Origin of the sequence: Kribbella sp. NPDC050470 (genome assembly GCF_044458365.1) — a bacterium.
Classification (GTDB): Bacteria; Actinomycetota; Actinomycetes; order Propionibacteriales; family Kribbellaceae; genus Kribbella.
In genome coordinates, this window is sequence record NZ_JBITHV010000003.1 from 1 (window position 1) to 221,648 (window position 221,648).

Below are 221,648 nucleotides of genomic sequence, written 5' to 3' on the forward strand. Positions count from 1 at the left end.
GCTCCCTCCCCGGCTCGGTTCAAGCCAGGATCTCTCCGGGAAGCTGGTCAATTTTCAGTTGCCGCCCACTGGTCAGTTTTCAGCTGCCGTCGACACTCGAAGGCGTGAACCAGAGCCGGCGCGTCCCGGTCCGCTGCGGAGAGAGCTCCGGCGTACACCGTGCTGACCGTCGCGCCGTTCCGCCCGAAGGGATCTGGTGCACGATGCGTCGCGAGTGCACGCCATATCGAGCGCGTCGAGCGCCTCCTGCGTCGACGAGAGGTCGCGTCATGGCGGAGATGCTGGGTTGCCCCGGCGCTCGCCGTCCGCAAACGGTGAGCTGGCGCGCACCCCACATCGCCACCATCGCCGACGCATAGCGCGGCGGACGACATGCCGAACGACGCGGTGCCGGCCGCGAGTGGCCTGGACCGAGCGCGCGCGGCGTGCGGCCTCGCGCACCTCCACACAGAGCGCGAAGAACAGTTGGGGAGTTCGGCGGTGTTGCTCGGGGCGCGGCCCGTGGTGTCGGTCTGCGTGCGCGGACCGCGGTGCTCGTTGTGGTGACGATCGCGCTGCTGGTGAGGATCGCGCTGCTGGTGGGTCGTGAGGACCGCGGCGCCTGTCGGTGGTGACGCCCGGGGCGTGGAGCGGCGCGGATCCCAGCGGCGACGCGGCGCGGTCCCCAGCGGCGACGCGGCGCGGACAGCTCCGTCGGGGTCGCCGTGGAAGCGTCAGGCTCTTGCCTACAGGTGCGACCGAGGAGGATGCGCTGGGCTTGCTCCGACTCCGCCTCCGACTCCGCCTCCGACTCCGCCTCCGACCCCGACTCCGGCCTACGGTCCGCCCTTCCGGCTCCGGTTCCAGCACCGGTCCTGGGGCCCGGGCTTCCGCTCCAGGGATTCGAGCTCCCGTCTTCGAGTTCCCGTTTCGAGCCCATCGCCTTCGAGCCCTCGCCCTTGAGCCCTCGCCCTCGAGGCCCCGCCTTGGAGACGCCCGCCTTCGAGGCGCCGTCTTCGGGTCGTCTGCGCCACCGCGGGAGTCGGCCGTACGACGATCTTCGTCGCAGCGTTCCTGTCTTCGGGTTCCAGCTCCGAGTCCGCCCCGGCTTCCGGGTTCCGGATTTCGGTGTCCGGCCGCACTGGTCACCGTTCCGGGGTGCGGGCCGCCCGCGGTGGGAGGTGATCGAGTCCGACCGTTCAATTGACCGGCTCGGGGTGATCGCGGCTGCTCCGCAGGGTGGCCGCGGTCCCGTCGGCTCGGTCAGGTGGTTCCAGTCAGGTGGTCGAGCTCAGGTGGTGGGTGACTGATTCCGCAGCACCACCCGCGGCGCCTCGCTCAGAGGCCTGCTCAGGGACGCCGGTCAAGGGCACTCGAGGGGTGCGCGTCGGCCGGGGCCGGGAGGTGGCGGCGGGGTGAATCTGTCGTCTCGGGTGGCACGTGGTGCCGGCTGGGTGGGACTGGTGTCGGGACTTGTGGTGTGGTCCGGCGACGAGGTGGCAGGGGTGAGCCAGGCGGTCGGGTGCTGGGCCTGCTGGGTGTCCCACCGTGCACGACGTGTTCGGCCATGCTGCTCTGGTTGGAGCTTCGGTGTGGCGGGGTGGGGACTGGGGGCTAGGGGTCTCGGTGCGTGATGGGGTGGCACCGGGGTCAGCTCGGGCACCTTCAGCCCTGGACCTTCGCGCCCGAGTGGATTGGGGGTTGAGGGGCGGAATTCCTCCGTCAGCGGGATTCTGGGCGAGGTGGTGTGGCGGTCGTGGGGTGGATTTGGGTGGGTTGGTGAGGAGAGGTGGTTCAGGAGGCGGGTTGCTGGTGGGTGGCGGGGAAAGCGGCGCGGGGTGCGGAGGGCGATCCTTGCTCAGGATCGTGCTCACAGAGGAATTTCGGGGGGGGGGGTCGCGTCGCCCGGGGGCTGGGGCGCGCGGCAGGTGATCCGTTGGCGGGCGCAGCCCGGGGAGCGGGATTTGTCGACAAATTTACTTGGGGATTTGCGGTGGATGTTTCATGTGAAACATCGGGGTCAGGCGGCTAGTTCGTGGGTGGTCTTGCGCTCGGCGTAGAAGGAAAGGAAGGGGATGGTGCCGGCCAGGGCGACTAGGACCAGGCGGAGGAAGGACCAGCGGACGCGGCGGAAGAGGTCGAAGGTGGCCAGGAGGTAGACCACGTAGAGGAAGCCGTGCATCGGGCCGATGACGTTCATGGCGCTGGGGTTGTCGGCCAGGTACTTCAGGGGCATCGCCACGAAGAGCAGGAGGAGGAGCATCACGCCGACGATGTACGCGATCACGCGGTAGCGGGTGAGTGCTCCGCGGACGGCCGGGGTGAGCGGCTGCGGGGTGGCGGAGGTGGCGGGGTCGGCTGGTGAAGTCACGCTGAAACGGTACCGCTTGACTCCACAGGCTTCTCAGGCTGGTTGGCGGTGCCAGCATCTACAGAGCCAGACTTCCGGACCCAGTACTTCCCGGCCCAGTGCCCACAGTCCCCGCACTTGCAGGCCCGGTGCTCGCAGGCCCGGTGCTCGCGGGCCCGGTGCTGACGGAGCGGGTTCTGACGGTCCCGGTGCTGACGGAGCCAGTGCTCACGGACCCGGTGCTGACGGAGCGAGTGCTTACAGACGCGGCACTTGCAGGCCCGGTGCTGATGGAGCTGGTGCTCACAGAGTTGGTGCTTACAGGCCGAGCAGCTGCAGGGGTGTGCTTACAGGCCTGCGCTGACGGAGCCGGGGGTTTCGGTTGGGGTTTCGGTGGGTGGGGTGGGGTCTTGGTCGGGGTCGGCTTCGGCGGGGTCTTCGGAGCGGCGGGCGTCTTGGACCATGCGGGTCCACATCCAGAGGGTGAAGGCGGCGAAGATCCACCACTGGAAGGCGTAGGCGACGTTGCGGAGGCCGGCGTGGTCGGTGGGGGGAGCGGGGGGCGGTACGACGGCCGGCGCCGGCTGCGGCGTCGTACCGGAGTCGAGGGAGGTTTGTACGACGAAGGCGTCGTAGATCCGGTAGTCGACCATGTGGACGATGGTCGGGATCCGGAGGGAGGGGAGGACTCGACTGGCGGCGTCAGCGGAGGCGTCCTGGGCTTCGGAGGCGGCTACCGCGCCGGTCAGGGAGACCGGGCCGGTCGGCGCCTTGGCGGCTGGATCTGAGGGGGAGGAGACCCACCCACGGACCACCATCACCGCCCCTTGCCCAGCGGGAGAGTTGTCCAGCATTACGGGGGTGACAACCCAGAGGCCGTCTTGGGTGCCGTTGCGGCGGTCGGTGATGAAGAGTTGGTCGGCGGCCGGGCCCCAGGTGCCGCTCACGGTGACGCGGCGGCCGACGGCTTTGGAGGGGAGGCCCTCGTCGATGGAGAAGAGCGACTGGAGCGCGACCGGCGCCCCCTCGGCGCGCTTGGCGGTCGCGGCTGCGGTCTTCGACTGGTAGACCTGCAGCTGCCACACGCCCATCACCGACATCACCGTGGCGAGCGTCAGTGCCAGCAGGAGCAGCCCGAACCACCGCGGCGTGAACGCTGTCCGCCAGAAGGACTGCTCAGGCATCAGGACCTCAACGAGCCGCGGCAGCAGCCAGCAGGTCGCGGCACAGCACACCGAGCTCGATCCCGGCGGCCTCCGCGGCGAGCGGGACCAAGGACGTCTCCGTCATCCCCGGCGCCACGTTGACCTCCAGGAACCACGGAATCCCGGACGAGTCGACGACCAGGTCCGACCGCGACAGGTCCCGCAGGCCCAGCGCCTCATGTGCCGTTACAGCCGCGGCGGCACACGCCGCAGCCACGCCCGCATCCAACCGAGCCGGTACGACGAACTGCGTGGCGCCGGCCGTATACCGGGCCTCGTAGTCGTAGAACCCCGAGTCCGGCCGGATCTCCACCGCCGGCAGCGCCCGCGGTCCGTCGCCGGTGTCGACGACGGTCACCGCAACCTCGGTCCCGTCGATGTACTGCTCGATCAACGCGACCGGCCCGTAGGCGTAGCAGTTCACCATCGCCGACGGCAGCTCGTCCGTCGACCGCACGATCGAGGCGCCGAGCGCGGATCCACCACGCGCAGGCTTCACGACCAGCGGCAGCCCGATCTGCTTGATCACGGCCTCCATCAGCAGACCGGCGCCGAGCTCGCGGAAGGTGTCGTGTCCGAGCACCACGGAAGCGGGCGTGCAGAGTCCGGCTGCGGACACCATCGTCGACGCGACGGGCTTGTCGAAGGCGGTCCGGCACGCTGCCGCGGCGGCGCCGACGTACGGAACGCCGTACAGGTCGAGGACCTGGCGGAGGGCGCCGTCCTCGCCGGTGACGCCGTGCAGGACGGGGAAGACCGCGTCCGGCGGATCGTCGCGGAGCCGTTCGACCAGGTTGGCGTCGACGTCGCGCTGCTCGACTTCCACGCCGACGCTGCGCAGGGCGTCGGCGACCCGCCGGCCGGACCGGAGCGAGACGTCCCGCTCGTGTGACAGTCCGCCTGCCAGTACCAGCACTCGACCCAGATCACTCATCACAAATATCCCGATCACTCGTGGACGACTCCGGCTCGGTCGCCGGTCCCGAGGCCCACTGGAACGGTACCCCTACCGTGTCAGGGACCCCCGGCCGCCCGCGGATCCATTGCGCAACCTTTGCGCAATGTCGCTAGCTCAGCTCCGGCCCGGGAGCGTCGTAGTCGCGCCTCGGCCCGGGCGTCATCGGCCCGAAGGTCTGCCGGAGCTCGAGCTCCTCGTTGACCACCGCAGCCAGCCGTCCGACCCCTTCGACGATCCGTGCCGGGGTCGGATGGCAGTACGACAGCCGCATGCACTGCGACCCGAAACCGTCGGCGAAAAAGGCGGTTCCGGGGACGTAGGCCACCCGGGCGGTGACCGCCCGCGGCAGCATCGCCTTCGCGTCCAGTCCGTCCGGCAGGGTGAGCCAGACGTAGAACCCGCCGCCCGGCCTGGTCCAGGTCGTTGCCGCAGGCATCTTCTCGGTCAGCGCCCCCAGCATCGCGTCGCGGCGCTCCCGGTACATCTCCCGGAACTGCTTCACCTGCCCGAGCCAGTCATGCCGGCTCAGGTACGACGAGATGGCGAGCTGACTGAACACCGGGGGACACAGGGTCGCCGACTCCTGTGCCAGCACGAGCTTCTCGCGGACCGCGTGCGGCGCGACCGCCCAGCCGACCCGGAACCCCGGTGCGAACGTCTTCGAGAACGAGCCGAGGTAGATCACGCCTTCGCGATCGTCGGCCCGCAAGGCGCGGTACGGGTCACCGTCGAAGCCGAGCAGGCCGTACGGATTGTCCTCGAGCACCAGCAGGTTGGCCCGCTGGCAGATCTCCAGCACCCGGGCGCGCCGCTCGACCGAGAGCGAGACGCCGGCCGGGTTGTGGAAGTTCGGGATCGTGTAGAAGAACTTGATCCGCTTGCCTGCGGCCCGCACCGACGCGATCGCCTGCTCCAGCGCCTCCGGCACGACGCCGTCATCGTCCATCGTGACGTGCACGACCTCGCACTGGTACGCGCGGAAAACGCCGAGGGCCCCGACGTACGACGGAGCCTCGCAGATCACCACGTCGCCCGGATCGCAGAACACCCGGGTCACCAGGTCCACCGCCTGCTGGCTGCCGACCGTGACCACGACGTCGTCCGGGTGGGCGTCGATCCCCTCCAGCCGCATCACGTCGCAGATCTGGTCCCGCAGCGTCGGGTCGCCCTGGCCGGAGCCGTACTGCATCGCGGTCGCGCCGCTGTCGATCACCAGGTCGCGGACCGCGCCGCCGACCACGTCCAGCGGCAGGCCGCCGATGTTCGGCATCCCGCCGGCCAGCGACACCACCTCAGGGCGGCTGGCGACGGCGAACAGGGCGCGGATCTCCGATGCCGTCATGCCCTTGGTGCGTGCTGCGTACCGATCGACGTAGTTGTCGAGACGCGTCTGCCGGACATCGGGCAGGTCAGCACTCACGAAGCCACTCCAACAGGTGATCGAGGGGAAGTCACCAGGTTACGCCGACCCACCCAAGCGCGCCTGGGCTGTGGATCTGCGTGACCTCTCACTACCATGCCTTATAGGGGCAGGTTCGACCACGCCGTGATCTGGCTGCTGAGACGGCCGGACGGCGGGTGCGGCCTGAGAGGTGGATGCGGAAGGCGGATCGGATGAGCGTGGGCAAGGCAGCCGGATGGACGCTCGGCGGACTGTTGCTGGGCGTGCTGGCCGGGTTCGCGGGCGAGCTGTTCCGGCGGCAACCGGCCGCGAAGGTGCAGCAGCGGTACGTCGCTCCGGAGGCGGCGGAGACCCCGGACGCGCGGAAGCCGGCACCGGCTCCCGCCCCGGCGGCACGATGAGCGACTCGACGATACGCGAGGCGATACTCACCGTGACCAAAAGCACAAGCTGTAGGACCAGAGCCCGCTGATGGCCCGACGGCTCGAACCGCTGACGCTCGCCAATCTCGGCGAGCTCCCGGTGCCGTGCCGTGACTGCGTGTTCTGGGAGCTGGACCCGGTAGCCGCCAAGCAGGCGGCCCGGACCGGTGACACCGGCCTCGAGAAGGAGGCCTGGTTGTCCCAGTTGCTGCTCGACTGGGGTAGCGCCGGCGTCGTGCTGTACGTCGACGACGAGCCCGCCGGTTTCGCGATATACGCCCCCGCGGCGTACCTGCCCCGGATCCAGGCGTTCCCGACCGCGCCGGTCAGCCCGGACGCCGTCGTACTGGCGACCGGGCGGGTCCTGCCGCGGTACCTGGGGCTCGGGCTGGGGAAGATCCTGGTGCAGGCGGTCGCGAAGGACGTGCTGAAACGGGGGTTCCGGGCGGTCGAGGCGTTCGGAGACTCGCGGTGGGACGGTCCGGGATGTGTCTGGCCGACCGAGTTCCTGCGGGCCGTCGGCTTCGGCGTCGTGCGCGAGCACCCGCGGAACCCACGGCTGCGACTGGACCTGCGGTCCGCGGTCACGTGGCGCAGCGAGATGGAGGCGGCGGTGGAGCGACTGATGGGAGCGATCCGGCCCGAACACACGCCCCCGGCACCGGTCACGGTCCGGGACGCCTTGAGCCGCACACCCTCATGATCTGGCGTCTGCTGGCGGACGTGATGTTCGTCCTGCACGCTGCCTTCCTGCTGTTCTTCGTGCTCGGCGCCTTCTTCGCCTGGAAGTGGCCCAAGCTGATCTGGGTGCATCTCGGCATCGTGGTCTGGAGCCTGGCGATCGTGGTCATCGACTACGACTGCCCGTTCACCGGAGTCGAGAAGTACTTCCTGCGCAGGGGTGGCGAGAGCGTCTACGAGGCCGGGTACATCAACCACTACCTGGACGGCACGATCTGGCCCGAGGGCGCGACCCCGACCGCGGAGAAGATCGGCTTCGCTCTCGTCGTGATCGGGTACGTCGGCTTCTTCGTACTGCGGCACCGCCGTCGCAAGGCCGCCGCGCAGCCCGATGTCAGGGGAGACTCAGTGGGACCCCGGACGTGATCCGGACGGTCCGTCTCCATACTGGAGGCGTGTCCAGCACTGTCGACGAGTACCTGACCGGACTGAGCCGCGCACTGCCCGGCCCGCGCCGGCGCAAGGACGACCTGCTGGCCGAGGCGCGGGACCACCTGACCGACGCGACCGAGGCCTTCGAGGCCGACGGTCTCGACCGGCGCAGCGCTGAGCGCGAGGCCGTCGCCGACTTCGGTGCGCTCGACGAGGTCGTGCCCGGCTATCGCGCCGAGCTGGCGGTCAGCCAGAGCCGGCGGACCGCCATGCTGCTGTTCCTCGTGCTGATCCTGCAGCCGATCGTCTGGCAGGAGAACGCCTGGAGCTGGAACCAGGACCCGGTCCAGGAGACTGCGCTCAACGACTTCCTCCAGACGCTGGTCCGGAGCATCGGGACGGTGTCGATCGCCGGCGCCGTCCTCGCGGTGATCGGGGCCGGCGTCGGGATGCGCTACCCGATCGTCCGCGACCGGATCAGCCGGGTGACGGCGCAGTTCGCGATCGCCAGCTCGGTGGTGATCAGCGGGATCGGGGTGGGGATGGCGTCGACGAGTACGCGTCCGGGCACCTTGCTCGACTACGCGGTCGTGTCGAGTTTCGTCGTACTGCCGCTGCTGTTCGTCGGGCTGCAGGCCGGGCGGACCTTACGCCTGGCCCGGGCGTAGCACGCCTTCCACGACAGTGCGGAAGGTCAGCCACTCCTGCTTGCCTGAGGCAAGCATCTTCTGGCCGGCCGAGGTGAGCTGGTAGGTCCGGCGCTTCCGCCCGCCGACCGTACTCCACTCACTGGCCAGGTAGCCGGCCCGCTCGAGCCGCCGCAGTGCCGGGTACAGCGTGCCGGTCGGCAGGTCGAGCTCGCCGCCGCTGCGCTCCAGCAGCGCCTCCATGATGGCGTAGCCGTGCAGCGGCTCGTCCTCGACGACGGCCAGGATCATCGGGTCGAGGTGTCCACGCAGCGCATCCGCCTTCATGTAGCCAGTCTACTCATATGTCTGTTACTGTCGAGAGGCAACATGTAGCGAATCTACTTATTAAGGGAGGCGCAAGCCATGACCGTGGACACTCCAGTACGGCGACAGCCCGGGAAGGAGGGTGGACGCCCTGGGCTGCTGCACCGGGTGTCCGGCTGGTCGATGCGGCACGCCGGCATCGCCGTACTGCTCTGGGTGGTGGCCCTGGTCGCCGTGACGGCCGCCTCGAGCCTGATCGGCGACAACTACCGCAACGACAACTCGCTGCCGGGGACCGACTCCCAGCGGGTGACCGACATCTTCCGTGAGCACCAACCGCAGGGCGACACCGCGTCAGTGCAGATCGTCCTCCACGCCGACAACGGCCTGGCGGCAGAGAAGCAGCGGATCGCGTCGATGCTCGCGGTCGTCGGCGACCTGCCACACGTGGCCTCGGTAGCCGACCCGTTCACCGCTCCGGGATCACTGTCCCAGGACGGACGTACGGCGTACTCCACCGTCGGACTGGAAACGACGGTCGAGGAGATGCCGATCGAGGACGTGCGGACGATCATCGAGCGGTCCCAGGACTTCGCACAGCCCGGCCTGCAGGTTGAGGTCGGTGGGGACCTGGCCCGCTCGGCGGCTGAGAGTGAGGGTGGTGCGGCCGAGGGAGCCGGCATCCTGGCCGCGCTGGTGATCCTGGTGTTCCTGTTCGGGTCGTTGCTTGCGGCAACGCTTCCGCTGCTGACCGCGGTGTTCGCCGTCGGCGGCACGCTCGGCCTGCTGGTGCTGGCGTCGCACCTGTTCACGGTGCCCGACTACACCGCGCCGGTGATGATGCTGGTGGGTCTCGGGGTCGGTATCGACTACGCGTTGCTGATCTTCTCGCGCTACCGCCACGAGCTTTTGAAGGACGGGACCGATCGGGCGAGCGCCGCGATGGTTGCCCTGGACACTGCCGGCCGCTCGGTGATGTTCGCGGGATGCACGGTGGTGATAGCGCTGCTCGGTCTACTGGCGCTTGGCCTCGGTGCGCTGCAAGGAGTCGCGCTCGGTGTCACCCTGACCGTGCTGATGACGATGCTGGCGGCGGTGAGCCTGCTGCCCGCGCTGCTCACGCTGTTCGGCAAGCGAATCGAGAAGAGTGTCCGCAAGCATGCTGCAAAGAAGCGCCGTACGCCCGGTGATGGCTGGCGGAAGCTGGCGGCAGTCGTCCAGCGGGGGCCGTGGGTGCCGCTGGTGCTCGGGACGGCCGCGCTGATCGCGCTGTCGCTGCCGGCGTTGGACATGCGGCTCGGGTTCGCGGACGCGGGCACGGACGACCCGGCCAAGACGAGCCGCAAGGCGTACGACCTGCTGGCCCAGGGCTTCGGGCCAGGGTTCAACGGGCCGCTCGTGGTGGTGACCGAAGGCGATGCGGCTGCAGCGCAGGCGCTCGGCCAGACGCTGCAGAAGGATCCGAACATCGCAGCCGTGACTCCGCCGCAGCTGACACCCGACGGCAAGGTCGCGACCGTACTGGCGTTCCCGAAGTCAGCTCCTCAGGACGCGGCGACCAGCGAGCTCGTCGAACGGCTGCGCGACGACACACTGCCGGCCCTCGAGTCGCAGACGAACGCGACGTACCTGGTCGGTGGTGCGACTGCAGCGGCCGACGACTTCGCGTCCGCGGTCAGCAACCGGCTGCCGATCTTCGTGCTGGTCGTGGTTGGGTTGTCGGCCCTGCTGCTGATGGCGGTGTTCCGGTCGATCCTGATCCCGCTGAAGGCAGCGGTGCTCAACCTGCTCAGCATCGGCGCCTCGCTCGGCGTCATCACGCTGGTCTTCCAGCAGGGCTGGTTCGGTGCGCAGCCCGGTCCGATCGAGGCGTTCGTCCCGGTGATGATCTTCGCGATCGTCTTCGGGTTGTCGATGGACTACGAGGTCTTCCTGGTCTCCCGGATCCATGAGGAGTGGCGGCGTACCAAGGACGCTCGGGAAGCGGTCCGCGAAGGGCTGGCGAACACCGGCAGCGTGATCACCGCGGCGGCCGCGATCATGATCGTGGTGTTCGGCGCGTTCCTGCTCAGCCCGGACCGGATGCTGAAGCAGTTCGGGCTCGGCCTGGCGACCGCCGTACTGCTGGACGCCGTGCTGATCCGGTGCGTGATCGTGCCGGCCGTGATGCGCCTGTTCGGCAACCGCGCCTGGTGGCTGCCGCGCGGCCTGGACCGCGCGCTGCCGAAGATCGCGTTGGAGAAGGAGTAGCGGTCAGACCGTGAGTTGGCCGAAGCGAAGCATTCCGGTGGCCGCGTCCTGCTCCGGCGGCAGGTAGACCCGCTGGATCGCGACCACGATCGCTTCGGCCACCACGTCGCGGAAGGCGGGGTCGGCCAGCCGGGCCGAGTCGTGCGGGTTGGTGACGTACCCGATCTCGAGCCGGACCGCGGGCATCTTGGTCCGGCGCAGCAGGTCCCACGTCTTGGCGTGCGTCCGGCAGTTCAGCAGGTCGGTGCGCGCCACGATCTCGCGCTGCACCAGTCCGGCGAACTGCTCGCCGACGCTGGACGAGGCACCGTGCAGGTCGTTGCCGTAGTAGTACGTCGCGACGCCCTGCGCCTCCGGGTTCATCGACCCGTCGGTGTGCAGCGACACACAGAGGTTCGCGTCCGTCTCGTTCGCGAACGCGGCCCGGGCCAGCTCGTCCGGCCCCTGGTCCCGCCCCCGCGACAGATACGCGCGTACGCCGGTCGCGCCGAGTCGACCCTCGATCCGGGAGGCCAGGTCGTACGCGACGTCGGACTCGCGCAGGCCGAAGCCCTCCCAGCCGTAGTCGAAACCGCCGTGGCCGGGGTCGATCACGACGGTCTTGCCGGACAGCCGCGGACCCGCGGCCCGGACCGCCTCGGAGGCGCGCAGCGCGTCCGGCCGGCCGCCGGTCGCCATCGGCCTGATCCGCTGCAGCGCCTTGAACGTCGACGGACCGCACGTGCCGTCGGCCGGCAGGCCCATGTTGCGCTGGAACTCGGTCACCGCGCGCTGGGTGTCCGCACCGAAGATGCCGTCGATCCGGGCCACCGCGAAGCCGAGCTCCTGCAGCTTCGCCTGTAGCGCCAGCACGTCGTCACCGGTCAGCGGGTGCGAGACGACGTACGTCAGCAGCCGGTCACCCAGCCGCCAGCGCGCGTCGTCGATCGCCCGGTAGGTCTGCGGACCGACGATCCCGTCGATCATCAGCCCGCGTTGCTGCTGGAAGCCCCGCACAGCGTCCGCGGTCGCCTCGTCGTAGACGGCGTGACCGCCTTCCAGCAGGCCGAGCCGCTGGAGCTTGCCGATGATCTCGGCGACGGCCTCACCGCTGTCGCCGATCCGGTACACGCCGTGGGGGCCTTCCATCAACTGCTCCTTGCCGTGTGGCGGACGGGGGTTGTCCGGACCTCAGGAGGTGAAGTCGGCCAGCTCCTTGAGCAGCGCCGCCTTCGGCTTGGCGCCGACGATGGACTTGGCCAGCTCACCGTTCACGTAGACGTTGATGGTAGGGATACCGGTGACGCGGTAGTTGCTCGGGGTGACCGGGTTCTCGTCCACGTTCATCTTCAGGAAGGTGATCTTGTCGCCGTGGTCCTGGTTCAGCTCCTCCAGGATCGGGGAGACCTGGCGGCACGGCCCGCACCACTCGGCCCAGAAGTCCACCAGCACCGGCTTGTCGCTCTTCAGCACGGTCTGGTCGAACTCGGCGTCGGTGACGGCCTTCATCTTCTCGCCCACGGGCGTATCTCCTTCAGTGATTGTCAGGGTCAGACGGTGACAGGCTCGGTGGCCGCGGCGGCGGCCGCGGTGGCCTCGTGCTCGAGGGTGGCCAGGAAGCGCTCGGCGTCCAGGGCGGCCGCACAGCCGGTGCCGGCGGCGGTGATCGCCTGCCGGTAGGTGTGGTCCACCAGGTCGCCGGCGGCGAAGACGCCGGGCAGGTTGGTCTCGGTGCTGCCCTCGCGGACCAGGACGTAGCCCTCCTCGTCCAGGCGCACCTGGCCCTTGACCAGCTCCGAGCGCGGGTCGTGCCCGATGGCGATGAACAGGCCGGTCACCGGCAGCTCCCGGGTCTCACCGGTCACGGTGTCCCGCAGGGTGAGGCCGGTCAGCTTGTCGTCGCCGTGGATCTCGGCGACCTCGGAGTTCCAGGCGAAGTCGATCTTGTCGTTCGCGAACGCCCGGTCGGCCATGATCTTGGACGCGCGCAGCTCGTCGCGGCGGTGGATCAGGGTGACCTTCTTCCCGAACCGGGTCAGGAAGGTGGCCTCCTCGACGGCCGAGTCGCCGCCGCCGACCACCGCGATCTCCTGCTCGCGGAAGAAGAAGCCGTCACAGGTCGCACACCAGGACACGCCGTGCCCGGACATCCGCTCCTCGTCCGGCAGACCGAGCTTGCGGTAGCCCGAGCCCATCGCCAGGATCACGGTCTTGGCCCGGTGCTCGGTGCCGGCCGAGTCGGTGACGGACTTGATCTCGCCCGTCAGGTCCATCGAGACGATGTCGTCCGGCACCAGCTCGGCGCCGAAGCGCTCGGCCTGGGTCCGCATCTCGTCCATCAGCGCCGGGCCCATGATGCCCTCGCTGAAGCCGGGGAAGTTCTCCACCTCGGTGGTGGTCATCAGCGCACCGCCCGCGGTGACCGAGCCCTCGAAGACGAGCGGCTCGAGCCGGGCGCGCGCGGCGTACACGGCGGCCGTGTAGCCGGCCGGTCCGGAGCCGACGATGATGACGTTGCGGACTGAGTCGCTCATGCAGGCGTTCCTCGTGTCGTCGAGACTGGTACGTCGTACTCAACGGATCCTAGAGGCCGACCATTCCCACGGTACCCATGGCGGGGCCGGGTGAGTCCAGCGGCGTCTCAGCGATTGCGAAGGGTCACCGTGGTGTCGTAGAACGGGCTGGCTGCCCCGCCCGGATCGCTACAGCCGGTGACCACGAACAGCTGGATGTCACGGGGCGAGCCGCCCTGCAGGCCGATCAGGATCGACCGGCGGCCGTCGACCTTGACGGGCTGGACCAGCTGGACGTTCGGGTTCGGCCGGCCGGAGGCGAAGGTGCGGGCGCAGGCGATCTCGGTGGCGGTGCCGTTCAGCAGCGCTCCGTTGGTCTTCTCCAGCCACTGCTGGGCTTCCGGACCGACGTCCTTGGTGGTCATCGTCGGCACACCGGTCGGCAGCGCGGCCGTCGGGTTGGTGGCGTCGCTGCCCTGGTCCTTCGTGGCGAAGACCACACCGACGCCGATCGCCGCCACGACCACGACACCGGCGGCCACGGTCAGCAGCTTGGGGATGTGCCGGCGCGGCTCCTCGCGGATCTGGACCAGCGAGTGCACGCCGACGGTGGACGATCGCAGTACAGACTCCGAGACGATCACCTGGTCGAGGTGCTCGGCGACGTCGGCCGGCATCGGGATGTCCGCGCGGCCCTCCTCGGCGAGATCCTCGGACAACTGCGTCAGCGCGTCGAATGTCTGCTGACACTCCGGACATGCCTTCACATGCTCACGAGCTCGATGCGCCTCGGGCGCGGGCAGCAGGTTCTCGATCAGGTCGGCGACGGTATCCGTGTCCAGGTGCTCGAGGTGCTCACTGGTCGGCAGACCGGGATCGGTCATCGGGAACTCGCCCCCTCGCGGGAGATGCCCAGGATCGGGCGCAGAGTGATCATCGGAATACTCCGGGTCGAGGCATGAAGGCTAGGTCGCAGCCCAGGACTCCCCTCATGCTCCGGTGCGTGCTGCGCGGCACTCGGTGGGCACCTCGCTGCACTGAAGCAAAGGTCACGATGCTCCGCATCGAAACCTTCACTTCAGTACACCGAGGCACTCCACCGAGCACCTGCTCGCGACTGCACCGGAGCATGAGGCGAGTCCTCGGCGACTCCGCTTCGACGGAGTACCCAGTCATTCGGTTCCCACCGCTTCGGTGGCAGTTTTCTGCGGTACGTCGGACTCGTCGGCGCCGGCCCTGGTGGTCTGCCAGTGCCGGAGTAACGGCAGCAGCCGAGCGCGGCCGCGGGCGCAGCGGCTCTTCACCGTACCGGGTGCGCAGCCCAGGATGGCGGCGGCTTCCTCGATCGAGTAGCCCTCCATGTCGACAAGGACGAGGGCACTGCGCTGGTCCTCGTTGATCTGCTTGAGGGCGTTGAGCACGTCCAGCCGGCGCTCACGAACCTCGGCCGGGTCCTCCTCGGCCGGGCCGGCCAGCTCGGCGGCACGGTCCTCGTCCTCCGGCAGCGGGTCGGCGGCGCGGACCTGACGGCGGCGGATCCGGTCCAGGCAGGCGTTCACCACGATCCGGTGCAGCCAGGTGGTCACCTTGGCGTCCCCGCGGAACGAGTCGGCCCGGCGGAACGCCGAGATGAACGCCTCCTGCAGCGCGTCCGCGGCCTCCTCGGGCTCGCCCAGGGTCCGGATTGCGACCGCCCACATCCGGTCCCGGTGCCGCCGGACCAGGTGCCCGAACGTGTCCGGGTTGCCGGCCACGTGCAGCCGGAGCAGCTCGTGGTCGTCCATCTGGTCGTAGCTCACCGGCCCAGCATGCCCTTCCTGCTGGGCGACCGGCTCTGCCGCGCCGATCCGGGTGACATCAGGCGAGGTCATTTCTGGATTGTGACCTCCGAGATCTCACCGCGATAGCCGTTTCCGGCCTTCGGCAGCTTGGTCAGCCAGACCAGCACGTACTGCGTCTCGGTCGCCTTCGACAGCGTCAGCACCGAGCTGCCCGCGGGCTGGTCCTCCTCGCTCGCGACGGACGTCCAACCGCTCAGGGCAGTCGGCGACTTGGTCGGGTCCTTCGGCACCATGATCTCCAGGTCGGTCCCGTCACCCTTGAGTGCGACCGCCACCTTGGACACGCTCGTCGGCGCGCCCAGGTCGTAGATGATGCCGACGCCGTCCTTGAGGCCACCGAGGTTCGGCTTGTTCCGGTACGTCATGGTGTCCCAGGTCGTGTCCGCCTTGCCGTCGAACGTGTTGCGCACGTCCTCCGGGTGCTCCTCTTTGTCGCCCTGCGGGTCGAAGTCCTTGCCGCCGACGATCTTGACCGGTCCGGCGGCGGCCGGCGGAGGCGCGCTGCTCTGCGGAGCGGTGGTCTTCCCGGCGTCGTCCGACCCGCCGGACCCGTCGTTCAGGCCGCCCTTGAGCAGGAACTGGGCCATCGCGATCACCGACAGCAGCGCCAGCACGGCGAGCAGGATCAGGATCCGGCCGCCCCAGGAGCCCTTCGGCTTCGGCTCGTCGCGGCGCCGGTGGCCGTTGCCGTTCGACGGCGGTGGCGGCTGCCGGCGGACCGGTCGGGTCTCGGTCGCAGGCTGGTACGCCGAGTGCGACTGTTGACCGTTGGACTGGTACGCCGAGGGCGTCGGGTTCAGCGCGGGCGGCGTCGGCGGGACGACCTGGGTTGCGTCGTCGATGCTGCCGTTCTGCCGGGCGATCGCGACGGTCTCGTCCATCTGGCTCGGCGGCTCGTGCGAGCTGCCGACGACACCGGACAGGGCCGCGGACAGGCCGGCCGCGCTGGTGATCGGCGGCGCGTGATGCCGCGGCGGGTCACTGAGCAGCCGGTCGCTGATGTCGTCGAGCGACCGCGGCACGCCGGCGCGCACCTGGCGCGGGCTCAGGAGCCGGCCGTGCTCCACCGGAGCGGGCTGCAGGCCCCAGGCGGGCGCAGGACCTGGCCAGCGGCCAGTAAGAGAGGCATAGAGCAGCTCACCGAGGGCGCGGACGTCCTGCTCGGGCGAACCCGGACCGGTCGAGCGCAGCGCCGCCTCGGTGGCGAGACCGACGACCTTGATCGCTCCGGCGTCGGTGACGACGACGGTCGCGGGACTGATCGATCCATGGGCGAGACCGGTGCGGTGCAGGTTCTCCAGCGCTTCGGACACCTCGCGGGCCAGCCAGCCGGCCTGCTGGCCGGTCAGCGGTCCACTGCTGAGCATCCGCTCGAGCGGGCGGCCACCGGCCCACTCGCGGACGCAGTACGTGACGCCATCGTGCATGTCGCAGTCGAGCACCCGCAGGAAGCGCGGGTCGGCTGCCGCGGCGGCGCGCCGGGCGGCGTCGAAGAGCAGGTTGGTCCGGGGGTCGCCGACCGGCAGGACATCGACTACGACGGCCCGGCTGAGCACCTCGTCCACCGCTCGCCACACCCGCGCACCGTCGATCTCCGCGAGCAACTCGGCGATCCGGTAGCGGCCGGCCAGCAGGGCACCAGGACTGACTGTCTGGTTCGACACGTGTCTCTCGCCCTCTCCTAAGTGCCCGGCAGCCTGATCGCAGCCCCCATGCTAGTGCCCCCGTCAGCTACTGACGTGTGCACGAGTGCACAAGCGGATCGGTTCAGCGTCGACCGGGGAGTTTCGATGTGACCAGTGACACCACGTCGTTGACCTCGTGGATGCGCAGTACCCGGGCGATCCCGGCGTACACCGGGAGCATCACGAGCGCCGCAACCGCGAGCTGGAGGAGTGCGCCCACCGGTCCGGACCAGTCGACCGCCGTGTTCAGCAGCCAGAGCGCGCCCCGGCCGACGCCTACCGCGAGTACCGCAGCGATCACCATTGCGAGCAGCGGCAGCCCGATCCCGGCGCCGTGCACGCGGGGGACCTTGCGGCGCAGCACCGGACGGGAGATCAGTACGGCGACCAGGTAAGCCAGCGCGTACGCCCCGCCGAGCACCACACCGCTGAACCGCAGGTGCGTCGGGTCCAGCAGCACCCGCACCCCGATCACGGCGGCCGCGATGTTCGTCGCCGCGATCACGCACTGCAGAAAGAACGGTGTCCGGGTGTCCTCGTACGCGTAGAACGTGCGCAGCTGGAAGTACTGGATGGTGAACGGCACGAGGCCCAGCGCCAGCGTCATCAGCGTGTACGACATCAGCGTCAGGTTGTTCTTACCGGAGCCGTACCCCGCGATCACCGTCACGATCGGGTAGGCGAACGCGATCATCGCGGCGGCCGCCGGGACCACGATCGCCAGCGTCTGCCGGGTCGACCGCGCCGCGAGCCGGCTCACCTCCGTGACGTCGCCGTCGGCCGCGTACGCCGACATCTGCGGCAGCGCGGCCGTCGCCAGCGACACCGTGACGATGCCGTGCGGCACCAGGATGATCAGCATCGCCGTGCTGTACGCGAACAGGCCGGCCTTCGCTCCCGGGTCGTCCGAGGCACTACCCGCGATGGCGAGCTGCGTGACGATCACCAGCGTCACCTGGTTGACCGCGACGAACAGGACGGTCCAGATCCCGAGCCGGGCGGTGTGCCCCAGCCCGGTCCCGCGCAGCCCGAACTTCGGCCGGTACAGGTGCCCGCTCGCCGAGAGGTAAGGCAGCAGCACCAGCAGTTGTACGGCGATCCCGACCGTGTGCCCGATCCCGAGCAGCAACTCCTCGCCGTGGCTGTAGGTGGGCGGGTTGTCGCCGGTGCGGTAGACCAGCAGGAACACCACGATCGACGCGCACGCGACGATGTTGTTCGCGATCGGCGCCCACATCATCGGGCCGAACCGGCGCCGCGCGTTCAGCACCTGGCCGACCAGCACGAACGCGCCGTAGAAGAAGATCTGTGGCAGGCAGAGCCGGACGAACATGATCATCGACGCCCGCTCGGGCGCCCGCGACGGGTCGTTCAGCTCCTTCGGCATGTACAGCTCGGCGATGAACGGCGCCAGCAGCACGCACCCCACCGTCACCACGGCGAGTACGACGAAGCCGAAGGTCAGGATCCGGTTGGTGAAGTCCTGGCCGCCGTCGTCGTGGTTCTTGATCGCCCGCACCAGCTGCGGCACCAGCACGGTGTTGAACACCCCGCCGGCCAGCAGGATGTAGAGGCTGTTCGGGATGGTGTTCGCGGCGGTGAAGATGTCGTTGCGGAGCGCGGAGCCGATGGCGGCCGCGAGCAGGGCGATCCGGACGAATCCGAGCAGGCGGGACAGCACCGTTCCGGCTGCCATCACCGCCGCGGATCGCAGGGTGCGGTCAGCCATCCTTCGAACCGACTCCTTCTTTCAGGGAGGCGTCCGCCGCGGTCTCGGGGACGGTGTCCGGCACCCCAGGCTCGGGCTCGGGGTCGATCGGCGCCGGGTGCAGCGGGTCGGCAGCGGCCTCCGCGGCCGGCGCCGGGTTGCGGCGCTCGGTCCGGATCCGCCGGTAGATGCGGACGAACGACGTACCGAACAGCAGCGCGCAGGCGGCGCCGACCAGGATCCAGCCGACACTGCCGTACTGCGCGGCCTCGATCACCAGCTCCTGCGACGGGCCGACCGGGCGACCGGAGGCGGTGACCACCTGGGCGTTCGCCCGGATCACGCCGTTCTGCTCCGCACTCGCCTCGATCAGGTACGTCGCCTTGCCGCGCGGCGGCAGCACCTTCGTCTGCAGCGGCTTGATCCGCAGGTCGGTCCGGTTCGCCGGCGTCACCTGGATGCCGACCCGGATCGACTCGTCCAGCTGGTTCGAGACGGTCAGCGGGAAGGTGCCCTTGCTGCCGGCCAGGTTGACCTTGATCACCTTGTGCTGGTCCTGCTCGCTGGAGTTGACCAGCTCCACCTTGGCCAGCTGCTGGTTGACCGAGCCGGTCTCGATCGCGGTGAACTGCCGCGCCTCCTCGGCGTACCCGCGCCAGCCGTTGGACGCCGAGCGCAGCCGCGCGCGCTGGATGTTCTCGTCCAGGTTGTCCTGATCGGTCAGGAGGTTCCGCAGGGTGAGGGTGTCGTCGTTGAGCCGCTTCACGGCGTCGACCTGGCCGCTGGTGAGCGACGGGTTCGACCGGGGTGCGTTCGGCGCCCTGGTGGTCTGCGGCCTCGTGGTCGCGGCGACGATCTGGTTGACGTCGGTGGTGGTAATCCACGGCAGCGAGAGGTTGCCGGCGATCGCCGCGGTCGCGTTGCCGTCGGCATCCCAGCCGCGTGGCGGCAGCGCGACCACCGACACCGGCGTCGTGCCGCCGGCGGCCAGCAGCGCGGTCTCGGCGGCGAACCGCTGCCGGACCTGCAGCGGGTTCTCGGCGGTGTTCAGGTCGGGGCCGCCGGAGGTGAGGGCCGAGTTCGCGATGACGGTGCGAACCTCTTTCTTCGGACCCTCCGGGGTGAGCACGTTGTAGACGGGGGACGGGTTCAGGGCCGGCCGTTCGGCGGTCACCCAGGCCGAACTGCCGACCAGGTTCAGGTCGGTGTCCCGGGATCCGCGGAAGCCGGACGAGGCCGCGGCCAGGTAGCGGCTGCGGGCCGCGCCGTTCTCCAGCCACAACCCGTTGGTGAAGGCCGCCGGGACGGTCGACCCGGGGGGCGCGAGGTTGTACTCCTCGCTCTCCGCCCGGGCCTCGCCGACGATCTTGCTGACCGCGTCCGGGTCCGCCGGGTCGCTGGCGTCGATCAGGCTGGCCACGTCCGGGTCGCCGTACGGGAGCAGGACGACCTGGTTGCCCCGGACCCGGCTGGCGTCGAGCTCCTTCAGCCAGGCGGCGACGACGGCCTGGCCGGCGCCGGGCGTGGTGTGGTTGTCGTCGCCGACGACGACGTACCCGTCCTCGATCCGGCGGGCCTCGTCGAGCATCGAGGGGTCGACGAGCCAGGTGACCTTGTGCGTCTTGCCGAGGGCAAGCAGTCGGCCGAGCGGGCCGTTCGGCGCCATCGACTGGGCCAGCGTGTCGTTCGCGAACCTGGTCCCGCCCAGTTGGGTCGGGCGATGGCGCAACGGGATCACCAGGGCGGTGTTCACCTTGCGGGTCAGCGGCTCGGCGCCGATCACCGGCATCAGCGTCCGGGCCCGGCCCGCGGTCACCCGCTGGCTGTTGTCCTCGTCCGGCTGCCCGCGGAACACGACGCCGACGACGTAGGCACCGGTCTGCTTGCTGATCTGCCACTCGCTCCACGGCACGGTCAGGGTGAACTGCACCGATGCCTTGGGCGCCAGCGGAGCGCCGAACTGCTGGAACGTGCCGGACTCGAACGTAGTCATCCGCTCACAGCTGTCCAGCTCGCTGGTCGGCACGTCCTGCTCGGTCGGGACGGCGGCGATGTCGGCGTTTGTGGCCAGCCGCTTGCGGTCGATGCAGGCCAGCGCTTGCGGGTCCCGGAACGTCATCTCGCTGGTGTTCGTGACCCGGCCCTTGATCACGACCTCCTGGCCGGGAGCCGGCGCGACCGGGGCGAACGAGTCGACGGTGACGTCGACCACGGGGTCCTCGACCGGCGCCGCCGACGAGGGCGCTGTCCCGAGAACCGCTGCCGACGCAGCGATCAGCAGGCCCGCAACCGCCGCAGCGGAGAGCCTCAGTCGCCGTCTCAACACGCCGTCACCGTAACCTAGTTTCCCGTGTCACCATTCGCCGACCAGTCAGCCTCCGCCGGATCGTTGTCCGCCGTCCAGCAACGGGCCGTCCGGACCCTGCTGGAGATCGCGCCGGTCGTCGACGAGCTCGGCGCCCGCTTCGCCGGCGCCGGCCACGAGATCGCCCTGGTCGGCGGCCCGGTCCGGGACATTCTCCTCGGCCGGGGGAGCAAGGACCTCGACTTCGCCACCTCAGCGCACCCCGACGTGATCGAGCGGTTGCTGTCCGGCTGGGCGGACCACATCTGGGACATCGGTAAGGCCTTCGGAACGATCGGTTGCCGCAAGGGCGACTGGGTGCTGGAGATCACGACGTACAGGTCGGAGTCCTACGATCCCACCTCGCGCAAGCCGGAGGTCGCGTACGGCGACAGCCTCGAGGGCGACCTGTCCCGGCGCGACTTCGCGATGAACGCGATGGCTGTGCGGCTGCCGGCCCGCACGTTCGTCGACCCGTACGGCGGGATCGCGGACGTCGCCGCCCGCCGGATCCGCACCCCGGGCACCCCGGAGGACTCGTTCTCCGACGACCCGCTGCGGATGATGCGGGCGGCCCGGTTCGCCGCGCAGCTCGGGTTCACCCCGGACCCCGCGGTGGTGGCCGCAATGACCGCGATGGCCGAGCGGATCACGATCGTGTCGGCAGAGCGGGTCCGCGACGAGCTGATCAAGCTCGTGATCTCCGACCACCCCCGGATCGGCCTTGACCTGCTGGTGGCGACCGGCCTGGCCAAACACGTGCTGCCCGAGCTGCCCGCGCTCAAGCTGGAGCGGGACGAGCACCACCGGCACAAGGACGTGTACCAGCACTCACTCACCGTCCTCGATCAGGCCATCGACCTCGAATCACGTCTCGATGGTCCGACGCCCGATTTCATCGTTCGGTTCGCCGCGCTGATCCACGACATCGGAAAACCGAAGACCCGCCGGTTCGAGGACGGCGGCAAGGTGACGTTCCACCACCATGACGTGGTCGGCGCGAAGCTGGCCCGGAAGCGGATGAAGGCGCTCCGGTTCAGCAACGACCAGATCGACCAGGTCGGCAAGCTGGTCGAGCTGCACCTGCGGTTCCACGGCTACGGCACCGGTGAGTGGACCGACTCCGCCGTCCGGCGCTACGTCCGCGACGCCGGCGACGTGCTCGACCGCCTGCACATCCTGACCCGCGCCGACTGCACCACCCGCAACCGGCGCAAGGCCGAGGCGCTCCGGGCCGCGTACGACGACCTCGAGGCCCGGATCGAGCGGCTGCGGGAGCAGGAGGAGCTCGATGCCCTGCGCCCCGATCTCGACGGCAACCAGATCATGGAGATCCTCGGCATCCCGGCGGGGCGCGAGGTCGGGCAGGCGTACAAGTTCCTGATGGACCTTCGCCTCGACCAGGGGCCGGTGGGTGAGGAGCGCGCGCGGGCGGAGCTCCTCAAGTGGTGGTCGGAGCGGGATTAGATCTCCTGCGCCGGGACGGACTCGTAGGCCTTGGCGATCACCGCTGCCGAGGCGGCGTGCTCGCCGTACGTGGTGGTGCCGTGGTCGGTCGTGATCGAGGCGACCGGTAGGGCCGGGTCGATCGAGTTCGTCAGGTAGGCGGCGTCGTACGTTGAGAGCTCGTCCAGCGGGACGCGGGTCGTCGTGTGCGTGGCGAGGCCGCGTTGCAGGACCTGCTGGCGGATGCCGGGGAGGGCCGGGGCCGACGGGAAGACGATGTCGGTGCCGCGGGCGAAGCAGATGTTCCAGATGGACGCTTCGGAGATCTCGCCGGCGGCGGTGTGGAAGACGGCGTCGTCGTACCCGTCTCGGCTGGCGAGGTTCGCGTAGTACGTCAGGTCGAAGGTGCCGGTGTGCTTGAGGTGCGGGACGGCGCGCTCGTGCCGGAACGCGCGCAGTCGTACGGGTCGTACGCCGGGTTCAATCGGTGGACTCACCCGGATCAGTAGGTGAATCACGGTGGTCGCGAAGACGTTGACGCGGAGGGAGAGGTCGCCGGCGCCGCCGTGATCAAGGGCGGCGCGCAGGTCCGCGCGGACGCGATCGGCGGCGAGTCGTTGGCCGAAGACCTCTCGGGTACTGCGATCCAGGCGGTCGAAATGCCGGTCGAGACCGTCCACCCGGCCGTCGCGGACCTGCATCGACGTGAAATGCCCGAAGCTCGTTGCGCGGAGCACCATCGGATCGACCGTACGCAGGGGTGTGCCGTCGAGCAGCAGCGAATCGCTCACAGGACACTAGTGTGCGGGTGTGGACGTCTTGAGCATCATCGGGTGGGGTGGCTCCGCACTCGTCGTCTGGTCCCTGCTGCAGACCCGGATCCTGCGGTTACGGCTGCTGAACCTGGTCGGCTGCGTGATCCTGGTCGGTTTCAACGCGGCGATCGGCGTCTGGCCGATGGTCGGCATGAACGCGGTCCTGGCCGTGATCAACCTGGTCCACCTCTGGCGGCTGCTCCGGCACCGGCACGACGAGGCGGAGTACCAGGTCCTCGAGGTCGGCTCCGGTGACGCGTACCTCGGCCACGTCCTTGCCCAGCACCAGAAGGACATCAGCCAGTTCAACCCCGGGTTCACCCAGAGCGACAGCCCGTACGCCTTCCTGGTCCAGCACGGCGACCGCACCGTCGGCGTCGTCCTCGCCCACGACGCCGGCGACGGCCGCGCCCAGATCGACCTCGACTACGTGGTCCCGAAGTACCGCGACTTCACCCCCGGCGAGTTCGTCTACCGGCGCAGCGACGTCTTCACCGACCACGGCTTCCACCAGGTCCTGGCCCCACCCGACATGCGCGACTCCACGCCGTACCTCACCAAACTCGGCTTCCACCGAGACGGCCCACACCTGGTCCTGGATCTGCCCCGGGCCTAAAGGTCCTTGGCGTAGCAGAGGGAGGCGACCTCGTTCTCGAAGGGTGGGTACGGCGGGATCGAGGCGTAGCCGTGGTTGGTGTAGAGGGCGATGGCCGCGGTTTGGTGGGTGCCGGTCTCAAGGCGGAGGCGGGTCAGTCCGGTGGAGCGGGCGTGGGACTCCACGGCGTCCAGGAGGACGCGGGACAGACCCCAGCCGCGGGCGGTCGGGTCGACGTACATGCGCTTGATCTCGCCGATGCCCGGGGCGACGGGTTGCAGGCCGACGCAGCCGACCGGGGTGCCGTCGAGCAGGAGCAGGGTGAAGGCGATGTCCGGGTGGAGTGCGACCAGCGGCTGGTCCTCGCCGTACATCGCGGCCAGTTCGGCCTGCTGGGCGGTCGTCAGCGCCACCAGGGCGGGGTCGGTCCCGGGAACCGCGCGCAGTTCCATTCCCTCGATCAGCTCCACCGTCATGCGTCCAGACGGTAGCAATCGGGCGTGACGCTCCTGTTTCGCCAATCTCTCCACGGACGCCGACGACCGTGAGGCAACCCACCGCAACCAGTTGGTCGCGCTCAGCTCTTTCGCAATTCATCATTACCGCTCAGTATTTTCGTCATGACCCTGAGCGTGAAACAAGGCGATGTAACAAATGCCTAGGGGTCGAGTGACCGTCCGGGAGGTGGCGGCGGCGACCGGGGTGTCGATCGCGACCGTCTCCCGGGTGCTCAACCAGCAGGGCAGCGTGGCGCCGGAGACTCGGGAGCTGGTCGAGCGGGCCGTCTCGGAGCTGGGGCTGCGAGCGCCGAGTCCGCGCGGAGGTACGGCGAAACCCGTCGACGGGGCCGTCTACGTGCGGTGCCCGTACGTGCTGACCGACTACTTCGGGCTGATCGTTTCGTCGATCGCGGAGACGCTCGACCGGCATGGGCGGCAGGTGATCCTGAACGCGGGTGAGGCCGCTGCGCAGGAGCCGGTCTTGTCGCGGTTGCCCGCTCAGCGCGGGGTCGGTGGGGCGATCCTGATCCTGCCGCCGGAGCCGGCCGAGGAGGTCGTGCGGTTGCGGGCGCGGCGGCTCCCGTTCGTGGTGGTCGATCCGCGGACGACGTTGCCGCGGGACGTCGCGTCGGTCTCGGCGGCGCATCACTCCGGGGCGCGGCAGGTCACCGCGCACCTCACGTCACTCGGTCACACCCGCATCGGAGTGATCGCGGGACCACGCGAGTGGCTCGCGGCGGACGCCCGGCTGAGCGGCCATTCAGCAGCCCTCGCCGAGGCCGGCATCCTGCCCGACTCCGCTCTGACCCGTCACGTGGAGCCGACAGTCGAGCAAGGTCGCCGCGCTGCCGCCGAGCTCCTGTCCCTCACTCCACGCCCCACCGCTCTGGTCGCCTTCAACGACAAGACAGCCCTAGGCGCCCTCCACGCCGCCGCCGACCGCGACCTCTCCGTCCCCCACGACCTGTCGATCACCGGCTTCGACGACATAGACCTGAGCCGAGCCACCACCCCCCAACTCACCACCGTCCGCCAACCCCTCCAGGAAATGGGCCGCATGGCCGTCAGCTTGTTGACCCGCCTCCTGGACCGCCACCAACTGGAAGCCCTCCACATAGAACTAGCCACCGACCTGGTCATCCGAGGCACCACCGGCCGCGCTCCCTGAGCGGACCCCGGCGAACGGGATGCGGATGCGGACCGCCAGGCCATCACAACCACCACCTGCATCCCGGCGCCAGCGCGCCACCGGCCGACGTGAGTCGATTGTGATGGCCTGGCGGTCCGGCCCTCCACGACGGGCAGGTTGTCCGAGGAGCCCTGCGTCTTCAGCTACGACGAAGGCAACAGTTCACGGGCCATCCCCTCGGGACAGCGGGCGTTCAAGGGACATCCCTCGGGAAAGCGGATGTTCAGGGGATACCCCTTGGGAAAGCGGGAGTTCACGGCATCTCCCTCGCAGGAGGTGGGCCGGGGGCGCTCGCTCGGCCGGCGACGCCTGGCTGGCGTTTACCTAACACCTCCCACCCGCGCGCAGCGCGGGTGGGAGGTGCTTGGGGAGGGGTGAGATGTGGTTTGGGGGAAGCCTCAGAGCTTTCGGAGGGCTTCTAGCGCCGCGAGGGCGTGGTCGACCAGTTCTTCGTCGGTGGTGGGGCGGTCCTTTTCGGGGAGGCCGGACCACTCGATGGCCAGGTCCTCGACGTACGCGAACCAGGCGTGGACCGTCATGCGTTCGGGGGACGCCGGCTGGGTTGCGACGTCGGGGGAGCCGATCAGGTTGAGGACGCGGGTGGCGAGTCCGGCGCGGGTGTCGGCGTACACCTTGACCACGTAGTCGTCACCGCCGGCCGCGCCGCGGACGAAGGAGATGTAGGCCGCGCGCCGCCGGGTGATGAACGCGACGAAGGACAGCAGCATCTGCCGGAGCTGCTCCGGCGGCGGCAACGACTCGTCCGGCTTGGTGACGCGGAGGAGCCGGCGACCGGCGGCCTCGATGACCGCGACGTAGTAGTCCCGCTTGCTCGGGAAGTAGTGGAACAGCAGTCCGCGCGAGATCCCGGCCTGGCCCGCGACCGCGTCGATCGACAGTTCGTGGATCGGCTGGGTCCGCAGCATCATCAGGCCGATCCGGACCAGTTGCTTGCGGCGATCTTCCGCAGTCCAGCGCTGACTCACGCTATTGAGCATTGCTTAGACGCTGCGCTACGGTCAAGGCAACTGAGGGGAGTCTGATGGAGTTCGAACATTCCGCCCGTGCGAACGACCTCATCGCCCGGGTCGGCGAGTTCATCAGGACCGAGATCGAGCCGGTCGAGGCCGAGCTCCACGCCGCCTCCCGAGCTGCCGACTCCCGAGCCGCCGGCGATCCGTGGCAGCCGCAGCCCGTCGTCAAGGAACTGCAGGCAAAGGCCCGCAAACAAGGCCTCTGGAACCTCTTCCTCCCACTCCCCGAACCAGGCAACGAGCAGTACGGCGACGGCCTGTCCAACGTGGACTACGCCCCGATCGCCGAGCTCACCGGCCGGTCGTTCCTGGCGCCGTACGTCTTCAACTGCAACGCACCCGACACCGGCAACATGGAGGTCCTGCTCCGCTACGGCACCCCCGAGCAGAAGAAGCAGTGGCTCGAGCCGTTGCTCGACGGCGTGATCCGGTCCGCGTTCTGCATGACCGAGCCGGGCGTCGCCTCCTCCGACGCGACCAACATGGCCGCGACCGCGATTCTCGACGGCGACGACGTAGTGATCAACGGCCGCAAGTGGTGGAGCACCGGCGTCGGCCACCCGGACTGCGAGCTCCTCATCTTCATGGGCCGCACCGACCCCGAAGCGGAGCGGTACGCGCGCCACACCATGGTGCTCGTCCCGCGTGACACCCCCGGCGTGAAGGTCGAGCGCCTGCTCCCCGCAATGCATCAGTACGACGAACCACACGGCCACGGCGAGGTGTCGTTCACCGACGTCCGGGTGCCGGCGAGCAACATCCTGGTCGGGCTCGGTCGTGCCTTCGAGATCGCGCAGGGCCGACTCGGTCCGGGACGCGTGCACCACTGCATGCGGCTGATCGGGCTGGCCGAGAAGTCACTCGAGCTCGCCCTGCAGCGTGGCACCAGCCGGACCGCGTTCGGCAAGCCGCTGGTGAACCTCGGCGGCAACCGGGAGCGGATCGCGGACGCCCGGATCGCGATCAACCAAGCCCGGTTGCTCGTGCTGCAGACGGCGTACCTGCTGGACACCAAGGGACTCGCGGGGGCGCTGAGCGAGGTGAGCCAGATCAAGGTCGCGGTGCCGCGGATGGCACAGGACGTGATCGACATGGCGATCCAGTTGCACGGCGGCGGTGGACTGTCCGACGACTTCCCGCTCGCGGCGGCGTGGACGAGTGCGCGGGCGCTGCGGCTGGCGGACGGGCCGGACGAGGTGCATCGCAACGTGGTGGCCAAGCTCGAGCTGGCTCCGTACCTGACGCAGTACCAGGAGGCCAAGTGAGCCGTGTCCTCGTCACCGGTGGCGCCAGCGGCCTGGGGGCCGCGCTGGTCGCCCGGTTCATTGCCGAAGGCCACCAGGTGCTCAGCACCGATATGTCGGTGGACGGTCCGGACGACGGGGCGTCGTACCTGAAGCTCGACGTGCGTGTCCCGGAGGACTGGGCCAAGGCGGTCGAGTGGTGCGAGCAGAACTGGGGCGGGCTCGACATCCTGGTCAACAACGCCGGGATCGCGACCGGCGGCCGGATCGACGTCGAGTCGCTGGACGAGTGGGACCGGGTCGTCGACATCAACCTGATGGGTGTGGTCCGCGGCTGCCGCGCGTTCACGCCGATGTTCAAGCGGCAGCGGTCCGGCCACATCGTCAACACCGCGTCCGCGGCCGGCCTCGTGCACCCGCCGATGATGAGCTCGTACAACACGGTCAAGGCCGGGGTCGTCGCGCTCTCCGAGACGCTGTCGCACGAGCTTCATCCGTACGACGTCAGCGTGTCGGTGGTCTGCCCGTCGTTCTTCCGCACCAACCTGGGCGACTCGATCCAGGGCCAGGACACCGCGATGGGCGCGACCGCGCGGCAGCTGATCGAGAAGTCACCGCGCTCGGCCGACGACATCGCGGCCGGGGTGGTCGCCGGGATCAAGAAGAAGCAGTTCCTGATCATCCCGGACCGGCCGGCGCTGATGGCGTGGCGGACCAAGCGGTTCGCCCGGCCGCTGTACGACCGGCAGATGCGCAAGCTCGCCGCCCGGGCCCGTGAGCGTGCCGAGTCCGGTAATGGGTGATGGCGCCCGCGCGGTTCGCGCCGAGGACGCCTTCGACGTACCCGTGGTGGACGGTTGGCTCCGGCAACGGACCGAGCTGCCGCCCGGGTTGCCGGAGGTCAGGCAGTTCTCCGGCGGCGCCTCCAACCTGACCTATCTCCTGCAGTACGACGGCCACGATCTGATCCTGCGCCGGCCGCCGGCCGGGACTAAGGCGAAGAGCGCCCACGACATGGGCCGCGAGTTCCGGATCCAGGCCGGCCTGAAGCCGGTGTTCCCGTACGTGCCCGAGATGGTTGCCCACTGCACCGACACCGGCCTGATCGGCTCTGAGTTCTACGTGATGGAGCGGATCGCCGGCACCATCCCGCGCCGGCAGGAGCTCGGCGTCGACCTCACCCCGGAGCAGACCCGGCAGCTCTGCTTCACGGTCTTCGACACCCTCGTCGACCTGCACCAGGTCGACCCCGACCAGGCCGGGCTCACCGACCTCGGCCGCGGCGAGGGGTACGTCGAACGCCAGGTCACCGGCTGGACCGAGCGCTATCGCAAGGCGAAGACGTGGAACGTGCCGAGCTACGAGCGGGTGATGGCGTGGCTGGCGGCGAACCAGCCGAACGACGTCGGGACCTGCGTCATCCACAACGACTTCCGGCTCGACAACGTCGTACTTGCGCCGGACGATCCGCTGCAGGTGGTCGGCGTACTCGACTGGGAGCTGGCGACGCTCGGGGATCCGCTGATGGATCTCGGCAGCGCGCTCGCGTACTGGGTGCAGGCCGACGACGACTGGGCCTTCCGGTGGTTCCGGTTGCAGCCGTCCGACGTGCCTGGGATGCCGACGCGGGACGAGATCGTGCAGTACTACACGGACAAGTCTGGGCTGAAGCCGGAGAACTGGGCGTTCTACGAGGTGTTCGGCCTGTTCCGGCTGGCGGTGATCGCGCAGCAGATCTACTACCGCTACCACCACAAGCAGACCCGGAACCCGCGGTTCAAGGGCCTGTGGGTCCCGGTCAACCTGCTCGAGCGGCGCTGTCGCCGGATCATGAGGGGCTGAATGCCGACCATCTACCTGATCCGGCACGCGCAGGCGTCGTTCGGCAAGAGTGACTACGACCGGCTCTCTCCGAGCGGCGAGCAGCAGGCGGCCGTGCTGGGCAAGGCGCTGGTCGCTCGGGGCGTGCAGCCGGAGCTCGTGGTGTCGGGTTCGATGCGCCGGCACGCGCAGACGGCGACGCTGGCCGGGTTCACACCGGAGGTCGACAAGGGTTACGACGAGTTCGACCACGAGGAGATCATCGTGGCGCACAAACCGGCCTACCGGCGGCGTGCGGTGATGTTGGCCGACCTCGCCCGGACCGGTCATCCCGGTCGTGCCTTCCAGGAGATGTTCACGGCGGCGACCGAGCGCTGGACGCTGGGCGGCGACGGTTACACCGAGAGCTTCACCGCTTTCTGCGACCGGTCCGAGGCAGCGGTACGGCGTACCGCGGAGCGACTCGGGAAGGGTGAGACGGCGGTGGTGTTCACGTCCGGCGGTCCGATCGCGGCCGTGGTGAGCCGGCTGCTGTCCGGCGGCGACGGCGTGTGGTCCAAGCTGAACGCGATCACAATCAACACGGCGATCACCAAGATCGTGTCCGGCCGCAGCGGGCTCACCGTGGTCAGCTACAACGAGCACGGACACCTCGACGGCAGCGAGTTGCTCTCCTACAGATAGGACAGTGATGCGACGCAACATCCTGATCACCGGCGCGAGCTCCGGCCTGGGGGAGGAGATGGCCCGGCAGTTCGCGGCGAAGGGGCACAATCTGGTGCTGACCGCGCGGCGGGCGGAACGGCTGGAGGCATTGCGCGCCGAGCTGACTGAGCGGTACCCGGGGCTGACGGTGGTTGTCCACAGGCTCGACGTGAACGACCACAACCAGGTGTTCGAGGTGTTCCGCAAGGCCGACGCCGAGCTGACCCTCGACCGGGTCGTGGTGAACGCAGGCCTCGGCAAGGGCGCGCCGCTCGGGACCGGCCGGTTCGACGCGAACTTGCAGACCGCGATGACGAACTTCGTCGGCGCGCTGGCCCAGGCCGAGGCCGCGCTGGAGCTGTTTCGGGCCCGGAACGCCGGACACCTCGTCTTCATCTCGTCCATCTCCGCGCTGCGCGGGCTGCCGAAGACGGTGACGACGTACGCCGCGACCAAGGCCGGGCTGGCGTCGATGGCCGAAGGGCTGCGGCTGGAGTTGCTGAACAAGCCGATCAAGGTCAGCACGATCTTCCCCGGGTACATCCGGTCCGAGATGAACGACCGGGTCGCGAACACGCCGTTGATCGTCGACACCGTGCCCGGCGTCCGGGCTATCGTCGCCGCGATCGAGGCCGAGAAGGAGAAGGCGTACGTACCGCCGTGGCCGTGGATACCGCTGGCGCGGGTGATGAAGCACGCGCCGCTGCCGTTGCTGAAGAGGATGATCTGATGCGCTGGGGCCTGACCCTTCCGCTGACCGGGGTGCCGCTGCGCGACCACCGGGCGTTGATCGCCGAGCTGGCGTCGCTGGGTTACACGGATCTGTGGTCGGCCGAGGTGGCCGGCGCGGACGCGTTCACTCCGTTGGTGCTCGCGTCCGAGTGGGACGATCGCCTGCGGTTGGGGACGGCCGTCGTACCGGTGCACACGCGGGGGCCGGCTGCGCTGGCGATGAGTGCGGCGGCGCTGGCGGATCTCGCGCCGGGGCGGTTCGTGCTCGGGATCGGTGCGTCGTCGGAGACGATCGTGACCGGGTGGAACGGGATCGCGTACGACCCGCCGCTGGCCCGGACCCGGGACGTGCTGCGGTTCCTGCGGCAGGCGTTCGCCGGGGAGAAGGTCGACGGGGAGTTCGATAGCTTCACCATCAACCGGTTCCGGCTGGAGAAGGCGCCGGACGTGCCGCCGTCGATCATGCTCGCCGCGCTGCGGCCGCAGATGCTTCGGCTCGCCGCCCGCGAGGCCGACGGCGCGATCACGAACTGGCTCTCGGCGGACGACGTACGGCGGGTGCGCGCCGAGCTCGGTCCGGACAAGGAACTCGCGGCCCGGATCTTCGTCTGCGTCACCGAGGACGCGGAGATGGCGCGCAACATCGGCCGCTTCCTGATCGCGACCTACCTGACCGTCCCCGGGTACGCCGCCTTCCACGACTGGCTCGGCCGCGGCGCCGCGATGAAGGAGATGCGCGAAGCCTGGACCGCCGGCGACCGCAACGCCGCGATGGCCGCCGTACCCGTGGAAGTCCTCGACGACCTCATCGTCCACGGCTCAGCCGCAGAATGCCGCGCCCACATCAACCGCTACCTCGCCAACGGCCTCGACACCCCCATCATCGCCACCCTCCCCACCGGCACCAACCTCCTAAAAACCGCCCAAGCCCTTGCTCCCACCTGAGCCGGTGCGGGAGGAACACAAAGGACACCGCTCCGCGGCGGACCAACGGGTCAGACACCCGATCGGGGTTCCCTCCTCACCCGGCACCGGGGGCACTCGAGCGCGCGGGGCGATTGCACCCGTTGCGCTGGCTGAAGGTTGGTGGCAGCGTGTCCGCGGTGTACGCTGTGTACACGCGGCTGGTGGAGGGAGAAGGGCTTGAACTCGCAGGTTGAGTACCGCAGTGCGCGGGAGGCGCGGGAGCACTTCAAGGACATCCTCGATGCCGCCGACGACGGTCGCCCGGCGACGGTCACTCGGGACGCGCGGCGCGTTGCAGCTGTGGATGCGGATCGGCTGGTTCACTTCCTCATCCGAGTTCGTCCCGCCGGCGCGCAGCTGGTTGCGGAGAATGACGGCTGGTCGATCTTCATCCCAGGGCTTCCGGTCGCCGCGGACGGGCCGACCCTCGACGAGGCTGCGGACGAGATGGTCGAGGCCCTCCGCGACTACGCCGAAGAGTGGGCCGACCACCTGCGCCTGGCGCCCAACCACGCCGACAACTGGGGTCTCGTGCAGATCGTCGCGCTCTCGTCGGACGACCAGCTCCGCGACTGGCTGCTTGCCTGACAAACGGCATGAGCGAACAACGGCGTCCAGCCACCCGGACGGATCACCAGGACTTCTGCGTTACCGAAGGCTGGGTCGAACGCAAACGGGCGACCGGCAAGCGCGGAACCCACCATGTCAACTACGAGTTCGCGTTGCCTGACGGCCGAGTCCTGTACACGAGGATCAGCCACCCGGTCGATCGCACCGACTACGGCCCGTCCATCTGGTCGCATATCCTCCGTGACCAGCTCGCAGTGACAGCCGACGAGTTCTGGGACTGCGTGGAGCACAAGGTGCTCCCGGACCGGCAAGGACCCCAAGCTCCCGCCGAGACAATCCCGGCTGGCGTCGTCAGAGCCCTCATCGCCGAGGCACACATACCGGAAGCCGAGGTCCGGGCCATGACAAAGGCAGCGGCCGTCCAACGCCTCGCCGAGTTCTACACCACCGGCCGCTGACAATTTTGAGGGCGCCGCTTCGCGGCGGCTGACCTCGGGCCGTCTTCGGCGGCGGGCGAACCTTGCTGCCGTAGATCGTGGTCTGTGCGAGTGGATCGGGCGCATGGCTCGACCGGTGCCTCGGCACCGCGGGAGTCGATAAATGGCGAAAGACCCACGGCGTCAGTCGCAAGCATGGGCCCTTCGTAGCCGCTGCGCCGCCCGAAGGGCGGGCTTGGTGTCTCCACGGAGAGACATTGATCAGGGGGATGGATGAACTGGGGAGTTGGCCGCTCCCCGAAGCGTGGGTTGGTCCCAGTCGGGTTGGTTCAGGCGACCAGGAGGATCTCCCGAACCCGTTCCTGACCGTTGGCGTCAGTCTCGACGATCGCAAGTTTGTTGCCCTTGTCAACCTCGTCCTCGACGAACTTGAGAACGGTGATCGCACGCCGGATGGTCTCAGTCAGCGAGAGACCTCTGCGATTCGCGAGCCATCGCAGGGTCTCCATGGCATCCGCGGCCAGATTGACGGACAGCCGCACGATCGACGAATTGCCAGTGTCAGTTTTCTCCTCGGTCTTGGTCATGAAGGTCGACCTCTCAGCGAGTGGTGCCGGCGCATGGCCGGAGGTCACGCTTCCTTGACGCGGAAGGGACCCGGTGGCGGACGATCCCCACCCCACCGCCCGCATGACTGCGGGTCACGCTTCCTGGAAGCACGCTGATCTCTCCTTTCTGGCTCGTTACTTAACGGGTCAAGCTGGTGACACGTGGTCACACTCCGTTGCCGTCTGACCACGATTCACCACACTACAACATCCTTAGTGCAAGATGTGTGCATGTAACACACCTGTTATCGGACAACGTACACACAATTTACGCCAGCCGTGCGGAGAATGTGTGTCGAACGTATGGCATGCTGTCCCTCACCGAATCGGTCTACCCCGGAAATGGGGTGTCCCTTGCACCGATAGGAAGGAGTAAGTGGTCCGATGGACACAGAAGAGTCCGACTCGTCGCGGCCTCGTGACGGGTGTGGCTCGACTCAGGACAGTGAGAGCGGGGAGATCACCCTCACCGACGCGCAGCGAGCCGCGTTGCTGAGAGACCTCGTCAGACTGACGCGCGGCGAACTGGTGCCGCCGGCCCAACTCGACCCGTCGCGCCTCACCGGCGTGGAGGAGGAGCGTGAGAACGAGGAGCCCCGGCCGATCGCCGGGAACCCCGTGCTCGTCAAGGGCCCCTGGCTGAAGTTGCAACTCAAGCGCGAGGAGATCCGCGGCAGGCTGTCCATCGTGATGGTCAGCTTGGTCGGCATGGTCCTGTTGGGGACGATCATCGCGTCGTTTCGGCTGCCAGCGTCGGAGAATGTCGAGGAGCTGAAAAATCTCAGCGCTGTCCTCATCCCGGTCACGGTGGGTGCCTTGGCTGGTTACTACTTCAACAGGAAGTAGAGGCGGTCCTGTGCGGGGCCGTTCCCTCGCGCCAGGGCCCAACACACACAGGGGAAGGGCCCGCCAGTGATAGTGGCGGGCCCTCTTGTGCTGCATCGTCCCCGCGGGGGAGACGTTACGGTCGGTCCAGGATGCTGATGCGGACGTCTCAGTTGCTGGAACGCGAACGCCACGCCCGTGGCGATGGCAGCGATGCGGGAGCGGCGCGCATGGTCAGCTCAGGCGGTGGTCTTCGAGCCAGGTTTTGGCGCGGCGGTTGGAGGCTCGGCAGAGCCAGGCGTCCTGGATGACTTCGGTGAGCTCTTGTTTAGTGAGCTTGCCCAGTTGGCTGGCGCGGACCAGGACCGACGGGTGGCCGTTGAAGTGCGGCGTGGTGAAGAACGGGTTGGAGTCGTCGGAGACCAGGGCGAGCTTCTCCTCCTCGGACTCGACCCAGATCACGATCACGTCGTCGTACCGCTCACCGGTGTCCGGGTCGACCGCGTCCGGACGGGGATTGCGGAAGAACACGAACGATTTCCCACCGACCTGGTACACCGGCCGCTCGGTCTTCTCCTTCTGCCAAACCGTGACGTGCGGCATCCCGAGCGCCACCTCGTGCACATCCGCCACCCGCGCTCGTCTCGGAGCCATACCGCCGAGTCTAGAGTCGCGAGGCGACCCCTCCGTGACACCCCGTCAGCCGAGGGACCTCCGCGCGACGGACATGATCACCGTGGCCCAGAAGGCGCACCCATCACCGTGGCCGGTGCCCGCCGCCGCCCAGGGATGCACGCCGTCTTGCAAGTAGTACGGAAGGCGACCCGGGCTCGAAGCGAACCACCAGGACCACGGGATGATCTGGCCTCTCGGAAGGTTCTCCCGTAGTTGGTTGTTCACCCACATCGAGTTGCGCTGGTCCGCGAGTTGAACGGCTGCGCTGTACCGGGTGCGGGAGACCTGGACATCCGACCACAACAAGGTGATGCCGGAAGGCAGCCCAGCCTTCAGACGCGCGACCTGGGCACCTACTGGGCGTGGATCGAAGATGTCGTTCGAACCTGACTGGACCACCAGAACCCGTGGAAGCCGCGGCTGGGACAGGAGCCAGTCGACGGTTGGTCTGGTCGGTCGGCCAGACCAGTAGTTCGTCGCGAGGGATTTACCCTGTTGCGCCACCTGCGTCGCCAACGAATTGCGACAGCGCGTGAGGATTGAATCGCCGATGATTCCGACGTCGGCGGTTGCCCAGTTGCCGGTGATGCCGTGGCTCATTGCCGGCCAGTTACCCAGTGTTCCGGAGCCGAAGTCGGCCTGTGCTGGTACTGCTGTTCCGATGAGTAGCGCGACTGCCGCGGCTGCAGCTCCGATGATGCGTGAGTGCTTCATTGCTCCCCCTAGGCGGGCTGCCCCCGGCCCGCGACCTCTCCCCCACCCGACGCGCGACTCCCCCGACGGAGACGCTGATCCGCACTAATGCGAGCGTCCCACCGTCATGCGGATTACGACAATCCCCTCAAAGGCCGCGGGAATTAATCATTTGTTCCAGGACCTGTAGGGAATTGGGCGGCCAGTGACGCCGCGCCCAGCCTAGGTCAAGCGATTGCTGTGCTACCGCAAAACTCGCACAACCATCAGCGGCATTTATGTATCAAGCTAGGTGTAGGGGAGAGAACCAAACCTCGGCGAGCTGACCGCCTCCGCGGATTCCGCGCGGTGTCGCCGATGGTACGGCGCACCTTGCATTCCCGGGGGATTGCGCAGACCGGTCAGGAGACCGCCGCCGGTGCCCGGCGACGGTGGGGGAGAGGTACAACTTCATGCGATTCACGAGCGCGGCCGGGGTGGCCGTTGGAATCGCCGTGCTGGTGCTGGGGGCGGGAACGGCAGCAGGTCAAGATCGAACGCCGGCGGACAATCCCGGCATTCTGATCGTGCCCGGTCCGGAGGATCCGGGGGAGGCTCAGTTCGTGCCCGGTGCGAGCAACGTCGTGCCGGCGACCGCGGCGCCGGCGACAGACATCGGAACGAACCAGGTCCAGTCGTTGGCGGCGCCGTTCTACGCATGTCCCGGCTTCAGTGGGATCCAGACGACGAACCCGTTGGCGAACCTGTACGCGGACAAGTTCCAATGGGGACCGTACGCGGCCTACAAGGTTGGCAATGGCGGCGGCAACATCAACTGGGCGTTGAACCCGTACAAGAACGCGAGCTGGTACATGTGGTTCCACTCGTTGCGGTGGCTGGGTCAGGGGATCGTTGCCGCGGGCAAGGGTGATCTGACTGCGCTGACACGGGTGAACACCATCGCCTACGACTGGCATCGCGACAACCCGTATTCGTGGAAGGCGAACGTCGGTGCCTGGGAGTCCACGATGCACCGCACGAACGTGTTGATCTGTCTGCGACAGGCGATCCTGTCCGGCCTGCAGGTAACCACGTTGCCGACCCGGTACACCTGGGTGGACGCAGCCCTGCTCAGTCACGCGCGGTTCCTGACGAACTACTGGAGTGGTGCCTGGAACCATGGCACCGACGAGAGCATCGCGCTGTTCGGGGTAGGGGTCACGCTGAGCAGGGCCGATTACAAGAACCTTGCCGTCAAGCGTTTGGCAGCTGGGATCACCACATCGATCGACGCGCAGGGGTCGACCAACGAGCAGTCGACGGGCTATGCCGCGTTCAACTATTCGTTGTGGGGCCGGGCGATCGCGGTGCTGCAGAACGGTGGGGTCAGCCCGGGTACGACGATGTCGACTCGGCGGGCGTTGCTGGCGAAGTGGTTGGCGTTGGCAACGAACTCGCTCGGCAGGCTACCGCAGATCGGCGACACCGAGCTACGGTCGACGTACCCGTGGGCAGGGACGCCGATGGAGTACGCCGGGTCGCTGGGCACCAAGGGCACAATGCCGCTGTGGCGGGTCGGGATCTACTCGGCCGGCTACGTCTTCGGCCGGACCGGCTGGGGTACCGAGCCCGGCCGGGGGTTCAAGGGTGAATCGGCATACAGCATCCGGTTCGGGCCGGCGCGGGCGTTCCATGGACACTTCGACCACACGAGCATCACGTACACGGCGCGCGGCCGGGACATCGTGATCGAGGGCGGGTACGCGGCGTACAACGCCGGTGTGTATCGCACGTGGACCGTGAGTCAGAGTGCGCACAGTGTGATGACGACGCCGATGTCGACGTACCTGAACCCGGCGACTCGCCTGACAGCCGCGGCGGTGAAGGCGAACGCGGAGTCGTACACGTTCGCCGACGTCCCGGGCAGCGGAATCAGTCGGGTCCGGTCGGTGCTGGTGTTGAAGAACCCCGACCTGCTGGTCGTGTGGGACCGGGCGTCGGCCACGACAGCGCAGGCGTTCCAGACGCTTTGGCACCTGCCGTCGGACCAGCGGGCCACCGTGTACTCCCGAACGACCGCGGTGGCAATGGCGACGGGTGACTCCACCAAGACGATCCTGTTCCAGGTCCCGTTCAAGCAGGCGCTCCCGGCAGGTGCGACTCTGGTCAAGCAGGCCCAGACCAACCCGATCCAGGGCTGGACGTACCCCAGCAGCTTCGTCCGCAAGTCCGCACCGACCGTGATGATGGCGCGCGGCGGCAAGACCGCATCGATCCTGTCGTTCGTCGTGCCCATCCGCTCGACCGGCGCGGTCACCTACACCACCCGGCAATCGGGTACGACGTTCATCGTCAACCTCAACGTCGGAGGCGTACGTGCCTCCATCGCCATCTCCGGCGGCGGATCTCTCTACCGCGCCGGATAGGCGGGATCGCACCGCGGCGGCTAGGCCGGGATGCGGATCGTGAAGGTTGAGCCGGAGCCGACGCGGCTGGTTACGGTGATGCGGCCGTCGTGTGCTTCGGCCAGGTGCTTGGTGATGGCCAGGCCGAGTCCGCTGCCACCCGTCGTACGGCTGCGGGACTGTTCTGCGCGGTAGAAGCGATCGAAGAGGTGTGGGAGGTGTTCGTCGGCGATGCCGGTCCCGCTGTCGGTGACGGTGAGGTGATAGCCGTCGTCCACCCGCCGTACGCCGACGACGACATGACCGCCGGACGGGGTGAAGCGGATCGCGTTCGAGACCAGGTTGCCCAGTGCCTGGCGGATCCGGGCGCTGTCGACGGACGCCGGCGCCGATCCCGGTACATCGGCCGTCAGCGAGATGCCGGCCGACTCCGCAGCAGGCCGGTGCGCCGACACCACTTGCTGCGCCAACTCGGTCAGGTCGCGCGGGGCCTTGTGCAACCGCAGCATCCCGGCGTCGGCGAGCGCCAGGTCCTGCAGGTCGGCCACCAGGTGCTCGAGCAGCCCGGTCTCCTCGAGCAGCGACGTGACCAACTCACTGTCCAGCGGTACGACGCCATCCTCCGACGCGACCAGATACCCCTTGATGTTGGCCAGCGGAGTCCGCAGCTCATGCGCGACGTCGCTCACCATCGCCTTGCGCTGGAAGTCGTGCCGCTGGATCGACTCAGCCATCGCGTTGAACGCGTGCCCGAGCCGGGCCACCTCGTCCTTGCCGGTCACCGGTACGCGGGCTGCGTGGTCGCCGTTCCGCATCCGCTGCGCTGCCCCGGTCAGCGCCACGATCGGCCGAACCAGCCGGCGCCCGGCGAAGAGCATCACCAGCGCCGCGATCAGCAGCACCCCGAGCGCGGTCGCGGCTGTCCGCAGCAGCCCCTCGCCGGAGAACACGTTGAACGTGCTCTTCGCACCCAGGTAGAGCTTGGCCGACGGAGCGACGTACGGCGCCAGCGCCTGAGAGCGCGCCTCGGTCGTGCACGTGGCGAACTGATCCGAGAAGGCAGTCTTGTCCTTCGGCTCGACCGCCCGGAGGCCGTCGAACTCGGTGACCGAGTAGTCCAGCCCGGCCGCGTCGAGGCAATCGGTGGCGCGCCGCACCTCGTCGTCGTTGACCAGCTTGGCCTTCGCGCTCGGAGCGTTCACGCCCGGTGGGAGGCACTTGTCGTCGGGCGCGCCCGGCTTGGTGACCTGCATCAGGTTCGTGCCGTTGACCGTCTGGCCGGACTCGACCATCACGACCGGCATGTTGGCGCCGCCGGCGCTGGACACGGTGGCGTACCGACCCTGCGCCGCGTAGCACTCGGTGGCCTGCTGGGCCAGGCGAGTGCGCTCGGCAAGCTCCTCGTCGGTCAGTCCCCAGCCGGGATAGGCCGGGTACAGCCCGGGCAGCGCGGCGGCGCTCACCATCGTGTCGGCCTTGCCCGCCGCGGTCTTGCGCGCGCTGTAGACGCTCACGGCTCCGGCGAGCTTGGCGTTGCCCTGGGTGCGTACGTCGACGGTTGCTGCCGGCACCGACGGGAGCTCCGGACCCGCACCGAGCATCCGGGCCGAGTCCGCGATCATAGTGCCGTCCGGCTTCGTCAGCGCGATCCGGCGGCCGAGCTCGTCGGACAGCTCGTGCACCAGCTTGTCCACGCCGGACCAGGTCGGGTGGTCGGAGGCGTACCGCGACAGCCGTTCGTAGATCTGGCCGTCCACCTGCAGTTGGCCGTTGTTCGCGTCGATCTCACCCTGCAACTGCTCCGACGTGCTGTACGTCGCGATCACGGCGGTCGCGATCACCGCGCCGAGCGCCACCGCGAGGGACAGCCCGAGAAACCGGACGAGCACGCTACGACGCATCGGGGACCACCCCTGTGGTTGCGTCGGCCAGCTTGTAGCCCACGCCGTACACCGTCTTCAGGTACGCCGGCGGGCCCGGAGACGGCTCGATCTTCTTCCGGAGGTTCATCACGTGGACGTCGATGGTCCGGTCGAAGACGTAGTGGTCGAAGCCGAACGCGTGCTCGAGCAGCTGCTGCCGGGAGAAGGCCCGCCCCGGTGAGGCCGCGAGGCAGGCCAGGATCTTGAACTCGGCCGGGGTCAGCTCGACCAGGCGGTCGGCCAGCCGGACCTCGTGCCGGATCGGGTCGATCTCCAGCTCGCCGACCCGGTACACCTCACCCTCGGCCCGGCTCCGGGTCCGCCGCAGTACGGTCCGGACCCGGGCGACCAGCTCGCGCGGGTTGTACGGCTTGGTCAGGTAGTCGTCCGCGCCCAGGTCGAGGCCGAGCAGCAGGTCGTCCTCGGTGGAACGGGCGGTCAGCATGATGATCGGCACCCCGTCAGCGCCGTCGGCCCGGAGCACCCGGCAGACGTCCAGGCCGTCCACCTTCGGCATCATCACGTCGAGCACGAGCAGGTCGGGGCTGCGCCGGCGGGCCTCGTCGATCGCGGCCCGCCCGTCGTGCACGACGACGGTGAGATGCCCCTCCCGCTCGAGGTACCGCCGGATCAGCTCCGCCTGCTTCAGGTCGTCTTCGGCGACGAGAATCCGCGCTGGCATGTTCCTCAATGTGACCGACGTTCATAAGAAACCTATGAAGATCGGCTGAGAGCATCGGGTGCAAACGGCTCCTTCACAGGTTCTTCATGCCCCCGCAGGCACGCTCCACAGCCATGAGAACCTCACGAAAAGCACTCGCGGTCGTCGCCGTGCTGGCGCTGGCCGGCTGTGGAAACTCCACTGACCCGGGCGCGGCGACCGGTGATCAGAAAACTGACAAGAGCCCGCTCGCGGAGTACATGGGTGAGGGTTTCGTCAGCTCGGGCAGCGGCGGGATGCGGATGGCGGTCCGGGCCGGCGGCGGCGCCGGGTCGAGCGAGGAGGAGCTCGCCAAGCAGCGCAAGGTCGAGGACGCGACCGCGGCCTGCATGAAGGCGGCCGGGTTCGAGTACGTCCCGGTGCCGCCGGAGTCGCAGCCGAAGGGCAAGTTCAACGACGCGTTCAACCTGCCGCCGGACAAGTTCGCCGAGCAGTACGGCTACGGCATCAGCACCATCGACTGGTCCAAGGCCGGGGCCGACGACGACAGCAACCCGAACACGAAGATCCGCAACGCGCTCTCGGAGAAGGCCAAAAAGGCGTACGACACCGCGCTGAACGGCCCGAACTCGACCGGCAACGGCAGCGTCGTGATCGCGCCGAAGGAGGGCGAGGGACCGAAGAACAGCAGCCAGCTGAACCTGGGCTGCCGCGGCAAGGCCGCCGAGGAGGTCTACGGCAAGGGCCAGGACCGGGAGGCCGAGTTCAAGAAGTACGAGAGCCTGTTCAAAGACCTCCAGGCGCTCGCGAAGCGGATCGAGGACGACCAGCGGGTGGTCGACGCCACCACCGCCTGGGCCGACTGCCTCGCCGAGTCCGGCCAGGCCGGCTACAAGAAGATCGACGAGCCGCGGACGAAGGTCAGCCAGAAGCTCGACGAGCTGTCCGGCAACAACCCGGCCGGCAACAACAACCCCGGCAAGACCGTGATCGGCGCGCCGTCGCTGGACAAGGTGGACGCGGCCAAGCTGGCCGAGCTGCGCAAGTTCGAGATCGACCTCGCGGTGGCCGACCAGAAGTGCCGGGCCAAGGTGTACGACGAGCCGTACAAGACGGTGCAGTACGAGAAGGAGAAGGAGTTCGTCGAGCAGCACAAGGCCGAGCTCGAGGCGTACCGCGACGGAATGGCGAACCGGTGACCGCTTCGCCCAGGTCCCGCCGGCGGGTGCTGGTCGGGGTGTCCGCGGTGGCGGCGGTCTCGCTCGGAGTGGGCGTGGCCGCCGGCAGCCGGATCACCTCGCCGGAGGACGCGGCCGCCAAGACCGCCGCGCCGAAGGCGTCCCAGATCACCGTGCCGGTGGAGAAGAAGGCGCTCTCCAGCAAGGTCGTCGGCCGCGGCGACGCCTCGTTCGACGGCGCCGTGAACATCCGGGTCGAGACGAGCGGTCTGACCACGCCGGCGATCGTGACCGGCAAGGTGCCGGCGGTCGGCTCGACCCTCACCGAGGGCAAGGCGCTGCTGGAGATCACCGGCCGCCCGGTGATCGGCCTGGCCGGCGTGCTCCCGATGTACCGGACCCTGTCGCCGGGCAGCAAGGGACCGGACGTGCTCCAGCTCGAGCAGACGCTGGACCGGCTCGGCCTCGACCCTGGCGACGTCGACGACGAGTACGACACCGACACCTCGGCAGCCGTCGAGCGGCTCTACGAGGACGCCGGGTACGACGCCCCCGAGCCGGAGCAGCAGTTGAGCCAGGCCGTCGACGCGGCGGAGAAGAACGTCGACGCGATGAAGAACGCGCTCCGGCAGGCGAAGGCCGCACTGAAGCAGGCTCAGCAGGCCAAGGCCAAGGACACCTCGGTGCAGCAGGGCGCGGTCGACGACGCCGAGGAGAACCTGGCCGACGCGCAGGAGGCGCTGAACGAGGCCGAGTTCAAGGCCGGCACACCGCTGCCGGTGTCCGAGATCGTCTACGTGAAGACGCTGCCGCGCCGGGTCGACGACGTGAAGGTCGAGCGCGGCGGCACGGTCAACGGCGTGGTCATGTCGGCCAGCGGCGCCGCCCTGGTGGTCACGGTCAAGGTCGACGCGCAGACCGCGGAACGCCTGAAGGCCGGGATGGCCGCGACCCTCGACCTCGGCGAGGGTACGGCGGTCGCCGGCAAGGTCCGCCGGGTCACGAAGAACGGCGACCAGTACGACGTCGTGGTCGCCCCGAACACGCTGACCGCGAAGCAACTCGCGCTGTTCCGCGACGCGAACGTCCGGGTCACGGTCCCGGTCAAGAGCACGGCCGGCAAGGTCCTCGCCGTACCGGTGGCTGCGCTGTCGTCCGGTCCGGACGGTGGGTCGCGGGTCGAGGTGCTGCGGGACGGCAAGGTCGAGCTGATCCCGGTCACGGTCGGGCTGTCCGCCGACGGGTATGCACAGGTCACGCCGGGCGGCGACTCCAAGCTGGCCGAGGGCGACCAGGTGGTGGTCGGACGATGAGCGCGACTGCGGTTGCCTTGCCGGCGCCGGTCGTCGAGATGATCGGCGTACGGCGGTTCTTCCCCGGACCGCCCGAGGTCCGGGCGATCCGTGAGGTCGACCTGACGATCGGGCAAGGGGAGTACCTGTCGATCGTCGGTCCGTCCGGGTCGGGGAAGTCGACGCTGCTGCACCTGCTCGGACTGCTCGACAACCCGACCGGTGGGGTCTACCGCCTGGACGGGGTGGACACGATGAGCCTGCGAGAGCGGCGTCGCGCCGTACTGCGGGGTGAGCGGATCGGGTTCGTATTCCAGTCGTTCCACCTGCTCGACCACCGGACCGTGCTGGAGAACGTAGCGCTGTCGATGGTGTACGTCGGGGTGCCCCGGCGCGAGCGGATGGCGCGGGCGCGGGTGGCGCTCGAGCGGGTCGGGCTCGCGCACCGGATGGACTTCGCCCCCACCACGCTGTCCGGCGGCGAGCGGCAGCGGGTCGCGATCGCGCGGGCGCTGGTCGCGGAGCCGAGCCTGCTGCTTGCGGACGAGCCGACCGGCAACCTGGACAGCGCCAATGCGGAGGCGATCCTCGAAGTGTTCGACGAGTTGCACCACGAGGGGATGACGCTGGCCGTCATCACCCACGACACCCACGTCAGCAGCCGGGCCCAGCGCCAGGTCCGCATCGTCGACGGAACCCTCCAGTGGTAACCCAAGCAGGCCCCCCGGATCCCGCCGGCGGGCCGTCCACTTCACCAGGTGTCCCCCCTGGCGCTCCACCCCGCCGCCGGCTGCGTCCGCGGCTCGCGCTCGCCTTGCTCGTTCGCCGTGCCGCGAGCCCGCGCAGCAGGCGGCGCGCCGGGCCGGGCCGGATGCCTGGCCTCCGCCGCCCCGCCCCCGCAGTGCGGGATCTCCTGGACGAGGCGCTGGCTGGTGTGGCTGCCCGGCCGACCCGGCTGATCCTCACGACGCTCGGCACGGTGCTTGGCATCGCAGCCCTCGTCGGCACGGTCGGCTTGGGGCAAACGGCTTCGGGGCAGATCACCCAGCGGTTCGATCTGGCGGCGGCTACGCGGGTTGTCGTGCAGCCTGAGGAGAAGGGCGGGCAGGAAGGCGAGGCGGCGACCCAGCTTCCGTGGGACGCCCCCGACCGGGTCCAGCGGCTGAACGGCGTCGACGCCGCCGGCACCGTGAGCACGCTGGACGTCGGCGACGACCTGGTCCGCAGCGTCGCGGGTCTCGACGGCCAGAAGGACGGGCACGCGCTGAAGGTGATGGCGGGCTCGGCCGGGCTGTTCGACGCGGTGCGCGCGGTGCTGCGGACCGGCCGGTTCTTCGACGCCGGGCACGACCAGCGCGGTGACAAGGTGGTTGTCCTCGGCAAGAACGCGGCCGAGCGGCTCGGCATCAACCGGGTCGACTCCCAGCCGGCGGTGTTCATCGGCGACGAGCCCTACACGGTGGTCGGCATCCTCGACTCGGTCAGCGGCCGGGCCGAGCTCAACGACGCCGTGATCATGCCGAACGGCGCCGCCCGGACGGCGTACGACCTCGAGTCACCGGACGCGCTCGAGATCCGGACCCAGGTCGGCGCCGCTCAACTGATCGCCGGCCAGGCCCCGGTCGCGATCCAGCCGAACGACCCGAGCACCCTGAACGTCGACGCTCCGCCGAAGCAGGGCGCCGTACGCAAGGGAGTCGAGTCCGACCTGAACGCGCTGTTCCTGCTGCTCGGCGCAGTCGCGCTCCTGGTCGGCGGCCTCGGCATCGCGAACGTCACGCTGCTGTCCGTCCTCGAACGCATCTCCGAGATCGGCCTGCGCCGGGCGTTGGGCGCGGCCCGAAGACACGTCGCGATCCAGTTCCTCGTGGAGAGCGTGATCGTCGGCTTCCTCGGCGGGTTGCTCGGTACGGCGGTCGGCGTACTGCTCACTGTGGGAGTGTCGTGGGCGCGGGACTGGACCCCGATCCTGGACAACCGGCTGGCGTTCGGGTCACCCCTGCTGGGTGCGTTCATCGGCCTGGTCGCCGGCACCTACCCCGCGTGGAAGGCCTCCGCCATCCAGCCCATCACCGCGCTCCGCGGCACCTGAGTCGTCCCGGCTGAGCCGCGCGTACAGGAAGGCGGTCACGAGGAACCCGACCACGATGAAGGCGAGCACGGCGTACGACTTCCCGTCGTCGGGCAGGATCAGCGCGCCGAGCGCGGCCGCGGAGACCTGCCCGACGTTGAAGATCATGTCGTAGAGCGAGAACACCCGGCCGCGGTAGACGTCGTCGACACCCGTCTGGACGAGGGTGTCGACGCTGATCTTCACGCCCTGCGCGCAGAACCCCGTGAGGAAGCCGGCCGAGATCAGCGCGGGCTGCGTGTAGAGCCCGCCCGGTATCGCGGTCACCACCGCAGCGGCGACGAACAGCAGCGTGATCCACTGCCGCAGCGTCATCACCCGGGTCGCCCAGGGCGTGACCAGCGCGGCGAGGAACAGCCCGGCGCCGACCGCGGCGGTCGCGACGGCGAGGGCGCCGAACGCCTCGTCAAGCCGGTCGGCGCCGTAGAAGTAGTTCCGGTACAGCAGGATCATCGCGACCGTGGTGAGGCCGAAGAAGAACCGCAGCGAGCCGATCGCGGCCAGGCCGAGGGCGGCCTGCTTGCGTTCCTTCAGGTGCCGGGCGCCGTCGACGAGACCCTTGGCGATCGTCCGGATCGCCTCGGCCACGCCGGGCTCGTCACCGTTCAGGTCAGGGCCGAGCTGGTTGCGCTGCAGCCGGAGCGCGAGCAGGGCAGCCGCGGTGTAGATCAGCACGGTGAGCCCGAGTACGGCGAGATCGGAGTCGACCACGAGCTTCACGCCGGCCCCGACACCGCCGCCGATCAGGAAGGACGCCGTACCCGAGGTCGGGGTGACCGCGTTCGCCATCACCAGCTCGTCCCGGGCGACCACGTGCGGCAGGCCGGCGGACAGCCCGGACAGCAGGAACCGGTTGACCCCGAGGGTCAGCAGTACGGCGACGTAGAACGGCACCCCCGCGTTGCCGATCGCGACGAGCGCGCCGACGCCGATCACGAGCGCGGCCCGGGTCAGGTTCGCCCCGAACAGGATCTGCCGCCGCGACCACCGGTCCAGCAGCACGCCGGTGAACGGGCCGAGGATCGAGTACGGCAGCAGCGCCACCGCGAACAGCCCGGCGATCGCCGCCGCGTCCGGCGCCCGCTCCGGCGAGAACAGCACGTACGACGCGAGCGCGACCTGGAACACGCCGTCGCCGAACTGCGACGTCAACCGGACCGCGAACAACCGCCGGAAATCCCCGCGCTTCAGCAGCGTCGCCAGATCCCGGATGAACCGCACGCCCGCAGCCTAGGTCAGGCGTCCGACGGGCGGTGCAACCGGTCGGCGGCGGTGTCGCCGCGTTCGGTCACCGTCGTACGCCGCCGTCTGCCGCCCCGCGACCACGCTCATGCGCCACCCCTTGTCAGATACTCGGCAGGACGAATCTCATGGCCATCACCTTATGGTGGGGCGATGGACCGGAGCTCCTTTCCGCACTTCCTGGGGATCACGTTGCGGTGGAAGGACAACGACGTCTACGGGCACGTGAACAACGTGGAGTACTACAGCTTCTTCGACACCGTGATCAACGACTTCCTGATCCGGGCCGGCGGGCTCGACATCCACCGCGGCGCGGTGATCGGGCTGTGCGTGGACTCGCAGTGCACGTTCAAGGAGTCGCTGGAGTTCCCGGGCACGGTCGACGCCGGCCTGCGGGTCGGCCGGCTGGGGACCTCGAGCGTCCGCTACGACATCGGCCTGTTCCGTGCGGGCTCGGACCAGCCCGCCGCGACCGGCCGGTTCGTGCACGTGTTCGTCGGCCGGGAGGACCGCCGCCCGGTTCCGGTCCCGGACCCCATCCGCCAGGCACTCGAAGGGATCACCGGATGATCGTGCGCGGCGCCGTACTGCGGGAGATGGGTCAGCCCAGCCCGTACGCCGATTCACGTCCGCTGCAGGTGGAAGAGGTCGAGTTGGCGCCGCCGGGACCGGGGGAGCTGCTGGTCCGGATCCGCGCGGCCGGGCTGTGTCACTCGGACCTGTCGGTGATCGACGGCTCGCGGCCTCGGGTGATGCCGATGCTGCTCGGCCATGAGGCCACCGGCGAGGTCGTGGTCTCGGAGGCGTCCGGGTTCGCGGCCGGTGACACGGTGGCGTTCGCCTTCGTGCCGGCGTGCGGCGAGTGCGCGCCCTGCGCCGAGGGCCGGGCCGCGCTGTGCGAGCCGGGCGCCGCCGCCAACACGGCCGGCACTCTGCTGAACGGCGTACGACGGCTGGACGGGGTGCATCACCACCTTGGGGTGTCCGGGTTCGCGGACCACGCGGTGGTGTCGGCGAGATCGGCGGTGCGGATCGACCCGTCGCTGCCGCCGGAGATCGCGGCACTCTTCGGCTGTGCGGTGATGACCGGCGTCGGCGCGGTGGTGAACACCGCCCAGGTTCGGGCCGGCCGGAGCGCAGCCGTCTTCGGTCTCGGCGGGGTCGGGTTGTCGGCGCTGCTCGGCGCGGTCTTGGTCGGTGCGCATCCGGTTGTCGCGGTGGACGTCGTACCCGAGAAGCTGGAGCTGGCCAGGTCGCTCGGCGCCACTCACACGGTCGATGCCCGCGACAACGACGCGGTGGACCAGGTGCGGGAGGCAACGTTCGGGGGAGCCGACTACGCCTTCGAGACGGTCGGGAGCGCGAAGGTGCTCGAGCAGGCGTACGGCGCCACCCGCCGCGGCGGCACCACCGTGACAGTCGGATTGCCGCACCCGTCGCAGTCCTTCAGCGTGCCGGCGGTCAGCCTGGTCGCCGAGGAGCGCACGGTGAAGGGCTCGTACCTGGGCTCGTCCGTCCCCAGCCGCGACATCCCGCGCTACATCGCGCTCTACCAGGCCGGCCGGCTCCCGGTCGACCGGCTGCTTACCTCCACCGTCGAGCTCGACGGCCTCAACGAGGCGTTCGACCGGCTCGCGGCCGGTACGTCGATCCGTCAGGTGCTGCTGCTCCGGTAGTTCTCCGCGACCGTGACCCCGGTCGCCGCCTCGCGGGCCCGCGCTTCAGGCGTGAACTCGGCGCCGAAGTCGTCCTCGGTGGCGACCTGCCGGATCTCCAGCCCGTCGGAGTTGCCGTCGTCGGCGGCCAGGCAGCGCCAGCCCCACTCGAGCGCTTCCTCGCGGGAGGCGACCTCGATCAGGCAGAAGCCTGCGATCAGCTCCTTGGTCTCCGCGAACGGCCCGTCGACGACCCGCTGCTTGCCGCCGCTGAGCTGCATCCGGACGCCCCGCGAGCTGGGCAGCAGGCCCTCGCCGGCGAGCAGGACCCCCTTCTCGGCCATCTCGGCCATCACCAGACCCATCTCGGTCAGGCTCTTCTCGCTGGGGTTCTCCCAAGCCTCGGACCCCTCACTGGCCCGGAACATCATCATGAACCGCATCGGAATCTCCCCTCGTCCCTTCGGGCTCATCATGGCGCAGCGACGGGTCGGCGGTCTGCGCGGCAGACGAAGGTTAATTCCGCGGAGAGCTATAGCCACCCGGACATCCGTCGGGCAGGCTACGCACAGTGCGGAACCGCCCACCGCACGTGAGGCATGTCACAAGTGAGGCGTAGGAGTCCCTGAGGAGGACCCCCTAATGCACACCCGTTTCCGCCGCACCGGCGCCCTGGTCGGCGCCGGAGCCGTCGTCTTCGGCGCGCTGGCCGTAGTCGCCGGCAACCAGGCCGACGCCCAGCAGCCGGTCCCCACCCCGATCGACCAGCTTCTCGGTCAGGAGCTGCAGGGCAAGGTCGCGCTCGGCAAGGTCCAGTCCCGGCTCGCCGAGCTGTCCGAACGCAACGGCATCCCGGCCCCGAAGCTCCAGCAGATCCTGGCCACCGACAAGACCGCCTGGCTGGACCAGGAGGGCACGCTGTTCTACCGCGAGCCCGTCGCCGGCACCCAGAAGGCGTCGGCAGCGTCCCCGCGCTGGGCCACCAAGGCGGTCGCCGCCGCGACCGGTCCGGCGTTCGAGTTGCACAGCAAGCCGGGCTCGAACCGCGTCATCTACCTGGACTTCACCGGCCACACCATCACCGGTACGGCGTGGAACACCAACGGCAAGCCTTCCACCGTCAACGTCACGCCGTACGACACGAACGGCAGCACGAGCACGTGGAGCACGGCCGAGCAGGACGTGGTACGCGATGTCTGGGCCCGCGTCGCCGAGGACTACGCGCCGTTCGACGTGGACGTCACCACGCAGGAGCCGGCCGCGTCGGCGATCACCCGGTCCGGCGGCTCCGACCAGCAGTACGGCACCCGGGTCCTGATCGACCCGACCACCTGGTACCAGTCCGGCTGTGGTTGCGGCGGTGTCGCTTATGTCGGTGTGTACGACAACAGCAGCAACCACTCGTACTACCAGCCCGCTCTGGTCTTCACCAGGGGCGTCGGCACCGGCGCGAAGAACATCGCCGAGGCGGCGTCGCACGAGGCCGGCCACAACATCGGCCTGAGCCACGACGGCACTTCGTCCGTCGGGTACTACCAGGGTCACGGCGCGTGGGCTCCCATCATGGGCGTCGGCTACTCCAAGGCGATCAGCCAGTGGAGCAAGGGCGAGTACTCCGGCGCCAACAACAAGGAAGACGACTTCGCGGTGGCCGCCCAGAACGGCCTGGCGCTGCGGGCCGACGACCACGGCAACGGCACGAGTGACGCCACCGCGCTGACCCTCGGCACCAGCGTGAGCGGTGTGTACGCCAACGACTCGGACGTCGACACGTTCCGGATCGACCTGTCCGCCGGCACCTTCACCTTCGCGGCGAACGCGGCCGCCTCCGGCGCCGACCTGGACATCAAGCTGCAACTGCTGAACTCCGCCGGGACCGTCCTGGCCACCGCAGACCCGGCTGCGGGCCAGACCAACGCGTCGACCCCGACCGGCTTGAGCGCGAGCCTCAGCCGGCAGGTCACCGCCGGGCGGTACTACCTCCGGATCGAGAACACCGGCTACGGCAACCCGCTGAACACCGGCTACTCGACGTACGGCAGCCGCGGCGGCTACACGGTCCGCGTCAACTGACACACCTGAATTGCCCGGGGCCGTCGTTCCCACCGAGATCGACGACCCCGGGTCCTGGTGGGGGAATCCTGTGAGGAGATTCCGTTGCACAGCACCTCCCGCCGTAAGGGTGCGCCCGCCGTCGCCGGCGCCGAGGTTGCCGCCAGCAACGGACCGCCACGGCCGGTGCACCGGCTACTCCACCTACGGCAGCCGTGGGGCCTACAGCCTCACCGTCGCGCCGTCCTGATCCCTGCGGCTGGCCGGCCTCTGGCGGGTCGGCCAGCCGTCAGGTTCTTCTAGGCCGGGATGAGATGCGTGGTCGCCAAGTGGGCGAGTGCGGCCGCTTGGTCAGCCAGAACTGCGTCGTCGAAGCGCACCACGCTGGAGTGGTTCGACGGACCGTCTTCGCCGACGTCGTCCGGGCGAGCGCCCAGCATCACGAACGTCCCGGGCACCTCATTGAGCACCATGGAGAAGTCCTCGGACCCCATCAGCGGGTTGTCGAACGCCGGCACCCGGTCAACGCCGAACAGCTGAGTCAGTTGCTCGACGGTGTGCGCCGTACTCGCGGCGTCGTTGATCGTCACCGGGTACTGCAGGGCGAAGTCGGCCTCCACCGTGCAGCCGTGCGCCGCGGCGATGCCCTGAGCCAACGCCGGCAGGTCGCGTGACAACTGGTCGAACGTCTCGTGCGACAGCGTTCGCACGGTGGCGCCGAGCCGGGCCGTGTTCGGGATGACGTTGACCGCGACCCCGGCCGCGAGCTGGGTCACTGTGATCACCACCGGGTCGAACACGTTCACCTTGCGCGTCGCATACGTCTGCAACGCCAGCACGAGCTCCGCCACCACCGGCACCGGATCCACTGTCGTGTACGGCGACGAGCCGTGCCCACCCTTGCCGTGCACGGTGATGTGCAACTGGTTCGAGCCGGCCATCATCGTCTCCGGCCGCGTCTGGAACAGGCCCTTCGCAGCCTGCGACCAGACGTGGATCGCGTACGCCGCGATCGGCTTGTCCCCGGTCGCCTGCAGCAGGCCCTCCCTGAGCATGTAGCCCGCACCGCCCAGGCCCTCCTCGCCCGGCTGGAACATGAAGAGCACGTTGCCCTCCAGCTCCTCGCGACGCGCACTGAGCAGACGCGCCGCACCGACCAGGCCAGCCGTGTGCAGGTCGTGGCCGCACGCATGCATGCTTCCGTTGGTGGACGCGTACTCGAGGTCCGTCTCCTCGACCACAGGCAGCGCGTCCATGTCGCCGCGCAGCAACACCGTGGGCCCTGGACGACCACCGCGCAGTACGCCGACCACCGACGTCAGCTCGCTGCCGGTGCTGATCTCCAGCGGCAGCCCGGCCAGCGCGTCGAGCACCATCGCCTGTGTCTTCGGCAGATCGAGTCCGACCTCCGGGATCCGGTGCAACTCCCGTCGCAGCTCGGCCAGTCCCGGTCCGATGGCGGCGGCTTCCTCGACCAGGTTCATCGATCAACTCCTTCGAACGGCGACGTCCCGTCACCGTACCCGCCGCTGTCGGGCGGCTTTCGTCGGTGGGCGTGGTTACTGTGGCGGAATGCTGTCGCCTTTGGGCTACCACCGGGCCGTGCTGGCGTACGTACGCCGCGTGGACGAGTGTGCCTGGACAGCCCTCCGAGGTGGGCCGGTCGGCCGGCTGGACGACGTACTGCTGCGGAACGCCTATCGGCTTGAAGAGTCGGTGCACCCGGAGGTCCACCAGGCAGGCCGTAGGGCGGCGGAAGCGCTGGGCGTGGACGCGGAGCTCTCGTTCTTCCAGGTGGATGGGGCCGCGCCCAACGCCCACTACGTCCACCAAGCGGGTGCGGCCGTTGTCGTCTTCGAGGGGTCGTTGCTGGAGAAGCTGGATCACGACGACCTGACCGCTGTGATGGGCCACGAGCTGGCGCACCGGGTGCTGTGGCACGCCGACGACGGCGACTACCTCGCGGTGGATCGGCTGCTGGACGCGGCCGCCGGTGACGCGCGCACACCACAGCAGTACCTGGAGACCCATCGGCGGTGGAGCCTCGCGACCGAGCTGTTCGCCGACCGCGGCGCGCTCACGGCCTGCGGCGACCTCAGCGTGACGATCCGTGCGCTCCTCAAACTCCAGACCGGTCTCAGCACCGCCGACCCGGAGGCGTATCTGCGGCAGGCGGACGAGCTCGATCTCAGCACCGGGAGCCGTGGCACCTCGCATCCCGAGGGCGTCGCGCGGGCGTGGGCGCTGAAGAACTGGCTCGCCGGCGACGACATGGAGTCGCTGATCACCGGTCCGCTCGACATCGACGCGCCGGACCTCCTCGACGCGGTCCTGCTGCGCGACCTGAGCAGGGAGTTCGCGGCCTCGATCGCACACACCTCGGGTCTACGGACGGACGCGGTCGCCACCTTCGCCGCCGGGTTCTCGGATCCGCCCGGGCCGCTCGGCGTCCCGGCGTCGACGACGCCTCGGTTCGACGAGCCGCTGGCGGTCCGGCCGATCGACGGAGCGCCGCTGCCCCGACCACGACCGCTGGTCGATGCCACCAAGCGGTACCTCTGCTACCTGCTGCTGGACCTCGCGACCGCCGACCCGGACACCGGCGACGACGGGTTGGTCGCCTCGATGGTGATCGCCCGGCGCGCGGGACTGACGGCGTACGACGATTTGGCCGACGACGAGCTCGGCTGGACCGACAAGCGCCGGGCGAAGCTGGCCAAGGCCGCGGACGAGGTGGTCGGATGAGCGCTGAGGACCTGGTCGCTCTCGCGGTCTCGCGAGGCGGGCTCGGCAACGACGCGCTGCTGGCCGCGGTGCTGCCGCTGTTCCATGCGACGGCGGCTGTGCACGAGCGCGGGCTGGTCGCGCCACTGCGCGGACTCGACCGGATCACAGTCGACGAGCAGACCCGGCTCGGCTTCGACCCGTCCCTGGCCGGCCGGCCAGTGCTCGACGAGTCGGCTTTGGAGTCCCGGGAAAGTCCGCGGGCGACTGCGGTCGAGGTGGTCGCGCACCGGCAGTCCGATGTCGACCTCGGTGAGAGCGGCGGCCGGCCGCAGACCACGGTGGTCGAGCCGGTCCCGGCCGCGATCATCGCGCCGGTGCACGTCGCCGGGTGGCAGAGCTGGGAGCACGTGGTCGGCCACCACGACCAGCTCACCGACATCTTCAGCCTCGGCCAGCTGCTGATCGGGCTCGGTTGCGGTCTCGACCTGTCCCGAACTCACGACGTGGCCCGGCTGATCGATGCGCGGGGCAACCTCCACGCACTCGACCCGGCGTTGCACCCGGTGATCGTCTCGGTCGCCGCCCGGATGGCGGAGCCGGATCGCCATCGCCGCGCGCAGGACCTTCACTCCCTGATCGAGCAGCTGGAGAACTACCGGGATCAGCCGCTCGACTTCGACGTTGCAGCGATCACGCAGGGCGTGGCAGACCGCCGTACCGCGGTGCTTCGGGCTTTGCGGGACCGGCTGTTCGACCTGTCCCGGCGCAACCGGCTGATCAACTTCCGCCCGACCGCGCAGACGCTGAACCTAACCGAGGTGTCGGTCCCGCTGATGCTCGACGTGCGCACGATCCGCGCGGACCAGCTGTTCACCTGGCGCGACGACCTCGGCGCGTCCCTGCTCGGCAAGCCCCAGCCGCTTGGGCGCTGGATCCGGTACGACGAAGCGCCGTACGCGGTCTTGTCGCTCGACAAGTTGATCGCGACCGCGCGGCGGGATCGCGCGGAGTACGGCCAGGACCAGCTGCGGCTGGTGCCGGCGTTCCTGCGCTGGCACGACCTGAAGAACGATCCGCAGACCCGGCTCGCCTCACCGCTAGTGCTGGCGAAGGTCGAACTGGTGAAGAAGCGCGGCGTCCGGGACTCGTACACGCTGCGCATCACCGATCCGGTCGCCGAGGTCAACCCGACATTGCGGCACCACCTGCACCAGCTGTACGGGATCAACCTGCCGGAGTACGTCGACCTCGCCGAGCCGGGCGCCCTGGCGACACTGCACGCGCAACTCGCGCAGGAGATCCGGTCGACCGAGCCGGGGCTGCAGCTGCACCTGCGGGAGAAGCCGCGGATCGATCTGGTCCGGCAGCGCGCCATGCTCAAGCTGCGGAACTACCGCCGCCGGCAGCATGGCAACGCGGCGCATGAGTTCGGCGGGCGGCAGTACGCGTACTCGTACCGGCGGACCGACTACCAGCCGCTCGGCGTGCAGATCTTCCGCGCCCAGCTCGCCGCCCCGGAGCTCCCGCTCGGCGTCACCCTCGGCGGCGAGCCACGTCGACCTGCTGCGATCGAGACCGACACGTACACGCTGGACACTGACGGCGGCCCGTACTCGTGGGATGTGGACCTGTGCGCGGTGGCCCTGGCGAACTTCAACTACCGGACGCTCGGCCTCGTCCGGGACTACGACGAACTGCTCGCCACCGGGACGTCGTGCCCTTCCTTCGACCAGCTGTTCTCCGACCGCCCGCGCCCGATCAGCAGCCCACCCCCTGAGCTCCCGGTTGCTGAGCGCCAGCTCGTCGTCCCCGCCGACGGCTCCCAGGTCGCCGCGATCGCGCGAGCCCAGCGCGGCGAGAGCTTCGTCATCCAGGGCCCGCCCGGCACCGGCAAGTCCCAAACGATCACCAACATGATCGCCGACTTCGTCGCCCGCGGTCAGCGAGTCCTGTTCGTCTGCCAGAAGCGTGCCGCCCTGGACGTAGTCCACGCCCGCCTCGCCAGCCGCGGTCTGGACGACCTCTGCACCCTCATCCACGACTCCCAGTCCGACAAGAAGGCCTTCATCCACAGCCTCCGCGACACCTACGAGTCCTGGCTGACGTCCACCGACGACCTAACTCCCCTCACCACCCGCCGCACCGAACTAACCACCCGCATCAACCACCTCCTAACCACAGTCACCACCCACGAACAAACCCTCACAACAGGCCACCCCCCACTCCGAACCCTCCTAACCACCCTCCTCCACCACCGCCCCCACCCCGACCCCCACCTCTCACCCGCCCCGTCAAGCGCGCCGGCCGTGTTCCTCCAGGTCGATGGTGAACGGCACCTGATCCCATCGCCGGCTGACTGGTGGCCCGCACGGGCGATCGTCCGCAAGCTCGCCCGAGACCTGGCCTCCGCCGACCCCGCCTCAGCCGGTGTACTCGCCCGCACCCCCCTCGCCTTCATCACCCCCACCCGCTGGTCCGACCCCGCCATCCCCGACCAAGCCCGCGCCCTACAACCCACCTGGACAGCCACAGCCACCGCCCTAACCTCCCCCGCCCTCCCCGAAACCCCCACCACCCGCACCACGCACAAACCCACCCGACCCTCCCCGCCCACGCCCGAGCCGTCCGCCACCTCCTCCGGCAGTCCCGACCCCGGCCCGGCCCAGTCCGGCAGCAACGAGCAGGACCGTGGCCGGGCGGGCGGTCAGCGGGGCGAGTGGACGGTGAAGCAAGTCAGGGCCCTCGCCGAACTCGGCCGCGTGATCAGCCCGCTCGCCGACCGCAACCTCGTCGACGCCATCGACCCCCGCTCAGCCACCGCACAGCGCCTGAACGCGTCAGCCGCCGACCGCGAACACCTCATCGCGACGGAACGCTCAGCCTGGGCAGAAGCATCCGGCTGGAACGAACCACTGACCCCCACCGACGCCCGCTCCGCCCTGAAGCTTGCCCAAAGCAAAGAAGGAACCCTCTTCGCCTTCCTCAGCGGCGACTGGCGACGACTGAAGTCCCTGATCAACACCCGCTTCGACACCACGACCCGAGCCGTCCGCCCAACCATCGTCGAACTACTCACCGACCTCATTGCCGCCCACGACGCAACCGCCGCCGTCCAGCAACACGCCGAGCAAACCCAACGCGAGTGGGGCACCGACGACCCTCGCCAACTGCTCACCCGCCTCACCGCAACCCGCAACAATCCCCACCTCGACGACTGGCGATTCGCCCTGCAACCCGGCGCTCCCGCCGCCCTCCTACGCGTCGCCGACACCCTCGACCTGGCCGAGGCATCCACGTCCGGCCTGCTGGCACCGCAGTACGAGGACCTCACCATCCCCGCCGTACGCGACCTGATCGAGAAACTCGCCTCCGCCGAGCCAATCCTGCGCTTCGTAGGCCCAGCCCTGCAGGACCTCGCGACTACCCCGGAGTCCGTGCAGACCGCCGTGCGACAGGTCGATGCCTCTCCAGACCAACTCGAGTACGCCGTCTGCGCCGCCGAGTGGGACCGCATCCGGTCCGCCGCCCCACTGCAACTCTCCTCAGCACAAGTCAACGCGATCGTCGGCGAACTGAGCCTCCTCTACGACGAGCTCACCACCCTCAACGCTGACATCGTCGTCGCCCAGGTACGGCGTCGCTTCCTGACCGAACTCGCCCACTCCGAACTCAGCGTCAGCGGTATGTCGCCCGAAGACCGCGCACGCAAGAAGACGTTCGCCACCGGCCGCCGCGAACTGGAGCACGAGTTCGGGAAGGTCATGCGCTACCGCTCCATCCGGGACCTCGCCTCCGGCGCCCCCGGGACCGTCGTCTCGCTCCTCCGCCCTGTCTGGCTGATGAGCCCTTCCTCGGTGTCCGACACCCTGCCCCTCACCACGTCCTTCGACGTGGTCATCTACGACGAAGCGAGCCAAATCCCCGTAGAAGAAGCCATCCCCGCCCTGCACCGAGCCCCCCAGCTGATCGTCGTAGGCGACCAGATGCAACTCCCCCCAACCCAATACTTCCAACCCCGCACCACCACGCAGCCCCTTCCCACCGCAGCCCACACCCGCCCAAGCCCCACCCCTCTGACGCCCACCCCCGGCACCACGCTCAACCGACAGGATCCAGCCGTTGACGGTGGGGATGAGTTTGAGGATGACGGGGTTGCTGAGCAGGTGGGGATTGCGTTGACTGAGGACAGTTTCTTGTCGATCAGTGCGTTGCGGCTGGCGTCGACGATGTTGACCTGGCACTACCGGAGTCGCTCGGAGGCACTGATCTCCTTCAGCAATTCGGCGTTCTACCAGGGGCGCCTGGCGACTGTTCCGGACCGGCTTCCCGCGCATACGGCACCACCGTGGACGCTCCGGTCGGATGCACCCGCGGTGACTGAGGTCTGCGAAAGCCTGCTGGCCGGCAGCATCACCGCTGTGCGGCTCGTCGACGGTGTCTACGTACGCCGTACCAACCCTGCCGAGGCGCAATGGATCGCCGGGCTGGTGCGCGAGTTGCTCAGCCGCCGGACCGGGAAGAGCATCGGCATCGTCGCGTTCTCCGAGGCTCAGCAGGGTGAGATCGAGCGGGCGCTGGACGAGCTGGCGGAAGCGGACCCGGCATTCGCCGCGCTGTACGAGGCCGAGCAGGTCCGTACGCACGGCGAACAAGACATCAGCCTCTTCGTGAAGAACTTGGAGAACGTTCAGGGCGACGAACGCGACATCGTGCTGATGAGCGTGTGCTACGCCGCCGGACCGGACGGCCGGATGCTGATGAACTTCGGCCCGATCAACACCTCCGGCGGCGAGAAGCGGCTCAACGTCATCTTCAGTCGTGCTCGCGAACACATGGTCGTCGTGAGCAGCATCGAGCCCGACGCGATCACGAACACCTATAACGACGGCGCCAACACCTTGCGCCGCTTCCTCACGTACGCCACCGCCATCTCCCAAGGCAACTCCACCGCCGCCAAGGCCATCCTCGGCACCTACCCGCATGCCCGCGCCGGCTCCCCGGGCAAAACCAGCACCGTTGCCACAAGCACCAACGTCGGCAGCGGCCAGGCCCGCGAGCAATCTACGGCTGTTACCGCGCCCGATGCCGCCGCGCCGGGTGCCGCGGGGAGCGGTGCGGTCACCGGTGTTGGCGGTGTGGCGGGTGCGGCCGACGAGCGGGGTGCTGCGTCGGGCGCTGGTTCCGGTGCGGGAATCCGCGCCGGTGCAGGAACCCGTGCAGGTGGGTCTGCGGTGTCGGGCGACGGCTGGCGTCGTGTGGGTGCAGGTGCGTCGTATGCCGGTTCGGGTGCCGGTGCGTCAGGTGCCGATGCGAGGGCGGGTGCGTCGGGTGTCGGTGTGGGGGCGGGTGCGTCGGATGCCGATGCTGGGGCCGGTGCGTCGGGTGCTGGTGCGGGGGTGGGCGTCGGAAGTCGGGGTGGCGGGGGCGTGGTTGGGCAGTTGCGGGGGGCGTTGGAGGGGCGGGGGGTTGTGGTGGAGACGGGGGTGGGGGAGTCGGTGTTCCGGTGTGATTTGGCGTTGAAGCTGCCTGGTGATGTTGGGTATCGGGTTGCTGTTCTCGTTGATACGCCAGAACGCGTTGAAGCCGACTCGTTGCTCGAGCGGTTGACCACGCATCCGAGAGCTCTGACTGCTACTGGTTGGCGAGTTCACCACGTGCTCACCACCGATTGGACTCGATCGCCGGATCTCGTCGTGGACCAGTTGGTTGACGCGCTCCACCGCCCGACCGATAGCTAGTACGCGCGGGTGGAGGGTGGGCTCTCGCCGTGCAGGTGGGGCTGGTGGTCAGCGGGACAGGGCTTGGGAGGTTGGGGTTGGTCGGGGTGGTGGAGAGGCTGAGGTGGGCGTGGTGGTTGGGGTGAGTGTTGGGGGAGGCAGGCCGGCGAGGGCTGTGTAGAAGGCGTGCTGGGTCGATTGGCTCGGGATCAGGCGCGAGGGGACGGCCGAAGGCTGCCCGGCTGCGGATGCCTGTGCGGGGGTGGGAGTCGGGGCGGGGGCTGTGGAGGGCGTGGGGATGGGGGTTGGGGCGGGGAGATCGCAGGCGGTGGGGTGGGGGTGGTGGGCGGACTCGGCGGAGGTGAGTTCGGACTGGAGGTGGGTCAGGAGGAGGGCGGTGGTGGAGCGGGAGCGGGCGGCAGCGTGGCCGGGTGGGTGGAGTTGGTAGGTGTCCAGGTGGGAGAGGCCTTCGCGTAGGAGGAGTTCTAGGCGGTTGCGGGTGGATGTGGCCTGGGTGGGGGTGTCCAGGTCGGGTAGGCAGGTTGAGTTGTAGAGGAGGCCGACGAGGAGGGGGAACTGGCCTTCGGCGGTTTGGCGGTTGAGGGTGTTGAGGACCTCGCCTTGGTCGAGGCCGGCCCGGGTCTCCAGGTCGGTGGTGAGGATGCGGATGGCTGGGACGAAGGCCGGGTAGTAGCCGGTGGACTCGACGTCGTGGATGCCGGGGGCAACTTCATCGACTCCTAGGCGGATCAGGAACTCGTCCAGGTGGTCTTGTGCCCAGGCTTCGGCGATGCCTTCCTCGAGTTGGCGGCTGCCGGGCTGGATGAAGGCGCCCCGTGCCGCCTCCTGGCTTGCGCCGGCCGGCCCGAGGAAATGGGCGTGTTCGTGGAGGAGGGTGGCCAGGGCCTCGCGGTAGCTGATGAGGTCGGTCACCGGTTGGGTTTGGCCGGCACGCTCGTACATCTGGCGAAGTGGGTCGAGGATGCCGTCGCCGAGGTACAGGGTGCCGTCCCAGTGGGCGAGGCCGAGGACGCCGTCGGTGGTCTGGACGATCTCACCGTTCCAGGCGGACTGGTCGGCGCCGGAGATCGCGACCGCCGCCGGTGCGCTGCGGGCGAGCAGGTCGTCGGGCGAGGTGGCCGCGTGCGAGGCGACCAGGGTGGCGGTCACGGCTGGTGGGCCGTGGCGAGGCGGATCAGGGAGTCCGCGGATCTCTGGAGGTTCGCTCGCTCATGCGGGTTGTCGGTGGCCGCCGCGAGCCGCCGCAGTTCTGTGACCAGCCAGTCTGCTCTGGCCCGTCGCTCCGCCGGTGTCGAGCGGGGCGAGGTGGTTGGTGGGGTGGGGTATGAATGCTCCATGGTTCCTCCCGAGGGGTGATCTCGGCGGGGAACATATGGAGATTCGGCCCAGTTTCAGCCGCGAAGTTTTCGGTTGTGGATAAGTGTCAGAACAGGGTCGGAGGCTCGAGTTCCACCGGGTCGGGGAGGGCGGGTAGGTCCGGGAGGCGAGTGCGCACGGCCGCGTGGAAGTGGCGGGCCAGGTTGAGGGACTCGGCGTTGTCGGGGGTGTGGAGGAAGATCGTGGGGGAGCGGCCTTCGGTGAGCCAGGTGGTGACCTGGTCGACGAGGTACTGCCAGCCGGCGATGGTTTCCTCGACCGAGTCCCGGCCGATGTAGCGGACCGTCGGGAAGGCGGTGAGGGCTCGGGTGCGGCGGGCGACTCGGGGCTTCTTCATCCAGGCGTCGCGTTCGGCGTAGCTGGTGGGGCGTTTGCCGAACAGGGTGCCGGTGTCGAAGGGGATCCATTCGGCATCAGCACGCGCCAGCACCCGTTCAAGGTTGCCGGCCGTGCGGGAGTCGTCGAAGAAGGCGCGGTGGCGGACCTCGACGGCGTACCGGTGGTCGCGGGATGCCTGGTGCAGGAAGGCGGCGAGGGCTCCGAGGTCGGTGGGCGAGAAGGACGCCGGGAGCTGGATCCACACGCAGTGGTTGCGGGGGCCGAGCGGCTCGATCGCGTTGAGGAAGGCGCGCAGCTCGACCTCGACCCCGGTCAGGCGGCGTTCGTGGGTGATGAGTTGGGGCAGCTTCACCACGAAGCGGAAGTCGTCCGGCGTCTGCTCGGCCCAGGACGCGACAGACGAGCGGGACGGTGTCGCGTAGAAGGTCGTGTTGCTCTCGACCGCGTTGCACCACGACGCGTACGCGCGGAGCTTGTCCCGCGGGGGTTGCGGCCACGCGGGATGTGTCCATTGGGCACATCCCACGTGCAGCCGCATACCCACAACCTAGCGAGACCTCAGCGCTCGACCTCGCCACGGATGAACTTCTCGACCAGGTCGCGGCAGACGTCGTCGGCGTACTGCTCCGGCGGCGACTTCATGAAGTACGACGACGCCGACAGGATCGGCCCGCCGATGCCACGGTCCTTTGCGATCTTCGCGGCCCGGATGGCGTCGATGATGATGCCGGCCGAGTTCGGCGAGTCCCAGACCTCGAGCTTGTACTCCAGCGACAGCGGGACGTCGCCGAAGTTGCGGCCCTCGAGCCGGATGAACGCCCACTTGCGGTCGTCCAGCCAGGCCACGTAGTCCGACGGGCCGATGTGCACGTTCCGGTCGTCGATCTCGTCGCGAAGCTGCGAGGTGACGGACTGGGTCTTGCTGATCTTCTTGGACTCCAGCCGCTCCCGCTCGAGCATGTTCTTGAAGTCCATGTTGCCGCCGACGTTCAGTTGGTAGGTGCGGTCGACGGTGACGCCGCGGTCCTCGAACAGCTTGGTCAGCACCCGGTGCGTGATGGTCGCGCCGATCTGCGACTTGATGTCGTCGCCGACGATCGGCACGCCGGCCGCGGTGAACTTGTCCGCCCACTCCTTGGTGCCGGCGATGAACACCGGCAGCGCGTTCACGAACGCGACACCCGCGTCGATCGCGCACTGGGCATAGAACTTCGCCGCCTGCTCCGAGCCGACCGGGAGGTAGCAGACCAGTACGTCGACCTGCGCCTCCCGCAACGCCGCGACGACGTCGACAGGCGAGGCGTCGGACTCGGTGATGGTCTCGCGGTAGTACTTGCCGAGGCCGTCGAGGGTGTGACCGCGCTGGACGGTGACGCCGGTCGGCGGCACGTCGCAGATCTTGATCGTGTTGTTCTCGCTGGCGCCGATGGCGTCGGCGAGGTCCAGGCCGACCTTCTTGCCGTCGACGTCGAAAGCGGCGACGAACTGCACGTCCTTGACGTGGTAGTCGCCGAACACGACGTGCATCAGACCGGGGACGCGCTCTGCGGGCTTCGCGTCCCGGTAGTAGTGCACGCCCTGGACGAGCGAGCTGGCGCAGTTGCCGACGCCGACGATCGCTACGCGGATCGAGGTCATCTGGGATCTCCTTGGGTAGGCGGGTGATGCTGGTCAGGGGGCCGCTGTTGCCGCCGCTCGCCGTCGATCAGTTCGTTCAGCCAGCGGACCTCGCGCTCGGCCGACTCCAGGCCGTGCCGTTGCAGCTCGAGGGTGTAGGCGTCCATCCGCTCCGCGGTCCGGCTCATCGCTGCCCGGAAGTTGGCCAACCGCTCCTCCATCCGGGCCCTGCGGCCCTCGAGGATGCGCAACCGGGTGGCCGGATCGGTCCGGCCGAAGAACGAGAACCTGACGCCGAACGTGTCGTCCTCCCACGCCGACGGACCTGCGTCGTGCATCGCGTGCGCGAAGAAGTCCTTGCCGTCGGCGGTGATCGTGTAGACGATCTTGGGCCTGCGACCGGACTCCGGCGTACCGGAGTCGGCCGTGATCAGGCCGTTGCGGAGCATTGCCTTCAGGCACGGGTAGAGCGAACCGAACGACAGCACGCGTCCCCAGCCGAACTGGGCGTTGACGCGCTTGCGGAGCTCGTAACCGTGCATCGGCGCTTCATGCAGCAGACCGAGTACGGCGAGTTCCAGGACCCCACTGCGGTTTCCCATGACCCCACCTCCCTCGGTCTAGTTTGTCATGACCTGATGTATCGACTCGATACATCGTGCCGCCACTGTAAGCAGAACCGAGACCTGTGGACAAGACCTGACAAAGTCGCCGTATGTCACCTTGCTCACGGCCACACGCCGAGGATGAGTCGTGGTCCAGGAGCGGAGGGTCATGGCCGACAGCCATGTGCACCTTCGTGGTGCTCTGTTCAGCCTGCTGATCGTGCTGCTCGGTGTGGTGTACCTGGTCCGCTACTTCAGCGGGAAGAGCTTCTTCAACGCCCTCGACCTGAACACGGTCAACCTGATCCTGTTCCTGCTCACGCTGCTGCTGCACTGGCGGCCGTGGCGGATGGCCCGGGCGGTCCGCGACGGCGCTCCGGCGGCGGCCGGCGTACTCGTGCAGTTCCCTTGTACGGCGGCATCCTCGGGATGATCGCGTACACCGGCATCTCCGCCCGGCTAGCCGGTTTGGTTGGTGCAGGCAAGCAACCAGTTCCTGTTCCCGCCGCTGGTCGCGATCTACTCCTGCATCCTCGGCCTCAAGGCCCGCGACATCATGGGTTACACCTTCACCATGTTCCTGGCCTGCTTCCCCGCCGCCCTGGTCGGCGTGACTTTGCTCGCACCGCACGTCACGGGGTAACCGCTTGCTATCGGCTCCGGCAGAACTTGGTAAGGCTCTGCCCGCCCGACTCGCGGGTGACCGGGTGGGTTGTTAGCATCCGGAGCGGATTCGGGGCCGTTACCACACCCACCGTAGTCTGTGGGGCAATGACTTCCGCGAGATCGTCGAGGATTGCACTGTGAGTGAAGCTCGTAGAAAGGCCGTACCCGTCAAGCGCAAGAAACACTGGGCGCTCCGGGTCGGCGGCTGGCTCCTCGCTCTGTTCTTCGTGGGGGTGATCGGATCGGTCGCCGCCTTTTTCATTGTCTATCAGACCACGAAGATCCCGGACATCAACAAGGAGTTCACCACCAACACCACCACGGTGACGTTCGCGGACCAGAAGAACCCGCTGGGCTCCTTCTACGAGCAGAACCGGACCACCGTGCCGCTGTCACAGATCCCGAAGCACGTCCAGGACTCGGTGATCGCGGCCGAGGACCGCACGTTCTGGACCAACCCCGGCATCTCGCCGTCGGGTATGGCGCGGGCCGCGTTCAACATCGCGCGGGGCGAGCAGTTGCAGGGTGGTTCGACGATCACGCAGCAGTACGTGAAGATCATGTACCTGACCCAGGAGCGGACGGTCTCCCGGAAGTTCCAGGAACTGTTCATCGCGACCAAGCTGAGCCGGCAGCAGGACAAGAGCAAGACGCTCGAGGGTTACCTCAACACCATCTACTTCGGTGAGGGCGCCTACGGCATCTCCGCGGCCGGCGCCGCCTACTTCGGACAGCCGGATCCGCGGAAGCTGTCCGTGCAGCAGGCCGCCTTCCTGGCGACGGTGCTGAACAACCCGACGATGTTCGACATCGACGACAAGGACCCGCGCACCCAGAAGCGGATCGTCGAACGGTACCGGTACGTCATCGACGGTATGCGGCAGATGGGCACGATCAACGACACCCAGGCGGTGAAATACGCCAACAAGCTGCCCGATCTCAGCAAGAAGCAGAAGAAGAGCAACCGGTACAAGGGTCCGAACGGCTTCCTGCTCGACATGGCGCGCAAGGAGTTGCTGCGGCTGGGCTTCACCGAGGACGAGATCAGCGGCGGCGGCCTGAAGGTGGTCACCACCTTCAACTACGGCCTGCAGAAGAAGATGATCGCGGCGGCGACGAAGGAGCTGCCGGAGAAGCGCGACAACCTCCATGTCGGGATGGCCACCGTCCAGCCGGGCACCGGTGGCCTGCTGGCCATGTACGGCGGACCGGACTACCTGAAGAGTCAGTTGAACTGGGCAACTCTCAAAGCCCGGCCGGGTTCGTCCTTCAAGCCGTTCGCGGTCGCCGCGGCGCTGAAGGACGGGAAGACCATCTACGACACCTTCCAGGGCGACAGCCCGATCGAGATCCAGGGCAAGGAGCTCAACAACGAGTTCGACCGGGACTACGGCGAGGTCGATCTTCTCTATGCGACCCAGGAGTCGGTCAACACCGCGTTCTACGACCTGGTCGACAAGCAGATGGAGAACGGGCCGGCCAAGGTAGTGGACGCGGCCGAGGCGGCCGGCATCCCGAAGACCAAGGCGCTGGAGGTCGGCCGGGACAACCCGTCCACCGTCCTCGGCCCGGACCCGTACGCGTCGCCCGTCGACATGGCGAACGCCTACGCGACCTTCGCTGCCGACGGCAAGTTCGCCCCGGTGCACACGATCAAGAGCGTGACCGGCCCGGACGGCGAGGTGCTGTGGTCCGAGAAGAAGGATCTGCTGGACAAGCAGAGCAAGCAGACCATCGACCCCGAGGTCGCCAAGATGGTCAACTACGTGCTGCAGGACGTGGTCAAGAAGGGCACCGGCACCGACGCCCGTGAGTTGGGCCGCGCGGTAGCCGGCAAGACCGGTACGGCAGGTGGCGTCGGTGTCGAGCACCGAAAGGAGAACGCCGAGTGCGGCGGCTGCAAGGACGGCGCCGACACCCTGACCTCCTGGTGGACCGGCTACACGCCTGAGCTTTCGACCGCGGTCCTCTACCGCGCCGGAAAGACCGGTGAGTCGGACCTCGACCCCTACTCGAACGAGGCCGCGTTCTTCGGTGGTGGCTGGCCGCTGAAGACCTGGCTGGCGTTCATGAAGCCGGCCCTCGACGGTGTGTCGGACTCGGAGTTCGCCGAGCCGGACGAGGACGCCATCAAGGACAGCCCGACCCCGACGCCGACGCCGACGCCGTCGAAGCCGCCGGAGAGCACGCCAACTCCGACGAACACGCCCCCGCCGTCGAAGACGCCTCGCAAGCCCACGAACACAACGACTGAGACTCCGACGAGAACCAAGCCGACCAAGACGCCGGCTTGGCCACCGTTACCGACCGGGACGACCGAGCCGACCGCGACGCCGGAGACACCCGGCGCAGGACAATAGCTTCGACCGGCGGCACCCCACCCGGGTGCCGCCGGTTGTTTTCGGTATGGGGCACCATGGGGGCGTGAGTCGGGCTCGGGTGGGTATCTGGGGGTGGGTCGTCGGTGTTTGAGCGGGCGGCCGATGAGCAACGGCCTGAGAAGCCGGGCGGGCCCGAGAAGCCGGGCGGAGCGCGGCGGGCTCGGGTCGAAGGGGTGCGCCGGCAACGGTGGATGCCGACCGCGATGACGCGGGAGGTGCTCGGCTGGTGGCTGGTCACCCGGGCCGGGCTGTTCCTGCTCGCGATCTCGGCGCCGCTGCTGTTCAACCGGGGCAAGGACTTTCCGAACGTCTGGCGGGCCTGGCTGCAGTGGGACGTCTGGCACCTGAACGCGGTCGCCGAGTTCGGCTACGCGAACGGCGAGCCGTCCGGGGCGCCGCTGGCCGCGTTCTTCCCCGGCTTCCCGGTGCTCGTGCGACTCGTCAGCTACACCGGCATCGGTTACGTTGCTGCGGGCATCGTCGTGTCGGCGGTCGCCAGCGCCGTCGCCGCGGTCTACCTGGCGCGACTGGCGCAGTACGAGTTCCCTCAGGTGAAGGACCTCGGCCCGATCACGGCGCTGGTCTGGTTCGCGGCGCCGGTCGCTGTCTTCCTTGCCGCCGGCTACACCGAGGCGCTGTTCTGCGCGTTCGCGTTCCCGGCCTGGCTGGCCGCCCGGCAGGGCCGGTGGGCCCGGGCCGCGATCCTGGTCGCGATGGCATCGACGGTCCGGGTATCCGGGATCTTCCTCGCCTTCGCACTGATCGTCGAGTTCGTCACCTCGAAGAAGCGGGACTGGCTGTCGCTGCCCTGGCTGGCGTTGCCGGCCGTCCCGGTGCTCGGCTTCATGGCGTACCTGAAGCAGATCCACGGCTCGTGGTTCGCCTGGCAGGATGCGCAGGAGAAGGGCTGGGCGCGCGAGTTCACCTTGCCGTGGACCTCGATCTGGCACACCATCGAGGCCGCGAGCAGGGGCCACTTCGCTGCCGAGCGCAGCGACTGGACCTGGATGTTCCGGGCCGAGCTGGTCACTCTGGTGATCGGCCTGCTGCTGCTCGCGTGGCTGGTCTGGCGCCGCTCCTGGGGCGAGGCCGCCTGGGTCGCCGCCACGGTCGGCGCGTTCTGCACGTCGTTCTGGATCTACTCGCTCACCCGGGCGACCCTCCTGTGGTGGCCGCTCTGGATCGGCCTGGCCGTCCTCGTCCAGCGCAAACGCTGGCTCGGGCGCCTCTACTTGGCCCTGGCGATACCCCTGGCCGCGATCTGGGCAGCCGGCTTCTTCACCGGCCGCTGGACCGGCTGAGTAGTTTCACTCAGGTACGGCGGGTGCCCGCTCGCCTAGCGTGATCGCATGGACACCCGGTTGCTCGGCAGGAGTTTGCTGCAGGCAGTGTTGGCCGGCCTGCTCGCCGCGTTCGCGTACGAGCTGATGGTGCGCACCGGCGCTCCGCTGTGCGCCCCGTCGGCGGATCACTGCGTGGTCGACCTGCTCGGCGACCTGTTCACCGTGCAGATCGGCGGTCTGGCGATGGCGCTCGCGCTGCCGGTGTTCGCCCGGCGAGCGGGTCTCAGCTGGCCCGCCACCGTCGCCGCCGGCGCGGTGGTGGTCGCGCTCAACCTCGTCTGGTTCGCCGCCGTCACCTGACTCGGTGTCCGGCATGTGGACGATTTCGGCCTGAGGCAACCCTACGGACGGTTCGCACGTCGTTAGGGATGAAGGGGTGGCAGTCCGGGCGGGGACCGCCACCCCTCCTCACTCCGTCCGGCGGAACCTTTCAGGGGCAGGCTCCGCCGGAAGATCGTCCAGCAGGGGCGGCGGCACCAGCCGCCGCCCCGCTGACGTTTACCCGTAGTTCCGGTCGATCGACGCCGACGGGGTCGGGCTGGGCTTGGTCTCGGCGGCCCGCTTGTCGCTCGGGTGGGTGCCAGGCTCGACACCCCGCAGCGTCCCGAGCAGCTCGAGCTCGGACAACGTGACGCCGTCCGCGCCCGCGGCCGTCAGCACCAGCCGGTACTGCGTGTAGGCCTTCGGCGAGGCGATCGAGAACGACCGGGTGTACGACGCCCAGGCCCACTTCTCCCCGATACGGCGATCCACCGGCGACCACGTCGTACCGTCGTTCGACCCCTCCAGGACCCAGCCCGACGGCGGCGCGCCGGTGGCGCCGCTGGTCAGCGTGTACATCCCGACCGGGCGGCCCTGCGGCAGCGCCACCGTGATCGTCGGGTTCGCGCCGGTCAGCGTGACCTGGGTCTTGGCGTCGTCATCGGTCAGCGCGGTCACGTCCAGACCGCCGGCGCCGACCACCGCGCCCCCGTCCGACGTGGAGTCCTGCCACGTCTTCGGGTCCTCGCCCGGCGTGGTGATCGACGGCGGAGCGTCGTTCCGGCCGGTGCCCCACCTCGACGGCTTGTCGGTCATCTCGAACTCGATCTTGCCGCCGTTCGCGATCAGCTCGTGCGGCAGCGCGGTCGAGGTCCACTTCTTGCCGTTCACCCGGACGCCCTTGACGTAGATGTTCCGCGCGTCGTTGCCGGGCGCGCTGACCACCAGCTTCTTGCCGTTCGCCAGCCGCACCGTCGCCTTGGTGAACAGCGGCGACCCGATCGCGTACGACGGAGCACCCACCTGCAGCGGGTAGAACCCGAGCATGCTGAACAGGTACCACGCGGACATCTCGCCGTTGTCCTCGTCACCCGGGTACCCCTGCCCGATCTCGGACCCCAGGTACAGCCGGGACAGCACCTCGCGCACCTTCTCCTGCGTCTTCCACGGCTGACCCGCGAAGTCGTACATGTATGCGATGTGGTGCGACGGCTGGTTGCTGTGCCCGTACTGACCCATCCGTACGTCGCGGGCCTCGAGCATCTCGTGGATGGTGCCGCCGTACCCGCCGGTGTGCAGGGCGTCCTCCGGCGTGCTGAAGAACTCGTCGAGCTTCTTCGCCAGCCCGTCGCGGCCGCCGTAGATCGCGGCCAGGCCGGCCCCGTCCTGCGGGGTCGAGAACGCCATGTTCCAGGCGTTCGTCTCGGTGTAGTCGTGACCCCAGTCGCGCGGGTCGAAGGTGCCCGGCGAGCTGCCCCAGACGCCGTCCGGCCCCTTGCCCTGGAAGAAGCCGAGCGCCGGGTCGAACAGGGTCACGTAGTTGCGGGCCCGGTTCAGGAAGTACTTGTAGTTGTCCAGGTACTCCTGCTTGCGCGGATCGTTCTTCTTCGCGGTGTCGTGCAGCCGCTTCGACATGTTCGCGATGCCGAAGTCGTTGATGTAGCCGTCCATCGACCAGCTGAAGCCCTCACCGGTGGTGTTGGCCGTGTAGCCGTTGAACGTGGACAGGTCCAGGCCCTTGCGGCCGACGTTCTGCGACGGCGGCACGACGGCCGCGTTCTTGAGGGCGGCGTCGTACGCGGCCTGGACGTCGATGCCCTTGATGCCCTTCAGGTAGGCGTCGGCGAAGGCGACGTCGGAGCTGGTGCCGACCATCAGGTTGGCGTAGCCCGGCGACGACCAGCGGGAGATCCAGCCGCCGTCCTTGTACTGCTGGACGAACCCGTTGACCAGGTCGGCCGCGGAGTCCTGGGCGAACAGCGAGTACGCCGGCCACACCGTCCGATAGGTGTCCCAGAAGCCGTTGTTCACGTACGTCTGGCCGGCCACGATCTTCGAGCCGGTCGTGGTCGGGGTGTCGGTGCCCACCTTCGGCGAGGTCGGGGACGCGTACTTGATCACCGGGTCCTTGCGGGTGCCGGTGTTCTCCGAGCCGTTGTTCGGGTAGAGGAACAGCCGGTAGAGGTTCGAGTAGAGCGTGGTCAGCTGGTCCGCGGTCGCGCCCTCGACCTCGATGGTGCGCAGCTTCGCGTCCCACCGGGCCTGGGCATCGTCCTTGACCTTGCCGAACTTCGACCCGGCCGGCAGCTCGAGCTCCAGATTCCGGCGGGCCTGCTCGGTGCCGATCAGCGAGGTCGCGATCCGGAGCTGGACCTGGGTGACCTTCGGGTCGAAGCCGAAGTACCCGCCGACATTCGCGCCGCCGCCGTTCGACAGCTTGCCGGAGGCAATCACCTTCTGGTCGACGACGCCGTACACGAACAACCGGCCGGCGCCGGTGGACAGGCCGCTCTTGACGTCGCTGAAGCCGGTGACGGTGCCGGCCTCCGGGTCCAGCGTCAGGCCGCCGTTGTTGTTCACGTTGTCGAACACCAGCGACGCCTTGCCGGCCGGGAACGAGAACCGCAGCAATGCCGCGTGGTCGGTCGGCGCAATCTCGGCGGCGTTGCCGTTGTCGAAGGTGACGCCGTAGTAGTACGGCCGGGCGATCTCGTTGTCGTGGCTGAACGACCAGGCCCGCGCCTTGCGGTCCGCGGTCGGGGTCGCGGCCGTCGACGGCATCACCTGGAACGTCTGCCGGTCACCCATCCACGGGCTCGGCTCGTGGCTGATCGACAGCGCCTGGATGGTCGGCTTGTTGGCCTCGTTGTTGCCCTTGGCGTAGTCGTACAGCCAGGACGTCGAGCCCGCGTTCGTGACCGGCGTCCAGAAGTTGAAGCCGTGCGGTACGGCGGTCGCCGGGAAGTTGTTGCCGCGCGAGAACCCACCGGTCGAGTTCGTCCCGCGGGTGGTGATCGCCAGGTCCGACGGGTGCTTGGCCGCGGTCTTCCGGGCGGCCCGGTCGGGGTTGATCGCGGCGGCGATCCGGATGTCGTCGATCCAGCCGCGGAACTCGGCCGGGCCGGACGGCTTGTCGTAGCCGACCAGGATCCGGGTCACCGTCTTGCCGGCAGCGACCGTGCCGAGGTCCGCCTCGACGTTGTTCCACTGGTTCGTGGACAGGCCCTTCGCGTCACCCTGACCGCGCGGGCTGAGCTCGAAGCCGTGATGATCCTGCGCGCGAAGATCGCTCAGGTAGGTGCCGTCGGAGAACGCGAGGTCGAGCGCGGCGAACGTGCTCGGGTAGCTGAGGTCGCCCTCGGTGTGCTCGGGGAAGATCTTGTACGACAGCCGGGTGTCCTTGCCGATCTTCAGGTCGACGTCGGCGATCCGGTTCCAGCTGTAGCCGCGGCCCTCGGCGGTCTGGTGGCCGGCGTACCGGAACGACTTGACGCCGGTGTAGCCGACCCGGGCGCGGGCGTTGTAGGCGCTGGTCGGGCCGGAGTCCAGCCGGGACTCGACGACCGGGCCCGGCGGCGGCAGCGGGGCGCCGTTCGAGAGGTACCAGTCGGCGAGCTGGACGATGTTCTCACCGTGGTTCAGGGTGATGTCCAGCTTGAAATAGGTGTACGGCGTCTCGTTCGAGAAGCTGTACTCCTTGGTCTGGAACCGGTTCTCGAAGCTCTCGCCGGTCCGGGTGTCCAGCGTGGTCCAGGTGGTCCCGTCGTTCGAGCCGGAGACGGTCCAGTTCTGCGGGTCGCGGCCGTCGGCGTCGTTGGCCGAGGTGAGCGCGTACTTGCGGATCACCACCGGGGCCGAGGTCTGGTAGACCAGCCAGCCGGTCGGCTCGAACACCAGCCACTTGGTGAACTTGTCCCCGTCGGCGGCGTTGGTGGCGATCTCACCGCCTCCGGTGTTCTCGCCGTTCGCGGTCACCTCGGTGACCTTGTCCATCTCGCTGCCGCCGATCCCGGTCGGCGTCGGGCCGCGGACACCGTCGGTGCGCGGCTTCCCGTCCGGCCCGGTCTCGACCGTGTCGGTGTAGCCGGGCTGTGGCTGTCCCGGCTCGAACGAGGTGAAGAAGGAGGACCCGGTGGCCACCGGCTGGTCCTCCGACGTGGTTGAGACGGCATTCGCTGGCGTCATGGCAGTCGACATTGTCACAACGAGTCCCAGAGACGCGACGAGCCCCAGTGGGCGGCGGAGATTCATCAACGCTCCTTGCACGGCCGGACCGGCGCAACGGGTCTCACCCCGTCCCCCGGTGTGGGGTGCGCGGCCCCGATGACAAGGTTGTCAGCCCGCGCCCGGGGTGATCCTGCCCAGCTTCGTCACCCCTGGTCAATAGTTCGTAGCGCACTGTCGACGACTGGTGGGGGATTGACACTCCAGCGGTAGGTTGAAGCCATGGACGAACGTGTGCTGGTGACCGGGGCGGCCGGATTCATCGGGCGGGCCGTGGTGGCCGGCCTGCGGCATCGCGGAGTCCCGGTGACAGCCGTGGATCGGGAGCCGCCGGACCCGTCGTGGGACGAAGGCGTGCAGGTGGTCACCGGCGACCTGGCCGACCAGGAGGTCTGCATCGCCGCGTTCGAGACCCGGCCGAGCGCCGTGGTCCACCTGGCCGCGCTGACCTCGGTCCTGCGCTCGGTCGACGCGCCCATGCAGACCTTCGCCCAGAACGTCACCATCACCCAGGTGCTCCTGGAGCTGTCCCGCGGCAGCGGCGTTGACCGCTTCATCCTCGCGTCGACCAACGCCGTCGTCGGTGACGTCGGTACGGCGACCATCAACGCAAACCTTCCGCTCCGGCCACTCACGCCGTACGGCGCGACCAAGGCGGCCTGCGAGATGCTGCTCTCGGCGTACTCGGGCAGCTACGGCCTCGCGACCGCCGCGCTGCGGTTCACCAACGTGTACGGACCGGGCATGTCGCACAAGGACAGCTTCGTGCCGCGGATGATGAAGGCCGCGCTCAAGGACGAGGGCGTCCGGATCTACGGCGACGGCGAGCAGCGCCGCGACCTGGTCTACATCGACGACGTCGTCGCCGGCATCATGCTCGCCCTCGACAAGGCGTACGACCGTCGCGCGATCATCGGATCCGGTCGGTCCGTGTCGGTGCTGGAGATGGTCGAGGCGGTCCGCGCGGTCACCGGCCGCCCGGTGCCGGCCGAGCACGTCGAGGCGCCGGCCGGCGAGATGCCGGCGGTGGTCGTCGACATCACGAACGACCTCGGCTACGAGCCGGCGGTGTCGCTGGAAGACGGGCTCGCCCGCACGTGGCAGTACTTCCAATCCCGGTGAAACCCCAAGTACCCCGCCCCCTCGCTGCGCTCGGGGGCGGGGTGTTAAGGGAGCACTGGCTGCTCGCTGTCTTCCTGCTGGCGGGCACCGTCCTGCGTGTGCTCGCCACCATCGCCTACCGGCCGGCGATCATCTACACGGACTCGGTCCAGTACCTCAACAACATGGCGGCGCTGAGCCCCAACCAGCTCAACCCCATCGGCTACGAGTTCCCACTGCGGCCTCTGGTCAGCCTGGGCGGTCTCACCCTCGTCGTCATCGTGCAGCACATCGTCGGGCTCCTGCTGGGCGTCGCCATCTACGCACTAGCCCGGCGGCTCAACGTCTACCGCTGGCTGGCCGCTCTGGCCGCCGCACCCCTCCTGCTCGACGCCTACCAGGTGCAGATCGAGCAGAACATCATGGCCGAGACCACCTTCGACGTACTGCTGGTCGCGATCCTCTGGCTGCTCCTGGGTTGGGGAGTCCCCGGCTGGAAGCGTGCGCTCGCGGTCGGTCTGCTCCTCGGCGCCGCCTTCGCGGTCCGCACCATCGGCCTGACCCTGCTCATCGCGGTCGTCCTCTACCTGGTCGTCGTCGGCAATGCCTGGCGTCGCCGTCGCCTCGAGCTGGTACGGCGTACCGCGGCAGCGATAGCCGGATTCGCGGTGGTGTTCGGCGCGTATGCGGTCTACTTCCACACGGAGACCGGGCGGTGGGGATTCACCGGTGCCGAGAACCAGGTGCTGTACGGCCGGACCGCAGTAGTCGCCGACTGCTCGAAGCTGCCGCTCAACGAGGGCACCAGGCTGTTCTGCCCCAAGGAGCCGCTCGGTGAGCGTCTCGGCGTCGACAAGTACGCGCACAACCACTACGGCGACCCCAACTGGCCTGGACCGCTTCCACCCGGCACCACCAAGCAGGAGCTGGCCACGGAGTTCGCCCGATTGGTCATTCGGCACCAGCCGCTGGACGTCACCTGGGCCGCGCTGAAGGACTTCGCCAAGGGCTTCGCGCCGACCCGGACCACGTCGCCGGACGACGTGCCGCTGGAGCGCTGGCAGTTCCAGACCACCTATCCGAACCTGCAGGACCCGAACACCACCAAGGCCGCGGTCAAGTGGGACGGGTCGCAGCCACAGGTGGCTCATGTCCCGGCCGTCATCCTGCGCGCGTACCAGCTGAACGGCGGCTACACGTCCGGAACGCTGCTGGGGATCTGCGTGCTGATCGCCCTCGCCGCAGTGGCCGGTCTTGGCCGTGCCAAGACGTCAGGGCTCCGGTCTGCCGCCCTGCTGCCCGCAGCCGCTGGTGTGATCCTGCTGCTGGGCTCTGCGGCTTTCGAGTTCTCCTGGCGCTACCAGCTGCCCGGTCTGGTCCTCTTCCCGCTCGCAGGAGCGATCGGACTGCGCGCACTGCTCGGCAAGGACCAAGCGCGTCCCGCGATGGCCGACTACCCGGACGAGGTGGACTCCCTTGCGGTGAAGGACTTCGGTACGCCGTCCTTCGCGCCGATCGTCGTGGTGATTGCCGCCTACAACGAGGCCGGCGGCATTGGCCCGGTGCTGACCGACATGCCGCGTACCTGCGCCGGCCTGCCGGTCGACGTCCTCGTCGTGGTCGACGGCTCGACCGACGACACCGCCGATGTTGCCCGTCAACACGGTGCTTACGTGTGCGTTGCCCCCAGCAACCGTGGGCAGGGCGCCGCACTCCGGCTCGGCTACCACCTGGCCGCCGAGGGCGGAGCGCAGTACGTCGTGACGACCGACGCCGACGGGCAGTACGACAACGACGAGCTCGACGTGCTGCTGCAGCCGATCCTGGATGACCGGGCCGACTTCGTCACCGGGTCGCGCCGGCTCGGAGCCGAGGACGCGGACAGCCGGCTGCGCTGGGTCGGGGTGCGGGTTTTCGCCGTACTAGCGTCGATTCTGACCCGACGGAAGCTGACCGACACGTCGTTCGGCTTCCGCGCGATGCGGGCCGAGCTGGCGACCGCGGTGACGTTGCGCGAGCCGCAGTACCAGTCGTCGGAACTGTTGCTCGGGGCACTCGCTCTCGGCGCGCGCGTGGTCGAGCTGCCGATGACGATGCGGCGCCGCGGCGACGGGACCAGCAAGAAGGGCCCAGGCCTGGTGTACGGCGCGAACTATGCGCGGGTGATGACGACTACGTGGCTACGGGAGTACGTGCTTCGGCGGGGTCGGCGGACTCCGGCGCAGGCTTCTTGGCGAACACGTAGCGATCGAACAGCACGAACTTCAGGATGAACAGCACGCCGTAGGTGCCCAGGTAGGAGGCGCTGACCAGGGCGGTCTGCCAGGCGTGTGAGGCGATCCGGTCCTGGACCAGGTTGTCGGTGACCGTGGTGACGATCGCCGCGATCACGGCGGACACCACCGAGATGATTGCGTACGGCAACAGCTCGCGACCGCTCGGGTTGCGGTGCCCCCAGGTCCAGTGGCGGTTGATCAGGTAGCTCGGGACCGTGCCGGTCACCCAGGCGACCAGGGTGGCGATCAGCGGCGTCGTGCCGAACCCGTAACAGAGCGCGAACGCCGCCTGGCTGAGCACGGTGGCGACCACCGAGGCCGCCAAGTACTTCGCCCACAGCAACAAACGGGTCCGGCTCAGGCCGAATCCGCTGATTACCTTGGTCAACGTACGCATTGGCCCTATTGTGCACCCCCGCACCCAGCACAGTCCCCTGGTTGCCAATTCATAGCCAATTCCCAGCTTGCTAGTGGGCCCGATCACGTTAGGGGAGCGGGTACTCGGGATAGGAAGGACAGTGAAAGCCAACATCCCTTCAAGGAAGGCGGCCGAGCCGTGCGAGTACTCGTCCTGGGCGGTGACGGCTACCTAGGGTGGCCGACCGCGCTGCATCTGTCAGACCGCGGCCACGAGACGGCCGTCCTCGACAACTTCGCCCGCCGGGGCTACGACCAGGAGCTGGGGGTCCAGAGCCTGGTGCCGATCCAGGACCTCGACACCCGGGTGGCGGCCTGGGAGGAGGTGTCCGGCCGGCGGATCGCGGCGTACACCGGCGACCTGGTCGACGCCGACTTCGTCTACCGGGTGGTGCGTGAGTTCGAGCCGGAGGCGATCGTGCACTTCGCCGAGCAGCGGGCGGCGCCGTACTCGATGATCGATCGTGCGCACGCGGTCTACACCCAACACAACAACGTGGTCGGCACGCTGAACCTGATGTACGCCGTGGCCGAGACCAACCCGGACATCCACCTGGTCAAGCTCGGCACTATGGGTGAGTACGGCACGCCGAACATCGACATCGAGGAAGGCTGGCTGGAGGTCGAGCACAACGGGCGCAGGGACCGGATGCTCTACCCGAAGAAGCCGGGGTCGTTCTACCACCTGAGCAAGGTGCACGACTCGCACAACCTGGAGTTCGGCTGCCGGATCTGGGGGATGCGGGTCACCGACCTCAACCAGGGCGTCGTCTACGGCCAGCAGACCGAGCAGACCGTGCAGGACCCGCGGCTGGCGACCCGGTTCGACTACGACGCGGTGTTCGGCACCGTGCTCAACCGGTTCGTCATCCAGGCCGTGCTCGGCGAGCCGCTGACCGTCTACGGCAGCGGCGGCCAGACCCGGGGCTTCCTGGACATCCGGGACACCGTCGAGTGCATCCGGCTCGCGGTCGAGAACCCCGCCGACGCCGGCGAGTTCCGGGTGTTCAACCAGATGACCGAGAGCTACTCGGTCGCCCAGCTCGCCGACAAGGTCGCGGAATGCTTCCCCGGCCCGGTGCAGGTCGAGCACCTGGAGAACCCGCGGGTGGAGCAGGCCGAGCACTACTACAACGTGAAGCACACCGGACTCGTCGGCCTCGGCCTGCAGCCGCACCTGCTGTCCGACACGCTGATCGACTCGATGTTCGACATCGTCGCCGCCAACAAGGACCGCGTCGACCCGGCCGCCCTGCTACCAACTGTCCGCTGGCGCGGCCACCTGAAGACCTAAGGTCGTGTCTGGCAATTCCCCGCCTACTGCGCGGCACTCGGCACGGCACCTCGCCGCACTGGCCCGAAGGCCACGATGCTCCGCATCGAGACCTCCGCTCCAGCACGCCGATGCACCGCACCGAGCACCTGCTCGCTACGGCGCGGAACTGCCAGACACGACCTAGGCGAAGAAGCAGAAGATGTGGCCGACCGGGTCGGCGTACACCCGGACGTCGGGCTGCGGCTGGAACTCCTGCAGCCGGGCGCCCAAGGAGGTCGCGCGCTCGTGCGCGGCCTCCAGGTCGTCCACCTGGAGATCGAGGTGCAGTTGCATCTGCTGCTTTTCGGTCTCGCTCGGCCAGGTCGGCGGCCGGTAGTTCGGCTCCAGCTGGAACGACAGCTTGGTGTCGTTCGGGCCGATCGCCGTCGCCCACGTCTCGTCGTCCTCACCCAGCTGCCAGCCGAGCAGCTCGCAGTAGAACCGCGCGAGCTGCCGCGGATCCGGTGAGTCCAGTACCACGCCTTTGAGTGGAATCATTCTTCGCACGCTAGCGGCGACCCCCGACAAGCAACGTCGGCAGTACGGCGAGGAAGCGGTCACGCCGGCCTCGGTCCGCCTGCTCGGCCAGCCACCCGTCCGCGTCCTCCTGCGTGATCAACGCCTTCTCGACCGCAGCCGCCGCAGCCGCCACGAGCTGACCGGCCAGCAACCCGTGATCGGTGACCACCTCGGTGTGTACGACGACCTCGACGTCGCGGAACCCGGCGTCGAGCAACAGGTCCCGCAGGCTGCGAGCCGCCCGCGGTGCCACCGACCGCGACTCCAGGCCGAGCAGGACTACGTCAGTCAGATCCTGATCGGCGCTGTCGATCAGCAGGAAGCCGTAATCCTGTCCACCGAGTACGACGTGCCCGCCCGGGCGGGTCACCCGCCGGGCCTCGGCCACCGTCGGCACTGGGTCCTCGAGCAGGTGGAAGAGCCGGACCGCGCGGTAGCCGTCCACCGACGCGTCCTCCAGCGGCAGGTCGTCGGAATGTGCCACGTGAAACATTGCCTCGGGCACCCGGACCCGGGCGGCCTCGACCGCCTCCGGGTCCGCGTCCACCCCGATCACCTTCAGCCCGGCCGCGGACAACTCGGCAACCGCATGACCGGTGCCGCAGCCGACGTCGACGCAGGTTCCGCCGCTGGTCAGGTTCAGCAACCGGTACGACTCCGCCCGGAGCTCCGCTGCTCCGGGACGCTCCTCGATCCGTTCCAGAAGGCTCATGCTCCCAGGCTGAAACTTCAGGTCCACCTGAAGTCAACCTGTCACACTTCCGCACCGGGATGCGTCAGGCTGGGTGGCGGGACGGTCCCGCCGCAGAGTCGCACCGGGAGACGAGTGATGAAGTTCGCCAAGACCATCGTGTACGTCGAGGACGCCAAGGCCTCGATCGAGTTCTTCGAGCGCGCGTTCGGGTTCAAGGGGACGTACTGGGACAACGGCGCCGGCATGGTCGATGCCGGTGGTGTCCAAGTGCACTTCGCGACGTACGAGCTCGGGCAGAGCCACCTGCCCGAGATCGGCAAGCCCGGCGCGGTCGCGTTCGAGCTCTCACTGACCACCGAGGACGTCGACGCCGCCTTCCAGCGGGCCGTCGAGGCCGGCGCCCAGCCACTGCAGGAGCCGGAGAAGTCGCCGTGGGGCCAGGTCACCTCGTACCTCCGCTGCCCCGACGGCACCGTCGTCGACCTCGCGTCGCCTGCCTGAGGGCGTGGCTCCTGACCGTGCCGTCGGCGAGCGTTTGCCGGCGGCAAGGTCCATGCGCTCGGTCAGCAGGCCATCATGACGTGGTGACTATGGGGGCACCTTCGCTGGCCTGCACCAGCACAAAACCCTGCCCCGTGAAGGCCAGCTGCATGGCCTCCCCACTGCCACGCCCGATCAATGCGCCCGCTTTCATGGTCCGATTGACCCCGACCTGAAGCCCGGTGCTCCAGCAAACCGCCGACTGCGCATCGGCCGCCGTCGGCATGCGTGCGACGTCGAGCAGCACCGGCGTGCCGTGCGTGGTCACCGCCACCCACCCGGTCCCCGTCACCGTCGTGTTGAACAACCCACCGGCTGCCATCCCGGCCCCCTGAACCCGGTGGATGTCCCAGCTGAGCTGTGGCTGGAAAGCCAGCAGATTCCGCCCGTTGACGGTCAGCCCTTCGTTCTCCAGGAAGAACAGCTGAATGTCGTCAGCGTTGTCGGCAAGGTAGAGCAACCCGTCACCACGAACTCGCATCAGCGACACGCCCTCACCTGTCGCGACCTTCTTGAACAGCTTGCCGAGACCTCCGGCGCCCTCGTAGTCGAAGTCCATCCGCCCTTGGAAGGCGACCATCGAGCCTTGCTTCGCGAGCACCTGGTCAGGCAGCTGGACGCGCAACATCTTCTTGTTCTCCAGCCCGAAGCCGCCGGGCAACGGCTGGCCGTCGAGATTGCCGAGAACCGAACTTCGCACGACGTCCCCCTTCGACCGGGAATGATGCCGACAGCCTAAGCCTCGGTCCGTGGCCGGTCGGCTGCTCAGTCCATCGACACCTTGTCGAACGAAGTGGTGGTGTAGCGGACGTCGACGCCCACTTCGTCGCCGACCGCGGGCGGGGCCACCGTCGACGGCAGGAAGAGCATGCTGGCCTGCATGTGCGGGGGCTCGGCGAACCAGCGCTGCTTGCCTTCGATGGTGAACGGCGACAGCGCCATGCCGGCGGCGTCCAGGCTGCCCTTGGCCATCGCGATCGCGCGCTGGCGAACGGTGGCCGCCGCGGTCGGCGCCTCCAGGCCGACGCCGTGCGCCGTACCGCCCGACACCACCAGGATGTGCCCGTCACCGCTGACCCGGCGCTGCCGGTAGCCGACCCGCTCGCCGCGCCGGACCGAGTGCACGTCGAGCACCGTCGACCGCACGGACAGCGCGCCGCGGTCGCCGAGCCAGAGCCCGGTGCCCATCCGGAGTTTCACGTCCTCGCCGATGTCGGAGAGCTTCTGGGCCGGCACGTGCGACACCCAGAGCGGTCCGCGCCGGACGGCCAGGGCCGCCTTGCCGAGCTCCGAGGCTTCTCTGAGGTTGGCCGACGTACCGCCGGCGCCCATCGGGAAGTGCAGCGACCAGCCCTCGAACCGGATCCGGTCGAGCGCGTTCAGCAGCATCGTGTGCCGGAGCTCGCGGGCGCCGATCCCGTGCCGCCGCATCGAGGTCTGCACCTCGATCAGCACCCGGCTGCCGGCCGGGATCGAGACCAGGTCGGCCAGCCGGCTGACCGTGTGGATCACGTTCTTGCTCTGCGGGATCTCGTGGAACGGCCGCCACGGCGACAGCACGACGATGTCCTCGCGCGGGTCCGGCGGCACCTCGAAGTAGGTGCCGACCGCGACCGTGCGGGCGCCGAGGGCGCGCGCCTCGGCCAGCAGCCGGTGGTTGCCGAAGCCGTACCCGTTGCCCTTGGCGACCGGGACGATGTCGGGGTTCCACGTGGAACGCAGATGTTCGCGCCATCGATCGGAATCGACGTGCAGGACTAGGGGCATGGTGTCAACGCCGTCTCATGTAGAGGTCGAATGCGGTGTAGAGCGCCTTGTTCAACGGCAGATCCCACTCACCGACGTACTCGACGGCCTCGCCGCCGGTGCCGACCTTGAACTGGATCAGCCCGACGTGCGGGTCGTTCGGGTCCAAGGTGTCGGTGATGCCCCGTAGGTCGTACACGGACGCGCCCGCCGCGAGCGCGTCCGTCATCATGCGCCACTGGATCGCGTTCGATCCGCGCACGTCTCGCTTGGCGGTCGAGCTGGCACCGTAGGAGTACCAGGAGTGACCGCCGACCCGGACCCAGATGGTCGATGCGACCAGGTCGCCTTCGTGGTAGGCGTTGTAGATCCGGAAGTCACAACAGTCGGCCGGCTGGTCGGCCATCGCGGCGTACATCTTCTCGAAGTACGGCAGCGGCCGCGGCGTGAAGTGGTCCCGCTCCGCGGTCTCGACGTACAGCTGGTGGAACGCCTTCAGGTCCTCGGCGCCGCCCTGCGTCACCTCGACGCCGGCCTTGTCGGCCTTCTTGATGTTGCGCCGCCACAGCTGGTTCATGCCCTTGAGGAGGTCGTCCTGGCCGCGGCCGGCCAGCGGGACCTGAAAGACGTACTGCGGTTGTCCGGCCGCGAATCCTTCTCCGGTCCGCGGCGCCTTCCAACCCAGCGCGCGCAGCTGCTTGGCGACCAGCTCGCCGGACGGCTCGATCACGTCGGCCCGGACGTCGCCGAGCTTGGGCTGCTGCCCGCCGGCGATCGCGTCCTTGATGGTCTTGGCGCCCCACCGCCGGGTCGCCACCGGCGGACCCATCCGGATGCCGAACGCGCCGCGCTCCTGCAGGTGCCCCGCCAGCGGGCGCAGGTACCGGCCGAGATCGACGGCCTCCCAGTCGATCACCGGGCCCTCGGGCAGGTAGGCCAGGTACCGCTTCACCTTCGGCATCTGCCGGTACAGCACCAGGCCGGCGCCGACCAGCTCCGCCGGGTTGGCCGGGTCGTACCAGCCGAGTGACTGCGCCTTCCACTCGCTCTTCACCGCCGCCCACCCGGGGGTCTGCAGGAAGCTCGCCGCCGGTTGCGCTGCGATATAGGCAGCGTGCTCGTCGGCCGAGATGGTCCGGATGCTCAAGTCACTCACGGTCGGTCAGGTTACCGGCCCGAAGCTTTGAACCGTAGCCGAGCCGGTGACCTGATCAAACCCTGTGGATAACTGGGCTTGCTTACTGGGCGAGGAGTTTCTCCGAGAGGTCCCACAACCGAGTGGCCGACTCCGGATCGAGGGCGTACGCCGAGACGCCGCTGTAGTCGTTGTCTCCGTGCGGCAGCGCCTCGTTGTTGTCCTCGAAGTACCGGCCGGTGACGCCGTCGACGAGTGGTGACGCGGCCAGCAGGACCGAGGTCGACGCACCCTGCTCGGGGGTCTTCCAGGCGAAGCCCTCCCAGTTCTTGAAGAACTCCTCCGGCAGGTGCCGCTGCAGCGCGGTCCGGATGCCGCCCGGCATCAGCGCGTTGGCGACGATCCCGTCGCTCGCCCAGCGCTTCGCCGCCTCGACGGCGAACAGGACGTTGGCCGTCTTCGATTGTCCGTACGCCGCCCACTCGTCGTACGGCCGGTGCTCGAAGTGGATGTCGTCGAAGACGACGTCCGAGCGGTTGTGCGCGCTGGAGCTGACGGACACGATTCGGGCGTTGCCCGCCTGCGCGAGCGCCGAGTGCAGGCCGGTCGCCAGCCCGAAGTGGCCGAGGTGGTTGGTGGCGAACTGGTGCTCCCAGCCCTCCGGCGTGCGGTTGAGCGGCTCGGCCATCACGCCGGCGTTGTTGACCAGTATGTGCAGCGGTCCGTCCCAGTTCTCGGCGAACGCGCGCACCGAGGCGCGGTCGGCGAGCTCGAGCGGCGCCACGAAGACGTGACTGTTGCCGGTCGCCTCGATGATGTCGGCCGCGGTGCGCTCACCGGCGGCGGTGTTGCGTACGGCGAGAGTCACCTCGGCCCCCGCCGACGCGAGGGCACGGGCGGTCTCCACGCCGATGCCGGACGCGCCGCCGGTGACGACCGCGCGACGCCCGGACAGATCCACGCCGGCGATCACGTCGGCCGCGGTGGAGTCATAGCTGAAGGGGGTGGTGATTCGGCTCATCAGGTTCGGTCCTGTTCTGCGAGCTAGGCTTTAACCGGAGGAACCTCCGGTAATCCCAGTTAACTGGAGGCACCTCCGGTTATCAAGTCCGATAGGTTCTGGGGTCAGAAGGGAGGGGAGATGGGCACTGGCGAACGTCCGCTGCGGGCGGATGCGCTGCGCAACCGCGAGCAGATCCTGGCCGCGGCGTCGCGCGCGTTCTCGACGTGCGGCCTGGAGGCGACGCTGGAGGGGATCGCGAAGGACGCCGGTGTCGGCATCGGCACCCTCTACCGGCACTTCCCGACCCGTGAGCTGCTGATCGAGGCGGCGTACCGCAGTGAGCTGGCCGCGATCTGCGACGCCGCGCCGGTGCTGCTCGACACGATGCCGCCGGCCGAGGCGCTGCGGGCCTGGATGGACCGCTACATCGACTACATGACCCGCAAGCTCGGCATGGCCGACGCGCTGCGCGCGGTGATCGCGTCCGGCGCGAACCCGTACGCCCAGAGCTTCGAGCTCCTGGTCGGCGCGATCAAGCCGTTCCTGGACGCCGGCGCCGCGTCCGGCGATCTCCGCTCCGATGTCTCGGCGGACGACGTACTGGTCAGCATCAGCGGGGTCGCGCTGGCCACTGGGAAGAACCGCGACCAGGCGGACCGAGCCCTCAACCTGTTGATGGACGGCCTCCGCTATCGGAGCTCTTAGTGCAGAAGGTCGCACTGGTGACGGGCTCGGCTTCGGGGATCGGGGCGGCGACAGCCCGGCGGTTGGCCGCGGACGAGATGACGGTCGCGGTGCACTCACGGTCGAGCCGGGACGTGGGTACGGCGCTGGCGCGCGAGCTGAACGGGTCGTACTTCCAGGCCGATCTCGCGGACGACGCCGAGGCGACTGGATTGGTGCCGCGGGTGCTGGCCGAGTTCGGGCGGCTCGACGTACTGGTGAACAACGCGGGGATCAGCTGGCCGGTGCCGCACGCGGATCTCGAGGCGTTGACGGCGGACGACTGGCGGCGGCTGCTCGACGTCAACCTGATCGCGCCGTGGTTGCTGTGTACGGCGGCCGTGCCCGCGCTCCGGGAGTCGGGTGGCTGCATCGTCAACGTGACCAGCCATGCCGGTGTCCGGCCGAAGGGAAGCTCGATCGGGTACGCCGCCTCGAAGGCCGCGCTGAACCACATGACCAAGCTGCTGGCCGCGGCACTCGGACCATCGGTGCGCGTCAATGCGGTCGCGCCCGGCCTCGTCGACACCCCGCTCACCGCCTCGTGGACCGAGGCCCAGGAGCTGTGGAAAACCACGAGCCCGATGCGCCGCGCGGCCCAGCCGTCGGACGTCGCGGACCTGATCTCCGCACTTGTCCACAACACCTATGTGACCGGCGAAGTGGTCCTGCTCGACGGCGGCCTGAACCTGCGCTGATTCTGTCGGTGCCAGCTCCTACAATCGCCGGATGTCTTTGGGTCGAGACTTCCGGCGGCTGTGGGTCGCGTTCACCGTCAGCGCGGCCGGATCGGCGGTCGGCCTCGGCGCGTTGCCGCTGATCGCCGTACTCGCTCTCGACGCCAGCACCTTCCAGGTCTCGATGCTTGCCGCGCTGTCGGCGATCGCGGCCGCTGCGATCGCGTTGCCGCTGGGCGACTTCATCGAGCAGCGGCGGAAGCGGCCGGTGATGATCGCGGCCGACCTGGTCCGGTTCGTCGTACTGATCTCGGTGCCGGTCGCGGCGGTGTTCGACGTACTGACCTACACGCAGCTGTGCGTGGTCGGCGTGGTGCAGGCGGCAGCGTTGATCGTGTTCCAGGCGGCGAGTGGCGCGCACCTCAAGGCGCTGGTCCCGGCCGAGGGGCGAGCCGAGGCGAACAGCCGGTTCGAGCAGACCAACTGGATCACGCTGAGCGTAGGACCGGCGGTCGGCGGCGCACTGGTCAGCTTGGTCGGTGCGACCGTCACGTTGGCTGTGGACGCGGTGTCGTTCCTCGGATCGGCGCTCGGCATCCGGCGGATCCAGCAGCCCGAGCCCGAGCCGGTACGGCGGGATGGGAAGGCTGACATCACCGCCGGGTGGCGGTACATCCTGCGGCATCGCGGACTGCGGGTGCTGTTCTGGAACTCGCAGCTGTTCGGCGGACCGGTGATGATGACGTCGCCGCTGCTCACCGTGCTCATGCTGCGCGACCTCGGCCTGCCGGCGTGGAACTACGGGCTCTCGCTCGGCCTGTCCTGCCTGGGTGGCGTCCTCGGCGCGCGTCTCGCGCCCCGGCTCACCCGACGCTACGGACTGCAGTGGATGCTGTTCGTGTTCGGCGTACTCCGGGCGCCGTGGCTGCTGCTGATGCCGCTGGCGCCGGCCGGGTGGGGTGGCTTCGCGCTGATCACCGCGGCCGAGGTCGGGCTGCTGGTGGCTGCCGGAGCGTTCAACCCGTCCTTCGCGACGTACCGGATGGAGGCGACCGAGGACGGCTACATGGCGCGGGTGGTGGGCGCGTGGTCGATCAGTTCGCGCTGCGTGCAGCCGGCGTTCATGGCGCTCGGCGGGGTGCTCGCTGCGGCGATCGGACTCCGTGGTGCGTTGTGGATCGCGGGCGGGTGCTGCCTGCTGAGTGCCGCCGTACTGCCGTGGCGGTCGGCTACAGCAGCTCCATTGCCTGAGCCAGTCTGACCTGGCTGCCCATCATCCCGCCGTCGGCCTGGGCGTCGAGATACGTGACCGCCCGCTCGGCCGGGAGCACGAGGACCTCGACCACCTGCTCGCCGTCGTCGGGGTTGGTCGGCTCCTGGTCGACCACGACGTCCGCGACGACAGTGGCCCAGTACGAGATCGGGTGCGGGAGGTGCGGACGGTAGGGGCCCGGGCGGCGGTGCTCGGCGCGGTGCGCACCGAGCCAGGTCAGCGGTCCGGTCAGGCGGGCGCCGGCCTCCTCGAGCAGCTCGCGCTGCACCAGCTGCTCGATCGTCTCGTCCGGCTCGCGGGTGCCGCCGGGGAGGAAGCGCCAGCCGAGGTCGTTGCCGCAGACAACGACTCCGCCGTTGGTGCGGCCGATCACGTGCACGTTGCTGATCAGCTCGTCCGGCGGCACCTCGGTCGAGAACCGGACATCGAGCTCACCCCAGGCCCAGTGGTCCGGTGCGAAGAGCTCGGGAAACCGCTCGGCCCAGGTCTGCATGGGGGCCATTCTCGCGGCTGCGCTACCGTCCCCCCATGGCGGCCCAACCACCGGACCCATCGCCCGACCCGGATCCCTCGCCTGACCCGGCGCCTGCACCCGAGCCTGAGCGCGCCCGGCGGACGACTGCGCGACTGCTCGGGACCTCGGCCGCGCTGGCTGCCATGGTCGGTCTCTTCCAACTCGCCGACATCCTCCGCGGCGCCTCGACGTACGGCGCCGCCGCCTGGATCGCCGTGGTCGTCGCGCTCCTGGCCGTCCTCGCGCTCATCGCCTGCTACGCCGCCTGCGCGCTCGAGCGCGCGACCCTGCGCACCCGCGTGATCGGGAGGCTCGACCTCTTCCAGACGTCGACCGTCGTACTGCTCATCGCGCTCACCGCAGGCGTTCTCCTCCCCACCCGCAACACCACCGCGCTCGCGCTGCTGCTTCCATGGGGGATCGCCTACTGGGTGCACGGCCTGCCCGCGGCTACTTCAGATGAGACCTGAGGTAGTCGATGTCGGCCTTCTGACCGTGGTTCGCGTTCGGGGTCTCGACCACCACCGGGGCACCGGCTGCCTGCACCACCGCGACGATGTCGGCCGGGTCGATGTGACCCTCCTCGAAGTTGCTGTGCCGGTCCGCGCCGGAGCCGAACTCGTCGCGTGACCCGTTGGCGTGCACCAGGTCGATCCGGCCGGTGATCGCCTTCACCTTCTCCACGATCGTCGGCAGTTCCTCGCCGGCCGCGTGGAAGTGGCAGGTGTCCAGGCAGAAGCCGACGTTCTCCAGCCGGTCGTTGCCCGAGGACTGCACCGCGTCCCACAGCCGGGCGATCCGGTCCAGCTGGCGGGCCATCGCGTTCTCACCGCCGGCCGTGTTCTCGATCAGCAGTGGCACCGGCAGTTCGGCCCGCTCGATGCACTTGCGCCAGTTGTCGAAGCCGGCCTCCGGGTCGTCCTCGTCGCCGACGTGCCCGCCGTGCACGATGACGCCCTTGACGTCGATCTCTGCCGCCTTGTCGAGGGTCTGCTGGAGCAGCTTGCGGCTCGGGATCCGGATCCGGTTGTTCGTGTTCGCCACGTTCAGCCGGTACGGCGCGTGCACGTACAGATCGACGCCCGCCGCGGCGGCTCGCTCCTTCAGCGCCGCTTCGCCGTCGGCGTAGGCGAGCTTCGGCGCCTTGTAGTCCTGGGGGTTGCCCAGGAAGAACTGCACCAGGTCGGCGCCCCGGTCGGCCGCCTCGGCCAGCGGGTCTTCCTGGTCCACGTGCGCACCCAGCTTCAAGCTCATGACCCCACCCTAGAACCGCCCACCGACAGTACTGAATTCCTCCCCCGCCCCACCGCCCCGATCTCAGGAACCCCATCCCTCGGAACGTGTCACGGGCCGCGAGTCGTGAGCGGGCGGCTGGACCGGCCGCCCCTCGAACTCCGTGGAGAGAACGACGTGCGTGTTCATCTCGCCGTGCTCGCCGAGGCGCTCGAAGAGACCTTCGAGGTGCTTCATGGAGGTCACGCGGACGCGGAGCATCGAGCAGGAGTTGCCGCTGAGCTTGTGGATCTCCAGCACCTCGGGGAAGTCCTCCGCGCGGGTGGTCTTCAGCAGGCAGCGTCCAGTGCTGCAGCGCATTTGAATGAAGGCGGACAGCGGCTGGCCTGCGCGGGCCGGGTCGACCTGCGCGCGGTAGCCGACGATCACGCCCGACTCCTCCAGCCGCCGTACCCGGTCCGCCACCGCAGGCGGTGACAGGTTGACCCGCTTGCCGAGCTGGTTGAACGACAGTCGCCCGTCAGCCTGCAGCTCGGAGAGGATCTGCCAGTCCGTCGCGTCCAGGTCGCGCTCCTGAAAGGTCATCTCCCCAGAACACCTTCGACATCGCCACTGCACAAGGGTGAATGCCTTACTTCGTACATTCAGCGACGGCGGCTGCCTTTCTAGCGTTGCAGACATGCTGATTCCCGTCGTTCTGGCCGCCGCCCTGATGAACGCCGCCATGGTCGCCGCGAGCGCGGTGAGCACCATCCTGATCTCCGACAAGCTGAGCCCCGGCTTGGCCGGTCTGCCCAACACAGCCGGCGTACTGGGCACGGCCGCCGGCGCACTGGCCGTCGGCAAGTGGACTGCCCGCCGCGGACGCGCTCAGGCACTCCGCACCGGGTACGGCGTTGGCGTCGCCGGCGGAGCGTTGACCGTGCTGACCGCAGTGGGCGCTCACGTTTCGCTGCTGTTCGTCGGCATGTTCCTGCTCGGTGCGGGCAACGCTGCGAGCCTGCTGTCGCGGTACGCCGCGGCTGACGCCGTACCTGTTGCCCGACGCGCGTCTGCCATGAGCACAGTCGTCTGGGCCAGTACGGCGGGTGCTGCCGGCGGACCGTTCTTGTTGGCGCCGTCGCAGTCGTTCGCTCGGGCACTTGGGCTGCCGGCGGTCGCGGGACCGTTCCTGCTGGCGTTGGCCGCGGTGTTCTGCGCTCTGATTGCGTCCACCTACATCCCGCGGGCGCGGGCGGTGGAGGTGTCGACGGATGGCGAGCGCTTGGCGGCGCCTCGTCGTACCCAGGTCGTTCTGGCTGCCGCTGTGATGGTCGTGGGGCATCTGGTGATGGTGGCGCTGATGACTGCGGTGCCGGTGCATGCACACCACCACGGAGCGGGGCTGGGGGCGCTGGGGCTGATGCTGTCCGCTCACACGCTCGGCATGTTCGCCCTGTCTCCGCTGACCGGTTGGAGCATCGATCGGTTCGGCACTCGGCCTGTTGTGGTGGCCGGGCTCGGGTTGTTGCTCGTCTCCGGCGTACTGATCACCCAGTCCGGCCCGGTCTTCACGCCGGCGTTGTTCCTGCTCGGCTACGCCTGGAACCTCTGCTATCTGGGCGGCAGTGCGCTGCTGGTCACCGCGGAGCTGGAGAGCAAGGTCGAGTCGTCCATCTGGACCGTCTCCGCCCTGGCCACAGCCGCGTCTCCCTGGCTCTTCACGCTTGGCGGCTTCAGCCTCCTGGCCACCTTCTCCTGGCTACTGGCAGTCCCGCTGCTACTCCTGACCTTGCGACGTACCTCTCCGGCCGACCGTCGCCAGACCTCTAGCATTGGTTCGTGATCAGCCCCGACTACTTCCGTGCACTCCGCCCTGGTCCCGTCGAGGTCGACGGGAGGACGTGGTCCTTGACCGTCCATGACCTCGGCTTGCTGCGCGTCCCGAGTGGCCGCCTCGAGGCCTGCGACCCGTTCGTCACGCTGGGGGAGGCGCCGGTGGTCGACGTACCGCCTGGTGACTACCCGGTGCAGGTCACCGTGGCGGACGTGTCGGAGGAGCAGGACGGGAGCCACCTCCGGGAGGCGTTCCTGTCGCTGCGCGTCGCGGACGGCGAGGTCGCGCGGGTCGAGGCGGCGACCAGCTCCGGCGACGCTCTGGGCGAGGACGAGTTCTGGGCGGTCGGTGTGGACGCCGGCACGGTCGCGTTCGTGGATGCGGAGGCCGCCCGGTCCAAGATGCCGGAGGGCAACTGGTACGACGACCTGTTCGACAACGGCCGTGACGACAGCTGGTTCGCGCTGATGGACTCGGCCGACCACCTCCGCGAGGGCTGCGCGAACATCGTGCTGCCACTCGCCACGGACGGTGAGAATGTGGTGCTGGCCCACTCGGGCTGGGGTGACGGCGCGTACCCGGTGGTGCGGACCGTGGACGCGGACGGCCGGGTTCTCGCCGTACACATCGATCTGCTGGTGGTCGGGCCGGAGAGTGACGACTGATCGCCGCCGAGTGACGGAGAGTTACCGGAAGTGCCCTGTGGATATGGTCAAGAGGGCGTCCGGACGCTGGTATTCTTTTGGGTGTGGCCCGGTCCATCGACCGGGCTCATTGCTTGGCGCCGGTGGCAAGTGCCGACGCCGGGCATCATCGCATCGCCCTCCTGCCACGGAGAGACCGTGGCCGCCAAGTCCGAAGGAGGTGGAGTTCGCGCATGCGTCGTTACGAAGTCATGGTGATCCTCGACCCTGAGCTCGATGAGCGCACCGTGGAGCCGTCCATCGACCAGTACCTGAACATCGTCCGCAAGGAAGGTGGCACGGTCGAGAAGCTCGACATCTGGGGTCGTCGCAAGCTTGCTTATGACGTGAAGAAGAAGGCCGAAGGCATCTACGCCGTCATCGACCTGACCGCGGAGCCCGCGGTGGTGAAGGAGCTCGACCGTCAGCTCACGCTGAACGAGTCGATCCTCCGCACCAAGGTCATCCGGCCGGACCAGCACTGACCCTGGGGTCGTCAGCAACCATCGGTACTGTCGGCGCCAGCCGCTACTGATAGTTGTGGACACAGCCACACCCGACAGCAGGAGGAACGGCAATGGCAGGCGAAACCGTCGTCACTTTGGTCGGCAACCTTGTCGACGATCCGGAGCTCCGGTTCACCCCGTCCGGCGCCGCCGTCGCGAACTTCAGGATCGCGTCGACGCCGCGCACGTACGATCGGCAGACCGGTGAATGGAAGGACGGCGAGTCGCTGTTCCTGAGTTGTTCCGTCTGGCGGCAGGCCGCGGAGAACGTGGCCGAGTCGCTGCAGCGCGGCATGCGCGTGATCGTGCAGGGCCGGCTCAAGTCCCGCTCGTACGACGACCGTGAGGGCAACAAGCGCACGGTCTTCGAGATCGACGTGGACGAGGTCGGGCCCAGCCTGCGCAGCGCCACCGCGAAGGTGACCCGGGCGATGCGCTCCGGTCCCGGCGGTGACGGCGGCGGCTTCGGTGGTGGCGGTGGCGGGAACCAGGGTGGCGGCGGCTACGGCGGCGGCCAGGGCGGTGGCGCCCAGCAGCAGAACGACCCCTGGGCGACCCCGCAGGGCGGTGGCGGCCAGTCCGCCCCGCAGAACGACCCCTGGGCCGGCCAGGGTGGCGGCGGCTCGATGGAGGAGCCTCCGTTCTGATCCGGTCCCGGGTCGTGACCAACTGACAAGAGTGACCATTCCGGCACGTGTGCCGGGCTCTGGAAGGAAGAGAGCACCACAATGGCCAAGATCATTCGGAAGCCGAAGAAGAAGATCTGCGGCTTCTGCAAGGACAAGGCGTCGTACGTCGACTACAAGGACACCGCGCTGCTGCGCAAGTTCATCTCGGACCGCGGCAAGATCCGCGCCCGCCGGGTGACCGGGAACTGCGTGCAGCACCAGCGTGACGTGGCCACCGCTATCAAGAACGCTCGTGAGGTGGCACTGCTGCCGTACACGAGCACGGCTCGCTGAGGGAGGTCCGGCACATGAAGCTGATTTTGGCGCAGGAGGTCGAGGGCCTCGGAGCCCCCGGCGACATCGTCGAGGTGAAGGACGGCTACGGCCGTAACTTCCTGGTCCCGCGCGGCCTGGCCATCGGCTGGTCCCGCGGCGCCGAGAAGCAGATCCAGTCGATCAAGCGGGCGCGTGACGCCCGGGCGATCCAGGGCAAGGAGCACGCGAGCGAGGTCAAGAACCAGCTCGAGCAGCTCACCGTCACGCTGGACGTGAAGGCGGGCGAGACCGGCCGGCTGTTCGGCTCGGTCACCCCGGCCGACATCGCCGGCGCGATCAAGTCCGCCGGCGGCCCGCTGGTCGAGAAGCGCGCGATCGCGATCGCGTCGCCGATCAAGACCACCGGCAAGCACCAGGTCTCGGTCCAGCTCCACCCCGAGGTAGCGGCCACCGTCCGCCTCGAGGTAGCAGCTAGCTGACGTACCCCGTTCAAGGCCCGCACTCCCCACCCGGGGAGCTGCGGGCCTTGTTCGTTCCACAAGCCCGCGGCGTGGCTCGACTGCACCGGTGGTGCGGCCTCTCGTTCCGGGGGCTGGGGATGTGGGTGGTCAGCTGGTTTTTGTGGGGGCGGGCCACTGGACTGGGGCGGGGTTTGAGGAGGAGCCCGTGTCTTCCGGCTTGGTGACGCTCGGCCAGCTGACCGGCGCCGGACCACCCTGACCGCTACCACCGGACTCCGGCTTCCCGACCGACGGCCACGGAACCGGCGCAGGATCGTCGTCCGCCACCGCCGACCCCGGAGGCGCGACCATCACCACTACCGCCACCCAACACGCCACCGCGCGCACCACCCGCCGGCCGACCCCAGGAGTCAGCTCGACCGCCGTACCTGTCCGGTAAACCATCGGCGTCACTTCTTCTTGTCCAGGGCGTACAGGACGGAGTTGTGGACGACGATGGCGTGGGCGCCGGCGATGCCCCAGGGGCGTGCGGTGCCGGTGGTCAGCGGGTGGGTGGGCTTGCCGGGCGAGGTGGCGACCAGCTTGCCGGTCAGGTTGCCGTAGACGACGTTGGCGGTGATCGACAGCGGCTGGAAGTCGGGGGCCGGGAAGGTCGCCTTCCGGGTGAAGTCGATCAGGCACTCACCCCAGGCGGCGACCTTGCGCCCGGTGTCCGGGACCCAGTCCCAGTTCTCCACGGTGCCCTCGGAGTCGCCCTGACAGATCGCCACGACCGCTCCGTTGGCGCTCGAGTGCACCACCGGGATCACCACGTTGGCATCCGCGGTCTTCCACAGCACCAGCACGTACCCCGGGCTGGCGGCGAGCACGCGGAGGATGCCCTTGGACCCGGTCGGCGGCTTGGGGTCCACCTCCTGCAGGTCCTTGCCCGGCTGGCTCCAGTAGAGCGGGCCGCCGTACCGAGCCATCAACGCGCGGTCGCCCTCGGCGAGCAGGATGGTCGCCTCGCGGCGCTGGTGCTCGACAGTCTTGAGCTCGCCGCCGGAGACCACGCTGGCCCCGGCGCTGCCCATCTCGATCAGCGGTGACGTGCCGAAGAACTGCACCTTCGCCGAGTCCGGAAGCTCCACCTCCGTGGCCTCAGCGCCGTCGCCGGCCCAGTAGTACAGGGTGTCCGATGTCGCGACCGCGAGGACCACCTTGGAGTCGACGGTGGTGTAGACGGGGTTCTGCGCGTCGTTCGGGACCTTGTCCTGCCACAGCACCTTGCCGTTGCTGTCGAACACCGCGATCTTGTCGTCGGGCGTCAGTACGGCGACCTCCGTGCCGTCCGGCGACACCGCGGGGATCGTGTCCTGGGCGATGTCGACCGTCCAGGACGCGTTGGTCGTGAAGCCGGGCGGCGCCGGCCGGGAGGCGAGCTGGTCCGGCCCGACGCTCGGCTCGGGCAGCGCGGGCAGCTTCGGCGACGTGGTCGGCTTGGCGACGCCGTCGCCCTTGGGCAGCACGGTCAGGTAGAGGACCGTGCCGACGACCAGGCAGCCGGCCACCACGGCGGCGACGATGATCGGCCAGATCGGCTTCTCGGCGCCGCTGCCCTTGCCCTTGCGGGTCTGCTCCTCGACCGCCTCGACCCGGCCGTCCGGGTGGATGATCAGCGGCCAGGAGGCGCCGTCGGACTCGACAGCGGTCGCCTTCACCGGCCGCCCGAGCTGTCCGGCCCGCTCGCTGACGAGCGCGATCGCCGCCTGTCGCGGATCGTGATGGTTGACCGGGTGGCTGCGGCCGGCGATCTTGACCTCGGCGTTGTGGTCGTCGTACAGCCGGATCGTCACCTTGGGCCAGGACGGGACCTTCTCAGCCACGACGACCTCTCATTCCCGCCACCTGACTCCTCACTCGTCCGACTCCGCCACCGTCATCAGTGGTCCAGACCGCTGTACCAGTGAGCCACCACCCGAGTCCCCGGCAAAGTAGACCACTAGCATGTCCACCGCATCAAAGGCAGGCCGGGGAGCCCGGGTCCGCCGATGACGCGAGATCTCGGCTCGACTGACCCCGACAAGGGGGTAGAAACATCCTCGCCTGTGGATGGGTCACGAAAGTACACCCGGAAAGCGAGAGAATACTGTGGGCGACAGCCTGTGACGCACTGCGAGAGGAGGGGGCATGACGCAGAACCCGTGGACTCGGCAGCAATCGCCGACCCCGGGTCCGGAACAGTCGGCTCCAGGTCCCTCGCAGCCTGCGGATCTCTCCCGGCGCGGGCCGTCGGCCCCGCAGCACGGCGTCCCGGCCCCGGCCGAGGACCAGCGGCTGCCGAAGTTCGCCATCCCGGCCGCCGACACGCTGTGGTGGGTCGGTGTGCACGGTGGTGCGGGCGAGACGACCATGTCGCTGCTGCTTCCGGGGACCAGGGCGGCCAACCACCGCTGGCCGATCCCGCCGCCGCCGGTGCCGACACCCGTGATCCTGGTCGCGCGGACCAACGGTTCGGGCCTGCGGGCCGCTCAGCGGGCCGCGATCGAGTGGGCCTCCGGAGTCGTCCAGGGCGTCGCCGTACTCGGCCTGGTGCTGATCGCGGACGCCCCCGGCCGGCTGCCCCGCGTGCTCGACGACTTCGCCGACATCGTCGGCGGTGGCGTGCCGCGGGTGTGGGACATCCCGTGGATCGAGGAGTGGCGCCGAGGGGAGGCACCCACCCCTGACAACACCCCCGACGAGGTTTTCGAAGTCCTTGAATCCATCTACGCTCTTCGCGCGTCAAACCCAGCGGACTATCCCGCCCCGTACTGAAAGGCAACCACCGCAATGATGCTCGTACATCTGGTCTCGGAGGCCGCCAACCTGGTCCCGATGATCGACGACAACCCGCCCGGCATGGACAAGCTCCGGGGCGTCATCAACTGGGTCAAGATCATCGCGTACCTGATCTGCGGTCTGGGGATCATCATCGCCGGCGCCATGATGGCCATCGGCCAGCGCCGTGGTGAGGGTGGCGAGCACGCGGCCCGGCTGGGCTGGGTCCTGGCGGCCTGCATCATCATCGGCTCGGCGACGGCCATCGTCGACCAGCTGAAGTGACCGCGCTCTCCGTCGCCGGAGCCTGATCGGCTGTGGGACTGTTCAGCAGGGACTCCGGCTCCGGTTCCGCGGGAGGCGATGGCGACGGCGACGCGTCCGGCAGCAGCTTCTGGCAGGACAACGGCTTCATCGCCTCGGCGATCATCGTCGGCGCGGTGGTCGTCTGCCTGATCGTGTGGCTGTTCGCCCGCGACCCGGGTACGCCGGCCTCGCAGCCGTCGACGTCGCCGAGTGTGGTCGAGCCGACCGAACAGCCCACCGAGGAACCGTCCGTGCCGCCCGCCACGCCCACGGGCCGACCCACCTCCACCGTGACACCGTCCGGGCCGCCCACGCCCGGTGTCGGTGGCTGCAAGCTCAAGAAACCTGACCAGAGGATCCCGCGGATGGCGCCGTCGGCGGTCACCTGGCAGTTCGAGGCCGACATGCTGATTCCGCTCCAGCAAGAGGGAGGTCCGGCCGTCATGGACCGGACCGGTGTGCGCTCCTGCTTCGCCCACTCGCCGACCGGCGCTGTGCTCGCGGCGATGAACGTGCTCGGCCAGATCCGGAACCCGGACCTGACCGACGAGGTGCTGGCCACCCGGGTGGTGCCCGGTCCGGGCCGGAACCGGGCGATCACCGAGGCCCGGGTGAGTACGACGCCGCGCAACGAGGGCAAGGTCGCGCAGTTCATCGGGTTCAAGGTGTTCGACTACCTGCCGGACCGGGCGGTGCTCCAGATCGCCGTACAGATCGACGAGACGAAGATCGCCTCGCTGCCGGTGACGATGCAGTGGTACCGCAGCGACTGGCGGGCGGTGCTGCAGGAGGACGGCAGCTTCAACGGCGAGACCGCGCCCGACGTGCTGCAGTCCCTGGACGGCTACGTCCGGTTCCGGGGGGCGTGATGATCGTCCTCGGCTGTTCCTGGGCGCCCTGGGACTGGGACGACTGCGTCGAGGAGAAGCTCGGCGACGTCATGGAGGCGGTCATGGGACCGTTCTTCAGGATCATCCTCGAGGTCATCAAGGACGTCGTGGTGGCGGCCGTCGAGGTGGTGCTCGAGGCGGTCGGCTTCCTCTGGGTCTGGATCGACACCCCGGACGTCGGCAACACCGGCGCGGCCGGCTTCATCCAGGTCCACACCAACTACATCCTGGCCGTCGCGGCCAGCATCGCGGTGATCGTCGCGGCGATCCAGATGGCGATTTCGCAGCGCGGTGAGCCGTTGCGCGACATCCTGCGGTCGCTGATCACGATGGTGGTCGTCTCGGCCGCCGGCGCGGCCTTCGCGGCCACCCTGATTCAGGCCGCCGACCAGTTCTCGCAGTGGATCATTCACGAGGCGGTCGGCGCGGACGACTCCGGCTTCGCGAACAAGATCGCCTCGGTGATGCTGGATCCGCTCAAGGATCCCGGCGAGTCGTTCGCGATGGCGCTGATCATCTTCGTCGGCATCCTGATGGTGATCACCGCGATCATCCAGCTCGCCCTGATGGTGGTCCGGTACGGGATGCTCGTCCTGCTGGTCGGCGTGCTCCCGCTGACCGCCGCGGCCACGAACACCGAGATGGGCATGATGTGGTTCAAGCGGGCGCTGGCCTGGCTCGCGGGCTTCATCATCTACAAACCGGTGGCGGCGCTGATCTACGCCACCGCGATCAAGCTGATGGGGAGTCCGGCGGCGCCCGACGGCGCCCCCGACGGCACCTCGCAGACACTCAAGCTCGTGATGGGCGTGACGCTGATGATCCTCGCCTGCGTCGCGCTCCCCGCCATCCTGCGGTTCGTCTCACCGAGGACGTCCTGACATGATCCCGCTCGGGTGTGGTGACGGCTGGTACGAGTGCCTGAAGGCTGCTGTCGAGGTTGTGCTCAAACCAGTTGCGGAAGCGGTGATCAACTTCGTGTTCCAGCCCATTCTCGACATCGTCGCCGAAGCCGTCACGGTGCTGATGGGCACCATCGGCACCTTCTGGGTGTACGTCGACACCCCTGCCGTCGGCGGGGCCAACGGCGCGCCGGCCAACGACACGGTCGGCTGGATCTGGGAGCACACGCAGTACATCGCGCTGTTCGTCGCCGCGATCGGCCTGATCGTCGGCGCCATCCAGATGGCGTGGAGCCACCGTGGTGAGGCGGCCCGGGAGATCCTCCGGTCGCTGATCACCCTGGCCCTCGCGTCCGCGCTGACGATCGGCATCGCGCAGGCGCTGATCGAGGTGGTCGACAAGTTCGCCGACTGCATCGTCACCACGTCGCTCAGCGACTCCGGCGAAGGCTGGCGCTGCGGCATGGGCAACACCGGCGGCGGCGAGAGCTTCGGCGAGGTGATGGGCGCCATGATCGGCCTGTCGCCGGCGGCCGGGCCGCTCGGCATCGGGCTGGCGATCACGATCGGCATCCTGGCGATCATCGCCGGGGTGATCCAGATCGTGCTGATGATCGTCCGCAGCGCGATGCTGATCCTGCTGCTCGGCGTGCTGCCGATCGCGGCCGCGGCGACCAACACCGAGATGGGCCGGACCTGGTTCAAGAAGATCCTGGGCTGGATCCTCGCGTTCATCCTCTACAAATTCGTTGCCGCGATCATCTATGCGACCGCGATCAGACTCACCTCGAACAACGGCCAGGGCCTGAACTTCGAGGACTCCGCCGAACCCGGTGGCACCCAGGTGATGAACATGGTCACCGGCCTCACGCTGCTGATCCTTGCCCTGTTCGCGCTGCCCGCGCTGATGCGCTTCCTGGTGCCGATGGTCGCGGCGACCGCGGGCTCGGCGGGCGCCGGCATGATCGGCGCGAAGATGCTCGGCATGGACAAGCTCGCCGACAAGGCGTCGCAGGGCGCCGACCAAGGCGGCGCCGACGGCAGTGGCGGCAGTGGCCAAGGCCCGAGCGGTGCCCGCAACGTCGGCCGGCCCAGCCAGGCCCAGAGCGGTTCCGGCGGGGGCGGCGGCGGAGGTGGAGCCACTGGTGGTGCCGGCGGCGGTGGCGGTGGAGGCGCCGCCGCAGGTGGCGGCGGTGGTGGCGGTGCTGCTGCAGCCGGTGGTGGCGGAGGCGCTGCTGCCGCGGGTGGTGGCGGTGCTGCTGCGGGCGGTGGTGCTGCGGCTGCAGGTGGTGGCGCTGCGGCGGCCGGTGGTGCCGTGGCCGCTCCGGTAGCTGCTGCGGTGGTCGCGTTCCAGAAGGCCAAGGAAGCGTCCGAGACGGTCGCATCCGAGGTCCTGGACGACGACTCCACAGGCGGTGGCGGTGGCGGCGGAGGAGGCGGCGGTGGTGGCGGTGGCCCGTCGGGCAGCGGCGGCTCACAACGTGACCTGAGCCGCGAGCGCGATCGCGACCGCGCACAGCAGCAGCAAGACACCCGTTGGCGGGACGACCAGGCCCGCCGCGACGCTCAACGAGACTCGGACGGACCACGTGGCAGCGGCTGACAACGTACGAAGCGCCCCGCGCACCTACGGCAACTGGAGGCAGCCCGTCTCGGCGGGTATCGCCGGCCTGGGCACGCTCGGCACCGCCCTGATGATGGGCGGCCTGCTGATGACGGTGTTCGCCATGATGTCCGGCGGACCCGAGGCCGCGATCGTGACGATGGTGATCGTCGGCATCTGCCTGCTGATGCTGATGACCAAGGACAAGCACGGGCTGTCCACCCTGCAACGGCTCTCGACGCGTATTGGATGGCAACGAGCGACCATGGCGAAGCACAACATCTACCGTTCGGGTCCACTCGGCCGGACCGCGTGGGGCAAGTTCCAGCTCCCCGGCCTGGTCGCCGCGTCCCAGCTGAGCGAGTACCAGGACTCGTACGGCCGGCCCTTCGCGCTCCTGTACTACCCGAGCACCCGGCACTTCACCGTCGTCATCAACGCGGAGCCCGACGGCGCCTCGCTGGTCGACGAGGAGCAGGTGGACGTGTGGGTCGCCCACTGGGGCCAGTGGCTGGCCTCGCTCGGCCACGAGCCGGGCATCGTCGCTGCCTCGGTGACCGTCGAGAGCGCGCCCGACACCGGCATCCGGCTGCGTCGCGAGGTCAGCAACAACATGCTGGACGGCACGCCGGCCATCGCCCGGGCGATGCTGACCGAGGTCGTGCAGTCCTACCCGGAAGGCTCCGCGCTCATCTCGGCCCGTGTCGCGCTGACCTTCAAGGGCACCGACCGGAGCGGCAAGCGCCGCAAGGAAGACGACATGGGTCGCGAGCTCGCGTCCCGGCTGCCCGCGCTCACCCAGAGCCTCAACGCGACCGGGGCGGGTGCTGCCCGGCCGGTCACCGCGCAGGAGCTGTGCGAGACCGTGCGGATCGCCTACGACCCGGCCGCCGCCGTACTGATCGACGAGGCCCGCGGTCAGGGGATGGCGCCGGAGCTGCAGTGGACCGATGTCGGTCCGGCCGGTGCACAGGCGTTCTGGGACAAGTACCGGCACGACTCCGCGTGGTCGGTGACCTGGCAGATGACCCAGGCGCCGCGTGGTGAGGTGTTCTCCTCGGTGCTGTCCCAGCTGGTCGCACCGCACTCCGACATCGACCGCAAGCGCGTCACCCTGCTCTACCGTCCGCTGGACGCGGCCACCGCGGCCCGGATGGTGGAGGCCGACAAGCGCAACGCGTCCTTCCGTGCGACCACGTCGAACCGTCCGACGGCCCGGACGATGGCCGAGGCGCGGGCGGCGGACCGCACCGCGCAGGAGGAGGCCCGGGGTGCCGGTCTGGTGAACTTCGGCATGGTCGTCACCGGCACGGTGATGACGGCCGAGCAGATCCCGGACATGATCGCGGCCATCGACAACCTGGGCGCGACTGCGCGCATCCTGCTCCGGCCGGCGTACGGCTCGCAGGACTCCGCGTTCGTGGCCGCGCTGCCGCTCGGCGTCGTACTGCACAGCCACCTGTCCATCCCGGCCGGCATCCGGGAATCGCTCTGACCGCTGGGGAGTCATCGTGAGCAAGACCGAGAAGCAGCCGGCCGACCCCAAACGGCGCGGCAAGCGGCCGATGCCGCGGGGCTGGCCCGGGATGGGCGGCGGCTACTCGACGTACGTCCAGGCCCCGGCCGAGTGGCGCGGTACGACGGTCCAGGTCTGCGGACTGTGGCCGTTCTCGGCCGGCACCGGCAGCCCGATGGTCGGCGTGCCGATCGGCCGGAACATCCTGTCCGGCGCGACCATGTGCTGCGACCCGATCAGCTGGTTCATGCGGGCGAAGCTGATCTCGAACCCGTCCATGTTCGTGCTCGGCAAACCCGGTCTGGGCAAGTCGACGATCACCCGGCGGATGGCGCTCGGCCTGGCCGGGTACGGCATCCAGCCGCTGGTGCTCGGTGACCTGAAGCCCGACTACAAGGACCTGATCGAGGCCCTCGGCGGCCAGGTCATCCAGCTCGGCCGCGGCCGCGGGCACCTGAACGTGCTCGACCCGGGCGAGTCCCGGCAGGCCGCGCTCCGGCTCACCGGCAAGGCCCGGGAGGCGATCCAGGCGGACGCGCACGGCCGCCGCCAGACGATGGTGTCGGCGCTGATCTCGATCATGCGCTCGGCCCCGCCGACGGACCGCGAGGAGACCATCATCGACGAGGCCCTCAAGGTCCTCGACGAGCGACACCAAGGTACGCCGCTGCTGCGCGACCTCCTGAAGGTCATCCAGGACGCTCCGGACCAGGTCCGCAACGTGGCGCTGGACCGCGGCAGCCTGGACCGGTACCGGCAGATCACCGAAGGACTCGAGGCCTCGCTGATCGGTCTGGTCGGTGGTGGCCGGCTCGGCGAGATCTTCTCCGAGCAGACCGACAACCCGATGCAGATGGACCGCCCGGTCGTCTTCGACGTGTCGAACATCGACGACTCCGAGACCAGCCTGCAGGCCGCCGTACTGCTGGCCTGCTGGTCGTACGGGTTCGGTGCGGTCGCGGTGTCGCAGGCGCTCGCGGACGCCGGCCTGGAGCCGCGGCGGCACTACTTCGTCATCCTCGACGAGCTGTGGCGGGTGCTGCGGGCCGGGCGCGGCCTGGTCGACCGGGTCGACGCGCTGACCCGGCTGAACCGGCAGCGCGGTGTCGGGATGGCGATGATCTCGCACACCATGTCCGACCTGCTCGCGCTCGAGCACCCCGAGGACCGGATGAAGGCGAAGGGCTTCGTCGAGCGGTCCGGCATGGTCATCTGCGGCGGTCTGCCGCGGGCCGAGATGGAGAACCTGACCGAGGTCGTGCCGATGTCCGAGGAGGAGCAGAACATGCTCATCGGCTGGCAGGACCCGCCGGCGTGGGACCCGGCCACCGGCCAGGAGGCGGCGCCGCCCGGCCGGGGCAACTTCCTGGTCAAGGTCGGTGGCCGCCCGGGCATCCCGGTGCACGTCGGCCTCACCTCGGTCGAGCGCGAGATCAACGACACCAACAAGCTGTGGAAGACAGGTGCCGACGGCAACCCGATGAAGGTCGAGGTGGCCGACGACGGCTCGGAGGAGGTCGTCGAGCAGTACAACCTCGACGACCCGACGATGTTGCCGCCACCCGACCCGACCACCCGGCTGGTCGCGCCGCCACCCGACCCGGCCACCCGGCTGGTCGCCCGAACGGGAGTTGACGAGTAATGGCGCAAGGCAGGAAGAGCACCGGTCCCGGCGGGCTGTCGGTCGAGTCGGTCCTGGTCTTCATCGGCATCGGACTGTTCGTCCTGGTCGTCGGCGGCATCTGGGGCGCGCTCAAGGCCGCGGCCGCGATCAACGACACCCGCGCGGTGCCGGGCCCGATCGGCGCGCTGGCCGACCTGATCAACGGCCGGATCCGCTGGTCCGGCGCGGCCACCGGGGTGCTCATCCTCGAGCTCGTCGCGCTCGGCCTGATCGCCGGCACCGTCTGGTTCCTGCTCCGGCGCCGGCAGGTCAGCGTCGGCCGGGTCGACAAGCAGGCGTTCCTGATGTCGAAGCGGTCGGAGATCTTCAAGATCACCCGGGAGGGTGCGCAGGGGATCGCCAACCGGCTCGGCGCCGGGCATGCCGGCCCGGGCGTCCTGATCGGCCGCACCGTCCGGGACAACCTTGAGGTGTTCGGGTCCTGGGAGGACATGCACGTCGACATCTGGGGGCCCCGAACCGGTAAGACGACGTCCCGCGCCGTACCGGCGATCCTGGACGCGCCCGGCGCGGTGATCGCCACCTCGAACAAGCGCGACATCGTCGACGCCACCCGGGGACCGCGGCTGGAGAAGGGCCCGGTCTGGGTGTTCGACCCCCAGGAGGTCTGCGAGGAGCCGCCGAACTGGTGGTGGAACCCGCTCACCTACATCACCGACGAGACCAAGGCCCGCGAGCTCGCCGAGCACTTCGTCGCCTCGCAGCGCAAGGACCGGAACGCCCAGACCGACGCGTTCTTCGACGCCGCCGGCACCGACCTGCTGGCCGGCCTGCTGCTCGCGGCCGCGGTCGCGAAGCGCCCGATCACGCAGGTCTACAGCTGGCTCGCGGACCAGCGCAACGACGAGCCGGAGCGGATCCTGCGCAACACCCCCGGGCTGCACCTGTCCGCCGACGCACTCGCCGGCGTCATCAACGCGCCGGACAAGCAGCGTGCCGGTGTCTATGGCACGGCGCAGCAGAGCGCCCAGTTCCTGATCAACCGCAAGGTGACCCGATGGGTCATCCCGCAAGGCTCGAACGACACCCGCCCGCAGTTCAACCCGCACGAGTTCGTCCGCCAGGGCGGCACGCTGTACAGCCTGTCCAAGGAAGGCGCCGGTACGGCGGGACCGCTGGTCACCGCGTTGACCGTTGCGGTCGTCGAGGCGGCCGAGGAGTACGCCAAGGGCAACCCGATGGGCCGGATGCCGAACCCGCTGGTCGGCGTCCTGGACGAGGCGGCGAACGTGTGCCGGTGGAAGAACCTGCCCGACCTCTACAGCCACTTCGGCTCCCGCGGCATCGTGCTGATGACGATCCTGCAGTCCTGGCCGCAGGGCGTGGAGTGCTGGGGTCCGGAGGGGATGGAGAAACTCTGGTCCGCGGCGAACGTCCGGGTGTACGGCGGTGGCGCGTCGGACGCGAACTTCCTCGAGAAGCTGAGCAAGCTGATCGGCGACTACGACATCATTTCCAGCTCGGTCTCGTACAACAAGGGTGAGCGCGGCACCAGCCGGCAGACCCAGCGGCACAACATCCTCGAGGTGTCCGACCTGGCCTCGATGCCGCCCGGCCGGGCCATCGTCTTCCCGTCCGGCATCCCGGCGACCATGGTGAAGACCGTGCCGTGGTTCACCCGGCCGGACGCCGGCGCGGTGAAGGCGTCGCTGGCGAAGTACGATCCGGGTGCCGCGACCGGCGGATCGTCGCAGGGCGGGGCGAACCCGTGGGTGACGGCCGGCCCGCAGCAGTCCGGACCGCCCCCGCTGCCGACGGGCGTCCCGGTCTGGGAGCAGCAGAGTGAGGAGCAGCGTCGTGGATGGTGAAGCGCAGGAACTCTTCTACCCGCATGTCGCGGCCTTCGTCGAGGACCGGCTGATCTACCTCTACGCGCGGCGGATCGGGCAGCAGTACGTCTGGTGCCCGGAGTGGTACCGGCACGCCGAGGCGCTGAGCCGGCTGGACTCGATCTGGCGGGCCTGGGAACACCTGCGCCTCGACCCGGCCACCGGGATGTCGGTCTGGTGGCGCGACCACGCGGACCCGCACATGATGGCGCTGCTGGACCCGGACGGTCCGTTCGCGGCCTGCCGGGGCGCGCACACCGACTACCCGATCCCGCCGCTCCCGGTGGAGGAGCCGCCGGCCGGCCTGTTCTTCGACCAACGCCAACCCAACCTGCGCGGCATCTAGTGTGGCGCTGGGGCAACCTGCTGCTTGCCTTCCTGGTCGAGCTGGTTGCCCTTGGCATCTTCGCCTGGTGGGGCTGGACAGCTTCCGGTACGACGGTCGTCCGGCTGCTGCTCGCGATCGGTCTACCCGCGGTGACCGCAGTCGTGTGGGGACTCTTCGCCGCACCCACGGCGACGCGCACGACACCCGTCGTACGGGCCATTGTGAAGGTCGTCGTCTTCGGTCTGGCCGGTGCTGCGCTGTGGAGCCTCGGCCATCCGGTGTGGGCGGTGGCCTTCGTCGTGGTGGTCGCGGCGAACCTGGTGGTCATCCACGTCCAGGGGCTCACACCGGACTAGTCGTCGCCCAGGCCGATGTTGCGGAGCTCTCCTGGGCGGCGGTCCTTGCGCTTGTCGTGCTTCGGCTTGCGGCGTTCGAACTTGCTAGCGACCGGCGGCTCGGACGGTCTGCGGGCGGCTTCCTCGGCCGGTGGTTGCCCGGGTTGCTGGGCGGCGTCGTTCCGGCGATCGCGCGCGTCAGCGTCGTACTCGTCCGCGCGAGCCCGGTCGTACCTCGCCTCCCGCTCCTCGCGGCCGGCGGCTCGCTCGTACCGGCGACCGGCGGCTGCGGTGGCGTCCGCTCCGGGCTCGTCGGGCCGGGCCGCGGCCTCGTCGAGCAGGTGGCGGCCGTGGGCCCGGTCGCTGAGGCCCTGCTGGTACTTGCCGACGGCGTCGGTGCGGAGCCGGTCGGCCTTGGCCTCGTCGGCGTACGCGAGCCTTAGCGCCTGGTGGGTCTCCAGCCGGGCGTCCTCCTCGGCTTCCCGGCGGACCCGGTGCAGCTCCTGCTGGTCCTTCGCGGCGAGCTCGAACGTTTCCTCGTCGTCGCGGAGATCCTCCTCGAGCTCCTCCTCCTCGCGAAGTTCCTCGAGCTCCTCGTCGCGGGCGTCGTCCGTGTCGGCCATGCCGCTCCTTTCCTCCCGCCACACCATGCCGCACCGGAAGGGTCAGCGGATAGCCCCAGTCACCAGCCAGGCGTCGCTACGCTCCCGGGTGACCAGAGTGAGCAGACGAAGCAGCATGAAGCCGCCGAACGCCCACCACAAGGCGACGACACCACCGTCGAACCACAGCACACTCAGCGCCAGCGGCACGTACAGCACGAGCGCGATCACACCTGCCACCGCCAGGTACGGCCCGTCGCCTGCACCGATCAGTACGCCGTCCAGCACGAACACCACACCGTTCACCGGTTGCCAGAGCGCCGCGACGACCAGTACGGCGGCCAACGTACTCCGCACCTCTGGATCGGCGGTGAACCACGGAACGTAGACGTCCCGTAGCCCCCACAGGGCCAGTCCGCCGAGCACTCCGGAGAACAGGCCCCACCACATCATCCGGCGCGTGATCGCGCGCGTCCCGGCGACGTCACCGGCGCCCAGCGCGCGGCCGGTCAACGCCTGTGCGGCGATGGCGATCGCGTCGAGCGCGAGAGCCAGGAACGACCACAGTGTGAAGGCGACTTGGTGTGCGGCGACGGACGTCGTACCTAGCGCGGTGGCGACGAACGTGAGCAGGATGATGGCCACCCGCAACGTCAAGGTGCGGACGATCAGCGGCACGCCCATCTGGGCCGACGCGAGGATGCCGGGGCGGTCCGGTCGCAGCTTGGCGCCGTCCCGTCTGGCGCCCTTGACGACGACCACGACCAGCGCGACTCCGGCGGCTGTCTGGGCGAGCGCCGTACCGAGTGCGGAGCCGGCAATGTCCAGGTCGAGGCCGTAGACGAGCAGGAAGTTCAGGCCGATGTTGAGCAGGTTCGCGCTGATCGCGACGATCATGGGGGTCTTGGTGTCCTGCAGGCCCCGCAGTACGCCGGTGGCCGCGAGCAACAGCAGCATCGACGGGATGCCGAAGCAGGAGATGCGCAGGTAGACGACTGCATGGTCCGCGACGTCCGGCGACGGGTCGAAGGCAGCAATGGCGGCTGGCGCGAAGACCAGCCCAGCCACGGCCAGTACGACGCCCAGCAGCAACGCCAGCCACAGTCCGTCGATGCCCTGGGCCAGCGCACCGCGGTGGTCGCCGGCGCCGATCCGCCGGGCGACGGCCGACGTCGTGCCGTAGGCAAGGAAGACGCAGACGCCGACCAGCGTCTGCAGGATTGTCCCGGCGATCCCGAGTGCTGCGAGTTGCGGCGTACCGAGGTGGCCGACGATGGCCGAGTCGGCCAGGAGCATCAGCGGCTCCGAGACCAGCGCGAAGAACGCCGGGACGGCAAGCCGCAGGATCTCCCGGTCCTGCTCACCGAGCAGGCGTCGCAGCCCGGACCTCACCGTTCCGGGTGGCCTGTCATGAGCATGACGCTCATTGTGCCTGACTCGGGCTGTGCACAGGCCACCGGACCCGGGAGTCCGGAAGAAGGTGCGGAAGTTTTTCTTCTCCACAGTTGTGCATTGGTGAAACCGCAGGTCAGGGCCCGGTTGCGGAGCGTTGTCCCCAGATATCCACAGGATTGTGCCCAACCTGTGCACACCTGCTCCCGGGGTTTCCCACAACTCGTCCACAGGGGGTGTGGACGACGAACTACCACCCTGTGACCTGACCGGCGTACGGTCGCGTGACTGACGCCGTCCGGGTGACGGGAATTGTCGGCGGCCCGGCTTATGATTCGATCAGGTGTTCGATTCGAGCCGGTTGTTCGTGGTGCGGGTCAGCCGGTCGGGTGGCGGACGAGGAGGTCGGGCGAAGTGAGCGTGGCGGAGTTCCGCGGGGGACCGGGCGGCGGCCAGGAAGAGCGCAACCCGGAGATGGGCTTCGACCGCACGCCGCCGCAGGACCTGGCGGCCGAGCAGTGCGTGCTCGGCGCGATGATGCTGAGCAAGGACGCGATCGCCGACGTCATCGAGACGTTGCGCAGCACGGACTTCTACCGCCCGGCGCACGAGGTCGTCTTCGACGCCGTCACCGACCTGTATGCGCGGGGTGAGCCCGCCGACGCGATCACGGTCGCGGCCGAGCTGAACCGCCGGGGCGAGATGGCCCGGATCGGCGGCGCGCCGTACGTGCACACCCTGGTCGCCTCGGTCCCGCTGGCGGCGAACGCCGGCTACTACGCGCACATCGTCCGGGAGAAGGCGATCCTGCGCCGGCTGGTCGAGGCCGGCACCAAGATCGTCCAGCTCGGGTATGCCGGTGAGGGTGAGGTCGACGACGTCGTCGACGAGGCCCAGGCCGAGATCTACTCGGTCACCGAGAAGCGCACCGCCGAGGACTACGCGCCGCTGAAGGACATCATGGAGGGCGCCCTCGACGAGATCGAGGCGATCGACTCCCGCGGTGACGCGATGGTCGGGGTGCCGACCGGGTTCACCGATCTCGACGAGCTGACCAACGGCCTGCACCCCGGGCAGATGATCATCGTCGCGGCCCGGCCCGCGATGGGGAAGGCGCTCGCCCTCGACACCCCGCTGCCGACGCCGACCGGCTGGACCACGATGGCCGAGATCGCCGTCGGGGACCAGCTGCTCGACGCCGACGGGTCGCCGACCACCGTGGTCGCGGCGACCGAGGTGATGCTGGACCGGCCGTGCTTCCGGCTGTCCTTCTCCGACGGCTCCACGATCGTCGCCGACGCCGAGCACCAGTGGCGCGTCGAGGACGGCGGCCGCCCGGTGGTCTGCACGACCGCCGACCTGCACACGGCGATGTCCGCGAGTCCCGGGCTGACACCGCCGATTCCCGGGTCGGCGCCGCGTCAGATCACCGGGCACGGCTTCCCGGCCGCGCTGGCCGGCGAAGGTGAGCGCCGGATCGAGTGGATCGACCCGGTCGACAGCGTCCCGGTGCGCTGCGTCGAGGTGGACAACGCCGACCACCTGTACCTGGCCGGCAAGACGATGATCCCGACCCACAACTCCACCCTCGGGCTGGACTTCGCCCGTTCGGCCTCGATCAAGCACGGCCTGACCTCGTGCATCTTCTCGCTGGAGATGAGCCGCAACGAGATCACCATGCGACTGCTCTCGGCCGAGGCGAAGGTGCCGCTGCACCACATGCGCAACGGCAAGATGACCGACGAGGACTGGGCCCGGCTGGCCCGCAAGATGGGCGAGGTCTCCGAGGCCCCGCTGTTCATCGACGACTCGCCGAACCTCACCATGATGGAGATCCGCGCCAAGGCCCGCCGCCTCAAGCAGCGCCACGACCTCCGCCTGATCGTCATCGACTACCTCCAGCTGATGACGTCCGGCAAGAAGGTCGAGTCCCGCCAGCTCGAAGTCTCCGAGTTCTCCCGCTCCATCAAACTCCTCGCCAAAGAGCTGGAGCTCCCCGTAGTAGCCATCTGCCAGCTCAACCGAGGCTCCGAACAACGCTCCGACAAACGCCCCATGGCCTCCGACCTCCGCGAATCGGGCTGCCTGACTGCGGACACCCGGCTGCTGCGCGCGGACACCGGCGCCGAGATCTCCCTCGGCGAGCTACTGGCCACGGACGCACGCGACGTCCCGGTCTGGTCGCTGGACGATCGCCTCAAACTGGTGCCCCGGACGCTGACGCACGCCTTCCCCAGCGGCGTGAAGGAGGTCCTCCGGCTGAAGCTCGCGTCCGGCCGGGAGATCAAGGCGACCGCAAACCACCCCTTCCTCACGTACGACGGATGGAAGCCACTCGGTGAGCTGAGCCCTGGGGCCCGGCTGGGGTCGCTTCGACACGTGCCGGCGCCACTGGACGTCGCACCCTGGGACGAGGATGAAGTCACGCTCCTCGCCCACCTGCTCGGTGACGGCTCATTCGTCAAGCGTCAGCCGATCCGCTACGCGAGTATCGACGAGGCCAACCTGACAGCCGTCGCCGAGGCCGCCCACCGGCGCTTCGGGATCACCGGGATCCGCGACGACTACGCCGCTGCCCGGGTGATCAGCTTGCGACTCCCGGCGCCGTACCGGCTCGCCCGCGGCAGGCGGAACCCGATCGCCGCCTGGCTCGACGGCCTCGGCCTCTTCGGCCTGCGCAGTCACGAGAAGTTCGTCCCGGCCGGCGTTTTCACCCTGCCGAAGGACCAGCTCGGCCGCTTCATCCACCACCTGTGGGCAACCGACGGCTCCGTCCGCTGGGACGCGAAGGCCGGCCAGGCCCGCATCTACTACGCCTCCACCAGCCGCCGCCTGGTCGACGACCTCGCCCGCCTTCTGCTCCGCCACAACATCTTCAGCCGGATCAAGACAGTCAAGAAGGCCGGCTACCGCGATAGCTACCACCTGCGCATCTACGGCGCCGAGAACCAGTTGCGCTTCTGCGACGAGATCGGTGTCCACGGCCTGCGCGGACTCAAGGTCCTTGAGGTCGCTGCAGCTCTGCGGGACATCAAGAGCAACACCAACCTCGACACGGTCCCCAAGGAGGTCTGGACGCGCGTCCGCGAGGTGCTCGCCGACCGGAAGGTCAGCCACCGCGAGTTCGCGGCGGCCATGGGAACGCAGTTCTCCGGCTCGACGATGTGGAAACATGCCCCGAGCCGCCAGCGTCTCGCCAAGGTCGCCGACATCCTCGACCACGCCGACCTCGACGTTCTCGCCACGAACGACATCTTCTGGGACACCATCACCTCGATCGAGTCCCTCGGCGATCAGCCGGTGTACGACGCCACCGTCCTAGGCACCCACAACTTCGTCGCCGAAGGCATTGCCACCCACAACAGCCTGGAGCAGGACGCCGACGTCGTGATCCTCCTGCACCGCGAGGACGCCTACGAACGCGAGTCCACCCGCCCAGGCGAAGCAGACTTCATCGTCGCCAAGCACCGTAACGGGCCGACCGCCGACGTAGTCGTCGCCTTCCAGGGCCACTACTCCCGCTTCGTCGACATGGCCCACGACGGCTGATCAGGGCTGCTGCCACCGCTTGGCTGAGATGGATTCTTGGGCTAGGAGGCGGAGGGAGGAGATCAGGGTTTCGCCGAGGATGGTGCCGATGACTACTGACTCGGCCAGTTGGTCGCGGGTGGGGTTGGTGGAGACGGCGGCGATCTCCAGTTCGGTGAAGCCTTCGACGGCTTCGGCGTAGGCGTCGAGGAAGCTGACCAGGTTGTCCTGGCCGAGGGTGCGCAGGGCGGCCACGGTTTCGATCAAGGTGGCCAGGGCGGGGGCCGTGGACTCGACGGACCAGCCGCGCCGGGCGATCAGGTCGGTGACCTGGGCGGCCGCGGCGGTGCGGGCCTCGTCCGTGGCGGCCGGCTTGCGGGTGGGGGTGAGGGCCCGATGTGCCCGGCCGATCTGTTCGTGCAGCGGTACGGCGTCGGAGTCGAGCGCCACGAGGATCTCCTTCACCTGTGCCACCGGGACCTGAGCCAACTCGACCAGCGCCCGGATCAACCGCAGTCGGCGCAGGTGCGCCTCGTCGTACGACGCCTGGTTCGGGCTGCTCAGCTCACCCTGCGGCAGCAGTCCCTCACGCAGGTAGTACTTGATCGTCGGCACCGGCACGCCGGCGGCCCGGCTGAGTTCCCCGATTCGCATCTCGCTTGCCTTCCTCGCGGTTGTGATGGATAGTAGCAGTATCCATAAACGGATAGCGCGACTATCCATAGTCAGGAGGTGACCGGATGATCCCCCTCGTCCTGGTACTGACCACGCTGCTGTTCCGGGCGCTGGGTGCGTTCGGAGTACGGCGATTCGCGAGCTGGCCGGTCAGTGCGGCGCACGGGATGGCCGTGATGCTGCTCTTCACCGCCAGCGCGCACTTCGTGCCGGCGAGCGTGACGGTGATGCCGAACCACGCCGACCTCGCCCGGATGGTGCCGCCGTTCCTGCCGTTCGCGGACGGTCTGGTCTACCTGACCGGCGTCCTGGAGCTCGCCGGTGCGGCCGGGCTGGTGCTGACCGCGACCCGTTGGCCGGCCGCGGTCGGGCTGGCGACGCTGTACGTGACGTTGCTCCCGGCAAACATCTACGCCGCGACCGCGGACGTCGCGTTCGCCGGTGAGCCCGCGACCCCGCTGTGGCAGCGCATCCCGGAACAGGTCCTCTACATCGCGGTGGCGCTGTGGGTCGCCTCGAAGTCGAGCAGCGCCCCGGCGCGCCAACTCCTCAACCAAACCAAGAAAGAGAAAGTGCACTCATGACGGAAGCTTCGCGGATCATCGCCGGAGCGATCCTGCTCACCATCGTGACCATCCAGTTCGGTGGCTACTTCATGACCAAGATCGTCCGCGGCCAGGTGCCGATGACGGACTTCCAGAAGTCGTTCGCCCGGGCCGGTCACGCCCACGCCGGCGTGCTGGTGATCCTCAGCCTGGTCTGCCTGCTGTACGTCGACCAGACCGGGCTGACCGGGGTCCTGCTCTGGGTGGCGCGGCTGGCGATCCCGGTCGCCGCGATCCTGATGTCGGGCGGCTTCTTCGCCTCGTCGGCGGGCAAGGGCCGCATGCAGCCGAATCAGTTCCTCTGGGTCCTCTGGCTCGGCGCCGCGTCCCTCGCCGTCGGCGTCCTGACGCTGGGGATCGGCCTCATCACCGCCTGAACGATCGCTGGAGTCGCTCGCCCACCTGGGCGATCGCCTCCGCGGTCTCCAGGGGTGCCTCGACCACGGTGAAGTCGGCGCCGAGGGCAACCACCGCCGCGACGTACTGGATCAGGAGTTGTGGTGACTCAGCCGTCAACCGCACGACGCACGAGTCGGACCCGTCGTCCTCGACGGTGCCGGGCAGCCACCATCCGTAGAAGTTCCGCTTGAACTCGTCGGCCGGCAGCCGCACCCGCAGGGCCGCCGAGTGCCGGTACGACGCCGTCGCGAACGACTGCACCAGGTACGACGCGGCGTCGTCCGCCGGCAGATCCCGTGGCGTGAAGTGGTGCCGACCGGGCCGCACCGTGCTGATCCGATCGACTCGGAACGTCCGCCAGTCCGATCGATCCGGGTCGTACGCGAGCAGGTACCACTGCCCGTGCACCGCCACCAACTGATGCGGTTCCACGCGACGCCAGCTGGTCGCACCCGATCGGGATTCGTAGTCAAAGGCAACGATCTCCGAGTCCCGGCAGCACGAGGCCAGCGACGCCAGCAACTGTGCGTCGATCCGGGGCAGGCCGAGGTGCGGCGCGACCGACGACTCGCCGAGCGCTGCGACCTGCGGGCGCAGCCGGGCCGGCAGCACCTGTTCGAGTTTGGCCAGCGCACTCATCGCGCTGTCCTCGATCCCGTCGATCCCGGTCACGGTCGCGAGCCCGGCCGCCACCGCGATCACTTCCTCGGCGTCCAGGATCAGGGGTGGCATGTTCCGCCCCGAGGTCAGCCGGTAGCCGCCCGCCGTCCCCGTCGTCCCCCGCACCGGGTAGTCGAGGGACCGCAGCCGCTCGACGTCGCGGCGCACGGTCCGCTCGGTCACGCCGAGGCGCTCGGCCAGTTCGCGGCCGGACCATTCGCGGCGGCTCTGCAGCAAGGACAGCAACTGCAGCAGTCGGCCAGGCATGTTCATATCACCCAGCATGCCCTTGCGGACAAGATCTGTCCGCAAGCGCTCCTAGCGTGGGCACCATGATGTTGACAAAGGAATCGAACGAATACGACGAGGCGCGACTCGGTTTCCAGCGCTTCGACCCGCACGAGCCGGACGCGATCTTCCCGGTCACCAGCGCGGCGGAGGTCCAGGAAGCCGTCAAGTACGCCGCTGACCACGGCCACCGCATCTCCGTCCAGGCCTCCGGTCACGGACTGACGCGCGGCAGCAACGGCGTACTCATCGCCACCCGCGACTTCAACGGTGTGCAAGTCGATCCCGCGGCGAAGACCGCCTGGGTCGAGGCCGGCGCGACGTGGCGGCAGGTGATCGACGCGGCCGCGCCTTACGGACTCGCCCCGCTGTCGGGCAGCTTCCCCGGCGTCGGCGCGATCTCGTACACGCTCGGCGGCGGCGTCGGCCTGATGGCCCGCCGCCACGGCTTCGCGGCCGATCACGTACGGCGGATCGAGGTGGTCACCGCGGACGGCGTACGACGGAACGCGGAAGACGACCCCGAGCTGTTCTGGGCGCTGCGCGGCGGTGGCGGCAACTTCGGCGTGGTCACCGGCATCGAGATCGAGCTCTTCGACGTGCCGACCCTGTACGGCGGCAGCCTGTCCGTCGACCTCGCGGAGAACCCGGCCATCCTGGAGACCTGGCGCGAGTGGACCCGCACGGTGCCCGACGAGGTGACGTCAGCCGTTGCGTTGGTGCCGTTCCCGGACATCCCGCCGGTGCCGGCTCCGCTGCGCGGCAAGCACATCGCGCAGATCCAGGTCGCGATCCTCGGCGATCGAGGGCCTGAGCAGATCGAACCGCTGCGACACGACACCGTGCTCGACACGGTCGGCGAGCTGCCCTACGTCGAGTCCGGCAAGATCTTCGCCGAACCCGAACGCCCGGACAGCTACAGCTCGCGCAACGTCCTGCTCAGCGACCTCGACCCGGACGCGCTCGCGATCCTTCCCAAGCACACCACCGTTGTCGCTGCCATCCGGCACCTCGGCGGCGCACTCGGCCGGCCGCCGGCCGTCCCGAACGCGGTCGGTCACCGCGCGGCGTCGTACTCGCTGACCGTGCTCTCACCAGGCCAGGGCGACATGGCCGGCCTGCACCGGGAGATCCTCGAGCCGTGGACCGCCGCGACGATCGGCCGATCGCTCAACTTCAGCTTCGGTCCGCTGACTCCCGACGAGGTTCGCCAGGCCTTCGACCCGCGCGACATCGACCGGCTCCTCGAGCTCAAAGACCGGTACGACCCCGATCAGCGCCTGGCCGCGAACCATCAGCTCACCGCGCCGCGGTGACGTCGATCTCGACGAGCTGGCCGGGGAAGCCGAGCTGGGCGACGCCGAGCAGCGTGCTGGCCGAGGTGAAGGCGAGCGCGAGCGGTGAGGCGTTGAGCTGCGTCCACACCGCCGCGAGGTCGTCGCGGACCGGGCTGGCGACGTAGATGACCGTGCGTACGACGTCGTCCGGGGTGGCGCCGGCGGACTCGAGCGCGACGAGGATGTTGCGGATGACCTGGTCGGTCTGGCCCTCGAGCCCGCCCTCGGCGAGGTCGCCGGAGGGATCCAGCGGGCACTGGCCGGCGAGGTAGATGAGGGTGTCGGCCTGGACCTTCGTGATGTGGTGGTAGCCGGGGGTCGGGTGCAGCTTGTCCGGGTTGGCGCGCTCGATCGTCACCCAGCCGAGCAAACGCGACACCCGGCCCGCGGTCAACGGGATTTAGCCGGTGAAGCGCCGTACGTAGCGCTTCTGCCAGGGGGTCTCGACGGCGTGCCGGTCGTAGTTCCGCCGGACGAACTCGACGGCTTGCTCAGCGGGGATCCCGTCCAGGACGGCGAGGCAGGCGAGCGCCGTACCGGTTCGGCCGCGGCCGCCGCCGCAGGCGAACTCGACCCGCTCGGAGCCGGCTCGCTCCAGGGCGTCGGCGAAGACCCGGCGGGCTTCGGCGCGGTCGGCGGGCAGCCGGAAGTCGGGCCAGCGCAACCAGTGCGAGTCCCACGAGACTTCCGGAGGCCGCTTGCCCAGGAGATAGACGCCGTACGACGGCAATGGTCCTGCCGGCAGGCCGTTGCGCAGACCGCGTCCGCGCACCGTCAGGCCCGACGGCAGGACCATCACACCGGTTGCCTTCTCGTCCCAGGTCGTCACCTGGTCAGCCTATTCAGGCGCTGAGCCGCTCCTCGGTCGAGGTGGAGAAGAGGTGCAGCTTGTCCGGGTTCGGGGCGAGGTGCACGATCGTGCCCTTGTCGTTGTGCAGGCGGGTGCCGATCCGGGCGATGATCTGCTGGTTCGTGGTGTGCTCGGCGGTGCCGTAGAGGAAGGCGTCCGAGCCGAGCTCCTCGATCACCGCGACCTTCACCGGCAGGCCCTGGTCGGCGAGGCTGAACGCCTCCGGCCGGATGCCGAGCGTCAGCGTCTTGTCGTCCCCGGCCTTCGCGAGCAGCTTGCGCTCGATCGGGACCACGAAGTCGCCGATCTTGGCGCCGCCGTCGACGATCTCGGCCTCGATCAGGTTCATCGCGGGCGAGCCGATGAAACCGGCCACGAACTTGTTCTTCGGCCGGTCGTAGAGGTTCAGCGGGGTGTCGACCTGCTGCAGGACGCCGTCCTTCAGTACGGCGACCCGGTCGCCCATCGTCATGGCCTCGACCTGGTCGTGGGTGACGTAGACGGTGGTGACGCCCAGCCGGTGCTGGAGCTCGGCGATCTGGGTGCGGGTCTGGACCCGGAGCTTGGCGTCGAGGTTCGACAGCGGCTCGTCCATCAGGAAGACCTGCGGGTTGCGGACGATCGCGCGGCCCATCGCGACCCGCTGACGCTGACCACCGGACAGGGCCTTCGGCTTGCGGTCGAGGTACTCCTCGAGGCCGAGCAGCTTGGCGGCTTCGAGAACCCGCTTCGCCCGCTCCTCCTTGTGGATGCCCTGCATCTTGAGCGCGAAGCCCATGTTGTCGCCGACCGTCATATGCGGGTAGAGCGCGTAGTTCTGGAACACCATCGCGATGTCGCGGTCCTTCGGCGGGCTGTTGGTCACCTCGCGGTCGCCGATGTAGATGGAACCCTCGTTGACCTCCTCGAGGCCGGCCAGCATCCGCAGCGCGGTCGACTTGCCCGACCCCGACGGTCCGACCAGCACCATGAACTCGCCGTCCTGGATGTCCAGGTCGAGCTTGTCCACAGCGGGGAGGTCGGTGCCCGGGTAGACCCGGCTGGCTCCCTTGAACGAGACAGTTGCCATGTTGCGCTTCCTTCCTTCGCCGGCAGGAACGTGCCGGACGGTCCGTAGCAAAGGCCCCCAGGCGTGTGGGTGTCTTGCTTCGGTGATGTATCACCAAAGCATCTGTTCCAACGATTGAGCCGGCAGATCCATTCCCGGCCAATGGATCTCGGGCAAGCATTGACAAAAGAGATTTTTACGTACAAAGTTCTTTGTGTGATCAGAGACGTGATGCACCTGGAGCAGCTCGAGCAGGCCGAGGCGCTGTTCAAGCCGCAGCGCATCGAGGTGCTGCGGCGGCTGGCCGAGCCGCACACCTGCGGCGAGGTGGCGGAGCAGCTCGGGCAGACTCCGCAGCGCGTCTACTACCACGTCAAGCGCCTCGTCGAGGCCGGCCTGGTGACCCTGGTGGAGGAGCGCAAGGTGCGCGGCATCCACGAGGGCATCTACCAGGCGACGGCCCGCTCGTACTGGCTGTCACCGCGGCTCGTCGGCCGGATCGGCGGGCTGCGCAGGGCCCAGGACGAGCTGAGCCTCGGCTACCTACTGGACCTGATGGAAGAGGTCCAGACCGACATCGCCGCGCTGGACCGGGCAGCTCCGGAGCTGCCGTCCATCGGGGTGTCCGGTGAGATCCGGGTCCCACCGGACCGGCGGCGGGAGTTCTTCGAAGACCTGCAAAGCACGTTGAAAGACCTGTTCTCGCGCTACGGCGGCTCCGAGGGCGACGCCTTCAAGCTGGCCGTGGCCTGCTACCCCAAGGGAGACCAAGACCATGACTGAACCGCTCGTTCTCACCGCCCGCGCCAAGACCGGCATCGACGCCGTCCAGCAGGCGCTGACCGACCCCAAGACCCTCAACCTCTGGCTCGGCGAGCACGCGAACGTCGACCTGCCCGGGACCTTCGAGTTCTGGGGCCGCTACATCCCCGAGGGCGACGCGCCGCACCAGCGCGTCCTCGAGTACGACGGCCGGACGCTGAAGCTGGCGTGGACCCTCGGCGGCGAGGAGACCACCACCGAGATCACGCTGGTCGACGAGGGCCCCGACGCCACCCTGATCAAGCTGTCCCAGACCGGGTTCGACTACACCGACCTGGTGGCCGGCGGCAACATTCGCGGCGTGCTGCAGACCTTCTGGGCGCTCGCGCTCGCCAACCTGGTCGACCACCTCGAGGGCCGTGAGCTGACGCCCCGGCAGGACTTCACCTCGACCGACTTCAGCGGTGAGGTGCTGATCGACGCCCCGGTCGCGCAGGTCTACGACTCGCTGGTCGACTCCGAGAAGGTGTCCGCGTGGTTCGGCTACCCGATCGGCATCGAGCCGGAGGTCGGCGGCCGGTACGCGATGGGCGGCTTCGACTCCGGGATGCCGCCCGCGAAGGTCGTCGACCTGGTCGAGGGCAGCAAGATGTCGGTCGACTGGGGCCCGGCCGGCGTCAGCACCTGGGAGCTGGCCGAGTCCGAGGGCAAGACCCGGCTCACCTTCGTGATGAGCGGGTTCGACACCGACAACGCGCCGTACTCCGCATGGCTCGGCTGGCTCAGCGGCGTCGCCGAGCTCCGCCGCTACAACGAGCAGGCGAACTGGCAGCCCATCTGGGTCGCCTAGAAGTACCCGGGCCGGATGGAGTCCGACATCAGATCGAGCAGGGCGGTCACCGCTCTGCTCGGTCTCCTTCCGCCCATCGTGATCGCCGACAGCGTCCAGCGCAGGTCCGCCCCGGCGATCGGCAGCCGGGTCACGCCCGGCAGTTCCGCTCCCTCCAAGTTCGGTACGACGGCGACGCCGAGCCCGGCGCGCACGTAGTCCGGGACCGCGGTCACGTCGGGAACCTCGACCTGGACCCGGCGCTGGATGCCGGCGTTGTCGAAGACCCGGTCCACCGTCCGCCGGTTACCGAACCCGCCCAGCATGTCCACGAACCGTTCCCCGGCCAGCTCGCCGAGCCTGATCTCGGACCGGCCGGCCAGCGGGTGCGACGACGGCAGCAGCACGACGAACGGCACCGCGCCGATCTCCCGCACCTCCAGCCCGACCAGGTCCGGCTTGGCCAAACCGACCAGGGCGAGGTCGAGCCGACCGTGCCGGACGTCGTCCGCGAGTCCGCTCGATCCGCTCGGCGACGTGGTCACCTGGACGTCGACCAGCGGGTACTTCCGGTTGAACGCACCGAGCAGCTCGGCCAGGTCGACCAGCCCGATCCGGGTCATTGTCCCGATCCGGATGTTGCCGCGCAGGCCGGTCGACACCTCCTCGACCGCGGCCCGGGCCCGGTCCAGCGCCTCCAGCGCAGCCTTTGCCTCCGGCAACAAAGCCTGGCCGGCCGTGGACAGCGTCACGCGCCGGGTCGACCGGTCGAACAACGTCGTCTTGAGATCGGCCTCCAGCGCCCGTACGGCGGCCGACACCGTGGACTGGACCGTGAACAGGCGCCGCGCCGCGCGGGTGAAGCTCAGTTCCTCCGCGACCGCGACGAAGTACTCGAGCTGGCGGCTGTCCACAGACTCAATTATCGCTAGCACCGATAAGACCGTGCAAGAACTTTCGTTGGACTCGATAGATCCTGCGAGCGAACCTGGTGACATGTCCGCTCTGACCAGTTCCCACGCGCTGGAGTCGAGGCGTGTACGGTTCGCGCACGGTCCGGGGTTCTGGGTGATCGCCGCGGCGTTCCTGACCGTGATGGCGTTCTCCACCGTGCCGACCCCGCTGTATGCCATCTACCAGCAACGCGACGGCTTCCCGACGTACGTCATCACCGTCATCTTCGCCAGCTACGCGGTCGGCGTGATGGCGTCGCTCTACCTGGCCGGCCACGTCAGCGACTGGCTCGGCCGACGCCGGGTCGCGCTGCTCGCCGTACTCGCGCAGGCACTCTCGGCCCTCGTATTCCTCGTCTGGCAGGACGTACCGGGATTGCTGCTCGCACGCTTCATCTGCGGCGTCGGCGTCGGAGTGCTCACCGCGACGGCGACCGCCCACCTCTCCGAGCTTCGCCAGATAGCCCGCCCCGAGGAGGACCCGAGCCGCTCCGCGCTGATCTCCAGCATGGTCAACCTGGGCGGCCTGGCCTTCGGCCCGTTGGTGGGTGGTCTGCTGGCGACCTACATGTCCGCACCGCTGGAGCGCCCGTACGAGGTCTTCCTGGTGTTGCTGGTGCTGAGCGCCATCGGGATCGCGCTGGTGCCCGAGACGGTCGAGCGGCTGGAGGAACGCCCGGCGTACCGGCCGCAGCGCGTGGCGCTTCCGTCGGCGGCGAAGCCGTTGTTCTTCGCCACGGCCATCGGCGCCTTCGCGGCGTTCGCGATCTTCGGACTGTTCACGTCGCTGGCGCCGACCTTCCTGGCCGGCACGCTGCACCACACGTCCCGGCTGCTGGCCGGAGTGGTCACGTTCGTCGTGTTCCTCGCCGGGGCGGTGAGTCAGGTCGTCTTCGTCCGGATGAGCCGGCGGAACCAGTTGCGGCTCGGGCTGGTGTTCATGTCGCTCGGCCTGGCCGGCGTCGCCGTGGGTGGCCTTGTTCCCAGCCTCTGGTTGTTCACCCTCGGCGGCGTCGTCTCTGGCGCCGGGGCAGGCGTCGTCTTCCGGGGCGCCGTCGCGACGGCGGCTTCGCTGGCCGACCCAAGCTCCCGAGGTGAGGTGCTGGCCGCGCTCTTCCTGATCGCGTACGCCGGTCTGGCCGTCCCGGTGCTCGGGATCGGCGCCGGCATCGCCTTCCTCCCGGCTCAGGTCGCGCTGCTGCTGTTCTCCGCCGTCATCCTGATCCTGGTAAACACCGCCGTCCTCCGCATGCTCGCCGCAACCAAGTAGACCCGCTACGGAAGACCCGTGAACTGGGCGATGGCGGCCGCTACAGTCCTGGCGTGGGAGGTGTGCCGGAGTACTGGCTGATGGGTGGCGTCATCGCGCTGAACAGCGGCGCCGAGAACGGGTTCAAGCAGGAGGTCGACCGAGTTGTCGACCTCCTCGGCGAGGACGAGGCGTGGCTGGCCTGGTGGCGGGGTATCAGCGAGGCTCCGGTGCTGGAGGTGCAACTCCTCGTGCTGAAGGCGGAGCACACGTTGAGTCCCGACTCCGACGAGCGAGTACGGCGCGGTCGCAAGCGGCACGTGGTGCGGCTTGCACGTCGACTTCGATCGGCTCGAGCCGTTGGAGCCTGACGAACGCAGACTGTTCGCCCTGCCGGCCGTCCTCGACGGCATCACCCGCATGGCGGAGTCGCTGGAGGCCGTGGGCGAAACCCCGGCGGTGCCGTACGACGTGCGTCCGGCACCGCTCAGCGTGGGCACCGTGCGCCGCCGACGTCTCCGTGAACTGCAGGGACAGCCGAATGCTCAGCTGCCACGACACTGGGTGCTGGCCGAGGGTGATCCGGTGCCACGTGAACGAGACTGCGGGGATGGCTCGGTCGCACACAGCGGAGGCGAGGAAGCGGTGATCGTCGAGATTCACGTGCCGTTGAGCGGGGAGGGCGGGATCCTGCCAGGCGAGGCTGGGTATGAGTTCGGGTGGATCGACGACGTCGAGGAGTTTCTTGACGATGAGTCGAGTGACGGCAGTTTCGAGATCTATGACGAGGGTGAGGAGTACGGCGACACCTACGTCTTCTTCATCACCGGCGCCGGCGAGGACGCCTTGCTGAGCACGGCGGTCGCAGTCGCCGCGCTGCCGGGAGTACCTGCAGGTGCCTTCGCCGTCATCACAGACGAGGAGTCAGAGGAGATCGGCACCGGCCGCCGCGTCGCGCTGGGCGGACGGGAGGCGCTCCTCGCGGCGTGGCGTGCGGAGGAGGAGCGGGTTCGGGAGGGCTGGGACTTCTCGCATCTGGCTGGGCGTGTCGACGCGGAGGATCCGCCGTGGGACTTCGAGACCGCTTGTCGTACGGCGCTCCGGGGCGCGCGGCACGTGCTCGACATGGGGACCGGGGGCGGGGAGCGGCTGCTGGCCTTGGCGGATGCGCTGCCGGCCGATGTCGTCGCGACCGAGGGATGGGAACCCAATCTCCCGGTCGCCACCGAGCGCCTCGCCGTTCGCGGAATACCCGTGGTGCAGTACGACGCCGACACCGACGAAACCATGCCCTTCGAGGACGGCCGCTTCGACTTGGTGATGAATCGGCATGAGGTGCTGGATCCGGCGGAGGTGTATCGGGTGCTGGCGCCGGGTGGGGTGTTCCTGACCCAGCAGGTCGGCGGGGACGACTTCGCCGAGGCCCACGAGATCTTCGGTGGCACGGCGGCGTACCTCGATCTCACCTTGGCGTATGCAACCCAGAGCCTGACCGCAGCCGGGTTCGTGATCGACGAGTGTGACGAGTGGCGCGGGTCCATGGCCTTCCGGGACATCGGTGCGCTGACCTACTACTTCAAGCTCGTGCCGTGGGACGTGCCGGACGACTTCGGGGTCGATCGGTACGCCGAGACACTGCTGCGACTGCACGAATCCGTGCCGGTGACCTTCACGCAGACGCGGTTCTGGGTCCGTGCGGTGAAGCCTGTTTAGGATCTGCGTATGGGTGTGACGGTGCGGGTTGGGGAGCAGGATGCCTATCTGGCGCGGGTGGGGCGGGCCGGGATGTTGTTGCTGCCGATGATCACGGGGATCGGGGAGCAGGTTCGGGAGTGGGCGGACGAGTTGGCCGGGGAGGGGATCACGGCACTGGTCTGGGATCCGTTCAAGGGGCGGAGTACGGACGACTCGACGCGCGAGGAGCTTGGGGCGCTGCTGCGTGAGATGGATGACGACAAGGCGCTGGCCGAGCAGATCGAGTTGCTGGACTACCTGACGGGTGATCTCGGGTGCAACAAGGTCGGGGTGATCGGCTGGTGCCTCGGCGGGCGGTTCGCGTTCTTGCTCGCGGCGCGGGACCACCGGGTGACCAACGTGGTCGCGTTCCACCCGACCGTCCCGTCGAAGCTTCCGCCGCACCACACATACGACGCCATCGCCGAGGCCGGCGCGATCACGGCGCCGGTGCTGGTCAGCTACCCGAGCGCCGACACCGCCGTACCGAACGCCGACTTCGAGGCCCTCGAGACCATCCTTCAGTCCCGTCAGACCAGTGCGACCTTCACCCAGTACTTCCCAGCCGCCGACCACGGCTTCTCCGACAAGTCCCGCCACGACAAGCCGGTCAACGCCGACGCCTTCCGCCTGGCCTGGCCGCAAGCCCTGGCCTTCATGCGATCCACCACGCACTAGGCAGCAGTTGCGGTGCGGCGGTGGGCTGTGGGGGTGGTGCCTCGGACTCGTTTGAAGGCGACGCTGAGGGCGAACGCGTTGGCGTAGCCGACCTGGCGGGCGATGGACTCGACGGTGTCGCGGGTGGAGCGGAGGAGGTCGGCGGCGAGGGTGATGCGCCAGCCGGTGAGGTAGGTCATCGGGGCCTCGCCGACGAGGGCGGTGAAGCGGCGGGCCAGGCTGGCTCGGGAGACGCCGACGCGGTCGGCGAGCTCGGTCACGCTCCACGGATGCGCGGGATTCTCGTGGATCAGCCGCAACGCCAGCCCGGCAACCGGGTCGCTCTGCGCCTGGTACCACCCCGGCGCCTGCGACTCCGGCCGCGCGAACCACGCCCGCAGCGTCGTGATCAACGCCAGATCGAGCCACCGATCCAGCACGCTCTGCTGACCGGGTTCGTCCCGCGCGATCTCGGCCAGCGCGATGTCCATCACCGACCCGGCGACCTCGGCAGCCGGTACGACGAGCACCGATGGAAGCGCCGCCAGCAACCGCTGACTCACATCCCCAGCCAGCTGATATGTGCCGCTGGCAACCATTGCCTCACCCTCGGCCCGGCCGCCGTACGTCCGCACCCCGAGTCGCGCGCTGTAGTCGACAGGTGCCCCAGGCAACGGTTCGCAGCGGCCGCCGGGGTGGATCCGCAGTTGCGGCGCCGTCGCCACGGCATCACCCACGATGTACGGCGCCGGCCCGGTGAACACCGCGACGTCGCCCTGCTCCATCCGCAGCGGCTCGATGCCGTCCCGCCGTACCCAGGCCGATCCGCGGACCAGCGTGGCCAGCGACAGCGCGGCCTCGTCGCAGATGTCGAGCGCCCAGGGCGGATCCATGATCGTCAGGTTGAACACGCCACCGCGCGCCCGGGTCCCGGCCAGCAGGTCGTCCAGCACATCCATGGCGACCACAGTACGCCACCTGAGCGCCTCGGACATCGAATTGCGCCGAACAACCATGGTTTGTCTCATCGAACCACGATGAAGTTATGCCATGACAACGACACCGATTCTGATCCTGAGTGGTAAGGGCAAGACCGGCCGCCGCGTCGTCGAGCAGCTCGAGGCGCGCAACGTCCCCTACCGGCTGGCCTCCCGGTCGAGCGCACAGCCCTTCGACTGGTACGACGACAGCACCTGGTCCGCCACGATCGCCGGCGCCGAGACGGCGTACCTGGCGCCGCCGGTCGGCCCGACCGGTCTCGCCCAGGCCTGCCGGTTCATCAAGCAGGCCGCCAACGAGGGCCTCCGCCGGGTCGTGCTGCTCTCCGGCCGCGGCGTCGGCAGCCCGGGACGCGACTTCGCCGTGTACGACGGTTCGCTCGCGCTCGAGCACGCGGTCAAGGACAGTGGCGCCGACTGGACGATCGTCCAGCCGTCCTGGTTCGCGCAGGGGTTCAGCGAGGACTTCTTCCGCTACCACGTGCTGGCCGGCGAGATCCGGGTGTCGGCCGGGACCGGCGGCGAGGCCTGGATCGACACGAACGACGTCGGCGACGTGATGACCGCCGTACTGCTGGACGAGGCCTACACCGGCGCGACTTTCGCCATCTCCGGACCGCGCCACCTGACCATGACCGAGGTCGCCGCCGAGTTGACCGCCGCGACCGGCCGGCCGATCCGGTACGTCGACCTCGAGCCGCAGGCTCACGTCACCGAGCTGGTCGAGCAGGGTCTCGACCAGGAGGACGCCGAGGCCGTCCGCGACCTGTTCGCGGTGATCCGCAACCACCGGTCCGAGTACGTCTCCGAAGGCGTTCAGCAGGTCCTCGGCCGCGCCCCGCGCGACTTCGCCGACTGGGCCCGCGAGACCGCCGCCACCGGAATCTGGCAGCAGTAGTAGAGCGGGCACCACCTCGAGTCGGGAGACTGCAGGATGGGGAGCGGCGGGCGGCCGCGACAGGGTTGAAGCACCCACCAAGGAGGCTTTGATGAAGAGAGTTCCGGCCGCTGTCGCCCTGCTCGCCGCAGTGGCGCTGCCCGCATCCACAGCGACCGCAGCACCGCCCACCAACCCGGTCCCGGCCCTGACCCGAGCGGCCCACCCCCTGATCAGCACCGACCCGTCGAGCACCGCCTGGGACCTTCGCCCGCTGACCAGGATGGTCGGTACGGCGAAGGTCGTCGGCGTCGGCGAGGCCACGCACAACTCGCACGAGTTCTTCATGCTCAAGCACCGCATCTTCCGGGCGCTGGTCGAGCAGAAGGGCTTCACTGCGTTCGTCCTGGAGGCGAGCTGGAGCACCGGCCTCGAGCTCGACCGGTACGTCGTCACCGGCGTCGGCGACCCGCGCGAGATCATGCGCCGCGAGTTCCAGGGCGCGTACGGGTTCTGGAACGTCCAGGAGTACCTCGACCTGATCGAGTGGATGCGCGCCTACAACCGCACCCACGCCCGCAAGCTCCGCTTCGTCGGCGACGACGTCGGCTACGCGAGCCCGGCCCTGATCGACCGCGTCGCCGCCAAGGACCCCAGGCTCACCCCGCTGTACGCCGGCATCCGTTCGACCGCGGAGTACAACGAGTGGAGTACGACGTACTTCGCCAAACCCCTGCCCGAGCGCCAGGCCCTCGAGGCGTCGGCCCGTGAAGCGCTGAAAATCGTCCAGCAGACCAAGGACCAGTGGACGATCCAGCACGCCCGGGCGATCTGGCAGACCACCAAGCTGTACTCCTTCGACGTCGAGAGCCCGACGGAGTTGCCCAAGGCAATGTTGTTCCGCGACCAGGCGATGGCCGACAACACCGCCTGGTGGACCCGGACGACCGGTGACAAGGCGGTCCTGTCCGCGCACAACGGGCACGTCGGCTACGACTCGTCGATGCCGTCGCAGTACCCGAAGATCCAGGGCGCGTTCCTGCGTGAGCAACTCGGCAAGGGCTACGTCAACGTCGGCCTGAGTTTCGACAGCGGCTCGTTCAACGCCAACGACACCGAGGATCCCCAGGGCCGGCTACGCACCTTCACCATCGGGTCCGCACCGGCCGGCAACAACGAGCACACCCTTGACCAGGTCCCGTACCGCGACTATCTGGTCGACCTGCGGACCCTCCCGAAGCCGACCAAGGACTGGCTGAGCGTCGCTCGCCCGACCCGCGACATCGGCACCGCCTACCCGTGGCCCGACCTCCCGGTGAAGCTCGGCACGACGTACGACGTCCTGATCCACCTCCACCGAGTCACCGCAGCCCAACTGCTGCACTGACCCAACGCGAAGGCCCCGCACCCACCTGAAGGTGCGGGGCCTCGCGCTGGGCCGTCAGCGGTGGCTGTGCTGCAACTTGACGTACTCGGAGTGGGTCATCTCCTGGAGCTCGGACGCCGCGGTCTTGGCCTGGAAGCTCGCGCCCTGGCCGACGGCGCCGCCGCCGAAGACGATGTTCGCCCAGTTGTTCTGGGCGGTCAGCGTCGTGGTGGCGTTGTCGTCGTTGATGTCCGCGGCGGTGGTGTCGGTGGCGTCACCGTCGCAGTTCCAGTCGATCGGCCCGCTGGCTGCGCCGGACGTCGTCCGGGTGGTGCCGTTCGGGCACTTCCACTTGGTCTTCCACGCCGACGCCGAGCTGCCGAGGCCGACGGACTCCCGCAGGCTGGCCTCGTTCAGCGCCGCCGGGGCGACGTTCGAGTAGCCCCAGTAGAGGGTGCCGTTGGAGCGCAGCACGCCGCCGAGCTGGAAGAAGTAGTTCATCACGCTCAGGTAGTTGGGTTTGTAGTTCCCGTGGTCGGTGCCGCCGTGCCGCAGGCCCAGGTTGTGCCCGAGCTCGTGGATGAAGGTGCCGACCTCCTGGTCGTCGGTGCCGGCCCAGCCGCACTTCGGGCCGACGGTGACGATGAACGTGTCGTTCGGGATCGCGAACGCCTGGCCGCTGCTGCAGCCGTTGTCGTAGCTGTCGGCCCACAACATGTAGTGGAAGACCGCACGGCGGGCGCTCGCGAAGTTCGCGTTCTTGATCGCGGTGGTCTGCGACCCGGACGGCTGCAGGTTGTTGTCGTACGGGACCTGGTTGCCGCCGCCGAGGTTGTACGCCGCCCCGGCCGCGGCGCCCGCGTCGAGGTGGATCTTGATCCCGGTGGTGCCGTCGGGGTTGCTGACCGGCGCGGACGCGAAGACCTGGACGATCCGGTCCAGGCCCGCGGTGCTGGTCAGCCGGCCGGACATGTAGTCCATCTCGACGAACAGGTCCTTCTTGGTCGGCGACGCGCCCATCGCGGGCAGGTTCACGTCGATGGTGCCGTCACCGTTGGCGTCGTACCCGTTGGTCTCCCAGGTGTCGGGCAGCGAGTCGCCGTCGGTGTCGGTCGCCAGCACCGCCGCGGCCGCGGCCGGGGCTTCGTCGGGCGCCGACGGAACGGCCGCCACCGCGCCCGTGGTGGCGAGCGCGGCGACGGCCATGGATCCGAGCATGGATCCGAGCATGCTGAGCAGGGCGGGGCGGGGCCTCATCAGATCTCCTAGTGGGCGGTGGGTGATCTGCCCGCTACCGTAGGTGATTCGCCTCGGTTTTCAGAGGCCCATCAGGGTCATGGCCCAATTGGGTCAGCTGCCCGAGCGGAGCATCGCGCGGATGCCGACGGTCAGGCCGAGGACGGCGGTCACGATGGCGGCGACCCAGCCCCACAGGGCCGCGCTGGAGAACACGTCACCGGAGAACAGCGTCCGCTCGGCGTCGACGACGTACGACAGCGGGTTGAACTTCGCCGCGACCTTCATCCAGCCCGGACCGGTTTCCAGCGGCAGCAGCATCCCGGACAGGATCATCAGCGGGAACAGGAAGGTCTGCTGCACCACCCAGAACATCCAGTCCTGCTTGCGGACCGCGATCGCCAGCGCGTAGCTGAACGCGCCGAGCCCGACCCCGAACACCGCTAGGAGCGCCAGGCCGACGATCGCGCCGCCGAGGTGCAGGTCGAAGGCGAACGGCGTCATCACCGCGATCACCACGACCGCCTGCCCGAACAGCGGCACCATCTCCTTCAGCGCCCGGCCGACCAGCAGCGACGACCGCGACAGCGGCGTGACCAGCATCCGCTCGTGCGCGCCGGTCTGGAACTCGAACAGCAGGTTCGCGCCGGTCGTCGAGGTGCCGAACAGCGTGGTCATCACCAGGATCGACGGGACGAACCACTGCCAGACGCCGTCCCCGAAGGTCGCGCCCATCGAGCCGGACAGCAACGGCCCGAACAGGGCGAGGAACACCAGCGGCTGGATCATCCCGAACAGCAGCGAGAACGGATCCCGCAGCACCGGCTTGAGCTCCCGCGTCATCACGATCCGGATGTCGCGGAGCAGGTTCCGCCGCGGCTCCTCCGCGACCTGGATCGCAGGGGTCGAAAGCGTGAGGGTGGTCATGTCAGGCTGCCTTTCCGTTGGTCGCAGCAGCAGCCTCGCGGAGGCTGCGGCCGGTCAGGTTGAGGAACACGTCGTCGAGGGTCGGGCGGTGCACCTGGGCCGCCGCGACCGGTACGCCGTACTGCTGGGCTGCCGTGATCAGCTCCGGCAGCGCCGCCGGCCCGTCCGCGACCCGGACGCTGAGTTCGTCGCCGACGGCAACGACTTCCTGGGCTCCCGGCAACTTCTCCGCCAGCTCGGCGAGCTTCGCGAGGTTGCCGGGCGCGGCCGTCACGGCCAGCCGGTCGCCGGCCAGCTTGGCCTTCAGGGCCTCGGCGGTGTCGTCCGCGATCACCTGGCCGTGGTCCACCACGACGACCCGCTCGGCCATCGAGTCCGCCTCGTCCAGGTAGTGCGTGGTGAGCACGATGGTCATCGCGTACTGCTCGCGCATCCGCAGGATGTGGTCCCACAGGTTCGCCCGGTTCTGCGGGTCGAGACCGGTCGACGGCTCGTCCAGGAACAGCAGCTTCGGCGCGTGCACGAGGCCCATCGCGACATCGAGGCGGCGCCGCTGGCCGCCGGACAGCTCGGACACTTTGCGGCGGGCCAGCTCGGTCAGCTCCAGCGCCTCCAGCAGTTCACCGGTACGGCGCTTGGCCGCCCGCCGGTCGAGTCCGTAGATGACGCCCTGGCCGGCCAGTTCGTCACCGGCCCGCTGGTTGTGGCCGGCGCCGTTGCCCTGGCCGACGTACCCGATCCGGCGGCGGACCTGGCTGGGGTGCGCGGTCACGTCGTACCCGGCGACTGTCGCCCTACCCGACGTCGGCGCGATCAGGGTGGTGAGCATCCGCAAGGTCGTCGTCTTGCCGGCGCCGTTCGGGCCGAGGACGGCGACCAGCTCGCCGGGTTCGACGTCGAGGCTGATGCCGCGGACGGCGTGCACGGTCTCGGTGCGGCTCACCGCGAAGTCCCGGGTGAGCTCTCGGGTACTGATCACGGATGTCTCCTTTGCTGGGGTTGGTAAGCACGACTTTTCCAGCGGTAGAGGACAGGTTCTGGCCGGTACTCGTGGCAATCTGAAGTCATGTCCGAAACCTCGGCTCGACTTCTCTCGCTGCTGTCCCTGTTGCAGGCCCGCCGCGACTGGCCGGGCGCGCTGCTGGCCGAACGACTCGAGGTCAGCCCGCGCACCGTCCGCCGCGACGTCGACCGGCTGCGCGATCTCGGCTACCCGGTGCGCGCGACCAAGGGACCGGACGGCGGCTACCGCCTCGACGCGGGCGCGGACCTGCCGCCGCTGCTGTTCGACGACGACCAGGCGATCGCGGTCGCGGTCGCCCTGCAGACTGCGACGACCACGGTCACCGGCATCGAGGAGGGCGCCTTGCGCGCGCTCGCCACGGTTCGTCAGGTGATGCCGGCGCGGCTTCGGCAACGGGTCGACGCGCTTCAGGTCACCACGGTCGACCGGTACGCCGGATCACGCCGTACGAAGGTGGATTCGGACCACCTGATCGCGATCGGGATGGCGTTGCGAGCCCGGGAGGTACTGCGGTTCGACTACGCGTCACCGCGGGCGTCCAACGACGACGAGTGGCAGCCGCCGCGGAAGGTCGAGCCGCATCACCTGGTGACGTGGGGCTGGAAGTGGTACCTGGTCGGCTGGGACCTGGACCGGAAGGACTGGCGGACGTTCCGGGTGGACCGGATGACGCCGAAGACGCCGACCGGGCCGCGTTTCACCCCGCGGGAGCTGCCTGCGCCCGACGTGGCGACGTACATCTCGAACCAGTTCAAGTCGCGGGACCAGTGGCCGTGCCGTGGGGAGGCCATCCTGCAGGCGAAGGCGTCCGACATCGTCCAGTGGGCCGGCCGCGACGCGGTCGTCGAGGAGATCACCCCGACCAGCTGCCGCCTCATCCTCAACGGCTGGTCCTGGACCGGCCTTGCCGCCAACTACGGCATGTTCGAGTGCGACCTCGAGTTCATCGGCCCCCAGGAACTCAAAGACGCTGCCGCCCACCTCGCCCAGCGCTACACCGCCGCGGCGTCATGAGCACCGAACTCGTGGTTGCCGACGCGAACGCCTGGCACGACTGGCTTACAGAGCACCATCAGGTCAACGACGGGATCTGGCTGGTCCTCGCCAAGAAGAACGTGACCACCCCGACGAGCCTCAGCTACGACCAGGCCCTCGAGGAGGCGCTGTGCCACGGCTGGATCGACGGCCAGCGGAAGGGGCGGGACGAGCACACGTTCACGCAGCGATTCACACCTCGGCGCGCCCGCAGCCTGTGGTCGAAGCGGAACGTGACCATCGTCGAGCGGCTGGAACGAACAGGCCGGATGGTCCCGGCCGGCCGCGAGCAGGTCGAGCTCGCGAAGTCCGACGGCCGCTGGGACCGGGCGTACGGCGGATCCGGTGCGCTCGAGGTTCCGGCGGACCTGGCCGAGGCACTGGCGGCGGTGCCCCGGGCGCAGGCGATGTTCGACATCCTGACCAGCGCCAACCGGTTCGCGGTCGTGTACCGGGTCACGTCGCCGAAGCGAGCGGAGACCAGGGCGCGGTGGATCGCGCGGGTCGTCGAGCAACTCGAGCGGGGCGAGACGATCTACCCGCAGAAGCGGACGCTGTGATCAGTACAGCAAGGGGTTGAGGGGGGAGGAGACCTGGTCGCCGGGTTGGTTGCCGGGCATCCAGGTGGCGAGGTCGGTTTCCTGGTACTTGTTGGCGGGTGCGGCGATCTCCATCGCGGCGTCGACGTAGATGATCGTCATCACGCGCCGCGGGATGTCGGTGGTGTTCGGCGGCGCGTGGTGGAAGGTCCAGCCGAGGTGGTAGCTGACCTCGCCGAGCTCGTAGGGCTCGGAAACCTCGGTGAAGTTCTGCTCGGCCAGCGCCTCTTGCAGGACCCGCTCGGACTCGTCGCTGATCGGCAGGTCCCGGCCGTGCTCGAAGACGTGACTGCCCGCGGCGAACGACAGCGGACCCATCTCCATCGGCGTCTCCTGCAGGGGCACCCACACCGTCACGCACCGGTCGGTCGTGAACGGCCAGTAGTACTGGTCCGCGTGCCACGGCGTGACCCCGCCGCCGGACTCCTTGTACAGCGCCTGGTCGTGGTACAGCCGGACCGACTGCACGCCGAGCAGTTGCGCCGCGATCCGCGCCAGCCGCGGTGAGGAGACGAACTCGAGCACCTGCTCGCTGTCCTGCCACAGGTTCATCACCTGCAGGAACGCCTTCCCGTAGGTGTCACGCTCCTCCAGCGGCAGGTCCTGGGTGTTCAGCTCGATCACCTTGCCGGTGATCTCCGGCTCGTACGCCGCGATGGTCTCGGCGCTCAGCACGTTCTTCAGCTTCACGAAACCGTGCTCGGCGAAGTGCGCGATGGCGGACCGGCTGAGGGTGTAGTCGGTCACTAGCTCTGGGCGGGTCAGAGTCATGGGACACAAGGGTTGCGGGACGCTTTATCGATGTAAAGATCAGTGATCAAATCTTTGCCCGAATCAGAGCACCGACCCGGCTCAGCCCGCGAACCGATCCAGCGCCGCCAGCACCAGTTCGTTCGTTCGGCGGCCACCGGCCCCGTGCCCTTCCTGCTCGACCAGGTGCAGCTCGGCATCCGGCCAGGCCTGGGCCATCATCCAGGCGATGTCGGGCGGACCGCTGATGTCGAGCTTCCCGTGGATCAGCACGCCCGGGATGCCGGCCAGCTTGCCCGCCTCGCGCACCAGCACCCCTTCGTCCAGCCACGCGGCGTTGCTCCAGTAGTGCGTGACGAGCCGGGCGAACCGCATTCGGAAGACCGGATCCTCGAACGCGGCGTCCGGCTTCCAGTCCGGGTGCGTCCGGACGTGCGTGTCTTCCCAGTCACACCAGTCCCGCGCTGCTTTCTCCCTGACGGCGGGATCGGGATCGTGCAGCAGGCGGCTGTACGCCAGCGCCAGGTTCCCGTCCCGCTGGTCCTCCGGCACGCCGTCACGGAAGCGCGCCCACTCCTCGGGGAAGATCCGGCCCATGTCCCGGGTGACCCACTCGACCTCTCGCCGGGTCGTGTTGGTGACGCTGAACAGCACGATCTCGGAGATCGCGTCAGGGTGCTGCTCGGCGTACGCGAGCCCGAGCGTTGCGCCGTGTGAGGCGCCCAGCAGCAGCCACTTTCCGATCCCGAGGTGGACCCGGAGTTGCTCGAAGTCCGCGATCAGGTGGGCGGTGGTATTCGTGCTCAGGTCCACGTCCGGCTCGGCGGCGTCCGGCGTACTGCGGCCGCAGTTCCGCTGGTCGACCAGCACCACCTTGTACCTCGACGGGTTGAAGTACCGCCGCCACGAGGAACCGGCGCCGGAGCCTGGGCCGCCATGGATCACCAAGGCCGGCTTGCCGTTCGGGTTGCCGCAGACCTCCCAGTACACGCGGTGGCCGTCGCCGACCTCGAGCAGGCCGTGGTCGTACGGCTCGGTCTCGGGATACATGGTCCGATCAGAGCACGCCGGAGTACGTCAGCGCGAACGTGCCGCAGGGAAAGAGGAACAGCGACGCGAGCACGATGATCCCCCTGAACGACTGCCCCGGCCCGATCAGTCGCCGGTACGCCGCGATCAGCACCGGCACCATCACGACCTCCAGCACGAGCATGCTGCGCGGGATGATCGTGTCCGTCGCGGCCAGCACGACCGACAGCCCGGCCGCCGCGATCCAGGCGCCGTACCCGATCAGGTACGTCGCCCGCGCGCCGAAGCGGACCGCGATCGTCTGGTACCCGGCCGCCCGGTCGGCTTCGAGATCGGCGAGTGTCGTCGGCAGGTACAGACCGACCGCGGCCAACGTGCCCTGCAGGCCCATCAGCCACGGGAAGCCGCTGAGGTCAGGATTGACGGCTGCCCAACCGGCGAGCGGCCCGAACGCGCCGAGCGCCACCGCGTTGACCGCGACGTCGAAGCCCGCCCGGGTCTTCAACCGGACCGGCGGCACGCTGTACGCGTACCCGAGCAAGACAGCGAGCAGGACGCCGAGCGCGAACACGATCCCGACGTGCAGGCTGATCCCGACCGCGGCGACTGCTGCCGCGAACGCCAGTCGCTTCACGGCTCGCAGCGTGATCCGGCCGTCGAGCAGTGGGGACTTGGACTTGCGCGGGTTCAGCCGGTCGCTCGGGAGGTCGTACGCATCGTTGATCGCGAGCACCGCGAGCCAGACCAGCGGGCCCATCACGACGGCGCCGACGATCAGCCGCGGCCAGTCCTCGAGCGGCGGGACCAGCCGCCGGGTCGCGAGCAGGATGCCGACGTAGTACGGCACGATCGACACGACCCAGAACGCCGGCCGGCCGACCGCGAGCACGTCCCGGACCCGCGGTGCCGCGGTCCGAACCCCCAGCGTCGTGGTCACACCACCACTCTGCTCCCGCCGGCCCGGACCGGTCCTCCTTCCGGAGAGTGAACCCCCTCACTCTCCCGGTTGAATGTGAGCAACGGAACCCTTCTCGAGCGCCACCCAGACCGATCCGTCCGCGTCCAGGGCCAGCCCGTGCGGCTCGGACCTCTCGCCCAGCGCGACCTCCTCGATCAGGTTGCCCCCGGCATCCAACCGGGCGACCGCGCCCGCACCCCACAAGGTGATCCAGCAGCCGCCGTCGTCGGTCGCGACCACGGCGTGCGGCTTCCACCCGGCCGGCAGCGCGAACTCCTCGACCTTCCCGTCCGGCGTGATCCGGCCGGCCTGGTCCGCGAGGATCTCCACGAACCAAACCGCGTCCGCGCCCGCGCTGATCCCGACCGGTCCCGCCGCGTCGGTCGGCAGCGGGTACGTCGTCACGTCGCCGGCCGTGGTCATCCGCCCGATCGCGTTGCCCTGGTTGAGCGTGAACCACAGGTCGTCGGCCGTCGCGGTGATCATCGCCGGAAACGCCCCGGACGTCCCGATCGGGTAGGTCGTCACCGCGCCGTCGACCGTGATCCGCCCGACCTGATCCGTGTCCATCAGCGTGAACCACACCGCGTCATCGGGCCCGGCGCAGATCCCGTACGGCGACCCCGGCACCTCGAACGCGGTCGCCGACGACCCGATCCGCCCGATCCGGTTGTCCCCGCTCCGCGTGAACCACATCGCGCCATCCGGACCCGGCACGATCACGCTCGGCCTTTCACCGGCGTCGTACCGCTCACCTGAGAGCCGGGCGACGACACCAGCGTGAACCTGCGTCGTCCACACCTCACCGTCGACGACGGCAACGCCGTACGGGCCGCTGACTTCATGTTCGGTGACCAACAAGGCTGGCTCCTTCACTAATGCGACGGCTGTTGCATTAAGATGCTGCCATGACGACAGGCGAGCGCGCAAGCAGGCCGGGTGGGCGGACGGCGCGGGTGCGCAGTGCCGTGCTGGCGGCGGTCGAGGCGGAGCTGGCCGAGCACGGGTACGACGGGTTGACGGTCGATGCGGTCGCGGCCCGGTCCGGCGTCCACCGCACGACGGTGTACCGGCGGTGGAAGACGGTCGCCGGGTTGCTCGTCGATCTGCTGCAGGCCGGGCTCGACGACTCGTGGGAGCCGGCCGACACCGGGACGCTCGAGGGCGACCTGGTCGCGCTCAACCGTGAGGTGCACGAGGCGCTGACCGCTCGCCCGTCGGTGACTCAGGCGGTGATCGCGGCGTCGTTCCGTACGCCGGAAGCCGCCGAGGCCCTGACTGCGTTCTGGGTGGACCGATATCGCCGCAGCGCGGACGTCGTACGGCGGGCCGTCGTACGCGGGGAGGTGGACGAGTCGACCGATCCGCACGAGGTGGTGACGACCGCGACCGCCCCGCTCTACCACCAGCTCGTGCTGCTCCGGCAGCCGTTGTCCCAGGCCGCCGCTGACCGCTACGCGAGAGCAGCCGCCGCATCAGCCCGGTCCGGATTAGGGTCTACTCACGCCTAGGTTTGAGGAGACTGCGTTGACTGGACGTCTGACGAACGAGGTCGTGCTGGTGACCGGGGCCGCGCGCGGGATCGGGCGGGCCGTGGCCGCGAAGGCCGCGGAGGAGGGCGCCGCCGTCGCGCTGGTCGACGTACTGGCCGACCAGCTCACCGCGACGACCGCGGAACTCCAGGAGACCGGCGCCAAGGTCGCGGCCGCGGTCGGCGACATCACAAACGAGACCTCCGTCCGCCAGGCCGTCGAGAAGCTCACCGACGACCTCGGCTCGCCGATCACCGTGCTGGTCAACAACGCCGGCAAGAACGCGTACGCCGACGCCACCAAGATGACCGTCGAGGAGTGGGACGGCGTCTTCAACGTGGACCTGAAGGGCGCCTGGCTGATGGCGCGGCAGGTGCTGCCCTCGATGATCGAGAACCGGCACGGCTCGATCGTCAACATCGCCTCGATCCACTCCAGCCTGACCACGGCCGGCATGTTCCCGTACGCCGCGGCCAAGTCCGGCCTGGTCGGGATGACCCGCAGCCTCGCCCTCGACGTCGCGCCGCACCAGGTCCGGGTGAACGCGGTCAGCCCCGGCTACATCGGCACCGACCTGCTCGAGGAGTTCTTCGACACCATCCCCGGCGAACGCGAGAAGGCGCTCAGCGTGCACCCGCTCGGCCGGATCGGGACACCCGAGAACGTCGCCGAGGTCGTCTGCTTCCTGGCCTCGCCCGCGGCTGCCTTCGTCACCGGTGCGAACTGGGCCGTCGACGGCGGCCTCGGCGTCCGCTACGCCTAGACCCCGGCGAGCTCAGCTGGGGTTGTAGGCGCAGGCCTCGGTGAGGTTGTCCGAGGTGGTCGGCGTCGCGGCCGGCCGGGTGGACGGTTTGGTCGTCGGTTGGGTGGTGGGCCGACGCGTTGTGGTTGTCGCCGGTGCGGTCGGCCGCGGCTTCGGCTGCGGGGTGAGCGCGTTCTGCACGATGGCCCGCATGCCCGCGTAGTTCGGGTTGCGCCCGTTCGGGTAGTTCTTCTTCTTGTCGAGGTCGATGTTGCTGATCCTTGCCGACTTCACCTTCTGGCCGAGGCCGACCAGGTGCGGCACCAGCTTCTCCGGGACGTCGGTGCGGATCAGCTGCTCGCCGGCCTTCGCGATCGACTGGTAGTTGGTCAGGACGTTCTGCGGGGTGGCGCGCTCGACGATCGCCTTGATCGTGCAGCGCTGACGCGCCTGCCGGGCCACGTCCGCGCCCGGCACCTTGTAGCGGCCGCGGGCGAACCACAGCGCGTCCTCGCCGTTCAGATGCCGGTTCGGGCCGGGCTCGAGGTAGCGGTTCGGTGGGATCTGCTTGTCGTCGTTCCCGCCGACCGGGACCGGGTAGTTGATGTTCACCGTGATCCCGCCGAGTGCCTCGACCAGCTGCTCGAACCCGGCCAGGTTGATCTGCACGTAGTAGTGCAGCTTCAGACCGAGCGCCTCACCGACCGACAGCTTCAGCACGTCGGCGCCCTCGTTGTCCGACGGCCCGAGGATGCCGGGGTGCAGCTCCGGGACCATCCGGTACATCGCGTCCAGGTAGAAGTTCGACTGCTCCTTGGGCCCGTTCGGGTCCCAGAAGCCGGTCGGGTACAGCTTGCGCAGCGGCGAGTCCTTCGGGAACGGCATCCGCATCCAGTTCCGGGTCAGCGAGATCAGCGCGGTGTCCCCGGTCCTGGTGTCGATACTCGCGACCATCACCGTGTCGGTCCGGGTCCCGTCCCGCCCTTCGCCGTCGTCCGCGCCGAGCAGCAGGATGTTCAGCCGGGGGAGTTGCGCCCACACGTCCTTGGTGTTGGTGATGGTCGGCCGGGTCTGGCTCTTCGTCTCGTCGTTCCCGAACACCTTCCGCACCAGGCTGCGTTGCGCCATCAGCGTCTGCGCGCCGAGCGCCGTACTGGACGCCATGGCAAAGCAGACCAGCCCGACCACGACCGCACCGAACAGCCGCGACACCGGCGCCGCTGTCAGCGGCCGCAGCATCTTGTACGACGTGACGAGTACGACGACCCAGCACAGGGCGGCCGCGGCCAGTCCGCCGACCATCCAGAGCAGCAACTCCGGATCCAGGGCCCACGCGATCACGTCGTCCCGGCGCTTCAGGCCGAGGTAGGCGGCCGCGCCGTACGCCGTGAGGCTGATCAGCGTCACCACGGTGCCGAGGCGGAATCGGCGGGCGGCCAGGTACGCCGTACCGGGAAGAAGCGCGCCGAGGACTGCCAGTGCGAGGGCGCCGACGGAGGTCCGCAGCCGAGGTCTCGGCCGACGGGCACGAGCGGCGCGGCGGGCTCTGGTGCTCGGGGACACGGCGCTCCTGTCGATCGGCGGCAAGACAGTGGACGCGTCCCCGGTTCGCGTCCACTCCCTTCGATTCCCTGACCGGACAAAAAGTTCGGCTGGCAGGATGGTTTGGTGACTGACATTCAGGTACGGCGGGCCAAGCCGGACGACGCGGACGCCCTGGTCCGGCTGCGCGGCCTCATGCTCGAGGCCATGGGCAACGACATCGGCGGCCCGGACGCCCCGTGGCGCGGGATCGCGCGGGAATGGTTCGCCGGGCAGCTCGCTTCGCCGGAGACCTTCGCCGCCTACGTCGTCGACGACCCGAGCGTCGGCGTGGTCGCGGGAGCGGCCGGCAACGTCTACGTCCACCCGCCGGGCCCGAAGGACCTCACCACGCTGCGTGGTCACCTGTACAACGTCAGCACCGAGCCGGACTTCCGCCGGCGCGGGCTCGCCCGGGCCTGCGTGGTCGCCTTGCTGGACTGGTTCCGCGACGAGACCGCCGTCGGCCGGGTCGAGCTGCACGCGACCGATGACGGCATCGACCTGTACCGGGCGCTGGGCTTCGTCGAGGCGAACTATCCGACGATGCGCTTCGGGGTCGGAGCTGTGGGCTGAGAAGGGATTCTGGGCACCCGGGCAAGAACGAGTGAGAATGCGCTCAGAGGGGCGCTGTGAGGAGCTCACCAGATGCGCCGTCGGAGTGTTGCCAGGATGATCGGGTTGGCGATCGCGGCCGGAGCGCTGTACCAGCTACCCGCCAGCCCGTTGGCCAGGCACGGCTACCCGGCCCGCCCGGTCGCGGAGACCTCGGAGCAGGCGCAGAGCGTGCAGCAACCCGTCAGGCCGGTCGACCCCGGCGAGCGCTCCACCCCGTCCCCCGCGCGGCCGCTGCCACAGATCACTTACCCCGCGCGAGGGTCCGCCTCGTACGCCGTCCTGCCCGCGAACCCGGCGGTCATCGGCCGCGGCGGCCGGCTGCTCACGTTCCAGATCGCGATCGAGGGCGGCATCAAGGGCGTCGACCGGACCGCGCTGGCGCAGTTCGTCCGGGCGACGTACGGCGCTCCGCAGGGCTGGGCGTCGCACGGGCTCTGGCGGTTCCGGCAGGTCGGTCCGGGCGAGAACCCGGACTTCACGCTGATGCTGGTGACGCCCGCGACGCGCGACACGATCTGCGGTGGCGGGTACGACCGCTACACCAGTTGCCGGATCGGCGACCGGGTCGTGCTCAACGTCGCGCGCTGGGTGCACGGTGTGCCGAACTACGGCGCATCGCTCGCGGCGTACCGGCAGTACATGATCAACCACGAGACCGGGCACCGGCTCGGCCGCGGCCACGAGCTGTGCCCGGGACCCGGCCAGCCGGCGCCGGTGATGCAGCAACAAACACTGGGCATGCACGGCTGCACGCCGTACTCCTGGCCCTACTTCAACGGCGCCCGCTACAAGGGCCGCCTGGGCCAGTACGACGATCCGATTCCTCACTCCTGAATGATCGCCAGCGTGTTGCCCGCGGGGTCCTTGAACCAGGCGATCGCCGGGCCCCGCGGGTCACGAAGGATCCCGAGCACGTCGTGGTCGTCGCTGTACCGCTCGAAGGTCACTCCCGAGCCGGCCAACTCCCGCACGGTCTTCTCGATGTCGTCGACCGGGAAGTTCAGCACGGTGTGCTCGGCCGGCACGTGGTTGTCCTTCGGGTAGACCATCACCGGGTTGCCGCCGGCGACGTTGAGCCGGAGCAACCCGTTCTCCTCGGCGACATCCAGTCCGAGCTTGCCGCCGTAGAACTCCTTGGCGGCCGGGATGTCGTTGACCGAGAAACTACTGAACGCCTTCGTGTCCTTGAACATGACATACCTCCCTGAGATCAGGTTTACGTCAGGTACGTCGTTGCGGACAGCGGCTGCTCGACATGAGTCAGTTGTGGATGGCCACCTGGGGGACGGCTGCGGTGACGGCGGCGGACTCGAGGCCGTCGGCGACGGTGTGCAGCAGCCGGATCAGGTGGCCGGCGTCGGACGGGCCGAGGATGCCGGTCACGACGTCGAGCACCCGGACGGTGAGCGCGTCCAGCTGGGAGAGCCGGGCCTGGCCGAGTGACGTGACGGTCAGCCGCGGATCCGTCCGGACCATGCCGAGCGCCTCGAGCTCGGCGATCGCGAGCTCCGCCTCGCCGGCCGTCGTACCGACCTGGTCGGCGACCTCGTCGGCGTTGCGCCGGCCGTTGGCGATCGCGCTCAGGACCAGCGCCGCGGGCAGCTTCAGGCCGACCGCGTCCTGCAGGCCGAGGACGAGGGGATGCGCGTGGCCGCGGACGCGCTCGACCGCGTCGAGCAGCCGCAGCGCGTCGCCGACGTCGCCGATCAGCTGCTCGGTCTGCACGGCCGCGAGGCCGGTGGGTTGGATCCGATCGGGTGCTTGCACGACCCCGTCGGCCCGTCGATCGGGGACCGCCAGGGCCAAACTCACAGGTCGAGGCTGCGTTCCAGCGTCTTCGATGGTCACGAAATCCAGCGTACGGACTCCTTCCGACAGCCCGGCGTGTCGTTCCTGAGGAAACCCTGTGAATTCATAATCGAACACGCCCTCGACCGGTTGCGCCCGCGATCGTCTACGCTCCGGGACATGCGGCTGACCGGGAAACGTGCGCTGGTGATCGGTGGCGGTGGAGCGGGAATCGGCCGCGCCGTCGGCAACGCCTTCGGGGACGAAGGCGCGGCAATAGTTGTCGTGGACATCGATCCCGCCCGCGCCGAGGAGGCCGCGGCCGAGCTCCGTCAACGCGGCGCCACGGCCTACCCCTTCGCCGGCGACGTCCGTTCCCTGCAGGACGTCGAGGCCATGGTCGCCGCTGCAGTGGAGCACCTGGGCGGCCTCGACATCCTGGTCACGGTGGTCGGCGGGCAGGTCGCCTTCGTTCCCGCGGTGAAGCTGCACGAGATGACCGACGACGACTGGGACACCATCTACGAGGTCAATCTCCGCTACGTCATGCGGGCCGTCCGCGCGGCCGTGCGGGTCTTCCTCGGTCAAGGTGGCGGCGGTTCGATCGTCAGCATCGGATCGGTCACCGGAATCATGGCCGCTCCCGAGCAGGCGGCGTACGGCGTGATGAAGGCGGGCCTGCTCAGTCTGGCCCGGACGGTGTCGGCGGAGTACGCCCGCGACGGGATCCGGATGAACGTCGCGGCCGGCGGCGCGATCGCGACCGCGGTGACCCACTCCCCGCCCGACGCGGGCGGGGAGTGGGTCGACGAGATCCCGGCCGGCCGCCTCGGCCGCTCCGACGAGATCGCGGAAGCCGTCGTCTACCTCGCCTCGGACGCGTCGGCGTACGTCACCGGTCAGCAGCTCGTGCTCGACGGCGGGGTCTCGACCCGCGGCCCGTTCGGCTGATTGCGGTAATCGAACACAGGCTCGAAGAATTCGGGCCTGGGCGGTCTCGAAAAAGTTCCCGGAATCGCGATCGGGGCGTGACTTCGGGTCCGCGTCCTCCGTTGGATCTGACGTGACGGTGAACACACGGCGCACCGCCATCGCGCTCGCTCCGCGTCCCAGGCCGGCCACCTTCGAGTTACAGCCAGGAGGACCAGTGACAACCGCCACCGCCACCCAGACGTCTGAACGCCGACGCGTCCGAGTCTGGTTCGGTGAGCACGTGATCGCCGACTACAACGCCGAGCCGGCGTTGGCCGAGCGGTACGCACACGCCATGAGCCGCCGCTTCGCCGGTCTTCGGGTCACCAACGACCCGATGCCGGCCGTCGACCGGCTCCCCGACCCCCTGCCCGGCGAGCGCATGTGGGACGTAGCACCCCGCTGAGAAGCACTCGGCACCTTTTCGCGTTCCGTATCTCACCAGACAACCCACCCGGTGACGCGGCCCGGTCGAGAACCTCACCTCGATCACCAAAGGTGTCGACGGCGGCAGGTGGGCGTTGGCGCTCTGCCCCCCGCTTGCCGCCCTTTCTCCCCTGAATGCGCCTGATTGCACGACCAGCAGAAGAGACCCCGTCCGCACCGGTTCCCCAAGGCCGGTGCGGACGTTCTCTGTGCTCAGAGCCCGGCGAAGTACTCCGGCTTCATCTGGATCAGCTGGACGTAGTTGCCGTCCGGGTCGACCAGGGTGGCGAACCACCCGACCCCGCGGTCCTCCGGGTGCACCAGCCACTCGACGTCGAGGCTGCGCAGGTGCGCGGCCGCGGCCTCGATGTCGTCGACGGCGAAGTTCACGATGCACCGGCCGGGTTCGGCAGTCTTGGCGGCGACGTCGTCGCGGTGTTCGATGACCAGGCCGAAGCCACCGAGGTTCAGGTTGCCGTAGCCGTCCACCTCGGCGTGGAAGCCGTCGCGGTACCACGTCTTCAACCGCTCCGGGTCGGCGCTGCCGAGCAACATGCTGTTCAGAACGGGCTGCATCGCTGTCCTCTCTGCGAGAGCTGCCGATCAGCTCCCCACATCGAGTACGTCGGAACTACTCGAGCCGCCTCGACATGGTCCGGGCGACGAAGTCCTCGACGATCGGGCCGAGTACCTCCGGCTCGACGTCGTGCGGGTGCCCGTCCATGGTCAGTCGCCGCCCGTCGGGGAGCAGGTCGGCCACGACCTGTGCGGTGTTCCGGCGCCAGTCCCGGCTCTCGCCACCGTCGATCACCAGCGTGGGCACTGTGATCGCGGTCGCCCAGTGGTCCGGGATGGTGAAGTCGCCCATCACCAGGACGTCGTACGCCAGCGTCGGGGCCAGCGCCTCCAGTTCCTTCCACAGTGGGGCGGACCGCATCGGCGCCAGCACCTCGGCCGGCATCTCGACGGCCTGGACCAGGAACAGCTCGGTCGCGTCGCCGTACCGGTCCTGCTCGACCAGCTCCTGCAGCCGGCCCGCGAAGTCCGGGGCGAGCCGCGGCCGGGTGTCGTCGATGATGAACGGCGGCTCGATCAGGAGCAACCCGAGGATCGGTACGCCGTACACCGCTGCCTCGGCCGCGAGCACCGCGCCGGACGAGACCCCCAGCGCGTACGCCGAACCACCGGCCGCGTCGACGACCGCGGCCAGATCCTCGAACTCCCGCTCGACCGCCCACGGCAGCACCTCGCCGCTGTCGCCCCGGCCACGCCGGTCGTAGGTCACCACGGTGAACCGGTCGGCCAGCCGTTTGGCGAGTGGGATGAAGGTCCGCCGGTCGTTCAGCGCGCCGCCGACGAGGACGATCGCCGTCTCGCCGGCGCCGTACGTCTCGAGCACGATCGGGGTCCCGTCGGCCGAGGTCACGGTCGTTGTCCGAGGCAACATCGCGGCCGGGGTGGCGGCCGGCTGCGGGGCGTCGCCGTACAGGCCGCCGAGGTACGCGAACAGCTCGCTGTGCCCGTAGAGCCGGGGCTCGGTGTGCCGGGCCAGCCCTTCGAAGTACCGCTCGTAGCGAAGCCGCGTGGTCTCGAGCTCCCCGGCTGCCTCCAGTCTTTGCAGGCAGAACGCACGGACCGTCTCCAGCAGCCGATACCGCGACCCGGACGTCCCATCCACGCGTACGACGAGCGAGCGGTCAACCAACCGGCTCAGCAGCTCGGCGACATCAGCGACCGGTACGTCGTCGCCCGCGCACACCGCCTCGGCCGCGGCCAGCGTGCACCCGCCAGGATGCGGCGCGAGCCGGCGCAACACGGCACGCTCCGATTCGCCGAGCAGATCCCAGCTCCACTCGACCATCGCCGACAGCGTCTGCTGCCGATCGGGCAGACCACGCTGGCGGTAGCGGTCATCGAACCGGTCGACCAGGTCGCGCACATCCATCGCCCCCACCCGGCTCGCGGCCAGCTCGAGCGCGAGCGGAAGCCCGTCGAGCCGACGGCACAACGCAACCACGGCTGCGGTGTTGTCGGCGGACAGGGTGAAGCGCGGATCGGCTGCCGTGGCGCGCGCGACGAAGAGCTGGACGGCCGGGCTCGCGGCCGCGTCCGCGTCCGCGGAGGGGAGATCCAACGGCGGCACCGGCCAACGATGTTCACCCGCGACAGCGAGCGGCTCGCGGCTGGTCGCGAGGATCCGCAGCTCGGGCGACTCACGCAGCAGCCGCGCAACCACTTCCGCGGCGGCATCGATCACGTGCTCGCAGTTGTCGAGGACAACCAACCCGGTCGTTGCCTCGATCAACGCCGACACGTCATCGGCCGTTGCTCCGGCGTCGAGTGCCGCGAGCTCGACCAACCAGGCTTCGTCTCCGCTTCGACGGGCTGCCGCGAGTGCGAGGCTCGTCTTGCCGACGCCACCCGCGCCAGTCAGCGTCACCAGCCGCGCCGAGGCGAGACGCTCCACGACCTCGTCCACAGCCGCATCACGGCCGATCAGCTCGACCTCGGCCGGCAGGTTGGTCTTCAGCGGCGCCCGGACAGTCGGGGCCTCGGTGAGGATCTCCTGATGCAGCGCGACCAGCTCCGGGCCGGGATCCAGCCCGAGCTCGTCGGCCAGCCGATGCCGCAGATCGCCGTAGCTCTCCAACGCCTCGCCCTGTCGACCCGACTGGTGCAACGCCTTCATCTGTACGGCGCGCAGCCGCTGACGCAAAGGGTTCCGCGCCACGAGCTCGGCCAGCTCGGCGACGAGTTCGTCGTGCTCACCGAGCACCAACCGGGCTTCGGCGTACGCCTCCTGAACGGCCAGCCGCTCCTCGTCGAGCCGGTCGATCGTTGCCCGGGCAAACGCGTCCTGAGCGACATCGGCGTACGCCGGACCGCGCCAAAGCGTCAGCGCATCAGCCAGGGTGGCGGCACGCATCCGGGCGTTGCCGGTCTGCCGGGCCCGGGCCGCCAGCGCGCGGAACCGTCCGGAGTCCACAGCCTCGGCGGCGACGGTGATGAGGTACCCGGCGGGTGTCGTCTGTACCAGGTCGCGTGCCCCAGGCTCGGCGTCGTCCAGGGCTTTGCGGAGCTGGGAGACCCGAGTCTGGAGCGTCGCGGTCGGATTGGCCGGCAGCTCGTCGCCCCACAGGTCGTCGATGATCGCCGCCGCCGCGACCGGCCGCCCCGCATGCAGCAGCAGGTCAGCCAGCAGGCCCCGCACCTTCCGGTCCGGGATCCGCACCCCCTGGCCGTCATCGGTCCAGGCCGTCACCGGCCCGAGCACCCCAAATCGCATGCGCCTCAGCCTAGGACTCCCGAAGGTTTTCTAAAGGCCTTCGATCGAGGCTGAAGCCATGAAACGACCTCTCCTGCTGGCCGGGGCACTCGCCGGCCCTCTGTACGTCGGGATCGGGACCGTCGAGGCGATCGTCCGCGACGGGTTCGACATCCGCAAACACTCGCTCAGCCTGCTCGCCAACGGGACCGGCGGCTGGATCCACTCGGTGATGATGGTCGGCACCGGACTGCTGACCGTGATCGGCGCGATCGGGCTGGCCAGGTCGTTCGCGCCCGGCGAGCGGTCGCGCTGGGGCGTCGGCGGCCTGATCGTGTACGGCTCCGGCGTTGCCGCAGCCGGGCTCATGCGGGCCGATCCGGCGCTCGGGTTCCCGCCGGGGACACCGGACGCGATGCCGGAGACGGTGAGCTGGCACGGGTTCGGGCACGTCATCGCCGGGATGATCGGGTTCATCGGGCTGATCGTCGCGTGCTTCGTGCTCAGCCGCTGGTTCGGGCGGCACCGATCGGCCGGCTGGGCGCGGTTCTCGCTGATCACCGGCATCGTCTACTTCCTCGGCCTGGCCGGACTCGGCGCCGGGGCCGGCACGGCGGCCGTCAACCTCGGGTTCACCGTCGCTGTCATTCTGGGCTGGACCTGGATCACCTTGCTGATGCTGCGCGCCCGCGCAGAGGGGAGTCTGCGATGAAGTTCACGGCCGAGCTCGAGGGCACTGGGAAGACCACGGCCGGGTTCGAGGTGCCCGCCGAGATCGTCGAGGCGCTCGGCGGTGGTGCGCACCCGAAGGTCAGCGTGACCGTCAACGGCTTCACGTTCCGCACCTCGATCGCCCGGATGGGCGGACGGTACCTGCTGGGCGTCAGCAGCGAACGCCGTACCGAGGCCGGGGTCGCGGCCGGGGACGTACTCGATGTCGACGTCGTACTCGACACGGCTCCGCGCGAGGTCGACGTACCCGAGGAGTTCGCCGCGGCACTGGCCGGGGACGCGAAGGCGCAGGAGTTCTGGCAGACGCTGAGCTACAGCAAGCAGCAGTGGCACGTCCTGCAGGTGACCGGCGCCAAGACCGAGGAGACCAAGGCCCGGCGGATCGAGAAGTCGATCGGCATGCTGCGCGAGGGCCGGGCCCGCTGATGCGCTTCATCGCCTTGCTGCGTACGTCGGAGTCGCACGGCTTCCCGCCACCGGCCCTGCACGAAGGCATCGCGGCGCTGAGCGCGGAGGCGGCGCGCAGCGGAGTCCTCGTGGACACCGCCGGCCTGCTCCCGGTCGCCACCGCGACGAGGGTCGCCGTCTCGGCCGGCCGGCTCACCGTCTCCGACGGTCCCTTCGACGACCCGGCCCCGCTCGGCGCCTACGCGCTGTACGACGTGCCGACCCGGGCGGACGCGATCCACTGGACCGAGCGGTTCATGGACCTGCACCGCCGCACCTGGCCGGGCTGGGAAGGCGAGTCGGAGATCCGCCAGATCGTTGGGCCGTGACACCCCCGCCGATACCCTCGCCGACACCCGGCACCACTTGACACCGGCATCCGCCGGGGAAATCCTGGGCAACGACTCAGTGCACTGGTCCGACCAGTGCACTTCGGGCGAGCACAGGAGGGTCATGGACGAGGGCCGGCAGTTCGCGGGGCGGATCGGACTGACCCACCTGGACTCGGTGCCGCACTGGGCGTCCGTCCCGACGCCGGGAGCCTCGGCGCCGAACGTGGTCTACGTCGTCCTCGACGACGTCGGGTTCGCGGACCTGGGCTGCTTCGGGTCCGAGATCGACACCCCGACGATCGACGGCCTCGCCGCCGGCGGGCTGCGGTACGTGAACTTCCACGCGACACCGCTGTGCTCGCCGACCCGGGCGTCGCTGCTCACCGGGCGGAACCACCACTCGGTCGGCATGCGCCTGCTGTCCAACCTCGACACCGGCTACCCGAACGGGCGCGGACACGTCACGAAGGCGGCCGCGACCCTGGCCGAGATGCTGGTCGACGCCGGCTACAACACGATGTGCGTCGGCAAGTGGCACCTTGCGCCGACCGAGCACACGACCGCGTCCGGTCCGTACGACCAGTGGCCGCTGGGTCGCGGCTTCGAGCGGTACTACGGCTTCCTCGAGGCCGAGACCGACTGCTTCTACCCCGAGCTCTACGCGGACAACCACGCGATCGGGGCGCCGGCCCGGCCGGAGGACGGCTACCACCTGACCACCGACCTGGTCGACCAGGCGATCTCGTTCGTGCGGGCGCAGATCTCGACGACGCCGGACAAGCCGTTCTTCCTGCATCTCGCGTTCGCCGCCGCGCATGCACCGCACCAGGCTCCGCAGGAGTACCTCGACAAGTACCGCGGCCGGTACGACCAGGGCTGGGACGTGATCCGGGACCGGCGGATCGCCCGGCAGGAGGAGCTCGGCGTCATCCCGGCCGACACCCAACTGTCGCCGCGCAACGACGGGGTCGAGCCGTGGGCGGACCTCACCGACGACGAGCGTCGCCTGTTCGCTCGCCTGCAGGAGGCGTACGCCGCCATGCTCGACCACACCGATGCCGAGCTGCGCCGGTTCGTCGACGCGCTGGCGGCACTGGGACGGCTGGACAACACGCTGATCGTGGTGATGTCCGACAACGGCGCGAGCCAGGAGGGCGGCAAGCGCGGCTCGCTCAACCCGGCCGCGTTCCAGAACGGGATCGAGCCCGACTTCGCCTGGAACCTCGAGCACCTCGACGAGATCGGCGGACCCCGCGGCCACTCGAACTACCCGTGGGGCTGGGCGCAGGCGGGGAACACGCCGTTCCGGCGCTACAAGCAGAACACGCACGAGGGCGGCGTACGCGTGCCGCTGGTCGTGCGGTGCCCGGGCCGGATCGCCGACTCCGGCGCGATCCGGACCCAGTTCCACCACGTCATCGACATCACGCCGACCGTGCTCGACCTCGTCGGCGTCGAGGCGCCCGCGACGTACCGAGGGGTGCGGCAGTTGCCGCTGCATGGCACGCCGCTGAGCTACACGTTCGACGACGCCGATGCGCCGACGACGCATCGCACGCAGTACTTCGAGATGTTCGGCCACCGCGCGATCTGGCACGACGGTTGGAAGGCCGTCGCGTTTCACCAGCGGGGGACGGACTACGCCGAGGACCGCTGGGAGCTGTACGACACCACGACCGACTGGTCGGAGTGTGACGACGTCGCTTCCCGGTATCCGGAGAAGCTGGCGGAGCTGCAGCAGCGGTTCTGGGCAGAGGCCGGCAAGTACGACGTGTTGCCCCTCGACGACCGCGGTTTCGCCGTACGAGCCAAGGTGGCCAGGCCGGGATCGATCCGGGCCCGACGCAACTTTGTCTACTACCGCGGGATGCCGCACCTGCCGGCAGCCGCATGCCCGCCGACGATGAACCGCTCACACCGGATGACCGCCTTCGTCGACCGCGCCACATCAGACGGCGACGGCGTACTGGTGGCGCTCGGCGGTGTGGCCACCGGCTTCTCCTTGTTCGTCAAGGACGGCCGGCTGGTGTTCGACCACAACTATCTCGGCAAGCACACCCTCTTCCGGTCCGATGCGCCGATCCCTGTGGGTACGACGGAACTCGCGGTGGACGTGGAGAAGACCGGCGACTGCACCGCCTCCGTGCGCCTCCTGGTCGACGCCAAAGAAGTTGCCTCCGGCAAACTCGACGCAGTGCTCCCGAACTTCCACGGCTGGGAAGGCCTCGACATCGGCCACGACGGCGCCTCCCCGGCGTCGACCGAGTACACCGGCACGTTCCCGTACCAAGGCCACCTGGACCGCGTCGAGATCACCCTCCCCGACGACGACGTACCACTCTTCGAAGCCGTCGACTAGCAGTACGAGCGGCAGCCGCGGTCGGTGCCGTAGGCCCGGCGGGCCTTGGCCACTGCAGCGACGGGAGACAGTTGGCGGCCTTCGCGCCAGGCGTTCAGGTAGGCCTGGGGTGGTACCGCGCCGCGGCGGATCCACCAGCGGCCGGGTGGGGTCGGCCAGCTGATTCCGAAGTGCAGGTGGGACGGCGTGACCCGGGCGCTGCCGGTGTTGCCGATCGAGCCGAGCAACTGGCCGGCTTGCACGCGCAATCCTGGCTTGATACCGGCACCGATGGCCGACAGGTGTGAACCGTAGTACCGGACGCCGTCGACGCCCACCACGGACACTGACAGCCCACCGCGATCCCTGCCGACGTTGGTGTCCGGGTCCCAGTGGTCGACTGCGGTCACCTCGTCCACCTTCCCGTCCACCGGAGCGACGAACTTGCAGCCGGTCTTCGCGAAGATGTCGGACGCCGGGTAGTCGTGGTGACTCTGTGACGCAGAAGCTTCACAGCCGCGGATGGGGAACACGTACCTTGCCACGGGCAAGGGGGACGGCGACCGGCTCGGGGTCTGCGCCGACGGTCTGCTCGCCCGGACGGCCGGTGCGTCCGACTGGGAGTCGCTGCACGCGGCCAGCGCGAGCAGACCACCGACCGTGACCGCGGTGGTCGCGGCCCGTCGGACCGTCGTCCAGCGAGTTCTCATCCTGGGACATTGAAGTGGTCCGGCGGCGGGTTGTCCATCCGGAGGCGTTCACCGGGACAACATCTGGTGGTCATGGGAAAGGGCGATGATCGCGCGGGATTCCGCCATCCGAGAGGACGCACGATGGGGCACGCGCACGACCACAGCCACCCGCACGACCACGACCACGGGCATGACCACAGCCACGACCACGGTCATGACCACGGCCACGGGCATCATCACCACCACCCGAACACCGAGCTGGACGCGGCCACGCTGGCGGCGCTCGACGAGTCGGTGCCGGACAGCGACCTCTCGCCGACCGAGGTGTCCCGGCGCGTCCTGCTGCGATCGGCGGGCATCCTCGGAGGTACGGCGGCGCTCGCCGTCACCGGAGCGCAGGTCGCCGCGGCGGCCGCTCCCCAGGACGGCTGGATCTTCAAGGCGGGCCAGCGCCCCAACGTCTGGCTGGCCGGCGACCACCACATCCACACGCAGCTGAGCTCCGACGGTCTGTACCGGGTGATCGACCAGGCTCGGCACGCTGCGGCGTACGGGCTGGACTGGCTGGTCATCACCGACCACGGCGGCGCGACGCACGCCCGGATCGGCGTCGACCTGGTCAACCCGCAGATCAAGGCGGCCCGCTCGGAGCTGCGCAACACGCTGATCTTCCAGGGCCTGGAGTGGAACATCCCGGCCGCCGAGCACGGCACGGTCTTCGTCGCACCGGGCAGCCGCGAGGTCGACGTACTGAAGCAGTTCGAGAACAGCTACGACGGCAGCGTGAAGGGCGCCGGCGCGAACACGCCCGCCAACGAGGCGCTCGCGGTGTCCGGCATCCAGTGGCTCGGTCAGCAGGTCGACAGCCGCCGGGTCGCGGACGCGCTGTTCCTGGCCAACCACCCGGCCCGCAACGGCATCGACAGCCCGCACGAGATCCGCAACTGGCGCGACGCGGACCCGCGGATCGCGGTCGGCTTCGAGGGCGCGCCGGGTCACCAGGCGGCCGGACTGCCGGCCGGGATCGGCGGCGCGAGCGCCCGCGGCTTCTACGGCAACTCGCCGAACGCGAACTCGTTCCCCGGCTACCCGGCCGAGAGCTACCGGACCTGGGGCGGCTTCGACTGGATGACGGCGACCGTCGGCGGCCTGTGGGACAGCCTGCTCGCCGAGGGCAAGCCGTGGTGGATCAGCGCGAACTCCGACTCGCACGTGAACTGGAACGAGACCTCGCGTCGTCCGGACGGCTCGAGCCAGGCGCAGTTCGACCGCGACGGCCGCTACATGGACCCGGTCTACGGCAACACGGTGAACCGGACCGCGGGCGACTTCTGGCCCGGCTTCTACAGCCGCACGCACGTCGGCGCGGACCGGCGTGACTACCTCGCGGTGATGGAGGGCCTGCGCAACGGCCGCGTCTGGGTCGACCACGGCGCGCTGGCCAAGGGCGTCGAGGTCGAGGTCCGTGAGGTCGGCAACCGGTACGGCGAGCCGCTCGGCGGCGCCCTGATCACGCGCAAGGGCAAGGCGCTCGAGCTCGTCGTCCGGATCACCGCGCAGACGATGCCGAACTGGGCGAGCTTCGTGCCGACCCTGAACCGGGTCGACGTGATCCAGGGCGCGGTCACCGGGACCGTCTCCGACCGCGACACCTTCACCGCACCGAACACGAAGGTCGTCCGGCAGTGGGACACCTCGGGCCGGCGCGGCACGTTCGAGCTCGTCTACCCGCTGGGCAAGGCGGAGGCGCCGTTCTACGTCCGCGTCCGCGGCACCGACGGGAAGCGCAGCCAGCCCGGCTACCTCGGCGCGGCGGTCGACCCGGCCGGACCGCAGCTCGACGTGGTCGGCGACGCGGACCCGTGGGTCGACCTGTGGTTCTACACGAACCCGATCTGGGTCCTGCCGAAGTAGTCGCCCATGATCATCGCGATCGACGCAGACAGCCGGGACACGGCCGCGGCCGACCACCTGCTGTACGACCTGCTCGACGCCGTGGACCAGCCGGTCGTCGCCTGCACCCACATGGTGTCAGGCGGCGACCGCCCGCACGTGGCGGTCTCGCTGATGAGTACGGCGGACCTGGCCGACGCCGTCCGCGGTCGCTTCGCCACTCAGCACGCCGGCCTCGCGATCACCCGGCCCGGCGCGTCCGAGCCGGAGCTGGCCGGCCCGAGCCAGCTCGTCCGCGGTGCCTACCTCGCCGCCGTCGAAGCAGCCCTCGGTACGGCGGGACGCGCTGTCCGCTGGCCCGGCCACGAACAAGCGCACGGGATCATGCCGGCCGCGGAACTCCGCACCCGCTGCGGCATCGATCAACTCGAGGCCGTCGGCGGTCTATCCGTCACCGACGATGCACTCGTCGACACCCGAGACTTCCTGCGCCCCCTCCGCCGCGCCGGCCGCCTGGTCCTCCAGGTCCAGCCAGCCGCCGGCAACCTCCTCATCCCCTTCGAACTCCAACACCAACAGAAATGCTGCGCTGACCACTAACCACCCCCGAAGTCGTTGAGCGTCAGCTTGTCGCGCGTGATCCCGCACCCCAGACAGAGCTGGTAGCGCTGGCCCTCCTCATTGCGCCTGGTTCGCCAGGTGTGCACGCGGAGGACGCACCTCAGCGGCTTCTTCATCCTTCGACGGTAGGACTCGCCTCACCGACGGTCATCCCACGCAGTGGAGGACTGGAGTACGTCGGGGAGCGGGCCGACTACTCCTAGGCGTTGGGTGCAGCGGGTCAGGGCGACGTACAGGTCGCGGAGGCCGCGTGGTGACTCGACGAGGATGCCGTCGGGGTCGACGACCAGGACAGAGTCGAACTCGAGGCCCTTCGCGCCGGCCGCGCTCAGCACCGTCACGTCGTCGAGGTGAGCGACCGCCTCCTGCACGAACTCGAGTCGGTTGCGGGACGTGATGACACCGACCTGCCCGTGCTGCGTCTCCTCGGCCGCCACCTTCTGCACGTACGCCGCCTGGTCCGCCGGCGCAATGTTCGCGTGCCAAGGCCGCACTCCGGTCGATCGGACCGAGCGCGGCGCCTTCGCCCGTGGGTCGACCTCGCGCAGGACATCACCAGCGAGCTCCATCACCTCGGCCGGTGTCCGGTAGTTGAGCGTCAGCTCGGCCAGCCGCCAGCGATCGCCGAACGTCGACCCGAGCGCACTCTCCCAGCTCGTCCCACCGCCGATCGCACCGGTCTGCGCGACATCACCGACCACAGTCATCGAGCGAAGCGGACAACGCCGCGCGATCGCCCGCCACGCCATCGGCGTGAGCTCCTGCGCCTCGTCCACGATCACGTGCCCGTACGTCCACCGCCGGTCGGCCCCGGCCCGGTCGGCCAGCGTCCGGTCGTCGTCCGCCTCGTACCGCTCCGCGAGCATCTCGGCGTCCAGGATGTCCTTCGCGGTCAGCACCTCCGCGTCGTCGTCCTCGTCGAAGTCGGTCGACGCCGAACCGGTCAGCACGTCCAGCGAGCCTTGTGCGTAAGCGATCGCCCGCGCCCGGGCCGCCTTCTCCTTCGCCGCTTCCCGGCCATCGTCCCCGAGCAGCTCCGCCGCTTCGTCCAGCAGCGGTACGTCGGACGGACTCCAGTCGTCGCCGTACCGCAGGAGGTGTTCGCGATCGAGGACACTCAGTTGCGGCGCAGCCACGGCCAGCCGGTCCTCGTCGCCGTACAGGTCCTCGAGGAGTTTCTGCGGGCTGAGCAGCGGCCAGAGCTGGTCGAGCAGCGCCTGCACAGCCGGCTCGGCGAGGACTTCCTTGCGCAGCTCCTGGCGGTCGTAGTCGTCGAGCAGGTTCTCGCCGCCGAGCGGGTCGGCGCCGATCAGGTCGGCGTACTGGTTCGTGAGGAAGTCGACGACCTCGGTCAGGAAGAACGGCCGGGCCTGATTGTGGGTCAGGTTGCGGCTGCGGGCCCGCGCCCGGGCGTCCGCGCAGAACGACGGGTCGAGCCGCAGCACGGTCCGGTCGACGGTGAGCTGGATCGGGCGGTCCGGCACCCACTGCCGGTCGTCGACCGCCTTCGCGATCACCTCGGCCATCACCGCGCGACCCTTCACCTCGGCGCTCTCTGCGACCTCCGGCCGGGTCGCGGTCAGGCCCGGGTACAGCTCGGCGACGGTGACGAGGCGGACGCCGTCCTCACCAAGTGACGGCAGCACCTCGCCGATGAACCGCAGGAACGCCGCATTCGGGCCGACCACGAGAATTCCGCGCTTTTCCAGCTGCTCACGGTGCGTGTAAAGCAAATAGGCCGCGCGGTGCAGCGCGATCGCGGTCTTTCCGGTGCCCGGACCGCCCTGGACGACCAGGATTCCGGGCAGTTCCGAGCGGATGATCCGGTCCTGGTCGGCCTGGATCGTCTGCACGATCGACTCCATCCGGCCGGTCCGGCGGGCCTCGAGCGCGGCGAGCAGGACCGCCTCGCCCATTACGCCGGTCCCGGGTTTGGACGCGTCCGGCGCGTCCCGGTCGAGGTCGAGCTGCTCGTCCTGAACGTCGACCACTTTGCGTAGCCGGGTCCGGATGTGGCGGCGCCGTACGACGCCCTCGTTCGCGACTGCCGTGGCGATGTAGAACGGGCGGGCTGCGGGCGCGCGCCAGTCGACCAGCAACGGTTCGTAGTCGTCGTCGTGCAAGCCGAGCCGGCCGATGTGCAGGGTCTCGCCGTCGGCGGCGTCCAGGCGGCCGAAGTACAGGCCTTCCTCGGCCGAGTTGAGCCGGGCCAGCCGGGTGTTCAGCTCACGGATCCGGCCGTCGCGCTGGTGCAAGGCCTGCGCGTTACGGGTATGGACCAGTTGCTCGTCCTGCTTGCGGGCCTCGGCGCGCTCCCGCTCGGCGTCGAGCGCAGCGTAGAACGCCGTCAGGTGAACCTGCTCGGCCTGAACCGGATTCGGCAATTCAAACCCCTTGTGATAAAATGCAGCCTGTTGGTTCCTGGAGGACATTTCCGCATTTCCTCCGGTGGCAGCCATAAATCCCTGAGTTTATCCCGGATCCCCCCTTTTCTGAACTGCCTCCTCGTCGCCGCCTTGACCTCAAGTGGTGTTGAGGTATTAGCGTCCCCGGCGTGACCGTTCATCCGCTGCGGCTGGCCCTGCTCACCCGCACCGTCGACCCCGGTCGCTTCGGCACTCTGGTCACCCGCTGGTTCGCCCGCCAGGTCGAGCAGTCCGACGACTTCAAGCTCGACCTGATCGACCTGAGCGCCGTCCCGCTGCCCGAGTTGCCGGCCCGGATCGCCGACGCCGACGCCGCGGTGATCGTCACCGCCGAGTACAACCACGCGTACCCGGGTGACCTCAAGACCGCGATCGACGCCGTACGGCGGCCCTGGTACGGGAAGCCGATCGCCTTCGTCGTGTACGGCGGCCGGTCGGGCGGACTCCGGGCCGCCGAGCAGCTGCGACTGGTGTTCGGCGAGCTCCACGCGGTCACGATTCGCGACACCCTCGGCTTCCACGAGACCGACTTCACGGCGGACGGCGAGCCCGTCGACCCCACGACACCGCGTGCCGCGGCCGCATTGCTCGACCAGCTCGCCTGGTGGGCCAGGCCACTGCGGGACGCTCGCGAACGAACGCCGTACCCGGAATAGCTCGCGGCGGGCCGCGGTTGGTGGTTGAACGTGACCTCCGAACCGATGCCGTTGTCCGTGCTCGACCTCTCGCCGGTGCCGACGGGATCGCGACCGTCACAGGCGCTGCACGAGACCCTCGAGCTCGCCCGCGCCGCCGAGGCCGCCGGGTACAAGCGCTACTGGCTGGCGGAGCATCACAACATCCCGAGCGTGGCCAGCTCGACGCCCGAGGTGATGATCGCGGCCGTCGCCGCGGCCACCTCGCACATCCGCGTCGGCTCCGGCGGCATCATGCTGCCGAACCACTCACCGCTGAAGGTCGCCGAGACGTTCCGCGTGCTGGCCGGCCTGCACCCCGATCGCATCGACCTCGGCATCGGCCGCGCGCCCGGCACCGACCAGCGGACCGCGCTCGCGCTGCGCCGCAGCCGGGAGGCGCTCGGCGCCGACGACTTCCCCGAGCAGTACGCCGAGCTTCGCGCGTACGCGGAAGGCTTCCCGGCCGGTCACCCGTTCGCGCCGATCTCCGCGCAACCGGACGACGTACCGCTGCCGCCGGTGTGGATCCTCGGTTCCAGCACGTACGGCGGTCAGGCCGCGGCCGCACTCGGGACCGGATTCGCGTACGCCGGTCACTTCGGGACTCTCGACCCGGCCGGTGTGATCGCGTCGTACCGGGAGAACTTCCAGCCCTCCGACCACCAATCGACGCCGCATGTCATCCTCGCGCTGGCCGCGATCGTCGCCGACACCGAGGAACGCGCGCAGCAGCTGGCTCAGGCCAACGCGCTGTCGATGCTGCGCTTGCGCTCCGGCCGGCCGGGCCCGCTGCCATCGCCCGAAGAAGCCGCCGCCTACCCGTGGTCCGACGCCGAACGCGCGGCTGTCGAGGAGTGGGCCGGTCTGGTCTCTGTCGGCACGCCCGACCAGGTCGTTGCCGATCTGTCGAGCCGTGCCAAGGCCGCGGAAGCCGACGAGCTGATCATCACCACGAATATCCACAACCCCGCCGAGCGCCGGCACTCCTTTGCTCAGCTGGCAGCCGCCTGGGGTCTCTAGCTCGCTCCGCCGCGGACGTGCTCGAAGATGAGGCTCGTCTCGGCGTGTACTACGGCTGGGTCAGCGGTCAGGTGGTCCAGCACGAACTCGCGCAACGCGTCCGGCGACGCAGCCGACACGTGCAGCAGGTAGTCGTTCGCGCCGCTGACGTGGAACAGCGACAGCACACCCGGTAGCCCGGGCACCTTCGTCCGGAAGCGGTTGATCTCGTCACGCGAGTGCGCCCCGATGCGCACCGCGACCAGCGCCTGCAGCGGCTGCCCGAGCGCCGCCAGGTCCACGTCGGCGTGGAAGCCCCGGATCACCCCGCGCTCCCGCAGCGACCGCACCCGCATCAGGCAGGTCGACGGGGCGATGCCTGCTGCCTCCGCGAGCGCGTTGTTCGGCATCCGGCCGTTGCCGGCCAGCAATCGGACCAGCTCCCGGTCGACGTCGTCGAGCCCGTCCGGAGCCGCGCGCGGGGCGGGACCGGGGGTCCGACGATCCTTCGGCATGGCACCACTGTAGGACTCCTCCACAGAATCCACAGCGTGTGGATGAGCCTGTGGATGAATTTTCTTCGGAACTCTTGCGGCTGATCTGCAGAAGATTCCATCCTCATCGCCGAGTGAGTGCAGGCGACCTTGAGGAGGCACGGATGACCCAGCTCGACACCCGGTCGGTGCACGCCGGCCGTGACGACCTCACCGCGCTCGGCGTCCACGTGCCGCCGATCGACCTGTCCACGACCTATCCGCTGCCCGGGGTGACGGCCGGCGGGACGTCGTACGACGTACTCACGCAAGGCAAGGCGCCGGACGGCGGCAGCCTCGTGTACCAGCGGCTGTGGAACCCGACGGTGGCTCGCTTCGAGGACGCGCTCGCGGAGCTCGAGCACACCGACTCGGCGGTCGCCTTCGGCTCCGGGATGGCTGCGCTCACCGCCTGCCTGCTCGCCACTGTCGCCGCCGGCCGCCCGCACGTGGTCGCCGTACGACCGCTGTACGGCGGGTCCGACCACCTGTTGTCCACAGGCTTGCTGGGTACGACGGTCAGCTACACGTCGGCCGACTCGGTGGCGGCGGAGATCCGGCCGGAGACCGGACTGGTTCTCCTGGAGACGCCGGCCAACCCGACCGTGCAGCTTGTGGATATCGCGGCCGTGGTCCGGCAGGCGGGCGACGTGCCGGTGCTTGTGGACAACACGTTCGCGACGCCGGTCCTGCAGCAGCCGGCTCGTCACGGGGCGAGCCTGGTGCTGCACTCGGCCACCAAGTACCTCGGCGGCCACGGCGACGTCATGGGCGGCGTCGTCGCGGCCGGCGTGGAGTGGACAGCCCGGCTCCGTCAGATCCGGGCCGTGACCGGTGGCCTCCTGCACCCGCTGGCGGCGTACGAACTGCACCGGGGACTGCAGACGCTGCCAGTGCGAGTACGGGCGCAGCAGGCAACCGCCACCAAACTCGCCGACTGGCTCTCAGCCCAGCCCGCCGTCGAGGCCGTCTACTACCCCGGCCTCTCCGACCCCCACGAGCTCATCGGCCGCCAACAGTCCGGCCCAGGCGCCGTCCTGGCCTTCACCGTCACCGGCGGCTACGAAGCAGCCGCCCGAGTAGCCGGCTCCCTGAGCCTCATCACCCACGCAGTCTCCCTGGGCGGCGTAGACACCCTCATCCAACACCCCGCCGCCCTGACCCACCGCCTGGTCGCAGAAGAAGCCAAGCCCGACGCGGGTCTGCTACGCCTCAGCCTCGGGCTGGAAGACGTTGACGACCTGACTGCTGATCTTCAGTCAGCACTTGGTCGATGATTCCGTAGTCGCGGGCCGCGTCGGCGGTGAACCAGCGGTCCCGGTCGAAGTCGGTGGTGATCCGGTCCACCGGTTGGCCGGTCCGCTCGCTGATCAGTCGGGCCAGGTCCTCGCGTGCCTTGATGGCCTGTTCGGCCTGGGTCTTGATGTCGGACGCCGTACCGCCCATCCCGCCGGTCGGCTGGTGCATCATGATCCGGGCGTGCGGGAGCGCGTACCGCTTCCCCGGCGCCCCGCAGGTGAGCAGCACCTGCCCCATCGACGCGACCATGCCCATCGCGTACGTCGCCACGTCGTTGGAGATGAAGTTCATCGTGTCGTAGATTGCCAGCCCGGCAGACACCGAGCCGCCGGGGGAGTTGATGTACAGCGAGATGTCCGCCTTCGGGTCCTCGGCGTTCAGCAGGATCAGCTGGGCGCACAGGGCGTTGGCGTTCTCGTCCTTGATCTCGTCGCCCAGGACGAGGATCCGCTGCCACAGCAGCCGCTGGTAGATGTGGTCGTCGAGAGGCTTGATCTCACTCATGCCGTCCAGCCTGCGCGCGGACCGTCCGGAATCGGTCGGGAATCTGCCCGTGGCAGATCTGCCCACCGCAGACCTGGCCGGGATGGCACACTCGTAACAGGACATCCGGAGGCAAGGAGGGCCAGACGTGCTGCTACGCCAGGTGATCGGGAACGTCTTCCGCCGGCTGCGGCGCGAGCGGGGGATCACCCTGCGCGAGCTCGCCGAGCTGGCGCAGGTGTCGGTGCCCTACCTGTCCGAGATCGAGCGCGGCCGCAAGGAGCCGTCGTCCGAGATCCTCGCCGCGATCTGCCGCGCGCTGGACCTCGAGCTGACCGACCTGCTGGCCGAGGTGCAGTTCGACCTGGCGACCGCCGTCCGGTCCACGCTGCCGATCCACCTCCAGACGGCCGCGATCCGGGTCGAGCAGTCGGCTCCGCGCCGGATCGCCTCGTCCCCGCGTGCCTACTCCGGCTCGGCCGAGGCCTTCTGCCTGGTCGCCTAGGTCGTGCGCTGGTACGACAACCCGACCGCACGCTCCTGGCGTACGGCGCCTCCACCCGACGAGGTCCTGGCCTTCCACCAGAGCCTCCCGGGGTACCGCCCGACGCCGCTGACCCCTGTCCCGTCGGTGGCCGCTGAGCTGGGTGTCGGCCAGGTGCTGGTAAAGGACGAGTCGCAGCGGCTCGGCCTGCCCGCATTCAAGGCGCTTGGCGCGTGGTGGGCGATCCACCGCGCGCTGCAGGATCACGCGGGTCCGGTGGAGCTCGTGACCGCGACCGATGGCAACCACGGCCGGGCAGTGGCTCGCCGTGCGACCCGGCTGGGCCTGCCCTCCCACGTGTTCGTCCCGGACGTCGTGAGCGATGCGGCGATCGACGCGATCCGATCCGAGGGCGCGACGGTGACCGTCGTACCTGACAACTACGACGCCGCCGTCGCGGAGGCAGCGTCGTACTCGGACGACCCCGGCCGGCTGCTGATCCAGGACTCCGCCTGGCCCGGGTACGAGGTGGTGCCGCAGCACATCGTGGACGGGTACTCGACCCTGTTCCGCGAGATCGACGTACAGCCGGACCTGGTCGTCGTACCGATGGGCGTGGGGTCGATCGCGCAGGCAGCCGTCACGCACTACCGCAGTGGCCCGTTGACACCCGCTGTGCTCGGTGTCGAACCCGCATCCGCCTCTTGCGTCACCACGAGTCTGCTGGCCGGCGAACTCGTCACCGTGCCGACCGGCAAGACGGTCATGGCCGGCCTCAACTGCGGTACGGCGTCGACCCTCGCCTACCCCGTACTGCGTTCAGGCCTCGACTACGCGGTCACAGTCGACGACGACGAGGCGCTGCAGGCAGTGGACGACCTGGCCGCGGCCGGCATCTCGTCGGGCGCAAGCGGCGCAGCCACACTCGCCGGCCTCCGCGCCGCCCGCGACCGCCTGCAGCTCAGGCCGGACAGCACCGTCATCCTGATCAGCACCGAAGCCCGTCAACGCCCATCGGCGGAGGAGGTGTTGTGAAGCTCGTGGTGCGGTTTCCGGTGGATGACGTCGAGCTGTCGACGCTTCACGGGCTTGCGTTCGGTAGTGACATCACGGTGCAGCCGTGGCGGGAGCGGTTGGAGCGGTGGGCGCTCACGTGGGTCGGGGCCTTCAGCAACGAGCAGCTGGTCGGGTTCGTCCAGGTGTGCTGGGACGGCGGTGCCCATGCGTTCGTGCTGGACACCGCCGTACACCCGGAGTACGGGCGGCAGGGCATCGGGAAGCGGCTGGTGCTTGCTGCTGCCGAGGAGGCGAAGGCGGCCGGGTGTGAGTGGCTCCATGTGGACTACGAGCCACACCTGACCGCGTTCTACGTCGAGGCGTGCGGGTTCAGGCCGACCGATGCGGCGCTGCTCAAGCTGAGATAGCGGTCATGCGCTCGGTGGACACGCAGGAGATCAGGCAGCGCTCCTTCGCATCGCCAAGCAGGTCGGCGGTCCACGTGGTGAAGCCACCGTCGCCCAGCTCTGCGCCGTCGCAGCCGATGCCCAGCGCCGTACCGGCGTAGTAGTTCCGGCCCTTCTCCCGCGCCGCGTCCTCGACCAGCTCGGTCTTCAGCGCCGGACGGACGGTGTCGTCGATCCGCTCCCGCACAGCCGACGGCGTGAACGTGGTGAAGGTCAGCTCGGCCGCATCACCCAGCACGTCGTGCCAGTACTGCAGGTGGTCCACCAGCAGCTCCGCCTCGGTCCGTCCCGAGCCGGTGTCCCGCGCACTCGACACCAGCACGAACAGCTGGAAGTGCGCGAACATCCCCGGCCCCTCGACCGCCTGCGCCCGCACGACCCGCTGGCACGCGGCCAGATGCACCCGTGGCTCACCGGCACGACGCCGTACGGCCGCCTCGATCGCGAGCTCGTTGGTCGGGTCGCTGGCGACCTCGGTACTGCGGATCGTGCTGAGCACCTGATGCTGGTTGATGTTGGACACTGCCGAGCAGGTGCCGAGCGGAGTCACGGGCGACAGCTCGACGCCGGCGAACTGGTCCGGCAGCCGCTCCCACAGCCGCTGCTGGGTCTTCACGAGCTGCCGCGGGTCGGACGTCGACGGCTGCACGAACCGGTCCTGCTGCCAGCGCTGCAGCAGCCGCGCCGGCGTCACCTTCGCGGCCCGGCCACGGCTCACGTCCAGCAGCACGGACTGCAGGTCCGACGGACTCAAGCCGTCGACCAGCGCCTCCCGGCTGCCCGCCGGCAACTTCGCCCAGATCCGTTCGCTCACGTCACCCATCGCCCTACTCTGACCGACGCGTGGACGAGAGCGCTCCTCAATTCTTCTGTACCTACTAGTATGTCCGGGACCTAGCGGAAGGGTGTGGACCGTGTACGCAATGCAGTACGAGATCACGTTGCCGACCGACTACGACATGGGGATCATCCGGCGCCGGGTGGAGACCACCGGGCACCGGCTGGACGACTTCGACGGGCTGGGGATCAAGGCGTACCTGATCCAGGACCGGGCGAACGGCGCGATGATCAACCAGTACGCGCCGTTCTATCTGTGGAACGACTCGGCCGGCATGGGCCGCTTCCTCTGGGGCGGCGGCTTCTTCAGCGCGATCTGCACCTCCTTCGGCCGGCCGCCGGTGCGGCACTGGACCGGGGTGGAGGCGCTGCCCGGCCCGGCGGCGGATCAGCCCGCGCTGAGCGCGACCAGGCACACGCAGACGCTGGCGAACGACGTGGACCCCGCGGAGCCGATCGGTGCGGCGCTCGAGGTGCTCCGCGAGAACGCGGCGCGGTCCGGTGTGCACTCTGCGGCGCTGGCCGTCGATCCCAGCCGCTGGGAGCTGGTGTTCTTCACCGTGTGGAACTCGCCGGAGCCCGGCCCGGTGCCGGGCACGCGGTACCAGGTGCTGCACTTGTCCACACCCGGAAGAAAAGATCTGCTGGGGCGCTGATTTCGCCGTATCTTTCAAGACATGAGATATCCGAGCCCGCACCTTTGACGCCCTGACCGCCTGCCGAGGAGCCTGTCCAGCCGCATCGTCGCGTACGAGGCGCTGCAGGACTTCATCCCGCTGTACCCGCTCTACCAGCTGCTGTTCGCCGACCACGGGTTGTCGGCCGCCCAGATCTCGATCCTGTTCGTCATCTGGTCGACGACCGCCTTCGTGCTCGAGGTGCCGTCCGGCGCCTGGGCCGACACGTACTCGCGGCGCAAGCTGCTGGTCCTCGGCGCGCTGATCAGCGCACTCGGGTACGCGGCGTGGATCACCGTGCCGTCGTTCGCCGGCTTCGCCCTCGGCTTCGTGCTGTGGGGTGTGTCGTCCGCGCTGATCTCCGGCACGTTCGAGGCCTTCGTGTACGACGAGTTGGCCGCCCGCGACTGCACCGACAAGTACGCCGGGCTGCTCGGCCGGGCCAGGTCGGCCTCGCTGATCGCCAACCTGGCCGCGACCGCGTTGGCCGCGCCGCTGTTCGACCTCGGTGGCTACGTGCTGGCGGGAATCGTGAGTGTCCTCAGCTGTCTGGTCCAGGCTGCGGTCGCGCTGACGCTCCCGGAGGCGCCGGCCGTCGAGCCGGCCCAGCCGGAGGAGGACGAGCCGCACTCGACCACCACCCGGGCTGCGCTCAGCGAGTACTGGACGATGCTGCGGGCAGGCGTGACCGAGGCACTGACCAGTCGGGTCGTGCGGAGAGCGGTGCCACTGGTGGCCTTGGGTGGCTTCCTGGCGTTCGACGAGTACTTCCCGTTGCTCGCGAGAGACGCGGGAGCGTCGACCACGGTCGTGCCGTTGCTGATCGCGGTGATCGTTGCCGCGCAAGCGATCGGCGGCGCCCTCGCGGGACCGGCGTACAAGTTGCCAGCGACAACCTTCGCGGTCGGGCTCGGCGCGACGGCCGGACTCATCGCCTGGGGTGCGCTGAGCGGCACGGCCTGGGGCTTCGCGCCGATCGCGATCGGGTACGGCGTGATGCAACTGGTGATCGTGGTCGCGGAGGCACGGCTGCAGGACTCGATCACCGGACCGGCCCGGGCGACCGTGACGTCGGTGTCCGGGTTCTTCGCCGAGGTGTTCGCGGTGGCGATCTATGTCGGATTCGCGGTCGGCTCACTGTGGTTCAGCATGGCGACCCTGGTTGCCGCGTTGACGATCCCGGTGCTGCTGACGGCGATCGTCGTACCGTTCGCGCTGCCGCCGGCGAAGAATTCGGTGCCGGCCGAAGTGTCCGAGACCTAGCCTCGCAGACATGAGGAAGCGACCGGGGTGGGGGGGGTGGGGGAGGCATCCAGCACAGCTTGCAGGCGGTGGGTGCGGCGGCGGTGGCGGTGGTGTTGTGGGCTGCGGCGTTCGTGGCGATCCGTCATGTCGGGCACGAGTTCTCGGCCGGTGCGCTGTCGCTGGGCCGGTTGCTGGTCGGCAGCGTGCTGCTGGGAGTGTTCGTGTTCACGCGGCCGCGGCGCTGGCCGGCGAAGGGTGACTGGAAGTTCCTGGTGCCGTGCGGTCTGTTGTGGTTCGGCGTCTACAACCTCACGCTGAACGCAGCCGAGCAACACCTCGACGCCGGCACGACCTCGATGCTCGTGAACATCGGCCCGCTGCTGATCGCCCTGCTGGCCGGCGTCTTCCTGCGCGAGGGCTTCCCGCGCCAGTTGGTGATCGGGAGCGTCGCCGCGTTCGGCGGGGTGGTGCTGATCGGGCTCTCCTCGTCCGACGGTCGGGCCGAGACGTGGGGCGTCGTCCTGTGCCTCGTGGTGGCGGCGGCGTACGCGATCGGCGTCGTCACGCAGAAGCCGTTGCTCGCCAGGTTGCCGGCGCTCGAGGTGACCTGGCTGGCCTGCGTGATCGGCACGGTCAGCTGCCTGCCGTTCGCGCCGGCCTTGGTCCGGGAGACGGCCGACGCGCGGCCGTCGAGCATCTGGTGGGTCGTGTTCCTGGGGGCGTTCCCGACCGCGATCGCCTTCACCGCCTGGGCGTACGCGTTGGCCCGCACGACAGCCGGCCGGATGGGCGCGACGACGTACCTGGTCCCGCCGCTGACGATCTTCCTCGGCTGGCTGCTGCTCGGCGAGAGCCCGGCGCCGCTGGCCTATCTCGGCGGCCTGCTCTGCCTGGTCGGGGTCGCGATCTCGCGCTACCGGTCGCGGTCGGCCAAGGTCGCGATACCGGCGGTCAGCACGGTCAGCCCGGACTCGAAGCCGCTGTCGAAGTCGTAGGCGAGACCCTCCGGGCCGAGCTCGCTGACCACCCGGACCAGCGTCGGCGCCTTGCCCGCGGGCAGTCCCTGCACCCGGGCGAGCAGGTCGGGAGCCAGGTCGAACGTCTCCGAGCGGACCGACGCCTCGCCGAGGGCGAAGCCGTGGATGAAGTCGACCAGCGTGTTCACCGTCTCGACGATCTGCCGCGGTGACAATCCGGCACGGTCGAGCGCGCGGTAGTACGGCTCGACTGTCACGACCACGACCTCGGACACCGCCGACGTGTCGGACAGCACCTGCAGCGCCAGGTTCGGATGCGCCCGGAGCGCGTTGCGATACGCCCGCGCCGCCTCCTTGAGCTGCTCCTGCCACGGCACGGCGTCGCCCGGATCGGTCTGCTCCACGCCGGCGAACACCAGCTCCGCGAGCCCGCCCATGACGGCCGCCTTGTTCGGCAGGTGGTGGTAGAGCGACATCGGGTTCACCCCGAGCGTCGACGCGAGCCGCCGCATGGTGAGCGCGTCGATCCCCTCGTCGTCGACGATCCGCAGCGCCGCCGTCAGGATCGCCTCCCGGCTCAGCCGCTCCTCGCCGGCACGAGGTCGGCCGGACCGCTTGCCAGCATTAACCATACGCCGTATGGTACATAACCATACAGCGTATGGAAAACATGGAGGCGGGTATGAAGCCATTGGCGGGGAAGGTTGCGCTGGTGACCGGGGCGAGCCGGGCAGCCGGGCGGGGGATCGCGGTCCAGCTCGGCGCCGCGGGCGCGACCGTGTACGTGACCGGGCGCACCACGAAGGGGCGGCGGTCGGAGATGAACCGCCCGGAGACGATCGACGAGACCGCCGAGCTGGTCGACCAGGCCGGCGGTCACGGCATCGCCGTGCCGGTGGACCACCTGGATCCCGAGCAGGTCCGCGCTCTGATCGAGCGGATCGAGGCCGAGCAGGGCGCGCTGCACATCCTGGTGAACGACATCTGGGGTCAGTTCGGCGAGCCCGAGTGGGACAAGACCGTCTGGGAGAGCAACCTCGAGGACGGCCTGCGGCTGCTCCGGCTCGGCATCGACACGCACGTGATCACCAGCCACTACGCGCTGCCGCTGCTGATCAAGTCACCGGGTGGCCTGGTCATCGAGATGACCGACGGGACGAACGAGTACAACGCGGACAACTACCGGGTCTCGTTCTTCTACGACCTCGCCAAGGGCGCCGTCAGCCGGATGGCGTTCGCCCTCGCCCACGAGCTCGACAAGTACGACGCGACCGCCGTCCTGCTCACTCCGGGCTGGCTGCGGTCCGAGGCGATGCTCGAAGGCTTCGGCGTGACCGAGGAGACCTGGCAGGACGCGACCGAGCGGATCCCGCACTTCGCGATCTCCGAGAGCCCGTCGTACGTCGGCCGCGCGGTGGCAGCGCTGGCCGCGGACCCCGACGTACGGCGCTGGAACGGCAAATCCACGTCGAGCGGCGAGCTCGCCCAGGTCTACGGCTTCACCGACCTCGACGGGAGCCGGCCGGACGCGTGGCGGTACATGGTCGAGGTCCAGGACCCCGGCAAGCCGGCCGACACCACCGGCTACCGCTAAAGCTTGTACGGCGGGCAGACCTCGCTGCCATCGGCCGGAGCCGCCAACGCGCGCACGTCACCGGACAGCGCAGCATGTGGATGGGCGGCCGCGATCGGAATCCCCGACGCGGCCGCCAACTCCAGCACCTCACGTCGCGAGGTCACGGCCCGCGCCGGATCCCGCTCGTACACGTAGATGAGCTCAGGCCACCGAGCCTGCGCCGGATGTACGAGCACATCGCCGCCGAGCACCGCACGCTCAGTCACCACAGACTGATGCCCGGGCGTATGCCCCGGCGTCGGCAGCAGCCGCAGTCCGCGCAACCTGGTCTCGCCGTCCACCACCTGGAGTTGATCGGCGTCCACGATCGGCCGGAGCATCCGCTCGTACGTCGCCCCGCCCCGCACGTGCTCGAGCTCAGCCCGCTGTACGACGTACTCCGCGTTCTCGAACCGCGGCCGATCGGCATCCGCGCTCCACCCCACGTGATCGAGGTGCACATGCGTCAGCACGACGGTGTCGATGTCGCTCTCCCGCACGCCAACCTTCTCCAGCAGACCAGGCAGCCGTCCGGCCACCCCCAGCCAGTTGGCGGCCTCGCCGCCTGCCGGGCCGATGCCCGCATCGACGAGCACGACACCGGAGTCCCCGGTCACCAGATAGCTGTGGAAATGCAGCCACCAGCCCGCGGCCCGCACGTTCCCGGGCATCACCGCCGAGGTCCACGCCGCATTCTCCGCGCTCCACCCCGGCAGCGCGTCCTCAATGGGCTCCGGGAACACCGCCACCGCATCGCACAGCACTGTTACGTCCACCGGCACAGTCTCGGTCAGTCGAGGAGCATCCAGGTGGCCAGGCCGGCCATCAGTACGGCGATGGTCGAGTCGAGGACCTGCCAGGCGCGCGGGCGGGCGAACAGCGGCGTGAGCTTGCGGGCGAAGAATCCGAGTGCGAAGAACCACGTGAACGACGCGGTGACCGCGCCGATGCCGTAGATCCAGCGGCCGTCCGCTCCGCGCTGGTTGGCCAGCGATCCCAGCAGTACGACGGTGTCGAGATACACGTGCGGGTTGAGATAGGTGAAGCCGAGGCAGGTCAGCAACACGCTGCGCAGGGCCGTGGGGGCGTGGTCGGCCGGGCTGATCGCGCCGGGGTTGAGCGCGCGCTTCGCGGCGAAGGCGGCGTACACGAAGAGGAAAGCGGCGCCGCCGTACTTGGCTATGTCGAGTGCGAGCTCGCTGCGGGTGAGCAGCGCGCCGAGGCCGGCGATGCCGCTGGAGATGAGGAGTGCGTCGGACAGGGCGCAGACCAGCACCACCGGCAGCACGTGCTCGCGGCGCAGGCCCTGGCGCAGCACGAAGGCGTTCTGCGCTCCGATCGCGACGATCAGGGACAACGTCGTGGCAAAACCGGCAAGGAGGGGCATGCCTACGACGGTAGGTAGCCGATCGCCATCAAACCAGCTAAAGATTCTGAAGGGGCATTAGCATGGCTTCATCATGCAGATCGACTCCGCACAGCTCGACACGTTCGCGGCCGTGGTCGACGAAGGCAGCTTCGACGCGGCCGCACGCCGTCTGAACATCACGCCCTCGGCCGTCAGCCAGCGGATCAAGGCACTGGAGAGCCGACTCGGCCAGGTCGTCGTGATGCGGGCCAAGCCGGCCAAACCCACCGAGGCGGGCGAAGCCCTGCTCCGGTTGGCCAGGCAGGTCTCGCTGCTGGAACTGGAGGCGATCGCTGCGGTCCGTGGCAAGGTTGACACGCTTCGCTTGCCGATCGCGGTGAACGCGGACTCGCTGAACAACTGGTTCCTGCCCGCGATGCTCGACCTGTCCGAGCAGCACGCGGCGCGGTTCGTCGTCCATCAGGAGGACGAGGAGCACTCCGCGGAGTTCCTGCGCAACGGCACAGTCCTCGCCGCAGTGACCGGCGATCCACGGCCGGTGCAGGGCTGTCGCGTCGTACCGCTGGGGAAGATGCGGTACCTGCCGGTCGCCACGCCCGCGTTCGCCGAGCGGTGGCTGGCCGGGAAGCCGTTGCCGGACGCGCTGGCCGAGGCGCCGATGATCGTGTTCAACACCAAGGACCTGCTGCAGCACCGGCTGATCCGCAAGGTCACCAGGCGCAAGCTCGACCCGCCGACGCACGCGGTGCCGGCGCCTGGCGCGTTCCACCAGGCCGTCCGGATCGGCCTCGGCTGGGGCATGATCGAGGACGAGGTCGCCGAACCCGACCTGGCCGCCGGCCGCCTGGTGGATGTTGCTCCGGGCAAGTACATAGACGTCCCGCTGTACTGGCAGCACTGGAAGCTCCAGTCCAGCGTCCTGGACGCGCTGACCGCCGCAGTGCTGCGCGCCGCCGCGGTGGGGCTCAGAGCGGGCGGTGCATGACGTGCAGGCCGACGTACCCGTGCTTGGGGTGGTGAAACGCCTCGGGGACGGTGCCGATGATGGTGAAGCCCAGGTCCTGCCACAGGTGCACGGCAGCCGCGTTGGTCTCGACGACCGCGTTGAACTGGATCGACCGGAAGCCTGATTGCTGGGCCCAGTCGATCATGTCCGCGCAGAGCAGCCGCCCGACACCCTTGCCGCGGGCCGCCGAGCCGACCATGAAGCTCGCGCTCGCGACGTGGGATCCCGGACCCGGCCGGTTCGGGTACATGTTGGCGCTGCCCAGAACGGTGCCGTCGGCATCGACCGCGACCGTGGTCCGGCTGAGCGGGTCCTTGGACGGTGACATCCAGAGCGCCTCCGCCTGCTCCTCGGTGAGGTCCGGGTCGTAGGCGTACGTCTCCTGCGCGGTGACGATGTCGTGGAAGAACGGCCAGATCGCCGCCCAGTCGGCCGGTGTGGCATTCCTGATCTGTACTGACATAGTGCGAGAAGCATCACCCGAGAAGCCCAGGATGCCAACAACATTCCCGATAGACTGTCTGAGGATGACAAGAACCGTGCTCCAAGGGCTCCCACGCTGGAGTCTGGCCGTGCCCCCGTTGGCCTTCCTCGTGCTGTTGCTGTCCTGGGGACGCGACCTGGGCGCCATCCTGCTGATCCTGGTCTGCGCCGGGCTCGGCGCCGCTGTGATCGCGGCCGTCCACCACGCCGAGGTCGTCGCGCACCGCGTCGGCGAACCGTACGGCACGCTGATCCTCGCGCTCGCCGTGACCATCATCGAGGTCGCGCTGATCGTGACGCTGATGGCGTCCGGCGGCGACAAGGCGTCGTCACTGGCGCGGGACACGGTGTTCGCCGCGGTGATGATCACCTGCAACGGCATCCTCGGCTTGTCCCTCGTCGTCGGCTCGCTGCGCCACCACGTGCAGGAGTTCCGCGTCCGGGCGTCCAGCGGCGCCCTGGCCGTGATGACCGCGCTCGTCACGCTCAGCCTGGTGCTGCCGACGTTCACGACCAGCGCGCCGGGCCCGCAGTTCAGCCCGGCCCAGCTCGCCTTCGCCGGTGTCGTCTCCCTGGTGATGTACGGCGTCTTCGTCTTCGTCCAGACCGTCCGGCACCGCGACTACTTCCTGCCGGTCCTCGCCGGTACGCCGGAAGTCCAGCGACACCGCGATGTCGAGGCACCGGCCGTGGTCGACGAGGAGGACCAGGACGAGCACGCGGTCGCGCCGAGCAGCAAGACCGCGCTGCTCAGCCTGAGCCTGCTCTTCGTCTGCCTGATCTCGGTGGTCGGACTGGCCAAGACGGTCTCGCCGAGGCTCGAGTCCGCGGTCGAGTCGGCCGGCGCGCCGCTCGCGGTGGTCGGCGTCCTCATCGCGCTGCTCGTGCTGCTGCCGGAGACGGTTGCCGCAGTGCGGGCAGCCCTGCGGAACCGCCTCCAGACCAGCGTGAACCTCGCGCTCGGGTCGGCGCTCGCCAGCATCGGCCTCACCATCCCGGCCATCGCGATCGCGTCCATCTGGCTCGACGGACCGCTGGTGCTCGGGCTGGGTGGCAAGGAGATGGTGCTGTTCGCGCTGACCGTGGTGACCGGCATCCTGACACTGGCCACCGGACGCGCGACGTTGCTGCAGGGTGCCGTACACCTGATGGTTTTCAGCGCGTTCCTGTTCCTTGCGGTAAGCCCTTGAGGTAGTCGATCACCGCCTGCTGGTGGTTGTGATCGGCCCAGCCGAGCGCGTTCCCGCCGTACGACGGATCGCGTTGCTCGGGGTCGGCGCCTAGCTCGATGAGCTTCTTCACGGTGTCGAGGTGTCCGTAGAGCGCGGCCTGGTGGATCGCTGCGGACCCGCCCATGATGTTCAGGTCGAAGCCCAGGTTCTTCAACGGTGTGAGGGCTTCCGTCCGGCCGATCTCGCCGGCCCGGATCGGGAGGTAGGGGTTGCGGGCGACGGCACGCGCGGCGAGCTCGGGGCTGACGTCCGGCGTCTCACCACGCATGATCGCCGCGAACACCTGGTGGACTTCATCGAGCGGCGCCGCGCCGGCAGCGCGGAGGAGCTCGGCGATCTCGGCGTGCCCTTGGACGGCGGCCAGTTCGTAGGCTCGGTGTCCGCAGAACACCGGGTGCTCGGTCCCGCGTCCCTCCGGATCAGTGCCTTGGGCAAGCACCAGCTCGACGCGGTGCAGCAAACCTTCTGAGGAGGCGAACACCAGCTCGTCCTCCAGGAGCTGCTGTGGTGTCGGGTGCGCAGCGGTCATCCGCTCATGCCACGGACCGCCGTCGCCGCGTCCGAGCCCGTACTCGAGCAGGAGCTCCAAGTGCATGTCGTCGTACGGCGGAGGAGCACCGGGACCGCAGTTGTACATGGTCTGGCTGTCGTTCGGGTCGGCGCCGGCGTCGAGGAGCAGTCGCGCGAGCTCGACCCGGTCGCGATGCGGCGGCTGATCGCCTTCACCACGGCCGAAGACGCCGGTCAGGGCGGTGAAGGGTGACGGCATGCCTTGCCATAGGTAGCCCGCGTTCGGGTCCGCGCCGTGTTCGAGCAGCAGGCGGGCGATCTCCACCTGATGGGGCGCGTCCAGGCGGCTGTAGGCCAGGTACAGCAACGGTTCCCACCGGTACGGTCCGCCCTCTGCGCGTGCCTGCCGCGGAAGCTCCGCGCGTACTGCGTCCAGCTCGCCGGCCACGACCTTGGTGTAGATGTTGCTCAAGGCAATGTCCGGGAAGCGCTCGAGAAGCTGCTGCGCGGAGTGCTGCCGGGCCGGGTCGTTCTGACCGTAGTGCAGGGTCGCCAGCCGGAGGAACTCGTCTGCGCGCTGCTCGGGCGTCTCGAGCGGGCCGCCGATCGACTGCCGATGCGGAGACCGGCTGTACCGGTCGACCAGCTCGAGATGCCGCACGATCCGCGGCCAACTGGGGAAACCGTAGCTCCGGGCGATCACCAGTTGCGCGTCGGCCAGCGTCTGCACCGGGTGGAACTCGGCGGCGAGGGCGACTGCGTCGGGGTCGTCGGCACGGACCTGCTTGAGGAGCTGCTTGGCCTGCTTGCGCAGGTGGTCCAGGTGCGGGTCGTTCGGGAGATTCCGGGTCGGCATCGCGACCTCCTCTCTACGAGCCTGCTGTCCGCGTCGTCAGGCGAGAAAGGAGGTGAACATCAACCGCACAACTCCGTGATCAGGTGGGCTGAGCCCTTCCCGCGGACCGGTGGCGCCCTGAGCGCCTACCCGGAAGGCTAGCTCAGAGCGGCCGTTCCATCCACCACTCGGTGAACTCGTGCGCGCGGTCCTTGTCGAGGCGGATCACCCACAGGTTGCTGAACTCGGCCGGCGGCTCGGTCAGGTACGTCGTCCAGCCGCGGACGAACCCGACCCCGTCGCCGAAGCCGAGCACGTCGTACTCGAACGTCGTCTCACCCGGCGCGTCCGCCACCTCCAGCCAGGCCGTCACGATCGCGTCCCGGCCGAGCACCGGCTCCTCGTCCGGACGCCGGTACCAGGCGGCGTCCTCGGTCCACAGCGCCGCGATGTCGGCCGGATCGTTCGACTCCCAGGCCTTCCGGTACTTCGCGACCCACCGGTCCAGGTCCTTCTCCTTCACGCGATCCGCCGGTGGTTGAGGACGACGGCCGCCGGGTTCGCGAGTACGGCGGGGTGCTCGCGCGGATCGGCGTCGTACGTGACGAGGTTGCCGTCGCCGCGGAGGCCGAGATACTCCTGCGCGCTCGTCGACGCGGCGGCCAGCGCCTGGTCCACGGTCAGCCCGTGCTTCACGAGCAGGGCCACCTCGCCGGCCACCGAGCCGACGACATCGGATCCGGTCAGGACATGGACGCCGTACCGGTCGGCGAGTGGGAGCACCGAGGCGAGGTACTCCGACCGGGCCTGGCGCCGCGACTCCTGCTCCGGAGTGGCGTTCGGGATCTCGCCGACCGAGGCGCAGAGGGTCGGCGTCCAGGCGCCACCGCGGGCGCCGAGGGTCTCCAGGTCCTGCTCGGTGAGCGACGTTCCGTGCTCGATCGAGTCGATGCCGACCCGGACCAGGTCGCTGACGATCGGCGTGTTCGTGTGCGCCGCGACGCGCGCACCCCGTGAGTGCGCGAGGTCGACCATCGCCTGAATGACGTCGGTCGGGTAGGTCTGTGCCACCTCGCTGCCGCGGATCGGGCCGTCCGGGCCGACCTCCGGGAAGTCGGCGACGAGCTTCAGCCAGGTTGCGCCGTTCGCGATCTCGGCCTCGACCGCGGCGAGCAGGTCCTCCGGGGCGACGGGGTCGTACATCCCCGGAAAGTAGCGACCCTGCGGGGCGAGGAATCGGCCGGCCGCGAGCACGAACGGACGGCTGTCGTCCTCGGTCGTGGCCAGCTTGAGGGTCACCTCGCGGTTGCCGCCGACGTCCCGGAGCGCGCTCACCCCGGCGTTGGCCAGCTCGCCGAGCCGCTCGTTCGCGAAGTCCGCGCCGAACATCGCCGGCCCGTGGTCGCCGGGCCCCATGGTCAGGTGGCAGTGCGAGTCCACCAGCCCCGGTACGGCGAACCGCCCGGGCAGCACGTCGTTGTCACCGGCCCCGAGCACGAGCCGGGCAATGTCGCCGGCCGGCAGGACCGTCCCCTCGAAGACCCAGGTCGTCATCCCGCCATCCTGCCCCAGCAGGAGACCCAGCTCACGTACCGTCCTACTTGAACATGTTCAAAAGCTGGCGCTACGTTCTACTTGAACGTGTTCAAAAGTGAGGATGGTGATCGGCATGACCGTGACGACGTACCTGCTGTACCTGGTGATCTCAGTGCCGCTGATCGTCTGGGTGGCGCGCACGCTGAGCCGGAACGGGCGGATCTTCCTGGTCGACGTGTTCCACGGCAACGAGGACTTCGCCGACGCGGTGAACCGGCTGCTCGTGGTCGGGTTCTACCTGGTGAACCTCGGCTTCGTGACGCTGTTCCTGCGCACCGACAACGCCGTGCTGGACGCGCGGGGGGTGTTCGAGCAGCTGAGCGTGAAGCTCGGCATCGTGATGCTCGTGCTCGGCGGGCTGCACCTGACGAACGTCTGGGTCTTCAACGCGATCCGTCGCCGCAGCCGGATCGACGAGATGACCAACCCGCCGGTGCCGCCGAACGACGTCCTCCCGCCCGGAGGCCCGGCCGGAGCGCTGACCGGCACCGAGCCTCCGCCGCGCTTCGGTTACTGACCATGCGTGAGCTGACCGTCCTGTACGACGAGCAGTGCGGGCTGTGCCGCCGGTTCAGAGCGTGGCTGGCGGCGCAGCGGCCGGCGCCGAACGGGGATGGAGGGGTAGTGCACCTGCGGTTCGTCGCGGCGGGGTCGGCGGACGCGCGGGCGCTCTACCCCGGCCTGGACCACGCGGCCACGCTGCGGGAGGTGACGGTGGTCGCCGACGACGGGTCCGTGTACGTCGGCGACCGCGCGTGGATCGTGTGCCTGTGGACAACGTGGGAGCACAGGCACACCGCCGTACGACTGGCGCACCCGGCGATGCGACCGGTGGCGCGGGCGATGGTGCAGGCGGCCGCCGGTCTGCGGAGCTGGACCAGTGTTCGGGAGGGAGGTGACTACGCTGACCGATGTGACGGAACGTGCGACGTTGAAGGGTGAGCAGACCCGGGAGCTGATCCTGTCCACCGCGCTGCGGCTGTTCCGCGAGCAGGGGTATGGCAAGACCACGATGCGTGCGATTGCCACCGAGGCGGGGGTGTCGGTCGGCAACGCGTACTACTACTACAGCTCCAAAGAACACCTGATGCAGGCGTACTACGACCACCTGCAGGACCAGCACCGGGAAGCGGTCGCCTCGATCCTGGCCACGGAGAAGGCGTTCGTGCCGCGACTGACCGGCGTACTGCGGACCTGGCTGGAGGTCGCGGCGCCGTACCACGAGTTCGCCGGGACCTTCTTCAAGACTGCAGCCGAGCCGAAGAGCCCACTGTCACCGTTCAGCGACCAGTCCCGCCCGGCCCGCGAGGCGAGCGTCGAGATCTTCCGCCAGGTCGTCGACGGCTCCGACCTCAAACTCCCCGCCGACCTGAAGGCCGAGCTCCCCGAGCTCCTGTGGCTGATGCAGATGGGCATAGTCCTCTTCTGGGTCCACGATGACAGCCCCCACCTACGCCGAACCAAGTCCCTGATCGACCGCTCGGTCCCTTTGGTAGACCGCCTACTCCGCCTAACCCGCCTCCCCGGCGTCCGCGGCGTAGTCAACGACCTCACCGCCCTAATCCGCACCCTCAAAACCTGACCCACACCTGCGTCCGACCCGCGCGCCCTACGCGGCCGCTTCCCCACTGCGCGCTCCCACCCAAACACGTGCGGCTGCCGCCCCCGCTCCTCCACCGCGCCCGCTCCGCGCTCCCACCCAACACGTGCGGCCTGCCGCCCGCGATCCGCGGCTGCCGCCGCGTTCGACCGCACGACCAGCGCCCGTCCGCACCACGACTGCCCGTCACGGCGACTGCCTGGGAAGCCGGACCGCTGGGCCATCACAATCGGCTGCCGTCGGCGGTGCCAGGCTGGGCGTCGGATGTAGGTGTTGATTGTGATGGCCTGGCGGTCCGCAGCACGGGATCCAGTTCGAGGGAGTGACCGGAGTGGCACGGCCGAGACGAGGGAACCGTGCCTTCGATCCCACCGGCGGCGTTCTGGGGACCAAGCCGACCCACGCATCAGCCAGGAGAACCGCTACCTCCTGTGCGAGCACCCAGAAGGGGCATGACGCCTCCGACTCCAGCCAGCCGCAGGTCGGCGCTTGTACGCCTACCTCCGGGCGAGCAGCCGTCTCACCGACAGCGCCCGACCATGCACCTACAGCGGCCGACTCGTCCCGCGGACAGCACCCCGTCCAATCAGTCGCCGTGACGGGCAGTCGTCTTGCGGACGGCACCGACCAGCAGTCGCCGTGGCAGGCAGTCGTCTTGCGGACGGGGACCGATCAAGCAGTCGCCGTGACGGGCAGTCGTCCTGCGGATCGCCCACCGACCAAGCAGTCGCCTTGACGGGCGGCTGTCCTGCGGACGTCCACCAACCAAGCCCTCAATCGCGGGCGGCAGCCCGCAAGTAACAACCGGGTGGGTGGGAGCGCGCGTAGCGGCCGTGACGGAGGAGTGGCTGCGTAGCACGCGTGGGGGAGATCTACTCCCCCGTCAGCCCGTCGATTCGTTCGCGGAGGAGGTCGGCGTGGCCGTTGTGGCGGGCGTACTCCTCGATCATGTGGAGGAGGAGGTAGCGCACCGAGTACTCGCCGCGGGGCCGCGGGCGGATGAAGGTGTGGTCGAGGTCGTACTCGGCGATGATCCCGTCGGAGATCTTCACGATGTCCTGGTAGCCGGCCAGGTCCTCCTCGGCCTGGGCGGGGTCGACGAGGTCGAAGTCACCGTCCGGGTACTCGTTGCTCCAGAACTTGTGCTGCACCTCCTGCCCCGCGAGGCAGCGCTGGTACCAGTAGCGCTCGACCTCGGTCAGGTGGCGGACGAGTCCGATCAGCGACATGCTCGACGGCTCGACCGTGCGCTGGACGAGTTGTTCGCCGGTCAGGCCGGACAGCTTCCAGAGCAGTGTGCCGCGGTGGAAGTCGAGGAAACCCTGCAGGAGCTCGCGTTCGCCCCCGACCTTGGCCGGGATCACCCGGGAGTCAGCCGTAGTCACGCGCCTGAACCTATGTGACGGACCTCCTGTCGACAACTCACGTGCGCGTGCCCCCTGGTGCCGTAGACTGGCGAAGACGGCCCGCCCAGTTCTGCCTCGGGCCGGTGAGCGCAAACACACTGCGCCAGCAGTCGACTACCACGCGCCGCGGCCGGAGCCGCGCCGGGCAGGACGACCCCCCGACTTTTGGAGCACTACATGGCGGCCAGCCGCCCCACGTCCACATCCACGCAAGCCCAATCCACTTCCACCTCCCGTCCGCGTCGCCGGCGCCGCTCCGGCGCCCGCCCCGACGGTGCAGGTGCGCCCGCAACCACCGCAGCAGCGGACGGCAACCAGGAGCGCCCGAGCCGCGGCCGGCAGCGCCGCCGCGGCGACCGGCAGCCGAAGGTTGTCAACAGCAACAACACTGCAGACCTGGACACGTACGACGACGTCGCCGAGTTCGTTGTCCCCGACAACCTCACGTTCGCCGATCTCGGCGTACCGGGTCCGTTGGTGAACGCGTTGTCCGCGGCCGGTGTGTCCAAGCCGTTCCCGATCCAGGCGGCGACGCTGCCGGACTCGCTGGCCGGCAAGGACGTGCTCGGTCGCGGGCGGACCGGCTCCGGCAAGACGTACGCGTTCGTGTTGCCGGTGATCGCCCGCCTCGCTGCGAGCGGCGCCAAGCGCCGGCCGCATCACCCGCGGGCGCTGATCCTGGCGCCGACCCGTGAGCTGGCGACCCAGATCCAGGCGTCGATCACGCCGCTGACCGACGCGTTCGGGCTGCGCACGATGACGATCTTCGGTGGCGTCGGCCACGGTCCGCAGATCACCGGCCTGCGCAAGGGCGCCGACATCGTCGTCGCCTGCCCGGGCCGGCTCGAGGACCACCTGCAGGCCGGTCACGTGAAGCTCGACGGTGTCGAGATCACCGTGCTCGACGAGGCCGACCACATGGCCGACCTCGGCTTCCTCCCCGCCGTGCGGCGGATCCTCGAGGCGACCCCGGCCGACGCCCAGCGGCTGCTGTTCTCGGCCACGCTGGATGCCGGCGTCGACGTACTCGTGCAGCGGTTCATGACCGACCCGGTCACGCACAGCGTCGACTCGGCGCAGTCGCCGGTCGCAAAGATGACCCACCACGTGCTGCACGTGCAGTCCGACTCCCGGCTGCCGGTGCTGGTCGACCTGACCGCGGCACCGGGCCGGTCGCTCGTGTTCACCCGGACCAAGTACGGCGCCAAGGCGCTGACGAAGAAGCTGATCGCCCAGGGCGTCCCGGCCGTCGAGCTGCACGGCAACCTGTCCCAGGGCGCCCGGACCAGGAACCTCGAGGCCTTCGGCAACGGTACGGCGAAGACGCTCGTCGCGACCGACATCGCGGCCCGCGGTATCCACGTCGACGATGTCGCGCTGGTGATCCACGCGGATCCGCCGATCGAGCACAAGGCATACCTGCACCGTTCGGGTCGCACGGCCCGCGCGGGAGCCGAGGGTACGGTCGTCACGCTGATGACGGACGACCAGGTCCGCGATGTCCGCGACCTCACCCGCAAGGCCGGGATCGCCCCGACGGTCACCAAGCTCACCGCCGGTGACCCGCTCCTCACTGAGCTGGCTCCAGGTGAGCGCACCTTCGTCGAGCCGCAACTCAATGCCCCGGAGCGCGTCGCCTCTACCGGCAGCACGTCAGGCCGAGGCAACCGCCGTCGGCGCAGCTCGCAGCCGGCGACGGGCCAGCGGTCGGCGACGGGCCAGCGGTCGGCGACCGGCCAGCGGTCGGGCGGTCAGCGGCCTGCTGACGGGGCGAAGTCTGGTGGATCGGCGCGGGGTCGCGGTCGCTCCAAGTCCGCGAGCACTCCGAAGACGTACAGCACCAGCACGCCGGGCTCCACCCCGCGCACCGCCGGCGCCGCCGCCTTCTCCGCCGGCACCCGCACCGGCACATCCCGCCGCAGCCGCTGACCGATCGTCGCTGACCCGGCGATCCGCGGATCTGAAGATTCGGACCCGCGGTCGCAGGGCCGTCGGTCGCAGCTTGGAGAGGCCCGGTCAGGCGTTGTCTGACCGGGCTTTTCGGGCTCGGTGGGCCCGGACTCGGCCTCGGGTGGCGCAGGTTGGGTTGGGGCACCAGCGGCGGCGGCCGGAGGGGTCGCTGAAGACGCCTCGGCAGTCTTGCTCGGGGCACGCTGCGAGGAAGTGCCGCTCGGGGCCGGTCAGGTGATCTGCGGCCTGACGGGCGATTCGGCTGAGGGATTCGGTCGCGGTCGTGGGGCGGCTGCGCGTCAGCCGGTCGGTGACCTTCAGCTGGAGCGGATCGGCATCGAGGAAACGGCCGAGCGCTTTCACATCTGCCGGACTCGGTCGTACGCCGTCGACCGTCGCCAGTGCGATGGGGCGCAGCGTCTCGCGCAACTCGTGCGCTGACGCCAGGTCCTCGGCGGTGACCTTTCGTGTCGGCCGCAGTTCGACCCGATCGAGCCACTCCGCGAACCGCTCGACGGTCGGCATCCGCTCCACCGGGTGTTCGCCGAAGTGCGTACCGCGTGTCGCCAGGAGATTAAGCCAGGTCGCGCCCAGGTCGAACCGAAAGTCCATCCGATCAGCCACCTGGACATCGTAACGCTCCGACCGTTACGTTGGTAACGTGTCAACCGTTACAACCGTGAGGACCGTCCTGGGCGATCGCGCTCCCGGCGAGCTCGGCGTCTGCGACTCGCACGACCACCTGTTCTTCCGTTCGGTCGTGTTGCCCGGGCAGGAGTTGGACGATGCGAAGGCGGCGCTGGCCGAGGTGCAGGACTTCGCCGCAGCGGGTGGTGAGGCGATTGTGCAGTGGACGCCGCACGGGCTGGGCCGACGCGCCGACGAGCTACCCGGGATCTCAAGGAATGCAGGGGTTTCGATCGTCGCGGCCACCGGGCTACATCGCCCCGAGCACTATCCGGCGGGGTTCGTCGACGGACTACGCGATCGGTTGGCGGAGGTCTTCACGCGTGAGCTGACCGTTGGCATCGGCAACAGTTCGGTCCGGGCCGGTTTGATCAAGGTGGCCGGCGGATTTCATGTTCTGGACCACCACGCGCAGACCGTGATGAGGGCCGCGGCCGAGGCGCATCACGTCACCGGAGCGCCGATCGCGGTCCATCACGAGCACGGCTCCGCGGCGGACGCCGTACTGGATCTGCTGGTCGACGAGCTCGCCGTACCGCCGTCGAGTGTGATCCTCGGGCATCTCAACCGGTCGCCTGATCACCGGGCGCACCGGGAGCTGGCCGAGCGTGGCGCGTGGCTGGCGTTCGACGGGCCGTCGCGGGCGAACCACGCGACCGACCCGTGGCTGATCGAGTGCCTCGCCACACTCGTCGACAGCGGGTACGGCGACCGACTGCTGCTCGGCGGGGACACCACGACCGCGCGGGCGCGGGCTGCGACCGGCGAGGGCCCCGGCATGCCGCACCTGCTCACTCACCTCCGCCCGCGGATCGAACGGCAGTTGGGCAAGGGCGTGGCGGAGGCGATCTTCCGGACCAACCCCGCGCGCGCCTTCGCGGTCGCGTGGCGCGGCTGAGAGTACGGTTCGCTCGTGAGCGAGCGAAGCGAGGTCACAATCCAACACAGCGCGTCTTGTGCCTCATCCGCGCCCGGAGCGAAGCGAGGACGTGGATGAGTCTGATCGCGCAGGTGTTCGTCGTACTGGCGGGTGTGTTCCATCTGGCGGTGTTCGCGATGGAGAGCCTGCTGTTCCGCAAGCCGAGCACGTATCGGCGGTTCCTGGTCAAGGACGACGTGGAGGCCGCGGTCGCGGCGCCGTGGGCGTTCAACCAGGGCTTCTACAACCTGTTCCTGGCCCTCGGCGCGCTCGGTGGGTTGATCTTCGGCGGTGACGAGGGGCACGCGATCGCGCTGTTCAGCTGCGCGTGCATGGCGGGCGCCGGCCTCGTCCTGATCGCCTCCGACCGCCGGATGGTGCGCGCTGCCGCCGCACAGGCCGTCCCGCCGATCCTGGCGCTCGTGCTCGCCGCTGTGCTTTGACAGTTGACTTAAAGTGCACTTGATGTCCGAGGGTTCTCGGCATGACCACGACAGCCGCGGACCCGACCAGCACTGAAGCCCCACCCACGACCGGTGGTGTGCTCTCGCCGCAGTACCGGGCGCTGACCATCGGGATGGTCGCGCTGATCACCCTGGTCGCGTTCGAGTCGCTGGCCGTCACCACCGCCATGCCGACGGTCGCCCAAGCGCTCGACGGGCTCTACCTCTACGCCCTCGCGTTCGGCGGCCCGCTCGCATCCGGCGTGGTCGCGATGGTCATCTCCGGCACCTGGAGTGACCTGAAGGGCCCGACCCGGCCGCTCTGGCACGGGACGGCCTGGTTCCTGGCGGGTCTGGTCATCGCAGGCCTCGCTCCGACGATGGAGGTGCTGGTCGTCGGGCGCGTCATCCAAGGCTTCGGATCCGGCCTGCTGACGGTCGCCCTGTACGTCGTGGTCGGACACCTGTACCCGGCCCAGCTGAGGCCCCGCATCTTCGCCGCGTTCGCCACCGGTTGGGTCGTGCCGTCGCTGGTCGGCCCTGCGATCGCCGGTCTGATCGTCGAGCACACCAACTGGCGGATCGTGTTCCTCGCCGTACCGGCGATCGCGATCCCGGCGGCTCTCGTGATGCGGCCGGGTCTGGCCCGCGGGGACGCCCATGAACCCCGGTCCGGGCGGCTCTGGGACAAGCGGGCGCTCTGGGCAGTCGCAGCGGCGGTCGGCGTCGGTCTGCTGCACTACGGCGGCCAGCAGCACGGCGGACTGCAGCTGGTACTGCTCGCCATCGGTCTGGCCGGTGTCGTCGTCTTCGCCCCGAAGCTGCTGCCGAGTGGCACCTTCGTCTTCAAGTCCGGCCTGCCGTCCGTCGTCGCGCTCAGAGGCCTGGTCGCGGCAGCGGGCTTCGGCGCCGAGGTGTTCCTGCCGCTGATGCTGACCCGGGAGCGCGGCCTGTCCCCGGCCGTCGCCGGACTCGTGCTGACCGTCAGCGCGCTGAGCTGGAGCGCAGCCTCCTGGTACCGCGGCCGGCCCAACCAGCCGTTCTCCCACGCGGTGTTCCTGCAGGCCGGTATGGTCGCGATCCTGCTCGGGATCGTCACCGCTGCGCTGACCCTGAACGACGGCGTCCCGGTCGTCGTCGGCATCCTCGGCTGGAGCCTCACCGGCCTCGGCATGGGCACGGTCTTCCCAACCCTGTCGGTGCTGGTGCTCGAGTACTCCGAGCGCGACGAGCAGGGCGCCAACAGCTCGGCCCTGCAGCTCAGCGACTCGTTGTCCACCGCAACGGTCCTGGCCGTCGGCGGCTCACTCTTCGCCGTACTCGAGCCGCACTCCGCCCCGACCGCCTACCTGGTCGCCTTCGGCCTCCCGGCCCTGCTCGCCCTCCTCGGCGTCCAGGCGGGACGCCGTACTTAGTACCTCGTCAAGAACCGTTCGGCACCTCTAGCGGCGCCCCAGACGTCCGCTGGCGGCGTTGTCGTCGTCGCGCAATGCTCCGCATTGCTCTCCTCCTCCGCCTTGCCAGCAGACGACTGGACCACCGCTAGAGGCACCAACGGTCCTCGACGAGGCACTACTCCTTCGACCCTGTAACAGCGATGCTGGCGCCGAGGCCGATGATCATCAGGCCGCCGGTGCCGCCGACCAGCTCGAGGCGGCGTGGTGAGCGGGCGAACCACTCGCGGGCGGTGCCGGCGACCAGCGCCCAGACGCTGTCCGAGACGAGGGCGATCGCGATGAAGATCAGGCCGAGCATCAGGATCTGCAGCCACGCCGGGCTGGTCGCGCCCGGGTCGACGAACTGCGGCAGCGCGGCGGCGAAGAACACCGCCGTCTTGGCGTTGGTGATCCCGACCAGGAACCCCTGACGCATGGTCCGGCGGCTGCTGCCCGGCTTCACCCCGCTCGTCATCGCCTCGACCAGCGACTTCCGGCTGCGGAACGCCTGCACGCCGAGATAGATCAGGTACGCCGCACCCGCGAGCTTCACCGCGGTCAGGGCGATCGTGCTGGCGGCGATCAGGGTGCCGAGGCCGAGCGCGACCGCGATCAGCAGGACCGCGGCGCCGACGGTGTTGCCGACCATCGTCAGCACCGCCTCCCGCCGCCCGACCGCCAGCGCTCGGCCGACGATGAACAGCACACTCGGACCGGGGACGACGATGATGATGAACGCGGTGATCGCGAACGCGACCAGATGATGACCGGACGGCATCTGCCCAGGTTAAGGGCGGGGGTGGGGAACGTCACCTCACTTGTCCACTCGTTGACCCCCGTCGACTCGCACCGCTACGGTTCCTGGGACAACCTGCGGTGCCATGAGGGAAGCCGGTGAGAGTCCGGCACGGCCGCGCCACTGTGAGCGAGCACTGCTCGTGAGTCAGGACGCTCGGGCACCAGCAGCCTTTCGAAGGGGACGCGCACTTCCCCAGGAGGTTCAGATGGCAGCTCCTGCCCGCACAGTCGCCGTACCGGCCCTTTCACCCCGGCTGCTCGCCGTGACGCTGCTCAGCGTCGGCCTGCTGCTCCTGCTCGGCTATCTGGTCGCGTTCGACCAGGGCGCCGTGTCGCAGTCGGGCATGTACCTGCACGAGCTGATGCACGACGGCCGGCACCTGCTCGGCGTGCCCTGCCACTAGCCCGATGCGCACCTTCGGATCGCTCCTGGTGCGCGGACTGATCGTCGGACTCTTCGCCGGCCTGCTGGCCGGAGCCTTCGCGTACACGATGGGCGAACCGCACATCGATGCCGCGATCGCGATCGAGGAGGCCGCCGGCGCGCACACCCATGACCACGGCGACGGCACCGCGTCCGCCGCCGAAGAAGAACCGCTCGTCAGCCGCGACGGCCAGCGAGCCGGGCTCTTCCTTGCCACCGCCTTGTACGGCGTCGCCCTCGGCGGCATCTTCGCCGTCGCCTACACCCTGCTCCGGCGCAAGCTGCGGACCGGCAACGACTCGTACGCCGCTCTCGGACTCGCCGCAGCCGGGTTCGTCGGGATCGCGCTGGTGCCGTTCCTGAAGTACCCGCCGAACCCACCGGCCGTCGGCGACCCCGAGACGATCACCCGCCGTACCGTCACCTACCTGCTGACGCTGGTGATCGGCCTGCTCGCCGTGTGGGCCGGCGTCGCCGCGTCCCGCTGGGCCGCCCGGTACGGCGACCTCGCGCGGCTCGCCGGCGGGGCCGGTGCCTTCCTCGTCACGATCGTGGCGGCGTACCTGATCCTGCCTGCGATCAACGAGGTTCCGGGGTCGTTCCCCGCTACGCTGCTGTGGCAGTTCCGGTTCGCCTCGCTCGGTACGCAGGCGACGCTGTGGCTCCTGCTCGGATTCGGGTACGCCGCCGCGGTGGACCACCGGTTGTCCCGACAGAAAGTGGTTGCCGCTTGACAGTGTTGAATGCCTCGCCAGCGCTCGGCGGGTCATGGGGCTTTGGCTCCCGGCCTTCCCTCGTCACTCCAGTCGCTTCGCTCCCTCCGCTCCTCAGTCCAGGCCGGGAGGCCCCATGACCGGGTTGACGCTGGTCGCGCATGCTCTGACTCCCGCGTTGCGCGGCCTCGTCCTCGGGGGTGACGCCGAGCCGGACCATGCGAGCCTGTCGGCCGCCCGCGAGCTCAAGCTCGAGGCTGACACGGTGTACGCCGGGCCGGAGGTGGCCGCTGTACGCACCGCGGAAGCTCTCGGCCTGACCCCGGTCGTCGAGGCGGCGCTGCGGGATCGGGAGTACGGCGAGTGGTCCGGCCGCGAGCTCGAAGACCTGCTGGCCGCCGAGCCGGAGCGGGTCGCCGCCTGGCTCGAGCGACCGCACACCGCGCCACCGGGCGGCGAGACCGAGAACGACCTACTGACCCGTGTCGCGGACTGGCTCGGAGACGTCGGTCAGGACGACGAGCGCCGTACTGCAGTGGCCGTCGTGCACCCCGCCGTCGTCCGGGCGATCGTCCTGTACGTCCTCGACGCGCCCGCGGAGTCGCTCCGCCACGTCGACGTCCGGCCGCTGGCGACGGTCGCCCTCTCGCTCCACAACGGATCCTGGTCACTCGCGTTCGGCTGACCCGCGAGTGCGGTTGACTCCTCCCCGCGGAGTGTCGCGGGGATGGAGGGGAGCCATGACGGAGGCCGATCGGCTTGACCAGCTGATCGCACGTACCCGGAACCTGCCGGGTACGACGCCGTGGTCACGCACGACCCGGGCCCGGTGAATCCGGAGGCGCTGTTCGACGGGAGCGGGCCGGACACAATCTGTCCCATCACGGTGGAGAACGGCGACCCGGATGTGATCGATCCGGCCGGCCAGGTTGCCGCGGCGGGCAGCGCACTGACCGCGCGGGGCTGGGAAGCGACGGTCCTGCCTGTCGAGGACGGATATCACCTGGCCCTCGCCCGCCGGCACGGCTTCGGGATCACTGTCCACGGCTGGGACGGGCAGTGGCGGCTGACGCTGGCCGGGGAGACCCCGCGGTTCACCGAGTAGGCAGTCGTACGGCGAATCGCGGCTTGGCGTCGCGGGGATCGCCGGGCAAGGTGTATGACGGTTGGTGTCACCGAAAGGACCCACCCGTATGACGCTTACGCAGGCCCGCAATTTCCTCCGCTCGGAACTGCTCGCGGTCGCGGCGACCGTCGTACCGGACCAGACACCCACGGTGACCCAGGATGTCGGTCCCGTGAGCCCAGGTGCGCTGTCCGACGACCGCGGTCCCGAGTCCGTGTGCACGATCGCGGTCGAGACCGGCGACCCGACGTCCCCGGACCCGGAGGCGCTGATCAGCTTCGCCGCCGAGACGCTGGAAGCCCGCGGCTGGAAGGTCGAGGACGAGCCTGCCGAGGACGGCAAGTACCGCGTACTCGCCCGCCGCGACGGCTACGACCTGCTCGTAGAAGCCCGCAACACCGACTGGCGCATAACCTTCACCGGCCAAACGCCGTACGTCGACGACCTGTAGGAGTCTGCCCCACGCGTGCTACGCAGCCGCTCCTCCGTCGCGGCTGCTACGCGCGCTCCCACCCACCCCCGGCTCAGCGCCGGTCTTCTTCTGCCAGGCTCCCGCCGGCGGTACGCGGGCTGCCGCCCGCAGCTGCGGTGTTGTCGCCCCGCGAATTGGGCTGTCGCCCGGCCTGCTCGCTCGTTCCTCGCAAGCGATCGACCACCCTCCGGCGGCTGCTGTCCGCAGAACGACCGTCCGCTGGTGTACGACGCGGCCTCGCGGTTCGGTGGTAGTCGCCAATCACATGGCCCCGCGAGCTCCCGGCAACCCGGACGGCAGAACACACCGGCTTTCATCCGGGGTAACGCAGTCGCCCGGCCTGCTCGATCGTGACGGGACAGATCTCGGCGGCTTACCCCTGCCTTGGTGGGCTTGCGCAGGACATAACGTGTGCAAGCCCACGAGTACCTCCGCAAGGCCCCCAGTCGTGGCGAGCTCGGCCGCCGCACCCCAACGCATTCCTGCTGATCGCCGACCCGGGCCGGTCAGCAGTTAATCCCCCCTCACGCGGTTGGTTGGCTGACGGGCGCCGGCCCCGCGTAGTCGACCGGGCGAGAAGCCCGCACCCGCGGTGGGAGCCCGCGTGGGATGGTCAGCTGGTGGCGGCGCGTTCGGCGGCGCTTCGGAGTACGCAGAACTCGTTGCCTTCCGGGTCGAGCATGACGACCCAACCCGTGCCATCCGGTTCGCGGCGGTCGTGCGCGACCGTCGCGCCCAGGGTGAGCAGCCACTCGACTTCCTCGTCGCGAGGACCGTCCGGCTCGAGGCACAAGTGAACGCGATTCTTGACCACCTTCTCATCGTCGTTCTGCTCGAACAGCAGCGTCATCGAGTCCGTCACGACGGCGGCGGACGGGTCGCCCGGTTGGTCGTCGTCCGGCCGAGGAGCCCTCAGGACCTTCAGCCAGAAGCCGGCCAGCTCGTACGGGTCGTGGGTGTCGAAGGTGACGGTGCGCACGCGCGAGGTCATGGGATCACTTCCGGAAGAAGAGGCGGTCGTCGGCGAGGACAGCATCCAGGTACGGCGTGAAGCCCGCGGCGACCGCGAGGTCGGTCAGGGCGAGCGGTGTCCAGCGGTGAACGTGGATGTTCATCGGATGGCCGCCGTACCCGGAGGTCTTGTGGGTGGACTCGTCTCCGAGGTGGAAGCCCAGCGTGAGGACGCCACCGGGGGCGAGCACGCGGTGGAACTCCGCGAGCGCTTCCGGGACCACCTCGCGGGGCAGGTGGATGATCGACCACCAAGCGATTACGCCGCCGACGGAGCCGTCCGGCAGGTCCAGGGCCGTCATCGACCCGACTCGGTAGTCCGGCCCCGGATGGTCGCGCCGCGCGATCTCGATCATGCCGGGGGACAGGTCGACTCCGATCACCTGCAGGCCGCGCTCGTGCAGGTGACCGGCGAGCCTCCCCGGTCCACACCCCACATCGAGGACCGGTCCCACGGCCAGCTTCGCGAACAGGTCAAGGCACTCCGGCTCGTCGGCCGGCCCGTCTTGCACGATCTCGGAGTACGACTGCGCGACGGTGTCGTACGAAGTCCGGATGTCATCCAGGAAGTCCACCCGGCCGACCCTAAGGCCGGCCGGGGACAGTTTCGATCAGGCCTTGCCGAGGGTCTGCTTCTGCTTGCCGAGGCCCTGGATCTCCAGCTCCATGGTGTCGCCGGGGGCCAGGTACGGGAACCGGCCGGACAACGCGACGCCCTCCGGGGTGCCGGTGTTGACGATGTCGCCGGGGCTCAGCGTCATGTACTGCGACAGGTCGCGGATCAGCGCCGCGACGGAGAAGATCATGTCCCGGGTGTTCGAGGCCTGCCGCGGCTCGCCGTTCACGAAGGACTTCAGGTCGAGGTTCTGGACGTCGTCGACCTCGTCGGCCGGGATCAGCGCCGGGCCGAGCGGGTTGAAGGTCTCGCAGCACTTGCCCTTCGACCACTGGCCGCCGGACTGCTCGATCTGGAAGGCGCGCTCGGACACGTCGTTGGAGACCGCGTACCCGGCGACGCAGGCGAGCGCGTCCTCGTCGGTCTCGACGTACCGGGCCTCCTTGCCGATCACGACGGCGAGCTCGACCTCCCAGTCGGTCTTGGCCGAGCCGCGCGGCACGAGCACCTCGTCGTACGGGCCGACGACGGTGTTCGGGTGCTTGAAGAAGACGATCGGCTGCTTCGGCGGCTCGGCGCCGGACTCGGCCGCATGGGCGGCGTAGTTCTGGCCGATGCAGACCACTGCCGACGGGCGCGCGATCGGGGCGCCGACCCGCAGGCCCTCGACATCGGCCACCGGGAGCTCACCGGCTGCCAGCGCGGCCCGGGTGCGGGCGATGCCGTCGGAGGCGAGGAAGGCCCCGTCGATGTCGGCGGTGAGCGGGCTCAGGTCGTGAACGGTGCCGTCGGCGGCGCGCACGTACGGGCGCTCCTCGCCGACTGCGCCGAGACGCAGCAGTTCCACAGGTATCTCCCTGGATCAGGACGGATCACACTTTGTCGAACATCGGCCGCAACCGGGCCCGGGAGGCCTCGATGTGCGCCCGCATCGCGTCGGCCGCTTCCCCCGGGTCGCCCTTCCGGACGGCGGTCACGACTGCCTTGTGCTCACGCAACGCCTTCGTCGCGATCCCGCCACCGTAGTACAGCCGGAACAGGTGCAGGTGGCAGTGTGTCCGGGCAAAGGACAGCCGCGCGGTCTCGTTGCCGGACAGCTCCAGCACGAGGTCGTGGAAGCGCTGGTCGTGCGCGGCCATCGCCCGGTAGCTCTCGTACGCCGGACGGTCCGGTACGTCGGTGTAGCTCAGCATCTCCGACTTGAGCCGGGACAGGTCCTCGGTGCCGGCCCGCTCGGCGGCGCGGCCGGCCGCCCACGGCTCGATGTGCAGCCGGTACTCGAACAGGTCCTCGAACTCGGCCAGGGTCAGCCGGGACGACACCCGGTAACCGCGCAGCGGCTCCTTGATCACCAGGCCGTCGGACTCCAGCCGGGCCAGCGACTCCCGGATCGGGGTCTGCGAGATGCCCAGCTCCCGCGTCAGCGCGTCGATGTTCAGCCGGGTGCCGGGCTCGACCACGCTGTCCATGATCAGGCCCTTGACCGTCTCGTAGACGTCGTCGCTCAGCACCTGTCGCTGAGGCAGGCGCGTGAGCTGCCCCGCCAGACCCACATGCGCATCCGTCACCGTCGCTCCTCCCAGAGGCTCTCATTCTGCCCCACACTTGACGGCTCCAGTGTGAAGCGGCAGCATCAGGTTCGCAATATCCTATAGGATCTGGAGCCGCCGATGACCATCCCGAGCCCCTCGAGCGCACCGTGAGTACGACGATCACCCGGGCCGAGGCCTTCCTCGTCGACCTGGAGGTCGAGACGGTCCGGACCGACGCGGTGCAGTCGTTCCTGAAGCAGGAGACGATCTTCGTCTCGCTGGAGACGGCCGACGGGATCACCGGGCTGGGGTACTCCTACACGATCGGTACCGGCGGCACCGCCGTACTGGCGCTGCTGACCGACCACCTGCTACCGCGGCTCGTGGGTGCGGACGCGCGGAACGTCGAGGCGCTGTGGTCGGACCTGTTCTGGTCGACGCACGCGACCACGGTCGGCGCGATCACCTCCCTGGCGCTGGCGGCGGTGGACACCGCGTTGTGGGACCTGCGGTGCCTTCGGGCCGGCGAGCCGTTGTGGCGGCTGGCGGGTGGGTACCGGCAGCGGGTGCCGTTGTACGACACCGAGGGCGGCTGGTTGCACCTGACAACCGACGAACTCGTCGCCGGGGCGCTGGCCTCGCAGAAGGCCGGCTGGCCCGGGGTCAAGCTCAAGGTCGGCAAGCCGCGGGTGCACGAGGATCTGGAGCGGCTGCAGGCGGTGCGCGACGCGGTCGGGCCGTCGATGGACATCATGGTCGACGCGAACCAGTCGATGACGTACGCCGAGGCCAAACGGCGAGCCGCTGCCTTCGAAGCCGTGGACCTGTCGTGGTTCGAGGAACCGCTGCCTGCCGACGACCTGACCGGCCATGTCCGGCTGGCCGAGTCCACCTCGATCCCGATCGCGGTGGGCGAGTCGCTGTACTCGGTGTCGCAGTTCCGGGAGTACGTCGCCGCCGGCGGAGCCGGGATCGTCCAGGTCGACGTGGCCCGGGTCGGCGGGATCACGCCGTGGCTGAAGGTCGCGCATCTGGCCGAGACGTTCAACCTCGAGGTCTGTCCACACTTCCTGATGGAACTGCATGTCAGCCTGACGGCCGCCGTACCGAACGGCCGGTACGTCGAACACATCCCGCAGTTGCGGGCGATCACGGGCTCCGAGATGGTGGTCGCGGACGGTCACGCCGTGGCTCCGGACACGCCGGGGCTCGGGATCGACTGGGACAGCGACGCGATCGACGATCGGAGGGTCGGATGAGCAGAGTCGATGCCCATCACCACGTCTGGGACCTGACCGTCCGCGAGCAGAGCTGGATGAGCGGACCGGAGATGGACCCGATCCGGCGGAGCTTCTCTATCGACGACCTGGCGCCACTCGCGGCCGCGGCCGATGTCACCGCGACCGTCCTGGTCCAGACCGTCGGGCTGGTCGAGGAGACGGTCGAGTTCCTTGAGGTTGCTGCCAGCAACGACCTGGTCGCCGGCGTGGTCGGTTGGGCCGACCTCGCCGCGCCCGACATCGCCGATGTGCTGGCCGGGTTGCAGGCGCGGCCGGACGGCTCGTATCTGAAGGGGATCCGCCACCAGGTGCATGACGAGCCGGACGTGAACTGGCTGCTGCGCGCCGAGGTGCAACGCGGTCTCGCCGCGGTCGCGGACGCCGGCCTGGTCTACGACCTGCTCACCAAGACCCCGCACCTGCCCGCCGCGATCGAGACGGCGCGGGCCCATCCCGGCCTCACCTTCGTCGTCGACCATATTTCCAAACCCGTGATCGGCGAGCCGCTCGAGCCGTGGGCCGGCCAGCTGCGCGAGCTCGCCGCGCTCCCCAACGTGACCTGCAAACTCTCCGGCATGGTCACCGAGGCCCCCTGGTCCACGTGGAAGCCCGCCGACCTCCAGCCGTACGCCGACACCGTCCTGGAAGCCTTCGGCCCGAGCCGGACCATGTTCGGCTCCGACTGGCCGGTCTGCCTGCTCGCCGCGTCCTACACCGAGGTCGTCTCCACCGCCGAAACCCTCACTGCGACCCTCAACGCATCAGACCGCGAGGCCGTCTTCAAAACCACGGCCACCCACACCTACAAGCTCTAGTCAGTTGCGAATTCGACTCGGACTCCGAGGAGGCGGACTGGGCGTTTGAGGTCGAACTTGTCGAGGACTTCGAGGGCGGCGGCTGCGATGACTTCGGGGTCCTGGGTGGTTTCGGGGAGCTTGCGGCTCTTGATCGGGGTGTAGAAGTTCTTGAACCGGACCTTCACCGCGATGCGCTGGATGCTCCGGCCCTCGGCGACGACGTCCCGGGTGACCTCGACGGCGATCCGGCGGACCTGCTCGACGATCTCGTCGCGCTCCGCCAGGTCCTCGGGGAAGGTCTCCTCGCGACTGCGGGAGACCGGCTCGCGGGGTACGTCGGTGACCTGGGTGTCACCGAGTCCGCGGCCGAGGGCGGCGTACCAGGCGCCCATCTTCGGGCCGAAGCGTTTCCGGAGCATGTCGAGGTCCGCGCCGGCGAGGTCGGCGACGGTGACGACGCCGAGCTCGTTCAGGTTGCGTTCCATCCGGCTGCCGATACCCCACAGCTCCCGGACCGCCCGGTGGTCCATCACCTCGCGCCAGTTCGCAGCCGTCAGGCGGTAGACGCCGTCGACCTGCGCCGTACCGGCTTCCTCGAACGGCGTCGCGTGCGACCGCGGCTGCTTCGCGAACGTCGTCGCCAGCTTGGCGCGGACCTTGTTGTCGCCGATACCGATCGAGCAGGTCAGCGTCGTACGCTCGGCGACCGCCGCTCGCAGCTCCGCAGCCAGCCGCTCCGGATCGTCGGTCTCGGCGCCGACGAAGCACTCGTCCCAGCCCCACACCTCGACCACCACCGGGAACGCTCGCAGCGTGTCCATCACCTCGGTCGACGCCGCCTCGTAAGCGACCGGGTCCGACGGCAGGAACACCGCCTGCGGACACTTCTTGTACGCCGCCCGCACCGGCATCCCTGAGTGCACGCCGAACTCACGAGCCTCGTACGACGCCGTGGCCACGACCTGCCGTGGTTGCGTCGGATCCCCGGACCCGCCGACCACCACCGGCAACCCCGCCAGCTCCGGACGCCGGCGGATCTCCACAGCCGCGATGAACTGATCCATGTCCACGTGCAGGAGCCACCAGCTCATACCCGACAGATAACCACAGCCCACCGACAGCGGCGTGGATCAGAGCTTCTTGCGCATCTGCTGCGAGGTGACGGTGTAGCCGAGCGAGGTGTAGAGGTTGATGGCGGTCCGGTTGTTGCCGAAGACGTTCAGGTCCAGCTGGGTGTAGCCGAGGCGGCGGACCTCCTCCTCGCCGGCCAGCATGATCGAGCGGCCGTAGCCCTTGCCGCGGTGGTTCTCGTCGACCTCGAGACCGAAGATGAACGGGATCCGCGGCTTCGTGGTGATCCACAGGCTGCCGACCGGCTCGTCGCCGTCGCACGCCATCCAGATCACGTGCTGCTCGGTGTCCCGACCGTCGGGCAGCAACTTCTCCACCTCACGGTGAGCGACCTCGATCGCCTCCTCGGGGGTCAGCCCGCGGGCAGGTCCCATCCCGGCGGCGAACGATTCGGTGTTGCGGTGCTTCCAGGCCTCGAACTCGGTCTCGGTCATCGGACGGAGTGTGACGGGCGGCGGCGTGCTCATCTGCCGACCATACTGCCCCGGCGTTTGCGCGGCGGGTACCTGAACACGTGATGTGGACGCAGGTGAGGAAACCGGGATGAGACGGCGCAAACCGCCCGCAGGCGCAGTGGCCAAGGCGCCGGTCGGTCTGCCGTACCCGCTGATCGAGAACTGGGCGTGGCAGGACGAGGCCGCGTGCCGCGACGTCGACCCGGAGCTCTTCTTCGCCGCCGAGTCCGAGCGCGGCCTGCGCAAGCACGCCCGCGAGACGCTCGCCAAGTCCCTCTGCGGGACCTGCCCGGTACGGCGGGAGTGCCGCGAGCACGCCCTGGTCGTCGGGGAGGCGTACGGCGTCTGGGGTGGCACCACCGAGGAGGAGCGCGAGCCGGCCCTGCACGCTCGGCAGCACTGAGGGTTACCCGCCGGTTAACCTGGATGCATGGAGCTGACCTACGAGCTGGCCGAGAAGGTCCTGGCAGCGCAGCCGTTCAGCGTGCTGGTCGGCGCCCGGCTGACCGCCTTCGGCGACGGCGGGGCGACCCTCGAGCTCGACATCCGCGACGACCTCAAGCAGCAGAACGGCTTCCTGCACGGTGGCGTCCTCGGCTACGCGGCCGACAACGCGATCACCTTCGCGGCGGGGGCGGCGATGGGGCCCGAGGTGCTGACCGGTGGCTTCACGATCAGCTACCTGCGCCCGGCCCAGGGCGCGGTACTGCGTGCGGAGGCGAAGGTCGTGCACGCGGGCAGCCGGCAGGCTACCTGCACCTGCGAGTTGTCGACGATCGACGGCGACGGCGCCGCCACGCTGTGCGCCGTCGCGCAGGGCACTGTGATCGCCGCGCGTCGATGACGGGCGATCACAGCGCCGGGCCCCTGGGTCAGTCGAAGAGCTCTTCCAGGAAGGACTTCTTCTTCTTGCGCGGGTGGCCCTGGTTGCCGTACCGCGGGTCATACCGACGGTCGTCATCGTCGTAGCGGCGACGGTCGTCGTACCCCCGCTTGTCGTCGTAGCCGCGGCGGTCGTCGTAGTCCCTGCGGTCGTTGTCGTACCGCTTCTCGTCGCGGCGAGGCTGCGGTGCGTTGTACTTCAGCTCGGCGTCGACCAGCCGCTCCAGCTCACCACGGTCCAGGAAGATCCCGCGGCACTCGGAGCACTGGTCGACGGTGACGCCGCTGCGTTCGTAGGTACGCATCGCGCCTCGGCACTTGGGGCAGGTCAAACTCTCCATTCCGCCACCCTAGGTGACGATTTCCCCGAAACGACGGGAGTTCAGGGAACTCTCAGGGAGTTGCCCCACTCTCCTGACGCCTCAGCAAGCCGACCGGCCTACTGGAAGCGGCCGAGGAAGTTCTTCAGGATCGGGCCGGCGGCCTTGGCGCCGGACTCGCCGCCTTCGACGATGACGGCGAAGGCCACGTCGCCGCGGTAGCCGACCATCCAGCCGTTGGTGACGACCTTGCCGTTCTGGACCACCTCGGCGGTGCCGGTCTTGGCGGCGACCGCGCCGTTGCCGGCCAGCACCTTCGCGGTCCCGCCGGTGACGGTGGTGCGCATGAACGTGCGCAGCGCCGCGGCGGTTGCCGGGGGCAACGGAGAGGCGGCCGCTCCGGCGGCGTCCTTGCCCGGGACCAGCACCGGCTTCATCGCGGTCCCGTGGGCGACCGTCGCACCGATCATCGCGACCCCGAGCGGGCTCGCGGTCACGGTGCCCTGGCCGATCATCGACGCGGCCTCGGCGACGTCGTCCTTCGGCGCCGGCACCGAACCGCCGTACGCCGGGATCGACAGGTTCAGGTCCGGGCCGAGGCCGAACATCGCGGCCGCCTTCGTCATCCCGTCCTTCGGCAGCCGCCCGTGCTGCGAGATGAACGCGGTGTTGCAGGACTCGTTGAACGCCTTCTGCATCGTCCCGCCGCCGTACGCCGCCAGGCCGTCGTAGTTCTTGAACGACTTGCCGAACACGGTGATCGTGTTCGTGCACGGCAGCGAGGTCGCGGCGGTCTCACCACTGCCCAGCAGCGCCGCCGACGTGACGATCTTGAACGTCGAGCCCGGCGCGTACCGACCCTGGAAGGCGCGGTTGTAGTTGGTCGGCTGCGGCCCGTTCGCCGCGGCCAGGATCTGACCGGTCGAGGCCTGTACGGCGACCAGCGACGCCGGCAGCTTGCTCGTCGCCAGCGCGGCCTCGGCGGCAACCTGCAGCTTCGTGTCCAGCGTGGTCTTCACCGGCTTCCCGGCGGTGCCCTTCTGGCTGAAGACGGTCTTGATCGTCATCTTGGTCTTGCCGTCCCGCAGCGTGACGGTCCCGCCCGGCGTTCCGGCGAGCTGCTCCTGGAACGCGTACTGCAGGCCTGTCGTCCCGACCTGGTCCTGCGCGGACGCGGTCGGCCCGGCGTTCTTCAGCGTCTCCTCGGTCGCGGTCTTCATGGTGCCGAGGATCGACCGCGCGAACGACGCGGTCGGCGGCAGCGACTGGGTGCCGCCCATCGTCAGCACCCCGGGCAGCTTGCCCATCGTCGGCCGCAGCTTCTCCCACTCCTCGGCGCGGATGGTGATCGCGTCGACGAACTGGCCGGCCGGCGCGGCCTTGGCCCGGGCCGCGAGCTTCGCGCCGTCCACGTCCAGATTCTTCGTGAAGGCGGCGTACGTCGCTGCCGTCGCCTTCGTCCCGGACGCGACACCGACGATGACGACCTGCCGGTTCGCGGTCAGCGCGACGCCGTTGCGGTCCTGGATCGACGCGCGCGCGGGCAGCGCGCGCGCCCGCTTCAGGTAGTTCGCGTCACCGAGCCCGGGGTAGATGGTGTCGCCGGCGGCCTTGATCTTCCAGCCGCCGTCGCCCTTCACGGCGGTCGCCGTACTGGTCCACTTCATCGCGCCGATGCCGCGCAGCTCAGCCTCGACGGCGAGCTCCTGCGTGCAGGTGTTGTCGTCGGCGCACTCCGGGTCGCCCTGCGGTTCCACCTTGACGGTGCTCGCGACCAGGGCGGAGTCGACGTCGTCCAGCCGCTTGGCGAAGACCGTCGGGTTGTCGGTCAGCGCCCCGGCCGCGTCCGGCTTGCCGTCCGGAGCCCACGCGGCGACCCAGGCGGTGGCGAACTGCTTCACCACCTCGGCGGACGCCTGCTTCTCGTCGTTGGGATCCGCTTTGCCGTCGCTGCCGGACTTGCTGTCCGAACAACCGGCGGTGATCAGCAGACTACTCAGACAGACGATCGCAGTGGTTCGCTTCACGTTCTCAACTCTCGCACGATGACGGATGGAGGCTGGGGACAGTCTTCGGCGTGTGGCCATCCCCCCACGAGGGCGAAACTACTCAAGCCACTCAAGCTACGACGCCCGCCCCACCCCCGGAGTTGGCAGTCATCGCGAAATTCACCTGATCTGGCAGCGATCGATCGCCGCGGTGTATCGGCAGCAAGAGCCAGGACGAATCACGATCACCGTCGAATCCAGCCCTCGGGACGGGTCACGGTTCGGTCACCGCGACGGCGTCGCCCGGCGTATTCTGCTCCCTTGTGACGAACCGCCTAGCTCTGCACAGCCGGCTTCTTCCCGGCACCGAAGAGGCCTACGAGCTCGAGCATGCCCGCGTCTGGCCCGAGCTGATCACGGTGATGCGCGACGCCGGCATCGACGACTGGTCGATCTGGCGCAGCGGCCGCGACCTGTTCCACCTGGTCGTGTGCGCCGACTTCGAGGCCGCCGTCGCGCAGCTCAAGGACGACCCGATCGACCAGCGGTGGCAGCAGCACATGAGCCAGTTCGTGGAAGGCTTCGCGCAGAACCCCGAAGGCGTCGCCGGCCAGGCGCTCCGTCACGTCTGGACGATGAGCGAGCAGCGCGACTAGTACATCTCCCACACCAGCAGCTCGGCCCCGTCGGCTCCCGCGGTGGCGCGTGGTCCGTCGACCCCGGTCAGCCGTACGGCGTCCGCCGTACCGAGGTCACCGGCGCCCTCCAGGTTCACGGTGCCTCGGGCAACGAAGAGATGCACGTACGGCGCTGCCGGCAAGCCGACCGCCTGACGCGGAGCCAGCCGGGCCACCGACATCCCGGCGGAGCGCTGGTTGATGCTGATCGCGGTGCTGCTCGCGTGCTTCGGCAGGCCGGACGCGATCGGGACCAGCTCGCCGGATGAGAGGTCCACGGCAGCCTGCTGGTAGGACGGCGTGAGGTCGAACTGCTCCGGGCGTACCCACATCTGCAGGTAGTGCACGGGTTCGTCGCCGTCGTTCCACTCGGAGTGCCGGATGCCCGAGCCGGCGCTCATCCGCTGCGCGAGACCGGGGTGCACAACGCCGGTGTGGCCTTCGGAGTCTCGGTGCGCCAGGGCGCCGCGGAGTACCCAGGTCACGATCTCCAGGTCCTGGTGCGGGTGCGTGTCGAACCCGGTGCCGGGGGCAACCGTGTCGTCGTTGTGCGCGACCAGGAAGCCGAACCCGATGTTCGCCGGGTCGTAGTGCGGTCCGAACGAGAACGAGTGCCGCGAGTCCAGCCACTCACTCGTGGTCTGGAACCGCTCATTCGCCCGCCGGATCTCCACACTCATGACATCTAGTAGTACCCCTTCTGGCCGTCCAGCAGCTCGCGCATGGTGTCGAGGTGGCCGACGTGCCGGGCCGTCTCCTCCAGCATGTGGAGCAGCATCCAGCGCAGCGTGGCCTGGCCCGCGCCGAAGTCCGGGTGCTTGCCGACGTCGTCCAGCGAGTGCGTGGCGACAATCTCGTTCGACTCCTTGCACTGCGCCTCGAACTCGTCCAGCAGCTGACCCAGCGGTACGCCGTCGACAAAGACAACGCCGCCTTCGGCGGCGGCTGGAGTTGAGGGACTGCGGCCGCTCGGTGGGCGGCCGCAGTCCCGGTCAGGGAAGGGTCCGGGGTCAGCCGGTGGGGTTGCCGTTGTCGGAGCCGAGGGTGGCGGTCACCGTCTGGGACTGGCCGTTGCGGGTCAGCGTGAGCTTGACTTCGTCGCCCGGGCGGTGCGAACGGACCGCGGCGACCAACGCGTCCCCTGACGCGATCGCCTTGCCGTCCACAGCGGTCACCACATCACCCGCTTGCAGACCGGCCTTGTCCGCCGCACCGCCAGGCGTCACCTCGCCGAGGCGTGCTCCGCTGGAGAGCCCGCCGGAAGACTGCGCGTCGCCGACCTGGACGCCGAGCCGCGCATGCGTGGCCTTGCCCTTGGCCACCAGCTCGTCGATGATCGGCTTGGCCTGGTCGATCGGGATTGCGAAGCCCAGGCCGATGTTGCCGCCTTCGGATTGTCCCGATCCTCCGGCGGTCTTGATCGCGCTGTTGATTCCGACCACCTGGCCGGCGAGGTCGATCAGGGCGCCACCGGAGTTACCGGGGTTGATGGCGGCGTCCGTCTGTACTGCTGGGAAGACCGTCGTACTGCCCGGCTCGTCGTCGCCGGACGTCACCGGGCGGTTCAGCGCGGAGACGATCCCGCTGGTCACGGTGGCCTCCAGGCCGAACGGCGAGCCGATCGCAACCACGCCCTGGCCGACGGCGAGCTTGCCGCTGCTGCCGAGGGTGGCCGGGGTCAGGTCGGTCGCGTCCGCCTTGATCACGGCCAGGTCGGTGAGCGGGTCGGTGCCCTTGATGGTGGCCTTGACCGTCCGGCCGTCGTTCAGGATCACGGAGATCTCGCCGCCGTTGCCGGCGCCGGCCACCACGTGGTTGTTGGTGACGATCAGGCCGTCCTTGCTGATCACGATGCCGGAGCCGGTCCCCGCGCCCTGCGACGTCGCGACCGCGATCTTCACCGTGCTCGGCAGCACCTTCGCGGCGGCGGCCTGCACCGAACCGTCCGGCGCCGAGGCCGGCGCGGCCTGGTTGCCGTTCAGCGGCGCGGTCACCGACGGGGTGTTGCTGGTGGAGTCGTTCGTCGCCGAGTAGATCGCGGCGCCGCCGACACCGCTGGCGGTGCCGACGACCAGAGCCGTGGCTGCTACCAGCGCAAGGCCGAGCCGCTTGGGCTTGCCGGCGGATGCCGGGGCCCCGGTCTGGGCGCCGCCCTGCGGGGGCTGCGGACCGAAGGGCCAGTTCGGGCCCGGAGACGTCCCCTGATGCGTCCCCGGGGCCCCGAACTGTGGGTAAGCACTGCCGCCCGACGGGTGCTGACCCTGCCGCGGCTGCCCACCTTGGGGCGCGAACTGCTGCTGCTGGTGCGGGCCGTAGCCACCCAGCGGAAGCTGCTGCGTCCGCTCAGGCAACTGCTGCGTCCGCTCCGGCTGCTGCGGGTTCTGGCCCGGCTGGTTCTGCGGCTGCTGCGGCTGGTTCTCGTTCATGGCCAATACTTTGCGGGCTGGACCTGAGAGGCCCCTGAAGATCCCGTCAGAGCTGCCGAAGAACTCCATGAAGATCCCCTGAAGGATCAGTCAGCTCGTCTTCAGATTCCCTTGCGCACACAAAAGCCCCCGGTACGGGCGTACCGGGGGCCTGCTGCGACTCAGCGGGTCTGGGTGGCGGCGTGCGGCAGCCACAGCGTGAACTGCGCGCCCGCGCCGGGCGCATTGCGCGCGTAGATCATGCCGCCGTGCTGCTCGGCCGCGTGCTTCACGATCGCCAGGCCCAGCCCCGAGCCAGGACGGCTGCGGGCTTCGCTGGAGCGGTAGAAACGCTCGAAGACGTGCGGCAGGTCCGCCTCGGCGATGCCCGGACCGGAGTCCGTCACCGTGAGCACGCCGTCCTGGAGCCGCACCGTGACCCGGCCCACTGGCTGTCCGTCCGCTCGTACGGCGGTGTCCTCGGGGATGCTGTACTTCGCGGCGTTGTCGAGCAGGTTGGTCACCGCGCGGCCGAGGAGCCGCTCGTCACCCCACACCGGGAACGGCGTGAGCTGAACGTCCCACTCCAGGCCCGGCGCGCGCCGCCGTACCTTCATCACCGCGTCCTCGACCACGTTCTGCAGCTCGATCAACTCGGCGTTGCGCACCTGCGGGGTGTCGCGCGCCAGCTCGGTCAGGTCGCCGATCAGCGTGGTCAACTCGTCCATCTGCGCCCGCACGTCGTCCAGCAGCTGCTGCCGGTCCTCCGGCCGGAGGCCACCCCGCTTGTCCGCCTGGGCGAGCAGGTCGAGGTTCGTCCGGACGCTGGTGAGCGGCGTCCGCAACTCGTGCCCGGCGTCACCGACCAGCCGCCGCTGCCGGTCCTGCGAGCGCGCCAGCGCCCCCAGCATCGCGTTGAACGCCTGCGCCAGCCGGGAGATCTCGTCCGACCCGCTGACCGGAATCGGCTTCAGGTCCTCGGTCCTGGCGACGTGCTCAGCGGCGGCCGTCAGCCGCGCAAGCGGCCGCAGGCCGGACCGCGCGATCGCGTTGCCGGCGAGGGCGGCGCCGATCACGCCGATCAGCCCGAAGGCCCACAGGACGACGCCGAGGTTGTGCAGCGTCCGGTCGATCGAAGCCAGCGACTGGGCGACGACGAGCGCCGCCGGCTGGAACAGCTCGGGGTCGGACCGGCAGTCCGCGCCGAGCGGGCAGTAGCGCGCCGGTACGGCGACCACGCGGAAGTGGGACTCGCCATTGCGGGTTCCGACGGTCCGGAGGCTGGCTTCGTCGCCCTGGTTCCGGGCGATCTCGAGCTCGGCCGGGCCGATCGGCGGGAGCAGGCTGTTCCGCGCGCCGAACGTCTCCCCGTCCGCGCTGATCATGCCGACTCGGATGTCACTGAGGCCGAGCGCGTCCGAGGGGACGTTGCCCAGGTTGGTCAGGTTCGTCAGGACGCCCTTCTGGGCGGCTGCGCCGGCGCGGTCGATCAGGCTGTCGTCGAGGTTCTGGTACATCTGCTGCCGCACGGTGATGTACGCCGCGATGCTGACGATCGCCACCGCGAGGCCGACCGCGACGGCCGCCAGCAGAGTGACGCGGGCGTGCAGACTCAGCCGATGGAGCTTGGCCTGCCACCAGTCCTTGGTCTGGGCAGCGGTCGCCACCACCCGGTTGCCGTTGCCATTGGCAACGGGAGGCGGTGGAGCGCCTGGTCTCGGCGGGCCTTGCACCGGCCCGCGACCGGCCGGCGCGGCCTCCTGGGTCGGGCGATCGGTGTACGACGGGAAGTCGGGGTTGGACGAACTCACGGTGGGGTGTCTCTCAGTACGTAGCCGATGCCACGCACGGTGTGGATGAGGCGTGGCAGGTTGTTCACCTCGGTCTTGCGGCGCAGGTAGCCGATGTAGACCTCGAGGGAGTTCGCGGTGGTCGGGAAGTCGTAACCCCAGACGGCATCCAGGATCACCGCGCGTTCGAGCACCCGGCGCGGGTTGCGGATCAGCAGCTCGAGCAGGGAGAACTCGGTCCGGGTGAGCGGGATCGGGACGTCGCCGCGGTGCACCTCGTGGGCGTCCACGTCGACGACGAGGTCGGCGTACTGCAGCACCTCGCCGCGCTGGCCGCCTTCGCCGGGGGCGGTGCTGCGGCGGAGCAGGGCGCGCAGCCGGGCCAGCAGCTCCTCGAGCGCGAACGGCTTGGTCAGGTAGTCGTCGCCGCCGGCGTCCAGGCCGTCCACCCGGTCGGCCACCGCGTCCCGCGCGGTCAGCACCAGGATCGGCACGTTGTTGCCGGCCGCGCGCAGCGCCTTGGTGGTCTCCAGGCCGTCCAGCCGCGGCATCATCACGTCCATCACCACGACGTCCGGCTCGACGTTGCCGATCACCGCGAGCGCCTCGGCGCCGTCGGACGCGGTCACCACCTCGAAGTCGTTGAACTCCAGCGAACGGCGCAGCGAGTCCCGGACCGCCCGGTCGTCGTCCACCACCAGTACGCGCATCTCTCGTTCCCCGCTTCGCTCGAAGGACCAGTTCAATCTTTGTCGAGATTAGGCCGTCTCTGTGAGAATCGCCTGAGAACCCGCTGATCGCTCGCCCAACACCTCCTGGGCACCTTAGGTTTGCGACTCGTGGACATCGTCGAATTCACGCCCCAGCCCGACGAGTACGCCTGGACCTTCGGCGGCGCCGCCCCGGTGCGGCGGATCAGGCCGGGGACGGCGTTGAAACTCTGGACCGAGGACGCGTTCTGCGGCTCCCTGCGCAGTACGGCGGACCTCGCGAGCGCATCGCTGACCATGCCGTTCGTCAACCCGCAGACCGGCCCGTTCCACGTCGAGGGCGCCGAGCCGGGGGACACCCTGGTCCTGCACTTCGTCGAGCTCACCCCGGCCCGGAGCTGGGGTGTTTCCGCGACGATCCCGTTCTTCGGCGGCCTGACCAGCACCGACCGGACGGCGACGCTGCAGGACCCGCTGCCCGAGCGGACCTGGATCTACGAGGTCGACACCGAGAAGCAGACCGTCGGCTTCCAGGCGCAGGGCAGCGATTTCGAGGTCTCGCTGCCGATGGAGCCGATGCTGGGCACAGTCGGCCTTGCGCCGGCGGCGGGTGAGGCGCGTTCGTCGCTGGTGCCGGACACGTTCGGTGGCAACATGGACACGCCGGAGATGCGAGTCGGCGCGACCTGCTTCCTCAACGTGAACGTCGAGGGCGCACTGTTCTCGGTCGGCGACGGCCACTACCGCCAGGGCGAGGGCGAGTCCTGCGGGACCGCGGTCGAGGGCGCGATGAACGTCGTACTGATCGTCGACTTGCTCAAGACGCCGGGACCGGCCTGGCCGCGGATCGAGAACGACGACTACCTGGCCGTGGTCGGGTCGAGCCGGCCACTCGAGGACGCCTGGCGGGCCGGACAGGTCGACATGGTCGGCTGGCTCGGGTCCCTGTACGGCCTGGACAAGCTCGACGCCTACCAGTTGCTCAGCCAGGTCAGCGAAGTACCGCTGGCCAACGTGGTCGACGCCAACTACAGCGTGGTCACCAAGGTCCCGAAGCGCCTGCTACCGGCGGCCGACGTCTACAGCGGCATCCACCGGCACCTCCGCGACCTTGCGGCGACGCTGTGACCTGCTGACGGCCACACCGACCAGGCACAGCGCCCCACCCGCCAGTGCGAGACCGGCCGGTGTCTCACCGAGGAACACCCACGCGAGCAGGATGGCAATCATCGGCACCAGGTACGTCGTCGCGCCCATGCGACCCGCACTGGTCCGGGACAAGGCGTAGGCCCAGGTCGTGAAGCCGAGCGCGGTCGGGAAGGCGCCGAGGTAGAACACCCACCACAGCGTCGCCGGACGCGCCGTACCGATCTCTTGAAACAGTGCGGGCGTGTACGGGAGGCAGACGACCGTGCCGATGACGCAGGCCAGCCAGGTGACCTGTGCAGCGGGCAGCCGGCTCAGCAAAGGCTTCTGCGTGACCACACCGACGGCATAGGACACGGCAGCCGTCACGCACAGCACGACACCCCAGGTTTCGGCCCGACCGGTCGACGTCGTCAGGCCGATTACCAGCACGCCACCGAAGGCGATCAGGCTGCCGAGAACCACCTGCCGCGGGAAGCCCTCGCCCAGGGCGAGTCCGGCCAGCAGGGCGACCAGCAGCGGTGCGATGTGGACGACCATCGCCGCCGTACCGGCGTCGAGTCGCCGCTCGGCCGCGTTGAGCGCGACGTTGTAGAGGCCGAACCATAGGAGACCGCAAGCCAGCAGCAGCGGCCAGTCGCGCCGCTGCGGCATCCGGAACGGCTCTCGCTTCACCAGCAGGAGCAGTCCCAGCAGGACGCTTCCGACCAGCAGGCGGGCGAGCGACAGCGGACCGGCCGACAGTTCGGTCCCGAGGTGCCGGATCGCCACGAACGACGAGGCCCAGAGGACGACGCTCACGCCGGCGGCACCGAGTGCGGTGGGATTCATGCCCACAACGCTAGAAAGGATGGATTGGGTTTACCATGCTGATACGGAGGCTAGGAGGCTGAGTTGCTTACCGAAACGAAAAGCGGATTGCTGGATGAGTTGAACATCCGGATCCTGCAGGAGCTGGAAGCCGATCCCCGGCTGCGGACCGCCGAGCTGGCCCGCCGGCTGGGTGTCTCGACGCCGACCGTGCGCGAGCGGGTCACCCGGCTGGAGGAGTCCGGCGTGATCCGCGGGTATCGGCTCGACATCGATCCGGCTGCGCTCGGCCGGCCGGTCGCCGCCTGGGTCCGGCTCCAGCCGGGGCCTGGCCAGGTCCTGCGGATCGCGGAGCTGGCGCGGAGTACGCCGGAGGTCGTCGAGTGCCACCGGATCTCCGGCGAGGACTGCTTCCTGATGCGGGTCCAGGTCGCCGCGATCGACAAGCTCGAGGCCCTCCTCGACCACTTCGGCCCCTACGGCCGGACGAACAGCTCGTTCGTCGTCTCCACCCCGGTCCCACCCCGCCCGGTCCCCCTCGACTGAGGGGCGGACCGCCAGCCCATCACAATCGCCCGATCCCGCCCGCCTCCCGCGGGGACCGCGGCCGCGGCCGCGGTTGTGATGGCGTGGCGGTCCGCACAGTGGGCCTAACCACCGCCGGGAGTGGTCTGCATCACTACTCTTGGGGGCGACTTCAGCGACCTTTGGAAGGACCCGACCCATGGCTGCCGACAAGTCTGTCCGCAGAGTTGCCCTGCTCACCGCCGGCGGGCTCGCGCCCTGCCTGTCGTCCGCCGTCGGCGGGCTGATCGAGCGCTACACCGAGGTGGCGCCCGACGTGGAGATCATCGCCTACCTGAACGGCTACCACGGCCTGCTCAGCGGCCGGCACCTCGACGTGACCCCCGAGGTGCGCGAGAAGGCGGGCCTGCTGCACAAGTTCGGCGGCAGCCCGATCGGCAACAGCCGGGTCAAGCTGACCAACACTGCCGACCTGGTCAAGCGCGGCCTGATCGCCGACGGCCAGAACGCCCTCCAGGTCGCGGCCGAGCGGCTGGTCGCCGACGGCGTCGACGTACTGCACACCATCGGTGGTGACGACACCAACACCACCGCCGCGGACCTGGCGGCGTACCTGCACGAGCACGACTACGACCTGACCGTGGTCGGCCTGCCGAAGACGATCGACAACGACGTGATCCCGATCCGGCAGAGCCTGGGCGCCTGGACCGCGGCCGAGCAGGGCGCGCTGTACGCCCGCAACATCATCGCCGAGCACTCCTCGAACCCCCGGATGCTGATCGTCCACGAGGTGATGGGCCGCAACTGCGGATGGTTGACCGCGGCAACGGCGCAGGCGTACCGCGACTGGTGGAAGCAGCAGGACTGGAACCCGGGCATCGGCCTGGACGCGGCCGGCTGGGACGTGCACGCGGTGTACGTGCCGGAGGCAACGATCGATCTGGACGCCGAGGCGGACCGGCTGCGCAAGGTGATGGACGAGACCGACTGCGTCAACATCTTCCTGTCCGAGGGCGCCGGCGTGGAGTCGATCGTGGCCGAGCTGGAGGCCCGCGGCGAGGAGGTCGGCCGGGACCCGTTCGGGCACGTCAAGCTCGACACCATCAACCCGGGCGCGTGGTTCGCCAAGCAGTTCGCCGAGCGGATCGGCGCCGAGAAGACGATGGTGCAGAAGAGCGGCTACTTCAGCCGCTCGGCCGCGGCCAACGACCGCGACCTCGCGCTGATCAAGGAGTGCACCGACTACGCGGTCGACGCCGCGCTGCGCGGTGAGAGCGGTGTGGTCGGTCACGACGAGGAGCGCGGCGACGAGCTCCGGGCGATCGAGTTCCCGCGGATCGCCGGCGGCAAGGAGTTCGACCCGGGCGTCGAGTGGTTCGTCGGCCTGCGGGCCGAGATCGGCCAGTCCTAGGGCTTCGACCGGAGGCGGCCGACCCACACGTCGGCCGCCTTCTCGATCTGGTCGAGGACGTCGTCGAAGCCGTCGTCCTCGCCGTAGTACGGATCCGGTACGTCGATCTCCGCGAACAACTGGACAGTTCCGCCCCGGCGGGTCAGCTCCGACAGGTGACCGGAGTCCATCGCGAGGACCAGGTCGCGGTCGGTGAGCCACGCGGTCCGGAACTGCTGCGCCCGGTGCGCGCTCCCGTCGTACCCACGCCGCCTGAGCGCGGCCGCGGCGCGCGGGTCCATCGGGTCGCCGACGTGCCACCCACCGGTGCCTGAGCTGGTCACGACCACGTCGTCGATCCCCGCCTCGGCCAGCTTCGCGCGCAGCACCACCTCACCGATCGGCGACCGGCAGATGTTCCCGCTGCAGACAATCTCCACCCGGCGCACGGTCAGCGGATCTCCGCCTTGTCCGGGAGTACGGCGTTCAGCAGCATGCCGACGACCGTGATCACCAGCGAGCCCAGCAGCGCCGCCCAGAAGCCGTCGACGTGGAACTGGACGTCCAGCTTCCCGGTGATCCACGAGGTGAGCAGCAGCATCGCGGCGTTGATCACGAAGATCAGCAGGCCGAGCGTCAGAATGATGAACGGCAGCGACAGCAGCTTCACGATCGGCTTCACGATCGCGTTCACCAGGCCGAAGATGGCCGCCACGATCAGCAGCGTGAGGATCCGCCGGCCGGTGGTGGCGCCCTGGATGGTGATCCCGCTGATGAGCCAGGCCGCGATCGCGAGCGCGACCGCGTTGGCGAGCAACTTGATGATCAAGTTCTTCATGCCGTCGATCCTCCCACCCGCCCGGTGCCCCGCGACCCCTGCCACACCCTGATCCGACCCCGACTCCCTCGACCTTGAGAACCCACCGATCGTTTCCGGGCGCAGGAAGTGGTTGGTGGGTTCTCAAGGTGCATCAGAGGGCGGGCTCTTGACAGGCTAATGACCAAGTGATCAGATCACTTTCGTTCGTGCGGTGAATGACTGCCGGGAAACCGGGGCTGGGAGCCAAGATGTCACCACGTCGTTGGGTGTCTGCAGTAGCCGCACTGTCGCTGGCAGCGACGGCAGTTGGCGTGCCGGCGGCCGAGGCTGCCACTCCGGACGGGGCCGCCGAGTGCGACGCCGTACGGACCAACTGGACGGCGCAGGCGCAGCCGCATGCCGACCCGGAGGGTCAGCTCAACGCCTACAGCAACACCGGCAAGGGCTGGACCGGCGGCGACACCACCAACTCGGTCAAGCTCTCCGGCGGCCGGACCGTGTGGATCTTCTCCGACACGTTCCTCGGCCCGGTGAACCCCGACGGCAGTCGTCCGACCACGACGCCGTTCATCAACAACTCGTTCGTGGTTCAGCGGGGCAGCTCGCTGAAGACCGTCACCGGGGGTACGACGGTCAACCCGAAAGCGCTCGTACCACCGCCGGCCAACGGCTGGTACTGGTTCGGCGCAGCGCAGACCAGCGACGCGGGCCGCAACCTCGACGTCGTCGCCCTCCGGTTCGAGAAGACCGGTCCGGGACAGTGGGACTGGCGCTGGGCCAGCAACTACGTCGCCCGGTTCGACAGCAAGTCGCTGAAGCTCCGCAAGCTGATCCCGATCCCGTCCGCCGCCAACGTGCAGTGGTCGGCGTGGCTGCAACGGGACGGCGGCTACACCTACATCTACGGTGTCGAGGACCTGGGTGCGTCGAAGTACCAGCACGTGGCGCGGGTGCGCGGCGACGACCTCATCGGGAAGCCGTGGGAGTACTGGACCGGCAGCGGCTGGTCGGCGGACGAGACCGCCTCGGTGCGCGTGCTGGAGGGCGTCGCCAACGAGCACAGCGTGACCAGGTGGCGTGACGGCTACGTGCTGGTCACGCACGACACCACCGAGTTGTTCAGCAAGCGAGTCCTCGGGTACTTCTCCTGCTCGCCGACCGGTCCGTTCGTCAAGCCGGTCGAGCTCTATCAGACCCCGGAGACCGGTGCCGACGGCAGCTACCAGAACGCCAACATCATCACGTACAACTCTCACGACCACCCGGACCGGCGCCGCGGCAACGAGCTGCTGATCAGCTACAACGTCAACAGCCTGGACGCCAACACGGACCTGTACGCCGACGTGAGCATCTACCGGCCACGCTTCGTCGCCGTCACCCTGGCGGCAGCGCAATGAGCACGTCGGGTGGCGTCGTACGGCGGAGTCTGCTCGACGACCTGGCCGCGTCCATGCTGGCGCTGATCGCGGACCGCAAGCTGGCGTCGGGTGACCAGTTCGAGTCGGTCCGGTCGCTGGCCGACCGGTTCAAGGTCGCCGTACCGACGGTTCGGGAAGCGCTGCGACGGCTGGAAGCCACCGGTGCGGTCGAGCTGCGGCACGGGTCCGGTGTGTACGTCGGCCCGCACATCGGCCGCCTGGTCCTGCCGAACCCACTGGCACCGACCCCCTCGTCGGACCGCCTGATCGAGCTGCTGCAGGCCCGTGCCCTGATCGAACCGCCGGTGGCCGCCCTGGCCGCGCGGGTCCGGACCGAGGCCGCGTTGCAGCGGATGGACCGCGACCTCACCGCCGCGGCGGAGCTGATCGCCTCCGGCGACCACGCGCAGCTGGCCGAGGTCAACATGGACTTCCACCGCTCCCTCGCACAGGCGTCCGGGAACGCGACGCTGGCCGAGGTGGTCGAGTCCGTGACCGTGGTCAATGTCCGCGAGCAGCTGGAGATCCTGCACATCCACGGCGACCGGCAGACCGACCTGGACGAGCACCGGGCCATCCACGCCGCCGTACTGGCCGGTGATCCCGAGCTGGCCGAACGCCTCACCCGCGAACACCTCGACGGAGTCCTTGCCGTCATCAACGACCGACTTCAGCAACCCTGAGCTGGAAGGACGCACCATGTCACGCATCACCAACCGCAAAGCACTGACCGCTCTGGCGGTGGCCGGCGCGCTCGTGCTGTCCGCCTGCGGGGGCGGTGGCGGCGGCACCGAGGCCGCCAAGGGCGAGGACAAGCCGGTCGACTCGCTGAAGTTCTACAACGACAAGGGCGGCTGGAAGGACGCCTTCGTCCGGGTCGGCGCGGCCAGCAAGAAGGACATCGGGGTCGGGATGGAGCCGGTCGGGTACTCCGACTCCAACACCTACACCGCGTTCATCCGGTCGTCGTTCCGGACCAAGGAGAAGGCGGACCTGTTCACCTGGCACACCGGCAAGGAGCTCGAGGACCTCGTCGACCAGAAGCTGGTCGCCGAGACCACCGACCAGTGGACCAAGGCGGTTGCCGACGGCAACGTGCCGGAGCAGCTCAAGCAGTACTTCACGTTCGACGGCAAGCAGTACTGCGTCCCGCTGAACGCCGGCTACTGGGTGATGTACTACAACAAGGCCGTCTTCAAGAAGGCCGGGATCACCGCGACCCCGAAGACCTGGGCTGACCTGGTGGCGGTCGCCGACAAGGTCAAGGCGGCCGGCGTGAAGCCGTTCTACCAGACCAACATCCTGTTCAGCTTCGTCTGGTTCGAGACGCTGCTGGCCGGCAAGGACCCGGACCTGTACGACGCCCTCGCAGCCGGCAAGGCGAAGTGGACCGACCCGGGTGTGGTCGAGGTGATGAACGACTGGAAGAAGATGATCGACGCCGGCTACTTCAGCGACCCCGGCTCGAAGACCGAGCCGCAGGCGCAGCTGAAGAACGGCGACGTGGCGATGATCAACTTCGGCACCTGGTTCAGCGGCAACCTGAACTCGCTGAAGATGAAGGCCGGCACCGACTACGACTTCTTCGTCATCCCGAACGTGAACCCGGCGCTGCCGAAGACGTCGATGATCTTCGAGACCGGCCCGGTGTGCTCGGCGGCTCAGAGCGAGCACACCTCGACGGTCAAGAAGTGGACCGAGTGGTGGGTCACTCCGGAGGCGCAGACCGCCTGGGCGAACTCCCGCGGCGACCTGTCCTTCAACCCGAAGGCCGAGGTCAAGGACCCGAGCCTGGCCGCGCTCAACAAGGACGTCGGTGGTGAGGGGTACCGGCTGATCAACCGCTGGTTCGAGGCGACGCCGGTGCCGGTCGCGAACAAGGCGCTGGAGGTGTTCGGGGCGTTCGTCACCAAGCCGGGCGACCCGTTGCCGGGCCTTCAGAAGATCCAGGCCGAGGCGGACGCGTACTGGGCCAAGCAGAAGTGACCTCCACGATCGAGCGGCCCGCTGCCACCAAGCAGCGGGCCACCGCCCAGCAGTCAGCCCGGACGGGTGCGCGGGTCGCGCCCCTGTTCGGGCTGCCGGCTGCTGGTGTGGTCGCACTGCTGCTGTACCTGCCGTTCCTGTGGACGACGTACATCAGCTTCACCGACTACGACGGCCTGGCGTCGCCGGTCTGGTCCGGGCTGGCCAACTACAAGGCGATGTTCAGCGATCCCGACCTGGTGGGGGCGCTGGTCAACACGCTGCTGTGGGTCGCCGGCATGGTGACGCTCCCCGTGATGCTCGGGCTGCTGGTCGCCGTACTGACCTATGGGCACAAGTGGGGCACGTGGCTGCGGTTGCCGTTCCTGCTGCCGTACGCGATCTCCGGTGTGGCCGTCGGCGTGATCTGGGGCTTCGTGCTGCAACCGGACGGCGCGCTCGGCCAGGCACTCGGGTTCTTCGGGCTGCCCGGTGAGCACACCGGCTGGCTGCAGGCCGGTCCGGGCAACACGCTGATGATGATCGTCGCGGTGACCTGGCAGGCGGCCGGTGTGAACGCGCTGCTGTTCGTCGTCGGTCTGCAGTCCATCCCGGCCGAGCCGCTCGAGGCTGCCCGGCTGGACGGCGCCGAGGGGTTCCGGCTGTTCCTGGGCCACCTCTGGCCGCAGCTTCGGCCGATCACGACGGTCGTGATCGGGTTGTCGATCGTCGGCAGTCTCAAGACGTTCGATGTGGTGTGGGTGATGACCCAAGGCGGTCCTGGTACGTCGTCCGAGACGCTCGCACTCTCCATGTACAAGGAGACGTTCGTACTGAACGACTACGGGCAGGGCTCCGCGATCGCGTTGTTCCTGAGCCTGGTCACCTTCGCCGCGTCGATCCTGTACCTGCGCTACCAACTGGGGGACTCGCGTGAGCAAGGTTAGGACCGGAGTCCTCGTCGTCCTCGGGCTGCTGTGGCTCGCGCCCGTCTACCTGCTGATCGTCAACGCGTCCAAGGCCGTCGACGGGTACGACCCTGCGTCTGTGTGGAAGCCGGACGGGTTCGCCCTGTTCGCGAACTTCGCGGACGCGTGGAGTAAGGCCGCGCTGGGCGACACCCTGGTGGCGACGACGCTGTACAGCGTGGTGTCGCCGGTGCTCGCGGTGCTGATCGGCGCCGCGGCCGGCTACGCGATCGTCGTACTGCGGTTGCGCCACGGGTTCCTGTGGTTTGTGTTCATCTTCGGCGGGACGATCTTCCCGCTGCAGATGATCCTGATGCCGCTCTTCTCCGGGTACGCCGACTCCGGCCTCTACGACACCCGGCTCGGGATGGTGGTCGTCTACACCGCGATCAGCGTGCCGTTCTCGGCGTTCGTGATGCGCAACTTCTTCACCGGGATCGCGCGCAGCGTGTTCGAGGCCGCGGTGGTCGACGGCGGCGGGCTGTTCCGGATCTTCCGCAGCATCTACCTGCCGATGGCCGGGTCGGCGCTGGCGGCGATCTTCATCCTGCAGGCCACCTTCGTCTGGAACGACCTGCTGCTCGGCCTGACCTTGAGCCAGTCCGAGTCGGTCCGCCCGATCATGCCCGCCCTGACCGGCCTGCAGAGCACGTACGGCGGCGCCGCGCTGCCGACCGTGCTCGCGGGCGGCCTGCTTGTGTCACTGCCCACCGTCATCCTGTTCCTTGCCGCACAACGCTTCTTCTCCCGGGGCCTGGCCCTGGGTCAGTTCTGAAAGGACGCATATGCCACAGGCACCTGAGGACACCTTCGGTGTCGACGACAGCGCCGCCTCCGGCGGCGGGGTGGGGGGCCGTCGCACGGTTGTAGTCACCGGGGGAGCCGCGGGGATCGGCCGTGGTGCGGTCGAACGTTTCCATGCCGCGGGCGACGACGTCGTGGTGCTGGACCGGGATGCGGATGCCCTCGCGTCCCTCCAGGACGAGTTGGGGGTGCGGGGGATCGCCGTCGACGCCGGTGACCGGGCTGCCTTGGCAGGAGCTGCGGAGCAGTTGGACAGCGTGGACGTGCTGGTTTGCGCGGCTGGGGTGCAGCGGTACGGCACGGTGGTGGACACTCCGCATGCCGTCTACGACGAGGTGATGGCGATCAACGTCGGGGGCGTGTTCTTCGCGTGCCAGGCGTTCGTGCCGAAGCTCCCGCGTGGTGGCAGCATCGTAGTGGTCGCGTCCGTGCAGGCGTACGCGGCTCAGAAGAGCGTGGCGGCGTACTCGATGGGCAAGGGTGCGCTGCTGTCCCTGGTCCGGGCGATGGCTGTCGACCACGCTCCGGAGGGGATCCGGGTGAACGCTGTCTGTCCGGGATCCGTGGACACGCCGATGCTGCGGACGTCGGCCGCCCAGTTCGGTGGTGGGCGGTCGACGGACGAGGTGGTTGCCGAGTGGGGCCGCTCGCACCCGCTCGGCCGGGTGGCGACGCCTGGAGAAGTTGCCGAGGTCATCCATTTCCTGGCGTCTCCGGCCGCGGCTTTCGTGACCGGGGCGGACGTGAAGGTGGACGGCGGGCTGACCGCGGGGCTGGCCGTCGTACTGCCGGAGGACTCGAAGTGAGGATTGTCGACATCCGGGCCACTACCGTGACGATGCCGCTGGAGGCGCCGTTGCGGCACAGCAACGGCGCGCACTGGGGGCGCTTCGTGCGGACCGTGGTCGAGATCGAGGCCGACAACGGGCTGATCGGGCTGGGCGAGATGGGCGGTGGCGGGCAGAGCGCCGAGGCGGCTGTCGTCGGTCTCAAGCCCTATCTGGTCGGCCACGACCCCGCGCGTACCGAAGCTTTGCGCTGGATGCTCGCCAACCCGACCGCGAGTCTCTACAACAACCGGACGCAGCTGCTGGCCGCGGTCGAGTTCGCGTGTCTCGACCTGCAGGGCAAGCACCTCGGCGTGCCGGTGCACGAGCTGCTCGGTGGCAAGGTCCGCTCGAAGGTGCCGTTCGCGAGCTACCTGTTCTTCCGGCACGCGGCCGACGACGGGACCGGCGAGATCCGCACGGCGGAGCAGCTGGTCAAGCATGCGCGCGAGCTCGTCGACGAGCACGGGTTCAGCGTGCACAAGCTGAAGGGCGGCGTCTTCCCGCCGGACTACGAGCGCGAGTGCTTCCGGGCGCTGGCCGAGGCGTTCCCCGGGCACCGGGTCCGGTTCGACCCGAACGGTGCCTTCGGGGTCGAGGAGGCGATCCGGTTCGCCCGCGGTATCGAGGACCTCGACAACGACTACCTCGAGGACCCGACCTGGGGCCTGAACGGGATGCGCCGGGTCCGTTCGAAGACCTCGATCCCGCTGGCCACGAACACCGTCGTGGTGAACTTCGAGCAGCTCGCCGCGAACGTCCGCGACCCCGCCGTCGACGTGATCCTGCTCGACACCACGTTCTGGGGCGGCATCCGGCCGTGCATCAAGGCGGCCGGCGTCTGCGAGACGTTCCAGCTCGGCGTCGCCGTGCACTCCTCCGGCGAGCTCGGCATCCAGCTGGCCACGATGCTGCACCTGGGGGCCGTCGTACCGAACCTGTCCTTCGCGGCGGACGCGCACTACCACCACCTGCGCGACGACATCATTGCCGGCGGCAAGATTCCGTACGACGGCGGCGCGATCGCCGTACCGGACGGCCCCGGGCTCGGCGTCGAGCTGGACCGCGACAAACTCGCCGAGTACGCGGAGCTGTTCCACGAGCTCGGCCCCTACCCCTACGACCGGGACCCGGCCAGACCGGACTGGTACCCCCTGCTGCCGAACACCGATTGGGCCGACCCTGTGCCTTCGGCCGCGCCTCCGGCACGGCGTGTCATGGGGCCCTGACTCCCGGCCTTCCCTCGTCACTCCAATCGCTTCGCTCCCTCCGCTCCTCAGTCCAGGCCGGGAGGCCCCATGACCACGACCATCCCGTCCAGCGCCGACCTCGCCAGCGACGTCTTGACCCACACGTACGACGACATGTTCAACCCGCCCGGGTTGACGAACTTCCTGGGCACCGCGCAGGTGGACCTGGACGTGTTCGCGATCCGCAGCGTGAACTTCCCGCCGTACTCGCACGGGGACTGCATCACCGGTCAGCTGTACGTGGACGGGCGGCTGGCCCGCTCGTACGGAGGCGTGGTCGAGGTGGTGTGGCGTCCTGACTGCGTGGTGCGCTCGACGGTGGTCGACGGGCTGACGCTGCGCACGACCACTGCCTGCGCCCCTGGTCGCCCCGCGGTCGTCGTGCAGCTCGAGGTGTCCGGTGCGGCCGGGCGCTCGGTCCGCCTCGGGTTTGCTTTGGACAGTACGGCGACCCGCTCGGGGAGCGGTTGGTTGAAGCCCGAGCCGCCGTCGGAACCGAACACCTTGCGGATTGTCGACAATCGGGTTGTCGGCACTGGGGAGTCCGGGTCCGCGGTGAGCTTGCAGGGTGTCGACGTACCGGCCTCCGTGGACCGGTCGATGCTTGAGGCAACTGTTGAGCTCGACGAGTCGGGGCGCGCGCGTCTTGGGTATGTGCACGTGCTGGCGGGCGATCTCGCTGAGGCGACATCTCATTACGACGCCTGTGTGGACGATGTGACGGCTGTCTTCGCTGCGGCGGAGACTGCGTGGGACAAGGCGCTGGCGGATGCGTTCGACCCGGCCGGTGACGGGTTCAGTGGGTCGCTGCCGATCCTGGAGACGTCGAACGAGGCGCTGCGGAAGCTGTACTGGTGGGGTGTGCTCGGTGTGGTGTGGTTCCGGCGCGACAACCCGGCCAGTGTGCTCGGGCGGACGTACGACACGCTGATGCCGCGGTACTGGCAGACCACGACCTTCATCTGGGACTACAGCCTGTCCTCGCTGACGCATGCTCTGCTGGACCCGGAGCCGATGCGGCGGCACATCGAGCACTGGATCGACCTCGACATCCACAAACACTTCGGTACCGAGTGGCTGACCGGCGGTCCGGTCGGCTACTGGTACTCGGTCAACGACTTCGCCATGACCCGGCTGGTCCGCGACTACGTGCGCTTCACCGGGGACTCCGGCTTCCTGGACGCCGCTGTGGGCGACAAGCCGGTGGCGGAGCACCTGCACGACTGGGCGACCGCCTGGCGCGGTCTGCGTGGCGAGCACGCGCTGGCGGACTACGGCGGCATCGACAATCTGCTGGAGTGCGTCAGCAGCTACGTGCACGAGGTGGCCAGCTTCAACGCCGCCAACATCTGGTGCCTGCGCGTCGCCGCTGAGGTCGCCGCACGCTCTGGCGACGACGACCGTGCCGAGCTGCTGCGCAAGGAGGCGGACGAGCAGGCAGGCCACGTCAACGAGCTGTACATCGAGGGCGCCGGCTTCTGGCACGCACGCCAGCCGGATGGCGCACTGGTCCCGGTTCGGCACTGCTACGACTTCAACATCGTGGGTACGACGATGGCGGCCGACCTCTCGCCGGAGCAGCGCAGCGAGATGGTCGCGTTCTTCCGGCGGGAGTTGCAGACGCCCACGTGGATGCGTGCGCTGTCGCCGTACGACGCCGATGCTGCCTTCAGCGTGCGGCCGGATCACCAGTGGAACGGCGCGTACCCGGCCTGGCCGGCGGATGCGGGGCGAGCGTTGTTCGCGCTGGGTCGTGGTGACGTCCTGCTGGACTGGCTGCCGGGGCTGGCTCGGACGGCCAACCAGGGTCCGTGTGGTCAGGCGCACTTCGTGGAGGAGGCGGTGCCGGCGATGGCGGGTGGGGCGCGCAAGTCGCCGCCGCAGTTCCCGTACCTGATCGACTGGTCCTGCTCGTCGTCCGGCTCCTGGGTCAGCCTGATCCTGGAGGGTGTCTTCGGCCTGGACATCGCCCTGGACGGCACCGTCACCGCCAACCCTCAGGTCCACGCCCTAGACCCAGACGCCCGCCTGACAGGCCTCCGCATCGGCTCAACGACCTACGACATCACCGCCACCGGCCTGCTCCCCCGCTAGGGCGTTGCCCCCTGACATCGGGGGTTGCCCACTGGGATTTTGAGGGGGCAACCCCTCGGATTGGGGGGCGAGCTGTTAGGTGGGAGGGGTTGCGATCGCTTCGAGGAGGGACTCTTGGGCGCCGGCTAGGTGGCGGCTGAGTTCCTCGACGCACTCGTCTAGCTCGCCGCGTTCGAGCAGGCGGACGAGCTTGCGGTGTGAGGCGACCTGCTGCCGGGCGTCCTGGCGGAGCGCGTCCACGCGGGCCAGCGCGAGCCGCGCCTCGCCAGTGATCGCGTCGGCGGTCGCGATCAGCCGCTCGCTGCCGGTCAGCGCGACCAGGCTGCGGTGGATGGCCAGGTGCGTCTCGGTCATCGCCTCCGGGTCGGCGCCGTCCTTGGCGGTCGCGGCGAACGTCCGCATCGCCTCCCGGACCCGCTCCCGCGCTGCCTCGTCGGCGTCGAACCAGGCCCGGATCCCGGCCGACTCCAGTACGAACCGGGCCCGGCAGATGTCGGCCACCGCCTCCGGGTGCAGGATCGCGACGCTGACGCCCTTGTTCGGCTCCCGGATCGCGAGACCCTCGGTGACCAGCATCGTCATCGCCTCGCGAACGGTGCTCCGGGCAACACCCAGCGCCTCGGCGAGCGGTTGCTCGCGCAACGGCGTACCAGGCTCCAGGTCGCCGGCGAAGAGGGCAGCGCGCAGCGCGTCGACCACCCGGTCCACCGTGGTCGAGCGATCCACCCGCAGCCGTTCGTACATGGGGAGATTCTCGTCCAGTCAAGGTCCGTTGTCGCGCGCGACCCGGCGTCCGCGCCCGACCCGCCGCCCAACCTGTGGATAACTCCCGACATGGTGACCTTGTTTTCGGGCAGCATCTTCCCCAGTGGCCGCCCCTCTCCGCGATCCGCCGCGGAGGGCCACTGAGCCAGCGAGGAGCCGACCGTGGGTGACAGCAAAGCACTGCCGATCCTCGGCGGCGTCATGCTGGTGCTGGTCCTGCCGCTGATCATCGTGGTCGCGCTGATCGTCGGCGGCCTGGCCAGCATGGACACCGCGGCGGCCCAGTGCGTGCCGTCCGAGACCGAGGGCGCCACCTTCGCGTGGCCGACCGACCGGCACGAGATCGACCAGGGCTGGTCGGATCCCGACTCCGAGGGCAACAGCCACTCCGGGATCGACTTCGAGATCGAGGAGGGCAAGAAGGTCTACGCCGGCGAGGACGGCGAGATCGTCTCCACGGCCGACCGCCAGATCCGGATCAAGCACGACCGGGGCGTCGAGACCCGGTACAAGTACCTGAAGGACATCTCGGTCCGGAACGGGCAGACGGTCAAGCGGGGCGACCCGATCGGCACCGTCGGCTCCGAGGACGAAAGTACTCCGGGCCTGACCGGCGCCCACCTGCACTTCGAGCTGTGGATCGACAAGGGAAATAACGGCGACCTGGTCAACACCAAGCCCGAGGAAGACAACCTGTTCGGCGACGAGACCGGAGCCGACAGCGGCGGGTGCGGCTGCAGCGGCCTGGTCGGGTCGAACAACCAGCAGAAGGCGTTCAACTACTTCGCCTCGAACGGCTACACCAAGGAGCAGGCCGCCGGGATCGTCGGCAACATGATCCACGAGTCCGGCGTGGAGCCCGGCCGGAAGGAGGGCACCGCACCGGGCACGGTGACCAACCCGTCGGACGTGGTCACCTTCTCCGGCGGCTGGGGCATCGTCCAGTGGACGCCGGCCGGCAAGATGATCAACCCGTCCCGCCAGGCCGGCATCGACGACGCCGTGATCGCCTCGCTGGAGTACCAGCTCGAGTTCCTCAAGAAGCAGCTGGACGGCGAGACCGCGATCCCGGAAGAGCAAGCCGGCGACATGCTCAAGCAGACACGGACGGTCGAGGACGCCGCGGTCGCCTTCGGCCGGTACTACGAACGCTTCCTGGGCTCCGACAACCTCAACCACGAGCGGTACACCCAGCGCAAGACCGCGGCCCGCGAGGTGCTGGCGACGTTCGGCGGGACCGCGCCGGCCGGCGGCTGCGCGGGCAACGGCGACATCGTGCAGACCGCCCTCCAACTCGCCTGGAACACCCCGAACCACGGCCACAACCCCAAGCCGATCGACCCGACCTACGCGCAGGCGGTGCGTGACCACAACGGTTCGTCCGGCGAGGACGTGCTGACCGACTGCGGCGTGTTCGTGGCGACGGTGATGCGGATGAGTGGTGCGGACCCGGACTACGCCCCGCGCGGGACGACCGCCCAGCTGGCCTACCTGCGCAACTCCGGGAAGTACGACCTGTTCGACAACTTCACCAACGAGGGCCAGCTGAAGCCCGGCGACATCTTCATCATCGACGGTCACACCTACCTGTACACCGGGAACTACGAGGGCGGCGACGGGCGCACGTACAACGCGGCGTCGGCGTCGTTGTACGGTCACGTGCCGGAGGCCTCGCACGTGTACTTCTCCGACAGCCGCGGCCACTACACGGTGGCCCGGCTCAAGCAATCTGGAGCTTCGGACTGATGGATGAGAACCGGCGGCTGTTCGTGCTGAGCGGCACGGTGGTCGTGATCGCGCTGATCGTGCTCGGTGGGATCCTGCTGTTCCGCGGCAACCCCGAGCACACGCTCACCGTGAAGTCGATCCCGAACGACCTGACCCTCACCGTGGACGGCAAGCAGGTCCCGGCCAACGGCGAGATCAAGCTGAAGGAAGGCAAGCACACGCTCACCGGCGAGCGGCGTGGCTTCCAGTCCTACACCCAGACGGTCGAGATCAGCGAGGACTCGCAGTACAAGATGTACCTGTTCTCCAACAGCGCGGAGGGCCGCGCCTGGGAGAAGCAGCATCCGGGCGAGCAGCTGGAGGCCGAGGCTGAGTCCGGCCGCCGCTTCGATGAGCTCAACCGCCGCCTCACGGCCAAGTACCCGATCCTGCAGGAGCTCCCGTACATCGGCCCCGGCTTCACCATCAACCAGGGCATCTCGCAGGCCCACCCCGGCGATCCCGAGTACCTGGCCTTCTACATCAAGATCACCGACTCCGAAGGCCAGAAGAAGGCCCTCGAGTGGCTGACCGGCCACGGCTACGAGCCCGAGAAACTCGAGCTCATCTACACGAAGTAGAGCTTCAGACGGGGAGGATGAGCTCCCCGCCGGGCGTGGTGGCCGGTGTCAGGTCGAAGTCCAGAGGGTTGGTCAGGCAGCGGGCGGAGCCACCGGCCTTGTGGAACTCGGTGAGGTCGAGGACGACCACCCGCAGGCCGAGGCCGGTGAGGAGGTCGTGCAGGCGCGGGGAGCAGGCCGGCATGATAATCGTCTCGTTCACCACGATCGAGTTGCCGCTGAACGCGAACGCCTCCTCGTCGGTGAGCACGATCGGGTCCGGCACGATCCGGAACAGCTCCGCCTGGCTCTCCGCGTCGAACGCCGCCGGGTAGATCATCGCGTGGGTGCTGTCCACCGGGCAGAACGGCAGGTCCAGGTGGTACATCCCCTCGTGCGTGATCCGCAGCCCGCGGACCCGGATGCCCCACTCGGCCGCCAAGCGCTTGAGCGCGCCGAGCTCGGTCCGCGGCCCGTACCCGACGACCAGGCTGTCGCCGTACACGAATGCGTCCCCGGACTCGAAGTGCGCCCCGACGCCACCCGATCCGGTCTGGTCCAGGGTGAACCCGTGCCCGACGAACCAGTCAGCCGCGGTCAGCGACTCCTTCCGCCGCGGCTCGAACCGCATGTGCGAGAGCATCGCCCGCCCGTCCGCGGTCGCCAGGCCGAGGTTCATCGCGTACACCATGTCCGGCGAGTCCGGCCGCTGCGCGAGCACCTCGACCGCGCCGCCGGCGTCGACGATCGCCTGCCGCAGCGAGTCCCACTGCTTCAGCGTCAGCTCGGGGTCCGGCTGGTCGTGCGTGGACATGTAGGGATTGATCACGTAGTCGATCCGGAAGTGGTCCGGGCGGACCATCAGATACCGGCGACCCCACCCCAGCGACTGACCCATGAGCACTCCCTCCAACCCGCGTCCGGACGGCCGCGGCACCTGAGATCTTTTGACAGATCCCCTGATTGTCCGACAATCCGTCAGTGTGCAGTCCGGATCGCCGGGAGTCAAACGTCCGGTCGTGGGGTGGGCCAGACCACGTCCGGGAGGGTGGTTCGGGAGTGGGGTTGGAGCTAGCCTGCGGACATGAGCGCAGAGGATGTGGTGCGGTTCCGGGCGTGCCTGGACGACGTCGCGGCTTACAAGCCCGGCCGTCCGCCGGCACGGACCGACGACCGGCCGACCTACAAGCTGTCGAGCAACGAGAACCCGTACCCGCCGCTGCCCGGCGTCCTCGCCGCCGCCACCGAGGCCGCGGGCCAGATGAACCGCTACCCCGACATGGGCGCGGTCGACCTGCTCGAGGCGCTCTCGGCGCGGTTCGGCGTACCGGCGAGTGACCTTGCCGTCGCGACCGGGTCCGTCGCGCTGCTCTACCACCTGCTGCAGGCCTCGTGCTCGGAGGGTGACGAGGTCGTCTACGCCTGGCGCTCGTTCGAGGCGTACCCGATCGCGGTCCAGCTGACCGGCGCGACGTCGGTCCAGGTGCCGCTGACCGACGACGCGCGGCACGACTTCAAGGCGATGGAGGCCGCGCTCACCGAGCGGACCAAGGTCGTCCTCGTCTGTACGCCGAACAACCCGACCGGACCGGTCGTACGGCGTGACGAGCTGCTCGCGTTCCTGGACGCCGTACCGTCGAACGTGCTGGTCGTGATCGACGAGGCGTACCGCGAGTTCGTCCGCGAGCCCGACGTGATCGACGGCATCGACCTGTACCGCGACCGGCCGAACGTCGTCGTACTCCGGACCTTCTCCAAGGCGTACGGCCTGGCCGGCTTCCGGGTCGGGTACGCCGTCGCGCACCCGCCGGTGGTGTCGGCGATCCGCAAGTGCGCCCTGCCGTTCGGGGTCAGCCACGTCGCGCAGGTCGCGGCGATCGCTTCGCTGGCCGCGGAGGAGGAACTGCTCGAGCGGGTCGACGCGCTGGTGACCGAGCGCACGCGCGTTGTCGACGAGCTCCGCGCCGCCGGGTGGGACGTCCCCGAGACCCACGCGAACTTCGTCTGGATGCCGCTCGGCGACGACACCGTCGCGTTCGCGGAGGCTGTCCAGGCCGAGGGTGTCTCGGTCCGGCCGTTCCCGGGTGACGGCGCACGGGTCACCATCGGCGAACGCGAGGCGAACGACCTGTTCCTGTCCGTCGCCCGCGCCTGGCGCCAGTGACCTCGCTGATCTGGATCTCGGGAGCGTCGGCCGGGATCGGCGCGGCCCTGGCCGCAACGGTCCCGTACGACGACGCGCGCGTGATCGACGTGTCCCGCGGTGGCGGTGGTCCCGCGGAACACTTCAAGGCCGACCTGTCGGACCCGGCCAACTGGGCTCGTGTCGCGGAGCACTTCGTTGACGAGTTGGCCGGGTACAACGGCGACCGCGTGGTGTTCATCCACAACGCCGGAACGATCTCGCCGATCGGGCCGGCGGCCGCTGTCGACGGATCCGACTACACCCGCGCGGTCCTGCTGAACTCCGCTGCGCCGCAGGTCCTGGGACAGGCGTTCCTCCAGGCAACCGCCGGGCTGACGTGCGAGCGCCATCTCGTCCTGCTGTCGTCCGGCGCGGCGACGACGGCCTATGCAGGCTGGTCGTCGTACAACGCCGGCAAGGCGGCCGTCGAGCACTGGGTCCGCACGGTAGGCGCAGAACAGCCCGACGTCGGTGGCTGCCGCGTGATCGCCGTAGCTCCCGGCGTAGTCGACACCGCCATGCAGTCCGAGATCCGCTCAACCCCCGAGCAGGCCTTCCCCGCAGTAGCCCGCTTCCACCACCTCAAGGCGACCGGAGCCCTAACCACCCCGACAGACGCCGCCACCGGCATCTGGTCCCTGCTGAACCGAGACCTCCCCAACGGCGCCTGCGTCGACCTGAGAAACCTGTAGTTGTCCCCACGCGCCCGCTCCCATCCACCCTTCGGTGCGCGCTATCGCGCTTCAGATGGCGGTGGTTCCGGCGGCACCCCGGGACCGGAGGCACTCTCTGGTGGGCTTGCACACGAAATAACCTGTGGCATGCCCACGGTTCCTGCGTGACCGACCGGTTGCTCGCACCACAGACGCCGGCACCCGGCGGAACGTGGCTGCTGCGGTCGCATCTTCGCGGTAGCCGCGACGAAGGAGCGGCTGCATAGCACGCGTGGGAAGGATCCTCAGCACGCGTGGGGGAGATTCCTCGGATGAAAGATCTGCGCCCGGCCCGCGCTGGGACGGGGCCGGGCGGGGGGCGGCGCCGGGAGGAGTGAGGCTTGCTCCCGGCGCCGCGGGTGGTGCTGCCGAATCAGTCACCCCACCGAGGTGACTCGTTCGGGTCCTGCATCACTGACCAGGGAGGGGTCAGTTGTTCTGCTCGGACTCCTGCTCGCAGGTCTTCAGCGAGTCGATGGAGTTGCCGTCGTTGTCCAGGCCCAGGATGCCGCTCAGGTTGGTGATCGGCACATTGCCGCCGATGCCAGTGGCCGAGAACTCGTTGTGGCAGGCCTGGAACGGGCCAACGTTGTTGTTGCTCACTGAGACCAGACCGTCCGAGTCGGCCTTGTACCACTTCTTGTTGTTCTGCTCGCTGTCCTGCTCACAGGTCTTGACGGCGGTCACGCTGTTGCCGTCGTTGCCCCAGCCGACGATACCGACGACGTCGCTCACCGGCACGTTGCCGCCGATGCCGGTGCCGGAACCGAAGTTGTGGCAGGCCTGGAACGGACCGACGTTGTTGTCGTCGACGGCGACGAGCGAGCCGTCCTTCTTGACCCAGTGCCAGCTCGGGCCGCCCTTGCCGTAGCCCTTGCTGGCCACGGACGCGGCGTCGGCCAGGCCGGTGCCCTGAGCCTTCTGGGTGGCGTCGTCGAGAACGTTCGCGCTCACAACGGTGGCCAGGCCCAGCGTGGCGACGGTCGCCACGGCCGCGGCAGCGGCGATCTTGCGAGTTACCTGCATTATGCCAGGTTTCCTTTCGGGTTTGACGGATTCGTCTTAGTGGTAACGACACCTGACGGGGCCGGTTACAAACTTTTTCGTCAACTATTTGATCCACGGGGGGCCCTCATAGCCGTCGCGTGATGACTTCGCTGACGAGGCAACGAACCCGCCCTGACCAGGCAACTTGCCGGTAACCAGGTGCGGTTGGAGGCATCCTCACTTTTGCCGGCGACCGCCCGTAACCGATGCCGGTGTCCGTCGTTGAGTGTGCGCGGGTGACGGATGAAACCCGGTGATTCGGAAGATTGTTGTCGGTGGGCTCGGTGGTCGCCGAATTGGCAATACCATGATGAATCGGAATATCGTTGGAACCATTGCCGGAGTTTCGCGCCGTGTTTTTTCGGGGCATGGCGTCGGCCGGCAACAAGGTCCCGCTGCCGCGCGCATCGGCAGCGGTGGGAGACCCGGGTCCTCAGGGGCCCGGGTTCTTCCTTGTCAGGAGCCGATGACGGCAGCCCCGACGGTCAGGACGTCGTACGCGGCCGCCGCTCGGCCGTCACCACCAGGGCCACCCCGATGATGATCACGCCGCCCCCGAACAGGATCTGCCAGGTCACGTGCTCGTCGAGGATCAGCCACCCGAGCAGTACGGCGACAGCCGGGTTCACGTACGCGTAGGTCCCGATCAGCGAGATCGGCGCGTTCGCCAGTAGATAGCTGTACGCCGTGTACGCCAGCAGCGACCCGAATGCGACCAGATACCCCAGCGCGATCCACCCCGAGCCGTCGATCCGGTCCAGGTGCAGCCGGTCCGGCTCGCCCCGCAGTACGCCGAGCAACACCATCGCCGCACCGCCGAAGAGCATCTCGTAGAGCGCCGCCACCAGCGGATCGCGCGGCAGACCGAGCTGCGGCGAGAACCGTGAGCCCGTCGCCCAGCAGATCGTGCCGACGACCAGGATCGCCACCGATAGCGGCTTCGCACTCGTGTTGCCACCTGACAACGCGAGCAGTGCGACACCAGCGAAGCCGATCAGTACGCCGACCCACGTCAGCGCCCGCGGTCGATCCCCACCGCCGACACGCAGCAGCATCAGCCACAGCGGGATCGCGGCGACCAGCAGCGCGGCCAGCCCGGAGGGCACAGTCTGCTCCGCGATCGCGACCGCGCCGTTGCCGAAGGCAAGCAGCAGCAGACCGACCACGGCCGCGCCGAGCGCCTCCTGCTTGCTCACCCGCAGCCGTCGCCAGCCCGACTTCAGGCCCAGGAACGCCGCCAGGAGGAGGCCGGCCACCAGGAACCGGGCGGCCATCCCGAGCATCGGCGGGATCTCTGCCTCGACGACCACCCGGATCCCGAGGTACGTCGAACCCCAGACGACGTACACGACCGCCAGGGCAGACCAGATCATCGCCGTTGACGCCTGGCGCCCACCGGTCTCGGGCAGTACGGCGGCGGAAGCGGAGGCCATCCTCGTCCTCACTGTCAGGGGTGTAATGCCTAAACGATAATTACGGGTCATGGCCGGCGCAAGGCGGTTTCCGGCCAGCAATCCGCTGTTTCCCGCCACGCCATCGGGGCCCGGCAAGGTGCCCCGTGGTGCCGACAGTGCGTGCCAACAGTGCGTGCCAACAGTGCGTGCCAACAGTGCGTGCCAACAGTGCGTGCCGACAGTGAGGAGAGTGGGATGCGGGTCGCCGGTGTGGTGATTGGTGCGCTGGTCGTGACGCTGGGTGTCCAGCCGGCGTACGCGAGTGAGCTTCCGAAGGTGGCCGCGGCGGCCGAGACCGCGCCGAACTGGGACGACGACGCGGGCGGCAACGCCAACGCGGACGACCCGGCCATCTGGATCGACAGCAAGCACCCCGAGCGCAGCGTCGTACTCGGCACGCTGAAGAACGGCGGGCTGACCGTCTTCGACCTCACCGGCAAGGAGGTGCAGCGGTTCGCCACGCCGCCGGCGCCCGCGCCGGGGCAGGAGCCTGGCCGGTTCAACAACGTCGACCTCGTCGGCAACCTGGCTGTCGTTACCGACCGTGGCCGGGACCAGCTCCGGACGTACGCCGTGAAGGCCGGCCGGCTCACCGACGTGGCCAGCGCCGACGCGCCACTCGTGTTCAGCAAGGACACCGAGGAGGTCCAGGAGCAGCGGACCGCGTACGGCCTGGCCGCGACCGTGGTCAAGGGTCAGCCGGTCGTCGCGGTGACCCGGCGCAGCGAGACCCGGGTCGGCTTCTTCCGGCTGGTCCCGGACGGCAAGGGCAAGGTCACCTACCTCCCGATCACGAAGGTCGACCTGCCGAGCAGCTTCAAGCTGTCCGACGGCAGCATCTGGAGCCCCTGCGAGGAGCCGGGGGACCGGCCGCAGCTCGAGGGCATGGTGTTCGACCGCACCACGAACGACCTGTACGCCGCCCAGGAGGACGTCGGCGTCTGGCGGATCCCGCTGAACGGGAAGCCGGAGCTGCTCGAGAAGGTGCGCGAGTTCGGTCAGCCGGCCGCGTACGACGAGGAGACCGAGGAGTGCGAGCCGACCGGTCCGGTCAGCGCTGACGCCGGGAAGCACCTGAGCGCGGACGCCGAGGGGCTGACGATCGCCTACCGGCACGGCGTACGGACCCTCTACGCGTCCAGCCAGGGTGACTCGACGTTCGCGATCTACCGGATGGAGGGGCGCCGGCTGGTTTATCGCGCCGGCTTCCAGGTGGCGGACGGGCCGCGGACGGACGGCGTACAACACAGTGACGGTGCGGCAGTGACGACCGAGCCGCTCGGGCCGCTGTTTCCGCATGGCCTGTTCGCTGTGCATGACGGCGAGAACACGCCGGGTGACGGCGACCGCGAAGGCACCA

At 69.2% G+C, this 221,648-nt stretch carries 224 protein-coding genes and 1 riboswitch (1 of these 225 running past the window's edge); of the genes, 126 read left to right on the forward strand and 98 right to left on the reverse strand.

The genetic code is table 11. The features are described from left to right. Positions 1–1,999: 1,999 nt before the first annotated feature. The 4 genes from ACIBGM_RS08395 to ACIBGM_RS08410 form a co-directional block, all read right to left on the reverse strand. Positions 2,000–2,350: a DUF3817 domain-containing protein gene (locus ACIBGM_RS08395; protein ID WP_396384920.1), complete on the reverse strand. Its 351-nt coding sequence runs from the start codon at positions 2,348–2,350 to the stop codon at positions 2,000–2,002. A gap of 326 nt (positions 2,351–2,676) precedes the next feature. Beyond that, positions 2,677–3,513: an SURF1 family protein gene (locus ACIBGM_RS08400; RefSeq protein WP_360513739.1), complete on the reverse strand. Its 837-nt coding sequence runs from the start codon at positions 3,511–3,513 to the stop codon at positions 2,677–2,679. A gap of 7 nt (positions 3,514–3,520) precedes the next feature. Further along, complete coding sequence (locus ACIBGM_RS08405) at positions 3,521–4,468, reverse strand: D-alanine--D-alanine ligase (RefSeq protein ID WP_396384921.1); 948 nt, start codon at positions 4,466–4,468, stop codon at positions 3,521–3,523. 133 nt (positions 4,469–4,601) lie between these two features. Beyond that, complete coding sequence (locus ACIBGM_RS08410; protein ID WP_360513745.1) at positions 4,602–5,912, reverse strand: PLP-dependent aminotransferase family protein; 1,311 nt, start codon at positions 5,910–5,912, stop codon at positions 4,602–4,604. A gap of 194 nt (positions 5,913–6,106) precedes the next feature. Here ACIBGM_RS08410 and ACIBGM_RS08415 point away from each other — a divergent pair, with 194 nt between their 5' ends. The 4 genes from ACIBGM_RS08415 to ACIBGM_RS08430 all read left to right on the forward strand — a co-directional run bounded on the left by ACIBGM_RS08415 (position 6,107) and on the right by ACIBGM_RS08430 (position 8,097). Beyond that, complete coding sequence (locus tag ACIBGM_RS08415) at positions 6,107–6,295, forward strand: hypothetical protein (protein ID WP_337000627.1); 189 nt, start codon at positions 6,107–6,109, stop codon at positions 6,293–6,295. 70 nt (positions 6,296–6,365) lie between these two features. After that, a complete protein-coding gene (locus tag ACIBGM_RS08420; protein WP_360513750.1) occupies positions 6,366–7,019 on the forward strand; it encodes a GNAT family N-acetyltransferase in 654 nt (217 codons plus the stop codon). Beyond that, on the forward strand, positions 7,016–7,423 hold the full coding sequence (locus ACIBGM_RS08425) for a DUF2784 domain-containing protein (protein WP_360513753.1): 408 nt from the start codon (positions 7,016–7,018) through the stop codon (positions 7,421–7,423). Before ACIBGM_RS08420 ends, ACIBGM_RS08425 begins: the two co-directional genes overlap by 4 nt. Before the next feature lie 29 nt (positions 7,424–7,452). Continuing rightward, the gene (locus ACIBGM_RS08430) at positions 7,453–8,097 is read left to right on the forward strand and encodes a permease prefix domain 1-containing protein (RefSeq protein WP_360513756.1); all 645 of its coding nucleotides are present in this window, start codon (positions 7,453–7,455) and stop codon (positions 8,095–8,097) included. On the opposite strand, the gene ACIBGM_RS08435 is transcribed toward ACIBGM_RS08430, so the two are convergent. Next, positions 8,077–8,403, reverse strand: a complete 327-nt coding sequence (locus tag ACIBGM_RS08435; protein ID WP_396384922.1) for a PadR family transcriptional regulator — start codon at positions 8,401–8,403, stop codon at positions 8,077–8,079. The two genes, ACIBGM_RS08430 and ACIBGM_RS08435, sit on opposite strands and share 21 nt — an antisense overlap. A 78-nt stretch (positions 8,404–8,481) precedes the next feature. Between ACIBGM_RS08435 and ACIBGM_RS08440 the strand changes: the two genes are divergently transcribed. Then, entirely contained in the window at positions 8,482–10,632 is a 2,151-nt protein-coding gene (locus ACIBGM_RS08440; protein ID WP_396384923.1) for an MMPL family transporter, read from the forward strand. Between the two features lie 3 nt (positions 10,633–10,635). Here the strand turns inward: ACIBGM_RS08440 and ACIBGM_RS08445 are convergent, their stop codons facing one another. From ACIBGM_RS08445 to ACIBGM_RS08480, 8 genes are all read right to left on the reverse strand, one after another. Then, positions 10,636–11,760 (reverse strand): N-acetylmuramoyl-L-alanine amidase, encoded by a 1,125-nt coding sequence (locus tag ACIBGM_RS08445; RefSeq protein WP_360513765.1) that lies wholly within the window; start codon positions 11,758–11,760, stop codon positions 10,636–10,638. A 42-nt stretch (positions 11,761–11,802) separates the two neighbouring features. After that, on the reverse strand, positions 11,803–12,132 hold the full coding sequence (trxA, locus tag ACIBGM_RS08450) for a thioredoxin (protein ID WP_360513768.1): 330 nt from the start codon (positions 12,130–12,132) through the stop codon (positions 11,803–11,805). Between the two features lie 29 nt (positions 12,133–12,161). Beyond that, positions 12,162–13,145, reverse strand: a complete 984-nt coding sequence (gene trxB / locus ACIBGM_RS08455; RefSeq protein ID WP_360513771.1) for a thioredoxin-disulfide reductase — start codon at positions 13,143–13,145, stop codon at positions 12,162–12,164. A gap of 107 nt (positions 13,146–13,252) precedes the next feature. Continuing rightward, entirely contained in the window at positions 13,253–14,008 is a 756-nt protein-coding gene (locus ACIBGM_RS08460) for a hypothetical protein (protein WP_360513774.1), read from the reverse strand. 288 nt (positions 14,009–14,296) lie between these two features. Then, positions 14,297–14,995 carry an RNA polymerase sigma factor SigM gene (sigM, locus tag ACIBGM_RS08465; protein WP_360513777.1) on the reverse strand — a complete coding sequence of 233 codons (699 nt, stop codon included), beginning with the start codon at positions 14,993–14,995 and terminating at the stop codon, positions 14,297–14,299. Further along, positions 14,992–16,629, reverse strand: coding sequence for a protein kinase family protein (locus ACIBGM_RS08470; RefSeq protein WP_360513780.1), 1,638 nt, complete (start codon positions 16,627–16,629; stop codon positions 14,992–14,994). The genes sigM and ACIBGM_RS08470 overlap by 4 nt, the downstream gene beginning before the upstream one ends. 103 nt (positions 16,630–16,732) lie before the next feature. Further along, positions 16,733–18,379 (reverse strand): murein biosynthesis integral membrane protein MurJ, encoded by a 1,647-nt coding sequence (murJ, locus tag ACIBGM_RS08475; RefSeq protein ID WP_360513783.1) that lies wholly within the window; start codon positions 18,377–18,379, stop codon positions 16,733–16,735. Beyond that, on the reverse strand, positions 18,372–20,684 hold the full coding sequence (locus ACIBGM_RS08480; RefSeq protein WP_396384924.1) for a hypothetical protein: 2,313 nt from the start codon (positions 20,682–20,684) through the stop codon (positions 18,372–18,374). Before ACIBGM_RS08480 ends, murJ begins: the two co-directional genes overlap by 8 nt. Before the next feature lie 63 nt (positions 20,685–20,747). On the opposite strand from ACIBGM_RS08480, the gene ACIBGM_RS08485 reads away from it, so the two are divergent. Next, positions 20,748–22,169, forward strand: a complete 1,422-nt coding sequence (locus ACIBGM_RS08485) for a CCA tRNA nucleotidyltransferase (protein WP_360515096.1) — start codon at positions 20,748–20,750, stop codon at positions 22,167–22,169. Here ACIBGM_RS08485 and ACIBGM_RS08490 read toward each other — a convergent pair. Beyond that, complete coding sequence (locus ACIBGM_RS08490) at positions 22,166–22,939, reverse strand: aminotransferase class IV (RefSeq protein WP_360513789.1); 774 nt, start codon at positions 22,937–22,939, stop codon at positions 22,166–22,168. The genes ACIBGM_RS08485 and ACIBGM_RS08490 overlap by 4 nt on opposite strands. Before the next feature lie 19 nt (positions 22,940–22,958). Between ACIBGM_RS08490 and ACIBGM_RS08495 the strand changes: the two genes are divergently transcribed. Beyond that, complete coding sequence (locus ACIBGM_RS08495; RefSeq protein WP_360513792.1) at positions 22,959–23,579, forward strand: hypothetical protein; 621 nt, start codon at positions 22,959–22,961, stop codon at positions 23,577–23,579. On the opposite strand, the gene ACIBGM_RS08500 is transcribed toward ACIBGM_RS08495, so the two are convergent. Further along, positions 23,576–24,034 (reverse strand): GNAT family N-acetyltransferase, encoded by a 459-nt coding sequence (locus tag ACIBGM_RS08500; RefSeq protein ID WP_360513795.1) that lies wholly within the window; start codon positions 24,032–24,034, stop codon positions 23,576–23,578. The two genes, ACIBGM_RS08495 and ACIBGM_RS08500, sit on opposite strands and share 4 nt — an antisense overlap. Positions 24,035–24,212: 178 nt before the next feature. On the opposite strand from ACIBGM_RS08500, the gene ACIBGM_RS08505 reads away from it, so the two are divergent. Beyond that, positions 24,213–25,226: a LacI family DNA-binding transcriptional regulator gene (locus tag ACIBGM_RS08505; protein ID WP_396384925.1), complete on the forward strand. Its 1,014-nt coding sequence runs from the start codon at positions 24,213–24,215 to the stop codon at positions 25,224–25,226. Between the two features lie 419 nt (positions 25,227–25,645). On the opposite strand, the gene ACIBGM_RS08510 is transcribed toward ACIBGM_RS08505, so the two are convergent. Further along, complete coding sequence (locus ACIBGM_RS08510) at positions 25,646–26,233, reverse strand: TetR/AcrR family transcriptional regulator (protein WP_360513801.1); 588 nt, start codon at positions 26,231–26,233, stop codon at positions 25,646–25,648. A gap of 56 nt (positions 26,234–26,289) precedes the next feature. Between ACIBGM_RS08510 and ACIBGM_RS08515 the strand changes: the two genes are divergently transcribed. The 8 genes from ACIBGM_RS08515 to ACIBGM_RS08550 all read left to right on the forward strand — a co-directional run bounded on the left by ACIBGM_RS08515 (position 26,290) and on the right by ACIBGM_RS08550 (position 32,777). Beyond that, complete coding sequence (locus ACIBGM_RS08515; protein WP_360513804.1) at positions 26,290–27,546, forward strand: acyl-CoA dehydrogenase family protein; 1,257 nt, start codon at positions 26,290–26,292, stop codon at positions 27,544–27,546. Next, complete coding sequence (locus tag ACIBGM_RS08520) at positions 27,543–28,328, forward strand: SDR family NAD(P)-dependent oxidoreductase (RefSeq protein WP_360513807.1); 786 nt, start codon at positions 27,543–27,545, stop codon at positions 28,326–28,328. The genes ACIBGM_RS08515 and ACIBGM_RS08520 overlap by 4 nt, the downstream gene beginning before the upstream one ends. Beyond that, positions 28,321–29,367 carry a phosphotransferase family protein gene (locus ACIBGM_RS08525; protein WP_360513810.1) on the forward strand — a complete coding sequence of 349 codons (1,047 nt, stop codon included), beginning with the start codon at positions 28,321–28,323 and terminating at the stop codon, positions 29,365–29,367. The genes ACIBGM_RS08520 and ACIBGM_RS08525 overlap by 8 nt, the downstream gene beginning before the upstream one ends. Further along, complete coding sequence (locus ACIBGM_RS08530) at positions 29,368–30,030, forward strand: histidine phosphatase family protein (RefSeq protein ID WP_360513813.1); 663 nt, start codon at positions 29,368–29,370, stop codon at positions 30,028–30,030. A 7-nt stretch (positions 30,031–30,037) separates the two neighbouring features. Further along, a complete protein-coding gene (locus ACIBGM_RS08535) occupies positions 30,038–30,781 on the forward strand; it encodes an SDR family oxidoreductase (RefSeq protein WP_360513816.1) in 744 nt (247 codons plus the stop codon). Further along, positions 30,781–31,728: an LLM class F420-dependent oxidoreductase gene (locus ACIBGM_RS08540; RefSeq protein WP_396384926.1), complete on the forward strand. Its 948-nt coding sequence runs from the start codon at positions 30,781–30,783 to the stop codon at positions 31,726–31,728. The genes ACIBGM_RS08535 and ACIBGM_RS08540 overlap by 1 nt, the downstream gene beginning before the upstream one ends. 198 nt (positions 31,729–31,926) lie before the next feature. Beyond that, positions 31,927–32,337 carry a type II toxin-antitoxin system prevent-host-death family antitoxin gene (locus ACIBGM_RS08545; protein ID WP_396384927.1) on the forward strand — a complete coding sequence of 137 codons (411 nt, stop codon included), beginning with the start codon at positions 31,927–31,929 and terminating at the stop codon, positions 32,335–32,337. Positions 32,338–32,345: 8 nt separating this feature from the next. Then, the gene (locus ACIBGM_RS08550; protein ID WP_396384928.1) at positions 32,346–32,777 is read left to right on the forward strand and encodes a hypothetical protein; all 432 of its coding nucleotides are present in this window, start codon (positions 32,346–32,348) and stop codon (positions 32,775–32,777) included. A gap of 308 nt (positions 32,778–33,085) precedes the next feature. Here ACIBGM_RS08550 and ACIBGM_RS08555 read toward each other — a convergent pair whose 3' ends face one another. After that, positions 33,086–33,343: a ribbon-helix-helix protein, CopG family gene (locus tag ACIBGM_RS08555; protein ID WP_396384929.1), complete on the reverse strand. Its 258-nt coding sequence runs from the start codon at positions 33,341–33,343 to the stop codon at positions 33,086–33,088. 510 nt (positions 33,344–33,853) lie between these two features. On the opposite strand from ACIBGM_RS08555, the gene ACIBGM_RS08560 reads away from it, so the two are divergent. Beyond that, positions 33,854–34,210 (forward strand): hypothetical protein, encoded by a 357-nt coding sequence (locus ACIBGM_RS08560; RefSeq protein WP_396384930.1) that lies wholly within the window; start codon positions 33,854–33,856, stop codon positions 34,208–34,210. A gap of 213 nt (positions 34,211–34,423) precedes the next feature. Here ACIBGM_RS08560 and ACIBGM_RS08565 read toward each other — a convergent pair whose 3' ends face one another. Together ACIBGM_RS08565 and ACIBGM_RS08570 are read right to left on the reverse strand one after the other, a co-directional pair. Beyond that, positions 34,424–34,843: an MmcQ/YjbR family DNA-binding protein gene (locus ACIBGM_RS08565; protein ID WP_396384931.1), complete on the reverse strand. Its 420-nt coding sequence runs from the start codon at positions 34,841–34,843 to the stop codon at positions 34,424–34,426. 45 nt (positions 34,844–34,888) lie between these two features. After that, positions 34,889–35,578, reverse strand: coding sequence for an SGNH/GDSL hydrolase family protein (locus ACIBGM_RS08570; protein WP_396384932.1), 690 nt, complete (start codon positions 35,576–35,578; stop codon positions 34,889–34,891). A 431-nt stretch (positions 35,579–36,009) separates the two neighbouring features. Between ACIBGM_RS08570 and ACIBGM_RS08575 the strand changes: the two genes are divergently transcribed. After that, positions 36,010–37,962 carry a heparinase II/III family protein gene (locus ACIBGM_RS08575; RefSeq protein ID WP_396384933.1) on the forward strand — a complete coding sequence of 651 codons (1,953 nt, stop codon included), beginning with the start codon at positions 36,010–36,012 and terminating at the stop codon, positions 37,960–37,962. A 20-nt stretch (positions 37,963–37,982) separates the two neighbouring features. On the opposite strand, the gene ACIBGM_RS08580 is transcribed toward ACIBGM_RS08575, so the two are convergent. Both ACIBGM_RS08580 and ACIBGM_RS08585 read right to left on the reverse strand, forming a co-directional pair. Continuing rightward, the gene (locus ACIBGM_RS08580; protein ID WP_396384934.1) at positions 37,983–39,842 is read right to left on the reverse strand and encodes a sensor histidine kinase; all 1,860 of its coding nucleotides are present in this window, start codon (positions 39,840–39,842) and stop codon (positions 37,983–37,985) included. Further along, positions 39,832–40,545 carry a response regulator transcription factor gene (locus ACIBGM_RS08585; RefSeq protein WP_360513831.1) on the reverse strand — a complete coding sequence of 238 codons (714 nt, stop codon included), beginning with the start codon at positions 40,543–40,545 and terminating at the stop codon, positions 39,832–39,834. The genes ACIBGM_RS08580 and ACIBGM_RS08585 overlap by 11 nt, the downstream gene beginning before the upstream one ends. 113 nt (positions 40,546–40,658) lie before the next feature. Between ACIBGM_RS08585 and ACIBGM_RS08590 the strand changes: the two genes are divergently transcribed. From ACIBGM_RS08590 to ACIBGM_RS08605, 4 genes are all read left to right on the forward strand, one after another. Beyond that, positions 40,659–41,723, forward strand: a complete 1,065-nt coding sequence (locus ACIBGM_RS08590) for a hypothetical protein (RefSeq protein ID WP_360513834.1) — start codon at positions 40,659–40,661, stop codon at positions 41,721–41,723. Continuing rightward, complete coding sequence (locus ACIBGM_RS08595) at positions 41,720–43,015, forward strand: peptidoglycan-binding protein (RefSeq protein ID WP_360513837.1); 1,296 nt, start codon at positions 41,720–41,722, stop codon at positions 43,013–43,015. Before ACIBGM_RS08590 ends, ACIBGM_RS08595 begins: the two co-directional genes overlap by 4 nt. Then, positions 43,012–43,704 (forward strand): ABC transporter ATP-binding protein, encoded by a 693-nt coding sequence (locus ACIBGM_RS08600; RefSeq protein ID WP_360513840.1) that lies wholly within the window; start codon positions 43,012–43,014, stop codon positions 43,702–43,704. The genes ACIBGM_RS08595 and ACIBGM_RS08600 overlap by 4 nt, the downstream gene beginning before the upstream one ends. 191 nt (positions 43,705–43,895) lie before the next feature. After that, positions 43,896–45,086, forward strand: a complete 1,191-nt coding sequence (locus tag ACIBGM_RS08605) for an ABC transporter permease (RefSeq protein ID WP_396384935.1) — start codon at positions 43,896–43,898, stop codon at positions 45,084–45,086. Here the strand turns inward: ACIBGM_RS08605 and ACIBGM_RS08610 are convergent. Then, positions 44,988–46,346: an MFS transporter gene (locus tag ACIBGM_RS08610; protein WP_396384936.1), complete on the reverse strand. Its 1,359-nt coding sequence runs from the start codon at positions 46,344–46,346 to the stop codon at positions 44,988–44,990. The two genes, ACIBGM_RS08605 and ACIBGM_RS08610, sit on opposite strands and share 99 nt — an antisense overlap. 174 nt (positions 46,347–46,520) lie before the next feature. On the opposite strand from ACIBGM_RS08610, the gene ACIBGM_RS08615 reads away from it, so the two are divergent. Further along, complete coding sequence (locus ACIBGM_RS08615; protein ID WP_396384937.1) at positions 46,521–46,937, forward strand: acyl-CoA thioesterase; 417 nt, start codon at positions 46,521–46,523, stop codon at positions 46,935–46,937. Next, positions 46,934–48,043, forward strand: coding sequence for a zinc-dependent alcohol dehydrogenase family protein (locus ACIBGM_RS08620; protein WP_396384938.1), 1,110 nt, complete (start codon positions 46,934–46,936; stop codon positions 48,041–48,043). Before ACIBGM_RS08615 ends, ACIBGM_RS08620 begins: the two co-directional genes overlap by 4 nt. Here ACIBGM_RS08620 and ACIBGM_RS08625 read toward each other — a convergent pair. Continuing rightward, positions 48,022–48,465, reverse strand: a complete 444-nt coding sequence (locus tag ACIBGM_RS08625) for a YciI family protein (protein WP_396384939.1) — start codon at positions 48,463–48,465, stop codon at positions 48,022–48,024. The two genes, ACIBGM_RS08620 and ACIBGM_RS08625, sit on opposite strands and share 22 nt — an antisense overlap. 199 nt (positions 48,466–48,664) lie before the next feature. Here ACIBGM_RS08625 and ACIBGM_RS08630 point away from each other — a divergent pair, with 199 nt between their 5' ends. Further along, a complete protein-coding gene (locus tag ACIBGM_RS08630) occupies positions 48,665–50,095 on the forward strand; it encodes a M12 family metallo-peptidase (protein ID WP_396384940.1) in 1,431 nt (476 codons plus the stop codon). A gap of 278 nt (positions 50,096–50,373) precedes the next feature. Here the strand turns inward: ACIBGM_RS08630 and ACIBGM_RS08635 are convergent, their stop codons facing one another. Continuing rightward, on the reverse strand, positions 50,374–51,558 hold the full coding sequence (locus ACIBGM_RS08635) for a M20 family metallopeptidase (RefSeq protein ID WP_396384941.1): 1,185 nt from the start codon (positions 51,556–51,558) through the stop codon (positions 50,374–50,376). A gap of 88 nt (positions 51,559–51,646) precedes the next feature. On the opposite strand from ACIBGM_RS08635, the gene ACIBGM_RS08640 reads away from it, so the two are divergent. Further along, positions 51,647–52,819, forward strand: coding sequence for a M48 family metalloprotease (locus tag ACIBGM_RS08640; RefSeq protein ID WP_396384942.1), 1,173 nt, complete (start codon positions 51,647–51,649; stop codon positions 52,817–52,819). Then, positions 52,816–58,539: an AAA domain-containing protein gene (locus ACIBGM_RS08645; protein WP_396384943.1), complete on the forward strand. Its 5,724-nt coding sequence runs from the start codon at positions 52,816–52,818 to the stop codon at positions 58,537–58,539. The genes ACIBGM_RS08640 and ACIBGM_RS08645 overlap by 4 nt, the downstream gene beginning before the upstream one ends. A gap of 48 nt (positions 58,540–58,587) precedes the next feature. Here the strand turns inward: ACIBGM_RS08645 and ACIBGM_RS08650 are convergent, their stop codons facing one another. The 4 genes from ACIBGM_RS08650 to ACIBGM_RS08665 all read right to left on the reverse strand — a co-directional run bounded on the left by ACIBGM_RS08650 (position 58,588) and on the right by ACIBGM_RS08665 (position 62,474). Beyond that, positions 58,588–59,688 carry a hypothetical protein gene (locus ACIBGM_RS08650; protein ID WP_396384944.1) on the reverse strand — a complete coding sequence of 367 codons (1,101 nt, stop codon included), beginning with the start codon at positions 59,686–59,688 and terminating at the stop codon, positions 58,588–58,590. A gap of 274 nt (positions 59,689–59,962) precedes the next feature. Further along, positions 59,963–60,793 (reverse strand): DUF72 domain-containing protein, encoded by an 831-nt coding sequence (locus ACIBGM_RS08655; protein WP_396384945.1) that lies wholly within the window; start codon positions 60,791–60,793, stop codon positions 59,963–59,965. 20 nt (positions 60,794–60,813) lie between these two features. Then, the gene (locus ACIBGM_RS08660) at positions 60,814–61,893 is read right to left on the reverse strand and encodes an inositol-3-phosphate synthase (protein WP_360513878.1); all 1,080 of its coding nucleotides are present in this window, start codon (positions 61,891–61,893) and stop codon (positions 60,814–60,816) included. Next, complete coding sequence (locus ACIBGM_RS08665; protein ID WP_396384946.1) at positions 61,890–62,474, reverse strand: helix-turn-helix transcriptional regulator; 585 nt, start codon at positions 62,472–62,474, stop codon at positions 61,890–61,892. The genes ACIBGM_RS08660 and ACIBGM_RS08665 overlap by 4 nt, the downstream gene beginning before the upstream one ends. A 172-nt stretch (positions 62,475–62,646) precedes the next feature. Here ACIBGM_RS08665 and ACIBGM_RS08670 point away from each other — a divergent pair, with 172 nt between their 5' ends. From ACIBGM_RS08670 to ACIBGM_RS08690, 5 genes are all read left to right on the forward strand, one after another. Then, entirely contained in the window at positions 62,647–62,910 is a 264-nt protein-coding gene (locus ACIBGM_RS08670; protein WP_360513884.1) for a TIGR00366 family protein, read from the forward strand. 39 nt (positions 62,911–62,949) lie between these two features. Next, positions 62,950–63,120, forward strand: a complete 171-nt coding sequence (locus ACIBGM_RS08675) for a hypothetical protein (protein ID WP_360513887.1) — start codon at positions 62,950–62,952, stop codon at positions 63,118–63,120. A 160-nt stretch (positions 63,121–63,280) separates the two neighbouring features. Next, positions 63,281–65,503, forward strand: a complete 2,223-nt coding sequence (locus tag ACIBGM_RS08680) for a transglycosylase domain-containing protein (protein WP_396384947.1) — start codon at positions 63,281–63,283, stop codon at positions 65,501–65,503. A 104-nt stretch (positions 65,504–65,607) separates the two neighbouring features. Next, positions 65,608–66,825: a mannosyltransferase family protein gene (locus tag ACIBGM_RS08685; RefSeq protein ID WP_396384948.1), complete on the forward strand. Its 1,218-nt coding sequence runs from the start codon at positions 65,608–65,610 to the stop codon at positions 66,823–66,825. A 48-nt stretch (positions 66,826–66,873) separates the two neighbouring features. Further along, entirely contained in the window at positions 66,874–67,167 is a 294-nt protein-coding gene (locus ACIBGM_RS08690; protein ID WP_396384949.1) for a hypothetical protein, read from the forward strand. Positions 67,168–67,365: 198 nt separating this feature from the next. Here the strand turns inward: ACIBGM_RS08690 and ACIBGM_RS08695 are convergent, their stop codons facing one another. Next, positions 67,366–71,313 (reverse strand): GH92 family glycosyl hydrolase, encoded by a 3,948-nt coding sequence (locus tag ACIBGM_RS08695; protein ID WP_396384950.1) that lies wholly within the window; start codon positions 71,311–71,313, stop codon positions 67,366–67,368. Positions 71,314–71,574: 261 nt separating this feature from the next. On the opposite strand from ACIBGM_RS08695, the gene ACIBGM_RS08700 reads away from it, so the two are divergent. Both ACIBGM_RS08700 and ACIBGM_RS08705 read left to right on the forward strand, forming a co-directional pair. After that, positions 71,575–72,474 carry an NAD-dependent epimerase/dehydratase family protein gene (locus tag ACIBGM_RS08700; protein WP_396384951.1) on the forward strand — a complete coding sequence of 300 codons (900 nt, stop codon included), beginning with the start codon at positions 71,575–71,577 and terminating at the stop codon, positions 72,472–72,474. Between the two features lie 41 nt (positions 72,475–72,515). Then, positions 72,516–74,726 (forward strand): glycosyltransferase family 2 protein, encoded by a 2,211-nt coding sequence (locus ACIBGM_RS08705; protein ID WP_396384952.1) that lies wholly within the window; start codon positions 72,516–72,518, stop codon positions 74,724–74,726. Here the strand turns inward: ACIBGM_RS08705 and ACIBGM_RS08710 are convergent. Next, entirely contained in the window at positions 74,626–75,126 is a 501-nt protein-coding gene (locus ACIBGM_RS08710; protein WP_360513908.1) for a GtrA family protein, read from the reverse strand. The genes ACIBGM_RS08705 and ACIBGM_RS08710 overlap by 101 nt on opposite strands. A 159-nt stretch (positions 75,127–75,285) precedes the next feature. Here ACIBGM_RS08710 and ACIBGM_RS08715 point away from each other — a divergent pair, with 159 nt between their 5' ends. After that, entirely contained in the window at positions 75,286–76,440 is a 1,155-nt protein-coding gene (locus tag ACIBGM_RS08715) for an NAD-dependent epimerase/dehydratase family protein (RefSeq protein WP_396384953.1), read from the forward strand. 162 nt (positions 76,441–76,602) lie between these two features. Here the strand turns inward: ACIBGM_RS08715 and ACIBGM_RS08720 are convergent, their stop codons facing one another. Beyond that, entirely contained in the window at positions 76,603–76,959 is a 357-nt protein-coding gene (locus tag ACIBGM_RS08720) for a VOC family protein (protein WP_396384954.1), read from the reverse strand. A 10-nt stretch (positions 76,960–76,969) separates the two neighbouring features. Further along, the gene (locus tag ACIBGM_RS08725; RefSeq protein ID WP_396384955.1) at positions 76,970–77,692 is read right to left on the reverse strand and encodes a methyltransferase domain-containing protein; all 723 of its coding nucleotides are present in this window, start codon (positions 77,690–77,692) and stop codon (positions 76,970–76,972) included. A 117-nt stretch (positions 77,693–77,809) separates the two neighbouring features. Between ACIBGM_RS08725 and ACIBGM_RS08730 the strand changes: the two genes are divergently transcribed. Continuing rightward, positions 77,810–78,175: a VOC family protein gene (locus ACIBGM_RS08730; RefSeq protein ID WP_360513919.1), complete on the forward strand. Its 366-nt coding sequence runs from the start codon at positions 77,810–77,812 to the stop codon at positions 78,173–78,175. 73 nt (positions 78,176–78,248) lie between these two features. Here ACIBGM_RS08730 and ACIBGM_RS08735 read toward each other — a convergent pair whose 3' ends face one another. The 4 genes from ACIBGM_RS08735 to ACIBGM_RS08750 all read right to left on the reverse strand — a co-directional run bounded on the left by ACIBGM_RS08735 (position 78,249) and on the right by ACIBGM_RS08750 (position 82,116). Continuing rightward, the gene (locus ACIBGM_RS08735; protein WP_396384956.1) at positions 78,249–78,875 is read right to left on the reverse strand and encodes an AIM24 family protein; all 627 of its coding nucleotides are present in this window, start codon (positions 78,873–78,875) and stop codon (positions 78,249–78,251) included. A 104-nt stretch (positions 78,876–78,979) separates the two neighbouring features. Continuing rightward, positions 78,980–79,981, reverse strand: a complete 1,002-nt coding sequence (locus tag ACIBGM_RS08740; RefSeq protein WP_360513925.1) for an alanine racemase — start codon at positions 79,979–79,981, stop codon at positions 78,980–78,982. Positions 79,982–79,985: 4 nt separating this feature from the next. Then, positions 79,986–81,116 carry a lipid II:glycine glycyltransferase FemX gene (locus ACIBGM_RS08745; RefSeq protein WP_396384957.1) on the reverse strand — a complete coding sequence of 377 codons (1,131 nt, stop codon included), beginning with the start codon at positions 81,114–81,116 and terminating at the stop codon, positions 79,986–79,988. 82 nt (positions 81,117–81,198) lie between these two features. Further along, complete coding sequence (locus tag ACIBGM_RS08750; RefSeq protein ID WP_396384958.1) at positions 81,199–82,116, reverse strand: SDR family NAD(P)-dependent oxidoreductase; 918 nt, start codon at positions 82,114–82,116, stop codon at positions 81,199–81,201. 120 nt (positions 82,117–82,236) lie between these two features. Between ACIBGM_RS08750 and ACIBGM_RS08755 the strand changes: the two genes are divergently transcribed. Genes ACIBGM_RS08755 through ACIBGM_RS08765 form a run of 3 tightly spaced genes read left to right on the forward strand, consistent with a single transcriptional unit; the run spans position 82,237 to position 84,759 of the window. Next, the gene (locus ACIBGM_RS08755; RefSeq protein WP_396384959.1) at positions 82,237–82,803 is read left to right on the forward strand and encodes a TetR/AcrR family transcriptional regulator; all 567 of its coding nucleotides are present in this window, start codon (positions 82,237–82,239) and stop codon (positions 82,801–82,803) included. Further along, entirely contained in the window at positions 82,803–83,519 is a 717-nt protein-coding gene (locus ACIBGM_RS08760; RefSeq protein WP_396384960.1) for an SDR family NAD(P)-dependent oxidoreductase, read from the forward strand. Before ACIBGM_RS08755 ends, ACIBGM_RS08760 begins: the two co-directional genes overlap by 1 nt. Before the next feature lie 31 nt (positions 83,520–83,550). Further along, positions 83,551–84,759, forward strand: coding sequence for an MFS transporter (locus tag ACIBGM_RS08765; RefSeq protein WP_396384961.1), 1,209 nt, complete (start codon positions 83,551–83,553; stop codon positions 84,757–84,759). Here ACIBGM_RS08765 and ACIBGM_RS08770 read toward each other — a convergent pair. Next, positions 84,728–85,264 carry an NUDIX domain-containing protein gene (locus ACIBGM_RS08770; RefSeq protein WP_360513943.1) on the reverse strand — a complete coding sequence of 179 codons (537 nt, stop codon included), beginning with the start codon at positions 85,262–85,264 and terminating at the stop codon, positions 84,728–84,730. The two genes, ACIBGM_RS08765 and ACIBGM_RS08770, sit on opposite strands and share 32 nt — an antisense overlap. Positions 85,265–85,299: 35 nt before the next feature. On the opposite strand from ACIBGM_RS08770, the gene ACIBGM_RS08775 reads away from it, so the two are divergent. Next, a complete protein-coding gene (locus tag ACIBGM_RS08775) occupies positions 85,300–85,755 on the forward strand; it encodes a hypothetical protein (protein ID WP_360513946.1) in 456 nt (151 codons plus the stop codon). On the opposite strand, the gene ACIBGM_RS08780 is transcribed toward ACIBGM_RS08775, so the two are convergent. Both ACIBGM_RS08780 and ACIBGM_RS08785 read right to left on the reverse strand, forming a co-directional pair. Continuing rightward, the gene (locus tag ACIBGM_RS08780; protein WP_396384962.1) at positions 85,736–86,539 is read right to left on the reverse strand and encodes a deoxyribonuclease IV; all 804 of its coding nucleotides are present in this window, start codon (positions 86,537–86,539) and stop codon (positions 85,736–85,738) included. The genes ACIBGM_RS08775 and ACIBGM_RS08780 overlap by 20 nt on opposite strands. 63 nt (positions 86,540–86,602) lie before the next feature. Beyond that, positions 86,603–87,103: an Lrp/AsnC family transcriptional regulator gene (locus ACIBGM_RS08785; RefSeq protein ID WP_360513952.1), complete on the reverse strand. Its 501-nt coding sequence runs from the start codon at positions 87,101–87,103 to the stop codon at positions 86,603–86,605. Positions 87,104–87,197: 94 nt separating this feature from the next. On the opposite strand from ACIBGM_RS08785, the gene ACIBGM_RS08790 reads away from it, so the two are divergent. The 6 genes from ACIBGM_RS08790 (at position 87,198) to rplI (ending at position 90,946) form a co-directional block, all read left to right on the forward strand. Beyond that, positions 87,198–88,343, forward strand: coding sequence for an MFS transporter (locus tag ACIBGM_RS08790; protein ID WP_396384963.1), 1,146 nt, complete (start codon positions 87,198–87,200; stop codon positions 88,341–88,343). After that, positions 88,340–88,999, forward strand: a complete 660-nt coding sequence (locus tag ACIBGM_RS08795) for a DUF4241 domain-containing protein (protein WP_360513958.1) — start codon at positions 88,340–88,342, stop codon at positions 88,997–88,999. The genes ACIBGM_RS08790 and ACIBGM_RS08795 overlap by 4 nt, the downstream gene beginning before the upstream one ends. Positions 89,000–89,211: 212 nt before the next feature. Further along, complete coding sequence (rpsF, locus tag ACIBGM_RS08800; RefSeq protein ID WP_132211461.1) at positions 89,212–89,502, forward strand: 30S ribosomal protein S6; 291 nt, start codon at positions 89,212–89,214, stop codon at positions 89,500–89,502. Positions 89,503–89,594: 92 nt separating this feature from the next. Then, positions 89,595–90,170, forward strand: a complete 576-nt coding sequence (locus tag ACIBGM_RS08805) for a single-stranded DNA-binding protein (protein WP_360513961.1) — start codon at positions 89,595–89,597, stop codon at positions 90,168–90,170. 81 nt (positions 90,171–90,251) lie between these two features. Then, positions 90,252–90,485 (forward strand): 30S ribosomal protein S18, encoded by a 234-nt coding sequence (gene rpsR / locus ACIBGM_RS08810; protein WP_360513964.1) that lies wholly within the window; start codon positions 90,252–90,254, stop codon positions 90,483–90,485. A 14-nt stretch (positions 90,486–90,499) separates the two neighbouring features. Then, on the forward strand, positions 90,500–90,946 hold the full coding sequence (gene rplI / locus ACIBGM_RS08815; RefSeq protein WP_360513968.1) for a 50S ribosomal protein L9: 447 nt from the start codon (positions 90,500–90,502) through the stop codon (positions 90,944–90,946). A 431-nt stretch (positions 90,947–91,377) separates the two neighbouring features. Here rplI and ACIBGM_RS08820 read toward each other — a convergent pair whose 3' ends face one another. Continuing rightward, on the reverse strand, positions 91,378–92,793 hold the full coding sequence (locus ACIBGM_RS08820; protein ID WP_360513971.1) for a hypothetical protein: 1,416 nt from the start codon (positions 92,791–92,793) through the stop codon (positions 91,378–91,380). A 304-nt stretch (positions 92,794–93,097) separates the two neighbouring features. Between ACIBGM_RS08820 and ACIBGM_RS08825 the strand changes: the two genes are divergently transcribed. Genes ACIBGM_RS08825 through ACIBGM_RS08870 form a run of 10 tightly spaced genes read left to right on the forward strand, consistent with a single transcriptional unit; the run spans position 93,098 to position 103,141 of the window. After that, positions 93,098–93,724 carry a DUF6668 family protein gene (locus ACIBGM_RS08825; RefSeq protein WP_360513974.1) on the forward strand — a complete coding sequence of 209 codons (627 nt, stop codon included), beginning with the start codon at positions 93,098–93,100 and terminating at the stop codon, positions 93,722–93,724. An 18-nt stretch (positions 93,725–93,742) separates the two neighbouring features. Then, entirely contained in the window at positions 93,743–94,012 is a 270-nt protein-coding gene (locus ACIBGM_RS08830; RefSeq protein ID WP_360513977.1) for a conjugal transfer protein TrbC, read from the forward strand. A gap of 32 nt (positions 94,013–94,044) precedes the next feature. Continuing rightward, the gene (locus tag ACIBGM_RS08835; RefSeq protein ID WP_396384964.1) at positions 94,045–94,902 is read left to right on the forward strand and encodes a hypothetical protein; all 858 of its coding nucleotides are present in this window, start codon (positions 94,045–94,047) and stop codon (positions 94,900–94,902) included. After that, the gene (locus ACIBGM_RS08840) at positions 94,902–95,804 is read left to right on the forward strand and encodes a type IV secretion system protein (protein ID WP_360513983.1); all 903 of its coding nucleotides are present in this window, start codon (positions 94,902–94,904) and stop codon (positions 95,802–95,804) included. The genes ACIBGM_RS08835 and ACIBGM_RS08840 overlap by 1 nt, the downstream gene beginning before the upstream one ends. Before the next feature lies 1 nt (position 95,805). Then, entirely contained in the window at positions 95,806–97,428 is a 1,623-nt protein-coding gene (locus ACIBGM_RS08845) for a type IV secretion system protein (RefSeq protein ID WP_360513985.1), read from the forward strand. Then, positions 97,415–98,923, forward strand: a complete 1,509-nt coding sequence (locus tag ACIBGM_RS08850) for an SCO6880 family protein (protein WP_396384965.1) — start codon at positions 97,415–97,417, stop codon at positions 98,921–98,923. The genes ACIBGM_RS08845 and ACIBGM_RS08850 overlap by 14 nt, the downstream gene beginning before the upstream one ends. Before the next feature lie 16 nt (positions 98,924–98,939). Continuing rightward, the gene (locus ACIBGM_RS08855) at positions 98,940–100,586 is read left to right on the forward strand and encodes an ATP/GTP-binding protein (protein WP_396384966.1); all 1,647 of its coding nucleotides are present in this window, start codon (positions 98,940–98,942) and stop codon (positions 100,584–100,586) included. After that, the gene (locus ACIBGM_RS08860; RefSeq protein ID WP_396384967.1) at positions 100,586–102,436 is read left to right on the forward strand and encodes a type IV secretory system conjugative DNA transfer family protein; all 1,851 of its coding nucleotides are present in this window, start codon (positions 100,586–100,588) and stop codon (positions 102,434–102,436) included. Before ACIBGM_RS08855 ends, ACIBGM_RS08860 begins: the two co-directional genes overlap by 1 nt. Next, entirely contained in the window at positions 102,426–102,803 is a 378-nt protein-coding gene (locus ACIBGM_RS08865) for a DUF4913 domain-containing protein (RefSeq protein WP_360513997.1), read from the forward strand. Before ACIBGM_RS08860 ends, ACIBGM_RS08865 begins: the two co-directional genes overlap by 11 nt. Continuing rightward, entirely contained in the window at positions 102,803–103,141 is a 339-nt protein-coding gene (locus tag ACIBGM_RS08870) for a YrdB family protein (RefSeq protein WP_396384968.1), read from the forward strand. The genes ACIBGM_RS08865 and ACIBGM_RS08870 overlap by 1 nt, the downstream gene beginning before the upstream one ends. On the opposite strand, the gene ACIBGM_RS08875 is transcribed toward ACIBGM_RS08870, so the two are convergent. After that, positions 103,138–103,743, reverse strand: coding sequence for a hypothetical protein (locus ACIBGM_RS08875; protein WP_396384969.1), 606 nt, complete (start codon positions 103,741–103,743; stop codon positions 103,138–103,140). The genes ACIBGM_RS08870 and ACIBGM_RS08875 overlap by 4 nt on opposite strands. A gap of 42 nt (positions 103,744–103,785) precedes the next feature. Further along, positions 103,786–105,114, reverse strand: a complete 1,329-nt coding sequence (locus ACIBGM_RS08880) for an MATE family efflux transporter (protein ID WP_396384970.1) — start codon at positions 105,112–105,114, stop codon at positions 103,786–103,788. A gap of 474 nt (positions 105,115–105,588) precedes the next feature. Here ACIBGM_RS08880 and ACIBGM_RS08885 point away from each other — a divergent pair, with 474 nt between their 5' ends. Continuing rightward, the gene (locus ACIBGM_RS08885; RefSeq protein ID WP_396385384.1) at positions 105,589–108,663 is read left to right on the forward strand and encodes a replicative DNA helicase; all 3,075 of its coding nucleotides are present in this window, start codon (positions 105,589–105,591) and stop codon (positions 108,661–108,663) included. Here the strand turns inward: ACIBGM_RS08885 and ACIBGM_RS08890 are convergent, their stop codons facing one another. Both ACIBGM_RS08890 and ACIBGM_RS08895 read right to left on the reverse strand, forming a co-directional pair. Next, positions 108,664–109,296, reverse strand: a complete 633-nt coding sequence (locus ACIBGM_RS08890; RefSeq protein ID WP_360514009.1) for a MerR family transcriptional regulator — start codon at positions 109,294–109,296, stop codon at positions 108,664–108,666. It lies immediately after the preceding gene. Between the two features lie 430 nt (positions 109,297–109,726). After that, positions 109,727–109,789: a hypothetical protein gene (locus ACIBGM_RS08895; protein WP_360515102.1), complete on the reverse strand. Its 63-nt coding sequence runs from the start codon at positions 109,787–109,789 to the stop codon at positions 109,727–109,729. A gap of 108 nt (positions 109,790–109,897) precedes the next feature. Here ACIBGM_RS08895 and ACIBGM_RS08900 point away from each other — a divergent pair, with 108 nt between their 5' ends. Further along, positions 109,898–110,299: a hypothetical protein gene (locus tag ACIBGM_RS08900; protein ID WP_396384971.1), complete on the forward strand. Its 402-nt coding sequence runs from the start codon at positions 109,898–109,900 to the stop codon at positions 110,297–110,299. Here the strand turns inward: ACIBGM_RS08900 and ACIBGM_RS08905 are convergent. Then, on the reverse strand, positions 110,289–111,254 hold the full coding sequence (locus tag ACIBGM_RS08905) for a helix-turn-helix transcriptional regulator (protein WP_396384972.1): 966 nt from the start codon (positions 111,252–111,254) through the stop codon (positions 110,289–110,291). The genes ACIBGM_RS08900 and ACIBGM_RS08905 overlap by 11 nt on opposite strands. Before the next feature lie 59 nt (positions 111,255–111,313). On the opposite strand from ACIBGM_RS08905, the gene ACIBGM_RS08910 reads away from it, so the two are divergent. Then, positions 111,314–112,585 carry an FAD-binding oxidoreductase gene (locus ACIBGM_RS08910; protein ID WP_396384973.1) on the forward strand — a complete coding sequence of 424 codons (1,272 nt, stop codon included), beginning with the start codon at positions 111,314–111,316 and terminating at the stop codon, positions 112,583–112,585. Here the strand turns inward: ACIBGM_RS08910 and ACIBGM_RS08915 are convergent. Genes ACIBGM_RS08915 through ACIBGM_RS08925 form a run of 3 tightly spaced genes read right to left on the reverse strand, consistent with a single transcriptional unit; the run spans position 112,569 to position 114,525 of the window. Next, positions 112,569–112,964, reverse strand: coding sequence for a RidA family protein (locus ACIBGM_RS08915; protein WP_396384974.1), 396 nt, complete (start codon positions 112,962–112,964; stop codon positions 112,569–112,571). The two genes, ACIBGM_RS08910 and ACIBGM_RS08915, sit on opposite strands and share 17 nt — an antisense overlap. A gap of 42 nt (positions 112,965–113,006) precedes the next feature. After that, complete coding sequence (locus ACIBGM_RS08920) at positions 113,007–113,435, reverse strand: protein-tyrosine phosphatase family protein (RefSeq protein WP_396384975.1); 429 nt, start codon at positions 113,433–113,435, stop codon at positions 113,007–113,009. Between the two features lie 13 nt (positions 113,436–113,448). Beyond that, the gene (locus ACIBGM_RS08925; protein WP_360514028.1) at positions 113,449–114,525 is read right to left on the reverse strand and encodes a sn-glycerol-3-phosphate ABC transporter ATP-binding protein UgpC; all 1,077 of its coding nucleotides are present in this window, start codon (positions 114,523–114,525) and stop codon (positions 113,449–113,451) included. A gap of 195 nt (positions 114,526–114,720) precedes the next feature. Between ACIBGM_RS08925 and ACIBGM_RS08930 the strand changes: the two genes are divergently transcribed. Continuing rightward, complete coding sequence (locus tag ACIBGM_RS08930) at positions 114,721–115,287, forward strand: helix-turn-helix domain-containing protein (protein ID WP_360514031.1); 567 nt, start codon at positions 114,721–114,723, stop codon at positions 115,285–115,287. Continuing rightward, a complete protein-coding gene (locus ACIBGM_RS08935; protein ID WP_360514034.1) occupies positions 115,280–116,116 on the forward strand; it encodes an SRPBCC family protein in 837 nt (278 codons plus the stop codon). The genes ACIBGM_RS08930 and ACIBGM_RS08935 overlap by 8 nt, the downstream gene beginning before the upstream one ends. Here ACIBGM_RS08935 and ACIBGM_RS08940 read toward each other — a convergent pair. After that, complete coding sequence (locus ACIBGM_RS08940; RefSeq protein WP_360514037.1) at positions 116,113–117,009, reverse strand: LysR family transcriptional regulator; 897 nt, start codon at positions 117,007–117,009, stop codon at positions 116,113–116,115. The genes ACIBGM_RS08935 and ACIBGM_RS08940 overlap by 4 nt on opposite strands. 82 nt (positions 117,010–117,091) lie before the next feature. Between ACIBGM_RS08940 and ACIBGM_RS08945 the strand changes: the two genes are divergently transcribed. The 4 genes from ACIBGM_RS08945 to ACIBGM_RS08960 are packed head-to-tail and all read left to right on the forward strand — an operon-like array spanning position 117,092 to position 120,709. After that, positions 117,092–118,318 carry an MFS transporter gene (locus ACIBGM_RS08945; RefSeq protein WP_396384976.1) on the forward strand — a complete coding sequence of 409 codons (1,227 nt, stop codon included), beginning with the start codon at positions 117,092–117,094 and terminating at the stop codon, positions 118,316–118,318. Between the two features lie 53 nt (positions 118,319–118,371). Then, complete coding sequence (locus tag ACIBGM_RS08950) at positions 118,372–118,668, forward strand: hypothetical protein (protein WP_396384977.1); 297 nt, start codon at positions 118,372–118,374, stop codon at positions 118,666–118,668. Continuing rightward, the gene (locus ACIBGM_RS08955) at positions 118,628–120,010 is read left to right on the forward strand and encodes a class I SAM-dependent methyltransferase (RefSeq protein WP_396384978.1); all 1,383 of its coding nucleotides are present in this window, start codon (positions 118,628–118,630) and stop codon (positions 120,008–120,010) included. Before ACIBGM_RS08950 ends, ACIBGM_RS08955 begins: the two co-directional genes overlap by 41 nt. A gap of 9 nt (positions 120,011–120,019) precedes the next feature. Next, positions 120,020–120,709 (forward strand): dienelactone hydrolase family protein, encoded by a 690-nt coding sequence (locus ACIBGM_RS08960; RefSeq protein WP_396384979.1) that lies wholly within the window; start codon positions 120,020–120,022, stop codon positions 120,707–120,709. Here the strand turns inward: ACIBGM_RS08960 and ACIBGM_RS08965 are convergent. Then, on the reverse strand, positions 120,706–121,647 hold the full coding sequence (locus tag ACIBGM_RS08965) for an AraC family transcriptional regulator (protein WP_360514049.1): 942 nt from the start codon (positions 121,645–121,647) through the stop codon (positions 120,706–120,708). The genes ACIBGM_RS08960 and ACIBGM_RS08965 overlap by 4 nt on opposite strands. A gap of 91 nt (positions 121,648–121,738) precedes the next feature. On the opposite strand from ACIBGM_RS08965, the gene ACIBGM_RS08970 reads away from it, so the two are divergent. Together ACIBGM_RS08970 and ACIBGM_RS08975 are read left to right on the forward strand one after the other, a co-directional pair. Next, positions 121,739–122,584: an NAD(P)H-binding protein gene (locus ACIBGM_RS08970; protein WP_396384980.1), complete on the forward strand. Its 846-nt coding sequence runs from the start codon at positions 121,739–121,741 to the stop codon at positions 122,582–122,584. Positions 122,585–122,675: 91 nt separating this feature from the next. Next, positions 122,676–123,950 (forward strand): erythromycin esterase family protein, encoded by a 1,275-nt coding sequence (locus ACIBGM_RS08975; protein ID WP_396384981.1) that lies wholly within the window; start codon positions 122,676–122,678, stop codon positions 123,948–123,950. A gap of 54 nt (positions 123,951–124,004) precedes the next feature. Here ACIBGM_RS08975 and ACIBGM_RS08980 read toward each other — a convergent pair whose 3' ends face one another. The 3 genes from ACIBGM_RS08980 to ACIBGM_RS08990 form a co-directional block, all read right to left on the reverse strand. Continuing rightward, positions 124,005–125,186 carry a hypothetical protein gene (locus ACIBGM_RS08980; protein ID WP_396384982.1) on the reverse strand — a complete coding sequence of 394 codons (1,182 nt, stop codon included), beginning with the start codon at positions 125,184–125,186 and terminating at the stop codon, positions 124,005–124,007. A gap of 93 nt (positions 125,187–125,279) precedes the next feature. After that, on the reverse strand, positions 125,280–126,092 hold the full coding sequence (locus ACIBGM_RS08985) for an ABC transporter permease (RefSeq protein WP_360514060.1): 813 nt from the start codon (positions 126,090–126,092) through the stop codon (positions 125,280–125,282). A gap of 1 nt (position 126,093) precedes the next feature. Continuing rightward, positions 126,094–127,071, reverse strand: coding sequence for an ATP-binding cassette domain-containing protein (locus tag ACIBGM_RS08990; RefSeq protein ID WP_396384983.1), 978 nt, complete (start codon positions 127,069–127,071; stop codon positions 126,094–126,096). An 87-nt stretch (positions 127,072–127,158) separates the two neighbouring features. Between ACIBGM_RS08990 and ACIBGM_RS08995 the strand changes: the two genes are divergently transcribed. Next, complete coding sequence (locus tag ACIBGM_RS08995; RefSeq protein ID WP_360514066.1) at positions 127,159–128,130, forward strand: WYL domain-containing protein; 972 nt, start codon at positions 127,159–127,161, stop codon at positions 128,128–128,130. Then, positions 128,127–128,711 (forward strand): YdeI/OmpD-associated family protein, encoded by a 585-nt coding sequence (locus tag ACIBGM_RS09000; protein ID WP_360514070.1) that lies wholly within the window; start codon positions 128,127–128,129, stop codon positions 128,709–128,711. The genes ACIBGM_RS08995 and ACIBGM_RS09000 overlap by 4 nt, the downstream gene beginning before the upstream one ends. Here ACIBGM_RS09000 and ACIBGM_RS09005 read toward each other — a convergent pair whose 3' ends face one another. The 4 genes from ACIBGM_RS09005 to ACIBGM_RS09020 all read right to left on the reverse strand — a co-directional run bounded on the left by ACIBGM_RS09005 (position 128,712) and on the right by ACIBGM_RS09020 (position 132,348). Next, positions 128,712–129,521 (reverse strand): phytanoyl-CoA dioxygenase family protein, encoded by an 810-nt coding sequence (locus ACIBGM_RS09005; protein ID WP_360514073.1) that lies wholly within the window; start codon positions 129,519–129,521, stop codon positions 128,712–128,714. It lies immediately after the preceding gene. A gap of 81 nt (positions 129,522–129,602) precedes the next feature. Beyond that, positions 129,603–130,550, reverse strand: a complete 948-nt coding sequence (pip, locus tag ACIBGM_RS09010; protein ID WP_360514076.1) for a prolyl aminopeptidase — start codon at positions 130,548–130,550, stop codon at positions 129,603–129,605. A 7-nt stretch (positions 130,551–130,557) separates the two neighbouring features. Continuing rightward, positions 130,558–131,466, reverse strand: a complete 909-nt coding sequence (locus tag ACIBGM_RS09015; RefSeq protein WP_396384984.1) for a UbiA prenyltransferase family protein — start codon at positions 131,464–131,466, stop codon at positions 130,558–130,560. Between the two features lie 57 nt (positions 131,467–131,523). Next, entirely contained in the window at positions 131,524–132,348 is an 825-nt protein-coding gene (locus tag ACIBGM_RS09020) for a virginiamycin B lyase (protein ID WP_396384985.1), read from the reverse strand. Positions 132,349–132,395: 47 nt separating this feature from the next. On the opposite strand from ACIBGM_RS09020, the gene ACIBGM_RS09025 reads away from it, so the two are divergent. Then, positions 132,396–132,998, forward strand: coding sequence for a TetR/AcrR family transcriptional regulator (locus tag ACIBGM_RS09025; protein WP_396384986.1), 603 nt, complete (start codon positions 132,396–132,398; stop codon positions 132,996–132,998). Between the two features lie 16 nt (positions 132,999–133,014). Further along, the gene (locus tag ACIBGM_RS09030; RefSeq protein WP_396384987.1) at positions 133,015–133,782 is read left to right on the forward strand and encodes an SDR family NAD(P)-dependent oxidoreductase; all 768 of its coding nucleotides are present in this window, start codon (positions 133,015–133,017) and stop codon (positions 133,780–133,782) included. A gap of 12 nt (positions 133,783–133,794) precedes the next feature. On the opposite strand, the gene ACIBGM_RS09035 is transcribed toward ACIBGM_RS09030, so the two are convergent. Then, positions 133,795–135,324 (reverse strand): LCP family protein, encoded by a 1,530-nt coding sequence (locus ACIBGM_RS09035; protein WP_396384988.1) that lies wholly within the window; start codon positions 135,322–135,324, stop codon positions 133,795–133,797. Between the two features lie 105 nt (positions 135,325–135,429). Here ACIBGM_RS09035 and ACIBGM_RS09040 point away from each other — a divergent pair, with 105 nt between their 5' ends. Together ACIBGM_RS09040 and ACIBGM_RS09045 are read left to right on the forward strand one after the other, a co-directional pair. Then, a complete protein-coding gene (locus tag ACIBGM_RS09040) occupies positions 135,430–135,918 on the forward strand; it encodes a GNAT family N-acetyltransferase (protein WP_396384989.1) in 489 nt (162 codons plus the stop codon). A 72-nt stretch (positions 135,919–135,990) separates the two neighbouring features. After that, a complete protein-coding gene (locus ACIBGM_RS09045) occupies positions 135,991–136,794 on the forward strand; it encodes a DUF3152 domain-containing protein (RefSeq protein ID WP_396384990.1) in 804 nt (267 codons plus the stop codon). Here ACIBGM_RS09045 and ACIBGM_RS09050 read toward each other — a convergent pair. Together ACIBGM_RS09050 and ACIBGM_RS09055 are read right to left on the reverse strand one after the other, a co-directional pair. Continuing rightward, positions 136,785–137,153: a VOC family protein gene (locus tag ACIBGM_RS09050; RefSeq protein ID WP_396384991.1), complete on the reverse strand. Its 369-nt coding sequence runs from the start codon at positions 137,151–137,153 to the stop codon at positions 136,785–136,787. The two genes, ACIBGM_RS09045 and ACIBGM_RS09050, sit on opposite strands and share 10 nt — an antisense overlap. A 67-nt stretch (positions 137,154–137,220) precedes the next feature. Further along, positions 137,221–137,772, reverse strand: a complete 552-nt coding sequence (locus tag ACIBGM_RS09055) for a MarR family transcriptional regulator (protein WP_396384992.1) — start codon at positions 137,770–137,772, stop codon at positions 137,221–137,223. A gap of 156 nt (positions 137,773–137,928) precedes the next feature. On the opposite strand from ACIBGM_RS09055, the gene ACIBGM_RS09060 reads away from it, so the two are divergent. Further along, positions 137,929–138,699, forward strand: coding sequence for an SDR family NAD(P)-dependent oxidoreductase (locus tag ACIBGM_RS09060; protein ID WP_396384993.1), 771 nt, complete (start codon positions 137,929–137,931; stop codon positions 138,697–138,699). A 196-nt stretch (positions 138,700–138,895) separates the two neighbouring features. Continuing rightward, a complete protein-coding gene (locus ACIBGM_RS09065) occupies positions 138,896–139,126 on the forward strand; it encodes a hypothetical protein (protein ID WP_012924486.1) in 231 nt (76 codons plus the stop codon). A gap of 233 nt (positions 139,127–139,359) precedes the next feature. Here ACIBGM_RS09065 and ACIBGM_RS09070 read toward each other — a convergent pair whose 3' ends face one another. Together ACIBGM_RS09070 and ACIBGM_RS09075 are read right to left on the reverse strand one after the other, a co-directional pair. Next, positions 139,360–139,722, reverse strand: coding sequence for a VOC family protein (locus ACIBGM_RS09070; RefSeq protein ID WP_360514103.1), 363 nt, complete (start codon positions 139,720–139,722; stop codon positions 139,360–139,362). Positions 139,723–139,777: 55 nt separating this feature from the next. Continuing rightward, complete coding sequence (locus ACIBGM_RS09075) at positions 139,778–142,432, reverse strand: alpha/beta fold hydrolase (RefSeq protein ID WP_396384994.1); 2,655 nt, start codon at positions 142,430–142,432, stop codon at positions 139,778–139,780. A 58-nt stretch (positions 142,433–142,490) separates the two neighbouring features. Between ACIBGM_RS09075 and ACIBGM_RS09080 the strand changes: the two genes are divergently transcribed. The 4 genes from ACIBGM_RS09080 to ACIBGM_RS09095 all read left to right on the forward strand — a co-directional run bounded on the left by ACIBGM_RS09080 (position 142,491) and on the right by ACIBGM_RS09095 (position 146,281). After that, on the forward strand, positions 142,491–143,123 hold the full coding sequence (locus tag ACIBGM_RS09080; protein WP_396384995.1) for a DUF998 domain-containing protein: 633 nt from the start codon (positions 142,491–142,493) through the stop codon (positions 143,121–143,123). Beyond that, entirely contained in the window at positions 143,120–143,569 is a 450-nt protein-coding gene (locus ACIBGM_RS09085) for a YdeI/OmpD-associated family protein (protein WP_360514111.1), read from the forward strand. Before ACIBGM_RS09080 ends, ACIBGM_RS09085 begins: the two co-directional genes overlap by 4 nt. Then, complete coding sequence (locus tag ACIBGM_RS09090; RefSeq protein ID WP_360514114.1) at positions 143,569–143,919, forward strand: hypothetical protein; 351 nt, start codon at positions 143,569–143,571, stop codon at positions 143,917–143,919. Before ACIBGM_RS09085 ends, ACIBGM_RS09090 begins: the two co-directional genes overlap by 1 nt. Positions 143,920–144,043: 124 nt before the next feature. Next, complete coding sequence (locus ACIBGM_RS09095) at positions 144,044–146,281, forward strand: arylsulfatase (RefSeq protein ID WP_396384996.1); 2,238 nt, start codon at positions 144,044–144,046, stop codon at positions 146,279–146,281. Here the strand turns inward: ACIBGM_RS09095 and ACIBGM_RS09100 are convergent. Beyond that, complete coding sequence (locus tag ACIBGM_RS09100; protein ID WP_396384997.1) at positions 146,278–146,970, reverse strand: M23 family metallopeptidase; 693 nt, start codon at positions 146,968–146,970, stop codon at positions 146,278–146,280. The genes ACIBGM_RS09095 and ACIBGM_RS09100 overlap by 4 nt on opposite strands. Before the next feature lie 123 nt (positions 146,971–147,093). Between ACIBGM_RS09100 and ACIBGM_RS09105 the strand changes: the two genes are divergently transcribed. Next, positions 147,094–148,866 carry a histidinol-phosphatase gene (locus ACIBGM_RS09105; protein WP_360514122.1) on the forward strand — a complete coding sequence of 591 codons (1,773 nt, stop codon included), beginning with the start codon at positions 147,094–147,096 and terminating at the stop codon, positions 148,864–148,866. A 6-nt stretch (positions 148,867–148,872) separates the two neighbouring features. After that, on the forward strand, positions 148,873–149,445 hold the full coding sequence (locus ACIBGM_RS09110) for a hypothetical protein (protein ID WP_360514125.1): 573 nt from the start codon (positions 148,873–148,875) through the stop codon (positions 149,443–149,445). Here the strand turns inward: ACIBGM_RS09110 and ACIBGM_RS09115 are convergent. Together ACIBGM_RS09115 and ACIBGM_RS09120 are read right to left on the reverse strand one after the other, a co-directional pair. Then, on the reverse strand, positions 149,442–149,582 hold the full coding sequence (locus tag ACIBGM_RS09115; protein ID WP_360514128.1) for a hypothetical protein: 141 nt from the start codon (positions 149,580–149,582) through the stop codon (positions 149,442–149,444). The genes ACIBGM_RS09110 and ACIBGM_RS09115 overlap by 4 nt on opposite strands. Positions 149,583–149,603: 21 nt before the next feature. Continuing rightward, positions 149,604–151,850 carry a HelD family protein gene (locus ACIBGM_RS09120; protein WP_396384998.1) on the reverse strand — a complete coding sequence of 749 codons (2,247 nt, stop codon included), beginning with the start codon at positions 151,848–151,850 and terminating at the stop codon, positions 149,604–149,606. A gap of 170 nt (positions 151,851–152,020) precedes the next feature. On the opposite strand from ACIBGM_RS09120, the gene ACIBGM_RS09125 reads away from it, so the two are divergent. Both ACIBGM_RS09125 and ACIBGM_RS09130 read left to right on the forward strand, forming a co-directional pair. After that, positions 152,021–152,548: an NAD(P)H-dependent oxidoreductase gene (locus ACIBGM_RS09125; RefSeq protein ID WP_360514134.1), complete on the forward strand. Its 528-nt coding sequence runs from the start codon at positions 152,021–152,023 to the stop codon at positions 152,546–152,548. A gap of 30 nt (positions 152,549–152,578) precedes the next feature. Next, positions 152,579–153,589, forward strand: a complete 1,011-nt coding sequence (locus ACIBGM_RS09130; RefSeq protein ID WP_396384999.1) for an LLM class flavin-dependent oxidoreductase — start codon at positions 152,579–152,581, stop codon at positions 153,587–153,589. On the opposite strand, the gene ACIBGM_RS09135 is transcribed toward ACIBGM_RS09130, so the two are convergent. Then, positions 153,586–154,083, reverse strand: coding sequence for an Lrp/AsnC family transcriptional regulator (locus ACIBGM_RS09135; protein ID WP_360514140.1), 498 nt, complete (start codon positions 154,081–154,083; stop codon positions 153,586–153,588). The two genes, ACIBGM_RS09130 and ACIBGM_RS09135, sit on opposite strands and share 4 nt — an antisense overlap. Before the next feature lie 143 nt (positions 154,084–154,226). Here ACIBGM_RS09135 and ACIBGM_RS09140 point away from each other — a divergent pair, with 143 nt between their 5' ends. Beyond that, positions 154,227–155,378, forward strand: coding sequence for a PLP-dependent aspartate aminotransferase family protein (locus ACIBGM_RS09140; protein WP_360514143.1), 1,152 nt, complete (start codon positions 154,227–154,229; stop codon positions 155,376–155,378). On the opposite strand, the gene ACIBGM_RS09145 is transcribed toward ACIBGM_RS09140, so the two are convergent. Continuing rightward, positions 155,314–155,904 carry a ClpP family protease gene (locus ACIBGM_RS09145; protein WP_396385000.1) on the reverse strand — a complete coding sequence of 197 codons (591 nt, stop codon included), beginning with the start codon at positions 155,902–155,904 and terminating at the stop codon, positions 155,314–155,316. The genes ACIBGM_RS09140 and ACIBGM_RS09145 overlap by 65 nt on opposite strands. A 127-nt stretch (positions 155,905–156,031) precedes the next feature. On the opposite strand from ACIBGM_RS09145, the gene ACIBGM_RS09150 reads away from it, so the two are divergent. Genes ACIBGM_RS09150 through ACIBGM_RS09160 form a run of 3 tightly spaced genes read left to right on the forward strand, consistent with a single transcriptional unit; the run spans position 156,032 to position 157,791 of the window. Beyond that, the gene (locus ACIBGM_RS09150; RefSeq protein WP_360514150.1) at positions 156,032–156,388 is read left to right on the forward strand and encodes a helix-turn-helix transcriptional regulator; all 357 of its coding nucleotides are present in this window, start codon (positions 156,032–156,034) and stop codon (positions 156,386–156,388) included. A gap of 3 nt (positions 156,389–156,391) precedes the next feature. Next, on the forward strand, positions 156,392–157,402 hold the full coding sequence (locus tag ACIBGM_RS09155; protein WP_396385001.1) for a pyridoxal-phosphate dependent enzyme: 1,011 nt from the start codon (positions 156,392–156,394) through the stop codon (positions 157,400–157,402). Next, positions 157,399–157,791 carry a GNAT family N-acetyltransferase gene (locus ACIBGM_RS09160; protein WP_360514157.1) on the forward strand — a complete coding sequence of 131 codons (393 nt, stop codon included), beginning with the start codon at positions 157,399–157,401 and terminating at the stop codon, positions 157,789–157,791. The genes ACIBGM_RS09155 and ACIBGM_RS09160 overlap by 4 nt, the downstream gene beginning before the upstream one ends. Here ACIBGM_RS09160 and ACIBGM_RS09165 read toward each other — a convergent pair. Then, positions 157,778–158,653 (reverse strand): hypothetical protein, encoded by an 876-nt coding sequence (locus ACIBGM_RS09165; RefSeq protein ID WP_396385002.1) that lies wholly within the window; start codon positions 158,651–158,653, stop codon positions 157,778–157,780. The genes ACIBGM_RS09160 and ACIBGM_RS09165 overlap by 14 nt on opposite strands. A 100-nt stretch (positions 158,654–158,753) precedes the next feature. Between ACIBGM_RS09165 and ACIBGM_RS09170 the strand changes: the two genes are divergently transcribed. The 3 genes from ACIBGM_RS09170 to ACIBGM_RS09180 all read left to right on the forward strand — a co-directional run bounded on the left by ACIBGM_RS09170 (position 158,754) and on the right by ACIBGM_RS09180 (position 161,584). After that, entirely contained in the window at positions 158,754–159,323 is a 570-nt protein-coding gene (locus ACIBGM_RS09170; RefSeq protein ID WP_396385386.1) for a DUF4865 family protein, read from the forward strand. Between the two features lie 120 nt (positions 159,324–159,443). Beyond that, on the forward strand, positions 159,444–160,607 hold the full coding sequence (locus ACIBGM_RS09175) for an MFS transporter (RefSeq protein ID WP_396385388.1): 1,164 nt from the start codon (positions 159,444–159,446) through the stop codon (positions 160,605–160,607). 68 nt (positions 160,608–160,675) lie between these two features. Further along, positions 160,676–161,584: a DMT family transporter gene (locus ACIBGM_RS09180; protein ID WP_396385003.1), complete on the forward strand. Its 909-nt coding sequence runs from the start codon at positions 160,676–160,678 to the stop codon at positions 161,582–161,584. Here the strand turns inward: ACIBGM_RS09180 and ACIBGM_RS09185 are convergent. Then, the gene (locus ACIBGM_RS09185; protein WP_396385004.1) at positions 161,503–162,198 is read right to left on the reverse strand and encodes a TetR/AcrR family transcriptional regulator; all 696 of its coding nucleotides are present in this window, start codon (positions 162,196–162,198) and stop codon (positions 161,503–161,505) included. The genes ACIBGM_RS09180 and ACIBGM_RS09185 overlap by 82 nt on opposite strands. A 50-nt stretch (positions 162,199–162,248) precedes the next feature. Here ACIBGM_RS09185 and ACIBGM_RS09190 point away from each other — a divergent pair, with 50 nt between their 5' ends. Next, complete coding sequence (locus ACIBGM_RS09190; protein ID WP_396385005.1) at positions 162,249–163,160, forward strand: SDR family oxidoreductase; 912 nt, start codon at positions 162,249–162,251, stop codon at positions 163,158–163,160. Here the strand turns inward: ACIBGM_RS09190 and ACIBGM_RS09195 are convergent. Then, complete coding sequence (locus ACIBGM_RS09195; protein ID WP_396385006.1) at positions 163,157–163,957, reverse strand: MBL fold metallo-hydrolase; 801 nt, start codon at positions 163,955–163,957, stop codon at positions 163,157–163,159. The two genes, ACIBGM_RS09190 and ACIBGM_RS09195, sit on opposite strands and share 4 nt — an antisense overlap. A 14-nt stretch (positions 163,958–163,971) precedes the next feature. Beyond that, entirely contained in the window at positions 163,972–164,568 is a 597-nt protein-coding gene (locus ACIBGM_RS09200; RefSeq protein WP_396385007.1) for a LysE/ArgO family amino acid transporter, read from the reverse strand. 73 nt (positions 164,569–164,641) lie between these two features. Between ACIBGM_RS09200 and ACIBGM_RS09205 the strand changes: the two genes are divergently transcribed. Continuing rightward, positions 164,642–165,535, forward strand: a complete 894-nt coding sequence (locus ACIBGM_RS09205; RefSeq protein ID WP_360514187.1) for a LysR family transcriptional regulator ArgP — start codon at positions 164,642–164,644, stop codon at positions 165,533–165,535. On the opposite strand, the gene ACIBGM_RS09210 is transcribed toward ACIBGM_RS09205, so the two are convergent. Beyond that, positions 165,516–166,019, reverse strand: a complete 504-nt coding sequence (locus ACIBGM_RS09210) for a GNAT family N-acetyltransferase (protein ID WP_396385008.1) — start codon at positions 166,017–166,019, stop codon at positions 165,516–165,518. The two genes, ACIBGM_RS09205 and ACIBGM_RS09210, sit on opposite strands and share 20 nt — an antisense overlap. Before the next feature lie 64 nt (positions 166,020–166,083). On the opposite strand from ACIBGM_RS09210, the gene ACIBGM_RS09215 reads away from it, so the two are divergent. Next, positions 166,084–167,229, forward strand: a complete 1,146-nt coding sequence (locus ACIBGM_RS09215; protein ID WP_396385009.1) for a calcium:proton antiporter — start codon at positions 166,084–166,086, stop codon at positions 167,227–167,229. Here the strand turns inward: ACIBGM_RS09215 and ACIBGM_RS09220 are convergent. The 3 genes from ACIBGM_RS09220 to ACIBGM_RS09230 all read right to left on the reverse strand — a co-directional run bounded on the left by ACIBGM_RS09220 (position 167,195) and on the right by ACIBGM_RS09230 (position 170,170). Then, positions 167,195–168,637, reverse strand: coding sequence for an ankyrin repeat domain-containing protein (locus ACIBGM_RS09220; protein WP_396385010.1), 1,443 nt, complete (start codon positions 168,635–168,637; stop codon positions 167,195–167,197). The genes ACIBGM_RS09215 and ACIBGM_RS09220 overlap by 35 nt on opposite strands. Before the next feature lie 142 nt (positions 168,638–168,779). Further along, entirely contained in the window at positions 168,780–169,139 is a 360-nt protein-coding gene (locus tag ACIBGM_RS09225; RefSeq protein WP_360514199.1) for a nuclear transport factor 2 family protein, read from the reverse strand. Continuing rightward, positions 169,136–170,170 (reverse strand): amidohydrolase family protein, encoded by a 1,035-nt coding sequence (locus ACIBGM_RS09230; RefSeq protein ID WP_360514202.1) that lies wholly within the window; start codon positions 170,168–170,170, stop codon positions 169,136–169,138. Before ACIBGM_RS09230 ends, ACIBGM_RS09225 begins: the two co-directional genes overlap by 4 nt. A gap of 115 nt (positions 170,171–170,285) precedes the next feature. Between ACIBGM_RS09230 and ACIBGM_RS09235 the strand changes: the two genes are divergently transcribed. From ACIBGM_RS09235 to ACIBGM_RS09245, 3 genes are read left to right on the forward strand one after another with little or no spacing between them, the layout of a single operon-like run. Further along, positions 170,286–170,729 carry a hypothetical protein gene (locus ACIBGM_RS09235; RefSeq protein WP_360514205.1) on the forward strand — a complete coding sequence of 148 codons (444 nt, stop codon included), beginning with the start codon at positions 170,286–170,288 and terminating at the stop codon, positions 170,727–170,729. A 2-nt stretch (positions 170,730–170,731) separates the two neighbouring features. Further along, complete coding sequence (locus ACIBGM_RS09240; RefSeq protein WP_396385011.1) at positions 170,732–171,154, forward strand: thiol-disulfide oxidoreductase DCC family protein; 423 nt, start codon at positions 170,732–170,734, stop codon at positions 171,152–171,154. Then, positions 171,126–171,794: a TetR family transcriptional regulator gene (locus tag ACIBGM_RS09245; RefSeq protein WP_396385012.1), complete on the forward strand. Its 669-nt coding sequence runs from the start codon at positions 171,126–171,128 to the stop codon at positions 171,792–171,794. The genes ACIBGM_RS09240 and ACIBGM_RS09245 overlap by 29 nt, the downstream gene beginning before the upstream one ends. 890 nt (positions 171,795–172,684) lie before the next feature. Here the strand turns inward: ACIBGM_RS09245 and ACIBGM_RS09250 are convergent. After that, on the reverse strand, positions 172,685–173,197 hold the full coding sequence (locus ACIBGM_RS09250) for a DinB family protein (RefSeq protein ID WP_360514214.1): 513 nt from the start codon (positions 173,195–173,197) through the stop codon (positions 172,685–172,687). Between the two features lie 198 nt (positions 173,198–173,395). On the opposite strand from ACIBGM_RS09250, the gene ACIBGM_RS09255 reads away from it, so the two are divergent. Next, positions 173,396–175,147 carry a DEAD/DEAH box helicase gene (locus tag ACIBGM_RS09255; RefSeq protein ID WP_396385013.1) on the forward strand — a complete coding sequence of 584 codons (1,752 nt, stop codon included), beginning with the start codon at positions 173,396–173,398 and terminating at the stop codon, positions 175,145–175,147. Between the two features lie 87 nt (positions 175,148–175,234). On the opposite strand, the gene ACIBGM_RS09260 is transcribed toward ACIBGM_RS09255, so the two are convergent. Further along, on the reverse strand, positions 175,235–175,792 hold the full coding sequence (locus ACIBGM_RS09260; RefSeq protein WP_360514220.1) for a CGNR zinc finger domain-containing protein: 558 nt from the start codon (positions 175,790–175,792) through the stop codon (positions 175,235–175,237). 55 nt (positions 175,793–175,847) lie between these two features. Here ACIBGM_RS09260 and ACIBGM_RS09265 point away from each other — a divergent pair, with 55 nt between their 5' ends. The 3 genes from ACIBGM_RS09265 (at position 175,848) to ACIBGM_RS09275 (ending at position 178,632) form a co-directional block, all read left to right on the forward strand. Then, entirely contained in the window at positions 175,848–176,753 is a 906-nt protein-coding gene (locus ACIBGM_RS09265; RefSeq protein ID WP_396385014.1) for a phosphotriesterase, read from the forward strand. A 95-nt stretch (positions 176,754–176,848) separates the two neighbouring features. Continuing rightward, positions 176,849–177,217, forward strand: coding sequence for a DUF1304 domain-containing protein (locus ACIBGM_RS09270; protein WP_396385015.1), 369 nt, complete (start codon positions 176,849–176,851; stop codon positions 177,215–177,217). Between the two features lie 41 nt (positions 177,218–177,258). Next, positions 177,259–178,632: an MFS transporter gene (locus ACIBGM_RS09275; protein ID WP_396385016.1), complete on the forward strand. Its 1,374-nt coding sequence runs from the start codon at positions 177,259–177,261 to the stop codon at positions 178,630–178,632. A 157-nt stretch (positions 178,633–178,789) separates the two neighbouring features. Here the strand turns inward: ACIBGM_RS09275 and ACIBGM_RS09280 are convergent, their stop codons facing one another. Next, positions 178,790–179,431, reverse strand: coding sequence for a LysE family translocator (locus tag ACIBGM_RS09280; protein WP_396385017.1), 642 nt, complete (start codon positions 179,429–179,431; stop codon positions 178,790–178,792). A gap of 108 nt (positions 179,432–179,539) precedes the next feature. Then, positions 179,540–179,605: riboswitch (cobalamin riboswitch) on the forward strand. 52 nt (positions 179,606–179,657) lie between these two features. On the opposite strand from ACIBGM_RS09280, the gene ACIBGM_RS09285 reads away from it, so the two are divergent. The 5 genes from ACIBGM_RS09285 to ACIBGM_RS09305 all read left to right on the forward strand — a co-directional run bounded on the left by ACIBGM_RS09285 (position 179,658) and on the right by ACIBGM_RS09305 (position 182,165). After that, the gene (locus ACIBGM_RS09285) at positions 179,658–179,855 is read left to right on the forward strand and encodes a CbtB-domain containing protein (RefSeq protein ID WP_360514235.1); all 198 of its coding nucleotides are present in this window, start codon (positions 179,658–179,660) and stop codon (positions 179,853–179,855) included. Between the two features lie 4 nt (positions 179,856–179,859). Further along, a complete protein-coding gene (locus ACIBGM_RS09290) occupies positions 179,860–180,609 on the forward strand; it encodes a CbtA family protein (RefSeq protein ID WP_396385018.1) in 750 nt (249 codons plus the stop codon). A 115-nt stretch (positions 180,610–180,724) separates the two neighbouring features. Beyond that, positions 180,725–181,273 carry a histidine phosphatase family protein gene (locus tag ACIBGM_RS09295; protein ID WP_396385019.1) on the forward strand — a complete coding sequence of 183 codons (549 nt, stop codon included), beginning with the start codon at positions 180,725–180,727 and terminating at the stop codon, positions 181,271–181,273. A gap of 120 nt (positions 181,274–181,393) precedes the next feature. Continuing rightward, on the forward strand, positions 181,394–181,693 hold the full coding sequence (locus ACIBGM_RS09300) for a hypothetical protein (protein ID WP_396385020.1): 300 nt from the start codon (positions 181,394–181,396) through the stop codon (positions 181,691–181,693). Positions 181,694–181,781: 88 nt separating this feature from the next. Beyond that, positions 181,782–182,165, forward strand: a complete 384-nt coding sequence (locus tag ACIBGM_RS09305) for a hypothetical protein (protein WP_360514247.1) — start codon at positions 181,782–181,784, stop codon at positions 182,163–182,165. 634 nt (positions 182,166–182,799) lie between these two features. On the opposite strand, the gene ACIBGM_RS09310 is transcribed toward ACIBGM_RS09305, so the two are convergent. The 4 genes from ACIBGM_RS09310 to ACIBGM_RS09325 are packed head-to-tail and all read right to left on the reverse strand — an operon-like array spanning position 182,800 to position 185,381. Beyond that, complete coding sequence (locus ACIBGM_RS09310) at positions 182,800–183,177, reverse strand: VOC family protein (protein WP_396385021.1); 378 nt, start codon at positions 183,175–183,177, stop codon at positions 182,800–182,802. A gap of 4 nt (positions 183,178–183,181) precedes the next feature. Continuing rightward, positions 183,182–183,772: a class I SAM-dependent methyltransferase gene (locus ACIBGM_RS09315; protein ID WP_396385022.1), complete on the reverse strand. Its 591-nt coding sequence runs from the start codon at positions 183,770–183,772 to the stop codon at positions 183,182–183,184. A 36-nt stretch (positions 183,773–183,808) separates the two neighbouring features. Then, positions 183,809–184,660 carry a fumarylacetoacetate hydrolase family protein gene (locus ACIBGM_RS09320; protein WP_396385023.1) on the reverse strand — a complete coding sequence of 284 codons (852 nt, stop codon included), beginning with the start codon at positions 184,658–184,660 and terminating at the stop codon, positions 183,809–183,811. Between the two features lie 25 nt (positions 184,661–184,685). Next, entirely contained in the window at positions 184,686–185,381 is a 696-nt protein-coding gene (locus ACIBGM_RS09325) for a GntR family transcriptional regulator (protein WP_360514259.1), read from the reverse strand. Positions 185,382–185,512: 131 nt separating this feature from the next. Between ACIBGM_RS09325 and ACIBGM_RS09330 the strand changes: the two genes are divergently transcribed. Next, positions 185,513–186,604, forward strand: coding sequence for a mandelate racemase/muconate lactonizing enzyme family protein (locus ACIBGM_RS09330; protein WP_396385024.1), 1,092 nt, complete (start codon positions 185,513–185,515; stop codon positions 186,602–186,604). Continuing rightward, positions 186,601–187,440, forward strand: a complete 840-nt coding sequence (locus ACIBGM_RS09335; RefSeq protein ID WP_396385025.1) for an amidohydrolase family protein — start codon at positions 186,601–186,603, stop codon at positions 187,438–187,440. Before ACIBGM_RS09330 ends, ACIBGM_RS09335 begins: the two co-directional genes overlap by 4 nt. Here ACIBGM_RS09335 and ACIBGM_RS09340 read toward each other — a convergent pair. Together ACIBGM_RS09340 and ACIBGM_RS09345 are read right to left on the reverse strand one after the other, a co-directional pair. Next, positions 187,437–188,513 (reverse strand): DNA polymerase IV, encoded by a 1,077-nt coding sequence (locus ACIBGM_RS09340; RefSeq protein WP_396385026.1) that lies wholly within the window; start codon positions 188,511–188,513, stop codon positions 187,437–187,439. The two genes, ACIBGM_RS09335 and ACIBGM_RS09340, sit on opposite strands and share 4 nt — an antisense overlap. A 39-nt stretch (positions 188,514–188,552) precedes the next feature. Beyond that, positions 188,553–188,987, reverse strand: coding sequence for a GNAT family N-acetyltransferase (locus ACIBGM_RS09345; protein WP_396385027.1), 435 nt, complete (start codon positions 188,985–188,987; stop codon positions 188,553–188,555). 109 nt (positions 188,988–189,096) lie between these two features. On the opposite strand from ACIBGM_RS09345, the gene ACIBGM_RS09350 reads away from it, so the two are divergent. Next, positions 189,097–189,411, forward strand: a complete 315-nt coding sequence (locus ACIBGM_RS09350; protein ID WP_360514274.1) for a WhiB family transcriptional regulator — start codon at positions 189,097–189,099, stop codon at positions 189,409–189,411. A 27-nt stretch (positions 189,412–189,438) separates the two neighbouring features. Further along, positions 189,439–189,852, forward strand: a complete 414-nt coding sequence (locus ACIBGM_RS09355; RefSeq protein ID WP_360514277.1) for a PaaI family thioesterase — start codon at positions 189,439–189,441, stop codon at positions 189,850–189,852. A 28-nt stretch (positions 189,853–189,880) separates the two neighbouring features. Here the strand turns inward: ACIBGM_RS09355 and ACIBGM_RS09360 are convergent, their stop codons facing one another. Both ACIBGM_RS09360 and ACIBGM_RS09365 read right to left on the reverse strand, forming a co-directional pair. Next, a complete protein-coding gene (locus ACIBGM_RS09360) occupies positions 189,881–190,231 on the reverse strand; it encodes a zf-TFIIB domain-containing protein (protein ID WP_360514280.1) in 351 nt (116 codons plus the stop codon). A gap of 98 nt (positions 190,232–190,329) precedes the next feature. Next, positions 190,330–192,237: a penicillin-binding transpeptidase domain-containing protein gene (locus ACIBGM_RS09365; protein WP_360514283.1), complete on the reverse strand. Its 1,908-nt coding sequence runs from the start codon at positions 192,235–192,237 to the stop codon at positions 190,330–190,332. A 284-nt stretch (positions 192,238–192,521) separates the two neighbouring features. On the opposite strand from ACIBGM_RS09365, the gene ACIBGM_RS09370 reads away from it, so the two are divergent. Continuing rightward, on the forward strand, positions 192,522–192,854 hold the full coding sequence (locus ACIBGM_RS09370; protein ID WP_360514287.1) for an L-rhamnose mutarotase: 333 nt from the start codon (positions 192,522–192,524) through the stop codon (positions 192,852–192,854). Here the strand turns inward: ACIBGM_RS09370 and ACIBGM_RS09375 are convergent. The 5 genes from ACIBGM_RS09375 to ACIBGM_RS09395 form a co-directional block, all read right to left on the reverse strand. Beyond that, positions 192,851–193,555: a pirin family protein gene (locus ACIBGM_RS09375; RefSeq protein ID WP_360514290.1), complete on the reverse strand. Its 705-nt coding sequence runs from the start codon at positions 193,553–193,555 to the stop codon at positions 192,851–192,853. The genes ACIBGM_RS09370 and ACIBGM_RS09375 overlap by 4 nt on opposite strands. 5 nt (positions 193,556–193,560) lie before the next feature. Then, a complete protein-coding gene (locus ACIBGM_RS09380; protein WP_396385390.1) occupies positions 193,561–193,779 on the reverse strand; it encodes a DUF664 domain-containing protein in 219 nt (72 codons plus the stop codon). Positions 193,780–193,885: 106 nt separating this feature from the next. After that, positions 193,886–195,301, reverse strand: coding sequence for a trypsin-like peptidase domain-containing protein (locus tag ACIBGM_RS09385; protein ID WP_360514293.1), 1,416 nt, complete (start codon positions 195,299–195,301; stop codon positions 193,886–193,888). Between the two features lie 161 nt (positions 195,302–195,462). After that, positions 195,463–197,091 carry a sensor histidine kinase gene (locus ACIBGM_RS09390; protein WP_396385028.1) on the reverse strand — a complete coding sequence of 543 codons (1,629 nt, stop codon included), beginning with the start codon at positions 197,089–197,091 and terminating at the stop codon, positions 195,463–195,465. Continuing rightward, entirely contained in the window at positions 197,088–197,780 is a 693-nt protein-coding gene (locus ACIBGM_RS09395; protein ID WP_360514299.1) for a response regulator transcription factor, read from the reverse strand. Before ACIBGM_RS09395 ends, ACIBGM_RS09390 begins: the two co-directional genes overlap by 4 nt. Positions 197,781–197,909: 129 nt before the next feature. On the opposite strand from ACIBGM_RS09395, the gene ACIBGM_RS09400 reads away from it, so the two are divergent. Further along, positions 197,910–198,908 (forward strand): acetamidase/formamidase family protein, encoded by a 999-nt coding sequence (locus tag ACIBGM_RS09400; RefSeq protein WP_396385029.1) that lies wholly within the window; start codon positions 197,910–197,912, stop codon positions 198,906–198,908. Here the strand turns inward: ACIBGM_RS09400 and ACIBGM_RS09405 are convergent. Further along, on the reverse strand, positions 198,843–199,757 hold the full coding sequence (locus ACIBGM_RS09405) for a DMT family transporter (RefSeq protein ID WP_360514305.1): 915 nt from the start codon (positions 199,755–199,757) through the stop codon (positions 198,843–198,845). The two genes, ACIBGM_RS09400 and ACIBGM_RS09405, sit on opposite strands and share 66 nt — an antisense overlap. Before the next feature lie 87 nt (positions 199,758–199,844). Between ACIBGM_RS09405 and ACIBGM_RS09410 the strand changes: the two genes are divergently transcribed. Together ACIBGM_RS09410 and ACIBGM_RS09415 are read left to right on the forward strand one after the other, a co-directional pair. Further along, on the forward strand, positions 199,845–200,282 hold the full coding sequence (locus ACIBGM_RS09410; RefSeq protein ID WP_360514308.1) for an Lrp/AsnC family transcriptional regulator: 438 nt from the start codon (positions 199,845–199,847) through the stop codon (positions 200,280–200,282). A gap of 178 nt (positions 200,283–200,460) precedes the next feature. Continuing rightward, positions 200,461–201,672: a pyrophosphate--fructose-6-phosphate 1-phosphotransferase gene (locus ACIBGM_RS09415; RefSeq protein WP_396385030.1), complete on the forward strand. Its 1,212-nt coding sequence runs from the start codon at positions 200,461–200,463 to the stop codon at positions 201,670–201,672. On the opposite strand, the gene ACIBGM_RS09420 is transcribed toward ACIBGM_RS09415, so the two are convergent. Both ACIBGM_RS09420 and ACIBGM_RS09425 read right to left on the reverse strand, forming a co-directional pair. Continuing rightward, entirely contained in the window at positions 201,669–202,091 is a 423-nt protein-coding gene (locus ACIBGM_RS09420) for a low molecular weight protein-tyrosine-phosphatase (protein ID WP_396385031.1), read from the reverse strand. The two genes, ACIBGM_RS09415 and ACIBGM_RS09420, sit on opposite strands and share 4 nt — an antisense overlap. An 11-nt stretch (positions 202,092–202,102) precedes the next feature. Further along, entirely contained in the window at positions 202,103–202,489 is a 387-nt protein-coding gene (locus ACIBGM_RS09425; protein ID WP_360514317.1) for a phage holin family protein, read from the reverse strand. 230 nt (positions 202,490–202,719) lie between these two features. Between ACIBGM_RS09425 and ACIBGM_RS09430 the strand changes: the two genes are divergently transcribed. The 8 genes from ACIBGM_RS09430 (at position 202,720) to ACIBGM_RS09465 (ending at position 211,797) form a co-directional block, all read left to right on the forward strand. Then, entirely contained in the window at positions 202,720–203,868 is a 1,149-nt protein-coding gene (locus tag ACIBGM_RS09430) for a DUF4185 domain-containing protein (protein ID WP_396385032.1), read from the forward strand. Further along, positions 203,865–204,572: an FCD domain-containing protein gene (locus tag ACIBGM_RS09435; RefSeq protein ID WP_360514323.1), complete on the forward strand. Its 708-nt coding sequence runs from the start codon at positions 203,865–203,867 to the stop codon at positions 204,570–204,572. The genes ACIBGM_RS09430 and ACIBGM_RS09435 overlap by 4 nt, the downstream gene beginning before the upstream one ends. Positions 204,573–204,588: 16 nt before the next feature. Further along, positions 204,589–205,875: an ABC transporter substrate-binding protein gene (locus tag ACIBGM_RS09440; RefSeq protein WP_396385033.1), complete on the forward strand. Its 1,287-nt coding sequence runs from the start codon at positions 204,589–204,591 to the stop codon at positions 205,873–205,875. Further along, positions 205,872–206,801, forward strand: coding sequence for a carbohydrate ABC transporter permease (locus ACIBGM_RS09445; RefSeq protein WP_396385034.1), 930 nt, complete (start codon positions 205,872–205,874; stop codon positions 206,799–206,801). Before ACIBGM_RS09440 ends, ACIBGM_RS09445 begins: the two co-directional genes overlap by 4 nt. Beyond that, positions 206,788–207,597 carry a carbohydrate ABC transporter permease gene (locus ACIBGM_RS09450; RefSeq protein ID WP_360514332.1) on the forward strand — a complete coding sequence of 270 codons (810 nt, stop codon included), beginning with the start codon at positions 206,788–206,790 and terminating at the stop codon, positions 207,595–207,597. Before ACIBGM_RS09445 ends, ACIBGM_RS09450 begins: the two co-directional genes overlap by 14 nt. Before the next feature lie 10 nt (positions 207,598–207,607). After that, positions 207,608–208,432, forward strand: coding sequence for an SDR family oxidoreductase (locus ACIBGM_RS09455; RefSeq protein WP_360514335.1), 825 nt, complete (start codon positions 207,608–207,610; stop codon positions 208,430–208,432). Beyond that, on the forward strand, positions 208,429–209,682 hold the full coding sequence (locus tag ACIBGM_RS09460) for an enolase C-terminal domain-like protein (protein ID WP_396385035.1): 1,254 nt from the start codon (positions 208,429–208,431) through the stop codon (positions 209,680–209,682). Before ACIBGM_RS09455 ends, ACIBGM_RS09460 begins: the two co-directional genes overlap by 4 nt. Before the next feature lie 69 nt (positions 209,683–209,751). Next, on the forward strand, positions 209,752–211,797 hold the full coding sequence (locus tag ACIBGM_RS09465) for a hypothetical protein (RefSeq protein ID WP_396385036.1): 2,046 nt from the start codon (positions 209,752–209,754) through the stop codon (positions 211,795–211,797). A 75-nt stretch (positions 211,798–211,872) separates the two neighbouring features. Here the strand turns inward: ACIBGM_RS09465 and ACIBGM_RS09470 are convergent, their stop codons facing one another. Next, positions 211,873–212,541: a GntR family transcriptional regulator gene (locus ACIBGM_RS09470; RefSeq protein WP_360514344.1), complete on the reverse strand. Its 669-nt coding sequence runs from the start codon at positions 212,539–212,541 to the stop codon at positions 211,873–211,875. A 183-nt stretch (positions 212,542–212,724) separates the two neighbouring features. On the opposite strand from ACIBGM_RS09470, the gene ACIBGM_RS09475 reads away from it, so the two are divergent. After that, positions 212,725–214,308: a phage tail tip lysozyme gene (locus ACIBGM_RS09475; protein ID WP_396385037.1), complete on the forward strand. Its 1,584-nt coding sequence runs from the start codon at positions 212,725–212,727 to the stop codon at positions 214,306–214,308. Then, the gene (locus tag ACIBGM_RS09480) at positions 214,308–214,910 is read left to right on the forward strand and encodes a PEGA domain-containing protein (RefSeq protein ID WP_396385038.1); all 603 of its coding nucleotides are present in this window, start codon (positions 214,308–214,310) and stop codon (positions 214,908–214,910) included. Before ACIBGM_RS09475 ends, ACIBGM_RS09480 begins: the two co-directional genes overlap by 1 nt. 4 nt (positions 214,911–214,914) lie before the next feature. Here ACIBGM_RS09480 and ACIBGM_RS09485 read toward each other — a convergent pair whose 3' ends face one another. Next, positions 214,915–215,787: a dimethylarginine dimethylaminohydrolase family protein gene (locus tag ACIBGM_RS09485; RefSeq protein ID WP_396385039.1), complete on the reverse strand. Its 873-nt coding sequence runs from the start codon at positions 215,785–215,787 to the stop codon at positions 214,915–214,917. Positions 215,788–215,973: 186 nt separating this feature from the next. Between ACIBGM_RS09485 and hisC the strand changes: the two genes are divergently transcribed. Both hisC and ACIBGM_RS09495 read left to right on the forward strand, forming a co-directional pair. Further along, positions 215,974–217,053, forward strand: coding sequence for a histidinol-phosphate transaminase (gene hisC, locus ACIBGM_RS09490; RefSeq protein ID WP_396385040.1), 1,080 nt, complete (start codon positions 215,974–215,976; stop codon positions 217,051–217,053). Then, positions 217,050–217,766 (forward strand): SDR family NAD(P)-dependent oxidoreductase, encoded by a 717-nt coding sequence (locus ACIBGM_RS09495; RefSeq protein ID WP_396385041.1) that lies wholly within the window; start codon positions 217,050–217,052, stop codon positions 217,764–217,766. Before hisC ends, ACIBGM_RS09495 begins: the two co-directional genes overlap by 4 nt. Before the next feature lie 450 nt (positions 217,767–218,216). Here the strand turns inward: ACIBGM_RS09495 and ACIBGM_RS09500 are convergent, their stop codons facing one another. Together ACIBGM_RS09500 and ACIBGM_RS09505 are read right to left on the reverse strand one after the other, a co-directional pair. Then, positions 218,217–218,813 (reverse strand): hypothetical protein, encoded by a 597-nt coding sequence (locus ACIBGM_RS09500; protein ID WP_360514362.1) that lies wholly within the window; start codon positions 218,811–218,813, stop codon positions 218,217–218,219. A gap of 506 nt (positions 218,814–219,319) precedes the next feature. Next, positions 219,320–220,267, reverse strand: coding sequence for an EamA family transporter (locus ACIBGM_RS09505; RefSeq protein ID WP_396385042.1), 948 nt, complete (start codon positions 220,265–220,267; stop codon positions 219,320–219,322). 216 nt (positions 220,268–220,483) lie between these two features. Between ACIBGM_RS09505 and ACIBGM_RS09510 the strand changes: the two genes are divergently transcribed. Next, positions 220,484–221,648: the 5' portion of a phytase gene (locus ACIBGM_RS09510; protein WP_396385043.1), read on the forward strand. 35 nt of this gene lie beyond the right edge of the window; only the first 1,165 of its 1,200 coding nucleotides appear in the window; the start codon lies at positions 220,484–220,486; its stop codon lies off the right edge, out of view.

Excerpts from the sequence above, each read along its gene's own strand:
- ACIBGM_RS09240 (WP_396385011.1), top strand. The coding sequence starts at position 170,732 with ATGCGTGAGCTGACCGTCCTGTACGACGAGCAGTGCGGGCTGTGCCGC.
- ACIBGM_RS08540 (WP_396384926.1), top strand. The coding sequence starts at position 30,781 with ATGCGCTGGGGCCTGACCCTTCCGCTGACCGGGGTGCCGCTGCGCGAC.
- ACIBGM_RS09080 (WP_396384995.1), top strand. The coding sequence starts at position 142,491 with ATGAAACGACCTCTCCTGCTGGCCGGGGCACTCGCCGGCCCTCTGTAC.
- ACIBGM_RS09000 (WP_360514070.1), top strand. The coding sequence starts at position 128,127 with ATGAGCACCGAACTCGTGGTTGCCGACGCGAACGCCTGGCACGACTGG.
- ACIBGM_RS08645 (WP_396384943.1), top strand. The coding sequence starts at position 52,816 with ATGAGCGCTGAGGACCTGGTCGCTCTCGCGGTCTCGCGAGGCGGGCTC.
- ACIBGM_RS08635 (WP_396384941.1), bottom strand. The coding sequence starts at position 51,558 with ATGAACCTGGTCGAGGAAGCCGCCGCCATCGGACCGGGACTGGCCGAG.
- ACIBGM_RS08700 (WP_396384951.1), top strand. The coding sequence starts at position 71,575 with ATGGACGAACGTGTGCTGGTGACCGGGGCGGCCGGATTCATCGGGCGG.
- ACIBGM_RS09355 (WP_360514277.1), top strand. The coding sequence starts at position 189,439 with ATGGAGCTGACCTACGAGCTGGCCGAGAAGGTCCTGGCAGCGCAGCCG.
- ACIBGM_RS09285 (WP_360514235.1), top strand. The coding sequence starts at position 179,658 with ATGGCAGCTCCTGCCCGCACAGTCGCCGTACCGGCCCTTTCACCCCGG.
- ACIBGM_RS09230 (WP_360514202.1), bottom strand. The coding sequence starts at position 170,170 with ATGACGACCTGGGTCTTCGAGGGGACGGTCCTGCCGGCCGGCGACATT.
- ACIBGM_RS09045 (WP_396384990.1), top strand. The coding sequence starts at position 135,991 with ATGCGCCGTCGGAGTGTTGCCAGGATGATCGGGTTGGCGATCGCGGCC.
- ACIBGM_RS09110 (WP_360514125.1), top strand. The coding sequence starts at position 148,873 with ATGATCATCGCGATCGACGCAGACAGCCGGGACACGGCCGCGGCCGAC.
- ACIBGM_RS08900 (WP_396384971.1), top strand. The coding sequence starts at position 109,898 with ATGACGGAAGCTTCGCGGATCATCGCCGGAGCGATCCTGCTCACCATC.
- ACIBGM_RS09415 (WP_396385030.1), top strand. The coding sequence starts at position 200,461 with ATGGCTGCCGACAAGTCTGTCCGCAGAGTTGCCCTGCTCACCGCCGGC.
- ACIBGM_RS09360 (WP_360514280.1), bottom strand. The coding sequence starts at position 190,231 with ATGGAGAGTTTGACCTGCCCCAAGTGCCGAGGCGCGATGCGTACCTAC.
- ACIBGM_RS09205 (WP_360514187.1), top strand. The coding sequence starts at position 164,642 with ATGCAGATCGACTCCGCACAGCTCGACACGTTCGCGGCCGTGGTCGAC.
- ACIBGM_RS09140 (WP_360514143.1), top strand. The coding sequence starts at position 154,227 with ATGACCCAGCTCGACACCCGGTCGGTGCACGCCGGCCGTGACGACCTC.
- ACIBGM_RS08530 (WP_360513813.1), top strand. The coding sequence starts at position 29,368 with ATGCCGACCATCTACCTGATCCGGCACGCGCAGGCGTCGTTCGGCAAG.
- ACIBGM_RS08740 (WP_360513925.1), bottom strand. The coding sequence starts at position 79,981 with ATGCCCCTAGTCCTGCACGTCGATTCCGATCGATGGCGCGAACATCTG.
- ACIBGM_RS08425 (WP_360513753.1), top strand. The coding sequence starts at position 7,016 with ATGATCTGGCGTCTGCTGGCGGACGTGATGTTCGTCCTGCACGCTGCC.
- ACIBGM_RS08890 (WP_360514009.1), bottom strand. The coding sequence starts at position 109,296 with ATGCGAATCGGGGAACTCAGCCGGGCCGCCGGCGTGCCGGTGCCGACG.
- ACIBGM_RS09025 (WP_396384986.1), top strand. The coding sequence starts at position 132,396 with ATGACGACAGGCGAGCGCGCAAGCAGGCCGGGTGGGCGGACGGCGCGG.
- ACIBGM_RS08580 (WP_396384934.1), bottom strand. The coding sequence starts at position 39,842 with ATGCGTCGTAGCGTGCTCGTCCGGTTTCTCGGGCTGTCCCTCGCGGTG.
- ACIBGM_RS08860 (WP_396384967.1), top strand. The coding sequence starts at position 100,586 with ATGGCGCAAGGCAGGAAGAGCACCGGTCCCGGCGGGCTGTCGGTCGAG.
- ACIBGM_RS08720 (WP_396384954.1), bottom strand. The coding sequence starts at position 76,959 with ATGATTCCACTCAAAGGCGTGGTACTGGACTCACCGGATCCGCGGCAG.
- ACIBGM_RS09465 (WP_396385036.1), top strand. The coding sequence starts at position 209,752 with ATGACCACGACCATCCCGTCCAGCGCCGACCTCGCCAGCGACGTCTTG.
- ACIBGM_RS08690 (WP_396384949.1), top strand. The coding sequence starts at position 66,874 with ATGGACACCCGGTTGCTCGGCAGGAGTTTGCTGCAGGCAGTGTTGGCC.
- ACIBGM_RS09060 (WP_396384993.1), top strand. The coding sequence starts at position 137,929 with ATGCGGCTGACCGGGAAACGTGCGCTGGTGATCGGTGGCGGTGGAGCG.
- ACIBGM_RS08730 (WP_360513919.1), top strand. The coding sequence starts at position 77,810 with ATGAAGTTCGCCAAGACCATCGTGTACGTCGAGGACGCCAAGGCCTCG.
- ACIBGM_RS08965 (WP_360514049.1), bottom strand. The coding sequence starts at position 121,647 with ATGGATGTGCTGGACGACCTGCTGGCCGGGACCCGGGCGCGCGGTGGC.
- ACIBGM_RS08575 (WP_396384933.1), top strand. The coding sequence starts at position 36,010 with ATGCGATTCACGAGCGCGGCCGGGGTGGCCGTTGGAATCGCCGTGCTG.
- ACIBGM_RS09375 (WP_360514290.1), bottom strand. The coding sequence starts at position 193,555 with ATGAGTGTGGAGATCCGGCGGGCGAATGAGCGGTTCCAGACCACGAGT.
- ACIBGM_RS08935 (WP_360514034.1), top strand. The coding sequence starts at position 115,280 with ATGACTGAACCGCTCGTTCTCACCGCCCGCGCCAAGACCGGCATCGAC.
- ACIBGM_RS08840 (WP_360513983.1), top strand. The coding sequence starts at position 94,902 with ATGATCGTCCTCGGCTGTTCCTGGGCGCCCTGGGACTGGGACGACTGC.
- ACIBGM_RS08960 (WP_396384979.1), top strand. The coding sequence starts at position 120,020 with ATGGGTGTGACGGTGCGGGTTGGGGAGCAGGATGCCTATCTGGCGCGG.
- ACIBGM_RS08460 (WP_360513774.1), bottom strand. The coding sequence starts at position 14,008 with ATGACCGATCCCGGTCTGCCGACCAGTGAGCACCTCGAGCACCTGGAC.
- ACIBGM_RS08925 (WP_360514028.1), bottom strand. The coding sequence starts at position 114,525 with ATGGCAACTGTCTCGTTCAAGGGAGCCAGCCGGGTCTACCCGGGCACC.
- ACIBGM_RS09210 (WP_396385008.1), bottom strand. The coding sequence starts at position 166,019 with ATGTCAGTACAGATCAGGAATGCCACACCGGCCGACTGGGCGGCGATC.
- ACIBGM_RS09470 (WP_360514344.1), bottom strand. The coding sequence starts at position 212,541 with ATGTACGAACGGCTGCGGGTGGATCGCTCGACCACGGTGGACCGGGTG.
- ACIBGM_RS08710 (WP_360513908.1), bottom strand. The coding sequence starts at position 75,126 with ATGCGTACGTTGACCAAGGTAATCAGCGGATTCGGCCTGAGCCGGACC.
- ACIBGM_RS08625 (WP_396384939.1), bottom strand. The coding sequence starts at position 48,465 with ATGCGGTTCATGATGATGTTCCGGGCCAGTGAGGGGTCCGAGGCTTGG.
- ACIBGM_RS08525 (WP_360513810.1), top strand. The coding sequence starts at position 28,321 with ATGGGTGATGGCGCCCGCGCGGTTCGCGCCGAGGACGCCTTCGACGTA.
- ACIBGM_RS09200 (WP_396385007.1), bottom strand. The coding sequence starts at position 164,568 with ATGCCCCTCCTTGCCGGTTTTGCCACGACGTTGTCCCTGATCGTCGCG.
- ACIBGM_RS09185 (WP_396385004.1), bottom strand. The coding sequence starts at position 162,198 with ATGGTTAATGCTGGCAAGCGGTCCGGCCGACCTCGTGCCGGCGAGGAG.
- ACIBGM_RS09235 (WP_360514205.1), top strand. The coding sequence starts at position 170,286 with ATGACCGTGACGACGTACCTGCTGTACCTGGTGATCTCAGTGCCGCTG.
- ACIBGM_RS09455 (WP_360514335.1), top strand. The coding sequence starts at position 207,608 with ATGCCACAGGCACCTGAGGACACCTTCGGTGTCGACGACAGCGCCGCC.
- ACIBGM_RS08640 (WP_396384942.1), top strand. The coding sequence starts at position 51,647 with ATGCTGTCGCCTTTGGGCTACCACCGGGCCGTGCTGGCGTACGTACGC.
- ACIBGM_RS08695 (WP_396384950.1), bottom strand. The coding sequence starts at position 71,313 with ATGACGCCAGCGAATGCCGTCTCAACCACGTCGGAGGACCAGCCGGTG.
- ACIBGM_RS08885 (WP_396385384.1), top strand. The coding sequence starts at position 105,589 with ATGGGCTTCGACCGCACGCCGCCGCAGGACCTGGCGGCCGAGCAGTGC.
- ACIBGM_RS09105 (WP_360514122.1), top strand. The coding sequence starts at position 147,094 with ATGGGGCACGCGCACGACCACAGCCACCCGCACGACCACGACCACGGG.
- ACIBGM_RS09425 (WP_360514317.1), bottom strand. The coding sequence starts at position 202,489 with ATGAAGAACTTGATCATCAAGTTGCTCGCCAACGCGGTCGCGCTCGCG.
- ACIBGM_RS09075 (WP_396384994.1), bottom strand. The coding sequence starts at position 142,432 with ATGCGATTTGGGGTGCTCGGGCCGGTGACGGCCTGGACCGATGACGGC.
- ACIBGM_RS09165 (WP_396385002.1), bottom strand. The coding sequence starts at position 158,653 with ATGGGTGACGTGAGCGAACGGATCTGGGCGAAGTTGCCGGCGGGCAGC.
- ACIBGM_RS09395 (WP_360514299.1), bottom strand. The coding sequence starts at position 197,780 with ATGCGCGTACTGGTGGTGGACGACGACCGGGCGGTCCGGGACTCGCTG.
- ACIBGM_RS08785 (WP_360513952.1), bottom strand. The coding sequence starts at position 87,103 with ATGACCTTTCAGGAGCGCGACCTGGACGCGACGGACTGGCAGATCCTC.
- ACIBGM_RS08725 (WP_396384955.1), bottom strand. The coding sequence starts at position 77,692 with ATGAGCCTTCTGGAACGGATCGAGGAGCGTCCCGGAGCAGCGGAGCTC.
- ACIBGM_RS09385 (WP_360514293.1), bottom strand. The coding sequence starts at position 195,301 with ATGAACGAGAACCAGCCGCAGCAGCCGCAGAACCAGCCGGGCCAGAAC.
- ACIBGM_RS09145 (WP_396385000.1), bottom strand. The coding sequence starts at position 155,904 with ATGAGTGAGATCAAGCCTCTCGACGACCACATCTACCAGCGGCTGCTG.
- ACIBGM_RS09170 (WP_396385386.1), top strand. The coding sequence starts at position 158,754 with ATGCAGTACGAGATCACGTTGCCGACCGACTACGACATGGGGATCATC.
- ACIBGM_RS09085 (WP_360514111.1), top strand. The coding sequence starts at position 143,120 with ATGAAGTTCACGGCCGAGCTCGAGGGCACTGGGAAGACCACGGCCGGG.
- sigM (WP_360513777.1), bottom strand. The coding sequence starts at position 14,995 with ATGACCTCGCCTGATGTCACCCGGATCGGCGCGGCAGAGCCGGTCGCC.
- ACIBGM_RS09135 (WP_360514140.1), bottom strand. The coding sequence starts at position 154,083 with ATGCCGAAGGATCGTCGGACCCCCGGTCCCGCCCCGCGCGCGGCTCCG.
- ACIBGM_RS08975 (WP_396384981.1), top strand. The coding sequence starts at position 122,676 with ATGAAGAGAGTTCCGGCCGCTGTCGCCCTGCTCGCCGCAGTGGCGCTG.
- ACIBGM_RS08790 (WP_396384963.1), top strand. The coding sequence starts at position 87,198 with ATGCTGATTCCCGTCGTTCTGGCCGCCGCCCTGATGAACGCCGCCATG.
- ACIBGM_RS08515 (WP_360513804.1), top strand. The coding sequence starts at position 26,290 with ATGGAGTTCGAACATTCCGCCCGTGCGAACGACCTCATCGCCCGGGTC.
- ACIBGM_RS08570 (WP_396384932.1), bottom strand. The coding sequence starts at position 35,578 with ATGAAGCACTCACGCATCATCGGAGCTGCAGCCGCGGCAGTCGCGCTA.
- ACIBGM_RS08750 (WP_396384958.1), bottom strand. The coding sequence starts at position 82,116 with ATGAGCCGAATCACCACCCCCTTCAGCTATGACTCCACCGCGGCCGAC.
- ACIBGM_RS08875 (WP_396384969.1), bottom strand. The coding sequence starts at position 103,743 with ATGGCCGACACGGACGACGCCCGCGACGAGGAGCTCGAGGAACTTCGC.
- ACIBGM_RS08550 (WP_396384928.1), top strand. The coding sequence starts at position 32,346 with ATGAGCGAACAACGGCGTCCAGCCACCCGGACGGATCACCAGGACTTC.
- ACIBGM_RS09500 (WP_360514362.1), bottom strand. The coding sequence starts at position 218,813 with ATGCAGGTAACTCGCAAGATCGCCGCTGCCGCGGCCGTGGCGACCGTC.
- rpsR (WP_360513964.1), top strand. The coding sequence starts at position 90,252 with ATGGCCAAGATCATTCGGAAGCCGAAGAAGAAGATCTGCGGCTTCTGC.
- ACIBGM_RS08435 (WP_396384922.1), bottom strand. The coding sequence starts at position 8,403 with ATGAAGGCGGATGCGCTGCGTGGACACCTCGACCCGATGATCCTGGCC.
- ACIBGM_RS08670 (WP_360513884.1), top strand. The coding sequence starts at position 62,647 with ATGGCCGACAGCCATGTGCACCTTCGTGGTGCTCTGTTCAGCCTGCTG.
- ACIBGM_RS08405 (WP_396384921.1), bottom strand. The coding sequence starts at position 4,468 with ATGAGTGATCTGGGTCGAGTGCTGGTACTGGCAGGCGGACTGTCACAC.
- ACIBGM_RS08420 (WP_360513750.1), top strand. The coding sequence starts at position 6,366 with ATGGCCCGACGGCTCGAACCGCTGACGCTCGCCAATCTCGGCGAGCTC.
- ACIBGM_RS09345 (WP_396385027.1), bottom strand. The coding sequence starts at position 188,987 with ATGACCGAGACCGAGTTCGAGGCCTGGAAGCACCGCAACACCGAATCG.
- ACIBGM_RS09100 (WP_396384997.1), bottom strand. The coding sequence starts at position 146,970 with ATGAGAACTCGCTGGACGACGGTCCGACGGGCCGCGACCACCGCGGTC.
- ACIBGM_RS08500 (WP_360513795.1), bottom strand. The coding sequence starts at position 24,034 with ATGACGGTGGAGCTGATCGAGGGAATGGAACTGCGCGCGGTTCCCGGG.
- ACIBGM_RS09215 (WP_396385009.1), top strand. The coding sequence starts at position 166,084 with ATGACAAGAACCGTGCTCCAAGGGCTCCCACGCTGGAGTCTGGCCGTG.
- ACIBGM_RS09440 (WP_396385033.1), top strand. The coding sequence starts at position 204,589 with ATGTCACGCATCACCAACCGCAAAGCACTGACCGCTCTGGCGGTGGCC.
- ACIBGM_RS08825 (WP_360513974.1), top strand. The coding sequence starts at position 93,098 with ATGACGCAGAACCCGTGGACTCGGCAGCAATCGCCGACCCCGGGTCCG.
- murJ (WP_360513783.1), bottom strand. The coding sequence starts at position 18,379 with ATGGCTGACCGCACCCTGCGATCCGCGGCGGTGATGGCAGCCGGAACG.
- hisC (WP_396385040.1), top strand. The coding sequence starts at position 215,974 with ATGAGCGCAGAGGATGTGGTGCGGTTCCGGGCGTGCCTGGACGACGTC.
- ACIBGM_RS09435 (WP_360514323.1), top strand. The coding sequence starts at position 203,865 with ATGAGCACGTCGGGTGGCGTCGTACGGCGGAGTCTGCTCGACGACCTG.
- rplI (WP_360513968.1), top strand. The coding sequence starts at position 90,500 with ATGAAGCTGATTTTGGCGCAGGAGGTCGAGGGCCTCGGAGCCCCCGGC.
- ACIBGM_RS09350 (WP_360514274.1), top strand. The coding sequence starts at position 189,097 with ATGAGACGGCGCAAACCGCCCGCAGGCGCAGTGGCCAAGGCGCCGGTC.
- ACIBGM_RS09115 (WP_360514128.1), bottom strand. The coding sequence starts at position 149,582 with ATGAAGAAGCCGCTGAGGTGCGTCCTCCGCGTGCACACCTGGCGAACC.
- ACIBGM_RS09405 (WP_360514305.1), bottom strand. The coding sequence starts at position 199,757 with ATGAATCCCACCGCACTCGGTGCCGCCGGCGTGAGCGTCGTCCTCTGG.
- ACIBGM_RS08400 (WP_360513739.1), bottom strand. The coding sequence starts at position 3,513 with ATGCCTGAGCAGTCCTTCTGGCGGACAGCGTTCACGCCGCGGTGGTTC.
- ACIBGM_RS08535 (WP_360513816.1), top strand. The coding sequence starts at position 30,038 with ATGCGACGCAACATCCTGATCACCGGCGCGAGCTCCGGCCTGGGGGAG.
- ACIBGM_RS08970 (WP_396384980.1), top strand. The coding sequence starts at position 121,739 with ATGACAACGACACCGATTCTGATCCTGAGTGGTAAGGGCAAGACCGGC.
- ACIBGM_RS08765 (WP_396384961.1), top strand. The coding sequence starts at position 83,551 with ATGTCTTTGGGTCGAGACTTCCGGCGGCTGTGGGTCGCGTTCACCGTC.
- ACIBGM_RS08630 (WP_396384940.1), top strand. The coding sequence starts at position 48,665 with ATGCACACCCGTTTCCGCCGCACCGGCGCCCTGGTCGGCGCCGGAGCC.
- ACIBGM_RS09480 (WP_396385038.1), top strand. The coding sequence starts at position 214,308 with ATGGATGAGAACCGGCGGCTGTTCGTGCTGAGCGGCACGGTGGTCGTG.
- ACIBGM_RS08945 (WP_396384976.1), top strand. The coding sequence starts at position 117,092 with ATGTCCGCTCTGACCAGTTCCCACGCGCTGGAGTCGAGGCGTGTACGG.
- ACIBGM_RS09090 (WP_360514114.1), top strand. The coding sequence starts at position 143,569 with ATGCGCTTCATCGCCTTGCTGCGTACGTCGGAGTCGCACGGCTTCCCG.
- ACIBGM_RS08805 (WP_360513961.1), top strand. The coding sequence starts at position 89,595 with ATGGCAGGCGAAACCGTCGTCACTTTGGTCGGCAACCTTGTCGACGAT.
- ACIBGM_RS09430 (WP_396385032.1), top strand. The coding sequence starts at position 202,720 with ATGTCACCACGTCGTTGGGTGTCTGCAGTAGCCGCACTGTCGCTGGCA.
- ACIBGM_RS09095 (WP_396384996.1), top strand. The coding sequence starts at position 144,044 with ATGGACGAGGGCCGGCAGTTCGCGGGGCGGATCGGACTGACCCACCTG.
- ACIBGM_RS08590 (WP_360513834.1), top strand. The coding sequence starts at position 40,659 with ATGAGAACCTCACGAAAAGCACTCGCGGTCGTCGCCGTGCTGGCGCTG.
- ACIBGM_RS08555 (WP_396384929.1), bottom strand. The coding sequence starts at position 33,343 with ATGACCAAGACCGAGGAGAAAACTGACACTGGCAATTCGTCGATCGTG.
- ACIBGM_RS09305 (WP_360514247.1), top strand. The coding sequence starts at position 181,782 with ATGACGCTTACGCAGGCCCGCAATTTCCTCCGCTCGGAACTGCTCGCG.
- ACIBGM_RS08665 (WP_396384946.1), bottom strand. The coding sequence starts at position 62,474 with ATGGGAAACCGCAGTGGGGTCCTGGAACTCGCCGTACTCGGTCTGCTG.
- ACIBGM_RS09005 (WP_360514073.1), bottom strand. The coding sequence starts at position 129,521 with ATGACTCTGACCCGCCCAGAGCTAGTGACCGACTACACCCTCAGCCGG.
- ACIBGM_RS08980 (WP_396384982.1), bottom strand. The coding sequence starts at position 125,186 with ATGAGGCCCCGCCCCGCCCTGCTCAGCATGCTCGGATCCATGCTCGGA.
- ACIBGM_RS08830 (WP_360513977.1), top strand. The coding sequence starts at position 93,743 with ATGCTCGTACATCTGGTCTCGGAGGCCGCCAACCTGGTCCCGATGATC.
- ACIBGM_RS09280 (WP_396385017.1), bottom strand. The coding sequence starts at position 179,431 with ATGCCGTCCGGTCATCATCTGGTCGCGTTCGCGATCACCGCGTTCATC.
- ACIBGM_RS08615 (WP_396384937.1), top strand. The coding sequence starts at position 46,521 with ATGGACCGGAGCTCCTTTCCGCACTTCCTGGGGATCACGTTGCGGTGG.
- pip (WP_360514076.1), bottom strand. The coding sequence starts at position 130,550 with ATGTATCCCGAGACCGAGCCGTACGACCACGGCCTGCTCGAGGTCGGC.
- ACIBGM_RS09070 (WP_360514103.1), bottom strand. The coding sequence starts at position 139,722 with ATGCAGCCCGTTCTGAACAGCATGTTGCTCGGCAGCGCCGACCCGGAG.
- ACIBGM_RS08585 (WP_360513831.1), bottom strand. The coding sequence starts at position 40,545 with ATGCCAGCGCGGATTCTCGTCGCCGAAGACGACCTGAAGCAGGCGGAG.
- ACIBGM_RS08905 (WP_396384972.1), bottom strand. The coding sequence starts at position 111,254 with ATGAACATGCCTGGCCGACTGCTGCAGTTGCTGTCCTTGCTGCAGAGC.
- trxB (WP_360513771.1), bottom strand. The coding sequence starts at position 13,145 with ATGAGCGACTCAGTCCGCAACGTCATCATCGTCGGCTCCGGACCGGCC.
- ACIBGM_RS08985 (WP_360514060.1), bottom strand. The coding sequence starts at position 126,092 with ATGACCACCCTCACGCTTTCGACCCCTGCGATCCAGGTCGCGGAGGAG.
- ACIBGM_RS08780 (WP_396384962.1), bottom strand. The coding sequence starts at position 86,539 with ATGAGCTTGAAGCTGGGTGCGCACGTGGACCAGGAAGACCCGCTGGCC.
- ACIBGM_RS08620 (WP_396384938.1), top strand. The coding sequence starts at position 46,934 with ATGATCGTGCGCGGCGCCGTACTGCGGGAGATGGGTCAGCCCAGCCCG.
- ACIBGM_RS09050 (WP_396384991.1), bottom strand. The coding sequence starts at position 137,153 with ATGTTCAAGGACACGAAGGCGTTCAGTAGTTTCTCGGTCAACGACATC.
- ACIBGM_RS09310 (WP_396385021.1), bottom strand. The coding sequence starts at position 183,177 with ATGACCTCGCGCGTGCGCACCGTCACCTTCGACACCCACGACCCGTAC.
- ACIBGM_RS08775 (WP_360513946.1), top strand. The coding sequence starts at position 85,300 with ATGGCGGCCCAACCACCGGACCCATCGCCCGACCCGGATCCCTCGCCT.
- ACIBGM_RS09295 (WP_396385019.1), top strand. The coding sequence starts at position 180,725 with ATGACCGGGTTGACGCTGGTCGCGCATGCTCTGACTCCCGCGTTGCGC.
- ACIBGM_RS08770 (WP_360513943.1), bottom strand. The coding sequence starts at position 85,264 with ATGCAGACCTGGGCCGAGCGGTTTCCCGAGCTCTTCGCACCGGACCAC.
- ACIBGM_RS08565 (WP_396384931.1), bottom strand. The coding sequence starts at position 34,843 with ATGGCTCCGAGACGAGCGCGGGTGGCGGATGTGCACGAGGTGGCGCTC.
- ACIBGM_RS09340 (WP_396385026.1), bottom strand. The coding sequence starts at position 188,513 with ATGAGCTGGTGGCTCCTGCACGTGGACATGGATCAGTTCATCGCGGCT.
- ACIBGM_RS08660 (WP_360513878.1), bottom strand. The coding sequence starts at position 61,893 with ATGACCTCGATCCGCGTAGCGATCGTCGGCGTCGGCAACTGCGCCAGC.
- ACIBGM_RS09255 (WP_396385013.1), top strand. The coding sequence starts at position 173,396 with ATGGCGGCCAGCCGCCCCACGTCCACATCCACGCAAGCCCAATCCACT.
- ACIBGM_RS08845 (WP_360513985.1), top strand. The coding sequence starts at position 95,806 with ATGATCCCGCTCGGGTGTGGTGACGGCTGGTACGAGTGCCTGAAGGCT.
- ACIBGM_RS09505 (WP_396385042.1), bottom strand. The coding sequence starts at position 220,267 with ATGGCCTCCGCTTCCGCCGCCGTACTGCCCGAGACCGGTGGGCGCCAG.
- ACIBGM_RS08755 (WP_396384959.1), top strand. The coding sequence starts at position 82,237 with ATGGGCACTGGCGAACGTCCGCTGCGGGCGGATGCGCTGCGCAACCGC.
- ACIBGM_RS09270 (WP_396385015.1), top strand. The coding sequence starts at position 176,849 with ATGAGTCTGATCGCGCAGGTGTTCGTCGTACTGGCGGGTGTGTTCCAT.
- ACIBGM_RS08600 (WP_360513840.1), top strand. The coding sequence starts at position 43,012 with ATGAGCGCGACTGCGGTTGCCTTGCCGGCGCCGGTCGTCGAGATGATC.
- ACIBGM_RS08445 (WP_360513765.1), bottom strand. The coding sequence starts at position 11,760 with ATGGAAGGCCCCCACGGCGTGTACCGGATCGGCGACAGCGGTGAGGCC.
- ACIBGM_RS09290 (WP_396385018.1), top strand. The coding sequence starts at position 179,860 with ATGCGCACCTTCGGATCGCTCCTGGTGCGCGGACTGATCGTCGGACTC.
- ACIBGM_RS09335 (WP_396385025.1), top strand. The coding sequence starts at position 186,601 with ATGAGCAGAGTCGATGCCCATCACCACGTCTGGGACCTGACCGTCCGC.
- ACIBGM_RS09485 (WP_396385039.1), bottom strand. The coding sequence starts at position 215,787 with ATGGGTCAGTCGCTGGGGTGGGGTCGCCGGTATCTGATGGTCCGCCCG.
- ACIBGM_RS08415 (WP_337000627.1), top strand. The coding sequence starts at position 6,107 with ATGAGCGTGGGCAAGGCAGCCGGATGGACGCTCGGCGGACTGTTGCTG.
- ACIBGM_RS09275 (WP_396385016.1), top strand. The coding sequence starts at position 177,259 with ATGACCACGACAGCCGCGGACCCGACCAGCACTGAAGCCCCACCCACG.
- ACIBGM_RS08505 (WP_396384925.1), top strand. The coding sequence starts at position 24,213 with ATGCCTAGGGGTCGAGTGACCGTCCGGGAGGTGGCGGCGGCGACCGGG.
- ACIBGM_RS08995 (WP_360514066.1), top strand. The coding sequence starts at position 127,159 with ATGTCCGAAACCTCGGCTCGACTTCTCTCGCTGCTGTCCCTGTTGCAG.
- ACIBGM_RS08910 (WP_396384973.1), top strand. The coding sequence starts at position 111,314 with ATGATGTTGACAAAGGAATCGAACGAATACGACGAGGCGCGACTCGGT.
- ACIBGM_RS08440 (WP_396384923.1), top strand. The coding sequence starts at position 8,482 with ATGACCGTGGACACTCCAGTACGGCGACAGCCCGGGAAGGAGGGTGGA.
- ACIBGM_RS09220 (WP_396385010.1), bottom strand. The coding sequence starts at position 168,637 with ATGCCGACCCGGAATCTCCCGAACGACCCGCACCTGGACCACCTGCGC.
- ACIBGM_RS08655 (WP_396384945.1), bottom strand. The coding sequence starts at position 60,793 with ATGCGGCTGCACGTGGGATGTGCCCAATGGACACATCCCGCGTGGCCG.
- ACIBGM_RS09190 (WP_396385005.1), top strand. The coding sequence starts at position 162,249 with ATGAAGCCATTGGCGGGGAAGGTTGCGCTGGTGACCGGGGCGAGCCGG.
- rpsF (WP_132211461.1), top strand. The coding sequence starts at position 89,212 with ATGCGTCGTTACGAAGTCATGGTGATCCTCGACCCTGAGCTCGATGAG.